This window comes from Xanthomonas sp. CFBP 8445, from assembly GCF_025666235.1.
Lineage (GTDB): Bacteria > Pseudomonadota > Gammaproteobacteria > Xanthomonadales > Xanthomonadaceae > Xanthomonas_A > Xanthomonas_A indica.
The window spans coordinates 4,576,306-4,806,991 of record NZ_CP102594.1 but is presented as its reverse complement, the minus strand read 5'-3'; the positions used below and the strand labels follow the sequence as shown (position 1 = coordinate 4,806,991).

The 230,686-nt window shown below is 69.9% G+C and carries 170 protein-coding genes, 1 tRNA gene, 1 pseudogene and 3 riboswitches (1 of these 175 cut by a window edge); of the genes and pseudogenes, 113 read left to right on the top strand and 59 right to left on the bottom strand.

The annotated features are described in order from the left end of the window. The 3 genes from NUG21_RS20690 to NUG21_RS20680 all read left to right on the top strand — a co-directional run. Positions 1-725, top strand: partial view of a LacI family DNA-binding transcriptional regulator gene (locus NUG21_RS20690; RefSeq protein WP_263391901.1) — the 3' portion only. Its footprint begins 337 nt before the window's first position; the window shows 725 of its 1,062 coding nt (coding positions 338-1,062); its start codon lies beyond the left edge, outside the window; its stop codon occupies positions 723-725. An 89-nt stretch (positions 726-814) separates the two neighbouring features. Further along, positions 815-3,874 carry a TonB-dependent receptor gene (locus NUG21_RS20685; RefSeq protein WP_242082738.1) on the top strand — a complete coding sequence of 1,020 codons (3,060 nt, stop codon included), beginning with the start codon at positions 815-817 and terminating at the stop codon, positions 3,872-3,874. Positions 3,875-3,992: 118 nt separating this feature from the next. Next, positions 3,993-5,510 (top strand): tryptophan halogenase family protein, encoded by a 1,518-nt coding sequence (locus NUG21_RS20680; protein WP_263391900.1) that lies wholly within the window; start codon positions 3,993-3,995, stop codon positions 5,508-5,510. Between the two features lie 178 nt (positions 5,511-5,688). Here the strand turns inward: NUG21_RS20680 and pyrF are convergent, their stop codons facing one another. Beyond that, positions 5,689-6,423, bottom strand: a complete 735-nt coding sequence (gene pyrF / locus NUG21_RS20675; protein ID WP_263391899.1) for an orotidine-5'-phosphate decarboxylase — start codon at positions 6,421-6,423, stop codon at positions 5,689-5,691. Then, positions 6,420-7,337, bottom strand: a complete 918-nt coding sequence (locus NUG21_RS20670; RefSeq protein WP_242082749.1) for a 5'-nucleotidase, lipoprotein e(P4) family — start codon at positions 7,335-7,337, stop codon at positions 6,420-6,422. The genes pyrF and NUG21_RS20670 overlap by 4 nt, the downstream gene beginning before the upstream one ends. Positions 7,338-7,833: 496 nt before the next feature. On the opposite strand from NUG21_RS20670, the gene NUG21_RS20665 reads away from it, so the two are divergent. The 5 genes from NUG21_RS20665 (at position 7,834) to NUG21_RS20645 (ending at position 27,278) form a co-directional block, all read left to right on the top strand. Next, positions 7,834-9,579: a ShlB/FhaC/HecB family hemolysin secretion/activation protein gene (locus tag NUG21_RS20665; RefSeq protein WP_263391898.1), complete on the top strand. Its 1,746-nt coding sequence runs from the start codon at positions 7,834-7,836 to the stop codon at positions 9,577-9,579. Between the two features lie 79 nt (positions 9,580-9,658). Next, entirely contained in the window at positions 9,659-25,195 is a 15,537-nt protein-coding gene (locus tag NUG21_RS20660; RefSeq protein ID WP_263391897.1) for a hemagglutinin repeat-containing protein, read from the top strand. Between the two features lie 457 nt (positions 25,196-25,652). After that, positions 25,653-25,859 carry a hypothetical protein gene (locus NUG21_RS20655; RefSeq protein ID WP_263391896.1) on the top strand — a complete coding sequence of 69 codons (207 nt, stop codon included), beginning with the start codon at positions 25,653-25,655 and terminating at the stop codon, positions 25,857-25,859. A 280-nt stretch (positions 25,860-26,139) separates the two neighbouring features. Continuing rightward, complete coding sequence (locus tag NUG21_RS20650) at positions 26,140-26,418, top strand: hemagglutinin repeat-containing protein (protein WP_263391895.1); 279 nt, start codon at positions 26,140-26,142, stop codon at positions 26,416-26,418. Positions 26,419-26,627: 209 nt separating this feature from the next. Beyond that, positions 26,628-27,278 (top strand): YceH family protein, encoded by a 651-nt coding sequence (locus NUG21_RS20645; RefSeq protein WP_019796817.1) that lies wholly within the window; start codon positions 26,628-26,630, stop codon positions 27,276-27,278. Positions 27,279-27,500: 222 nt separating this feature from the next. Here NUG21_RS20645 and NUG21_RS20640 read toward each other — a convergent pair whose 3' ends face one another. After that, positions 27,501-28,043, bottom strand: coding sequence for a DinB family protein (locus tag NUG21_RS20640; RefSeq protein ID WP_019797989.1), 543 nt, complete (start codon positions 28,041-28,043; stop codon positions 27,501-27,503). Positions 28,044-28,045: 2 nt separating this feature from the next. Then, entirely contained in the window at positions 28,046-28,582 is a 537-nt protein-coding gene (locus NUG21_RS20635; RefSeq protein ID WP_263391894.1) for a GNAT family N-acetyltransferase, read from the bottom strand. 204 nt (positions 28,583-28,786) lie between these two features. Here NUG21_RS20635 and NUG21_RS20630 point away from each other — a divergent pair, with 204 nt between their 5' ends. The 9 genes from NUG21_RS20630 to NUG21_RS20590 all read left to right on the top strand — a co-directional run bounded on the left by NUG21_RS20630 (position 28,787) and on the right by NUG21_RS20590 (position 45,483). Then, the gene (locus NUG21_RS20630; protein WP_242082763.1) at positions 28,787-30,568 is read left to right on the top strand and encodes an autotransporter assembly complex protein TamA; all 1,782 of its coding nucleotides are present in this window, start codon (positions 28,787-28,789) and stop codon (positions 30,566-30,568) included. Beyond that, positions 30,565-34,404: a translocation/assembly module TamB domain-containing protein gene (locus tag NUG21_RS20625; RefSeq protein ID WP_263391893.1), complete on the top strand. Its 3,840-nt coding sequence runs from the start codon at positions 30,565-30,567 to the stop codon at positions 34,402-34,404. The genes NUG21_RS20630 and NUG21_RS20625 overlap by 4 nt, the downstream gene beginning before the upstream one ends. Positions 34,405-34,812: 408 nt before the next feature. Further along, positions 34,813-39,003, top strand: coding sequence for an RHS repeat domain-containing protein (locus tag NUG21_RS20620; protein WP_263391892.1), 4,191 nt, complete (start codon positions 34,813-34,815; stop codon positions 39,001-39,003). Positions 39,004-39,068: 65 nt separating this feature from the next. Then, entirely contained in the window at positions 39,069-39,386 is a 318-nt protein-coding gene (locus NUG21_RS20615) for a hypothetical protein (protein WP_263391891.1), read from the top strand. Between the two features lie 462 nt (positions 39,387-39,848). Then, complete coding sequence (locus tag NUG21_RS20610; protein ID WP_263391890.1) at positions 39,849-40,838, top strand: RHS repeat domain-containing protein; 990 nt, start codon at positions 39,849-39,851, stop codon at positions 40,836-40,838. 6 nt (positions 40,839-40,844) lie between these two features. Then, positions 40,845-41,177 carry a hypothetical protein gene (locus tag NUG21_RS20605; protein ID WP_263391889.1) on the top strand — a complete coding sequence of 111 codons (333 nt, stop codon included), beginning with the start codon at positions 40,845-40,847 and terminating at the stop codon, positions 41,175-41,177. Positions 41,178-41,536: 359 nt separating this feature from the next. Next, positions 41,537-43,684, top strand: coding sequence for a S46 family peptidase (locus NUG21_RS20600; protein WP_263391888.1), 2,148 nt, complete (start codon positions 41,537-41,539; stop codon positions 43,682-43,684). Between the two features lie 316 nt (positions 43,685-44,000). Then, positions 44,001-44,615, top strand: a complete 615-nt coding sequence (locus NUG21_RS20595) for a DNA-3-methyladenine glycosylase (RefSeq protein WP_263391887.1) — start codon at positions 44,001-44,003, stop codon at positions 44,613-44,615. 634 nt (positions 44,616-45,249) lie between these two features. Beyond that, positions 45,250-45,483 carry a DUF378 domain-containing protein gene (locus NUG21_RS20590; RefSeq protein WP_048492074.1) on the top strand — a complete coding sequence of 78 codons (234 nt, stop codon included), beginning with the start codon at positions 45,250-45,252 and terminating at the stop codon, positions 45,481-45,483. A 155-nt stretch (positions 45,484-45,638) separates the two neighbouring features. Here the strand turns inward: NUG21_RS20590 and NUG21_RS20585 are convergent, their stop codons facing one another. Both NUG21_RS20585 and NUG21_RS20580 read right to left on the bottom strand, forming a co-directional pair. After that, on the bottom strand, positions 45,639-46,133 hold the full coding sequence (locus tag NUG21_RS20585; RefSeq protein ID WP_263393135.1) for a gluconokinase: 495 nt from the start codon (positions 46,131-46,133) through the stop codon (positions 45,639-45,641). 283 nt (positions 46,134-46,416) lie between these two features. After that, positions 46,417-48,843 (bottom strand): AAA family ATPase, encoded by a 2,427-nt coding sequence (locus NUG21_RS20580; protein WP_263391886.1) that lies wholly within the window; start codon positions 48,841-48,843, stop codon positions 46,417-46,419. A gap of 859 nt (positions 48,844-49,702) precedes the next feature. On the opposite strand from NUG21_RS20580, the gene NUG21_RS20575 reads away from it, so the two are divergent. From NUG21_RS20575 to NUG21_RS20555, 5 genes are all read left to right on the top strand, one after another. Then, positions 49,703-53,134, top strand: coding sequence for a hybrid sensor histidine kinase/response regulator (locus NUG21_RS20575; protein WP_263391885.1), 3,432 nt, complete (start codon positions 49,703-49,705; stop codon positions 53,132-53,134). A gap of 122 nt (positions 53,135-53,256) precedes the next feature. After that, on the top strand, positions 53,257-55,113 hold the full coding sequence (locus NUG21_RS20570; protein WP_263391884.1) for a tetratricopeptide repeat-containing sulfotransferase family protein: 1,857 nt from the start codon (positions 53,257-53,259) through the stop codon (positions 55,111-55,113). Positions 55,114-55,437: 324 nt separating this feature from the next. Then, a complete protein-coding gene (locus NUG21_RS20565; RefSeq protein ID WP_263391883.1) occupies positions 55,438-58,149 on the top strand; it encodes a TonB-dependent receptor in 2,712 nt (903 codons plus the stop codon). Between the two features lie 134 nt (positions 58,150-58,283). After that, the gene (locus tag NUG21_RS20560) at positions 58,284-58,763 is read left to right on the top strand and encodes a hypothetical protein (protein WP_019796313.1); all 480 of its coding nucleotides are present in this window, start codon (positions 58,284-58,286) and stop codon (positions 58,761-58,763) included. A gap of 103 nt (positions 58,764-58,866) precedes the next feature. Beyond that, positions 58,867-58,998 (top strand): hypothetical protein, encoded by a 132-nt coding sequence (locus NUG21_RS20555; RefSeq protein ID WP_263391882.1) that lies wholly within the window; start codon positions 58,867-58,869, stop codon positions 58,996-58,998. A 93-nt stretch (positions 58,999-59,091) separates the two neighbouring features. Here the strand turns inward: NUG21_RS20555 and NUG21_RS20550 are convergent, their stop codons facing one another. Next, a complete protein-coding gene (locus NUG21_RS20550; RefSeq protein WP_242082790.1) occupies positions 59,092-59,667 on the bottom strand; it encodes a manganese efflux pump MntP in 576 nt (191 codons plus the stop codon). A 255-nt stretch (positions 59,668-59,922) separates the two neighbouring features. Next, positions 59,923-60,093 (bottom strand): hypothetical protein, encoded by a 171-nt coding sequence (locus NUG21_RS20545; RefSeq protein ID WP_019797656.1) that lies wholly within the window; start codon positions 60,091-60,093, stop codon positions 59,923-59,925. A 44-nt stretch (positions 60,094-60,137) separates the two neighbouring features. After that, a riboswitch (cobalamin riboswitch) is annotated at positions 60,138-60,338 on the top strand. Positions 60,339-60,475: 137 nt separating this feature from the next. Between NUG21_RS20545 and NUG21_RS20540 the strand changes: the two genes are divergently transcribed. The 6 genes from NUG21_RS20540 to NUG21_RS20515 are packed head-to-tail and all read left to right on the top strand — an operon-like array spanning position 60,476 to position 66,704. Further along, complete coding sequence (locus NUG21_RS20540) at positions 60,476-61,990, top strand: CoA-acylating methylmalonate-semialdehyde dehydrogenase (protein WP_263393134.1); 1,515 nt, start codon at positions 60,476-60,478, stop codon at positions 61,988-61,990. Positions 61,991-62,001: 11 nt separating this feature from the next. Beyond that, the gene (locus NUG21_RS20535) at positions 62,002-63,180 is read left to right on the top strand and encodes an acyl-CoA dehydrogenase family protein (RefSeq protein WP_263393133.1); all 1,179 of its coding nucleotides are present in this window, start codon (positions 62,002-62,004) and stop codon (positions 63,178-63,180) included. Continuing rightward, complete coding sequence (locus NUG21_RS20530) at positions 63,177-63,986, top strand: enoyl-CoA hydratase (protein ID WP_242082792.1); 810 nt, start codon at positions 63,177-63,179, stop codon at positions 63,984-63,986. The genes NUG21_RS20535 and NUG21_RS20530 overlap by 4 nt, the downstream gene beginning before the upstream one ends. Further along, on the top strand, positions 63,971-65,158 hold the full coding sequence (locus NUG21_RS20525) for an enoyl-CoA hydratase/isomerase family protein (protein ID WP_263391881.1): 1,188 nt from the start codon (positions 63,971-63,973) through the stop codon (positions 65,156-65,158). Before NUG21_RS20530 ends, NUG21_RS20525 begins: the two co-directional genes overlap by 16 nt. Then, positions 65,155-66,045: a 3-hydroxyisobutyrate dehydrogenase gene (gene mmsB / locus NUG21_RS20520; protein WP_263391880.1), complete on the top strand. Its 891-nt coding sequence runs from the start codon at positions 65,155-65,157 to the stop codon at positions 66,043-66,045. Before NUG21_RS20525 ends, mmsB begins: the two co-directional genes overlap by 4 nt. Then, complete coding sequence (locus NUG21_RS20515; RefSeq protein ID WP_019797712.1) at positions 66,042-66,704, top strand: epoxyqueuosine reductase QueH; 663 nt, start codon at positions 66,042-66,044, stop codon at positions 66,702-66,704. Before mmsB ends, NUG21_RS20515 begins: the two co-directional genes overlap by 4 nt. 39 nt (positions 66,705-66,743) lie before the next feature. Here NUG21_RS20515 and NUG21_RS20510 read toward each other — a convergent pair whose 3' ends face one another. Next, entirely contained in the window at positions 66,744-67,409 is a 666-nt protein-coding gene (locus NUG21_RS20510; RefSeq protein WP_019797713.1) for a response regulator transcription factor, read from the bottom strand. Positions 67,410-67,548: 139 nt separating this feature from the next. Continuing rightward, a complete protein-coding gene (gene acs, locus NUG21_RS20505; RefSeq protein ID WP_263391879.1) occupies positions 67,549-69,492 on the bottom strand; it encodes an acetate--CoA ligase in 1,944 nt (647 codons plus the stop codon). A 215-nt stretch (positions 69,493-69,707) separates the two neighbouring features. On the opposite strand from acs, the gene NUG21_RS20500 reads away from it, so the two are divergent. From NUG21_RS20500 to NUG21_RS20455, 10 genes are all read left to right on the top strand, one after another. Next, positions 69,708-71,120: a DcaP family trimeric outer membrane transporter gene (locus tag NUG21_RS20500; RefSeq protein ID WP_263391878.1), complete on the top strand. Its 1,413-nt coding sequence runs from the start codon at positions 69,708-69,710 to the stop codon at positions 71,118-71,120. 33 nt (positions 71,121-71,153) lie between these two features. After that, positions 71,154-71,471 (top strand): DUF485 domain-containing protein, encoded by a 318-nt coding sequence (locus tag NUG21_RS20495; RefSeq protein ID WP_019797327.1) that lies wholly within the window; start codon positions 71,154-71,156, stop codon positions 71,469-71,471. Continuing rightward, the gene (locus NUG21_RS20490; protein WP_263391877.1) at positions 71,468-73,198 is read left to right on the top strand and encodes a cation acetate symporter; all 1,731 of its coding nucleotides are present in this window, start codon (positions 71,468-71,470) and stop codon (positions 73,196-73,198) included. Before NUG21_RS20495 ends, NUG21_RS20490 begins: the two co-directional genes overlap by 4 nt. Before the next feature lie 122 nt (positions 73,199-73,320). After that, complete coding sequence (gene yjjG / locus NUG21_RS20485) at positions 73,321-74,109, top strand: pyrimidine 5'-nucleotidase (RefSeq protein ID WP_263391876.1); 789 nt, start codon at positions 73,321-73,323, stop codon at positions 74,107-74,109. 182 nt (positions 74,110-74,291) lie between these two features. Continuing rightward, positions 74,292-75,728, top strand: coding sequence for a coniferyl aldehyde dehydrogenase (locus NUG21_RS20480; protein WP_263391875.1), 1,437 nt, complete (start codon positions 74,292-74,294; stop codon positions 75,726-75,728). Between the two features lie 582 nt (positions 75,729-76,310). Then, on the top strand, positions 76,311-77,324 hold the full coding sequence (locus tag NUG21_RS20475; RefSeq protein WP_263393132.1) for a glycerophosphodiester phosphodiesterase family protein: 1,014 nt from the start codon (positions 76,311-76,313) through the stop codon (positions 77,322-77,324). 94 nt (positions 77,325-77,418) lie between these two features. Next, on the top strand, positions 77,419-78,303 hold the full coding sequence (locus NUG21_RS20470; protein ID WP_263391874.1) for a peptidylprolyl isomerase: 885 nt from the start codon (positions 77,419-77,421) through the stop codon (positions 78,301-78,303). Between the two features lie 149 nt (positions 78,304-78,452). Next, on the top strand, positions 78,453-79,148 hold the full coding sequence (locus tag NUG21_RS20465; protein ID WP_263391873.1) for a hypothetical protein: 696 nt from the start codon (positions 78,453-78,455) through the stop codon (positions 79,146-79,148). A 79-nt stretch (positions 79,149-79,227) separates the two neighbouring features. Beyond that, a complete protein-coding gene (xth, locus tag NUG21_RS20460) occupies positions 79,228-80,004 on the top strand; it encodes an exodeoxyribonuclease III (RefSeq protein ID WP_263391872.1) in 777 nt (258 codons plus the stop codon). Beyond that, the gene (locus NUG21_RS20455; RefSeq protein ID WP_263391871.1) at positions 80,001-80,432 is read left to right on the top strand and encodes a GFA family protein; all 432 of its coding nucleotides are present in this window, start codon (positions 80,001-80,003) and stop codon (positions 80,430-80,432) included. The genes xth and NUG21_RS20455 overlap by 4 nt, the downstream gene beginning before the upstream one ends. Positions 80,433-80,497: 65 nt before the next feature. Here the strand turns inward: NUG21_RS20455 and NUG21_RS20450 are convergent, their stop codons facing one another. Then, positions 80,498-80,749: a GlsB/YeaQ/YmgE family stress response membrane protein gene (locus NUG21_RS20450; RefSeq protein WP_017908994.1), complete on the bottom strand. Its 252-nt coding sequence runs from the start codon at positions 80,747-80,749 to the stop codon at positions 80,498-80,500. A gap of 141 nt (positions 80,750-80,890) precedes the next feature. On the opposite strand from NUG21_RS20450, the gene NUG21_RS20445 reads away from it, so the two are divergent. The 10 genes from NUG21_RS20445 to NUG21_RS20400 all read left to right on the top strand — a co-directional run bounded on the left by NUG21_RS20445 (position 80,891) and on the right by NUG21_RS20400 (position 89,791). Beyond that, entirely contained in the window at positions 80,891-81,505 is a 615-nt protein-coding gene (locus NUG21_RS20445; RefSeq protein WP_263391870.1) for a 4'-phosphopantetheinyl transferase family protein, read from the top strand. A 46-nt stretch (positions 81,506-81,551) separates the two neighbouring features. After that, positions 81,552-82,193 carry a 16S rRNA (guanine(527)-N(7))-methyltransferase RsmG gene (rsmG, locus tag NUG21_RS20440; RefSeq protein WP_010342748.1) on the top strand — a complete coding sequence of 214 codons (642 nt, stop codon included), beginning with the start codon at positions 81,552-81,554 and terminating at the stop codon, positions 82,191-82,193. An 89-nt stretch (positions 82,194-82,282) separates the two neighbouring features. Beyond that, complete coding sequence (locus NUG21_RS20435; RefSeq protein WP_160946927.1) at positions 82,283-83,080, top strand: ParA family protein; 798 nt, start codon at positions 82,283-82,285, stop codon at positions 83,078-83,080. Beyond that, positions 83,080-84,000: a ParB/RepB/Spo0J family partition protein gene (locus NUG21_RS20430; RefSeq protein ID WP_160946928.1), complete on the top strand. Its 921-nt coding sequence runs from the start codon at positions 83,080-83,082 to the stop codon at positions 83,998-84,000. The genes NUG21_RS20435 and NUG21_RS20430 overlap by 1 nt, the downstream gene beginning before the upstream one ends. 36 nt (positions 84,001-84,036) lie before the next feature. Beyond that, a complete protein-coding gene (locus NUG21_RS20425; RefSeq protein ID WP_019798938.1) occupies positions 84,037-84,345 on the top strand; it encodes a helix-hairpin-helix domain-containing protein in 309 nt (102 codons plus the stop codon). Between the two features lie 203 nt (positions 84,346-84,548). Then, a complete protein-coding gene (locus NUG21_RS20420) occupies positions 84,549-85,514 on the top strand; it encodes an NAD-dependent epimerase/dehydratase family protein (RefSeq protein WP_019798939.1) in 966 nt (321 codons plus the stop codon). Between the two features lie 84 nt (positions 85,515-85,598). Next, positions 85,599-86,321, top strand: coding sequence for a glycosyltransferase family 2 protein (locus tag NUG21_RS20415; RefSeq protein WP_010342743.1), 723 nt, complete (start codon positions 85,599-85,601; stop codon positions 86,319-86,321). Position 86,322: 1 nt separating this feature from the next. After that, positions 86,323-86,664, top strand: coding sequence for a lipid-A-disaccharide synthase N-terminal domain-containing protein (locus NUG21_RS20410; protein ID WP_019798940.1), 342 nt, complete (start codon positions 86,323-86,325; stop codon positions 86,662-86,664). A gap of 412 nt (positions 86,665-87,076) precedes the next feature. After that, positions 87,077-87,601: an REP-associated tyrosine transposase gene (locus tag NUG21_RS20405; protein WP_019798250.1), complete on the top strand. Its 525-nt coding sequence runs from the start codon at positions 87,077-87,079 to the stop codon at positions 87,599-87,601. 375 nt (positions 87,602-87,976) lie between these two features. After that, entirely contained in the window at positions 87,977-89,791 is a 1,815-nt protein-coding gene (locus NUG21_RS20400) for a DUF885 domain-containing protein (RefSeq protein ID WP_263391869.1), read from the top strand. Between the two features lie 57 nt (positions 89,792-89,848). Here NUG21_RS20400 and NUG21_RS20395 read toward each other — a convergent pair whose 3' ends face one another. The 5 genes from NUG21_RS20395 to NUG21_RS20375 form a co-directional block, all read right to left on the bottom strand. Further along, positions 89,849-93,058 (bottom strand): efflux RND transporter permease subunit, encoded by a 3,210-nt coding sequence (locus NUG21_RS20395; RefSeq protein ID WP_263391868.1) that lies wholly within the window; start codon positions 93,056-93,058, stop codon positions 89,849-89,851. A 10-nt stretch (positions 93,059-93,068) separates the two neighbouring features. After that, on the bottom strand, positions 93,069-94,271 hold the full coding sequence (locus tag NUG21_RS20390; protein ID WP_263391867.1) for an efflux RND transporter periplasmic adaptor subunit: 1,203 nt from the start codon (positions 94,269-94,271) through the stop codon (positions 93,069-93,071). Further along, positions 94,268-95,521, bottom strand: a complete 1,254-nt coding sequence (locus NUG21_RS20385) for a TolC family protein (RefSeq protein ID WP_263391866.1) — start codon at positions 95,519-95,521, stop codon at positions 94,268-94,270. Before NUG21_RS20385 ends, NUG21_RS20390 begins: the two co-directional genes overlap by 4 nt. 56 nt (positions 95,522-95,577) lie before the next feature. Further along, positions 95,578-95,916, bottom strand: coding sequence for a hypothetical protein (locus NUG21_RS20380; RefSeq protein WP_263391865.1), 339 nt, complete (start codon positions 95,914-95,916; stop codon positions 95,578-95,580). Positions 95,917-95,983: 67 nt separating this feature from the next. After that, entirely contained in the window at positions 95,984-96,373 is a 390-nt protein-coding gene (locus tag NUG21_RS20375) for a RidA family protein (RefSeq protein WP_263391864.1), read from the bottom strand. 132 nt (positions 96,374-96,505) lie between these two features. Between NUG21_RS20375 and NUG21_RS20370 the strand changes: the two genes are divergently transcribed. The 5 genes from NUG21_RS20370 (at position 96,506) to NUG21_RS20350 (ending at position 101,228) form a co-directional block, all read left to right on the top strand. Further along, positions 96,506-97,414, top strand: coding sequence for a LysR family transcriptional regulator (locus NUG21_RS20370; protein ID WP_263391863.1), 909 nt, complete (start codon positions 96,506-96,508; stop codon positions 97,412-97,414). Positions 97,415-97,699: 285 nt separating this feature from the next. Further along, positions 97,700-97,936 (top strand): 50S ribosomal protein L28, encoded by a 237-nt coding sequence (gene rpmB / locus NUG21_RS20365; protein ID WP_010342733.1) that lies wholly within the window; start codon positions 97,700-97,702, stop codon positions 97,934-97,936. Between the two features lie 10 nt (positions 97,937-97,946). Next, a complete protein-coding gene (gene rpmG, locus NUG21_RS20360; protein WP_169411268.1) occupies positions 97,947-98,114 on the top strand; it encodes a 50S ribosomal protein L33 in 168 nt (55 codons plus the stop codon). 159 nt (positions 98,115-98,273) lie between these two features. Further along, the gene (gene cls / locus NUG21_RS20355) at positions 98,274-99,692 is read left to right on the top strand and encodes a cardiolipin synthase (RefSeq protein ID WP_160946936.1); all 1,419 of its coding nucleotides are present in this window, start codon (positions 98,274-98,276) and stop codon (positions 99,690-99,692) included. A 111-nt stretch (positions 99,693-99,803) separates the two neighbouring features. Next, positions 99,804-101,228 (top strand): FAD/NAD(P)-binding protein, encoded by a 1,425-nt coding sequence (locus NUG21_RS20350; protein WP_263391862.1) that lies wholly within the window; start codon positions 99,804-99,806, stop codon positions 101,226-101,228. Between the two features lie 144 nt (positions 101,229-101,372). On the opposite strand, the gene NUG21_RS20345 is transcribed toward NUG21_RS20350, so the two are convergent. Further along, positions 101,373-102,938, bottom strand: a complete 1,566-nt coding sequence (locus NUG21_RS20345; RefSeq protein WP_263391861.1) for an MFS transporter — start codon at positions 102,936-102,938, stop codon at positions 101,373-101,375. A gap of 115 nt (positions 102,939-103,053) precedes the next feature. Here NUG21_RS20345 and NUG21_RS20340 point away from each other — a divergent pair, with 115 nt between their 5' ends. Continuing rightward, a complete protein-coding gene (locus NUG21_RS20340; protein ID WP_263391860.1) occupies positions 103,054-103,935 on the top strand; it encodes a LysR family transcriptional regulator in 882 nt (293 codons plus the stop codon). A gap of 70 nt (positions 103,936-104,005) precedes the next feature. After that, entirely contained in the window at positions 104,006-106,207 is a 2,202-nt protein-coding gene (gene uvrD / locus NUG21_RS20335; protein WP_263391859.1) for a DNA helicase II, read from the top strand. A gap of 79 nt (positions 106,208-106,286) precedes the next feature. Here uvrD and NUG21_RS20330 read toward each other — a convergent pair whose 3' ends face one another. The 7 genes from NUG21_RS20330 to NUG21_RS20300 all read right to left on the bottom strand — a co-directional run bounded on the left by NUG21_RS20330 (position 106,287) and on the right by NUG21_RS20300 (position 113,187). Further along, on the bottom strand, positions 106,287-106,466 hold the full coding sequence (locus NUG21_RS20330) for a hypothetical protein (RefSeq protein WP_263391858.1): 180 nt from the start codon (positions 106,464-106,466) through the stop codon (positions 106,287-106,289). Positions 106,467-106,636: 170 nt separating this feature from the next. Next, a complete protein-coding gene (locus NUG21_RS20325) occupies positions 106,637-107,623 on the bottom strand; it encodes a lysylphosphatidylglycerol synthase domain-containing protein (protein WP_263391857.1) in 987 nt (328 codons plus the stop codon). Further along, the gene (clsB, locus tag NUG21_RS20320) at positions 107,620-108,825 is read right to left on the bottom strand and encodes a cardiolipin synthase ClsB (protein WP_160946943.1); all 1,206 of its coding nucleotides are present in this window, start codon (positions 108,823-108,825) and stop codon (positions 107,620-107,622) included. Before clsB ends, NUG21_RS20325 begins: the two co-directional genes overlap by 4 nt. Next, positions 108,822-109,562 (bottom strand): endonuclease/exonuclease/phosphatase family protein, encoded by a 741-nt coding sequence (locus tag NUG21_RS20315; RefSeq protein WP_160946944.1) that lies wholly within the window; start codon positions 109,560-109,562, stop codon positions 108,822-108,824. Before NUG21_RS20315 ends, clsB begins: the two co-directional genes overlap by 4 nt. 119 nt (positions 109,563-109,681) lie before the next feature. Next, complete coding sequence (locus tag NUG21_RS20310) at positions 109,682-111,619, bottom strand: M61 family metallopeptidase (protein ID WP_263391856.1); 1,938 nt, start codon at positions 111,617-111,619, stop codon at positions 109,682-109,684. Between the two features lie 280 nt (positions 111,620-111,899). Continuing rightward, complete coding sequence (locus NUG21_RS20305) at positions 111,900-112,196, bottom strand: hypothetical protein (protein WP_184502703.1); 297 nt, start codon at positions 112,194-112,196, stop codon at positions 111,900-111,902. A 115-nt stretch (positions 112,197-112,311) separates the two neighbouring features. Beyond that, the gene (locus NUG21_RS20300; protein ID WP_019797931.1) at positions 112,312-113,187 is read right to left on the bottom strand and encodes an MBL fold metallo-hydrolase; all 876 of its coding nucleotides are present in this window, start codon (positions 113,185-113,187) and stop codon (positions 112,312-112,314) included. A 215-nt stretch (positions 113,188-113,402) separates the two neighbouring features. Here NUG21_RS20300 and NUG21_RS20295 point away from each other — a divergent pair, with 215 nt between their 5' ends. Both NUG21_RS20295 and NUG21_RS20290 read left to right on the top strand, forming a co-directional pair. Further along, on the top strand, positions 113,403-113,963 hold the full coding sequence (locus NUG21_RS20295; RefSeq protein WP_160946947.1) for a sugar O-acetyltransferase: 561 nt from the start codon (positions 113,403-113,405) through the stop codon (positions 113,961-113,963). Between the two features lie 85 nt (positions 113,964-114,048). After that, positions 114,049-114,495 carry a universal stress protein gene (locus NUG21_RS20290; protein ID WP_242082880.1) on the top strand — a complete coding sequence of 149 codons (447 nt, stop codon included), beginning with the start codon at positions 114,049-114,051 and terminating at the stop codon, positions 114,493-114,495. A gap of 288 nt (positions 114,496-114,783) precedes the next feature. Here the strand turns inward: NUG21_RS20290 and NUG21_RS20285 are convergent, their stop codons facing one another. Further along, entirely contained in the window at positions 114,784-115,077 is a 294-nt protein-coding gene (locus tag NUG21_RS20285) for a DUF2782 domain-containing protein (RefSeq protein WP_160946949.1), read from the bottom strand. A gap of 553 nt (positions 115,078-115,630) precedes the next feature. Between NUG21_RS20285 and polA the strand changes: the two genes are divergently transcribed. Continuing rightward, positions 115,631-118,402, top strand: coding sequence for a DNA polymerase I (gene polA, locus NUG21_RS20280; RefSeq protein WP_263391855.1), 2,772 nt, complete (start codon positions 115,631-115,633; stop codon positions 118,400-118,402). A 520-nt stretch (positions 118,403-118,922) separates the two neighbouring features. Here polA and NUG21_RS20990 read toward each other — a convergent pair. From NUG21_RS20990 to NUG21_RS20260, 4 genes and pseudogenes are all read right to left on the bottom strand, one after another. Further along, positions 118,923-119,188, bottom strand: a pseudogene (locus tag NUG21_RS20990) (DUF2164 domain-containing protein). Next, positions 119,185-120,084: an oxygen-dependent coproporphyrinogen oxidase gene (gene hemF / locus NUG21_RS20270; RefSeq protein WP_263391854.1), complete on the bottom strand. Its 900-nt coding sequence runs from the start codon at positions 120,082-120,084 to the stop codon at positions 119,185-119,187. Before hemF ends, NUG21_RS20990 begins: the two are co-directional and overlap by 4 nt. A 65-nt stretch (positions 120,085-120,149) precedes the next feature. Next, positions 120,150-120,710: a hypothetical protein gene (locus NUG21_RS20265; RefSeq protein ID WP_263391853.1), complete on the bottom strand. Its 561-nt coding sequence runs from the start codon at positions 120,708-120,710 to the stop codon at positions 120,150-120,152. Between the two features lie 427 nt (positions 120,711-121,137). Next, positions 121,138-123,522, bottom strand: a complete 2,385-nt coding sequence (locus NUG21_RS20260) for a S9 family peptidase (protein ID WP_263391852.1) — start codon at positions 123,520-123,522, stop codon at positions 121,138-121,140. A gap of 508 nt (positions 123,523-124,030) precedes the next feature. Between NUG21_RS20260 and NUG21_RS20255 the strand changes: the two genes are divergently transcribed. The 3 genes from NUG21_RS20255 (at position 124,031) to NUG21_RS20245 (ending at position 127,921) form a co-directional block, all read left to right on the top strand. Continuing rightward, entirely contained in the window at positions 124,031-125,434 is a 1,404-nt protein-coding gene (locus NUG21_RS20255; protein ID WP_160946955.1) for a cytochrome ubiquinol oxidase subunit I, read from the top strand. Next, a complete protein-coding gene (cydB, locus tag NUG21_RS20250; protein WP_160946956.1) occupies positions 125,434-126,450 on the top strand; it encodes a cytochrome d ubiquinol oxidase subunit II in 1,017 nt (338 codons plus the stop codon). Before NUG21_RS20255 ends, cydB begins: the two co-directional genes overlap by 1 nt. 106 nt (positions 126,451-126,556) lie before the next feature. After that, complete coding sequence (locus NUG21_RS20245) at positions 126,557-127,921, top strand: AMP-binding protein (protein ID WP_263391851.1); 1,365 nt, start codon at positions 126,557-126,559, stop codon at positions 127,919-127,921. 235 nt (positions 127,922-128,156) lie between these two features. On the opposite strand, the gene NUG21_RS20240 is transcribed toward NUG21_RS20245, so the two are convergent. After that, positions 128,157-129,173: a chorismate transformation FkbO/Hyg5 family protein gene (locus NUG21_RS20240; RefSeq protein WP_242082893.1), complete on the bottom strand. Its 1,017-nt coding sequence runs from the start codon at positions 129,171-129,173 to the stop codon at positions 128,157-128,159. Then, entirely contained in the window at positions 129,170-130,528 is a 1,359-nt protein-coding gene (locus NUG21_RS20235) for an NAD(P)/FAD-dependent oxidoreductase (RefSeq protein ID WP_263391850.1), read from the bottom strand. The genes NUG21_RS20240 and NUG21_RS20235 overlap by 4 nt, the downstream gene beginning before the upstream one ends. 131 nt (positions 130,529-130,659) lie before the next feature. On the opposite strand from NUG21_RS20235, the gene xanC reads away from it, so the two are divergent. From xanC to fabG, 9 genes are all read left to right on the top strand, one after another. After that, a complete protein-coding gene (gene xanC / locus NUG21_RS20230; protein ID WP_003470209.1) occupies positions 130,660-130,929 on the top strand; it encodes a xanthomonadin biosynthesis acyl carrier protein XanC in 270 nt (89 codons plus the stop codon). Beyond that, positions 130,904-131,635, top strand: a complete 732-nt coding sequence (locus NUG21_RS20225) for a COG4648 family protein (RefSeq protein ID WP_160946959.1) — start codon at positions 130,904-130,906, stop codon at positions 131,633-131,635. The genes xanC and NUG21_RS20225 overlap by 26 nt, the downstream gene beginning before the upstream one ends. Positions 131,636-131,689: 54 nt before the next feature. Continuing rightward, complete coding sequence (locus NUG21_RS20220; RefSeq protein ID WP_184502810.1) at positions 131,690-132,439, top strand: lysophospholipid acyltransferase family protein; 750 nt, start codon at positions 131,690-131,692, stop codon at positions 132,437-132,439. Positions 132,440-132,448: 9 nt separating this feature from the next. Beyond that, entirely contained in the window at positions 132,449-132,736 is a 288-nt protein-coding gene (locus tag NUG21_RS20215; RefSeq protein ID WP_160946960.1) for an ApeI family dehydratase, read from the top strand. Next, a complete protein-coding gene (locus NUG21_RS20210; protein ID WP_160946961.1) occupies positions 132,733-133,707 on the top strand; it encodes a lysophospholipid acyltransferase family protein in 975 nt (324 codons plus the stop codon). Before NUG21_RS20215 ends, NUG21_RS20210 begins: the two co-directional genes overlap by 4 nt. Further along, positions 133,631-134,278, top strand: a complete 648-nt coding sequence (locus NUG21_RS20205) for a LolA-related protein (protein ID WP_304951774.1) — start codon at positions 133,631-133,633, stop codon at positions 134,276-134,278. Before NUG21_RS20210 ends, NUG21_RS20205 begins: the two co-directional genes overlap by 77 nt. A 100-nt stretch (positions 134,279-134,378) precedes the next feature. Further along, a complete protein-coding gene (locus NUG21_RS20200) occupies positions 134,379-136,736 on the top strand; it encodes an MMPL family transporter (RefSeq protein ID WP_263391849.1) in 2,358 nt (785 codons plus the stop codon). A gap of 4 nt (positions 136,737-136,740) precedes the next feature. Beyond that, positions 136,741-137,172 carry a hotdog family protein gene (locus NUG21_RS20195; protein ID WP_263393130.1) on the top strand — a complete coding sequence of 144 codons (432 nt, stop codon included), beginning with the start codon at positions 136,741-136,743 and terminating at the stop codon, positions 137,170-137,172. 475 nt (positions 137,173-137,647) lie between these two features. Continuing rightward, positions 137,648-138,385, top strand: a complete 738-nt coding sequence (gene fabG / locus NUG21_RS20190) for a 3-oxoacyl-ACP reductase FabG (protein ID WP_263391848.1) — start codon at positions 137,648-137,650, stop codon at positions 138,383-138,385. A gap of 61 nt (positions 138,386-138,446) precedes the next feature. Here fabG and NUG21_RS20185 read toward each other — a convergent pair whose 3' ends face one another. From NUG21_RS20185 to NUG21_RS20165, 5 genes are all read right to left on the bottom strand, one after another. Then, on the bottom strand, positions 138,447-140,123 hold the full coding sequence (locus NUG21_RS20185) for a tannase/feruloyl esterase family alpha/beta hydrolase (protein WP_263391847.1): 1,677 nt from the start codon (positions 140,121-140,123) through the stop codon (positions 138,447-138,449). A 209-nt stretch (positions 140,124-140,332) separates the two neighbouring features. Further along, entirely contained in the window at positions 140,333-141,958 is a 1,626-nt protein-coding gene (locus NUG21_RS20180; RefSeq protein ID WP_263391846.1) for an NAD(P)/FAD-dependent oxidoreductase, read from the bottom strand. Beyond that, a complete protein-coding gene (locus tag NUG21_RS20175) occupies positions 141,955-142,776 on the bottom strand; it encodes a glycosyltransferase family 2 protein (protein WP_263391845.1) in 822 nt (273 codons plus the stop codon). Before NUG21_RS20175 ends, NUG21_RS20180 begins: the two co-directional genes overlap by 4 nt. After that, complete coding sequence (locus NUG21_RS20170) at positions 142,773-143,549, bottom strand: beta-ketoacyl synthase chain length factor (RefSeq protein ID WP_263393129.1); 777 nt, start codon at positions 143,547-143,549, stop codon at positions 142,773-142,775. Before NUG21_RS20170 ends, NUG21_RS20175 begins: the two co-directional genes overlap by 4 nt. Before the next feature lie 8 nt (positions 143,550-143,557). Continuing rightward, entirely contained in the window at positions 143,558-144,757 is a 1,200-nt protein-coding gene (locus NUG21_RS20165) for a beta-ketoacyl-[acyl-carrier-protein] synthase family protein (RefSeq protein WP_263391844.1), read from the bottom strand. Between the two features lie 218 nt (positions 144,758-144,975). Between NUG21_RS20165 and NUG21_RS20160 the strand changes: the two genes are divergently transcribed. Together NUG21_RS20160 and NUG21_RS20155 are read left to right on the top strand one after the other, a co-directional pair. Next, positions 144,976-145,236, top strand: coding sequence for a YcgL domain-containing protein (locus NUG21_RS20160; protein ID WP_017909431.1), 261 nt, complete (start codon positions 144,976-144,978; stop codon positions 145,234-145,236). Then, a complete protein-coding gene (locus NUG21_RS20155; protein WP_263391843.1) occupies positions 145,229-148,546 on the top strand; it encodes an ankyrin repeat domain-containing protein in 3,318 nt (1,105 codons plus the stop codon). The genes NUG21_RS20160 and NUG21_RS20155 overlap by 8 nt, the downstream gene beginning before the upstream one ends. 293 nt (positions 148,547-148,839) lie before the next feature. Here the strand turns inward: NUG21_RS20155 and NUG21_RS20150 are convergent, their stop codons facing one another. After that, entirely contained in the window at positions 148,840-150,726 is a 1,887-nt protein-coding gene (locus NUG21_RS20150) for a S8 family peptidase (protein WP_263391842.1), read from the bottom strand. A 64-nt stretch (positions 150,727-150,790) separates the two neighbouring features. Further along, positions 150,791-153,127: a YadA-like family protein gene (locus NUG21_RS20145; protein WP_263391841.1), complete on the bottom strand. Its 2,337-nt coding sequence runs from the start codon at positions 153,125-153,127 to the stop codon at positions 150,791-150,793. A 212-nt stretch (positions 153,128-153,339) separates the two neighbouring features. On the opposite strand from NUG21_RS20145, the gene NUG21_RS20140 reads away from it, so the two are divergent. After that, positions 153,340-154,716, top strand: coding sequence for a sensor histidine kinase (locus tag NUG21_RS20140; protein ID WP_263391840.1), 1,377 nt, complete (start codon positions 153,340-153,342; stop codon positions 154,714-154,716). A gap of 52 nt (positions 154,717-154,768) precedes the next feature. Here the strand turns inward: NUG21_RS20140 and NUG21_RS20135 are convergent, their stop codons facing one another. Beyond that, entirely contained in the window at positions 154,769-155,479 is a 711-nt protein-coding gene (locus NUG21_RS20135) for a response regulator transcription factor (protein WP_160946972.1), read from the bottom strand. 121 nt (positions 155,480-155,600) lie between these two features. On the opposite strand from NUG21_RS20135, the gene NUG21_RS20130 reads away from it, so the two are divergent. Beyond that, a complete protein-coding gene (locus NUG21_RS20130) occupies positions 155,601-157,388 on the top strand; it encodes a glycoside hydrolase family 15 protein (RefSeq protein ID WP_263391839.1) in 1,788 nt (595 codons plus the stop codon). Next, positions 157,385-159,166, top strand: a complete 1,782-nt coding sequence (zwf, locus tag NUG21_RS20125) for a glucose-6-phosphate dehydrogenase (RefSeq protein ID WP_263391838.1) — start codon at positions 157,385-157,387, stop codon at positions 159,164-159,166. The genes NUG21_RS20130 and zwf overlap by 4 nt, the downstream gene beginning before the upstream one ends. Positions 159,167-159,717: 551 nt before the next feature. Here zwf and NUG21_RS20120 read toward each other — a convergent pair. Continuing rightward, positions 159,718-161,556 (bottom strand): monovalent cation:proton antiporter-2 (CPA2) family protein, encoded by a 1,839-nt coding sequence (locus NUG21_RS20120; protein WP_242082920.1) that lies wholly within the window; start codon positions 161,554-161,556, stop codon positions 159,718-159,720. Positions 161,557-162,174: 618 nt separating this feature from the next. Here NUG21_RS20120 and NUG21_RS20115 point away from each other — a divergent pair. Both NUG21_RS20115 and NUG21_RS20110 read left to right on the top strand, forming a co-directional pair. Next, positions 162,175-164,871, top strand: coding sequence for a bifunctional acetate--CoA ligase family protein/GNAT family N-acetyltransferase (locus NUG21_RS20115; RefSeq protein ID WP_263391837.1), 2,697 nt, complete (start codon positions 162,175-162,177; stop codon positions 164,869-164,871). Positions 164,872-164,885: 14 nt separating this feature from the next. Further along, entirely contained in the window at positions 164,886-165,296 is a 411-nt protein-coding gene (locus NUG21_RS20110) for a hypothetical protein (protein WP_019796134.1), read from the top strand. A 311-nt stretch (positions 165,297-165,607) separates the two neighbouring features. Here NUG21_RS20110 and NUG21_RS20105 read toward each other — a convergent pair whose 3' ends face one another. Next, the gene (locus NUG21_RS20105) at positions 165,608-166,954 is read right to left on the bottom strand and encodes a hypothetical protein (RefSeq protein ID WP_263391836.1); all 1,347 of its coding nucleotides are present in this window, start codon (positions 166,952-166,954) and stop codon (positions 165,608-165,610) included. A 1,193-nt stretch (positions 166,955-168,147) separates the two neighbouring features. Between NUG21_RS20105 and NUG21_RS20100 the strand changes: the two genes are divergently transcribed. Together NUG21_RS20100 and NUG21_RS20095 are read left to right on the top strand one after the other, a co-directional pair. Further along, entirely contained in the window at positions 168,148-168,345 is a 198-nt protein-coding gene (locus tag NUG21_RS20100; RefSeq protein ID WP_263393128.1) for an excalibur calcium-binding domain-containing protein, read from the top strand. A gap of 3 nt (positions 168,346-168,348) precedes the next feature. After that, positions 168,349-168,729, top strand: a complete 381-nt coding sequence (locus tag NUG21_RS20095) for a hypothetical protein (RefSeq protein ID WP_019797888.1) — start codon at positions 168,349-168,351, stop codon at positions 168,727-168,729. Positions 168,730-168,736: 7 nt separating this feature from the next. Here the strand turns inward: NUG21_RS20095 and NUG21_RS20090 are convergent, their stop codons facing one another. The 4 genes from NUG21_RS20090 to NUG21_RS20075 form a co-directional block, all read right to left on the bottom strand. Then, positions 168,737-169,477: a DUF6065 family protein gene (locus NUG21_RS20090; protein ID WP_263391835.1), complete on the bottom strand. Its 741-nt coding sequence runs from the start codon at positions 169,475-169,477 to the stop codon at positions 168,737-168,739. A 78-nt stretch (positions 169,478-169,555) separates the two neighbouring features. After that, a complete protein-coding gene (locus NUG21_RS20085) occupies positions 169,556-171,565 on the bottom strand; it encodes an acetyl/propionyl/methylcrotonyl-CoA carboxylase subunit alpha (RefSeq protein WP_263391834.1) in 2,010 nt (669 codons plus the stop codon). Between the two features lie 961 nt (positions 171,566-172,526). Continuing rightward, the gene (locus NUG21_RS20080) at positions 172,527-174,137 is read right to left on the bottom strand and encodes a carboxyl transferase domain-containing protein (RefSeq protein ID WP_263391833.1); all 1,611 of its coding nucleotides are present in this window, start codon (positions 174,135-174,137) and stop codon (positions 172,527-172,529) included. 109 nt (positions 174,138-174,246) lie between these two features. Continuing rightward, complete coding sequence (locus NUG21_RS20075) at positions 174,247-175,410, bottom strand: isovaleryl-CoA dehydrogenase (RefSeq protein ID WP_263391832.1); 1,164 nt, start codon at positions 175,408-175,410, stop codon at positions 174,247-174,249. A 132-nt stretch (positions 175,411-175,542) separates the two neighbouring features. Here NUG21_RS20075 and NUG21_RS20070 point away from each other — a divergent pair, with 132 nt between their 5' ends. The 3 genes from NUG21_RS20070 to NUG21_RS20060 all read left to right on the top strand — a co-directional run bounded on the left by NUG21_RS20070 (position 175,543) and on the right by NUG21_RS20060 (position 177,590). Next, entirely contained in the window at positions 175,543-176,151 is a 609-nt protein-coding gene (locus NUG21_RS20070) for a TetR/AcrR family transcriptional regulator (RefSeq protein ID WP_160946984.1), read from the top strand. A gap of 154 nt (positions 176,152-176,305) precedes the next feature. Continuing rightward, positions 176,306-176,824, top strand: coding sequence for a c-type cytochrome (locus NUG21_RS20065; RefSeq protein ID WP_160946985.1), 519 nt, complete (start codon positions 176,306-176,308; stop codon positions 176,822-176,824). 94 nt (positions 176,825-176,918) lie between these two features. Next, entirely contained in the window at positions 176,919-177,590 is a 672-nt protein-coding gene (locus NUG21_RS20060; RefSeq protein ID WP_263391831.1) for a single stranded DNA-binding domain-containing protein, read from the top strand. 390 nt (positions 177,591-177,980) lie between these two features. Here the strand turns inward: NUG21_RS20060 and NUG21_RS20055 are convergent, their stop codons facing one another. Further along, positions 177,981-178,364: a MerC domain-containing protein gene (locus tag NUG21_RS20055; RefSeq protein WP_242084905.1), complete on the bottom strand. Its 384-nt coding sequence runs from the start codon at positions 178,362-178,364 to the stop codon at positions 177,981-177,983. Positions 178,365-178,439: 75 nt separating this feature from the next. Between NUG21_RS20055 and NUG21_RS20050 the strand changes: the two genes are divergently transcribed. Continuing rightward, positions 178,440-179,765, top strand: coding sequence for a GTP-binding protein (locus NUG21_RS20050; RefSeq protein ID WP_263391830.1), 1,326 nt, complete (start codon positions 178,440-178,442; stop codon positions 179,763-179,765). A 200-nt stretch (positions 179,766-179,965) separates the two neighbouring features. On the opposite strand, the gene NUG21_RS20045 is transcribed toward NUG21_RS20050, so the two are convergent. Continuing rightward, complete coding sequence (locus NUG21_RS20045; protein WP_263391829.1) at positions 179,966-180,829, bottom strand: EamA family transporter; 864 nt, start codon at positions 180,827-180,829, stop codon at positions 179,966-179,968. An 86-nt stretch (positions 180,830-180,915) separates the two neighbouring features. Between NUG21_RS20045 and NUG21_RS20040 the strand changes: the two genes are divergently transcribed. Together NUG21_RS20040 and zapE are read left to right on the top strand one after the other, a co-directional pair. Then, on the top strand, positions 180,916-181,581 hold the full coding sequence (locus NUG21_RS20040; RefSeq protein WP_160946989.1) for an alpha/beta hydrolase: 666 nt from the start codon (positions 180,916-180,918) through the stop codon (positions 181,579-181,581). Then, complete coding sequence (gene zapE / locus NUG21_RS20035) at positions 181,578-182,675, top strand: cell division protein ZapE (protein WP_160946990.1); 1,098 nt, start codon at positions 181,578-181,580, stop codon at positions 182,673-182,675. Before NUG21_RS20040 ends, zapE begins: the two co-directional genes overlap by 4 nt. 22 nt (positions 182,676-182,697) lie before the next feature. Here the strand turns inward: zapE and NUG21_RS20030 are convergent, their stop codons facing one another. Next, positions 182,698-183,096 (bottom strand): hypothetical protein, encoded by a 399-nt coding sequence (locus tag NUG21_RS20030; RefSeq protein WP_263391828.1) that lies wholly within the window; start codon positions 183,094-183,096, stop codon positions 182,698-182,700. Between the two features lie 143 nt (positions 183,097-183,239). On the opposite strand from NUG21_RS20030, the gene NUG21_RS20025 reads away from it, so the two are divergent. The 7 genes from NUG21_RS20025 to NUG21_RS19995 all read left to right on the top strand — a co-directional run bounded on the left by NUG21_RS20025 (position 183,240) and on the right by NUG21_RS19995 (position 190,403). Next, positions 183,240-183,698 carry a MarR family winged helix-turn-helix transcriptional regulator gene (locus tag NUG21_RS20025; protein WP_263391827.1) on the top strand — a complete coding sequence of 153 codons (459 nt, stop codon included), beginning with the start codon at positions 183,240-183,242 and terminating at the stop codon, positions 183,696-183,698. A 74-nt stretch (positions 183,699-183,772) separates the two neighbouring features. Further along, on the top strand, positions 183,773-184,204 hold the full coding sequence (locus NUG21_RS20020) for an organic hydroperoxide resistance protein (protein WP_019800967.1): 432 nt from the start codon (positions 183,773-183,775) through the stop codon (positions 184,202-184,204). 162 nt (positions 184,205-184,366) lie between these two features. Beyond that, on the top strand, positions 184,367-185,137 hold the full coding sequence (locus NUG21_RS20015) for an SIR2 family NAD-dependent protein deacylase (protein ID WP_263391826.1): 771 nt from the start codon (positions 184,367-184,369) through the stop codon (positions 185,135-185,137). 209 nt (positions 185,138-185,346) lie between these two features. After that, positions 185,347-185,568: riboswitch (cobalamin riboswitch) on the top strand. A 179-nt stretch (positions 185,569-185,747) separates the two neighbouring features. Beyond that, entirely contained in the window at positions 185,748-188,159 is a 2,412-nt protein-coding gene (locus tag NUG21_RS20010) for a ribonucleoside-diphosphate reductase subunit alpha (protein WP_160946994.1), read from the top strand. A 108-nt stretch (positions 188,160-188,267) separates the two neighbouring features. Continuing rightward, positions 188,268-189,308: a ribonucleotide-diphosphate reductase subunit beta gene (locus NUG21_RS20005; protein ID WP_010340146.1), complete on the top strand. Its 1,041-nt coding sequence runs from the start codon at positions 188,268-188,270 to the stop codon at positions 189,306-189,308. 120 nt (positions 189,309-189,428) lie between these two features. Beyond that, positions 189,429-189,986, top strand: coding sequence for a flavodoxin (locus NUG21_RS20000; protein ID WP_263391825.1), 558 nt, complete (start codon positions 189,429-189,431; stop codon positions 189,984-189,986). Positions 189,987-190,070: 84 nt separating this feature from the next. Then, positions 190,071-190,403, top strand: coding sequence for a thioredoxin family protein (locus NUG21_RS19995; protein WP_019798422.1), 333 nt, complete (start codon positions 190,071-190,073; stop codon positions 190,401-190,403). A gap of 210 nt (positions 190,404-190,613) precedes the next feature. Here NUG21_RS19995 and NUG21_RS19990 read toward each other — a convergent pair whose 3' ends face one another. Beyond that, entirely contained in the window at positions 190,614-191,519 is a 906-nt protein-coding gene (locus NUG21_RS19990) for a LysR family transcriptional regulator (RefSeq protein ID WP_160946996.1), read from the bottom strand. Between the two features lie 99 nt (positions 191,520-191,618). Here NUG21_RS19990 and NUG21_RS19985 point away from each other — a divergent pair, with 99 nt between their 5' ends. Continuing rightward, the gene (locus tag NUG21_RS19985; RefSeq protein WP_263391824.1) at positions 191,619-192,872 is read left to right on the top strand and encodes an MFS transporter; all 1,254 of its coding nucleotides are present in this window, start codon (positions 191,619-191,621) and stop codon (positions 192,870-192,872) included. Between the two features lie 33 nt (positions 192,873-192,905). Then, positions 192,906-193,286: a VOC family protein gene (locus tag NUG21_RS19980; RefSeq protein ID WP_019798927.1), complete on the top strand. Its 381-nt coding sequence runs from the start codon at positions 192,906-192,908 to the stop codon at positions 193,284-193,286. A gap of 37 nt (positions 193,287-193,323) precedes the next feature. On the opposite strand, the gene NUG21_RS19975 is transcribed toward NUG21_RS19980, so the two are convergent. Both NUG21_RS19975 and NUG21_RS19970 read right to left on the bottom strand, forming a co-directional pair. Further along, a complete protein-coding gene (locus tag NUG21_RS19975) occupies positions 193,324-195,279 on the bottom strand; it encodes a S8 family serine peptidase (protein WP_263391823.1) in 1,956 nt (651 codons plus the stop codon). A 66-nt stretch (positions 195,280-195,345) separates the two neighbouring features. Further along, positions 195,346-197,703, bottom strand: coding sequence for a YadA family autotransporter adhesin (locus NUG21_RS19970; protein WP_263391822.1), 2,358 nt, complete (start codon positions 197,701-197,703; stop codon positions 195,346-195,348). Between the two features lie 214 nt (positions 197,704-197,917). Between NUG21_RS19970 and NUG21_RS19965 the strand changes: the two genes are divergently transcribed. Next, entirely contained in the window at positions 197,918-199,240 is a 1,323-nt protein-coding gene (locus NUG21_RS19965; RefSeq protein ID WP_263391821.1) for a sensor histidine kinase, read from the top strand. Here the strand turns inward: NUG21_RS19965 and NUG21_RS19960 are convergent. Beyond that, positions 199,221-199,964 carry a response regulator transcription factor gene (locus NUG21_RS19960; protein ID WP_242084945.1) on the bottom strand — a complete coding sequence of 248 codons (744 nt, stop codon included), beginning with the start codon at positions 199,962-199,964 and terminating at the stop codon, positions 199,221-199,223. The genes NUG21_RS19965 and NUG21_RS19960 overlap by 20 nt on opposite strands. A 240-nt stretch (positions 199,965-200,204) precedes the next feature. Here NUG21_RS19960 and NUG21_RS19955 point away from each other — a divergent pair, with 240 nt between their 5' ends. From NUG21_RS19955 to purU, 5 genes are all read left to right on the top strand, one after another. Continuing rightward, positions 200,205-201,086: an NAD-dependent protein deacetylase gene (locus tag NUG21_RS19955; protein WP_263391820.1), complete on the top strand. Its 882-nt coding sequence runs from the start codon at positions 200,205-200,207 to the stop codon at positions 201,084-201,086. Positions 201,087-201,173: 87 nt separating this feature from the next. Then, positions 201,174-202,271 carry an NADH:flavin oxidoreductase/NADH oxidase gene (locus NUG21_RS19950; RefSeq protein WP_263391819.1) on the top strand — a complete coding sequence of 366 codons (1,098 nt, stop codon included), beginning with the start codon at positions 201,174-201,176 and terminating at the stop codon, positions 202,269-202,271. A gap of 87 nt (positions 202,272-202,358) precedes the next feature. Next, entirely contained in the window at positions 202,359-203,204 is an 846-nt protein-coding gene (locus tag NUG21_RS19945) for an NAD(P)-dependent oxidoreductase (protein WP_237473146.1), read from the top strand. A gap of 123 nt (positions 203,205-203,327) precedes the next feature. After that, on the top strand, positions 203,328-203,768 hold the full coding sequence (locus tag NUG21_RS19940; RefSeq protein WP_019796585.1) for an XVIPCD domain-containing protein: 441 nt from the start codon (positions 203,328-203,330) through the stop codon (positions 203,766-203,768). A gap of 371 nt (positions 203,769-204,139) precedes the next feature. Further along, on the top strand, positions 204,140-204,991 hold the full coding sequence (gene purU / locus NUG21_RS19935; protein WP_160946068.1) for a formyltetrahydrofolate deformylase: 852 nt from the start codon (positions 204,140-204,142) through the stop codon (positions 204,989-204,991). A gap of 102 nt (positions 204,992-205,093) precedes the next feature. Here purU and NUG21_RS19930 read toward each other — a convergent pair whose 3' ends face one another. Further along, complete coding sequence (locus NUG21_RS19930) at positions 205,094-205,777, bottom strand: response regulator (protein WP_019798235.1); 684 nt, start codon at positions 205,775-205,777, stop codon at positions 205,094-205,096. Continuing rightward, complete coding sequence (gene baeS / locus NUG21_RS19925) at positions 205,774-207,153, bottom strand: sensor histidine kinase efflux regulator BaeS (RefSeq protein WP_242084948.1); 1,380 nt, start codon at positions 207,151-207,153, stop codon at positions 205,774-205,776. The genes NUG21_RS19930 and baeS overlap by 4 nt, the downstream gene beginning before the upstream one ends. 158 nt (positions 207,154-207,311) lie before the next feature. On the opposite strand from baeS, the gene NUG21_RS19920 reads away from it, so the two are divergent. The 3 genes from NUG21_RS19920 to NUG21_RS19910 are packed head-to-tail and all read left to right on the top strand — an operon-like array spanning position 207,312 to position 213,151. Continuing rightward, positions 207,312-208,535, top strand: coding sequence for an efflux RND transporter periplasmic adaptor subunit (locus tag NUG21_RS19920; protein WP_263391818.1), 1,224 nt, complete (start codon positions 207,312-207,314; stop codon positions 208,533-208,535). 9 nt (positions 208,536-208,544) lie between these two features. Beyond that, positions 208,545-211,691: an efflux RND transporter permease subunit gene (locus NUG21_RS19915; protein ID WP_263391817.1), complete on the top strand. Its 3,147-nt coding sequence runs from the start codon at positions 208,545-208,547 to the stop codon at positions 211,689-211,691. Further along, positions 211,688-213,151 carry an efflux transporter outer membrane subunit gene (locus tag NUG21_RS19910; protein WP_263391816.1) on the top strand — a complete coding sequence of 488 codons (1,464 nt, stop codon included), beginning with the start codon at positions 211,688-211,690 and terminating at the stop codon, positions 213,149-213,151. The genes NUG21_RS19915 and NUG21_RS19910 overlap by 4 nt, the downstream gene beginning before the upstream one ends. 183 nt (positions 213,152-213,334) lie before the next feature. On the opposite strand, the gene NUG21_RS19905 is transcribed toward NUG21_RS19910, so the two are convergent. Next, positions 213,335-215,335, bottom strand: a complete 2,001-nt coding sequence (locus tag NUG21_RS19905) for a choice-of-anchor X domain-containing protein (RefSeq protein WP_263391815.1) — start codon at positions 215,333-215,335, stop codon at positions 213,335-213,337. A gap of 238 nt (positions 215,336-215,573) precedes the next feature. Next, positions 215,574-217,865 carry a 5-methyltetrahydropteroyltriglutamate--homocysteine S-methyltransferase gene (metE, locus tag NUG21_RS19900; protein WP_263391814.1) on the bottom strand — a complete coding sequence of 764 codons (2,292 nt, stop codon included), beginning with the start codon at positions 217,863-217,865 and terminating at the stop codon, positions 215,574-215,576. A gap of 210 nt (positions 217,866-218,075) precedes the next feature. Then, a riboswitch (cobalamin riboswitch) is annotated at positions 218,076-218,329 on the bottom strand. Positions 218,330-218,474: 145 nt separating this feature from the next. Here metE and dusA point away from each other — a divergent pair. The 6 genes from dusA (at position 218,475) to NUG21_RS19870 (ending at position 225,531) form a co-directional block, all read left to right on the top strand. After that, complete coding sequence (gene dusA, locus NUG21_RS19895; protein WP_263391813.1) at positions 218,475-219,494, top strand: tRNA dihydrouridine(20/20a) synthase DusA; 1,020 nt, start codon at positions 218,475-218,477, stop codon at positions 219,492-219,494. A 424-nt stretch (positions 219,495-219,918) separates the two neighbouring features. After that, positions 219,919-220,302, top strand: a complete 384-nt coding sequence (locus tag NUG21_RS19890; RefSeq protein WP_184502809.1) for a hypothetical protein — start codon at positions 219,919-219,921, stop codon at positions 220,300-220,302. A gap of 73 nt (positions 220,303-220,375) precedes the next feature. Then, on the top strand, positions 220,376-221,059 hold the full coding sequence (locus tag NUG21_RS19885) for a response regulator transcription factor (RefSeq protein ID WP_003469280.1): 684 nt from the start codon (positions 220,376-220,378) through the stop codon (positions 221,057-221,059). An 82-nt stretch (positions 221,060-221,141) separates the two neighbouring features. Continuing rightward, entirely contained in the window at positions 221,142-222,512 is a 1,371-nt protein-coding gene (locus NUG21_RS19880; protein WP_263393127.1) for an ATP-binding protein, read from the top strand. Positions 222,513-222,724: 212 nt separating this feature from the next. Then, a complete protein-coding gene (locus tag NUG21_RS19875) occupies positions 222,725-224,311 on the top strand; it encodes a DUF1800 domain-containing protein (RefSeq protein ID WP_263391812.1) in 1,587 nt (528 codons plus the stop codon). Between the two features lie 29 nt (positions 224,312-224,340). Beyond that, positions 224,341-225,531: a DUF1501 domain-containing protein gene (locus tag NUG21_RS19870; RefSeq protein WP_019796588.1), complete on the top strand. Its 1,191-nt coding sequence runs from the start codon at positions 224,341-224,343 to the stop codon at positions 225,529-225,531. Between the two features lie 338 nt (positions 225,532-225,869). Here the strand turns inward: NUG21_RS19870 and NUG21_RS19865 are convergent, their stop codons facing one another. Both NUG21_RS19865 and NUG21_RS19860 read right to left on the bottom strand, forming a co-directional pair. Continuing rightward, on the bottom strand, positions 225,870-226,658 hold the full coding sequence (locus NUG21_RS19865) for a M90 family metallopeptidase (protein WP_263391811.1): 789 nt from the start codon (positions 226,656-226,658) through the stop codon (positions 225,870-225,872). Continuing rightward, entirely contained in the window at positions 226,625-226,906 is a 282-nt protein-coding gene (locus NUG21_RS19860; RefSeq protein ID WP_263391810.1) for a hypothetical protein, read from the bottom strand. The genes NUG21_RS19865 and NUG21_RS19860 overlap by 34 nt, the downstream gene beginning before the upstream one ends. Positions 226,907-227,048: 142 nt before the next feature. Between NUG21_RS19860 and birA the strand changes: the two genes are divergently transcribed. The 4 genes from birA to NUG21_RS19840 all read left to right on the top strand — a co-directional run bounded on the left by birA (position 227,049) and on the right by NUG21_RS19840 (position 229,880). Then, positions 227,049-228,026 carry a bifunctional biotin--[acetyl-CoA-carboxylase] ligase/biotin operon repressor BirA gene (gene birA / locus NUG21_RS19855; protein WP_263391809.1) on the top strand — a complete coding sequence of 326 codons (978 nt, stop codon included), beginning with the start codon at positions 227,049-227,051 and terminating at the stop codon, positions 228,024-228,026. Next, a complete protein-coding gene (locus NUG21_RS19850; protein ID WP_263391808.1) occupies positions 228,023-228,760 on the top strand; it encodes a type III pantothenate kinase in 738 nt (245 codons plus the stop codon). Before birA ends, NUG21_RS19850 begins: the two co-directional genes overlap by 4 nt. A gap of 97 nt (positions 228,761-228,857) precedes the next feature. Continuing rightward, a complete protein-coding gene (locus NUG21_RS19845) occupies positions 228,858-229,700 on the top strand; it encodes an SPOR domain-containing protein (RefSeq protein WP_263391807.1) in 843 nt (280 codons plus the stop codon). Positions 229,701-229,804: 104 nt separating this feature from the next. Continuing rightward, a tRNA-Thr gene (locus NUG21_RS19840) sits at positions 229,805-229,880 on the top strand. Between the two features lie 263 nt (positions 229,881-230,143). Here the strand turns inward: NUG21_RS19840 and NUG21_RS19835 are convergent. Further along, a complete protein-coding gene (locus tag NUG21_RS19835) occupies positions 230,144-230,479 on the bottom strand; it encodes a hypothetical protein (protein WP_263391806.1) in 336 nt (111 codons plus the stop codon). Positions 230,480-230,686 lie beyond the last annotated feature (207 nt).

Here is a 230,686-nt window from a genome sequence, read left to right as displayed (position 1 = left end):
AACCGGAGCAGCAGCGGCTGGCGGTGCGGCGCATGCCCGGCCGCGTCGACGGCCTGCTGATCATGTCGCCGTCCCTGGCCAGCGATGCCGAGGATCCGGCCGACATGCTGCCCGGCACGCTGCCGGCAGTGCTGATGAACTGCGCCGAGCGCTTCGGCGATGCGCAGGTGCTCAACGTCGACAACTACGGCGGCGCGCGCGCGATGACCCGCCACCTGTTGGACGTGGGCCATCGCCGCATCGCCTTCATCGCCGGGCCGGACGACAACTTCGACGCGCGCGAGCGCCTGCGCGGCTACCGCGACGAACTGCGCGAGCGCTCCCCGCAGGTGGCGCCGCTGGTGCTGCCCGGCGCCTTCGACGAGGCCTCCGGCTACCGCGCCGGCGAAGCCCTGCTGCAGGGCCAGCGGCCGGACGTGGTGTTCGCCGCCAACGACATGATGGCGCTGGGCTGCCTGTTCGCCTTCACCCATGCCGGGCTGCGCGTGCCCGAGGACATCGCCCTGGCCGGCTTCGACGACGTGCCGATGGCACGTTACGTGCATCCGGCCCTGACGACCATGCGCGTGGACATCGCCGGCTTCGGCGCCCGCGCCATGCAGTTGCTGCTCGCCGCGCTGGAGCCGCACGCCGCTTCGGCGGCGGCGGCAGCGTCGGCCGGCGCGATCGCCCCGCAACTCATCGTTCGTGCTTCCAGTGCCCAGCGAGGGACCGCCATGGACTGACACCGACGCATGCAGCACCGATGTCGTTTTTGCACCACCTAGAAGAACACAACAACGATCCCGTTTACCGCCCTGGGAGGGCTTTTGTCATGAAGAAATCGCGTTCCGCCTCCAACCTGCCCGCACGCAGCCTGCTGTGCTGCGCGCTGGCCACCTGCCTGTTCGCCACGATGCCGGCGATGGCGCAGTCCAGCAGCGCCACCCTGCGCGGCCAAGTCGCCGCCGCCCAGGCCGGCACCGAGGTCACCGTCACCAACATCGCCACCGGCTCGGTGCGCCGCGCGCCTGTCGCCGCCAACGGCAACTACACCGTGGTCGGCCTGCCGCCGGGCACCTACAAGGTCGAGGTCAACGGCGTGACCCAGACGGTGACGCTGCAAGTGGCCTCTTCGTCCACCGTCGATTTCACCGGCACCGCGCCGGCGGCAGGTGGCGACGCGACCACCCTGGATACCGTCACCGTCAGCGCGCCGCTGCTGAAGGACGTCAAGACCTCGGAAGTGGGCAACGTGGTGTCACTGCACCAGATCCAGCAGCTGCCGCAGGCCACCCGCAACTTCCTGGAATTCGCCGACACCGTGCCGGGCATGGTGTTCCAGGTCGATGGCAACGGAAACACCAAGCTGCGCGGCGGTGCGTCCAATGCCAGCGCCGGCAACCTGTACATCGACGGCGTCGGCCAGAAGAGCTACGTCAAGGGCGGCGGCATCGCCGGCCAGAGCGATACCCAGGGCAATCCGTTCCCGCAGCTGGCGATCGGCGAGTACAAGGTCATCACCTCCAACTACAAGGCGGAGTACGGCCAGATCAGCGGCGCGGCGATCACCGCGGCCACCAAGTCCGGCACCAACGAGTTCCACGGCGAGGCCTTCTACCGCTACACCGATCAGGATCTGCGCGACAAGCGTCCGGACGAGGAAAAGAACGGCAAGATCGATTCGCAGACCAAGGAGTACGGCTTCGCCCTGGGCGGCCCGATCATCCAGGATCGCATGCACTTCTTCGTTGCCTACGAAGGCAAGGAGAACGTGGTGCCCAAGAGTGTGCAGGCCGACGCCAACGCGCAGCCTTACATTGGCCTGCTGCCGTCGAACATCTCCAGCCAGTACGGCGCAGCCAACATGCCGTTCAGCGAGGATCTGTACTTCGGCAAGATCGATTTCGAGCCGACCGATCGCGACCGCATCGAACTGAGCGGCCAGTACCGCGACGAAACCCAGACCGGCAATGTCGGCGGCACCAGTGCGCCGGACCACGGCACCGACAAGATCAACAAGGACAAGCGCGCCAATATCCGTTGGCAGCACAGTGCCGACAACTGGTTCAACGAGTTGATCGTCGGTACCGAGGACTCGGAAAACAATCCGAATCCGAAGAGCATCGGCAACGGCATCGTCTACAAGTATCTGGCTCCGCGCCTCGGCTCCACCACTGACGTAGATGAGTACACCTTCCTGGAAACCGGCTCCGCTGGTGGCCTGAACGTGCAGCGCAAGAGTCAGAAGGGCTGGTTCCTGCAGAACGACCTGACCTTCACCAGCTTCCAGTGGCACGGCGAGCACACCATCAAGATGGGCGTCAGCTACAAGGACATCAAGCTGACCTCGCAGGATGCGGCCGCGCTCAACCCGCAGTTCAGCTATGCGGTCAACAACAATGGCGTGGCAGCCACCCCGTACCGTGTGGACTACGTCGCGCCGTACAACACGCCGGGCCAGAAGGCCACGGTGGAGTCGCCGTCCAAGCAGTACGGCATCTACATCCAGGACGACTGGGCGGCGACCGACAAGCTGATGATCAACGTCGGCGTGCGCTGGGACTACGAGGACAGCCCGGCCTACACCGACTTCGTCACCTCGCAGGCTTTCGTCGACGCGCTGTACTCCAACGATCCGGCCAACCCGGGTCAGCCTTGGGCCAACCGCTTGCTGCCCAGCGGCATCAATGTCGCCGACTACATCAGCACCGGCCGTAACCGCAAGAACTTCAAGGATGGCTGGGCGCCGCGCCTGGGCTTCTCCTACGATTTCTTCGGCGACGAGCGCTCGGTCCTGCACGGTGGCGCCGGCCGCTCCTACGACCGCAACCTGTTCGAACAGCTGGCGCTGGAGACCAGCAAGGCGGCGCTGTCGCCGGTTGCGGTGTATTTCCAGAATCCGGCCACCGGCCAGTGCTACCGCGCCGATCGCGTCTGCACCGCGTGGGATCCGCGCTACCTCAATGGCGTGGATCAGTTGAACACCATTCCCGGCGTCAGCGGCAGCGCCGAGCTGTTCATGTTCAACAACCATCTGAAGACGCCGTACAGCGACCAATATAGCCTCGGTATCACCAACCAGATCGGTGACTGGCAGACCGATGTCACCTTCCAGCGTGTGCTCAGCTACGACGGTTTTGCCATGTCGCTGATCAACCGTTACCCGAATGGCGCGTACTTCCAGGACGGCAATGCGCCGTGGGGTCAGCCGGTGCCGGGCTACCAGAACACGATCCTGGGCATGAACGGCCTGGAGCAGCGCAGCAGCCAGGTGCTGCTGTCGGCCGACAAGCCGTACACCAAGGAATCGGGCTGGGGCCTGACCCTGTCCTACACCCACACCAGCGCGCGTCAGAACCGCAACATCGACGAGCCGTACTCGTTCGACAAGGCGACCATCCACGACTACCCGTTCGTGAAGTCCGATGCGGTGTCGGCGCATCGCTTCGTCGCCTCCGGCTCGATCGACGGTCCGTGGGGCATGACCTTCGGCGCCAAGGTGGTACTGGCCACGCCCGAGCCGGTCAATACCATTGCCTGCTACGGCAAGACCGATCCCGATGGGGCGACGTGTCAGCAGATCGGCTTCGTTCCTCCTGGCAGCGGCAAGTTCCTGGTCGGCGGCAAGATCTGGGGCTACCGCACGGTCGACTTCCAGGCGACCAAGGACTTCACCGTGTACAACGACTTCAAGTTGACGGCGCGCGTGAACCTGCTCAACGCCTTCAACTTCAAGAACTACTCCAGCTACATCTACGGCGGTCCCGACGGCACCGGCAATTACTTCGGTACCGGCGGACGCCTGGATACGAGCTATGTCGGCTTGAACACCACCGGCGACATCAACTACGTGCCGCGCACCGTGACCTTCGAGATCGGCGCAAAGTTCTGATCCACGGCATGACCCACGCGCGTGCCCGACCGGCGCGCGTGGGGTTTCAACGGACGGGGCCGCGTGGCCCCGTCCGCGTTTGCGGTCGCCCCTTTCCTCGGTACAGGACCACGCACGCATGATCGCCGCCCCTCTCCGCAACCTGGTCATCGTCGGCGGCGGCACCGCCGGCTGGATGGCCGCTGCCGCGCTGGCGCGTGTGCTGGGCCCCGACTACCGCATCACCTTGATCGAGTCCGAGCAGATCGGCATCGTCGGCGTCGGCGAGGCCACCGTGCCGCACATCAAGGCCTTCAACAATCTGCTCGGCATCAACGAGGCCGAGTTCGTGCGCCACACCCAGGGCAGCTTCAAGCTCGGCATCGAGTTCGCCGACTGGCAACGCCCCGGCACGTCCTACGTGCACGGCTTCGGCACCGAGATCGGGCATCCGCTCGGGCTGCTGCCGTTCCAGCAGTACTGGTTCAAGCAGGCGCTGGCCGGCAAGGCCAGGCCGCTGGGCGCCTATACGCTCAACACCGTCGCCGCCAAGCGCGACCGGTTCATGACCTCGGCCACCGATGTGCCGCCGAATTCGCCGCTGGCCAACATCGCCTACGCCTACCATTTCGATGCGGCGCTGTATGCCGGCTTCCTGCGCCGCTACGCCGAGCAGCGCCGGGTGACCCGGCGCGAGGGCATCGTCGAGGAGGTGCAATTGCATCCGGAATCGGGCGACGTGCTTTCGGTGCGGTTGGCGTCGGGCGACACGATCGCCGGCGACCTGTTCATCGATTGCTCCGGCTTCCGCGGCCTGCTGATCGAGCAGGCGTTGCACACCGGCTACCACGATTTCAGCCACTGGCTGCCGTGCGACCGCGCGCTGGCGGTGCCTTGCGCCAAGGTCGGCCCGCCGACGCCGTACACCCGCGCCACCGCGCGCGCGGCCGGCTGGCAGTGGCGCATTCCGCTGCAGCACCGCACCGGCAACGGCTACGTGTACTGCAGCGCGCACATCAGCGACGACGAGGCCGCGGCCACGCTGCTGGCCAACCTCGACGGCCCGGCCCTGGCCGATCCGCGCCCGCTGCGCTTCGTCACCGGCCGCCGCAAGCAGGTGTGGAACCGCAACGTGGTCGCGCTGGGCCTGGCCAGCGGCTTCATGGAACCGCTGGAATCGACCAGCATCCACCTGATCCAGTCCGGCATTTCCAAGCTGCTGGAATTGTTCCCGCGCGAGGGCATCAGCCCGGTGCTGGTGCGGCGCTACAACCACCGTATCGCGTTCGAGTTCGACCGCATCCGCGACTTCCTGCTGCTGCACTACCACGCCACCGAGCGCGACGACAGCACGTTCTGGCGGCACTGCCGCAGCATGCCGATCACCCCGGAACTGCAGGAGACCCTGGACTTGTTCCGCGACAGCGGCCGCTTCTACCGTAACGGCGACGAGATGTTCGCCGAGATCAGCTGGGTGCAGGTGATGGTCGGGCAGGGCATCCTGCCGCGCACCTACCACCCGCTGGTGGACCAGGTGCCGCAGGCCGATCTGGAGCGCTTCATGGCCAGCGTCGAGCAGACCATCGGCCATTGCGCCGACGCGATGCCGCCGCACCAGGCCTTCATCGACCGCTACTGCGCGGCCCGGCCCGCCTGAGCGCGACGCGGGCACAAAAAAAGAGGCCACGCGCACCAGGCGCGGGCCTCTTCAAATCCGACCGAAGCCGGAAAACGGTATGGCACATCTCCGGCAGAGCCGGACGCTGGGCATGCTACCGGCACGCCGAAGCTAAAGCAATACTTTAGAATTTATCGCCTAAGTTATTGATTTAAAATCAACGCGCAGCGCCGCCAGCCAGCGTCTCCGCGATCTCCCGTTGGATCGCCTCTGCCGCCGCGCGCGGGGCGGCGGCCTGGCGGATCGGCCGGCCGACCACGATCGCATCGGCGCCGTCGGCGAAGGCCTGGGCCACGCCCACCGTGCGCTGCTGGTCATCGCCAACCGGACCGCCCGGGCGGATGCCCGGGCAGACGATGGAGAAGCCGGCGCCGGTGGCGCGGCGGATCGGTGCGGCTTCCTGGCCGGAGGCGATCACCCCGTCGATGCCGGCTGCCTGCGCGGCCAGCGCGCGTTCCACCACCACGTCTTCGGGCGCGCGGTCGATGCCCATCGAGGCCAGGTCGGCGCGGCCCATCGAGGTCAGTACGGTCACCGCCAGCAGGCGCATGTCGCTGCCGTTGGCCTCGGCCGCGGCCTGCATCATCGGCGGGTGCCAGCCGTGGATGGTGCAGTAGTCCACCGGCCACTGCGACAGCCGCCGGATCACCCCGCCCACGGTGGCCGGGATGTCGAAGAACTTCAGGTCCACGAACACCCGCTTGCCGCGCCCGGCCAGCGTGTCCAGCACGTCGAAGTACTCGCCGGAGGCCAGCAGTTCCATGCCGATCTTGTAGAACGCCACCGCGTCGCCGAGCCGCTCGATCCACGCCAGCGCCTCGCTGCGCCCGGGCACGTCGAGGGCGAAGATCAGGCGCTCGCGCGGCGTCAGTGGCAGCGGCGCGCGGCTCACTGCGCCAGCTCCAGCGCCTGCACCTTGGCCTGGTGGCGCGCGGCCCGCGACTGGGTGAAGTCGTTGTTGAACAGCGCCGGTTCCCAGGAGCCGTAGCTGGGGTTGGGCAGCATCCACCAGCGCTCGCCGAACCAGTCGTGGTACTGCTGCAGCAATTGCGCGCGGCCTTCCGGGGTGTTGGCCACCACCTGCGCAAAGTCGCCGAGTTGGTCGCCGAACTGCATCAACACACGGTATTGCTGGCCGACCAGCTTGCGCCGGCAGTTCTTCTCCGAGCCGTTCTGCTCGCAATCCTTGACCACCGTGCCCAGGCCCAGCAACACGCTGTTGTCGGCCACCGGCAGGCCGGCGCTGCGCAGGTTGGCCAGGGTCGCGTCGGTCAGGTGCACGGCGCGGTTGGTCACGTACAGCACGGTGATGCCCTTGGCGGTGGCGGCCTTGGTGAAATCGACCACGCCGGGGATCGGCTTGGCTTTCTTCTCGGCCACCCACTGGTCCCAGGTGACCTCGTCGTATTCCTTGCCGTTGCGGATCAGCCGCGCCTGGTAGGGCGAGTTGTCCAGCACCGTTTCGTCCACGTCCATCACCACCGCCGGCTTCAACCCGGTGGCGGCGTTGCCGCGCTCCTCCGGCACCAGCGCGTCCCAGTTCGGTTCCTTCAGTGCCGCGTCCAGCCGGTCGGCGGCGGCGCGGTAGGTCTGCTCGGCCAGGGCCTGGTACTCGGCCGAGCGCTGCATCCACAGCACCGCGTTGAGATTGTCGTCGGCAGCGCCCGGGGCAGCAGCGGACGCGGTCGACGCGGCATTGGCGGTGGCGGCCGGCTTGGCGGCGGGGTCGGCGACCTGTGCTTGCGGCTTGCAGGCGGACAGGGCGAGCACGGCGCAGGCCAGTGCGGTGCGGGCGATCGGCGTCATCGGGCGTGGGAACCTGGGCAAATGAACCGCGGATTTTAGCCGGTTGCGATGACAGGCGTGCCGGGGCGTCTGGCACTGCTGCGCAGGGCGTGGCCGCCACGAGGCGATCGCCTCGGCCGCCTGGGTGCAGGGCGAGCCGACACTGCGAAGGACCGCCGCCGTTGCTGCGTCGACGCCGGGTCCGCTGTCGGTGTGGACGCAACGTCTGCACCCGGAGTGTCGCGCCGAGGGCAGTTGTTGTTTCAGGACGAGACCCTGCGGCTTGGCACGGCGATGCGACGGCGCCACGCATGGTGCTGCAGCGGCCATGGGATGCGTGACGAGTGTCACCAAAAAAAGCGGCATAACGCACGTAAATGCTTGTTTTGAAGGGAATTTCCCGACACCGCGTGGGGAGTTTCCGGATCGCGCCGCGCTGTGGTTTGCACCACACTTATCAGTACGGAAAACCGCGAGACGCGGCGCCTCGCGCGCTGCGGCGCGATCGCGTCTGCGCATGCAGGCAAACGCCGGAAGCGTCACAGGGGACGTTGCAGTGGACAGCTGGAGAAAAGGAACTTCTCGCGTCGTGTTGGCCGCGTGCCTGCTTGCCGGCGTGCGCCTGGCACAGGCGCAGGAACCGCCGAGCACGCTCGACCGCCAGGAGCAGCTGCGCCAGGCCGAGCAAGTGCAGCGGCAGCAGGAGCAGGACCGGCAGGCGCCGTTCGTGGGCCCGCGCGAGGCCGAGGCGCCGGCCGACATGCGCAGCACCAGCTTGCCGACCGAAGCACTGTGCTTCCCGATCAAGCGCATCCGCCTCAGCGGCGCCGGCCCCGATGCGGCGCGTTTTTCCTGGCTGTGGCAATCGCTGCGCCGCTACGAGGGCCGCTGCATCGGCACGGCCGGCATCGACCTGATCCGCCGCCGTGCGCTGGACCAACTGGTCGCGCGCGGCTTCGTCACCACCCGCCTCGGCGTGCCGGCGCAGGACCTGTCCCGCGGCGAGCTGCGCTTCGAGCTGCTGCCCGGGCGCCTGCGCCAGGTGCGCGTGCAGTCGGCGGACGGCCGCGTGTTCTGGCGCGGTGCGCTGCCGCTGCGGCCGGGCGATGTGCTGGACCTGCGCGCGATCGAACAGGGCGTGGAGCAGTTCAAGCGGGTGCCGTCGCAGGACGCCAAGATCGATATCGCCCCGGGCGAGCAGCCGGGCGAATCGGACCTGCTGATCACCGTGCAGCGCAGCAAGCGCTGGCGCGCGGTGCTCAACGCCGACGACTCCGGCGTGCAGGCGACCGGCCGCTACCAGGGCGGCGTCGACTTCGCCCTGGATGCGCCGCTGGGCATCAACGACCTGCTCTCGATCGGCTACAACCACGACCTGGTCGATGACGGCGCCGCCCGCGGCACGCGCGGCAACAGCCTGTCCTACAGCGTGCCGTGGGGCTGGTGGACGTTCTCCCTGTCGCTGTCGTCGTACCGCTACCACCAGCAGGTGGACGGCTTCCGCCAGAGCTTCCAGTCCAGCGGCAGCTCCGACAGCGCGCAACTGGATCTGCAGCGGGTGATCCACCGCACCGGCACCAGCAAGACCACGCTGGGCATGGTGGTGGCCAAGCGCGCGGCGCGCAGTTACCTGGACGGCGTGGAGATCGGCATCCAGCGCCGCCACACCACCAGCGCCGAGCTCTACCTCAGCCATCGCCACTACCTGGGCAAGCTGCAGCTGGACACGCGCCTGGGCCATCGCCGCGGTACCCCGTGGTTCGACGGGCAGTGGACCGGCTACGACCCGGCAGTGGGCTTCCCCGGCTACCGCTACGGCGTCACCACGCTCGACGTCAGCGCCGGCCTGCCGTTCGCGCTGGGCCCCGTGGCGATGAGCTGGGACAGCAGCCTGCATGCGCAGACCTCGCCGCAACTGCTGCTGGGCTCGGAATTCATCACCCTGGGCGGACGCTACAGCGTGCGCGGCTTCGACGGCGAACGCACCCTCGGCGCCGAGCGCGGCGCGTACTGGCGCAACACCCTCAACCTGCCGGTGCAGCGCCTGGGCATCACCCCGTACCTGGGCGTGGATGCCGGCCGCATCGCCGGACCGAGCGCTGCCGGCCAAGCCGGGCGCAGCCTGGTCGGCGGTTTCGTCGGCGTGCGCGGTGCGCGCGGTGGGCTCAGTTGGGATGGCTTTGCCGGCTGGGACCTGCACGCACCGCGCGACTTCCACAGCGCGCAGCCGGCCTACGGCGTGCGCCTGATCTACCAGTTCTGACACGGCCTGCCGCCGGCCGGCGGCAGGCAACGCGATGGGTTTTGCCGCGGTGAGCGGCACGAGAGACACGACGATGCACATGGACCGTACCGACCGCCGCCACCGCCTGCTCGAGCCACTCAAGCGCGGCCTCGCCGCCTTGCTGTGCTGCACCGTCACCTGGACCTCGCTGCCGCTGTACGCGCAGGTCGCGCCGGTCGCCAATCCGGACGGACGCCAGCCCGGCCAGCAGGCCGCGGCCAACGGCGTGCCAGTGGTCGACATCGTCGCCCCCAACGCGCGCGGCGTTTCGCACAACCGCTACTCGCGCTTCGATGTCGGCAGCAACGGCCTGATCCTCAACAACAGCGCGCAGATCTCCAAGACCGAGCTTGGCGGCTACATCGCCGGCAACGACAACCTGAAGAACAGCGGCGCGGCCACGCTGATCCTCAACGAAGTCACCTCCACCACCAGCCGCCTGCAGGGCTATACCGAAATCGCCGGGGCCAAGGCGCAGCTGGTGATCGCCAACCCCAACGGCATCGTCTGCGACGGCTGCGGCTTCCTCAACACCTCGCGCGTCACCTTGGCTACCGGCACCCCGCTGCTCGGCGCCGATGGCGCCTTGAACGGCTTCTCCATCACCGGCGGCGCGCTGAGCGTCGGCAGCAACGGCCTGGACGCGTACAACGTCGACCGCCTGGACCTGCTGTCGCGGCAGTTGAGCGTGGGCGGGTCGGTGTGGGCCAAGGACCTGCTGGCCAGCGCCGGTGCGCAGCGCATCGGTTACGACGGCATGCTGCTGGAGGTGCTGCCGGGCAGCGATGGCGCAGCGCCGGCGATCGGCATCGACGTGGCGTACCTGGGCGGCATGTACGCCGACCGCATCCGCCTGATCGCCACCGAGGCCGGCGTGGGCGTGGTCAGCCGCGGCACCCTGTCCGCGCAGAGCGGCAGCCTGCAGATCGACAGCGCCGGCCAGCTCAGCCTGGCCGGCACCGCGGTGGCCCGCGACGACGTCGACCTGCGCGCGACCGGCGCGCTGAGCCAGCAGGGCGTGCTTGGTTCGCAGCAGGCCGGCGTGCGCCTGCGCGCCGCGCATCTGACGCTGAGCGGCGACACCATCGCCCGCGGCCTGCTCGACGCCGCCGCCAGCGGCGCGCTGGCGCACAGCGGGCGCAGCAGCGCCGGCGCCATCACCCTGTTCGGCTCGGAACTGGACGCCGGCGGCAGCCTCTACAGCGGCGGCGATCTGGCGCTGAGCGCCAGCGGCGAATTGCGCAGCAGCGGCAGCGCCTACGCCGGTGGCGCAGCGCAGCTGCAGGCCGGAGCGGCCTGGCTGCAGCAAGGCGGCACCGTGCAGAGCGCCGGCAGCCTTGCAGTGCAGGCGGCGCGGATCGATGCCGCCGGCGTGCTCGACGCCGGCGCCGGCCTCAGCCTGCGCAGCGACGCCGACATGCGCCTGTCCGGCCTTGCGCAATCCTGGCAGGACGCGAGCGTGCAGGCCGGCGGACGCGTGGACACGCTCGGCCAGCTCAGCGCCGGCGGGCGCCTGGACCTGGGCGCGGCGGCGATCGGCAATGCGGCCAGTGCGGTGGTCTCGGCCGGCGGCGACGTCGCGCTGGCGACGCCGGGCGCGCTCGACAACGCCGGCACGTTGTACGCCGGCCGCGACCTGCGCATCGACGCGGCCAGCGTCGGCAACACCGGCGGCAGCTACGCCGGGCGCAACGCCACGCTCGCCACCACCGCGGCGCTGAACAACAGCGGCAGCCTGGTCGCCGGTGCCGCGTTGAGCGTGGACGCGGCGCAACTGCGTAGCAGCGGCGAACTCGGCAGCCAGGGCGGCGACGTCGCCCTACGCAGCCGCGGCGACCTGGCCCTGGCCGGACAGGTCGCGGCCAAAGGCGCGCTGACCGCGCAGGCCGGCGGCGCCTTGCTGCAATCGGGCACCCTGGGCGCGGGCAGCGCGCAACTGCAGGCGGCCGGCGACGCCACGCTGGACGGTGTGGTCCGCACCGATGGCAATCTGCAGTTGAGCGCCGATGGCCAGTTGCGCAGCAGCGCCACCCTGGTCGCCGGCGGCAACACCACGCTGCACGCGCAGGGCGCGTTGCTGCAGAGCGGGCAGGTGCAGACCGGCGGCGCATTGGCGCTGGATGGCGCCAGCATCGCCCAGGCCGGCGTGCTGGATGCCGGCACGACCCTGGCGCTGCGCAGCGCCGGCGACCTGTCGCTGGCCGGCACCGTGCAGTCGCGTGGCGACCTCGCGCTGACCGGCGCCGGGGCGCTGCAGAACCAGGCCCAGGTCGTGGCCGGCGGCGCGCTCAGCGCCAACGCCAGCGCCCTGAGCAACGCCGCCGGCGCCAGCCTGTCGGCCTTGGGCGACGCCAGCCTGACCAGCGCCAGTGCGCTGTCCAACGATGGCCAGCTGTACGCCGGTGGCGCGCTCGGCCTGAGCGCCGGCAGCCTCGTGCAGACCGGTTCGGCCAATGCCGGCACGACGCTGACGCTGACCGTCGATGGCGCCGTTGCCAACCAGGGCAACCTGGTCGGCGGCAGCGATGTGCAGGTCGATGCCGGCAGTCTCGCCAGCAGCGGCCAACTCGGTAGCCAGCACGGCCAGGTCGCGCTGAACAGCCGCGGCGATCTGCAACTCGATGGCGTCGTCGTGGCCGCCGGCGCCTTGAACGCGCAGGCGCTCGGCGATCTGCAGCAGCGCGGCAGCCTGCGTGCGGCCGGCGTGCAGCTCGCTGCCGCGGGCGACCTAGGCGTGGCCGGCACCGTGCAGAGCACCGACACCCTGCAACTGCAGGCGCAGCGCGCGCTGCGCGTGGACGGCCAGGCCAGCGCGAGCGGCGCGGTCAGCGTCAGTGGCGCCAGCGTCGCACTGGGCAGCGGTGCCATCCTGCAGAGCGCGACCGCCCTGCAGATGGACACGGCGGCCCTGGACAGCCAGGGCACGCTGGACGCGGGCACCGATCTACGCCTGCACAGCACGGGCGACATGCACCTGGGCGGCCTCGCCCAGGCCGGGCGCGATGTCGCGGTGCTGGCCGACGGCACCCTCGACAACCAAGCCAAGGTGTTCGCCGGGCGTGCGCTGCAACTCACCGCCGCCAGCGCCAACAACCAGGCGCAAGGCCAGTGGCTCGCGCAGACGACACTCGATGCCAGCGTGCAGGGCAACTTCGACAACGCCGGTCTGGTACAGGCTGGTCAGGCGGCGACCTTGACCGTGGGCAACCTGCAACAGAGTGGCCGCACCTATGCCGGCGATACGTTGACCGTGCAGGCAACGACCGCGTTGGGCAATACCGGCGATCTGATCGGCAAGCACGATGTGGCGATCAGCGCCGGCAGCGTCGCCAGCAGCGGCCAGTTGGGCAGCCAGGACGGCCAACTGAGCGTGACTAGTGCAGGCGATCTGCAACTCACCGGCACCCAGGTCGCGGGCACCGCGCTGCATCTGCAGGCGGCGGGCGATCTGTTGCACGCCGGCACCAGCAAGGCGCAATCGGCGCAACTGGAAGCCGGGCGCGACCTGAGCCTGGCCGGCACGCTGCAAAGCGCCGGCACCCTGCAGGCGCAGGCGCAACGTGCGCTGCAACTCGATGGACAGGCGCTGGCCGGCGGCAGCGTGCAGCTGCGTGGTGCCAGCGTTGGCACTGGCAGCGCCGCGGTGCTGCAGAGCACGGCGGACATCGCCGTGGACGGCGGCAGCATCGACAGCCAGGGTGCGCTCGACGCCGCCACCGATCTGACCCTGCGCAGCCAGGACACACTGCGCCTGGCCGGCATCGTCCAGGGCGGCAACGACGTGCGGCTGACCGCCGCGGGTGCGTTCGACAACAGCGCCCGCGTGGTGGCCGGGCGCGACCTGCAGTCGCAGGCGGGCAGCGCGGTCAACCGTGCCGCCGGCACGCTGGCCGCTGGTCGCGCGCTGGATCTGCACATCGATGGATTGCTCGACAACGCCGGCCTGCTGCGTGGCGAGCAGGCGCTGACCCTGCAGGCCGGCAGCCTGCAGCACAGCGGCACGCTCTCCACCGGCCAGGCGCTGACGCTGCGCAGCAGCGGCGCGGTCGACAACCGCGGCAACGTGATCGCTGGCGGCGATCTGCTGGTGGACGTGGGCAGCCTCAGCAGCAGCGGTCAGCTCGGCAGCCAGAACGGCCAGGTCACGCTCACCAGCCAGGGCGACCTGCAGTTGGGCGGCAGCGTCATCGCCGCGCAGGCACTGAACGCCACCGCGCTGGGCGACCTGCGTCTGGATGGCGTGGCCAAGGCGCGCGTGATCGCCTTGAGTGGGCGCGATGTCGGCGTCGCCGGTGGATTGCAGAGCGCGACCGGCGCGACGCTGCAGGCGCAACGCGCGCTGAGCGTCGATGGCCAGGCGCTGACCAGCGGCGATCTGCAATTGCAAGGCGCCAGCGTCGCCACCGGCAACGCCGCGGTGCTGCAGAGCACGGCCGGCGCGATCACCCTGCAGGGCGGCAGCATCGACAGCCGCGGCACGCTCGACGCTGGCACCGATCTGGGCCTGCGCAGCGACGGCAACCTGGCCGTGGCCGGCGTGGCCCAGGCCGGGCGCGACGTCGTCCTCACCGCGGGAGCGCAGCTGACCAATGCCGGACAGGTCCTGGCCGGGCGCGATCTCACCGTCACCGCCGCCGGCATCGCCAACGCCACCGGCGCCAGCCTCGCCGCGCGCGGCGCGCTGGGCCTGACCACCGCCGGCACGCTCGCCAATGCCGGCACCCTTCAGTCGGGCCAGGCGATGACCCTCCAGGTCGGCGACCTGCAGCACAGCGGCCAGGCCTATGCCGGCGACGCGCTGAGCCTGCACGCCAGCGGCGCCATCGACAGCCAGGGCGACCTGATCGCCAAGCGCGACCTGCAACTCGACGCCGCGCGCATCGCCAGCACCGGCCAGCTCGGCAGCCAGAGCGGCCAGGTGACGCTGACCAGCCAGGGCGACCTGACGCTGGGCGGCACCGTCGCCGCGGCAACCCAGCTCAGCGCGCAGGCACAGGGCGATCTGGTGCAGGCCGGCACGCTCAGCGCGCAGGCACTGGACCTGCGCGCCGGCCGCGACCTGACCGTGGGCGGCCAGCTCGCCACCACGCAGGGACTGCAGGCGCAGGCGCAGCGCGACCTGCAAGTGAACGGCAGCCTCAGCGCCGGCCAGGACGCCGCCCTGCAGGCCGGCGGCACCCTGCGCAGTGGCAACCAGAGCGTGCTGCACAGCGCCGGCGCGCTGCAGTTGAACGGCGCGGCCATCGACAGCCAGGGCACCGTCGACGCCGGCACCACGCTGGCGATGACCAGCACGGGCGATCTCGCACTCGGTGGCCTGGTGCAGTCCGCTTCGACGCTCGACCTGCGCGCCACCGGTGCCCTTAACAATGCCGCCCAAGTGGTCGCCGGCACCGACCTGAGCATTACCGCCGCCAGCGCCACCAACAGCGCCAGCGGCATGCTCGCCGCCCTGGGCAATGGCACCTTCACCGTGAGCGGCCTGCTCAGCAACGCCGGCGCGCTGCGTGCGCGCCAGCGCCTGCAACTGGACGTCGGTTCGCTGCAGCAGACCGGGCGCAGCTACGGCGTGCAGCGCCTGGCGCTGATCGCCAACGGTACGGTCGATAACAGCGGCGACCTGATCGCCGGCAGCGCCCTGCGCGTGCAGGCGGCCAGCGTCGCCAGTAGCGGCCAGCTCGGCAGCGAGACCGGCGACGTGGCCCTGGTCAGCCAGGGCGATCTGAATCTGGGCGGCACCCTGGCCTCGGCCGGCGCCTTCAGCGCACAAGCTGGCGGCGCGCTGACCCAGAGCGGCGCCCTCAGCGCCGCGACCACGCTGCAACTGCAATCGTACGGCGACCTGACCGTGGCCGGCACGCTCAACGCCAACCAGGTGGTGCTCGGCAGCGACGCCAGCGTGCTCCAGCACGGCACCGTCAGCGGTGCGGACATCGCGCTGCAGGGCCAGCGCATCGACAACGCCGGGCAGACCCTGTCCAGCGGCAACCTGCGCCTGAGCGGCGGCACGGTTGCCATCGGCGGCGTGGCCGCGGCCGGCGTGCGCAGCGATGGCAGCCTGGGCAACAGCGGGACGCTGACCCTGCATGCCGACGGCACGCTCAGCGCCAGCGGCCGCCTGATCGCCGCCGGCAACCTCGCCGCCGATGCCGCACAACTCGCGCTGGCCGGCAGCACCGTCCGTGTCGGCGGCGACGTCGCCCTGACCGCGAGCGGCGACGTGGATCACCGCGGCGCCGACCTGCTGGCCGGCGGCCTGCTCACCGTGCGCGCCGGTGGCGCACTGGACAACAGCGCGCTCAACGGTGTCGGCGGCACGCTGCAGGCGGCGGGCCTGGACCTGAGCGCGGCGACGCTGCGCAATGGCAATGGCGCCCTCGTGCAGAGCGGCAGCGGCACCACCCGCATCGCCGTCACCGGTGCGTTCGACAACGGCAGCGGCCGCCTGGTCAGCAACGGCAACGACCTGCAACTGGGCGCGGCGTCGATCAACAATGCGCAAGGGCGCATCGAACACGCCGGTAGCGGCACCCTCACGGTGAGCAGCGCCGGCGCGCTGGGCAATGCCGGCGGTCGCATCCTCACCCAAGGCCAGCTGCAACTTAGCGCCGGCAGCACGCTCGACAACCAGGGCGGCGCCATTGCCGCGGCCGGCGATGCCAGCGTCACCGCGGCCGGACTGGGCAACGTCGGCGGCAACGTGTCCGCGCGCGGCCTGAACCTGCAACTGGGCAACGGCGCGCTCGACAACCGTAGCGGCGTGGTGCAGGCCGCCGGCGGCAGCCTCATGCTGCACGCCGACAGCCTCGACAACCGCGGCGGTACGTTGCAGGCGGTGAGCGTCAACGGTGTCGGCGGCGACCTGCGTGCCGATCTGGCGCATGCGCTGACCAACGATCGTGGCCTGCTCGGCGCCAGCACCGACCTGACCCTCGGCGCAGAGAACGTCAGCAACAGCGCCGGCACCCTGCAGGCCGGGCGCGATCTGGCGTTGACCGCGCGCGGCCAGCTCGACAACCACCAGAGCGGCCGCATCGGCGCCGCCCGCGATCTCAGCGTCGCGGTCACCGGTGCGCTGCTCAACAGCGGCGGCCAGCTCGACAGCGGCAACGCCATGACCCTGTCCGGCGGCCGCATCGACAACAGCCAGGGCAGCATCGTCAACAACGGCGGCGGCCTGACCCGGCTCACTACCGGCGGCGACCTGCGCAACGTCGGCGGCAGCCTGGGCGGGCGCGGCAGCGTCGTGCTCGACGCCGCCAGCATCGCCAACGGCAGCGGGCAACTGGTGGCCGGCGGCGACCTGATCGCCAACACCAATGCGCTCGACAACCAGGGCGGCAGCGTCTACGCCGGCGGCAGCATGCTGCTGCAGCGGAGCGGCGCGACGCTCGACAACCGCAGCGGCAAGATCAAGGCCGAACAGGCGGTGCGCCTGACCCTGCAGAGCCTGAGCAACAGCGGCGGCCAGATCGGCGCCGGCAGCAGCACCGGCGGCGTGGGCGACGTGGTCATCGACACCGTCGGCTTCGACGGCGGCGGCAGCATCCTCGGCCAGAACCTGCTCGACCTGACCATCCGCAGCGATTACACCCACCGCGCCGGTGCCGACATCACCAGCAACGGCGACTTCCGCCTGGCGGTGGGCGGCAACTTCGTCAACGCCTCGACGCTGCAGGCCGGGCGCAGTCTCGGCATCAACGCCAGCAACATCAGCAATCTCGCCGGCGCCAGCATGCGCTCTGGCAACGTGCAGTTGAACACCGGCGGCAGCGTCACCAATGCCGGCGACCTTTCCGCCAGCGGCAACCTGCAGGTCACTGCCGGGTCGGTGTCCAACACCGGCAGCCTGGTCGGCGGCAACGTGCTGGTGGACACCGGCACCCTGGTCAACGGTGCCGACCTGGGCAGCGCCACCGACAACGCCGCCTACGGCAGTGCGCTGATCGGCGCCACCAGCGGCATGACCTTGCTGGTGCGCGACCAGTTGGTCAACCGCGATGCGAAGATCTTCAGCCTCGGCAACATCGCCATCGGCGCCGCGCGCGACGGCAACGGCACCCTCACCGCGCGCACCGGCACGCTGGACAACGTCTCCGGCAGCATCGAGGCCGATGGCAGCATCCTGATCGCGGCCAATCAGATCAACAATCGGCGGCGGGTGCTCAATACCCAGACCGGCCCGCTGTCGGATGCGGACAAGGCGGCGGCCAATGCAGCGATGCCGAGCGAGTTGATCGAAGGCAGGGGGATCACGTATCCCAACCAGCCCTACTACATTCGCGTGCCTTATCAAGGGCCTAGCCCTGGCGTCTACCGGGAGTACTCGGTCGAGCAGCGCGAGCGCCTGATCGCAGCCAGCGCGGAAGGGCGCATCGCCGCGGGCGGCAACATCGCGCTGTCCGGCAGCGTGACCAACAACGCCTCCACCATCGCTGCGGCCGGTGCACTGCAGGTCAATCAGCGCGGGGTCGGCGGCATGGCCGACGGCATGATCACCGGCGGCGAGTCCGTGGCGAACCAGGCGTTGGCGCTGAAGCAGCAAGTGGTACAGCGTGATGTCGAGCATAAGGTCATCGCGTACATCGACGACTGTGCGATGACGCAGGTCTCCGGACCCAACGCACGCAAGAGCCCGATCTGCGGCTACAACCGCGAAAACAACGTGCTGTCGACCACCACGGTCGACTCCAGCTACATCGCCCTGGCCGCCAACATGACCGGCGGCCAGGGTGTGGCGATCAACGGCGCCACCATCAGCAACGGCGCGGTCGGTAGCGATGGCCGCAGCATCAGCGGCGCCGCCTTCAATGCCACCCAGGGTGGCGTCCTGAACCGCCGCGGCGCGCAGAGCGCTGGCGGTGCCGGCGGGATCGCCGTGCAGGCGCAAACCGCGGCGGCCGCCGGCAAGGCCACGGTCGGCAACCGTATCGTCGCTGCCAGCCTGGGTGCCATCCGCATCGACGACGGCCAGGCCACCCTGGTCGGCGGCAGCAACACCAATGCGTCGCAGGTCCAGGCCGGCGGCGTGCAGGCCCAATTCGGCGGGGCCGGCAGCGGCAGCCGCAGCCAGGTCCAGGCCGGCACCGCGCAGGCGGTGCTGACCGCCGGCACCGTGCCCGGCCAATACCAGCAGATCGATCCGGGCACCGGCCAGGTGCCGCAGGTGGTCGGCGGCGTCGGCGCGCCGCTTGGCAACATCGTGTTGCCGATGGGCGGACTGTATCGCCTGGTCGGCAGCAGCGGCGCCAGCGTCAACACGCTGGGCCGCGCCGCCAACGGCCTGGGCGGGGTCAAGGCCAACACCAGCGCCCCCGGCCGCCGCTACCTGATCGAGACCGATCCGCGCTTCGTCGACTACAACAACTTCATCAGCAGCGACTATCTGCTCGACAAGCTCGGCGTCGATCCGCAGTGGACCCAGACCCGCCTGGGCGATGGCTTCTACGAACAGCGTCTGGTCCTGGACCAGATCACCCAGCTCACCGGCCGCCGCTACCTGGGCAACTATGCCGACGGCGTGGCGCAGTACCGTGCGCTGCTGGACGGCGGCGTTGTCGAGGCCGACGCCTTGCACTTGAGCGTGGGCGTGGCGCTGACCGCCGACCAGGTCGCCGCGCTGACCCACGACATCGTGTGGATGGTGGAACAGGAGGTTCAGGGCCAGAAGGTGCTGGTGCCGGTGGTGTACCTGTCGTCGAAGACCGCGCTGACCCTGCGCAGCGACGGCGCATTGCTGGCCAGCGACAACGGCGACGTCTCGCTCAACGCCACGGCCGGCCTCAGCAACACCGGCACCATCAGCGGCGCCAACGTCAACGCCACCGCGGGCAACCTGCTCAACCAGGGCCGCATCGTGTCTAGCGGCACCGTGGCGCTGCAGGCCAAGCAGGACCTGCTCAACCTCGGCGGCCAGATCGCTGGCCGCGACGTGCTGCTCAGTGCCGGCCGTGACCTCACCAGCACCACCCGCGACGCCATCGCCGGTGGCGACCTTCGTTCGGGCATCACTGCCGGCAACAACCTGCTGCTGCAGGCCGGCCGCGACCTCAGCCTCACCGGCACGACCGTGCAGGCCGGCAACAGCGCTGCGCTGCAGGCGGGCAACAACCTCACGCTGCAGCCGACCGCATTGCGCGATGAGTCCGGTCTGATGCGCGGTGGCGATGGCACCAGCCTGACCGTCGGCAACAACCTGTCCCTGCAAGCCGGCAACGACCTGCAATTGCACGGCGTGGCGATCGCCGCCGGCGGCAACGCCGCGTTGCAGGCTGGGCACGACCTGTCGCTGACCCCGGTCACCGATGCCAACGGCAAGGCCACGGTGCGCACCAGCCTCGAGACCGGCGGCAGCCTGCAACTGGCGGCCGGCAACGACCTCACCATCCGCCAGGCGCAGGTCAAGGCCGGCGGCGACCTGATCGCCGCGGCCGGGCACGACCTCGACGTGACCTCGGTGCTGGGCGACAGCCGCACCGTCACCGACCAGACCCGCCAGGGCAAGACCAAGGTCGTCACGACCACCACGACCCAGGACATCGACCAGCAGGCACTCACCGCCGGCGGCAACCTGGTGCTCAGCGCCGGCCACGACGTCAACCTGACCGCCGCCAAGCTCGACGCCGGCAAGGGCCTGGCGGTGGTCGCAGGCAACGACCTCAACAGCACCACGCTCACCACGGTCGACAGCAGTACCACCCTGGAGACGCGCAAGCGCTTCAAGCAGACCACCAGCACCCGCGACGAGACCGTCTACGGCAGCGAGTTCACCGCCGGCGGCGACATCGCCCTGCAGTCCGGCCACGATGTGAACCTGACCGCGGCCAAGGCGTTCACGGACAAGGGGGCACTGGCCGTGTCCGCCGGCAACGACGTCAACCTGCTCGCCGAGCAGGAGCAGCACGACGCCGTGCAGGACATGCAGAAGAAGAAAAAGGGCTTCCTGTCCAGCAAGACCACGACGACGCATGACGAGTGGCACGACAGCCTGGCCGTCGGCACCTCGCTGGACGCAGGCAGCGTGCAGATCAAGGCAGGCAACGACATCGCCGTGGTCGGCTCGACCGTGCTGGCTCAGCAGGACGCGCGCCTGGTGGCCGGCAACGATGTGGCCATCGTCTCGGCGCAGGACCAGAGCAGCGAAGCGCACAGCAGCGCTCAGAAGAAGTCGGGCTTCAGCGCCAGTTTCTCCGGCGGCGTGGCCAGCCTCGGCTACGGCAAGTCGCGCAGCAGCAGCGACAGCAGCACCGAGAGCACCACCCAGGTGGCCTCCGCGGTCGGTGCCAAGAACGGCAATCTGCTGATCAGTGCGGGCGATCAACTGACCATCGGTGCCTCCGACGCCGCCGCTGGCAAGGATCTGACCCTGGCGGCCAAGGACATCGCGCTGCTCGCGGCACAGGACACGGTGGACAACCAGTCCAACCAGTCGAGCAAGTCCAGCGGCTTCTCCATCGGCGTGACCTACGACCCGGCCGCGGCGTATCGCAGCGCACGCGATTCGGCGACCAGCAACATGCCCGACAGCGGCTCGACCATGGGCAAGCTCAGCCGTCGCGCGGAGGGCGACATGGCCGGCACCGCGGCCGCGCTCACGCCGGTGGTGATCCAGGCCGGATCGCACCGCTCCAATGCCGGTCAGAACGACAGCACCAGCACTGCGCGGGTGAGCCAAGTCAGCGCCGGCGGCAACCTGACCCTGCTCGCCAGCGACGGCTCGATCACCAGCCAGGGCACGCAACTGTCGGCCGAGGGCAATGCGCTGTTGCTGGCGAGCCAGAACATCGACCTGGGCGTGGCGCATACCACCGAGTCCAGCGGCAACGACAGCCGCGGCAAGGGCTGGAGCTTCAACAATGCGGCGGGCCTGCCGTTCGGCAACTACAACCAGAAGGGCAACGGCAACGGCCAGACCGACACCATCACCGGCACGCAACTGTCGGTGGGCGGCAACGCCAGCCTGAGCACGACCAAGGGCGATATCACCCTGACCGCCAGCAATATCGCGGCACAGGGCGATGTGACCATGCACGCCGCCGGCGACCTGACCATCCAGAGCGGGCAGGACACCGCTGGCAACGCCAACGTCTCGGACAACAAGGCGATCGGCACGGTGGTCATCTCCGACACCGAGCGCTTCTCCGGTTATCACACCGAGAAGCACCGCGACGACAACGCCACGGTGACGCAGGTGGCCAGCAGCGTCGGCAGCCTGGGCGGCAACGTCAACCTGAGCGCGGGCGGCACCTATACGCAGAGCGCCAGCAACGTGGTCGCGGCCAAGGACGTGGACGTGACTGCCGCGTCGATCCAGCTGCTCACCGCCAACGACAGCCATGCCACGTCCTCGCAGGACGACACGCTGAAGATCGGTGCGTTTGCGCGGGTGAAGTCGCCACTGATCGACCTGATCAACAACGTCGATGCGGCGCGCAACTCCGACGGCAGGCTGTCGGCGATGCAGGGCATGGCGGCAGCGGCCAACGGCTATCAAGCGGCCAGCGCCATCAGCAGCATGGCCGGCGGCGCCGGCAGCGGCGCGCTGGTCAGCGTGGAAGCGGGCGTGGGCTACGCCACCAGCACGGAGAAGTACAAGGCCGGCAGCCAGACCGCGCAGGGCTCGACCATCAGCGGCGGCGGCAACGTCAGCCTGACCAGCACCAGCGGCGACCTGCACGTGGCGCAGGGCAACCTGAAGGCCGGCGACACCCTGAGCCTGGACGCGGCACGCGACCTGGTACTGGAAGCAGGCAAGTCCTCGGGCTCGGAACAGAGCAAGGGCAGCAACGCCGGATTGGAAGTGGGCGTGGGCGCCTCGGTCGGCGCGCAGACCGGCGTCTATGCCTACGCGCAGGCCAGTGTCGGCAGTCATTCCTCCAACGCCGACAGCGCCACGTGGAAGAACACGGAGCTGGCCGCGCAGAACATCGCCCTCACCTCGAAGGGCGACACCACGCTGCGCGGTGCGGTGGCCAAGGCCGACCGCATCGACGTGCAGACCGGCGGCGACCTGACCATCGAGTCGCTGCAGGACACCTCGAACATCCAGTCCAAGGAGAGCGGCTACGGCGGCCGCATCCAGGTGTCCTTCGGCACCGCCTGGGACGCCAGCGGCTACGCCAGCACGGCCAAGGCCAACGGCAACTCCTCTGGGGTGACCGAACAGTCGGGCCTGTTCGCCGGCAAGGGCGGCTACCACGTCGATGCGGGCAACGTGAACCTGGTCGGCGGCGCCATCGCCAGCACCAATGCGGACAACAGCGAACTGACCGCCACCTCGCTGACCTTCAGCGACCTGCAGAACCGGATGGGCTACTCGGCCAGTTCGGGCAGCCTCGCTGGCGGGTTCGGTAGTAGCGGTACTGGTCAATCGTCTACCGGGGCCGATGGCAGCACGGTGGGCGAGCAGGCACGAGACATCGGCAACACGATTGCCAACGGCAACTACGGCTCAGTCAACAGCGGCGGGCTGGGCGGCGGGCTGCCGATGTCCCAGAGCGGCAACGACAGCACGACCACGCGCGCCACGCTGACCGAAGGCAACATCACGATCGGCGGCAAGCGCACCACGGCGGCTGAGACGGGCATCAACACCGATGCCAGCAAGGCGAACGAAGCGCTGGCGACCTTGCCGGACGTGCGCAAGGTGCTGGCCGAGCAGCAGGCGATGGGCGCGGCGGCCGGGACGGTGCTGGAGACCAGTCGGCAGGTGGCAGGTGATATCGCCGCCAATGCGGCGAAGAAGACCGCCGAGGCGCGCGATGCCTACCTGGAAGGCCTCAATGGCGATCAGCAAGAGGCATTCGCAAAGCTGGACCCGACGGCTCAGCAGAACGTGCTGCTTAGTCAGAGCACGGCTTACAGCGACGCTTACGCCAAAGAAAAGCAATGGGGCACGGGTGGCGAATACAACCGTGCCTTGCAGGCAGTTACCACTGCACTGGTCGGTGGCGTATCCGGTCAGAGCGGCACGCAGGTGGCGAGCAATGCGCTGGCGCCGTACGCGGCGCAACTGATCGGGCAGACCTTCGACGCCAACCATGGCAGCGATCCGAACAAGTCGCTGCAGTTGCTGTCGCATGCGCTGCTGGGTGCGGTGTTGGCCGAGGCGAATGGAAGCTCCGCCGCAGGCGGTGCACTTACTGGAGCGGGTGGCGAAGCTGCAGCGCAATACCTGACCAAGACGCTCTATGGCGCCGACACCAAGCCGAGCGATCTATCCGAGCAGGACAAGCAGACAATCCTAGCGTTGTCGCAAGCGGTCGGTGCGCTTGTCGGCGGGATGACGGGCGGCAGCGTGAGCGATGCGGCGGTGGGAAGCACAGTTGCGCGGAATGCAGTGGAAAACAACTGGTTGAAGGAGAACGAGAACGAACTAAAAAAGGTTGCGCAGGCGGAATGCGCCGCCGCGAACAAGCGGTCTTGTGAGATCGTCGATGCCATCAACGAGCTAGATAAAGCACGCGATGCCGACTACGCGATCAACGTGGATTTGGCCAACGCATTGATGGATGAGGAAGGAGGAAAACACACGCTGCAGCGGTTCGACCAACTGATGGCGGACTACTGGGCGGCAAACGGTGTAGATCCAGAGGATGCCATTTTCGCTAGCACGGTGTCCCGTACATTCCCCACGAACGGGCAGAAGCTCTACAACGCACTCGATAAAATCCCGGGTGGCGTGCCTGGCATGGGCATATTTGGGATGATGCTTCCAGGGATTCTGGATCAAACCGGAACCACCGTCGCCGCATGGCAAGATCTTTATAAGCCTGGTCAGGCAACTAACTACTTTACTGGTGCATCGGTATCGGGCACGTCTGCATTCGATGAGCGATTCCTCGGTGCTGCTACTGTTGCCGAGATCCTTCTGACATCGGGCGCAAGCACTGTTGCGCGGACGGGACTCAAAGGGGTTGCTGAAACAGCAGGTGGCACAGGAGAGAAATGGGTTATTCGCTCGGTTGATGGTACTGCTACGGCGAATGTGGTGGCAGATGTTTCGAAAGGCAATGCCATTGATGCAGCTGTTTTGAATGGCTTTCCTGAACTCCCTCCGGGCTACGGTACCTTGAAGTCAGCTGGAGCGGGTGCCAATGAAACGGGTCAGCTGCCGAATGGATTTAGACGTATAGTTAACCCTGACGGCGAAACGGTTATACAGGGTCCGGCTGGTGAAATTTATGCGTCCGAGGAGACCCTTGAAGCTCTAAGGAGTTCTGCTGCACTTGGTAACGCACAGTCGGCTGATGAGGCGGTAAAGCTTACTTTTGACAAGGCAACTCGGACCTGGACAACCCCAGCAGGACTCGAATATGGACAGGGATCCGTACATGGAAATAGAATTAAACATGTTTTAGATCATGCGGTACCCAACCCGAATAAAACTACTCATAGCGTTTTCAATGTAGATCGAAAACAAGTCTTGGGATTAATTGATCAGGCTTGGTTAACAAAAGGAAGTCCTGTCCCTGGAGATCCCGGTGCTTATATCGTCCCGATGGGACGCGTTGTTGGAACCTCTGGCGAACAAAACATCAAAATAATTGTACGCCCGGGAACAAATAAGGTAATAACTGCCTATCCTGTCAAGTAGGGTTAGAGATGCTCTGTCCAAGATGTGAACAAGGCGATATTTGCACAGCCAAAATTAAATCCACCGGGAGATTGCTGTACATCTGCCAAGAATGTGAAGCTACATGGTTCTCGTCTGAGGCTGTAGGACTCGAGCCATTCGTGGATTTCGGAACATACATGGAAGCCCTAGGGCTTCCACCATTGTGGAGTTCCCTGGATGTAGTATCTGATTGTTGAAAGAGACGAGTTTGTTGATATTGGAACTACTACTAAAAAGTAGTTCCAAGATTTTATTGAAATATAGTCGCCGACCCCGCGATTGAGCGTCGCCAAGCGGTTGACAGGACGATTTATTATTTTGAGCACTCAACAAAAACTATTGTAATACGCGGTCGTAGAGGCGAAGCTACGGGGTATTTAGGCCTGATGTAGGTGGTGTTGGTTGGAAAATATTTAAAAACTCAGGCGCCTAATAAATGAAAGATAGCATCGATAATTCTGTTGAAGTTAATGCTGTGGTCACCGAAAGAGAGCTTAGGTATTTTATATCTTGCGGGATTGCTTTAATTCAAAAAGTACCAGAGGATTCACTTCCAACTTACTGTGGGCTTAGTAAAAATGAAATTGTAGATGTATCTATGAGGCGTCGGGAATTTGCGGACAGGAGGGGTGTGGAAGCTTAAATTTTTATTTAATTTTAAATTATGAGGGTGCTGTTCAAGGCAAAAAGCGATTCGGCCAGCGACGGCGTCTTACTCAGCAACAGATATATATAAGATCAATCGCGAGTGACGCTTTAGATAGGATCTATACTTGGCGCTATCAAAATCGAAGATGACAGATGGATGAGCGTTTAGCGAGAGCCGATGCAATGAGGCGATTGCTCGCGGGGTTAATGCCGCCTTTTAGATCGGCCACGACCTGTCGCTGACTCTGGTCACCAATGCCAACGGTAAGGCCACGGTGCGCACCAGCATCGCCACTGGCGGTAGCTTGCAATTGGCCACCGGCGACGACCTGACCATCCGCCAGGCGCAGGTGCAGGCGGGCGGCAACCTGATCGCCGCAGCCGGGCATGACCTCGACGTGACCTCGGTGCTCGGCGACAGCCGCACCGTCACCGACAGCACCGCGAGGGCAAGACCAGGGTCACGACTACGACCACCACCCAGGACATTGACCAGCAGGCGCTCACCGCCGGCGGCAACCTGGTGCTCAGCGCCGGTCACGACGTCAACCTGACCGCGCCAAGCTCGACGCCGGCAACGGCCTTGCCGTGGTCGCCGGCAACGATCTCAACAGCACCACGCTGACCATGGTCGACAGCAGCACCACCCTGGAGACGCGCAAGCGCTTTAAGAACACGGCACCAGGATCGGTACGGCAGCAGCCCGCAAAGCCGAAACTCTCGAGCGGTATGCTTCGCCCCTGACCAGCAAGAAGCCAATACCATGACCGACACCCCCACGATCCCCACTCTCTCCACCACCGAAGCCCGCGCCCTTGGCTGCCTGATCGAGAAGGAGGCGACCACGCCGGATGCGTATCCGCTCACGGTCAATGCGACGGTGGTGGCGGCCAATCAGAAGACCTCGCGTGAGCCGGTCATGGCGTTGAGTCCGGGCGATGTCCAGCATGCGCTGCGGCAACTGGAGGGGCGTGGCCTGGTGCGGCAGCAGTTCTCCTCGCGCGCCGAGCGCTACGAGCATCGGTTGGCGTCGGCGTTGGATCTGACCCAGCAGCAGGTGGCCCTGCTCGGCCTGCTGTTGTTGCGTGGTCCGCAGACCGTCAATGAGTTGCTGACGCGGGCCGAGCGCATGGCGCGCTTCGCCGATGCGGAAGATGTCCGCCATCAGTTGGAACGGCTGGCGCAGCGCCAGTTGGCATTGCAGTTGCCGCGTGCCAGCGGGCAGCGCGAGGACCGCTACATGCATCTGCTCACCGGTCCGGTGGATGCAGAGGCGTTGGCGGCCACGTTCAAGGCACGGCCGGCGGCGTCGGGCCACGACGAGTTGGAAGGCCGGGTGCAGGCGCTGGAGGCCGAGGTGGCGGAGTTGCGCGAGATCGTGGCGCAGTTGCAGGCGCAGCGCGGCTCCGAGTGACGCGGCGGTTGTGCTCTGGAGGGAGCCTCCCGCAAACACGGAGGCTCACGTGTAGGAGCGGCTTCAGCCGCGATGCGCTCTACAGGGGATGCCTGTCGCGGCTGAAGCCGCTCCTACAGTTGCGACGACAGATGCCGCTACGCCACGGCAAAAGCGCATTGCTAAAACCACTTGGAAACACGCCAAGTCGCTCATCGAGCGCAGCGCCCCGCGATCGAAAGATCACCCCATCTCCATCTGTGGAATCACCGCCAGCATATCGGTCACGCCGATATCCACACCCGTCTGGCTGAGCAAGGTGGTGACCTGGCCGCGGTGGTGGGTCTGGTGGTTGAAGAAGTGCAGCAGCAGGTCGCCGAAGCGCCGGCAGTGCGATTCGCCACGGGTATTGCGATAGCGCAGCGCCACATCGAGATCGTCGGGCTGCAGTTCCGTCATCCAGGCGGCGATCGTCGCATCCAGCGCCTCGCGCTGCGTCTGCAGGTCCGCCAGGCAGTCGGCCTGCGGCACGTCCAGGGCGGCCGGGACCGGCTTGGCGGCGATGGTCTGCAGCGCCGGGTGCCGGGCCGGATGCTGGGCGAAGCGCTGTAGCCAGATCGTATCCGCCACCACCAGGTGGTTGAGCGTGCCCAACAGCGATCCGAAGAAGGCGCCGCGCGGTTCGGCGATGGCGGTGTCCGGCAGGGTCGCGGCCGCGGCGTAAAGACGCTGGTTCATCCACTGGCTGTAGTCGGCAAACAGCCGCAGTGTGTGCAAGGTGTCCATGCTCAGGCGCGGTCCTGGGGCGCGTGCAGTTCGCACAGATAGAGTTCGACCTCGGCCGCCTCCGGGCTCAGGCGCACACGCCCCTGGGCGACGAAGCCCAGCGCGGCGAGCAGCCGCAACGAGCGCGCATTGCCCGGCGCCACGATCGCGTAGACGCGTGGCAGCGCCAACACGCTGCGCGCGTAGTCCAACACCGCGCGCGCCGCCTCGCTGGCGTAGCCCCGGCCCGCGTAGGGCTGCAGCAGGGCATAGCCCAGGTCGGGCGCGGGCAGGGTCGGCCGCAGCACCAGCCCGGCCACGCCAAGCCAGGCGCCGTCGTCGCGGCGTTCCACCGCATACAGGCCGAAGCCGTGCTCGGCGTAGCTGCGCACCGAGCCGTCGGCGAGATAGCGGCTGGCCTGGGCTTCGTCGCGCACGCCGCGGTCGCCGATGTGCGCCAGGAAGCCGGGGTCGTTGAGCAGGGCCAGCATCGGCGTCGCATCGCGCTCGGGGTCCAGCCGGCGCAGCACCAGGCGTGGGGTCTCGATCACGGTGAACATGCGGCGCTCCTGCGGGTCGGGCGGCCAGCGTGGCGCCGCCGCCGCGGCTTGGCAAGCAATGCGAGTGGCCCGTGTTTCGCTTGGCAGACGCGCGCCACAGCCCCCAAAACATCCCTGCGCAGTGGCCGCGCACCCCACATCCCGGTCACACATAACAAACGTCTAGTTAACAGCTTCACATGGGGTGCCGGTATTCTGACGCCCATGCGACCCATCCCCCGTCTCGCCACCTTCCTGTCCCTGCTCTCGCTGGCCGGCCTCGCCGAGGCCCGCGGCGTCATCGAGAAAGTGCAAATCGAGGGGCTGAACAAGGACGAAGACGAGGCCATGATCGAGAACATCCAGGTCTCGCTGTCGCTGTACGACGCCATCGGCAAGGACCAGGGCGAGTCGCGCCTGGAGTATCTGCTGAGCCAGGCCGAGCGGCAGACCCGGCAGGCGCTGGAGCCGTTCGGCTATTTCACTCCCACCATCACCGTCGACGCGCCGCGCCAGGACGACAAGCTGACCGTGGTGGTGCACGTGGACAAGGGCGAGCCGATCCGGGTGCGCAATTTCCATGTGGGCATCACCGGCCCGGCCGAGGACGACCGCTACCTGGGCGAGGACCTGAAGAACTTCCGCCCGCGCCAGGGCGACATCTTCGTCAGCAGCGTCTACGAGACCAGCAAGGTCACCATCACCCGGCGGCTGGCCGAGCGCGGCTACTTCGATGCCGACTTCACCCAGCGCAAGGTCGAGGTGACCCGCGCCGACCACGCCGCCGACATCGACCTGAGCTGGGACAGCGGCCGCCGCTACAACATGGGCCCGATCCGCTTCCACCAGGACTACTTCAACCAGAAGCTGTTCGATCCGCTGGTGTACTGGAAGGAAGGCAGCTACTACCACGAAGGCAAGCTCGATCGTCTGCGCGAGTCGCTGGTCAAGCTCGACTACTTCAGCGTGATCGACATCCAGCCCAAGCCGGAAGAGGCCGACGCCAACGGCGAGGTGCCGGTGGACGTCAACCTCACCCGCGCCAAGCGCAGCATCTACACCGCCGGCCTCAGCTACGGCAGCGAGAGCGGCGCCGGTGTGCGCCTGGGCGTGGACCGCCGCTACGTCAATGCGCGCGGGCACAAGCTCAGCACGCAGCTGGATTACGCGCAGAAGCGCAAGAGCTTCATCACCAGCTACCGGATCCCGGCGTTCCGCTGGCTCGATGGCTGGTACACCACCTCGCTGCGCGTCTACGACGAGCAGACCGACTACATCGACCTGCGCAACGTCAAGCTCACCGGCAGCCGCAGCGGCCAGATCAACGAGCACTGGACCGCCATCGCCTCGATCAACGCGCTGCGCGAGCGCTGGCGCTACGCCACCGACGAGGTGTTCGACGGCGCGCTGTACCAGACCTCGACGCTGTTCTATCCGCAGATCGAAGCCGACTACGTCGGCGTGGACGACAAGGTGTTCCCGCGCAAGGGCTTCAGCGGCAACATCAGCCTGCGCGGCGGTGCCGAGGGCGCGGGCTCGGATGCCAGCTTCGTACAGGCGCACATGCGGGTGAACTGGTTCCACGGCCTGGGCGACAACGACCGCCTGATCCTGCGCGGCGAAGCCGGCAGCACCTGGACCGACGCGCTGGTGGCGATGCCGCCGAGCCTGCGTTTCTTCGCCGGCGGCGACAACAGCATCCGCGGCTATGCGTTCCGCGAGGTCGGCCCGCGCACGCCGCGGCCGGACCGTTTCGCGCTCGGCGCCAAGCACGTGCTCACCGGCAGCGCCGAGTACGAGCACTACTTCAAGGGCGGCCCGTGGGGCGGCGCAGTGTTCGTCGACAGCGGCAGCGCCTTCGACGATACGCCGGATTGGCACACCGGCGTCGGCTTCGGCCTGCGCTGGCGCTCGCCGGTCGGCCCGGTGCGGGTGGACATCGCGCATGGCTTGAACGATCCCGACTCGCAGTTCCAGCTCTATCTCAACATCGGAGCCAACCTGTGAGCGCGCCGCTGGAGCCGACGTCGCCCGCCACGCCGCCGCCGCGGCGCCCGCGCTTCTACCGGCGCAAGCGCTTCTGGTGGGGCTCGGCGCTGACCGTGGCCGGCCTGGTGCTGCTGGCGGCGATCGCGCTGTACTGGCTGCTGCAGACCGTGGCCGGGCGCGACGTGCTGCTGGCGCAGGTGGTGGCGCGGCTGCCGGCCGGCTCCACGCTGACCTGGGAGCGCGCCGAAGGGCCGCTGGCCGGCCCGTTGACCCTGCACAACCTGGATTTCCGCTACAACGAGATCCACTTCACCGCCGAGCGCGCCTACCTCGATCCGGACATCCGCCCGCTGCTCGGGCGCAAGCTGCAACTGGACGCGCTGGAACTGACCAACGCCACGCTCAACCTGGCCAAGAGCGACGAACCGTTCGAACTGCCGCGCTGGCCGCAGTCGCTGCCGCAGATCGAAGTGCCGCTGGCCCTGCAGGCCGACCGCATCGCCATCGACGGCCTGCGCATCACCCAGGCGCAGCAGCCGATGATCGACATCCGCACACTGCGCGGCGGCGTGGAAGTGGCCAACGGCGAGTTCCGCGCCACCCAGGTGGTGGTGAACAGCGACCGCGGCGATTTCCGCGTCAATGGCGATTACCTGCCGGGCCAGGACTACAAGGCCGACCTCACCGCCAGCGCGGTGCTGCCGGCCGCGCGTGGGCGCACCCCGGCGCGCCTGGGCCTGGTCGCGCGCGGCGACCTGGACAAGATGGAAGTGGCCATCGCCGGCAACGCGCCGGCGCCGCTGCGCGCCACCCTGGTGTTCACCGGCCGCACCGATCCGGTGTGGGAGTTCGCCGCCAGCAGCAAGGCGCTGGATCCGTCGCTGCTGGTGCCGCCGGCCGACGACGCCCCGGCGTCCGTGCCGCTGGCCTTCGACCTGCGTGCCAAGGGCAAGGGCGGCAATGCCGACCTGCAGGGCGAGCTATCGCGCGACGGGCAAAAGCTCGTGCTCGATCCCTCGCACCTGAGCCTGGACAACCAGGTGCTCACCGTCGCGCCGCTGCAGCTGCGCGCGTTCGACGGGCAATTGCGCCTGCGCGGCACCGCCGATCTGCGCGACCCGGACAATGCGCAGTTGCGCTTCGCGGTCAACGCCAGCGGCATGACCTTCACCACTGCGCCGGATCCATCCACCCCGGACGCGCCAGCGGTGCCGATCAAGCTGGTCGAGGCCAACCTGGGCGTGGCCGGCACGATGAAACAGTGGGCCACCTACGGCGAGGCCACCGTCGCCCGCGGCAAGGACAGCGCCAACCTGCAGCTGGACGTGCGCGGCGACGATCGCCAGGCGCTGCTGAAGCAGGTGCGCGCGACCATGCCCAGCGGCACGCTCGATCTGGGCGGCAACGTTGCCTGGGTGCCGGAATTGAACTGGGACGTGCAAGGCACGCTGGCCGGCTTCGACCCCGGCTACTTCGCGCCGGGCTGGGACGGCAAGCTGTCCGGCACCTTCGCCTCGCAGGGCAAGCAGTTGCCGGCGCGGCCGGACGGCAGCGCCGCCGGCTACCAGGCCACGCTCGACATCCCGCGCTTGAACGGACGCCTGCGCAGCCGCGCCCTCGACGCCAACGCCAAGCTCGCCCTGCAGGGCAGCCAGGGCGAGGGCAAGCTGCAACTGAGCCTGGGCGACAGCCGCCTGCAGGCGCAGGGCAAGGTCGGCGACCAGCTCGACATCGATGCGCAACTGCAGCCGCTGCAACTGGCCGACCTGCTGCCCGGCGGCGCCGGCAGCCTGCGCGGCAGCGTGCAGATCAAGGGCCGCCGCGATGCGCCGAACCTCACCGCCGACCTCACCGGCAACGGCCTGAAGTGGGACAGCTACGGCGCCGACAGCCTCAGCCTGCGCGGGCGCCTGCCCTGGCGCGGCAACGGCGGTGAACTCGCCCTGCGCGGCAGTGCGATCAATGCCGGCGTGCTGCTGCAGACGCTGAGCGTGGATGCGCGCGGTGCGGTCGAGAATCTGCAACTCGATGCCAAGACCGAGAACGACATGGGCGCGCTGGCCCTGGCCGGGCAAGTGCGCCGCGACGGCGCGCGTTGGCAGGGCGCCTTGAACACGCTGCGCATCGCCCCGGCCAAGGGCGAGCCGTGGCAACTGCGGCAGGCGGCCAATTTCAGCGTGGCCGGCAGCGCCTTCAGCCTGTCCGAGAGCTGCCTGGCGCCGGGCAGCGGCGGCGCGTTGTGCGTGTCCGCCGACTGGCCGAAGCAGGGCCTGACCCTGCGCGGCGATGCCTTGCCGCTGGCCCTGGTGCAGCCATGGTTGCCGCCCAACAGCGGCCGCAAGATGTACCTGCGCGGCGACCTGTCCATCGACGGCAGCTTCAAGCCGGCCGGCAATGCTTGGCAGGGCTCGCTGCGCCTGGCCTCGCGCGAAGGCGGCCTGCGCCTGGGCGACAACGCGCGTGGCGAACTGCTGCGCTACGACCAGTTCAGTTTCGTCACCGATTTCAGCGCGCAGCACATCCACTCCAAGCTCGGCATCGGCTTCCAGGGCGACGGCTTCGTCGATGCCACCGTCGACACCGGCTGGGATGCGTACGCGCCGCTGACCGGCGAGATCTACATGAACATGGCGCGGCTGTACTGGCTGGAGCTGTTCTCGCCCGACCTGGTCCGGCCCAAGGGCCTGGTCGAAGGCCACGTCAGTCTGCGCGGCACCCGTTCGCAACCGGCGATGGGCGGCGACGCCACGCTCAGCAACTTCACCGGCGAACTGCCGGCGCTGGGCCTGACCCTGAGTGAAGGCAAGGGCCGCTTCGACGCGCAGCCGGATGGCTCGGCGCGCATCGTCGCCTCGGTGAAGTCCGGCGAGGGTACGCTCAATGTCGATGGCGGCCTGTCCTGGTACGGCGACCGCACGCCGCTGCAGTTGAACATCCGCGGCACCAACGTGCTGGTGTCCAACACCGCGGAACTGCGCGCGGTGGCCAATCCCGACCTGCAGTTCGGCATCGCCAACAACACCATGATGCTGAGCGGCCAGGTCACCGTGCCCTCGGCCGACATCGACCTGGAGCGGCTGGACCGCGGCACCTCGCTGTCCGAGGACGTGGTGGTGCTGGACCCGGCCGATCCCGAGGCCACGCCGACTTCGCCGCTGGAAATGGACCTGCGCGTGACCCTGGGCGACCAGGTCAAGATGGCCGGCTTCGGCCTCAAGGGCGCCCTGACCGGCGCCATGCAGGTGCGCTCGCGGCCGGGCCGCGAGATGACCGCCACCGGCGGGCTGGACGTCAGCGGCAAGTACAAGGCGTACGGGCAGGACCTGACCATCACCCGCGGCCAGCTCACCTGGAGCAACAACATCGTCTCCGACCCGCGCATCAACATCCGCGCGCAGCGCCAGGTCGCCGACGTCACCGCCGGCATCGACGTCACCGGCCGCGCCACCGCCCCGCATGCGGACGTGTGGTCGGACCCGTCGATGTCGCAATCCGAGGCGATGTCCTACCTGGTGCTGGGCCGCAGCCTCAGCAACACCAGCAGCGCCGAAGCCGACCAGGTCACCGCCGCGGCCAGCGCCCTGTCGGCCGGCAGCGGCCTGCTCGCCTCGCAACTCGGCGCCAAGCTCGGCTTCGACGACGCCGGCGTCAGCCAGTCGCGCACGCTCGGCGGCTCGGTGGTCGGCTTCGGCAAATACCTCTCGCCGAAACTCTACGTCAGCTACGGCGTGTCGCTGATCGGCAGCGGCTCGGTGCTGACGCTGAAATATCTGCTCGGCCGCGGCTTCGACGCCGAAGTGGAATCGAGCACGGTGGAGAACCGCGGGTCGGTGAATTGGCGGAAGGAGAAGTAGTGCGCCGTTTGAGCACGGCGCATGCTGCAACCGCAAAATCTCCTTGACAGCATCGGGTGCGGTCTATCACAGTTTCGCCGGGGACCCAGGCTGCGGCAGACGTGCAGCATTTCGGCAGCGCCATGCGCCGCCATGACCGCGTGCGGTGATCCCCAGGGCACGATATTGAAACCAGGGGGAAACATGGATTGTCGCGTCGGCACCGGCTTGCCTGTCACACAGCTGCGCAATCCGTCGCGATTGCCGCCCTAGCGGTCTCGCCCCATGCCGGCGCCCCGTTTTCGGGCGCCTGCGGTCCGCTCCACTTCCTGATTCCGACCGTGTCCCTGTCGCGCACGCCAGATGCGCTGCAGCCTTCGCACCGGTTGCCGACTGCTTTCTTGAGACTTCTCTATGGATAGGTTCCAGATGTTCTTCCGGCTGCGCGCAAGCCTGGCGCTGTTGGCCCTCGGATATGCGGCGACCGCCGGTGCGGACGAATTGCGGTACGACCAGAAGTACGTCGAGCGCATCAAGCAATCGCAGGAAATCGGACGCTTGAGCGTCGATTCCTTCGGCGAGCAGGTCAGCCTGAAGAACGGCAGCGTGGTGTTCAACTGGACGGACATCGACATCCCTGGCAACAGCAAGCTGCCGGTCCGTCTGCAGCGCACGCATGTTGTGGAAGACGACGGTGCGGGGCGCAGTGGAAAGCTCGACGGTTTTGGCGTCGGCGGTTCGTTCGATGTGCCGTACCTGATGGGCGTGTTCAGCACGAACGGCTGGCAGGTGTACGGCAATAGCCCGAATAGCCGCTGCAGTCAGCCCGCAGAACCACCGAGCTACACTATCCCTGCGCGGGATTATTGGTCAGGCAACAATCTGCACATTCCGGGCTCGGGCGATCGCCAGATGCTCATGGATCCTTCGACGCAGTTGCCGGCACCGAACAACGGCGCAAGCTATCCCTGGATCACCAAGGATTTCTGGCGCTTCTCCTGCCTGGCGAGCACCAAGAACGGCTATCCGGGCGAAGGATTCGTCGCTTTGTCGCCGGAAGGCGACAAGTACTACTTCGACTGGGTGGTGAGCAAGAAGCACCCAACCATCTCCAAGCGCATGGGTAATTATTCCGCGAGTGCGTCTATGGAGCGCCTGGCAGTGTTTTTCCTGGCGACACGGGTCGAGGACCGCTTCGGTAATTGGGTCACCTACACCTACAACGGCGACCAGTTGTCACGCATCGACGCCAGCGATGGCCGCTACATTCGGGTGACCGGAACTTCCGGTGCCAACATCACGTCGGTCGAGTCCAGCATCGGCAACTGGACTTACTCCTACGGTGACAAGTCGTTGACGGTGACGCAGCCGGATAATGCCCAGTCGCGCTACGTGCAGAGCGGCGACATGATCATTACGCCGACCCCGGAGCGGCCGCTCTACCAGAATCCTCCGCGCTGCCCGGCTCCAGAACCGTCGTTCGGAGACTTCACGTACGCGGTGACCTTGCCGAGTAATGCCACGGCAACGTACACCTTTTCGGTGCAAAGGCATTACCGCCACAATATTCCTAAGCAATGCAATAGCTTCATGGACTCGGCGGGCCCGAGTACGAGTTATCAATACCTGACAATTCCCAATTTCGCGGATAACTTCACCCTGGTCAGCAAGTCGATCAGCGGTCCTGGGCTGCCGTCGATGCGGTGGTCGTACACCTACGATATTGGCGCAGGCGCACTCGCCTTTGCGGAAATGTGCCAGCGCCCCAACCTGCCGCCGACCGCGTGCAGAAAATCGGTACAGACCGAGGTGCGCGGTCCGGAAAACGACTTCAAGCGGTACACGTTCGGTGCCTGGTACAACTTGAACGAAGGGCTGGACCTGGGCGTGGAGACCGGTTCGTACACCAGCAGTTCGTCCGGGGATACCGTGAATATCCTCAGCACGAGCGTGAACGACTACATCACCAGCGATGAAGTCGCCAATCAGCCGTTTCCGAATTTCGTCGGTTCTGGGCATGGATCGAACGAAGACGACGTCTCCATTGCGGGACTCAGGCCGCTCAAGCGAACCACCATCACCCAGGATGGCGGCACCTTCCAGATGGCGGTGAACAGCTTCGACGTGTTCGCACGCCCCACCAGCGTGACCCGCTCCAGCGCGTTCAATACCCGCACCGAGGCCACGGCTTACTACGACAACCTCAACCTGTGGGTCATCGGCCAGGTCGCGTCCGTGACCAAGACGGCGCCAGGTGATACACAGGAGATGTCCGCGAACACGTACGACGCCGCGACCGCGCTGCCGACGCGTTTCTCGCGGTTCGGCAAGACCATCCAGACGGTTGCCTACAATGGCGACGGAACGGTGGCGAAGGTCATCGACGGAAATGGCAATGCCACCAGCCTCAGCGGCTGGAAGCGCGGCATGCCGCAGGGTATCACCTACGCGGACGGTACCAGCGACACGGCCGTCATCGACGACCGCGGCTTGATCAGCTCGGCAACCGATGAAAACGGCTATGCGACCAGCTACGGCTACGATGCCATGGGGCGGCTGACGAACATCGCCTACCCCAGCAGTGACACCGTTGCCTGGGCATCGACCGGCTTGGCCTTCGAGCAGGTGAACGCCACCGAATTCGGTCTGCCTGCAGGGCATTGGCGGCATACGGTGTCGACTGGCAACGCCAGGAAGGTCACCTACCTCGATGGACTGTGGCGGCCGGTGCTGACCCAGGAGTACGACGCCGCGAACGTGGGCGCCACCCAGCGGTTCAGCCGGTTCAGCTATGACCATCAGGGGCACACCTTGTTCGCCTCCTACCCCGGCACGGCCGATCAACTGTCGACGGGCACCTGGACACAGTACGACGCGCTCGGCCGGACCACGTCGGTGTCCCAGGACTCCGAACACGACCTGCTGACGACGAAGACCGAGTACCTGACCGGCAACCAGATGCGCGTGACCAATCCGCGGGGCAACCAGACGCTGTCCGGCTATCAGGTCTTCGACCGCCCGGGCTACGACGCGCCGGTCTGGTTCCAGCATCCGGAGGGCGCCACCACCGAGATCAATCGCGACATCTTCGGCAAGCCGCTGTCCATCCGCCGCCGTGACGCCAACGGCACCGTGTCGGTCACTCGCAGCTACGTCTACGACACCTACCAGCAACTGTGCAAGACGGTGGAACCGGAAACCGGTGCCACGGCCAATGGCTATGACGCTGCTGGCAACCTGGTATGGAGTGCAGCCGGCCTGTCGCTCTCCAGCACCACGTCGTGCGATGCGGATTCAGCCTTCGCTTCCGGCCGCCGGGTCGACCGCAGCTATGACGTGCGCAATCGGATCAAGGCGTTGAGTTTCCCGGACGGCAATGGCAACCAGGCCTGGAGCTACTGGCCGGATGGGGCGGTCAAGCAGATCACCACCACCAACAACGGCGTCGCCACCTACAACAGCTACGCCTACAACAAGCGCCGCCTGCTGATCGCCGAGAGCCAGGGCCAGGCCGATGGCGAGACCTGGGCGCTGGGTTACGCCTACGATGCCAACGGCAACCTCGCTGCGCACCGCTATCCGTCGGGACAGACGGTGGACTATGCACCCAATGCCCTGGGCCAACCGACCCAGGCCGGCAGCTATGCCACCGGCGTGAGCTACTACCCGAACGGCGCGATCAAGCAGTTCACCTACGGCAACGGCATCGTCCACACGCTGACGCAAAACAAGCGCCAGTTGCCGGACACCAGCCAGGATGCTTACGGTGGCACGGCGTTCCTCAGCGATGGGTATGACTACGATGCCAATGGCAACGTGGCGGCCATCAGCGACGGCGCCACCGGGCGCGGTGGTCGTGGCGACCGAACCATGACCTATGACGGCCTGGACCGCTTGATCAGGGCCGAGTCACCCATGTTCAGCGTCGCGACCTATAGCTACGACGTCCTCGACAACCTGACCCATGTCGTCGCGCCGGGCCGCGACCATTACTACTGCTACGACGCCAACTGGCAGCTCACCAACGTCAAGACCGGCAGTTGCGGCGGCAGCACGGTGATCGGTATGAGCTACGACCCGCAGGGTAACCTCAGCAACAAGAATGGCCAGGCCTTCGTGTTCGATTACGGCAACCGCCTGCGCCAGGCGACCGGCAAGGAGACCTACCGCTACGACGGCAATGGCCGCCGCACATTGGCACTGCAGAGCGCCGGCAACATCGGCTCGCTGTACGACCAGTCCGGGGCATTGCGGTTCCAGAAGAACCAGCGCCAGTCCAAGTCCACCGACTACATCCTGCTGGGCGGCAGCCTGGTTGCCGAAGCCGACTGGCCGTTGGGACAGGCGCTATCGGTCAAGGACTACGTCAACTGGAACCCGGTCTCCGGCGCAACCCGCTACTTGGTGGAAGAGAGCGTGGATGGCGTTACCTGGACCTCGGTGTACGACGGCAGCCAGGGCAACTGGACCTCGTTGGCCAGGCCGGCAGGGACCTATTCGTATCGCGTGACCGCGTGCACGGCGGATGGCAACTGCACTGCGGCTTCGAACGTGACGCATGACCAGCGGCCTGCGGTGGATATCGTGCCGTTGCTGTATCAACTGCTTTTGAACGGTTGAAGGTAGGGGTGCCGGAAGAACGGTATCCGCAACATAATCTTTAAATTTCCTAGGAGTGGAATTTTATGCGTTGGATCTTGATGTTGGGATGTGTGCTGTTCTGGATGTCTTACAGCGAATCAGCGAGTGCTTTGCAGATCATCACCGGCAAGGTCACGCAGATTGAGGCGACCTACATGCCTACCCAGATCCCTTTTCTCTTGAGCGAGGGAAATACCACGTGCCCTGCTGGAAAGCCGGTTTATTGGGCAAAGGAACAGGAAAACAACAAGGCGATCTATGCGATGTTGATGTCGGCATTCGTCAGTGGGAAACGCGTGACCTTGATCATGGACGACAACGATACGTCATGTACCGGAAAGTTCATCTATATGGTTGAATAATCCGCCTGGAATGCAAGCAAGTCAGCCAACTCTGAAGCCAGCTCCTTGACGAAAGAGAAAAAACCACGCCATGAGAACTACAACGGGCGCGCTATTGCTGTTTGTCCTCCTGAGTGGGTCAGCACCAGCAAATGATTCTATGCAGAACGTCGAGGTCGTGCAGCTAGGGACATATCAGGCGAACACGAGCCACTTTGTATGGCTTTCAGCGACACCTGCAGAATTCCCAGCGACAGCGGGAGTGTTGCATTTCCAAGACGATCAGCCCCAGGTGGCAAAGCATTGCTCGCTACTCTCATGGCCGCGCTGGTCAGTAAGCGCAAGATCGATGTACAGACCAAGGCCTGCGACATCGTTGAGGTCTACTTGAAGTAAGTATGCTTTGACGGAGTCTGCACCGTAGACTTCGTTGAGTATGTTGCACCGTAATATTGCTAGGGAAGCGTTGTCGATCCGACTCACATGAAAAAAGTCGACTCTACATCGCGCATCGATGGTTCCAACTCGCAAGGACGAGTGATGTCAAATTTCCAGGGGATTCGTGCGGCAATGCGCCTGATGGCTGCAGCCGGCCTTTCATTGCTTGCCGCGTTTGGTGCTTTGGCTCAGACAGTTCGCTATATCCATACGGATGGGTTGGGGTCTCCTGTGCTGGCGACGGATAAAGATCGCAACGTCCTCGAGCGTAGCGAGTACGAGCCTTATGGAAGCCTACTGAGTCGCGCAGTTATAGATGGGCCTGGTTATACAGGGCATGTTGTGGATGCTGCGACTGAACTGACTTACATGCAACAGCGTTATTACAACAGTGATATTGCAAGATTTATTTCTGTAGATCCTGTTGTAGTCGGGAATGACGGAGAAAACTTCAATAGATACTGGTATGCGGCTGCTAATCCATATAAAAATATAGATCCTGATGGCCGCTTTACCATCGCTGTAGGACGTGGAGGAAGCGCTGCGGCGATTGTCGGGATTTCTGGCGGCGTGCAGCATACATTCAGTTTTCCATCCTTAAATCCTCGGACGTGGCGCTACGGTATGATTGGACAATTTGGGGTGCAAGCTGGAACAGACGTTGGGGCTGGATACAGTTATCAGATTAGTATTTCCGAGGTTAACTCCGCTGAAGAAATGGCTGGGAACGCAATCGAAGGCTCGGCGGGAGGCTCAGTCAATGTACGAGGAGGATCGATAGGGTATGAAAGAACGCTATGTACTAGATGTAAGCCAACGCATACTATTTCTGTCGGGGGCAAGCTCGCTTTTCTTCCGTTCGAATTCCATACCACGGCTTCGAAAGCAAAAGGTTCAACGCTTTTTGGGCCTCCAGTTGGTTCACCCAACGTTACTGTAGGTCAAGCCACGTTAATAAGCTCGCAGTCCCCGCCAGTACCAACTGTTACGGTTGGTGAACCTCAGGCGCTACCACCTGCGGATAAAAAAAGGTGATTTTTTATGATCAGTCCAGTTAGCGCTTTCTTTTGGGGGGCGTCCCCTGGGATCTGTTTGATTCTGGTGAACATGTTGATCCACGCGAGTAGGGTTAGAGTGGTGCGAAAAATGGCCATAGCAGAAGGCCAGGATTGGGATTTTAAAAATGAGCCTTTAACGCAGTTTAAGATTCTTATAAAGAATGAAATTTTATTTGTTGATGGAGAAAGTGGCGAATTGCGTGATGCAAAAATCCGGCTGCTTGAATATGATAAAAAATACTTTGTTGTCCATTATTTTGGCGCTTTTTTAATAATGGCTGGCGGGTTTTTAGGTGCATTTTTCACTTTGCTTTAATGGGAAATAAACACCAAGGAATGTACGGCTGTTAGCGTGTGGATAGAAAATTTCCTCATAAGAAACAATGTGTAGTGAATCAATAATAGATGGAGTTTTTTGGAAAATCCTAAGGTGTCGACTCGGTTGCCGCTCCAGCATGGACAAGCGGGTAACGGGGTCAGGTTCACTTATTCAATAGCAGGCATCTGTGCATAGGGTCGTAGGAAGCGAGCTGACCCTGCGCTCATTTTTGTCGGGAGCATTCTGGACCTTTCTTGGTAAAGACCGCATCCATCAATGAATGGATCGGCGTCTTGGTTGCTGCTACCGCATCGGCCGGCTAAGGTCTTGGGTACGTTCTCTGCCAAGATTTCCGCATGCCCTTATCGAACTCGCTTGCCGCCTCTCTCACCCTAAGCCTCGCCCTCACCACCACCGCCCATGCCGACGAAGGCATGTGGATGCCATCGCAGATGCCGGAGCTGGCCAATCCGCTGCACGAGGCAGGGTTCCAGGGCGATCCGCAGGCACTGGCCGAGGTGACGCAGCCGCCGTTGAGTGCGGTGGTCAAGGTTGGGGGCGGGACCGGGGCGTTCGTGTCCGGGGACGGGTTGCTGTTGACCAACCACCACGTCGCCTACGGGGTGATCCAGTACAACACCTCGGCGAAGGAGAACCTGATCGAGAACGGGTTCATCGCGCGGGATCGTGGCGACGAGCGTGCGGCCAATCCGGATTTCCGGGTGTTGGTGACGGTGGGCTTCGACGAGGTCACCGATCAGGTGCTGGGGCCGGCCAAGGGCAAGACCGGGCGCGCTTACTACGATGCGGTGGATGCGGCGAGCAAGCGCATCGTCGCCGACTGCGAGCGCGAGGCTGGGGTGCGCTGCAGCGTCGCTAACATGTATTACGGCACTGACTTCTATCGGATCCGCCAGTTGGAGCTGCGTGACGTGCGCCTGGTGTATGCGCCGCCGCGGGCGATCGGCAACTACGGCGACGAGATCGACAACTTCATGTGGCCGCGGCACAGCGGCGATTTCACCTTGCTGCGCGCGTACGTGGGCAAGGACGGCAAGCCGGCGGACTACAGCGCCGATAACGTGCCCTACCAGCCGCCGGCGCATCTGCAGATCGCCGCCGATGGGCCGAAGGCCGGCGATTTCGCGATGCTGGCCGGTTACCCCGGCATCACCTATCGGCATCGCACGGCGGCGGAGTTCGCCGAGCAGGTGGAGGCGACGCTGCCGCAGCGGGTGGCGGTGCTGGACCAGTTGATCGGGGTGATCGAGGCGGCGGGCAAGGCCGATGCGGAGGCGCGCACGCGCTATGCGTCGCAGCTGCAGTCGCTGAAAAACAATCGCAAGCGGGCCGCTGGCGAACTGGAAGGCTTGCAGCGCAGCGATGCGGTGCGGCTGCGCGCAGAGGACGAGCACGGCATGCTCGCAGCCACCCGCGGCAGCGATGCGCGCGATATCGCTGCGTTGCAGAAGGTGCTCGGCCAGGCGTCGGCGTTGCGCGAGCGCGATCTGCTATTGGGCTTGATCGCCACGCAGACCCAGGCGCTGCGTTCCGCATTGACCCTGGAGCGGCTGCGGCTGGAGGCCGGCAAGCCCGACGATCGCCGCGAGAGCGGCTATCAGCAGCGCGACCTGGCGTTGATCGAGGGCATGCTCAAGCAGGTGCAGCGGCGCTACTCGCCGACCGTGGAGAAGGCGCTGCTGACGACGCTGTTGACCCGCTACCAGCAACTGCCGGATGCGCAACGCGTGCCGGAGTTCGATGCGGCGTTCGGGCGGACCCCGGCGCAATTGCAGACGGCGCTGGACAAGGCCTATGCCGGCACGGCGCTGGGCACCGAGGCCGAGCGCCTGTCGCGCTTCGCCGCTGCGCGCGAAGGCACGGCGCCTGCGGCCGATCCGTTGCTGGCGCTGGCCGCCGCGCTGGTGCCGGCGCAGCTGCGGCTGGACGACGCGCGCAAGGCGCGCGAGGGCGAGCAGTTGCGGCTGCGCCCGGCCTACATGCGTGCGCTGTTCGCCTGGCGCAAGCAGCAGGGCCGTGCGGTGTATCCGGATGCCAACAGCACGCTGCGGATCAGCTATGGCCGTGTGGAGCCGCTGGCGCCGCGCGATGCGGTCAGCTTCGCGCCGCTGACCACGGTGGCCGGCATCGTCGAGAAGAACACCGGCAAGGAACCGTTCGATGCGCCCAAGCCGTTGCTGGCGGCGATCGCCAAGGGCGATTTCGGCAGCACGGTCGATCCGCAGTCGAAGACGCAGCCGGTGAACTTCCTGACCAACCTGGACACCACCGGCGGCAACTCCGGCTCGCCTGTGCTCAATGCACGCGGCGAGTTGATCGGGCTGAACTTCGACAGCAACTGGGAGGCGGTCAGTGCCAGCTGGTGGTACGACCCGCGCTACAAGCGCGCGATCCATGTGGACATGCGCTACCTGCGCTGGCTGATGGCCAAGGTGTATCCGGCGCCGCAACTGCTGAAGGAGTTGAACGTTCCGCAGGAGTGATTGGCCGGGTTGGGATGCCTATGTCGCTTGGCGTTGCCTCTAGCGAAATGGGCATGCACTGTGCCCTGTGCGCTCGTGTGGCGGCGGCATCGTCCGCCGCTGCTTCGGAAGCGTGAGCCCTCAGCGCTCACCTCGATGCATTGCGCCGTCGGAGATCAGAAAGACGATCCCGATACCGGACACCGTCATGCGTCGGGACTGAAGTCCCTCCCACAATGAGCATCATGCGCTGCGGTCTGGAGACCGACGTCATGGGTGTGAGCCGCGCCGGCCGCGGCTCACTCCGCCACTGCAATGCAACGCTTAGACTGATCCGATGGAACTGCTAGCCGCTACGCCACTGCCACGTGCGTTCTACGCGCGCGATGCGCGCGTGGTGGCGCCGGAACTGTTGAACAAGCTGCTTATAGCCGCCGATGGACGCTGCGGGCGCATCGTCGAGGTGGAGGCCTACTGCGGTGCGGAGGATCCGGCGGCGCATTCGTTCCGGGGCATGACCCCGCGCACGCGGGTGATGTTCGGCCCGCCCGGGCATCTGTATGTGTACTTCATCTACGGCATGCATTGGGCGCTCAATGCGGTGTGCGGCGGTGCGCCGGGGCATGCGGTGCTGATCCGCGCCCTGGCACCGGTGGCCGGGGTCGAGGCGATGCAGTTGGCCCGCGGTGCGGCGCGCGTGGCCGATCTTACGCGTGGGCCGGGGCGGCTGGCCAAGGCGCTGGGCGTGTCGGGCGCGGACAACGGGCTGGACCTGACCACGCGGCAGTCGCGCCTGTGGCTGGGGCAGGACGGGACGCCGCCGCCTGCCGCGCCGGTCGTCACCACGCGGATCGGCATCAGCAAGGCGATGGACGCACCGTGGCGCTGGCATGTGCCAGACGAGCCGAACGTGTCGCGCTTCGTGGCGGGGCGGGTGAGGCGGCGAGGGTAGTGGGCGTGTGTGGGCATCGTCGCTCTGCAAGTTGCACGAAATCAGCCTTGCCGGTCGCCGTAAGCTGATCGCATTGCATTCCCTCGTGATGGAAGACGCTTCGGCTCGAATGCGGGAGCGTGGCTGAGGCATCTTCTTCTCGTTCGTCGCGGCTGAAGCCGCTCCTACGAAGAGCAGTGGATGCTCATGGGTTGTGACAGAGCACCTAGGCCTAGAAGCGAATCCGGTCTGCGCCGCGTCACTGTGCTGGGAATCGTCGCAAGACGCATCCTGTGAGGAGGCGCTGGGCATAGCGAAGTGGCTTCCGACGCGCAGCGTCGCGGCCAGCTGGCATGCCATTGTGGGAGGGACTTCAGTCCCGACGCGCGGTCTCATTGGTGCGAAGACGATCACGCCCCGGCCAGGACCGTCCGGAATTGGCGAAGAGCAGTGCCCACAGCAGCACGCATCATCCCTATTCACTCAAATTGGAAAGAGTCCACGCGGTCACCGCCACAGCACAGTGCATGCAGCATTCGCCGACCACGCATAAGCAGCGCATTGCATGCATTCATGCCGCACACACACCGCACTCGCATCACGGGAATGCAGCGTGACCCAGGCTGCAATTTCTCCCCCACGTCGAGATGCCGCCATGAAAGTGCTCAATATCGTCACCCTGGTTCTGTTGATTGTTGGCGGGCTCAACTGGGGGTTGGTCGGCCTGTTCCAGTTCGACCTGGTCGCGGCGCTGTTCGGCGGCCAGGACGCGCCGCTGTCGCGCGTGGTCTATGCGCTGGTCGGGCTGTCGGCGCTGTGGCAACTGGTGCCGTTGTTCACCAATCGCCATGAGCCGGTGCGGCATGCCGAGCATGCGCCGCATCGCTGAGTTGCGAGCGGCCGGTGCGCGCGATCCCGATGCCGCGGTGTCGGGATCGCCATCGCTGGGCGTAGTCGCGTGGTGGCGTTGTCTGGTGCGCCCGATGCTGCGGCATCACCGCGCCAGGCACCGCCTATTCTGCTGAGACGGTGCCGGCACGCCGCCTAGGCGATCGTCACGGTGGCATCCAACTGCGCGATGGCATCGGCCACGACCTTGTCGAACGGTGCGTCCACGTCCACCGAGATCACGTCGGGCTCGTCCAGTGGCAGTTCCAGCGTGTCGAGCTGGCTCTGCAGCAGTGCCGGCGGCATGAAGTGACCATGCCGCGCAGCCAGGCGTTCGGCGATCACATGCGCCGCCGCATGCAGGAACACGAAACGCATCGGCACTCCAGTGTCCCGTAACTGCTGCCGGTGCGCCTTGCGCAGCCCCGAGAAGGCCAGCACGACGCTCTGCCCTGCATCGACCGATGCGCGCAGGCGCTGCGCCAGGGCGGCGACCCAGGGCGCGCGCTGTGCATCGCTGAGCGGAATGCCATGCGCCATCTGCGCCTTGGCGGCGGCGCTGTGGAAATCGTCCGCATCCAGGAAGGTCAGCCGGTAGTGCGCCGCCAGTGCCTGAGCGACACTGGTCTTGCCGCTGCCGGAGACGCCCATCACGACGATGGCTTCGGCGTGCGGCGGTAGGAACGGGGCGGGTTCGGTCACGTGATGCGGCGGTCCTGTGGGGTCCCGCACATGATGCCAGCGTGGGCGTTGTGTGGACGTGCAGTGCAGCTGTAACCGGGTCGTGCACCAGTCCTGGCATCTGCGGTTGGTGGGCGCGCCGGGGGAACCGGGTACTGTCTGGGCCATGGCGTCGGGCTGAAGCCCCTCCCACAGGGACTCCAGCCGGCACTCCTGGTTCCGCACCCCGCGCGTGCATCTTCCCGCGAGGTGTCTACGTCGTCGCGTTCGCCGTCTCGACCAGGTCGTCCCACTGCAGCCGCGTGCCGGAGGCGTCGTCACTGTCCTGCAGGGCGCGGCGGACGGCGCGGCGCATGGCCCGGCTGATCCAGGTCTGCAGGTCGCGACCGGACTGGCCTTCGCTGCGATCGGCAACCCAGGTCGCCGCGGCGTCGGCATCGAGGTCCAGCGGTTTGCCGCGCAGCAGGCGCGCGACGATGGCGACACGGGCATCGCGGTCGGGCAGGGCGATGACGATCTGCCGGTCCAGCCGCGACAGCAGCGCCGGGTCGATCGCCGCGGCATGGTTGCTGGCGGCCAGCAGAAACACCTGGCCGGCGTGGCTGGCGACGCCGTCCAGTTCCTGCAGCAGCTGGCCGACGATCTCGCGGGTGTAGGCGTCGTCGCCGTCGGCACCGCGCGCCGGCGCGACGATGTCGAGCTCGTCGACGAACACGATGCACGGCGCCTGCGCCCGTGCGCGCTCGAATGCGGCCTGCACGCGCTGGCCGGACTGTCCGAGATAGCCGGCCTTGAGGTCGGCGCTACTCAGGGCGATGAAGGCCAAGCCCGACTGGCTGGCCAGGATCCGCGCGACCTGGGTTTTGCCGGTGCCCGGCGGGCCGACCATCAGGATGCCGCGTGGCACCGGCACGCCCAGCGTGGCCAGGGTCTCGGCATTGCGCAGTTCCTTGCCCAGGCCGACGAACTCCTCGACCGTGGCCGCCGGCAGCACGATGTCGTCCCAGCCGAGCGTGGCGACGGCGGTGGAGCCTTTGCCGCGCAGCGCGCGCAGTTGGGTCAGCAGGGTGGCATTGTCCAGCGTGCCGTCCACGCACTCGGCGGCCACCCGCGCGACCAGCGTGTGTAGGTCGCGGCCGGACAGGCCGCTGCTGTCGGCGATCACCTGCGTGTCCGGCTCCAGCGCGAAACCGGCACGTCGCAGTTCGGCGCCGAGGATGCGGGCGCGCGCCGCGGCGTCGGGCAGGCCGATGGCAATGCTGGCGGTGAAGCGCGACAGGATCGCGTCGTCCAGCAGCGCCGGGCGGTTGGTCGCGCCGATCACCAGCACCTGCCCGTGGGCGGCATGGAAGCCGTCCCATTCGGCGAGAAAGGTCTGCACCAGTTCGGCGCTGAAGCTGTCGCTGTCGGCGCTGCCGCGGCGTGCGAACACGCTTTCGCATTCGTCGATGAACAGGATTGCCGGTGCGTGCTCGCGACAGCGCTGCCAGATCGCCTGCACCTTGGGGCCGGTATGGCCGACGTGCGCGGCCTTCAGGTCGGCCACGCCCAGCGCCTCGACGTGGCAGCCGGCATGGCGTGCCAGCTTGCGCGCGATCAGGGTCTTGCCGGTGCCCGGCGGCCCGTGCAGGAGCATGCCTTTCGGCGCCGGCTGGCGTCCGGACACGAACAGGTCCATCAGTTTCAGGATCTGGTCGAGCGTGGCGTCGGGCAGGGCGATGTCGGCCCAGTGCCGCTGCACCGCGTCCAGGCTCTGCAGCCGCTGCTGCAGCGCACGTTGCTGGCCGCGCGCGGCATCCCAGGCCTGCACATGCTCGTGCAGCGCGGCGATCGGGGCCGCGTCCTCCATCGCGTCCTGCGCGAGCGCCAGCGCCAACGCGTGCAGCGCCTGCGGCGCGGCCTCGGTCACGGCGGGATCGAGGACGATGCAGGCCGCCGCGTGATCGCCGCCGGGCAGCACGATCAGGGCGAGCAGACGCGATTCCGCGGCGCCGTCGTGCAAGGCGAGCAGGCGCGCACCGGCCAGAGCGCCGTGCGTGGCCGGCACCGTCCAACGGCCGTGCAGGGCGCGCTGCGGCCATGGCGCGCGGGTCACCGCATACGTCGGCCCCGCATCGCGCTGCCCGGTATCGGCCACCTGCGCCAGCGCCAACGGCGTGCGTGCGAACGCCTGCAGCGCGCGCCGCTCGGCATGGCTGTGGTGCCAGGCCAGCAACTGCGCGCCGGCGGCGGCCAGCAGGCCGTACGCCAGCAGCGAGGGCAGCAGGCTCTGCAGCAGCAGGCCGCCATCGCCGTGCAAGCCGGCCTGCCGCCACCAGTCCAGGAAGCCGCGCGTCTCGCCCAGCCAGTGTGCGCTCGTCCACGGCAGGACCAACACCAGCATGCCGATCAAGGCCACACGCCAGCGCCAGTCCGGCAGCAATGGCCGCAGCAGCAGCGCCGGCCCCCAGGCGCGGCGGCGTTCGCGCCGCACCGCCGCCCGCGCCGCGGTCCTGGCATGCGCCATGAAGCGGCGCCGGATCGCGGTCACCGCCTGCTCCACCGCCGGCAGATGCCGCTCCACCTCCGCCTCGGCCTGCGCCTGGCGCGTCTGCGCCTGCTGCAATTGCGTGTGCAGGCGCTGCGTCTGCTGTTGCAGCGACGGCGGGGGCGTCGGCACGGCGGCCGGGATGCCGGACATCAGCGGGGGCGGGCGCAGGTGGTCACCGCGCGCATCTTAGCCCGGGCGCCGGGCGGGCTGCCGTGGCTGGCTGCAGGTGGATATTGCCCGTGCTGGACGTGGCAGGCCGGCGCGTGAAGCGGCTGCTGCCATGGGAGAAGGAGATCTCGGACAAGAATAGGGCGCGAGGCCCGAGGTGGGTCTCGAGACCATCGGGCCTCGTTCGTCGCGGCTGAAGCCGCTCCTACGCATTGCTGTAGCTCCATGATGGCTTCGCCTGTGCCTGCGCCTGCGCCTGCGCCTGTGCTGTGCTGTTGCTTTGGTTGTTGCCTTTGCCTTATCGGGGTTCCCTTCCGAAGCGGCGGCCAGCGCGGGGAAAAACCCGAAGGGCGGCGTACATGGATGTACGCCGTCCGCGGCAGGGGCAGGATGCCCCTTCCGCGGATCCCCGTGATGGACGCGGACCCGGAGCGCGCAGCGCGGAGGGCGCGTAGGCAGGGCGCGCTTTCTTTTGGTTACTTTTCTTTGCGCGAGCAAAGAAAAGTAACTCGCCGTGAGGCGAAAGCTTTGCTTCTGCCAAAGAAAAGTAACCAAAAGAAGCGCTCTACCACAGCCGAAGGCTGGTCAAGCACACCCCGCCGTGGCTGTCGCGCCGAGGGACCCCATAAATCAACAGCAAAGCAATAGCAGAAGCAAAGCCTGCGGTATGCCTGCCAAGGGAAGCGCGGTTACGTGTATGGGCAGCCGCCGCCTCACCTGCCTCGCGGCGCCCAGCCCGGTGCACGCGCAGCCCAAGCGAGACGCAGCGATCCCCGAACTCCCGACCATGCCGAAACGCCGCGCACGCTCTAGACTGCACCCATCGTCGGGGGACTCGCCTTTGGTTTCCAGTTGGATCCTGCTGCTGGTGTCGGTCGGCTATGCGGCGCTGCTGTTCGCGGTGGCGTGGTGGGGCGATCGCCGTCCGCTGTACCCGGAGCGGCCGTGGCTGCGGCCGGCGGTGTACAGCCTGGCGCTTGCCGTGTACTGCTCGTCGTGGACCTTCTACGGCGCGGTCGGCAGCGCGGTGCGCAACGGCGCCGGCTATCTGCCGATCTACCTGGGGCCGTTGCTGATGCTGCTGTTCGGCTGGCGCATCGTCGAGCGCCTGGCGCTGATCGCGCGCAGCGAGAACACCGTGTCCATCGCCGACTTCATCTCCTCGCGCTACGGCCGCTCGCGGCGCCTGGCCGCGCTGGTGGCGGTGATCGCCCTGGTCGGCGTGGTGCCATACCTGGCGCTGCAGTACAAGGCGGTGGCGATGAGCCTGCAGGTGCTCAGCGGCCAGTCCAGCGCCGGCGCGCCGTTCTATGCAGATCCGGCGCTGTACGTGGCCTTGGGGATGGCGCTGTTCGCCACCTTGTTCGGCACCCGCCAGGTCGATGCCACCGAGCACCATCACGGCATGATGCTGGCGATCGCGCTGGAGTCGGTGGTCAAGCTGCTGGCGATGGTGGCGGTGGGCGTGTTCGCCTATGTCTGGCTGTCCGCGCGCGATGGCGGCCAAGTGCTGGCGTCGACGCGCACGCTGTTCCAGAACACGCCGCCGGTGGGCTTCATCTCGCAGACCCTGCTCAGCTTCCTGGCGCTGGTGTGCCTGCCGCGGCAGTTCCACGTGGCGGTGGTGGAGTGCAGCGACATTGGCGACATCCGCAAGGCGCGCTGGCTGTTCGGCCTGTACCTGGTGCTGATCTCGGCGATGGTGGTGCCGATCGCCGCGGCCGGCATCGCGCTGTTCGGTGGCGGCGACGTGGCCGACGACAGCATCGTGCTGGCGCTGCCGCTGGCCGAAAGCCGCACCGCACTGGCGCTGGTCGCCTACGTCGGCGGCTTCTCCGCGGCCACCGGCATGGTCATCGTCTCCAGCATCGCGCTGGCGACGATGATCAGCAACGACCTGGTGATGCCGGTGCTGCTGCGCCGCCGCGGGCACCAGGCCGCCGGCGCCGACGTGGCCTCGAAGGTGCTGTGGATCCGCCGCCTGGCGATCCTGCTGCTGGCGCTGATCGCCTATGGCTACTACCGCAGCAGCAGCAACGACACCACGCTGGCCTCGTACGGGCTGATGGCCTTCGCCGCGGTGGCGCAGTTCGCGCCCGGGGTGATCGGCGGGCTGTACTGGCGCGGCGCCAGCCGCAAGGGCGTGGAGACCGGCATGGTGCTGGGCTTCGCCACCTGGATCTACACGCTGCTGCTGCCGGCGCTGACCCAGGCCGGCTGGCTGGCGCAGGCCTGGCTGCTGGACGGGCCGTTCGGCATTTCCTGGCTGCGCCCGCAGCAGCTGTTCGGGATGAGCGGCTGGGACCCGCTGGCGCACGGCACGTTCTGGTCGCTGCTGGTCAATGTCGGCACGATGATGCTGGTGTCGGCGCGCTGGCGCCCGGGCTTGGACGAGCGCCTGCGCGCGGCGCCGTTCCTGGAGCCGTACTCGCAGCGCCCGGCGGTGGCCGGCGACTGGCTCGGGCAGGTGCGCGTGGTCGACCTGCAGGCGCTGGCCGAACGCATGGTCGGCGAGCGCCACGCCCGTCGCGCCTTCGCCGAACAGGCGCAGCTGCTTGGCCGCGAGCCGCAGCCCACGGCCGTGGCCGACCGCGTCTGGGTGCAGTTCACCGAGCGCCTGCTCGCCGCCTCGATCGGCGCGGCCTCCGCGCGCCTGGTGCTGACCAGCCTGCTGCGCGGCTCGGGCATGGACCTGGGCGAAGTGGTGGCGGTGCTCGACGAGGCCGGGCAGGAGCTGCGCTTCAACCGCGAGATCCTGTCCACCACGCTGGAGAACATCAGCGCCGGGGTCAGCGTGGTCGATCCGGCGATGCGCCTGACCGCGTGGAACCGCCGCTACCAGCAGATGTTCGGCTATCCCGACGGCATGCTCTACGTCGGCCGCCCGGTCGCCGACCTGATCCGCTACAACGCCGAGCGCGGCGAACTGGGCGGAGGCCAGGTGGAGGACCAGATCGCCCGCCGCATCGCGCACATGCGCGCCGGCACCCCGCACGTGTTCGAACGCACCCGCAGCGACGGCAAGGTGATCGAGATGCGCGGCCAGCCGCTGCCCGGCGGGGGCTACGTCACCAGCTACAACGACATCACCGACTACAAGCGCGCCGAGCAGGCGCTGCTGGAGGCCAACGAGACCCTGGAGCAGCGCGTGGCCGAGCGCTCGCGCGAGGCCGAGCTGGCGCAGCAGTCCAAGACCCGCTTCCTGGCCGCGATCAGCCACGACGTGCTGCAGCCGCTCAACGCCGCGCGGCTGTTCGCCTCGGCCTTGCGCGATGCGCACCAGAACGAGGAGCAGCGGCATTTGGCCGAGCGGGTGGACGCGTCGCTGCGTGCGGCCGAGGAGCTGCTCGACGGCCTGCTCGACGTGTCGCGGCTGGATGCGGGCGGCCTGCGCCCGACCATCGAGGACGTCGATGCCGGCCTGCTGTTGCGCGAACTGGCCGCGCAGTACAGCCCGATCGCCGCCGGCCGCGGCCTGCGCCTGCACGTGTATGCGCGGCCGCTGTGGGTGCGCAGCGACCGCCGGCTGCTGCGGCGGGTGCTGCAGAACTTCCTCGCCAACGCGCTGCGCTACACCCGCCAGGGCCGCATCGTGCTGGGCATGCGCCGCCGCGGCGCGGCGCTGGAACTGCAGGTCTGGGATACCGGCCCGGGCATCCCGCCGCACCACATGCAGCAGATCTTCGACGAGTTCCAGCGCTACCAGCAGCCGTTCGACTGGGGCGAGCAGGGGCTGGGCCTGGGCCTGTCGATCTGCCAGCGCATCTCGCGCCTGCTCGGCCACGACCTGGATGCGCGCAGCCGCGTCGGCCACGGCAGCATGTTCTCCATCACCGTGCCGCGGGCGGCGCCGCCGCCGCAGGCGCAGCAACGCCCGGCGCGCGCGGCGTCCGCGGCCGACTCGCTGGCCGGGCTGCGCGTGCTGTGCGTGGACAACGACCAGGAAATCCTCGACGGCATGCGCGCGCTGCTCGGCCGCTGGCAGGTGGAGGTGATCTGTGCCAGCACCGTGGACGAGGCGCTGGCGCAGGCCGCGCGCGCGCCGCACGTGATGCTGGTCGATTACCACCTGCACGACCGGCTCGACGGCCTGGAGACCCTGGATGCGTTGCGCGAGGCGATGCCCGGGCCGGTGGCCGGCGCGTTGCTCACCGCCGACGGCCGCGACGAACTGAAGCTGCAGGCCCGCGAGCGCGGCTACCGGCTGCTGACCAAACCGGTCAAGCCGGCCTCGCTGCGCGCCTTCCTCACCGCCTACCACGATCCGATCTAGGAGCCGTCGCGCGCCTTTGTAACGACAATGTATGCGCTGTGTGGCGGCCGCCGGCGCGGCCGGCGTGGCGCACGGCGCGGGCGGGCGGCTAAGGTGGTGGATCACTCACGACCCGCCCGCGCATGACCTCCCCGGACACCACCACGATGCCGTCGCTCCCGGACCTGCTGGCGGCGCTGGAGGCCGGCCAGGCGCAGACGCTCGAACACGGTGCCCGCGCCTATCTGCGGCAGCACCCGGACGATGTGCTGGCCAGCAGCCTGCTGGCGATGAGCCTGCAGATGCAGGGCCAGCCGGCGCCGGCCGCCGCCGTGTACCGCGGGCTGGCCGAGCGCGAACCGCACGAGGTCGCGCACTGGAACAACCTCGGCACGGCGTTGCGCGAAGCCGGCGAACCCGGCCCGGCAGGCGAGGCCTATCTGCGCGCCCGCGCGCTGGCGCCGGACGATCCGTTGCCGCACCACAACCTGGGCCTGCTGGCGATGGACGCCGGCGACTACGCCGCGGCCCGCGAACACCTGCTCGATGCGCATGCGCTGGCGCCGCAGGCGCCGCCGCTGTGCGTGCACGCGGCTATGGCCTGCCACGAATGCGGCGACTTCCAGCGCGTGCAGGCGCTGATCGCCGACTGGCGGCAGTGGCCGCCGCTGGACCCGGACACGACCGTGGAACTGGCCTGGCTGTTGTCGCAGGGCGGCGAGACCGACGCGGCCTGCGCGCTATTGCGCGCCTGCGCCGAGGGGCCGATGGCGCAGCCGGCCCGGGCCTGGTCGCGGTTGGTGCTGGTGCTCGAACGCGCCAACCGTTTGCCGCAGGCGCGTGAGGCCGCCGCGCAGCTGCCGCCGCCGGAGCGGATCGACGACCCCGACGTGCGTCAGGACGCCAGCAATGCGCTGGCGGTGCTGGCCATGCGCGATGGCCACTGGCCGCAGGCGCATGCGCTGCTGCGGGGGCTGCTGGCCACCGGCAGCGCGGTGGACCGGCGCAAGCAGAGCAACCTGTTCTTCGCCCTGGCGCGGGTCTGCGATCGCCTGGGCCTGTATGACCAAGCGCTGGACGCCTGCGCGCAGGGCCATGCCGGCCAGGTCAAGGGCCTGGCCGCACTGGTGCCGGAACTGGCGGCGGCGGATGCGCCGCCGTTGCCGGTCGCACGGCATCGCTGGGATCCGGCGCGCCATGCCGCGGCGCGGCCGGTGACGGCGCCGGCCATGCTGGATTCGCCGATCTTCGTGGTCGGCTTCCCGCGCTCGGGCACCACCTTGCTGGAGCAGATGCTCGACGCCCACCCGCAACTGGTGGCGATGGACGAGCGGCCGTTCCTGCAGGGGCTGGCCGATCGCCTGGAGGCGCGCGGCGTGGCCTGGCCGGACGGACTGGGCGAGCTCGACGATGCCGCCTGCGACGCGCTGCGCGCCGAGTACTGGCAGGCGGTGCGCGGGGTGGTGCAACTGCAGCCGGGCCAGCGCCTGGTCGACAAGAATCCGCTGAACCTGCTGCGTCTGCCGCTGATCCGGCGCCTGTTCCCGGAGGCGCCAGTGATCCTGGCGCTGCGCCATCCCTGCGACGTGTTGCTGAGCTGCTACATGCAGGCGTTCCGCTCGCCGGCCTTCGCCCTTCTGTGCGCCAGCCTGCCACGGCTGGCCCGCGGCTATGCCGACGCGATGGAGTTCTGGCTGTATCACGCCGCCCTGCTGCAGCCGCGCACGCTGGAGTTGCGCTACGAGGATCTGGTCGCCGACCCGCAGGCGCAGGTGGCGCGCCTGGGGCAGTTCCTGCACCTGCCGCAACCGGAGCAACTGCTGGAGTTCCAGCGGCATGCGCAAGGCAAGGGCTTCATCAGCACGCCGAGCTATGCGCAGGTGGTGGAAGGCATCAACCGCAAGGCCATGGACCGCTGGCACGCCTACCGGGATGCCTTCGCACCGGTGCTGCCGGTGCTGCAACCGTTCCTGGATCGCTGGGACTACGCCGGCGCTTGAGTCGCGTGCGCTTGTCTGAACCGTTCCCGTCTGCCGGTTGAACGGCGAAAACGCAGGGAGCGTTGCACCCGGGTGTAGCGGCGTTTTTGTCAGCCGCTGGCGCACGCCGGCACACCGAAACAACACCCTTCTTATAAAAAACTAACAAGTGCCTGACGGCCCCGTAATGGACCGCTGGCCCGAGGCATCCATTCGCCCGCCGCACCTTCGGTGCGTTCGGGACGTTCGCGCGCGGCGCACAGTGCCGGCGCTTGTCGCACATCACACGAGGTCTTCCCGATGTCCGTAGCAAAGAACAGACTCGCTCACGCCGTTTGCCTGGCCATGGCGACGCTTCCCGTCACGCTCTACGCGCAGAGCGCTGCACCGGCGGCGCCCGCGTCCGGCGATGCGCCGGTGACCCTGGACAAGCTGACCGTCACCGGTTCGCTGGTGCGCCGCGTGGATGTGGAGACCGCCAGCCCGGTCGCCGTGGTCGATCGCCAGCAGATCCAGCAGAGCGGCAAGCAGACCCTGGGCGATCTGCTGCAGGCGCTGCCCGGCATCGCCGGCGCCGCGACCAACCCGCAGGTCAACAACGGCGGCGGCGACGGCGCCTCGACCATTTCGCTGCGCGGTCTCGGCGACGAGCGCACGCTGATCCTGATCGACGGCCACCGCATCCAGAACAACGACGTCAACTCGATCCCGGCCAACATGATCGACCACGTCGAAGTGTTGAAGGTCGGCGCCTCGGCGATGTACGGCTCCGACGCCATCGGCGGCGTGGTCAACTTCATCCTGCGCAAGAACTTCGAAGGCGGCGAAGTCTCCGCCAACTACGGCCAGACCAGCCGCGGCGACGGCGCGCGCCAGGGCGGCAGCTTCACCTTCGGCAAGACCTGGGACCGCGGCAACGTCGTGGTCGGCCTGGACTACAACAAGCAGAAGGACGTCTCCACCGCCAACCGCGCGTTCTCCAAGTACGCGATGTACCTGTCCAGCGGCAGTGTTTACAAGGGCGGTTCCGCGCGTACGCCGAGCGGCTACTACAAGCTGCCGGCGGCGACGCTGGCGGCCAACGGCTGCAAGCCCGATGGCGCGCTGACCGGCAATGGCAGCGGCGGCTACAAGTGCTACAGCTCTTCCACCGATTCCTACAACTACGAGGCGCAGAACCTGCTGCTGACCCCGCAGCAGCGGGTCGGCGGCTTCGTGCTCGGCAGCTTCAACATCACCGACTCGATGCAGGCGTATGTCAACGCCTATCACAACCACACCATGTCGAACTTTGCGATCGCGCCGCTGCCGCTCGACGCGCAGAACGACGGCATCACCATCGCCGCCAACAACCCGTACAACCCGTTCGGCGTGGAGTTCGGCCCCAACGGCTACGAGTATCAGACCCGCTTCACCTCGCTCGGCCAGCGCGAGGGCTTCTACGACACCGCCACCGATCAGGACGTGATCGGCCTGAAGGGCGGCATCGGCGATAGCAGCTGGGTATGGGATGCCAACTTCAACTACGGCCACTACCGCCAGCGCAACTGGAGCCACGGCTACGTCGATTACGCGGCGCTGCAGAACGCGATCAATGCGGGGCAGGTCAACATCCTGGACCAGACCAGCCCGACCACGGTCGCCTGGCTGCAGAGTAACGAGTCGATTCCGCGCCAGGAGACGACCACCATCATGCGGCAATGGGAAGCCAGCGCCAACGGCAGCCTGTGGGACATGCCGGCCGGTGCCGCGCAGCTGGCAGTCGGTGCGCTGTACCGTAAGGAGAGCCTGAGCTCCAGCGTGTCCGCCAACGCGCTGATCAACAGCGACAATACCTGCGCGGTCTCCTCCGAAGCCTGTGCCTCACCCCTGAGCGGCAGCTTCAACGTCAAGGAAGCCTATGCGCAGTTGTTCCTGCCGGTGCTGGAGCAATCCTCGCCGATCGGCGCGCTCAACCTGACCCTGAGTGATCGCTACTCCGACTACAGCAGCGTGCGCTCGGGCAACAACAGCGCTTCGTTCCAGGTGGAGTGGCGGCCGATCCACGACCTGATGGTGCGCGGCACCGCAGCGCAGGTATTCCGCGCGCCGACCATTACCGATATCTACCAGGGCCCGACCGCCGACGCGCCGAACTTCATCGATCCGTGCGTCGGCTACAGCGGCAGTGGCCATGCCAACGCCTGCGCCGGCGTGCCGGCGGGCTTCAGCGGCACGGGCCTGTCGCAGACCAATGCGATCAAGTCCGGCGCCACCTATGTCGGCTACCAGCTCAAGCCGGAGAAGGGCACCTCGTTCGACTACGGCCTGGTTTACAGCCCCGAGTACGTGCCGGGCCTGTCGGTCAACCTCGACTGGTGGAAGGTCAAGCTCGACGACCTGATCCAGCCGATCTCCGCGCAGACCGTGGCCGACCTCTGCTACAACGACAACAACAGCCCGTACTGCAGCTACATCCACCGCTATCCCGCCAGCAGCGTCAGCGCCGGCAACATCGACCACATCCAGACGCCGGTGGTCAATATCGGCAAGCTCAACACCCAGGGCATCGACCTGGGCGCGAGCTACGCGCTGCCCACCACCGACTACGGCAAGTTCACCGTGGCCGTGGACAGCACCTACCTGCACCGCTACGACATCGACACCGGGGACACGGTGGTGCACATGGCCGGCCGCTACAACTCGTCCTACGGCAACTACGCACACTGGCGCGCGCATGCCCTGGTCGGCTGGAAGCTGGGCAACTGGGACGCGAGCTGGACCACGCGCTGGATCGGCAAGATGCAGGTCGGCAGCGGCGACCTGAGCCAGAACATGTCCGCCGACGCCCAGTTCAAGGGCGTGGTGCTGGACTACGGCAGCTACATGTACCACAACCTGCAGGTGGGCTACGACATGGCCGGCGCCAACCTGCGCCTGGATCTGGGCGTGGACAACCTGACCAACAAGCAGCCGCCGATGATGTACCAGAACAACGTGTTGAACGCGAACACCGACGTGAGCACCTACGACACGCTCGGCCGCTACTACTGGATGCGGGCCACGTACAAGTTCTAACCGGTTGTTGCAGAGGCAATGGCGTCGGCGCTCCTTGATGGGGCGCCGATGCCAAATGTGGTGTATTTGTCAGCTTGGTACCTGTGAGGATTTCCCCGAAAATTTCTTCAATTTCAACGGCAAGGATTTAGCTCATGAAATTTGCATATGGTCTGCTGGGTGCAGTGCTGTCGGCCTCGTCCTTCGGGGCAAGTGCCACCGTCGTCACCGACAGGGTCGATGAGATATTCATTCAATGCGCCGACTGCGCAGTGGCGAAAAATACGGACGCCGTGCTGGGCTACGTGAAGATCGCGCTGAGCGCCTACGCATCCGCAGCAAGCAGTAACGGTTGGGGGCCGGTCAAGGTAGGCAATCAAGTCCAGGTCGAGAAGTACACGCAGACACCTGGCGGCTACCTCCTTGTCGATCACTACTACACGATCAAAAATCTTCCAGTCACTTCCTTCAATGACTTGATCGATGGAGGTGTCGAGCGGGATTCGGATGTCAGAGCCGTTCCTGCACGCGCGCAAGCGGAAGCTTCAATGAAAGGCGATGTTGCCAGCTTTGTCGAAAGCTTCTCCGACTCTGGCGGAGTAACAACGATTTATGGATTCTTCCCGCAGAATTGACCCGTATCGCGTCGCGCCACCCAACTGCCTGGGTGGCGCGGGGCAATGCCATCTCTGAAGACGCGGCTTGGCCTCACCAATTGGGTATGGCCACAGTTGACGCGTGGTATCGAGCCGGGCGTCTGCTGATCTTCCGCGCCCACGCTCGATGTTCCTGCACGCCGGCCTGCCACCGCGCAACGGCGACAAGTACATCCTGTCCACCTACCTGGAATTCACCGCCAAGCCGGCCTGACCCAAGGCGCCGTCACGGCATGATCGGCACGCATCGTCGCCGCACATCCCCAATCCCGAATCCCAATCCCGGTCGAAGCGCGCGCCACGACGATCAACCTGCACCATGCAGATGCTCGAACAGGATGGTGCTGCCGATCGCGATCAGCAGCGCGCCGCCGACGATCTCGGCGCGCTTGCCGGCGAGCGTGCCGAGCGCGCGGCCGAGCATGATGCCCAGGGTGACCATGGTCAGCGTGCATAGGCCGATGATCGCCGCGACCTCGACGATGTTCACGTCGAGGAAGGCCAGGCCGACGCCGACCGCCATCGCGTCGATGCTGGTGGCAAAGCCGGTGGCGGCCAGGTTCCAGAAGCCGTGGCGCTTGGGCGCGGCGTCCTCGGGCGCGTCGGTCTCCGGCTTGAGGCCGGCGACGATCATGTGCACGCCCAGCGCGCCGAGCAGGCCGAAGGCGATCCAGTGGTCGAAGGCGACCACATACTTGGCCGCGGCCTGGCCCAGCGCCCAGCCCAGCGCCGGGGTCAGCGCCTCGATGCAGCCGAAGATCAGGCCGGCGCGCAGCGCATCGGCCCAGCGCGGCCGCTGCATCGCCGCGCCCTTGCCGACCGCCGCGGCGAAGGCGTCGGTCGACATGGCGATGCCGAGCAGCAGAATCGAAAGAAACGACATGGGGAACCGTACCGGGACAGGCGACAACGACGAGCGCGCGCGCCCGGCCATCGCCTTGCGCACTCGCCGCTGGTCTCGCCAACCGAACTGGCTGCCCGTACCACGGCGCATCGGCCGAGTCTGTTGATACGGGCGCCGTCCGCACCGGGCGGACAGCAGGCTACTCCCCAAGGGGACGCGCAGTCTAACAGTCGCCAACTGCAGCGAACATCCCTGGAACGCACGCGAACCTGCAGCTTCTCTTCTTAGCATCGGCTATAGCGGCACGTGCTGGCGGGCATCCGTGCGGAACGCTGCGGCGGCGATCGTGCGGCGGCGATCGATGTTGTCGCTGCGGTCCTGTGCACGCTTGTCGTGCACGTCCGTCGCTGTGGCGAACGTCGCTTCTGCGCTGTCGGCATTCGCGCGCTGCGTGCCGGCGCCCACACCGCGCGCTGCGCTGCAGCGTGTTGCCGTCGCCGCGGCGCGACTACACTGGCCACGCTTCAGGTGCCTGGTCGTCGCAAGATGCGCCGGGTGAAACGGGAAGCCGGTCCGATGCCGGCGCTGCCCCCGCAACGGTAGGCGAGAACACCCGACAACAGACCACTGCGCAAGCGGGAAGGTGTCGGGGTAATGCGATCGCGCATTGCTCGCAAGCCCGGAGACCGGCCTGACGCGGACGTCCTGCGACGTTCTTTCTCGGGTGTTGCGGTGGGCAACCTGACGAGCCGAACGACGTCGGGGCCCTGCGCCGCGCGTTCGCTTGTCCTGTCCATCGCCGCCCGCCCGGTGGTGATGCGATGAGGAGACAGGACCCGTGAACCAGATGACCCGGACCCGCGCCGAGGTGGCGACCGTCAAGCTCTTGATCGACGGCGCGTTCGTCGAATCCAGCAGCAGCCAATGGCGCGAGGTGGTCGATCCGGCGACCCAGGACGTGCTCGCACGCGTGCCGTTCGCCACCGCCGCGGAAGTCGACGCCGCCGTGGCCGCTGCGCAACGCGCGTTCGCCAGCTGGCGCAAGACGCCGATCGGCGTCCGCGCGCGGATCTTCCTCACCTACCAGCAGCTGATCCGGGCGCACATGGGCGAGCTGGCGGCGATCCTCACCCGCGAGCAGGGCAAGACCCTGGCCGATGCGGAAGGCGATGTCTTCCGCGGCCTGGAAGTGGTGGAACAGGCCGCGGCGATCGGCAACCTGCAACTGGGCGAACTGGCCAACAACGTCGCCAACGGCGTGGATACCTACACGCTGCTGCAGCCGCTGGGCGTGTGCGCCGGCATCACCCCGTTCAACTTCCCGGCGATGATTCCGCTGTGGATGTTCCCGATGGCCATCGCCACCGGCAACACCTTCGTGCTCAAGCCGTCCGAGCAGGATCCGCTGGTGACCATGCGGCTGGTCGAACTGGCGCTGCAGGCGGGCGTGCCCAAGGGCGTGCTGAACGTCGTGCATGGCGGCGCCGAGGTGGTCGACGCGCTGTGCGATCACGCCGACATCAAGGCACTGTCGTTCGTCGGTTCGACCAAGGTCGGCACCCACGTGTACCAGCGCGCGGCGCTGGCCGGCAAACGCGTGCAATGCATGATGGGCGCCAAGAACCACGCGGTGGTGTTGCCGGATGCGCCGCGCGCGCAGACCCTCGACGCGCTGGTGGGCGCGGCCTTCGGCGCCGCCGGCCAGCGCTGCATGGCCGCCTCGACGGTGGTGCTGGTCGGCGCGGCGCAGCAGTGGATTCCTGACCTGGTGGCCAGGGCGCAGACGCTGAAGGTCAACGCCGGCAGCGAGCCCGGCACCGACCTGGGACCGGTGATCTCGCGCAGCGCGCGCGAGCGCATCGAAGCGCTGATCGCCACCGGCATCGCCGAGGGCGCGACGCTGGAACTGGACGGGCGCAACCCGACGGTGCCCGGTTTCGCGCACGGCAACTTCGTCGGCCCGACGATCTTCTCCGGGGTCGTGCCGGGCATGCGCATCTACGACGAAGAGATCTTCGGCCCGGTGCTGGTGATCCTGGAGGCGGCGACGCTGGAGGAGGCGATCGCCCTGGTCAACGCCAATCCGAACGGCAACGGCACGGCGCTGTTCACCCAATCCGGCGCCGCCGCACGCAAATTCCAGGAGGAGATCGACGTCGGCCAGGTCGGCATCAACGTGCCGATTCCGGTGCCGGTGCCGCTGTTCTCGTTCACCGGGTCGCGCGCCTCCAAGCTCGGCGACCTCGGTCCCTACGGCAAGCAGGCGGTGCAGTTCTACACGCAGACCAAGACCGTCACCGCGCGCTGGTTCGACGACGCCGGCGCCGGCCAGGGCGTCAACACCACGATCCGCCTGTCATGACCGCCGCGGCGATGCAGTGGCCGCTGGAGCCGCCGGCCGATGCCGGCCTGGACGAGGCCCAGCGCGCCTATCGCGAGGCCGCGCGCGGCTTCGCCCAGGCCGAACTGGCGCCGCACGCGGCGCGCTGGGACGCGGAGGGGATCTTCCCGCGCGAGGCGATCGGCCAGGCCGGCGAACTCGGTTTCTGCGGCCTGTACGTGGACGAGGACGCCGGCGGCAGCGGACTGTCGCGCCTGGATGCGGCGATCGTGTTCGAGGAGCTGGCCGCGGTCGATCCGTCCACCGCCGCCTTCATCAGCATCCACAACATGGCCACCTGGATGCTGACCCGTTTCGCCACGCCGGCGGTGCGCAAGGACTGGGGCGCGGCGCTGGCCAGCGGCCGCAAGCTCGCCTCGTACTGCCTGACCGAACCGGGCGCCGGTTCCGACGCGGCCGCGCTGAAGACCCGCGCGGTGCGCGACGGCGACGGCTACCGCATCGACGGCAGCAAGGCCTTCATTTCCGGCGCCGGCGCGACCGACATGCTGGTGGTGATGGCGCGTACCGGCGAGGACGGCGCGCGCGGCATCAGCGCCTTCGCGGTGCCGGCCGATGCGGCGGGAATCGCCTACGGCCGCAACGAGGACAAGCTGGGCTGGCACAGCCAGCCGACCCGCGCGGTGAGCTTCGATGGCGTGCGCGTGCCGCTGGCGCATCGCCTGGGCGAGGAGGGCGAGGGCTTCCGCATCGCGATGCGCGGCCTCGACGGCGGCCGCCTCAACATCGCCGCGTGCTCGCTGGGCGCGGGGCAGGGCGCGCTGGATGCGGCACGGCGCTATCTGGGCGAGCGCCGCCAGTTCGGCAAGAAGCTCGCCGAGTTCCAGGCCCTGCAGTTCACCCTGGCCGACATGGCCACGCAACTGGTCGCCGCGCGGCAGATGGTGCACACCGCCGCGCGCAAGCTCGATGCCGGCGCGCGCGATGCGACGGTGTGGTGCGCGATGGCCAAGCGCTTCGCCACCGATGCGGGCTTTTCGATCTGCAACGACGCGCTGCAGCTGCACGGCGGCTACGGCTACATCCGCGAGTATCCGGTCGAACGCCTGCTGCGCGACAGCCGCGTGCACCAGATCCTGGAGGGCACCAACGAAATCATGCGCGTGATCGTCGCGCGCCACCTGCTGAACACCGAAGAGGAACTGCGATGAGCGTTGCCGACACCTCCTACCGCAACCGGGACTGGACCGGGCTGGGCCTGCAGATCGACGGCCACACCGCCGTGGTCACCCTGTCCAATCCGCCGGCCAACACCTGGACCGTGCACAGCCTGCGCGCGCTGGGCGAACTGGTCGGCGCGCTGGACGCGGATCGCGAGATCTATGCGCTGGTGCTCGTCGGCGCCGGCGAGAAGTTCTTCAGCGCCGGTGCCGACCTCAATCAGTTCGCGGACGGCGACAAGGCGCTGGCGCGCGAGGCGGCGCGGCGCTTCGGCGAGGCCTTCGAGGCGCTGAGCGGATTCCGCGGCGTCAGCATCGCCGCGATCAACGGCTATGCGATGGGCGGCGGGCTCGAAGCGGCCTTGGCCTGCGATCTGCGCATCGCCGAGGCGCAGGCGCAGATGGCCCTGCCCGAGGCGACGGTGGGCCTGCTGCCCTGCGCCGGCGGCACCCAGAACCTGCCGCGGCTGGTCGGCGAGGGCTGGGCCAAGCGCATGATCCTGCTCGGCGAACGCGTCGATGCCGAGACCGCGCTGCGGATCGGCCTGGTCGAGGAGGTGGTGCCGACCGGGCAGGCGCAGGCGCGCGCGCTGGAATGGGCGGCCAAGGCGGCGCGGCAGAGTCCGATCAGCGTGGCCGCGGCCAAGCGCCTGGTGCAGGCCACCCGCACGCAGTCGCATGCGAGCGCATTGGTCAGCGAACGCGAGGCGTTCGTGGACCTGTTCGACAGCGCCGACCAGGCCGAGGGCGTCAACGCCTTCCTCGGCAAGCGTGCGCCGGTATGGAGCAACGCGTGAGCGCCTCCGCTGCCGAGGATGCCGCGGTGCTGTTCGAGACGCGCGCCGGGGGCGACGGCCGCCGCATCGGGATCGCCACGCTCAATGCGCCGCGCACCCTCAACGGGCTGTCGCTGGAGATGGCACGTCTGCTGGATGCGCAACTGACGCGGTGGGCGCAGGACCCGACAGTGGCGCTGGTGGTGCTGCAGGGCGCGGGCGAGAAGGCGTTCTGCGCCGGCGGCGACCTGCATGGGCTGTATCGCGGGATGCGCGAGCGCGCCACCGAAGGCGCCGCCCTGCACGTGGACCCGCGCGGAGATGCGCATGCCGAGGCCTTCTTCGAAACCGAGTACCGTCTCGACTACCGCATCCACACTTTCCCCAAGCCGGTGCTGTGCTGGGGCCACGGCATCGTGATGGGCGGCGGGATCGGGCTGATGGCGGGCGCCAGCCACCGCGTGGTCGGCGAACGGTCCCGGCTCGCCTTCCCCGAGATTACGGTCGGCCTGTTTCCCGACGTCGGCGGCAGTTGGCTGCTGTCGCGGGTGCCGGCGCAGGCGGGCCTGTTCCTGGCCCTGACCGGCGCGCCGCTGGGCGCCGGCGATGCGATCTACGCCGGCCTGGCCGATGTGCACGTGCCGGAGGCCGCGCGCGCGGAGGTGCTGGCCGCCCTGCAGGAGACGCCTTGGCCGGCCGCCGCGCAGGACACGGCGCGCGCGCTGGACGCGCTGCTGGCCCGCTTCGCCACGCCGGCGCCGGCCGGTCCGTTGCAGCGGCACGCCGCGGCGATCGCCGATGCCTGCGCGCATCCCACGCTGGACGCGGTGGTGGCGGCGATCGCCGGCCTCGATGCCGCCGATCCGTGGATCGCGACCGCGCAGGCCACGCTCGCCGCCGGCGCGCCTGGCTCGGCACGGCTGGCCTTCGCGCTGCAGCAGCGCGCCGCATCGCTGTCGCTGGCCGAGGTGTTCCGGCTGGAGTACACCGTCGCCTTGCACTGCGCCGCGCATGGCGATTTCGCCGAAGGCATCCGCGCGCTGCTGATCGACAAGGACCGCGCTCCGCGCTGGCAGCCGGCCACGCTCGACGCCGCGTCCGCGGCGTGGGCGCACGACTTCTTCCACGCGCCGTGGCCGGCGCAGGCCCACCCCCTGGCCGATCTCGGCCGTCACACGGAGACCAGCGCATGAGCCGGATCGCCTTCATCGGCCTGGGCAACATGGGCGGCCCGATGGCCGTCAACCTGGTCAGGGCCGGGCACGTGGTGCGCGTGTTCGACCTCAACCCCGCCGCCCTCGCGGCCGCCGCCGCCGCCGGCGCGCACGCGGCCGACAGCGCGGTGGCCGCGGTCGCCGAGGCCGAGGTGGTGATCTCGATGCTGCCGGCCAGCCGCCACGTCGAAGCCCTGTTCCTCGGTGCGAAGGGACTGCTCGCGCACATTCCCGCGGGCGCCCTGCTCATCGACAGCAGCACGATTGCGCCCGCCTCGGCGCGCACGCTGGCCGCCGCGGCAGTGGCGCGCGGCCTGCAGCCGCTGGATGCGCCGGTGTCCGGCGGTACCGCCGGCGCCGCCGCGGGCACCTTGACCTTCATCGTCGGCGGCGCGGCCGCCACCCTGGAGCGCGCGCGGCCGGTTCTGGAGGCGATGGGCCGCAACATCTTCCACATGGGCGAGGCCGGTGCCGGGCAGGTTGCCAAGCTCTGCAACAACATGGCGCTGGGGGTGATCATGGCCGCGACCGCCGAAGCGCTGGCGCTGGGCGCGGCGCATGGGCTGGACCCGGCGGCGCTGTCGCGGATGATGGCGGTCAGCACCGGCCGCAGCTGGGCCACCGAGGTCTGCAACCCATGGCCGGGCGTGCTGGAGCAGGCGCCGGCCTCGCGCGGCTACAGCGGCGGCTTCGGCAGCGACCTGATGCTCAAGGACCTGGGCCTGGCGGCGGAAGCGGCGATGGCCACCGGCGCGGCGATCCCGCTCGGCGAACTGGCGCGCAACCTGTACGCGCTGAACCGCCGCCAGGGCCGCGGCGGCCTGGATTTCTCCAGCGTCGTCCAGCTGCTCGCGGAGGCGCCATGAGCACTGTCCGCGAGCGCCTGACACTGCCCGGCGGCAGTGGACGCCTGCTGCTGCACTCGTGCTGCGCGCCGTGCTCGGGCGAGCTGATGGAATCGTTCGTCGAGTCCGGCATCGACTACACGGTGTTCTTCTACAACCCCAACATCCACCCGGCCCGGGAATACGAGCTGCGCAAGCAGGAGAACATCCGCTTCGCCGAGCAACATGGCGTGCCCTTCGTCGATGCCGACTACGACACCGACAACTGGTTCGCGCGCGCCCGGGGCATGGAGAACGCCCCCGAGCGCGGCATCCGCTGCACCATGTGCTTCGACATGCGCTTCGAGCGCACTGCGCTGTATGCGCACGAGCACGGCTATGCGGTGATGACCAGTTCGCTGGGCATCTCGCGCTGGAAGGACATGCGCCAGATCACCGACAGCGGCATCCGCGCGGCCGCCCCGTACCCGGACCTGACCTACTGGGACTACAACTGGCGCAAGCACGGCGGCGCCGCGCGCATGGTCGAGATCAGCAAGCGCGAGCGCTTCTACCAGCAGGAGTACTGCGGTTGCGTGTATTCGCTGCGCGACACCAATCGCCACCGCCGCGCGCAGGGCCGCGAGCGGATCAAGCTCGGCGTGCTGTTCTACGGCGACGAGGGCGGGACATCGGACTGAGCGTGGCGTGCAGGCCGGGGCGTGCGCGCTTCCGGCGGCTCAATCCTCTTCCGGCGGCAGCACGATGGCGTCGCTGTCGATGGCCAGCTTGCCGGCCAGCAGCACCGCCTGGGTGCGGTTGGTGACGCCGAGCTTGCGCAGGATCGCGGTGACGTGCGCCTTGATCGTGGCCTCGGACACGCCCAGGTCGTAGGCGATCTGCTTGTTGAGGCTGCCGGCGCCGAGCATCTGCAGCACCCGGAACTGCTGCGGGGTCAGTTCGCGCAGGCGCTGGCCGACCTCGCGCTCGGCGCGGTCGGTGGGCGGCACGTTGTGCGCTTCCGGCGGCGCCCAGTGCTCGCCGTCCAGCACCGTGCCCAGGGCCAGGCCGATGGTGTCCGAATCGGCCGACTTGGGAATGAAGCCGAACGCGCCGTGGTCCAGCGCGCGCCGCATCACCGTCGGCTCCTCGCGCGCGGACACCACCACCACCGGCAACTGCGGATGCAGCGCGCGCATGTGCACCAACGCGCTGAAGCCCTGCGCGCCGGGCATGTTGAGATCCATCAGCAGCAGATCGGCATCGGCATGGCGCTCGGCCAGCGCGTACAGCGCCTCGACACTGTCGGCCTCGTACAACTGCACCCCGGGCATCACCCGCTGCACCGCCCCGCGCAGCGCCTCGCGGAACAGGGGATGGTCGTCGGCGATCAGCAGGGTGGGCATGGGGCGGAGATTCGGGATTGGGGATTGGGGATTCGTAGAGCAACAGCAACAGCGGAGCGTGACGTCGCCAGGAGATCGGACACAGACCGGGGACCGCTTTGACGAATCCCCAATCCCGACTCCCGAATCCCGGCGCGCGTCAGCGCGCCAGCCGTTCGTTCACCAACGAATCCACCACCGACGGATCGGCCAGGGTCGAGGTGTCGCCGAGTTGGTCGGGGGCGTTCTCGGCGATCTTGCGCAGGATGCGGCGCATGATCTTGCCCGAGCGGGTCTTGGGCAGGCCGGGCGCCCACTGCAGGTGGTCGGGGGCGGCGATCGGGCCGATCTCCTTGCGGACCCAGGCCACCAGTTCCTTGTGCAGGGCCTCGCTCGGCTGCTCTTCGGCGACCAGGGTCACGTAGGCGTAGATGCCCTGGCCCTTGATGTCGTGCGGGAAGCCGACCACCGCCGCTTCGGCGACCTTGGGGTGGGCCACCAGCGCGCTCTCCACCTCGGCGGTGCCGATGCGGTGGCCGGAGACGTTGATGACGTCGTCGACGCGGCCGGTGATCCAGTAGTAGCCGTCGGCGTCGCGGCGGCAGCCGTCGCCGGTGAAGTAGCTGCCAGGGTAGGTGCGGAAGTAGGTATCGATGAAACGCTGGTGGTCGCCGTAGACGGTGCGCATCTGCCCCGGCCAGGAATCGCGCAGCACCAGGTTGCCCTCGGTGGCGCCTTCCAGAACCTCGCCGTCGGCGCTGACCAGCGCCGGCTGCACGCCGAAGAACGGCAGCGTGGCCGAGCCGGGCTTGAGGTCGATGGCGCCAGCCAGCGGGGTGATCAGGATGCCGCCGGTCTCGGTCTGCCACCAGGTGTCCACGATCGGGCAGCGGCCGTCGCCGACCACGTCGTAGTACCAGCGCCAGGCTTCGGGATTGATCGGCTCGCCGACGCTGCCGAGCAGGCGCAGACTCGTGCGCGCGGTCTTCTTCACCGGCGCCTCGCCCTCGCGCATCAGCGCGCGGATCGCGGTCGGGGCGGTGTAGAAGATCGTCACCTGGTGCTTGTCGATGACCTCCCAGAAGCGCGACACGCTCGGGTAGTTCGGCACGCCTTCGAACATCAGCGCGGTGGCGCCGTTGGCCAGCGGTCCGTAGACGATGTAGCTGTGGCCGGTGACCCAGCCGACGTCGGCGGTGCACCAGTAGATGTCGTCCTCGCGCAGGTCGAACACGGTCTCGTGGGTGTAGGCCGCATACAGCAGGTAGCCGGCGGTGGTGTGCAGCACGCCCTTGGGCTTGCCGGTGGAGCCGGAGGTGTAGAGGATGAACAGCGGGTCCTCGGCGTTCATGCGCTCTGGTTCGCATTCGGCCGGCTGGCTGTCGACCACGTCGTGGAACCAGCGGTCGCGCGGGGCCTGCATGTCCACCGCGCCGCCGGTGTGGCGCACCACCAGCACGGTTTCCACGCTGGTGGTGCCGGGCAGCTTCAGCGCCGCATCCACGTTGGCCTTGAGCGGGATCTTCTTGCCCCCGCGCAGGCCTTCGTCGGCGGTGATGATCAGCTTGCTGCCGCAGTCGATCACCCGGTCGGCGATCGAGTTGGGCGCAAAGCCGCCGAACACCACCGAGTGGATCGCGCCGATGCGCGCGCAGGCCAGCATCGCCACCGCCGCGTCGGGGATCATCGGCAGGTAGATGGTGACGCGGTCGCCCTTCTGCACGCCCAGCGCGCGCAGCGCGTTGCCGAGCCGGCACACGCGCTCGTACAGCTCGCGATAGGTGACGCGGTAGGACGGGGCGTCCGGGCTGTCCGGCTCGAACAGCAGCGCGGTCTTGTCGCCGCGGGTGGCCAGTTGCCGGTCCAGGCAGTTGACGCTGGCGTTGAGTTCGCCGTCGTCGAACCAGCGGATGTGGAAGTCGTCCAGGGCGAAGCTGACGTCCTTGATCCGGGTCGGCTTCTTGAACCAGTCCAGGCGCTCGGCCACCTTGCCCCAGAACGCCTCCGGCTGTTCCACCGATGCCTTGTACTGGGCCTGGTACTGGGTCTTGTCGACCCGCGCACGGGCGGCGAATTGCGGATCGACGGGATAGAGATCGGCCATGGTTCCCTCTGCAATGAACGGGGCGCCGCATGCGGCGGCGCGTCAACGCGCAGTGTGCCGCATCCGGCGTTAAGCGCACACGCGTCGGGCCTTAGACGATGGTCGTAACTCAGCCGACGTTCGACTAATGGCCAATAGGCGCGGCCGGCGCGCTCGCGCACGCTGGGCTACGGCCGTGCGCATGCGTGCGGCCATCCATTATTCGGGAGGGAGTAATGAGCAACCGCATCGCATCCTTGGCGCGCCGCCCGTTGGCGGCCGCGCTCTTGGTGGCCCTGGTCGCGCCCGGCGCGGCCTTCGCCCAAGGCAAACCCTCGGCGCGCGAACAGGCGCTGGAGACCCGCGTGGCCGAGCTGGAGCGGCAGGTGCAGCAACTGCTGTCCGCGCAGCAACAGCAGCAGGGGCAGATCACGCAGACCCAGACCGAGGTCGCCGCGGTCCGCTCGAGCCAGGCCGCGCCGCCGCCGGCCCCACCGGCCCCGCCGGCCGGCAAGGCGCCGATCCAGGTCACCACCATCACCCCGGGCGCGGCGCCCGGCACCACGTTCAAGGTCGGCGGCTTCATCAAGGCCGACTTCCTGGCCACCCGCACCGGCGACGGCCAGCTCGCCGACGATGCCACCGGCCGCGCGCTGTACCTGCCCGGGCAGACCCCGGTGGGCGGCGCCAAGTCCGGCACCGACTACAACGCCCACGCCAAGTTCTCGCGGATCAACTTCGGCGTGGACAGCGTCACCGAGGGCGGCAACAAGGCCGGGGCGCTGGTGGAACTGGATTTCTTCGGCAATTCATTGGGTACCCAGACCGCCACCAATACCTACGGCGCCACCCTGCGCCACGCCTACATGTACTGGAACCACTGGCTGGCCGGCCAGACCTGGTCCAACTTCATGGACCCGGCGGCGCTGCCGGAAGCGGCCGATTTCATCGGCCCCACCGACGGCGTGGTGTTCGTGCGCCAGGCGCAGCTGCGCTACACCAACGGCGGTTTCAGCATCGCCCTGGAGAACCCGGAAACCACCCTGTACACGCGCAGCGCGGCCGGCGTGGTCAGCACCGCCAGTTCCGACCGCGGCGCGCTGCCGGACCTGACCGTGCGCTACGGCTGGAAGGGCGACTGGGGCAGCTTCGGCGTCGCCGGCGTGGTCGGCCAGCAGAAGGTCGACAACCGCGCCACCGGCGCCGACGCCAGCAAGGCCTCCGGCGGCCTGACCCTGGGCGGCAAGTGGGTGGCCAGCGACAGCGACAGCCTGTTCTACCAGCTCACCCGCGGCGAAGGCATCGGCCGCTACATCGGCCTGGGCATCGCCCAGAACGCGGTGTACGACGCGGCCGACCGCGACCTGGACACGGTCGGGGTGGTCGCCGGCTACGTCGGCTGGCGCCACGCGTTCTCGCCCAAGCTGCGCACCAACCTGATCTACGCGCGCAGCGACTACGACAACGACACCGCGCGCACCGGCCTGGGCGTGACCAAAAGCGTGCAGAGCATCCGCGGCAACGTCTTCTACTCGCCGTTGCCCAAGGTCGATATCGGCGCCGAGCTGATGTACGGCAAGCGCGAGATCGAAAGCGGCGCCAAGGGCGACATCACCCGCCTGCAGTTCACCACCAAGTACAGCTTCTGATCCGCGCTGCGGTCACTACCCCGGAGGCACCACATGACCCTCTCCAACGACGCGCTGATCGCCAAGATCGACGCCAATCCGAAGTACCACGCGCTCAAGCGCCAGCGCAACGCGCTGGGCTGGACGCTGACCATCCTGATGCTGCTGGCCTACTACGGCTTCATCGGCCTGATCGCCTTCGACAAGGCGTTCCTGGCCCAGCCGATGGGCAGCGGCGTCACCACCATCGGCATTCCGATCGCGATCGGGGTGATGGTCTTCACCATCGCCATCACCGCCATCTACGTGCGCCGCGCCAACACCGTGTACGACCAGCTGACCGCCGAGATCCTCGAGGACGCCCGCCAATGAGCAAGCACCTGCGCTTCCTTCTGCTGTTGCTGGCCGCGCTGCTGCCAGCCGGCGCGGCCCTGGCCGCCGGCGGCGATGTCGGCCAGACCGACAAGCAGCCGACCAACTGGGTGGCGATCGCGATGTTCGCCTTCTTCGTCGCCGGCACCCTGTGGATCACCAAATGGGCGGCGAAGAAGACCCGCTCGGCGTCGGACTTCTATACCGCCGGCGGCGGCATCACCGGCTTCCAGAACGGCCTGGCGATCGCCGGCGACTACATGTCGGCGGCCTCGTTCCTGGGCATCACCGCAGCGGTGATGACCAATGGCTACGACGGCCTGATCTACGCGATCGGCTTTCTGGTCGGCTGGCCGATCCTGACCTTCCTGATGGCCGAGCGCCTGCGCAACCTCGGCAAGTACACCTTCGCCGACGTGGCCGGCTACCGCTTCGCACCGACCGCGATCCGGACTTTCGCCGCCTCCGGCACGCTGGTGGTGGTGCTGTTCTACCTGATCGCGCAGATGGTCGGCGCCGGCGCCCTGATCAAGCTGCTATTCGGCCTGGACTACTGGGTGGCGGTGAGCCTGGTCGGCGTGCTGATGATGGTCTACGTGCTGTTCGGCGGCATGACCGCCACCACCTGGGTGCAGATCATCAAGGCGGTGCTGCTGCTGACCGGCGTGACCTTCATGGCCGTGGCGATCATGTGGCACTTCAACTTCAGCTTCGAGGCGCTGTTCGCCGAGGGCGTGCGGGTGAAGACCGCGGTGGCGGCCAACGGCGGCGCCTCGCCGGAAGAGGCGGCCAGCGCCGGCCTGTCGATCATGGGCCCGGGCGGCTTCGTCAAGGATCCGATCTCGGCGATCTCCTTCGGCATGGCGCTGATGTTCGGCACCGCCGGCCTGCCGCACATCCTGATGCGCTTCTTCACCGTCCCCGACGCCAAGCAGGCGCGCAAGTCGGTGCTGTGGGCCACCACCTGGATCGGCTACTTCTACATCCTGATCTTCATCATCGGCTTCGGCGCCATCGCCCTGGTGCTGACCAACCCGCAGTTCGCCGACGTCGCCACCGGCACCATCCACGGCGGCAAGGGCGCGGCCAACATGGCGGCGGTGCTGGTCGGCAACGCGGTGGGCGGCAACGTGTTCATGGGCTTCATCTCGGCGGTGGCCTTCGCCACCATCCTGGCGGTGGTCGCCGGCCTGACCCTGTCCGGCGCCTCGGCGGTGTCCCACGACCTGTACGCCACGGTGATCAAGAAGGGCAATCCGGCCCCCGGCTCGGAGCTGAAGGTATCGCGCGTCACCACCATCGCCCTGGGCGTGATCGCGGTGCTGCTGGGCATCGTGTTCGAGAAGCAGAACGTGGCCTTCATGGTGTCGCTGGCCTTCGCCATCGCCGCCTCGGCCAACTTCCCGGTGCTGATCCTGTCCTTGCTGTGGAAGAACTGCACCACCCGCGGCGCGGTGATCGGCGGCTTCCTGGGCCTGATCTCCTCGCTGGTGCTGACCGTGCTGTCGCCGTCGGTGTGGGTGGACACGCTGGGCAACCCGACCGGCTCGGCGCCGTTCCCGTACACCTCGCCGGCGCTGTTCTCGGTGACCATCGGCTTCGTCGGCATCTGGCTGTTCTCGGTGCTGGACCGCAGCGCGCAGGCCGGCAAGGAACGCGCCGCGTTCAAGGCGCAGCAGATCCGCGCCGAGACCGGGCTGGGCGCCTCGCGCGGGTCGGCGCACTGAGCCCACGCACCTGGCAGGACGCGGCAACCGCCGCAGGCGACGCCGGCCCTTGGGCCGGCGTCGTCGTCTGGGCGGTGATGCGGCGCTACCATGGCCGCCCGTCGCTTTGGCCGCCCCACCGCATGCGCTACCGCTGGATCCTGTTCGACGCCGACGACACCCTGTTCCACTTCGACGCCTTCGCCGGCCTGCAGCGCATGTTCGCCGGCTACGGCGTGCAGTTCGGCGAAGCGGAGTACGCCGCCTACACCGCCTGCAACCGGCCGCTGTGGGTGCAGTACCAGAACGGCGCGATCACCGCGCTGCAATTGCAGCAGCGCCGCTTCGCCGACTGGGCGCAGCGCCTGCAGACCGCGCCGGAGACCTTGAATGCGGCGTTCCTGGCGGCGATGGCCGAACTGTGCGCGCCGCTGGACGGGGCGGTGGACTTGCTCGACGCCCTGCGCGGACACGCCCGCCTGGGGCTGGTCACCAACGGCTTCGGCGCGCTGCAGACCGCGCGCCTGCAGCGCACCGGCCTGCACGACCGCTTCGAGGTGATCGCGATTTCCGAGGTGGTGGGCGTGGCCAAGCCGCACCCGGGGATCTTCGCGTACGCGCTGGGGCAGCTGGGCGATCCGCCGCCGGCGCAGGTGCTGATGGTCGGCGACAACCCGCAGGCGGACATCGCCGGCGGCCTGGCCGCGGGCCTGCACACCTGCTGGTTCAATGCGCATGGCGCCGCCGCGCCGGACGGCATCGTGCCGCATCACGAAGTCGCCTCGCTGGCGCAGCTACAGGCGTGGTTGCTGGAAGAACCTACAAACCGGGCGGATGCGCGCGAGCGCCTTGCGTGTATCGGGTCGGGGCTGAAGTCCCCCCCACAACGAGAACCGCACCAGCATCGCGGGCCGAAGCAAAGCACACGGTAGGAGCGGCTTCAGCCGCGAATGGCTCCACCGGGAACGGCTGTCGCGGCTGAAGCCGCTCCTACGGAGATGCGGGCGTTCGGTTGACGCGCGGCAAAAGCTGCTGCCTGGAGGCTTCCTTCCGTCCTGACGCCCGGTCGCCGGGCTCCCGGCAGGCAACGCAACCGCCGTCGTATAGTGCGCCCATGCCGACCTCCGTTGCCGATGCCGCTTCCGCCGACACGCCGCTGGCGGCCTTGCCTGTCACCCTGCAGCGCCTGCGCGCGGCCTGGCAATCGGCCAAGCCGGCGCGCACGCAGCGCCGCGAGGATCTGCTGCGGTTGCGCGCGGCGCTGAAGCGGCGGCTGCCGGAGATGGCCGATGCCATCGCCGCCGATTTCGGCCACCGCTCGCGCCACGAATCGCTGCTGGCCGATGGCATGACCGTGCTTGGCGAGATCGATCACCTGCTGCGCCACCTTACGCGTTGGATGCGCCCGCAGCGGGTCGGCGCCGGCTGGCGGCTGTGGCCGGCGCGGGCGGAAGTGCGGCCGGTGCCGGTCGGCGTGGTCGGGGTGATCGCGCCCTGGAACTACCCGGTCAACCTGGCGCTGATCCCGCTGGCCACCGCCATCGCCGCCGGCAACCACGTCTATCTCAAACCCTCCGAACACACCCCACGCAGCGCGCAATTCCTGCAGTCGCTGCTGGCCGAAGTGTTCCCGCCGCAGCGGGTGGCGGTGGCGCTGGGCGGGGCCGAGGTGGCGTCCGCGTTCGCCGCGCTGCCGCTGGACCACCTGGTGTTCACCGGCTCCACCGCGGTGGGGCGCAAGGTGATGGCCGCCGCCGCGCCCAACCTGACCCCGCTGACCCTGGAACTGGGCGGCAAGTCGCCGGCCATCGTCTGCGCCGACTACCCGCTGGAACAGGCCGCCGCGCGCCTGGCCACCGGCAAGTGGTTCAACGCCGGGCAGACCTGCATCGCCCCGGACTACGTGCTGGTCGACGCTGGCCGCGAGGCGGCGCTGGTGCAGGCGCTGCGTGCGCAGGTGCTGGCGCGCTACGGCGATTTCGCCAGTGCCGAGGACTACACCCGCATCGTCAACGACGGCCAGTACCGGCGCCTGCGCGGCTATCTGGACGATGCCCGTGCGCGCGGCCTGGAGGTCATCGAACTGGCCACGGTGGAGCGCGAACGCGCCGAGCGCGAGCGGCTGATCGTGCCGACCGTGGTGTTGCAGCCGGGCGACGACGCAGTGCTGATGCAGGAGGAGATCTTCGGCCCGATCCTGCCGGTGCGCAGCTACCGCTCGCTGGATGCGGCCATCGCCGAGATCAACAGCCGCGACCGGCCGCTGGCGCTGTATCCCTTCAGCCACGACCGCGCGCGCATCGAGAGCATCCTGCATGCCACCGTCGCCGGCGGCGTCACCGTCAACGACAGCCTGCTGCACTTCGCCGCCAACGCGCTGCCGTTCGGCGGCATCGGCCCCAGCGGCATGGGTGCCTACCACGGCCGCGCCGGCTTCGACGCCTTCAGCAAGGCCCTGCCGATCCTGTGGCAGGCACGCCGCGCCGGCAGCGACCTGCTGAAGCCGCCGTACGCGCGGATCGCGCGCATGCTTTCGTTCCTGGTGCGGTGAGCGGGGCGTCGCGGGGGGGCCAGATGCGGGTGCATGGCGTCGCGATAGGGCACCTGCGTGTAGGAGCGGCTTCAGCCGCGACGAGGCGTTACCGGTAAGCGTCGCGGCTGAAGCCGCTCCTACAAGAGATGTGTGCACTAGAAGCCTGCTTCAGCCGCGACCGGCGAAGCCCAGTCCCGATCCCGCCGGTGCACGCGTCGGTCGGCGCTCACAGATGTGGTCCGACAGCCCCGCCACCGGGGCGCACCGCAAACCCAGACGGTACCAAAGCGCGGCGCAGTCCACAGTCCATCACCGGGTCGCGCTCCGGAAATAAATAATTCACAGTAAGTTATTAGGTTCTCGCCCGACGCCGCCGCCGATCACGGTGGCTCAGGCTCCTGCGCGAGATGTCCGTGCGGAGCGCACCACACGAGCTGCCGCCATGCGTCGACCTGACCGGCGCTCGTCCCCCCGTGTCTCCCCCTTTCCTTCAGAACCGGACGCAGCCCAATGAAGATCGCATTCGTTCCCTCACCCCTGGCACGCGCCTGCCGCGCGCTCGCCGCCCTGGCGGTGCTGGCCGTCGTGCCGCAGCTGGCCATGGCCAACTGCAACGACACCGTCGGCACCAAGATGAGCAACATCCTGTTCGCCGACAGCAGCGGCGACACCATGGTGCTGGCCCACCGCGGCCTGTGGGGCAAGTACGGCAACTTCCCCGACATGCCGGAAAACTCGCGTGGCGCGCTGCAGCTGGCCAACGACCAGTGCATGGACGGCGTGGAACTGGACATCAAGATGACCAGCGACGGCGTGCCGGTGGTGCTGCACGACTGGAATCTGGGCCGGACCACCAACGTCTGGACCAGCCGTGCCGGCGAGACCAAGTACGACCCGATGAGCAACCAGGGCTACAACCCGTCGATCACGGTGACGCCGTGGTCGGTGGTGAGCGGCCTGTTCCTGCTGACGCCCGACCGCCGCACCACCACCGGCTACCACGTGCCGCGCGTGGACGAGCTGTTCTCCTACTTCAAGCAGCACGGGCTGAAGACCCCGATCGTGTTCGACATCAAGACCGCCGATGCGGTCCGTGCGGTGTCGCGTGCGGCCGATGCGGCGTTCTCGGCGGCCTCGCCCAGCTTCGTCGCGGCCAAGGTCAACGCCACCCTGTACCCGAGCCGCTCGGCGTTCCGTGCCGACGGCAGCAGCATGGTCGGCATCCCGGTGTTCACCACCAACATGCTGACCAAGATCAACGTCAACAATGCCGTCTCGGCCTGGCTGGACACCAAGCAGGCGATGGAGATCAACGTCAAGCAGGTCGGCGGCCTGTTGCAGGACGAGGCCGACCGCGTGCGCGAGCGCGGCGTGCGCGTGGGCGTGTTCCAGGCGATTCCGGACAGCCCGCGCGCCGGGGAGTTCTACCAGAACAGCGGCGCCTGCTGCTATCGGCTGTCGGACCTGTACTTCTCCTATTCCGGCGGCCGCGACACCGCCGACAACCGTGGCGATCTCAACTTCATCGTCAACCAGGAGGCGTTCAGCCTGATCACCACCGACGATCCGAAGGCGGCGATCGCCTACCTCAAGGCGCGCGACAAGCACGACTGAGTCCTGGTACGTCCTGGCGGCCGGCCCTGCGGTCGGCCGCCTTCTGCGGCCGCGGCGCTCCGGCACCGCGCGCCGCCCCTTCCCGGAGAAGCGCATGTCCCTTCCTTTCGCCAAGTCCGCCTTCGTCAAGTCCGCCGCACTGGCCGCCTGCGCGCTGAGCGCCGTCGCCGCGCTGGCCGCACCCGTCGCCGAACGCGGTGCCACCGATCCGGTGGTCCTGCGCGTGGGCGCACAGCAGTTCACCGCCAGCGAGTACCGCGCGCTGGTCGGCAGTGACGTCCGCAGCGTCGCCAAGATCGACGACCCGTCCATCGTGCGCCGCTTCGCCGATCGCGCCATCCTGCTGGAGCAGGCCAGGCAGCAGCATCTGCAGGACGATCCCGTGGTGGCCGCGCGCCTGCGCCAGGCCGCCGACGCGATCCTGGCCGAGGCGGCGAAGGCGCGGCTCGGGACCGATGTGCAGATCGACGAGGCGAGGCTGCGCCAGCACTTCGCCGCGCATCCGGACGACTACACCGAATACCATCTGCGCCACCTGTTCGTCGCGCTGCGCCCGCAGGGCGGACCGCGTGCCGGGCAAACGCTGAGCGAGGCGCAGGCGCTGCAGCGCGCCGAGGCGCTCAAGCGTCAGCTCGACGGCGGCGCCGACTTCGCCACGCTGGCGAAGCGCGAATCCGACGACGCCGCCAGCGCCGGCGAGGGCGGACAGCTGTCGCCCACCTTCGGCCGCTACCTGGCCGATGCCTTCGTCGCGCCGATCCGCCAGCTTGCGGTAGATCACGTGTCTGCGCCGGTACGCGGCCCCGATGGCTATCACCTGATCCGCCTGGATGCGAAGACCGATGCGACGTTCGAGACGGCGCGCGGGCAGATCGCCCTGCAATTGCGCGAGCAGGCCGCCGACGACGCCATGCAGCGGCTGCGCGCGGCGCAGCCGATCGCCTTCGACCGCGCGGCCTACGCGGCCGCGGCGCAGTGAGCATGGCGGGGTCGCGGCGCCGCCTGCTCTGGCTCGGCGGCGCGGCCGTGGCGGCGATGGCGCTCGTGGCCACGCGAACGCCATCGGCGGCAGTGCCCGCCGCGCCCGCGCGCGCGGCGGCGCAGGCGCCCTCGCCAAGACGGCCAGCGTTGAGCACGCCGACGCCCTCCGCGTCCGCCGGCACCGCGCCCGACGCGACAGCGGCGCCCGCGACCAGCGAGGCGCAACGCCTGTACGCCACCGCGATGCTGGCGCTGGATTGCCGGCAACGCGCACTGGCATCGTCCAGTCCGGTCGTGCTGCCGGGCGCGGACAAGGACGACCCTGCGACCGTCGCCGCGCGCCGCGTCGCCGAACAACGCCGGCGCGCGGCCTGCCGCGACGGCGCCCAGCTCGACGCCGCACAGATCGAGGCGATGCTGCACAGCGCGGCCGCGCGCGGCGATGCCGATGCGCAGCGCTACCTCCTGACCCGGCGCGTGGCGCAGGTGGTGGCACGGGCTGGCGCCACCGACGCGGACGGGCAACGCACGCCGCTGTCGGCCGCCGACGAGCGCGACGCCGAGGATGTGGTGACGCAACTGGAAGACCGCGCGCTGCATGGCGACCGCGCGTCCATCGACGCGCTGGCGCAGCTGCTGCGCGCGCCCTGGCTGGCCGTGGCCGACCCGCCGTATGCCGCGGCCTGGCAACTGGCCGCGCGGCAGGTGCCGGAGCGGCCGTTCCCGCCGCCGGAACAGGCGCTCGGCGCCGAGGAACTGCTCGACGGCTTGAACGAGGCGCAGCGCCAGCAGGCGCTGAGCCTGGCGCCGGCGTTGTTCGCGCAGTGCTGCGCGCGGCGCTGAATGGCCCGGTGCCCCGGGGTTTGGCCGCTGCGGCGGCTGCAGTCAGAATAGCGGCCGGCTTCCCCGTCCCGGATTTCCCTTGAAGATCGCCAGCTGGAACGTCAACTCGCTCAACGTGCGCCTGCCGCACCTGCAACAGTGGCTGGCCGCGTTCGCGCCGGACGTGGTCGGGATCCAGGAGACCAAGCTGGAAGACCACAAGTTTCCCGACACCGCGCTGGCCGAGGCCGGCTACCGCAGCGTGTTCGCCGGGCAGAAGACCTACAACGGCGTGGCGATCCTGTCGCGCCTGCCGATCGGCGACGTGCAGATCGGCGTGCCGGGCCTGGAGGACGAACAGAAGCGCGCCATCGCCGCCACCGTCGGCGACCTGCGCATCGTCAATCTGTACGTGGTCAACGGCCAGGACGTGGGCAGCGACAAGTACGCCTACAAGCTGCGCTGGCTGGAGGCGGTGCACGCCTGGCTGGCCGACGAGCTGCAGCGGCATCCGCGGCTGGTGGTGCTGGGCGACTTCAACATCGCCCCGGACGCGCGCGACGTACACGATCCGCTGGTGTGGAGCGACAACCACATCCTCACCTCCACTGCCGAGCGCGGCGCCCTGCACAAGCTGCTCGCCCTCGGCCTGCACGACGGTTTCCGCCTGCACCATGCCGATGGCGGCATCTTCAGCTGGTGGGATTATCGCCAGGCCGGCTTCCGCCGCGACCTGGGCCTGCGCATCGACCTGACCCTGGTGTCCGAGGCGCTGAAGACGCGCACCCGCGGGGCCGGCATCGACCGCGAGCCACGGACCTGGGACCGCCCCAGCGACCATGCGCCGGCCTGGGTCGAACTGGAGCCGGCGGCATGAGCGAGCGCCACCTGCGCCGCTGCGTCGACAAGGTCGGCGATACCGCGATCGCGCCGCTGCACCGGCTGAGCTGCCACTGCGGTGCGGTGCAGATCGACCTCGAGCTGCCGCACGGCATCGTCGACCCGCGCCGCTGCAACTGCTCGCTGTGCCGGCGCCGCGGCGCCATCGTCGCCTCGGTGCCGCTGGTCGCCCTGCATGTCCGCCAGGGCGAGCAGGCGCTGCGCCTGTACCAGTTCCATACCCACACCGCACAGCACTACTTCTGCGGTACCTGCGGCATCTACACGCATCATCGGCGCCGCTCCGATCCCAGCCTGTACGGCTACAACGTCGGTTGCCTGGAAGGCGTGGACCCGTATGCGCTGGCCATCGCGGTGCCGGTCGAGGACGGTGTGCGGCACCCGGCCGATCGCGCTGCGCCGTGAGCCGGGCCACAAACGCAAAAACGCCCGGCGAACCGGGCGTTTGCGCAAGCGGCAGAGGCGACGCGTCAGCGCGCGCGGCCGCGGGTGAACAGGTTGACGATCGCCAGCAGGATGATCGCGCCGATCAGCGAATACAGGAATGTCCACAGGGTGATCGCCTGGTTGATACCGCCGCCGAACAGCCAGCCGGCGATCAGCGCGCCGACGATGCCGACCACGATGTTCAGGATGATGCCCTGCTGTGCGTCACGGCGCATGATGATGCTGGCCAGCCAGCCCACGATGCCGCCGACGATCAACCAGATGATGATGCCCATGCGTCAGACTCCTCGGTTCGGCCCACACCCGGAGCGGTGGGGTGGGCGCCATTTAAGGAGCGCTGCCGTGAAGCGACCGTATAGCGCCGGGCGCACCGCGCAGCCGCCATTGCGCTTTGTGGGCGCGGCGTGAGCGTGCCGGTGCCGCCCACTCCCGCCGTTGCCGCGGAGTCGCCGGAGTGGCGCTTCGGTCCAGTAGCGGTGTGGCTGCGCCCGCATCCGCCGCGTACCTCCGGCGAGGCGCAGGCGCGGCATCTGCTGGCCGGGGAACTGGCGATGCCGGCGGCGCAGTTGCCGTTGCGCCGCGACGCCCGCGGCCGGCCCGGGCTGCACGCACCGCTGGCGCACGTGGACACCGGCTGGAGCCACAGCGGCGACTATCTGCTGGTGGCGGTCGCCGCGCATGCGCGGCTGGGCGTGGACATCGAGCGCCAGCGGCCGCGGCCGCGCCTGCTGGAACTGGCGCAGCGCTTCTTCCATCCGGACGAGGTCGCGCTGTTGGCCGCGCTGGCGGCGCCGGCGCGCGAGGCGATGTTCTTCCGCCTGTGGTGCGCCAAGGAGGCGCTGCTCAAGGCGCATGGCCACGGCATCGCCTTCGGCCTGCACCGGCTGCGCTTCGCCGAGGACGCCGGCGGCGCGCTGCGCCTGGTCTGGTGCGACCCGGGGCTGGGCGCGGCCGCGGCCTGGCACCTGCACGAATGGGAGGCCGCGCCAGGCTATCGGGCGGCCCTGGCCTGGTGCGCGGCGTCGGCCTAGCGCGGCGCGCGCTTCGGGCAGCGGCGGCACCTGCGATAATCCGCCGATGACCGATGCCTCCCTTCCCGATTCCGTCCGCGTCGCGCTCGAGCAGGGCCTGCACGCGCAAGGCCTGGACGCCGCCGCACTGGCGCCGCCGCTGCTGGCCTACCTGGCGCTGCTGACGCGCTGGAACCGCACCTACAACCTGACCGCGATCCGCGACCCGCACGAGATGGTGACCCGCCACCTGCTGGATTCGCTGGCGATGCAGCCGTTCGCCAGCGAGGGCGCACTGGCCGACCTGGGCACCGGCCCGGGGCTGCCCGGCATCCCGCTGGCGATCGCGCGGCCCCAGCTGCGGGTGACCCTGGTCGAGAGCAACGGCAAGAAGGCGCGGTTTCTGCGCGAGGCGGTGCGCCAGCTGCGCCTGGACAACGCGCGGGTGGCCGAGTCGCGCGCCGAGGCGCTGGACGAGGCCGGCGCCTACGACCTGCTGACCGCGCGCGCGCTGGATACCCTGGCCGGCATCGTCGCCGTCGGCGGCCACCTGCTGCGCCCCGGCGGGCGCCTGCTGGCCATGAAGGGCGTGCGCCCGGACGAGGAGATCGCCGCGCTGCCGCCGGGCTGGGTGGCGCCGACGGTGCACCCGCTGCAGGTCCCCGGCCTGGGCGCCGACCGCCACCTGGTGGTGGTCGAGCGCGGTTGAGCGGCGCCCGCGGCCGGCCCCGATTTCCGCCACGGGGGGCTGTGACCGCATAATGCCCGGTCCCACCCCATCGCCGACGAGGCTCCCGCATGGCCCGCATCATCGCCATCGCCAACCAGAAGGGCGGCGTCGGCAAGACCACCACGGCGGTCAATCTGGCCGCGTCGCTGGCGCGGCAGTCGCAGCGCGTGCTGCTGGTGGACCTGGACTCGCAGGGCAATGCGACCATGGGCAGCGGCATCGACAAGCGCGAGCTGGCCGCCTCCACCTGCGACGTGCTGCTCGGCGAGAGCGCCGCCGAACAGATCCGGGTGACCGCGCCGGAGGGCTTCGACCTGCTGCCGGGCAACATCGATCTCACCGCCGCCGAGATCCAGCTGATGGACCAGCCAGCGCGCGAGCAGCGGCTGAAGACCGCGCTGGCGCCGCTGCGCGAGGCCTACGACTTCATCCTGATCGACTGCCCGCCGGCGCTGTCGCTGCTGACCCTGAACGCGCTGACCGCCGCCGACTCGGTGATCGTGCCGATGCAGTGCGAGTACTACGCGCTGGAAGGGCTGACCGCGCTGCTGGAGACCATCGAGGCGCTGCGCGCCGAACTGAACCCGGCGCTGGAGATCGAAGGCGTGCTGCGCACCATGTTCGACGTGCGCAACAACCTGGCCAACGCGGTGTCGGCGGAGCTGACCAACCACTTCGGCGACAAGGTGTTCCGCACCATCGTGCCGCGCAACGTGCGCCTGGCCGAGGCGCCCAGCCATGGCCAGAGCATCGTCGGCTACGACCGCACCTCGCGTGGTGGCGTCGCCTACCTGGGACTGGCCGGCGAGATCGTGCGCCGCCGCAACGAACGCAATCGGCCGATGCCGGCCATGGAGACGTACTGATGAGTGCCAAGCCCCCCGCCCTCGGAGCGAAGAAGCGCGGCCTCGGCCGTGGCCTGGAAGCGCTGCTGGGGCCGAAGGGCGCGGCGGCGCCGGTGCCCACCGCCGAACTGCAGCCGGGCGAGAGCCTGCGCCGCCTGCCGGTCGGCCAGCTGCAGCCGGGCAAGTACCAGCCGCGCCAGGAGATGGACGAGGCCAAGCTGCAGGAGCTGGCCGAGTCGATCAAGGCGCAGGGCGTGATCCAGCCGATCGTCGCCCGCGAGCTGGCCCCGGGCAGTTTCGAGATCGTCGCCGGCGAACGCCGCTGGCGCGCCTCGCAGCTGGCCGGCCTCAGCGAGGTGCCGGTGGTGGTGCGCGAGTTGGACGACCGCACCGTCATCGCCATGGCGCTGATCGAGAACATCCAGCGCGAGGACCTCAATCCGCTGGAAGAGGCGCAGGCGCTGCAGCGGCTGATCGACGAATTCTCGCTGACCCATGCCGAGGCCGCCGAAGCGGTGGGCCGCTCGCGCGCCTCGGTGTCCAACCTGCTGCGCCTGCTGGAGCTGCCGCCGGCGATCCGTGCGCTGCTGGAAGCGCGGCGCCTGGAGATGGGCCACGCGCGCGCGCTGCTGACGCTGTCGCCGGAACTGGCCAGCCGGCTGGCCTCCGACGCCGCCGACCAGGGCTGGTCGGTGCGCGAGGTCGAGCACCGCGCGCAGCAGTTCGCCGCCGGCAAGGTGCCGAGCAACCGCAAGGCCAAGCCGGCGCGCACCGCGCCGCAGGCCGACATCGCCTCGCTGGAGACCGAGCTGTCCGAGTCGCTGGGCACCAAGGTGTCCATCGCCCACGGCCGCGGCGGCAAGGGCAAGCTGGTGATCCACTACACCGACCTGGACACGCTGGACGGCGTGCTCGAGAAACTGCGCCCGCGGCAGGCCTGAGCGCCGCCGCCCGCGTCCGCCAGGACCGCTTCCGCCATGCATCCCAGCAAGGTCGACCGCCACCATCTGCTGCGCCTGACCGACCTGCCCAACGTCGGGCCGGCCTGCGAGAAGGATCTGCGTCTGATCGGCATCCGCGTGCCCGCGCACCTGCACGGCCGCGATCCCTACGACATGTACGCGCAGCTGTGCCTGCGCACCGGCGTGGTGCACGACCACTGCGTGATCGACGTGTTCCTGTCGATCGTGCGCTTCATGCAGGGCGAGACGCCGCGCCCGTGGTGGGAATTCAGCAAGGAGCGCAAGGCGGCGCTGGCCAAGGACGCGCCGCTGACCCTGCGCTGAGGCCGCGCGCCGCGGCGCGCGCCAGCAACCGGAGCATTGCATGAGCAACGAGGACACGCAGATCAGCCCGGACGGCAGCCCGATCCTGCAGTACCGCCAAGCAGGCGCCGTCGATCCGGGCGGGGTCAACGCCGGCCTGCCCTGATCGTTGCCGTGTCGCGACGCCCGCCGTTTCTTCGCCTTTCGCTCTCCAGGATTCCGCCATGCCCACTCTCGTCACCGGCGCCGCCGGCTTCATCGGTGCCCACACCGTCCGTGCGCTGCGCGCCGCCGGGCAACTGGTGGTGGGCCTGGACAACTACAACGACTACTACGACCCGCAACTCAAGCGCGACCGCGTCGCCGCGCTGTGCCCGAACGCGGACATCCGCACCCTGGACCTGACCGACCGCGACGGCCTGGCCGCGCTGTTCGACGAGGTGCAGCCGACGCGCGTGGTGCACCTGGCCGCGCAGGCCGGGGTGCGCTATTCGCTGCAGAACCCCTACGCCTACGTCGACAGCAACCTGGTCGGCTTCGTCAACATGCTGGAGCTGTGCCGGCACCGCGGCGTGCAGCATCTGGTCTATGCGTCCAGCAGTTCGGTGTACGGCGATTCGGCGACACCGCCGTTCTCCGAGGACCAGCGCATCGACCAGCCGCGCTCGCTGTACGCGGCGACCAAGGCCGCCAACGAACTCATGGCCCATACCTATGCGCAGCTGTACGGCCTGCGCGCGACCGGGCTGCGCTTCTTCACCGTGTATGGTCCGTGGGGCCGCCCGGACATGGCGCCGCTGCTGTTCAGCCGCGCGGTGCTGGCCGGGCGCCCGATCGAGGTGTTCAACCACGGGCGCATGCGCCGCGACTTCACCTTCGTCGCCGACATCGTCGCCGGCGTGCTCGGCGCCCTCGATCACCCCTCCGGCGAGGCGGTGCCGCACCGCGTGTTCAACCTCGGCAACCATACCCCGGTGGAGCTGGAGCGTTTCATCGCGGTGATCGAGGCCGCCGCCGGGCGCAGCGCCGAAAAGGTGTACCGGCCGATGCAGCCGGGCGACATGATCGAGACGATGGCCGATACTGCGCGGGCCCACGCCGCGTTCGGCTTCGATCCGAGCACCCCGATCGAGCTCGGCCTGCCGCAGGTGGTGGACTGGTGCCGTGAGTACTTCGGCGCCGCCGCCTGACGCTTCATCCGCGGATCATCGGTCCGCGGCACAATGCCTGCCGTTTTTTCCCCACGCGCCCCCGCGCCCAGCCTTGCCGAATCCATGAGCCAGCTTTCCCTTTCCGTCGTCGTCCCGGTGTTCAACGAGCGCGACAACGTGCCGCCGCTGGTCGCCGAGATCGTCGCCGCGCTGCGCGGCACGATCGATTTCGAGATCGTCTACGTCGACGACCATTCGCGCGACGACACCCTGGCCGTGCTCGAAGGGCTGAAGGCGTCCACGCCGGAACTGCGCGTGCTGCACCACGTCAGCCAGAGCGGGCAGAGCACGGCGGTGCGCAACGGCGTCAAGGCCGCGCGCGGGCTGTGGATCGCCACCCTCGACGGCGACGGCCAGAACGACCCGGCCGACATTCCCAAGCTGCTGGCCGCGCGCCAGGCAGCCGAGCCGCTGGTCAAGCTGTTCGCCGGCTGGCGGGTGTCGCGGCAGGATTCGGGCAGCAAGCGCTGGGCGTCGAAGTGGGCCAACGCGATCCGCGCGCGCATGCTGCGCGACGACACCCCGGACACCGGCTGCGGCATCAAGCTGTTCGAGCGCGAGGCGTTCCTGGACCTGCCGTACTTCGACCACATGCACCGCTACCTGCCGGCGCTGATGCAGCGCGCCGGCTGGCAGACCCTGAGCGTGCCGGTCAATCACCGCCACCGCACCTCCGGGGTGTCCAAGTACAACAACCTCAACCGCGCCCTGGTCGGCATCCGCGATTTGCGCGGCGTGGCCTGGCTGATCGCGCGCAGCCGCCGCACCGCGGTGCAGGAGCGCTGAGATGGAGGCGCATTTCCTCAACGAACCGATCCAGGCGCTGTACTGGACCGGGCTGCACGTCACCGGCTGGAAGCTGATCGGCTACGTCGGCGCGCTGATGTTCGGCGGCCGCTGGCTGGTGCAGTTCGTCGCCTCCAAGCGCGCCGGCAAGCCGGTGATCCCGCGCCTGTTCTGGTACATGAGCGTGGTCGGCAGCCTGATGACGCTGAGCTACTTCATGTTCTCGGCCAAGCAGGACTCGGTGGGCGTGCTGCAGAACCTGTTCCCCGCCTTCACCGCCTTCTACAGCCTGTACCTGGACATCAAGCACCGCGGCTGGCGCCGCGACCGCGCCTCGCATTGAGCGCGCGGCGCGCTTGCGCGTGATCGCAGGCGGTGCGCAACACGTTCCGATCGCGACCCTGCAACTTTGGGAGGAACTTCAGCCCCGACGCATGAGCCCCCGCACTTCAGTGGTCCTGCTGTCATCGCCTCCGATGGCACCAGGTCTGTACATGTGGGAGGTCTTTCAGTTCCAACGCATGAACTTTGCACGCTTCAGCGGTCCTACCGTCAGCGCTTCCGCTGACATCAGGCCTGCACATGTGGGAGGGACTTCAGTCCCGACGCGCGATCTTCCACGTCTCGGTAGCCCCGCCCGCCGCTGCATCCAGCAGCGAGTACCGGATTTCTGACGCCACTCCCGCAGGCTTCCCCACACCTGCGTCGGTCAATCCCCGATGGTGCCGCGGAATCCGCCCTGCAACCCTGAAGTCATGGACACCCGACTTCCCATAGGCTACCGCGCACTGCGTGTAGGGCGTTGGAGCGAGACCGGACGCATCTACCTGGTCACCACCGTGACCTGGCAGCGCCAGCCCCTGTTCGAGGATTGGCGATGCGCCTGGGCGGCCGCGTCCTGCCTGGGCCGGCCCGACACCTGGGCGGGCGCGCAGCTTCTGTGCTGGGTGCTGATGCCCGATCATTGGCATGAGTTGGTCATGCTTGATTGCGGCGCTGCGCTGTCGACCGTCATGCGGGAGGCGAAGGGCCGCGCCGCGAGGGCGGCCAATCACGCGCGCGGCCGTGGCGGCGCCGTGTGGATGGAGGGGTTTCATGATCGCGCACTACGCGATGCGCGGCAGTTGCTGCCGGCCGCGCGCTACATCGTCGCCAACCCATTGCGCGCCGGTCTGGTGCGTCGGGTTGGCGACTACCCGTACTGGGATGCGGTTTGGCTGTGTTCGCCTGCTATCGCGCCGTGCGAGGCATCCAGCTCTGGTGCATATGCGGCGGCATGATGCCGTGCACACAGCTGTTGAGGATTGCGGTGGCGTGGTGGATGTTCGCACCAGCAGGCATGCGAGCGGTGCAATGGCTGCAGGCTGCTGCTAGGTGCTGTCGCAGGCGGAGCGACCGCGCGTCGGGACTGAAGTCCCTCCCACATGGGAGGCCATCCTGCGTAGCCGTAGCCGTAGCCGTAGCCGTAGCCGTAGCCAACCAGAGCCAACCAGAGCCAACCAGAGCCAGAGCTGCAGTCCTCACGGTTGTAGTGCGGCACAATCGCCGCGCTGCGCGTTTGCGTCCCCGGCCTTGTCCACACAGGACTTCCGGCCCACCCGCCAGGCAGGGCAGGGGTGCGATGATCGACGATCCGTTCCCGCCGTGTGCCGCCCATGCCGATGCTCGCCAAGACCCCGCTGGCCATTTCCCTGCTGCTCGCTCTCGCCGTGGCCGCACCCACGTTGGCCGCGCCGCCGTCGTCGGCATCGTCCAGTGCAACACCGACCACGGCCGCTGCCAGCGCCGCCGATGCGCGCTTCCAGGCCATCTACGAGAAGGAGTGGGCCTGGCGCCAGGCGCAGCTCGGCCAGGCCGACGAGGACAGCGACAGCAGCGGCGACAACCGCCGTCTGCCGGACGTCGGCGCGGCGGCCCAGGCAGCGCGCCTGAAGGTGTGGGAGGACGTGTTGCGGCAGCTGGACACGCTCGATGCGGCCCAGCTCTCGCCCGAGAACCAGGTGAACCTGGCGGTGTACCGGCCGCAGGTGGAGAACCTGGCCGCCTCGGTGCGGCTGCGCGCCTACGAGATGCCGTTCAACTCCGACAGCGCGTTCTGGTCGGACCTGGCGTTCATGGCGCGGCGCAACCTGCGCACTGCGGACGAGTACCGCGCCTACATCGCGCGGCTGGAGGACGTGCCGCGCTACTTCGCGCAGCAGACCGACAACATGCGCGCCGGCCTCAAGCGCGGCTTCAGCGTGCCGCGTGCGGTGCTCGATGGCCGCGACGGCGCCATCGCCAACGTGGCCGAGTTGAAGGATCCGACCGCGGCGGTGCTGTACACGCCGTTCAAGCAGATGCCGGCGCAGATCCCCGCCGCCGAGCAGGCGCAACTGCGCGCGCAGGCGCAGGCGGCGCTGCGCGACAAGGTGATCCCGGCCTATGCGCAGTTGCTGACGTTCTATCGCCAGGAGTACATGCCGCAGGCGCGCACCACGCTGGCCGCCGAAGCCCTGCCGGACGGCAAGGCGTTCTACCGGCAGCAGATCCGCGAGTACACCACGCTGGACATGGACCCCGAGCAGATCCACCAGCTCGGCCTGCGCGAGGTGGCGCGCATCCAGAAGGAGATGGATGCGATCATCCAGCAGGTCGGCTTCCAGGCGCCGGCCGGGCAGAAGACCTTCCCGGCGTTCCTGCAGTTCCTGCGCACCGATCCCCAGTTCTACGTGAAGACCCCGCAGGAGCTGCTCGATCGCGCCGCGTGGATCGCCAAGCGCGTGGATGGCGAGGTCGGCAAGTTCATCGGCACGCTGCCGCGCGGGCGCTTCACCATCGTGCCGGTGCCGGCGGACATCGCGCCGTTCTGGACCGCCGGGCGCGGCGGCGTCGGCACCTACTGGCTCAACACCTACGACCTGCCGTCGCGGCCGCTGTACAACCTGCCGGCGCTGACCCTGCACGAATCCTCGCCGGGCCACTCGCTGCAGGGCGCACTGGCCGAGGAGCAGGGCGCGCAGCCGGCGTTCCGCCGCGAGAACTACATCTCGGCCTACGGCGAGGGCTGGGCGCTGTACACCGAGAAGCTGGGCAAGGAGATGGGCATCTACGCCACGCCCTACGAGGACTTCGGCCGGCTCAGCTACGAGATGTGGCGCGCCTGCCGCCTGGTGATCGACACCGGCGTGCACCACAAGGGCTGGACCCGCGCGGAGGCGCAGGCCTACCTGCGCGAGCGCACCGCGCTCAGCGAGCACGAGGTCACCACCGAGGTCGACCGCTACATCTCCTGGCCGGGCCAGGCGCTGAGCTACAAGCTCGGCGAGCTGACCATCCTCGACCTGCGCGCCGAGGCCGAGCGCGAACTCGGCCCGGAGTTCGACATCAAGTCCTTCCACGACGCGGTGCTGCAGCAGGGCTCGGTGCCGCTGCCGGTGCTGCAGCAGCAGATCCGCGCCTACATCGCCGCGCGCAAGAAGAAGGCCTGATCGCCGCCGCGCAGGCCCGCGCCGCTTCCCGCGGGAAGGGCGCCGGCCTGCGCCGGATCAGCCGGCCACGCGTGGCGCGGCGATGCGTGCGGCGAACGTCGGCAGCACCAGCAAGGTGAGCGCGGTGGCGGTCAGCAGCCCGCCGATCACCACCGTCGCCAGCGGTTTCTGCACCTCCGCCCCGGCGCCGCTGGCGATGGCCATCGGCAGGAAGCCGACGATCGCCACCAGCGCGGTGGTCAGCACCGCGCGCAGGCGGCTGGCCGCGCCGTCGATCGCTGCCTGCCACGGCGCCGCGCCGGCCTGGCGGCGCTCGCCGATGGCCTGCATCAAGACCAGCCCGTTCAAGGTCGCCACGCCGGACACGGCGATCAAGCCGACCGCCGCCGAGACCGAGAACGGCATGCCGCGCAGCAGCAGGGCGAGGAGGCCGCCGACCAGCGCCAGCGGCACGCAGCCGAACACCAGCAACGCTTCGCGGACGTTGCGCAAGGCCATGAACAGCAGGCTGCCGATCAGCAGGAACACCACCGGCACCACCATCGCCAGGCGCCGTTCGGCGCGCTGCAGGTTCTCGAACTGCCCGCCCCAGCGCAGGTAGGCGCCCGGCGGCAGGGCCACCTCGGCCACCGCCGCCTGCGCCGCGGCGACGAAGCCGCCCAGGTCGCGGCCGCGCACATTGGCCTGCACCACCACGCGGCGGCTGCCGTTGTCGCGGCTGATCTGGTTCGGCCCCTCGCTGACGTCGATCCGCGCCACCGAGGACAACGGCACCACCTGCCCGGCGGGCGTGGCGACCGGCAAGGCGGCGAGCTGGTCCGGATCGTTGCGCGCGGCATCGTCCAGCCGCACCACCACGTCGAAGCGGCGGTCGCCCTCGAAGATGCGCCCGGCCGTGGCGCCGCCGATGCCGGTGCTCACCGCCTCGCTGACGTCGGCCGCGGTCAGCCCGAGCTGCGCGGCCGCCACGTGGTCGATGCGCACGTTGAGCGTCGGCAGGCCGGCGACCTGTTCCACCCGCACGTCGGCGGCGCCGGGCACCGCACGCAGCTTCAGCGCTACCTGGTCGGCGGCGGCGCGCAGACGCTGCATGTCCTCGCCGAACACCATCACCGCCAGGTCGGTGCGCACGCCGGAGATCAACTCGTTGAAGCGCAGTTCGATCGGCTGGCTGAACTCCACGCCGTTGCCCAGTTGCTGCCCGGCCAGCGCCTCCAGGCGCTCCACCAGCGCCTCCTTGTGCAGCGCCGGATCGGGCCACTGCGCGCGCGGCTTCAGCACGATCACGCTGTCGGAGATGTTGGTCGGCATCGGGTCGATCGCCGCCTCGGCGGTGCCGGTGCGCGAGAACACCGCCGCCACCTCCGGCTGCCGGGCGATGGCCGTCTCCAGCGCCAGTTGCATCGCCAGCGACTGCTCCAGCGAGGTCGACGGCACGCGCAGCGCCTGCATCGCCACGTTGCCTTCGTCCAGCGTCGGCATGAACTCGCGGCCCAGCAGCGCGAACGCGCCCACGCCCAGCACGCCCATCAGCGCCACGCCCGTGGCGACCGTGCGCGGCCGCGCGACCGCGCCGCCGATCAGCGGTTGCAGGCGCCGCCGCAGCCGGCGGAGCAGCCAGGTCTCGTGCTCGCCGGCATGGTCCTGGGGCGTGTCGGCACGCGCCGTCGGCTCGCGCACCAGCAGCGCGGCCAGCGCCGGCACGAAAGTGAAGGAGAACAGGAAGGCGCCGACCAGGGCCAGCATGAAGGTCGCCGCCATCGGCTGGAAGGTCTTGCCCTCCACGCCTTCCAGGGTGAGGATCGGCGCGAACACCAGCAGGATGATCAACTGCCCGAACGCCGCCGGCCGCGCCATCTTGCGTGCCGCCTCGGCGGCCACGCCCAGCCGCTCGGCCGCGGTGAGCGCGCGGCCCAGTGCGGCACGGCGCTGCCCCAACAGCAGCAACGTCGACTCGACCACGATCACCGCGCCGTCGACCAGGATGCCGAAGTCCAGCGCGCCCAGGCTCATCAGGTTGCCGCTGATGCCGAAGCGGTGCATGCCGATCACCGCGAACAGGAACGACAGCGGGATCACCAGGGCGGCGATCGCCGCCGCGCGCAGGTTGCCCAGCAGCAGGAACAGCACCACCACCACCAGCAGCGCGCCTTCGGTGAGGTTCCTGGCCACCGTGCGGATGGTGGCGTTGACCAGCACGCTGCGGTCCAGCACCGGCATGGCGACGATGTCCGGCGGCAGCGTGGCATTGACCTGCTGCAACCGTGCGGCCGCGGCCTGCGCCACGGTGCGGCTGTTGCCGCCGGCGAGCATCAGCGCCGTGCCCAGCACCGCCTCGTGGCCGTTGCGGCTGGCCGCGCCCAGGCGCGGCGCACGGCCGGAGGCGACCTCGGCCACGTCGGCCACGCGCACCACCACGCCGTTGCGCGTGGCCACCGGCGCCTGCGCGAGATCGTCGGCGCCCAGCGCCAGCCCGTCGGCACGCACCACCAGGCCTTCGCCGGCACGCTGCACGAAGCCGGCACCGGCCTGCACGTTGGCGCGCTGCAGCGCCGTCACCAGATCGGCCAGGCCCAGGCCGTGCGCGGCCAGCCGCGCGGTGTCCGGATGCACGGCGTATTCCTTGACGTAGCCGCCGATCGTGTCGACCCCGGCCAGGCCCGGGCTGGAGCGCATCTGCGGCGCGATGATCCAGTCCTGCACCGTGCGCAGGTAGGTGGCGCGTTCCTGCGGCGTGCGCAGCAGCTCGCCCTCCGGCGTGCGGTAGATCCCACCGGCCTGCCAGCCCGTCGTGCCCGGCCGCGCCAGCCGGGCCGGGTCGAACGCGGTGAAGTCCACCGTCCACATCAGTACCTCGCCCAGGCCGGTGGTCACCGGCGACAGCCGCGGCGTCACGCCGTCGGGCAACTCCTCGGCCGCCTCGCGCATGCGCTCGGCCACCTGCTGGCGGGCGAAGTACAGGTCGGTGGCATCGCTGAAGATCGCGGTGACCTGCGAGAAGCCGTTGCGCGACAGCGAGCGCGTGGTGACCAGGCCGGGAATGCCGGCCAGCGCCGTCTCCAGCGGATAGGTCACCTGGCGTTCGATCTGCTCGGGCGTCAGCGCCGGCGCCACCGTGTTGAGCTGCACTTGGCGGTTGGTGATGTCCGGCACCGCGTCGATCGGCAGCCGCCCCAGCTGGTACAGGCCCCAGCCGGCGATCAGCGCGGCCACGAACAGCACCAGCCAGCGCAGGCGCACCGCCGTGTCGATGATGAGGTTGAACATGGTCGCCTCCTCAGTGGCCGTGCTCGGCGTCGCCCTTGGCCAGTTCGGCCTTGAGCAGGAAGGCGTTGCGGCCGGCGATGCGTTCGCTGCCGCGCAACCCGTCGAGGATCTCGATGCGATCGCCCGCCCGGCGCCCGGTCAGCACCGGCTGCGCGCGGAAGCCCTCGGCAACGGCGACGAACACCGCGCTGCGTCCTTCCACCGTCTGCACCGCGTCGGCCGGCACGCTCAGCGTGGTGTCCTGGCCCTCGGTGACGACCACGGCCGACACCGGCGACCCCGCCGGCGGCACCGGCGCGGCGACCGGCATCGCGCGGATCACCGCGGTGCCGCCCGGCGCGCGCAGGTCGGCGGTCGCCGCGGTGACCGTAGCGGCAAAGTTGCCGCCCGGCGCGCTCACCTCCAGCGTCGTCCCCGGCGCGATCTGCGCGGCCAGTGCCGGCGGCGCGGCAAACACCAGTTCGTTCATCGCCGGATCGGTGACCTCGGCCACCACGCTGCCGGCCGCGACCACGCTGCCCGGGGTGACCTGCACAGCACCGACCCGCCCATCCAGCGGGCTGACGATGCGCACACGGCCGCTGGCGTCGGGCGCGCCGTTGGCGGCGGCCTGCGCCTGCGCCGCCGCGGCCTGCGCGCGTGCCGCCACGGCCCGCGCGTGCGAGCTTTCCAGCTCCTGGCGGGCGACCACGCCCTGCGCGACCAGCGCCTGGTCGCGCGCATGCGCCAGCCGCGCGGCCTCGGCCTCGGCGCCGGCGGCTAGCGCATTGGCGCGGAACACCGCGGCTTCGCCGCTGACCACGATCGCCAGCGGCTGCCCGCGGCGCACCATGCTGCCGGGCGCGACCAGCACGCGCTCGACGCGGCCGGTGATGCTCGCCGCCACCGCGGCGCGCGCGCCCACCGCCGGTTCGACCCGGCCGGCCAGGCGGGTCGAGGCGCCGCCGCCGCGGCCGACCGCGACCACCTCGATGCCGGACGCGGCGCGTTGCTGCGGGGTCAGCCGCACCGTGCCGCCGGGTTCTGCCTCGGCGTCCGCAGCGGACGTCGTCGCGGGTTCGCGCGCATCCTGCTGGCGCTCGGCGCCATGGCCGTGCGCCTCGTCGGCCGCCGGGGCGGCCTGCTTGTCGCCGGCGCAGGCGGCCAGCAGGAGTGCCGGCAAGAACGCCAGCAGCAGGCTGCCGGCACGGAAGAGTGGGCGGGACAGGTTCATTGGGCCTCCATGAACGGCGCGCGCCCTTCCAGGCGGGCCAGCTCGATTTCCGCCGTGACCCGCGCCAGGCGGGCGTCCACGGCGATGCCGCGGGCGGCGATGAGCGCAGCACGGGTGCTGCGCAGTTCCAGTTGTGCGATGCGTCCGGCGTCGAAGCCGATGCGGGCGAGACGATAGGCCTCCTCCGTGGCGGCCACGCCGTCGTCGGCCGCGCGTGTGCGGGTGCCGGCGGCCTTCAGCATGGCGAGCGCGGCCAGGCGGTCGGCGGCGCTGGCGCGGCGTTGCTGGTCCAGCCGCGCCTCGGCCGCGCGCTGTTCGGCGCTGGCGGCACGGATGCCGGCGCGGTTGCGGTCGAACAGCGGCACGCTGAGGCTGACGCCGAGCGTGTAGGCGTGCGCGCGGTCTTCGCGGAAGCGCGTCTGCGCGGCGGTCAGGCTCAGGTCGGGCAGGGCGCGCTTGCGCTCCACCTCGACCAGACGCGCGGCGGCCTCGGCCTCGGCGCTGGCGATGCGCACCGGCAGCGCCGCCGCCTCACGCGCGCGCGGCAACGGCGGCGCGCGGTCGAGCAGGCCGGCGTCGATGGACTGCACCGGCGTCTCCAGCAGGGCGATGGCGGCCAGGCGCGCCAGTGCCGCGTCGCGGAACGCCCGCGCCTCGTCCACGGCGGCGCTGGCATCGGCCACCTCGCTGCGCGCCTGCACCTCGCGCAGCTGCGGCTCGCGGCCCTGCGCGACCATCGCGGCCATGGCCGCCGCATCGTCGCGGGTCAGCGCCAGCGCCTGTTCGGCCAGGGCGGCGCGGCGCAGCGCGGCCTCGGCCTGCGCGTAGGCCAGCGCCAGCTCGCCGGCGGCATCGCTGCGGTGCTGCGTGCCGCGCACGGCGGCCGCATCGGCGTCGGCGCGGGCCGCGCGGATGCGTGCGCCGCGCTGGCCCCACAATTCCAGCGGTTGCGACAGGGTGAGCGAGATCTCGGCCCGGCCGGTGCCGGCATAGGTGCCGCTGCCCCAGGCGTTTTCGCTGGACCAGGACAGCGACGGGTTGGGCAGCGCCCGGGCCTGCTCGGCGCGCGCGTCGGCGGCCTCGGCCAGGGCCGCGCCGACGCGGGCGCCAGGCAATTGGTCCAGCCGTTCGAGCAAGGTGTCGTAGGAAGGAGCGGTCTGCGCCATCGCCAGCGTGGCCGGGGCCAGGCCCAGCAGCACGGCGACGACCCGCCCGGCCGCGCGCGGCGGCCGACGTGTCGGAGTCGACATGAAGAAATTCCAGAGGTGAGGGAAACGGAAACCCGCGATCGCGGGACACGCTCAACTCACGCTCTGGGCGGGCGCTTCAATCCGTCCTGGACGACGCCCGCAGGGGAAGCGTCGGCGGCCTGCATCCAGCGCGCCGGTCGCGGCGCGCCGAACACGGCGAGGGCGCTCGCCGGCAGGCTCAGATTCGAGTGGTGGCAATGGTTGTGGCTGCAGCTGCCGGCGTGCTTGCCGTCGCTGTCCTCGCCATCGGCATGCGCCGCGGCGGGCGTGTGCACGGCATCAGCGGATTCCGGCTCCAGCGCGCAGGCCAGCGCGTCGGCCACCGGCACGACCACGAACGCTGCCAGCAGCAGCATCAGCAGGGAGGTACGCAGTGGTCGGAACAGGCGGCGCATGAGGCCGGCAGACTAACAAGCGCTTCCGCGCGGACACAATATCAACGCGCCGCGCGCTGCCGCATGCTCAGGGCAGCTTCGCGATCACCTTGATCTCGAACTGGAAGCCGTACAGCCAGGTCACGCCGATGCCGGTCAGGGTCGGGTGCGGGGCCTCGCCCCAGTACTCGGGCACGATCGCCCAGGCGGTGGCGAAGTTCCGTTCCGGATCGACCAGGAACACGGTCGCGTCGATCACGTCGTCGAACGTGCAGCCGGCGGCGGCCAGCACCGCGTTGAGGTTGTCGAAGGCGCGACGCACCTGGGTGGCGAACTCCGGCTCGGGCGAGCCGTCCTCGCGGCTGCCGACCTGGCCGGAAACGAACAGCAGGCCGTTGCAGCGGATCGCCGGCGAGTAGCGGTTGCGCGCGTACAGCGCCTGGCCGCCGGCGGGAAAAACGACGTCGCGATGGGACATGGGTGTGCTCCAGAAGAAGGCGGCGCGCAGTGCGCGTGCCGGAGTGGCCATCGTGGCCGGCACCGTTGTCTGGATAAAGCGCGATGATCCGCATAGATTGATTGCGAATTCCAAACAATCGCGGGGCGGCCGATGGACCGATTCGAGGCGATGCGGGCGTTCGCGCGCGTGGTGGAGACCGGCAGCTTCACCCGCGCCGCGCACACCCTGCAGCTCAGCCGCACCAGCGTGACCCAACTGGTGCAGCAACTGGAGGCGCACCTGCGGCTGCGCCTGCTCCACCGCACCACCCGCCGGGTCAGCGTCACCGCCGACGGCGCCGCCTACTACCCGCGCATCGCCCGCCTGCTGGCCGAGCTGGAAGAGGTCGAGGCTGGCCTGGGCAGCGCCGCCGCGGCCCCGCGCGGACGCTTGCGCATCGATGTGCCAGGTCCGTATGCGCGGTTGCGGCTGGTGCCGGCGTTGCCCGACTTCCATGCCCGCTACCCGCAGATCCAGCTCGACGTGGGTGTGAGCGACCGCGAGGTCGACGTGATCGCCGACCAGGTCGACTGCGTGATCCGCGGTGGCGCGCCGGCCGATCCGGCGCTGGTGGCGCGGCCGCTGGCCAGTCTGCCGCTGGGCTTCCATGCCAGCCCGGCGTACCTGCATCGGCACGGGGTGCCGGACCACCCGCGCGCGCTGGACGGGCCGGCGCATCACACGGTGGGCTTCCTCAGCCCGCGCAGCGGCCGCGCGCGCAGTTTCCAGGCGCGGCGCGGCGCGGAGCAATGCGTGGTGCAGGGGCGCTACCAGGTCGGCTTCGACGACGGCAACGCCTATCTGGCCGCCGGCCTGGCCGGGTTGGGCGTGGTCGTGCTGCCGTCCTACATGGCGGCAGCGCATGTGGCCGAGGGTACGCTGCGGCCGCTGCTGCAGGACTGGCAGTTGCCGCCGATGCCGATGCACCTGATGTTCGCGCCCAACCGGCACATGAGCCAGCGGCTGCGCGCGTTCATCGACTGGGCGGTGGAGGTGTTGGGCCCCGCGGAGCCGGTCTAGTCGCCGCTGGTGCCGATCATCGCCGACGGCGTGCGGGGCCGTGTGTGCCGCCCCGGCCGTTCAAGGTGCGCGCCGCCTGTGGACAACTTGCACAAGCCCTTGATCGCCTGCATAATGCGCGGCTCGCTGTGCCCGACGAGGTCGGGGCCGGCGGCCGGATGCGCGATCTCCGGCCGGCCTCTCCCAGCGTAACCGTTTGATTTCCCACGTCGCGTGGTGGCCGCAGGGCTGCCGGGGCCGCCGTCTCCCAGGCTATGGGCGACCAAACTACTATCGAGGTGCGCAATGTCCCGCGTATGCCAAGTGTCCGGCAAGCGTGTGCAGACGGGTAACAACGTCTCCCACGCCAACAACAAGACCCGCCGTCGTTTCCTGCCCAACCTGCACGAGCGCCGCTTCTGGGTCGCCAGCGAGAACCGCTGGGTCAAGCTGAAGGTTTCCGCGCACGCGCTGCGCACCATCGACAAGAACGGCATCGACACCGTTCTGGCTGAGCTGCGTGCGCGCGGCGAAAAGGTCTGAGGAGTAGAGCATCATGGCAGGCAAGCGCGATAAGGTCCGTATGATTTCCTCGGCCGGTACCGGCCACTTCTACACCACGGACAAGAACAAGAAGAACACCCCGGGGAAGATGGAATTCCTCAAGTACGATCCGGTCGTGCGCAAGCACGTCCTGTACAAGGAAGGCAAGATCAAGTGATCGGCTGATCCTCGGATCGCTGCTCACGCTGGACACGGAACCCGCCGCAAGGCGGGTTTCGTGCGTCTGGGGAACGGAAAACCCCGCCGCCGATGCGGCCATGGTTGCGTTTGCCGGCGCAGTCCGCAGAATCGGGCGACCTGGGTTGCGAGGATCGCGATGCTGCCGGTCTGGTTGGAAGGCACGTGGCTGCTGGCGCTGGACTGGCTGATCCGGCTGGTGGCGCTGTTGTGGATCCCTACCCGCACCACGCCCGGCGCGGCACGCAGCTGGCTGTTGCTGGTGGGCTTCGTGCCGTTGTTGGGATTGCCGCTGTATCTGTTGCTCGGCCATCCCTGGCTGTCGCGCGAGCGCATCCGCCGCCAGGCGCTGGCCTCGCAGGTGATCCGCGAGCAGCAGGTGCCGCTGACCGCGCTGCGCTGGGCGCCGCCGGCCGACACCGTGGTCGCCGAAGTGGTGCCGCTGGTCGAGCGCCAGGGCGATTTCATGCCGACCCATGGCAACAGCGTCGAGCTGCTCGATCGCTATGCGCCCTCGCTGCAGGCGCTGATCGACGACATCGACGCGGCGGTCGAGCGCGTGCACCTGCTGTACTACCTGATGTTCGACGACGCGGTCGGCGATGCGGTGAGTGCCGCCCTGCTGCGCGCCGCCGCGCGCGGCGTGCGCTGCCGGCTGCTGCTGGATGCGCGCGGCGGCCGCCGCGGCCTGCGCCGTTACCGCAAGCGCCTGCACGCGGCCGGGGTCGAGGTGCAGGCCTTGTTGCCGGGCGGGCTGCGCTGGCGCCGCAGCGGGCGCATGGACCTGCGCAACCACCGCAAGATCGCGGTGATCGACAACCGCGTCGGCTACATCGGCTCGCAGAACCTGGCCGAGCCGCAGTTCGTCCCCGGCCATCCCAACCGCGAACTGGTGGCGCGGGTGCAGGGGCCGGTGGTGGCGCATCTGGAAGCGGTGTTCGCCAGCGACTGGTTCATCGAGACCGGGCAGCGCCTGAGCGTGGTCGCACCCGCCTCCATCCACGGTGGCGGCGTCGCCGCGCAGCTGCTGCCCAGCGGGCCGGCGTACCCGTTCGAGAACGCGCGCGACACGGTCAACGCGCTCGTCCATCTGGCGCGGCGGCGCATCGTCATGGTCACGCCGTACTTCGTGCCGGACGAGGCCACGCTCAGCGCGCTGCGCATCGCCGCGCTGTCCGGGGTGGACGTGCAACTGATCCTGTCCGAGAGCAACAACCAGCGGCTCACCGCCTGGGCGCAGGAGGCCTACTACGACGAACTGCTGCGCAGCGGAGTCAAGATCGCGCTGTACCGGCCGTGCTTCCTGCACGCCAAGCACCTGAGCGTGGACGAAGGCATCGCCCTGGTCGGCTCGATCAACCTGGACATCCGCTCGTTCGCGTTGAACGCCGAGGTCGGCATGCTGTGCTACAGCGCCGCGGTGGTGCAGCGGCTGCGCGCGGTGGAGGCCGATTACCTGGCCGATGCGCGGGTGCTGACGCTGCAGGACTGGCGCAAGCGGCCGGCCTGGCGGCGCAGCCGCGAAGGCATCGCCCGCCTCGCCGATGCCCTGATGTGACGCACGCCGATGACAGGCGCATGACGCGCTCATGCGCGATCGGTGCCGGCACATGCGCGACGGTTCTCAGCCGCGGGCCGGGTCGGTGGAGGCTTCCCTTACAATCGCGGCATGAGTGAGCTTGTCCCCAGCGACCCGGTCGACGACGACTGCGACATCGCCATCGTCGGCGGCGGCGCGGCCGGCGTGCTGGTCGCCTTGCAGCTGCTGCGCCAGGCCGACACCGCGCTGCGCGTGCAACTGATCGAATCGCAGCCGGCGCTGGCGCAGGGCGTGGCCTATGCGACGCCGTGCGCCGAGCACCTGTTGAACGTGACCGCCGGCCGCATGAGCGCCTTCGCCGAGGCGCCCGACGATTTCCTCGACTGGCTGCAGCAGCAGGCGCTGTATCCGCAGCTGTCGCGCGCGGCGCTGGCCGAAGCCTACGTGCAGCGCCGCCATTACGCCGCCTACCTGCGCGCGCGGCTGCAGCAGGCGCAGGCCGCCGGGCCGGCGCGCCTGCAATGGCGGCAGGCGCGCGTGCTGGCGCTGCACCCGCAGCCGACCGGCGCGCACCTGCTGCAGTTGCACGACGGTGGCCACCTGCACGCCGGTGCCACCGTGCTGGCGCTGGGCAACAGCCTGCGTCCGCTGCCGGCGCGCGGTGCCCCCAGTCTCGACGCGCCGTCGCGGATCGAGGCCTGGGACTACGCGCAGTTGCAGGCGATTCCGCGCGAGGCGACGGTGTGCATCGTCGGCTCCGGCCTGAGCATGGCCGACAGCGTGCTGACCCTGCTGGCCAACGCGCACCGTGGCCCGGTGCACGTGGTCTCGCGACACGCGTTGCTGCCGTTGCCGCACGCCGCACATGGCGCGCCGGCCGACTTCGATGCGCATGCGCTGCTGGCGATGCCGCTGCGCCAGCGCGTGCGCGCGCTGCGCCGCCACGCCGCCGCGGCGCAGGCGCAGGGCCAGCCCTGGCAGAGCGTGATGGACCGGGTGCGGCCGCTGAGCCAGGCACTGTGGCAATCGCTGTCGGTCGCCGAGCAGCGCCGGTTCCTGCGCCACGTGGTGCGCTACTGGGACGTGCACCGGCATCGCATCGCCGCGCCGGTGTTCGCGCAACTGCAGGCGATGCGCCAGGTCGGCCAGTTGCGCCTGCACCGCGCGCGGCTGGACACGGTGTTCCCGGTCGGCGCCTGCGTGCAGGTCAACGGCATGGGCGCCGACGGCGCGCCGCTGCAGCTCGACGCGCACTGCGTGATCAACGCCACCGGCGTCGAACTGCGCGCGCAGACCATGCGCAATCCGCTGCTGCACCAGTTGCTGGGCTGCGGCCATGCGCAGCCGGGGCCGCACGGCATCGGCGTGGGCAGCGCCGCCGACGGTGCGCTGCTCGACGCCGACGGCCGCGCCACGCCGCGCATCCGCGTGCTCGGCAGCCTGCGCATCGGCAGCCTGTGGGAAAGCCTGGCGATCCCCGAATTGCGGGTGCAGGCGCAGCAGACCGCGCAGGCGCTGCTGGCGCTGGACGTGTCGACAGCGGCCGTGCATTGAGCGTCGCGGCGCATGCCGGCCGCGGTTGCGCGCGGCGCAGTTGCGACCTCCTTTGTAGGAGCGGCTTCAGCCGCGACCCGGGATTTCGGTAACGCCCGTCGCGGCTGAAGCCGCTCCTACAGGGACAGGGCCTTTGCGTCGTTTCTAGTCGCGGCCGGCATTGCCGGTCCTACAGGCGGGTCTCCTATCGCGATCGCAGGCCCCATCCACCGCGTTCTGCGGCGTGCGCCCGAGCAGCAGGCAGATCGCGATCGCCGCCAGCGCGGTGATCGCCGCCAGCACCCGGATGAGCGTGCCGAAGGCCGCCGCATAGGCCAGGCGCAGTTGCGCGGCGGACAGCGCGCCCTCCTGCATGGAGGCCGGCAGGTCGCCGGCGACCAGGCGCTGCGCGGTGTCCGCCAGGGCCGCGTGCGGCAGCAGCGGCGCAACCGCGGCCAGCCGCACCTGCAGCAGCGCCGTGAGCAAGGCCGCCACGCTGGCCAGGGCGATGCCTTCGCCGGCCACGCGCAAGGTGCCGAACAGGCCGGCGGCCATGCCGGCGCGTTCGCTCGGCACCACGCTGACCGACAGCGCATCCATCAGGCCCCAGGGCAGGGCGGTGCCGGCGCCGATCACCAGCAGCGCCGGCAGCGCCTGCGCCGGCGGCTGAGCGCCAAGCCAGCACAGGCCGGCCGCGGCCGCCGCCAACCCGGCCGCGGACAGCCAGGCCGGGGCGATGCGCTGGGCCAGCACGGCGGCCAGGCTCGGCACCAGCAGCATCGGTGCCGACAGCGCCAGCAGCGTCAGGCCGGCGCTGGCGGCGGGCGCGCCATCCACGCCGATCATGCGCAGCGGCAGCAGCACCAACAGCACCACGTAGCTGTAGCAGGTGGCGACCGGCAGCAGCTGCACGCCGACGAAGCGCCGGTAGCGGAACAGGCTCAGGTCCAGCAGCGGATGGCGGCGGCGTCGTTCGATCTCCACGAAGGCGAACAGCAGCAGCACGGCGGCGCCGAGCAGGGCCAGTGTCGCGGCGTTGCTCCAGCCGCTGTGCGGCCCCTGGATCAGGCCGGCGGTGAACAGCGCCAACGCCGCGCTGAAGCTCACGGCACCGGCACGGTCGGGCGGACCGGCGGCCGGAGCGCGCGAGGCGGGCAGCCAGCGCGCGGCCAGTGCCCATGCCAGCGCCGCAACCGCGGCCACGCCGAAGAAGATCGCGCGCCAGCCCAGCCGTTCGCTCAACGCGCCGGCGGCCAGCGGGCCGAACGCCAGGCCGGTGCCGAAGGTGGTGCCGAGCAGGCTGAACGCACGCGTGCGCGCGGCGCCGGTGTACAGCGGCGCCAGCGCCGCGGTGCCGGCGGCCAGCGCGGCGGCGGCGCCGACACCCTGCAGCGCCCGCCACAGGTCGATCGCCGCGACCGAACCGGCCACCGCCACGCCCAGGGTCGCCAGGGCGAACAGCGCCAGGCCGCCAAGGAACACCCGGCGCCGTCCATGCCGATCGGCGAGCGCACCGGCGGCCAGCAGCAGGCTGCCGAAGCTGAGCATGAAGGCATTGGTGATCCAGGCCAGGGCCAGCGCGCTGCCGCCCAGGGCCGCGCCGATCGCCGGGGTGGCGACGGCGCCGCCGGAGAAGTTCAGCGGCAGCGCCAGGGCGGCCAGGCACACCGCGGCCAGGGTGGCACCCCGGCGCGGCAGGGGCGTGGAGGGGGAGGTCGAAGCGGCGGTCATCGGAGCGACTCGTGTGGCGGATGTCGGAAGGCCACTAGAGATACCGAGGCGGTAATCCGCGAAAAAGACCCTGCTCTTCCACGCTTTGCGGAACAGAACGCTCTAATATCGCCGCATGGACCGCCTCACCGGCATCGTCGCCTTCGTCCGTGCCGCCGAGCAGCGCAGTTTCGTCGGCGCCGGCCGCGTGCTCGGCCTCTCGGCCTCGGCGGTGGGCAAGAGCGTCGCGGCGCTGGAACGCGAGCTCGGCGTGCGCCTGCTGCAGCGGACCACCCGGCGCATCGCGCTGACCGCCGAGGGCGCGCTGTTCCTGGAGCATTGCCAGCGCGTGCTGGCCGACCTGCGCGAGGCCGAGGAGGCGCTGGCGCAGACCCGGCAGGCGCCGCGCGGGCGCCTGCGGGTCGGCCTGCCGACCATCGGCTACCGCTTCCTGGTGCCGCTGCTGCCCGAATTCCGCCAGCGCTATCCGGACGTGGAGCTGGACCTGGACTTCGACGACCGCGTGGTCGATCTGCTCGAACACGGCCTGGACGCGGTGATCCGCAGCGGCGTGCAGGCCGACTCGCGGCTGCTGGCGCGGCGGCTGGGGCCGTTCCGCTTCTGCCTGTGCGCGGCGCCGGACTACCTGCGCCGCCGCGGCGTGCCGCAGACCCCGGCGGAACTGGCCGCGCACGATGGCGTGCTGTTCCGCGTTCCCGATACCGGCAAGCCGCAGGACTGGCCGCTGGCCGAATCGGCGCCGCTGCCACCGGCGGTGCTCACCTGCAACAACATGGAGGCGGTGCGCGCGGCGGCGATCGCCGGCATGGGCATCGCCTGCATGCCGGCGTTTCTGGCCCGCGATGCGTTGGCCGACGGCCGCCTGCAGTCGGTGTTGGATGCGCACATGGCCGATGGCGGCGCGTTCTTCGTGGTGTGGCCGTCGCGCCGGCAGCTCTCGCCGAAGCTGCGCGTGTTCGTGGATTTCCTCGCCGAACGGCTGTTCCGCACCGATTGACGCCAGGTCGTGTGCCGGGCGGCGCGCGCTGTCGCAGCCGCTGCGCCGCTGCACCGGCTAAAATGCGCGGGTGGATGTCTCTCATTTGCTCGACGATCTGAACCCCGCCCAGCGCGAGGCCGTTTCCGCCGCCCCCGGCCACTACCTGGTCCTGGCCGGCGCCGGCTCCGGCAAGACGCGCGTGCTCACCCATCGCATCGCCTGGCTGCACCAGGTGCATGGCGTGCCGGTGCACGGCATCCTGGCGGTCACCTTCACCAACAAGGCCGCGGGCGAGATGCGCCACCGCGCCGACCTGCAGTTGCGCAACGGCAGCCGCGGCATGTGGATCGGTACCTTCCATGGTCTGGCGCACCGCCTGCTGCGCCTGCACTGGCAGGACGCGAAGCTGCCCGAGAGCTTCCAGGTGCTCGACGCCGACGACCAGTTGCGCCTGGTCAAGCGCGTGGTGCAGCAGCTGGAGCTGGACGAGGGCAAGTTCCCGCCCAAGCAGATCGTGTGGTGGATCAACCAGCAGAAGGACGAGGGCCGCCGCGCGCAGCACATCCAGCCGGAGCCGCGCGACGAGTGGGTCACCACGTTGCGCAACGCCTACGCGCTGTACCAGGAGCGCTGCGACCGCGCCGGCCTGGTCGACTTCGCCGAACTGCTGCTGCGCGCGCACGAACTGCTACGCGACACCCCGGCGTTGCTGGCGCATTACCGCGCCCGCTTCGGCGAGATCCTGGTCGACGAATTCCAGGACACCAACGCCATCCAGTACGCCTTCGTGCGCGTGCTCGCCGGCGACAGCGGCCACGTGTTCGTGGTCGGCGACGACGACCAGGCGATCTACGGCTGGCGCGGCGCCAAGGTCGAGAACGTGCAGCGCTTCCTCACCGATTTCCCCAGCGCGCAGACCATCCGCCTGGAGCAGAACTACCGCTCCAGCGCCAACATCCTCAACGCCGCCAACGCGGTGATCGCGCACAACCCCGACCGCATCGGCAAGCAGCTGTGGACCGATTCGGGCGATGGCGAGCCGATCGACCTATACGCGGCCTACAACGAGGTGGACGAGGCGCGCTACGTGGTCGAGCGCGTGCGCCAATGGGTGCGCGACGGCGGCAGCTACAGCGAGGCGGCGGTGCTCTACCGCAGCAACGCGCAGTCGCGTGCGTTCGAAGAGGCGCTGATCGCCGAGCAGGTGCCGTACCGCGTCTACGGCGGCATGCGCTTCTTCGAGCGCGCCGAAATCAAGGACACCCTGGCCTACCTGCGCCTGGTCGCCAACCGGGCAGACGATGCGGCCTTCGAGCGCGCGGTCAACACGCCGCCGCGCGGCATCGGCGACCGCACCCTGGACGAGGTGCGCCGCCTGGCGCGCGCGCAGTCGCTGTCGCTGTGGGCGGCGGCGCAACAGGCCGCGCAGCAGGGCGGCGAACTGGCCGCGCGCGCGCGCAATGCGCTGGGCCAGTTCCTCGGCCTGATCGAGCAACTGGCCGCGGACGTGGCCGGGCTGCCGTTGCCCGAACAGATCGACCAGGTGCTGGCGCGTTCCACCCTGCGCGATCACTGGAGCAAGGAGAGCCGCGGCGGGCTGGATTCGGAGTCGCGCACCGACAACCTCGACGAACTGGTCTCGGTGGCCTCGCGCTTCGTCCGCGCCGACGGCGACGAGGATGCCGACGAGGGCCGCCAGGCGATGACCGAACTGGTCGCGTTCCTGGCCTATGCCTCGCTGGAGGCCGGCGAAGGCCAGGCCCAGGCCGGCGAGGACGGCGTGCAGTTGATGACCCTGCACTCGGCCAAGGGCCTGGAATTCCCGCTGGTGTTCCTGGCGGGCATGGAAGACGGCTTGTTCCCCAGTGCGCGTTCGCTGGAGGAGAGCGGGCGCCTGGAGGAAGAGCGGCGCCTGGCCTATGTCGGCATCACCCGCGCCCGCCATAAGCTCGTGCTGAGCTATGCCGAGTCGCGGCGCATCCACGGCCAGGACAACTACAACGTGCCCTCGCGCTTCCTGCGCGAGATCCCGCGCGAGCTGCTGCACGAAGTGCGGCCGAAGGTCCAGGTCTCGCGCAGCGCCTCGCTGGGCGCACCGCGCAGCCTGGGCCACAGCGTGATCGAGGCGCCGACGATCAAGCTCGGCGCCAACGTGCAGCACCCCAAGTTCGGCGGCGGCGTGGTCATCGACTACGAAGGCAACGGCGCCCACGCCCGCGTGCAGGTGCAGTTCGACGAAGCCGGCGCCAAGTGGCTGGTGATGGCGTACGCCAATCTGACGGTGTTGTAGGCCGACGCGATGGCGGTACGCCGGGGCGTGCGCGGTACGCAGCTCGGCCGCCGACCGCTCCGGCTCGCGGACTGCATCATCACGACGTCGCGGCAGCCACCACGCACTGTGGCGCAGTCTCGAACTGCGCGATGCGGTCGCAAAGGTGCAGATGATCGTAATCGGCACCCATGCGCTCCATCTCCTCGGCACAATCCAGCAAGCACTGCGCGATCGCCTTCGGCTCGCCGGGGTCGGCGCACAGCGTGACCTCGGCCATGGCGACAGGCCGTACCGCCTCGATCGCCAGGTCCGAAAGCGGGTCTCCATGGCGTTTCATGCCGATCCTTCCATGCGCGGTCGCGTTGGTCGCCGCGAACGTACCAAACGCTGCATGTGACGATGCTTGGCTGAGCCCAAGCGTCGCGGCCTCACCGCGGTGGGCCGCTGCTAACGCGATTGGCCGCCACTGTGTCGGTCGGTGCCCGCTGCGTGCGGTGGCGCCTGAGCGCCGCGCCGTCTCCGCGCCTCCAGCACCGCATAGCCGGCACAGGCCAGCAGCAGCGGGCCGAGGTAGTAGAAGGCGCGATAGGCCAGCAGCGCGGCCAGCAAGGCCGACTGCGGCGCCTGCGATCCCAACAGCGGCAGCACCACCGCTTCCAGCACGCCGATGCCGGCCGGCACGTGGGCGATGGCGGTGGCCACGGCCGCCGCCAGCAGTGCGCCGAGCACCGAGAGGTAGGCCACGCCGGCCGGCATCAGCACGTACAGCAGGGCCCCCATCAGCGCCCAGTTGCCGGCACCCAGGCCGAGTTGCAGCAGGGCCAGCGGCAACGGCGGCAGGTGCAGGACGTGGCCGCGCACCTGCAGCGTGCGGCCATGCGCGCGCTGGCAGCCGATCAGGTACGCCAGCACGGCGGCCAGCATCGCGGCGCCGATCCAGGGCAGTGCCGCGCCGCTCAGCGGCCACTGCGCCGGCGTGCGCAGGCGGCCGCTGACCAGCAACGCGCCGGTCAACAGCAGGTAGCCCATCCAGTTGGTGGCGATGGCGAAGCCGACCACGCGGCTGATCGTCGCCAGCCCCAATCCGGCGCGCCCATACAGGCGGTAGCGGATGCCGGTGCCGCCGATCAGCGCGCCGACATTCAGGCTGAAGGCGTAGGCGATGGTCGCGATCGCCATCACCCGCGGCGTCGGAAGCGCATGCGCCGCGTAGCGGCGCGCGGCCAGGTCGTAGCCGGCATACAGCACATAGCTGGCCAGGCTCAGCCCGGCTGCGGCGGCCAGGGTGCCGGCGCCGTAGCCGGCCAGGGTCGTGCCGACCTGCGCCCAATCCACGTTGTGCGCCGCGCGGACCAGCAGCACCGCCACCAGCACCAGGAAGGCCAGATAGGCGACGCGGCGCAGCACGCGCCAGCGTTTGCGCGGTCGGCTCATGGCGCGTGCCGCTTGCGCCGCAGCACCGCGGTGCGCGGCGTGCGCGCCGGCAGCCGGCTGGCCCACTGCGGCACGTTGCGCAGCACATGGAACAGCAGCGGCCGCAGCAGCGGTTGCCAGAAGCGTCCGCGTGGCACCTGCGCCGGTACGACTTCGCGGCAGTGCCGTTGCATCAGCCGTTGCAGGCGCCCGTGCAGGTCACGCGCGAAGGCGGCATTGCGGATCACCAGGTTGGCTTCCAGGTTCAGCGCCAGGCTCAGCGGATCCAGATTGCTCGATCCCACCGTGCTCCAGTGGCCGTCGATCACCGCGACCTTGCCGTGGAACGGGCGCTCGCAGTATTCGAAGATCTGCACGCCGGCATCGACCAGATGCCGGTACAGCGCGCGTGCGGCGAACAGCGCCAGCGGCGTGTCCGGCTGGCCCTGGAAGATCAGCTTCACCGCCACCCCGCGGCGGGCAGCGGCGCACAGGTCGCGCAGGAAGCCGTAGCCGGGGAAGAAGTAGGCGTTGGCGAGCACGATCTCGTGCCGCGCGCCGCGGAACGCCTGCCGGTAGGCGCGTTCGATGCTGCGCGAACGGCCGGCATTGTCGCGCGGCAGGAAGCACACTTCGGCCTCGCCGGCGGGTGGCACATCGACTTTCTCCTGCGGCACCCACCCCGCGCCGGTGCCGTGGGTGTCCAGGGTGCGGCGCACGAACGCGACCATGTCCGCCACCACCGGGCCGTGCACCTCCACCGCGTAGTCCTGCTTGGCCTCCGGGCCGAAATCGGCCAGATGATCGGCCGACCAGTTGATGCCGCCGATCATGCCGATCCGCCCGTCCACCACCAGCAGCTTGCGGTGCATGCGCCGGAACACGTTCAGGCGCACGCCGAGCAGGGTCGGCTGCTGGTCGAACAGGCGCAGCTCGGCGCCGGCCTCGGTGAGTTCGCGCACGAAGCCGGGCGAGAGATCCGGCGAGCCGAACGCGTCCACCAGCAGGCGCACGCGCACGCCGCGGCGGGCGGCGGCGACCAGGTGGTCCTTCAGCGCCAGGCCCACCTTGTCCTCGAACCAGATGAAGGTCTCCAGCAGCACCTCGTGCCGGGCCGCATCGATCGCGGCGAAGGCGCGCGGGAAATACGCATCGCCGTTCTCCAGCAACTGCAGGCGGTGCCCCTGGCGCCAGCGCGTGTCGCGGTTCGCCGCACGGTTCACAGCACGATCCTGGCATGCAGCGGCGCGTGGTCGGACAGGTGCGACCAGGGGCGGCCGGTCAGCACCCGTGCGGCCTCGATGCGCACGTTGCGCAGATAGATCCGGTCCAGCGGCAGCAGCGGCCAGCGCGCCGGGAAGCTGCGCGCCACGCGCCCGTGCAGGTGCGCGAAGGCCTCGGTCAGGCCATGCCGCTGCAGCAGCGGATGCCCGCGCTGGCGCCAGTCGTTGAAGTCACCGGCGACGATCAGCGGCGCCTGTGCCGGCAGTTCGGCGACCAGCGCGCCGAGCAGGCCGATCTGCCGGCGCCGGTGCGCCTCGCGCAGGCCCAGGTGCACGCAGATCGCGTGCACCGCCATGGCATGCCCGGGGATCTCCAGCACCGCATGCAGCAGTCCGCGGTGTTCGTGGCCGGCGATGGAGACGTCGCGGTTGACGAAGGAGGCGATCGGGAAGCGCGACAGCAGCGCGTTGCCGTGATGCCCATGCGGATACACCGCATTGCGGCCGTAGGCGAACTGCGGCCACAGCGCGTCGGCGAGGAATTCGTATTGGCTCTGCGCCGGCCAGTCGGCATGGCGGCCGGCATGCACCTGGTGTTCGCCCAGCACTTCCTGCAGGAACACCAGGTCCGCGGGCAGGGCGCGGATCGCCGCGCGCAGTTCCGGCAGCATGAAGCGCCGCTTCAGCACGCTGAAGCCCATGTGCGCATTGATGGTCAGCAACTCGATCGCAGGCATGCCGGGGCAGGACGAAAACTACGCCGGCCATTGTCGCCGGCGTGCGCGTGCGGCGTGTGACGGCGTCGCCTCGCGCACGTGCCGCCGCTGCGTTGCCGGCAGCGGCGGCAGGCGTCCGCTCAGCGCCGCGCGGCGATGATCTTGCTCAGGTAGTCCGGCGTGCCCTCGACCCGCACCAGGTGCGGATACTGCAAGCCGTCGTGGTAGTTCACCGGCACGTCGCGCACGCCGCCCTGGTACTTGAGCGTCAGCACGATCGGCGCGCTGCCGCCCTTGGCGTCGGCGATGGCCTGCTTGAGCGTGTCGCGCGAGTAGTCCTGGCCGTTGACCGCGAGCACGGTGGCGCCGCTGCTGACCCCGGCCTTGAACGCCGGCCCGTCCCACAGCACGTCGTTGATGCTGGCGTCGTCGTTCATCACCAGGCCGATCGACCAGGCGAAGTTGTAGCGGTGCCGCGCCGACTGGTGGCGGCCGTCGTACTGCTTCTCGAATGCGCTCGGCTGGTCGGTGTACACCAGCTTCCAGCCGCTGGCCTGCAGGCCTTCCAGCAGCGGCGGATCCACCTGGTACACGCGCCGGTTGATGTAGTCGGCCCAGTCGTAGTGGACCACGCCGTCGAGCGCGGCGATGACGTCGTCGAAGGTGTAGGTCTTGACCGCGAAGCTGCCGTCGTCGATACCGAAAAACGCCTTGGCCACGTCGTCCAGCGACTTGCGCCCGCCGCTCATCGCGCGCAGCTTGGCGTCCACCGCCAGCCACACCATCTGCCCGCCGCTGTAGTAGTCCTCGCTCATCTGCCAGCTGCGGTAGGGCAGCGGCGCGCGATGCGCGGCGGTGGGGTCGTTGGTGGTGTCCTCCAGCGAGCGCCAGCGGAAGCCGGCGCGGTTGCGGTCGTAGTTGGCCGCGGTCATCGCCAGCGCGTCGCGGAACTGCTGCGGCGTCCACATCCCGGCGCGCGCGGTCAGCACATACCCCCAGTACTGGGTCTGGCCCTCGTAGACCCACAGCAGCGAGTCGCCCATCGGCACGTTGAAGGTGGGCGTCCACAGGTCGGCCGGGCGCCGGAACTTGCCGTTCCACGAGTGCGTGTACTCGTGCGCGAGCAGGTCGCGGTCCGGGGCGTTCTCGTCCCAGGCGCTGAAGTAGTCGGCAGCCAGCCCGTTCTCGCTGGACTGGTGGTGCTCCAGGCCGTTGCCGCCGAGCACGTCCGACAACGAGAACAGGAAGTCGTAGTGCGCGTAGTGGTGCGAGCCGAACAGCTTGATCGCCTGCACCGGCAGGTTGCGGTGCGCCTGCAGCTGCTCGGCGCTGATGTCCAGGAACCGCGGCGCGTCGGCGACCACGTCCAGGTGCACCGGCGCGCCGCCGGCCGGGGTCAGGTCCACGCGCTTGAAGTAGCGCCCGGCGTAGATCGGCGAGTCGACCAGGGTGGTGAAGTCCACCGGCTTGAAGGTGGTGGTGGCGCCGTTGCGGCTGGCGGTCTCCAGCGCGGTGCCGAACTCCCAGCCGGCCGGCAGGGTCACGCTGGGCACCACGGTGATGCCGCGGGTGTCGTGGCCGGCCGGGTACAGCGCCACCTTGTTCCACTCCAGCTGCAGCATCTTGTCGGTCATCTCGAAGCCGTCGTCGCGCGGCGACAGGTACTGGAAGCTGGCGTCGATCGCGCGCACGCCTTGCGGCACGTCGACGTGGAAGCTGTACACGTCGAAGGTGTCGCGGCGCCACGGCAGCGGCTTGCCGTTGGCGGTGAGGGTGAGGCCTGCCAGCATCGCCACCGGCCCGCTCGGCGAATGGTCGCCGGGGATCCACTGCGGGTACTGCAGGGTCAGCCGCCCGGCGCTGACCGGAATGGTCTCGCGCACCCGGTAGATGCCCTGGCGCACGTCGCCGGCGTCCACCTGCAGGGTCAGCGTGCCGGGATAGGGCGTGTCCTGCGGCGCCGGCACGTCGGGCGTGCGCACCACCTGCGCCTGCGCGGCACCGGCGAGCGCCAGGCCGATGCTGAGGACCAGCGCCCGGCGGGCGCGACGGGAGACGGGGAAAGCGGTGGCGGACATGCGCGGCTCCGAAGGGCAGGGTACGGAAGCGCGGAACGTTAGCACCTGCCGCCGCCGCCGGTGCAGCGGGTCGGCCCGGCCGGGAACACGCCGGGCGACGCCGTTCATGCGGGTGCAGTGCGCCTGCGGCTGTCGGAAGGCGGTGCGCCGATGCGGCGCCCATCCAGTGCGTCCCGGCAGTTGGTTGCCCGCGTCGGTCTGCCGCGGGGCAATTCGCTCACAAGCGAGGCGTCGCCGGCCGCCTTGCCCGTCCGACGCTGCGGCCAGCGCGCGCGCCGCTTCAGTCCTTCAGTGCCCCGTCGCCCGGATCGCTGGCGGCGTAGGTCGAGGTCGGCAGTTCCGCGGCGTGCGGATGCCGCAGCGCCTCGCGCAGCGGTGCGGGCAGGTGCTCGACCGCCAGGATCACCTTGCCGAAGTGCACGTCGCGCACCGCGCTCGACGGCACCACGAAATCGCCGCCGTTCTCGATATTGATGACAAAGGCCGCGCCGCCGTCGCGCACTTCGCGCACCGCACCCACACCGACCTCGCCGTCGGCGACGAACACCATCTGGCCTGCTTCCACACGCTGGGACATCGCGCACCGCCTTGTCTGGGAGAAAAATCCGCGCGGCCGGGCGTGCGCCGACGCGGTCGGGACGATGATCGGACGCGCATTCGTCGCGGGGCGTGAATGCGGCGTGGCGGGCTGGTCAGGGCTCACCGATCAAGGCCTCCGCCGGCAACCCGGCGGGCCGGCCGCTCAGCCGCTCGAACTCGCCCACATCGTGTGAGCAGAACACCTGGACGTCACCGCCCTGCTGCCGGCACAGCGTGCGCAGGCGATGCTGGTTGTCCAGGCGCGCACGCCGGTCCTTTTCCAGCATCCACTGGTACAGGCGTAATCCCGGTGGGCAATGTGGACGCGTCGGGTCCATCTCGCCAGCGTGGAAATATGCGTCCCCGGCCAGCAGGTGCCAGCGTCCGCTGGCCTGCACGGCCACGCCGGTATGGCCGAAGGTATGCCCGGGCAACGGCACCAGCAGGATGTCCGGCGGCAGGCCACGCAGCGCACGGATGCAGTCGAAGCCCTTCCACGTCTCGCCATCGGCCGCGGCGTAGGTGCGCCAGCGCGTGCGGTCCCTCCACTGCTGTGGGCGGAAGCGCTGGCGGTCCATCCAGCTCGCTTGGCGCAACGCGTGATCCCGCTCGCTGGCCAGCAGATGCACCTGCGCCTGTGGGAAGTCGTCGAGGCCGCCGGCATGATCGAAATCCAGGTGGGTCAGGACGATATGGCCCACGTCGCGCGGATCCAAGCCCAGTCGCTGGATCTGCCGGATCGCGGTCATTTCTGCACGGAACGCCGGCCGTACCAGGGTCAGGAAAAAGCGGCTGAGACGGCTGTGCGGATCGGCGACGTCCCGCAAGCCGAATCCGGTGTCAACCAGGACCAGGGTGTCGTCGGTTTCGATCAGCATGCAGTGGCAGGTCAACTGGCCGCGTTGCAGCAGGCCGGTGCTGCTGCGTCCGTCCATCCAGTGGCCGCCGAGCGGGCAGGTGGAGATGCAATTCAGATGATGCAGGCGCATCGCCGTTCCTTGCGTGGCGCTCCAGCATCGGCGGCATCGGGTTGGAGGCATGTGACCGCTCCGTCAACCCGCCGTGGTCCATTGGAACCGCAGGTCAGGCGCTTCCTGGCGCCGCGGGTGATGCCGGCCTGCGCGGCTCCTTCGTGCAGCGAACGCGTTGGCCGCCGCGCACGGCAGTGCCATCATGCGGGTGGAACGATGCCTGGGAGGGCAGGATGCGAAGCGAGAAAGAGAAGATGCTGGCCGGCGAGGCCTATCGTCCCAACGATGCGCAACTGCAGGCCGAGCAGGACGCGGCCAGTGCCTGGATGCGGCGCTACAACGCGGCACTGGCCGAGCCGCCGGCGCGGCGGCACGCACTGCTGGAAGAGGGGCTGGGCTCGGTCGGACGTGGGGCGGTGGTGCGGCCGCCGTTCCATTGCGACTACGGCTACAACATCCACCTCGGCGAGGACGTGTTCCTCAACTTCAACTGCGTGATCCTGGACGTGGCGCCGGTGCACATCGGCGCCGGCACCCAGATCGGCCCGGCGGTGCAGCTCTATGCGGCCGATCATCCGCGCGAGGCCGCGCAGCGTGCCGAAGGGCTGGAACTGGGGCGGCCGCTGACCATCGGGCGCAACGTCTGGATCGGCGGCGGCGCGATCGTGCTGCCGGGCGTGACCATCGGCGACGATGCGGTGATCGGCGCCGGCAGCGTGGTCACCCGCGACGTGCCGGCCGGCGCGCGCGTGGCCGGCAATCCGGCACGCCTGCTGAAGCCGCACAGCGCCTGAATTTGATCCGGGTCAAGGCGGGCGCCGCGCAACGGGTGTGCAATGCTGTCCTAGCCGCCGCGCGCGGCGTCACCGGAGGCACCCCATGTACCAGCGCATCCTGATCGCCATCGATGGTTCCGAGTTGTCCGCCAAGGGTCTGCAGCAGGGCCTGGCGCTGGCCGCCGCGCTCGGCGCGGAGGTGGATATCGTCACCGTGTCCGAGCCGTGGGCGATGGGCATGTACGACGCGATGGGCTGGAGCGTGGGCTACGAGGCCAGCCCCGAATACCGCCAGGACCGCGAAGCCGGCGCGCAGACGATCCTGGCGCCGGCGCTGGCCGCCGCCGCGGCCACCGGGGTGACCGCGCACGGCCGCCACGTGCTCGACCGCTACGCCGCCGAGGGCATCATCGACATGGCCGTGGCCTGCAACAGCGACCTGATCGTGATGACTTCGCACGGCCGCCGCGGCATGAGCCGGGTCCTGCTCGGCAGCCAGACCGCCGAAGTCCTCACCAACAGCCAGATCCCGGTGCTGGTGATCCGCTGAGCGGCTGACGGCCCCGCGCTGGCATCGGCGCGGAGGCTGGAACGATCGACGCCTGCGGTCGGCGGGTGCCGGCGCGGCGTCGCCGCACGCGGCATGGCTCTCGCGAATGACGCTGCGCGGCCCGGGGTAGGTCGCCGGATGCAATGAGCAGGCGGCGACGTAAGACCGCCGCATCGACCGCTACCGCGGCCACTGCGTGTCACGGTGCCGTATGCGGCGGTCGGCCGGCGTTCGGCGGATGCGTACACACACCGCTGCGCCGCCGTTTGGCAGCGCACAGTGTGCGCGTCACCAGCTGTAGAGCTTCCAGTACACCGGCGAGACGTTGTCCTTGCTGCCGTCCACTTCCATGTGGCCGTCGCCGTTGCGGTCGTACAGGTAGTAGGCCGGTCCGCGCGCCGGCGTCACCTTGACCATGCGCAGTTGGCCGCCCACTCGGTATTCGTCGACGGTGTCGCCGTTCTCCATCTTGCGCTGGGTCGTTTCCGCGCCGCGCACGTCCACGGGCGCGCCGTCCGGGCCAAGGCCGGTGGAGGCGCAGCCCGCCAGCAGCAGCAACGGGACCAGGATCAGGGCTTTCATGACGGTGTTCTCCACGGGCAGGACATGACGCAGAGTATGCGCCGAGTGTGTGCGTACGGCATGCCAATGGCGGGCCAGACCCTCACCCCAACCCCTCTCCCGGTGGGAGAGGGGCTCGCAGTTTCCTTCTCCCCTCGGGAGAAGGTGCCCCGTAGGGGCGGATGAGGGTACGGGCGCAGCCTCGTGGATCAGGTCGGCGCGTCGCTTCGCGCCGTACCCTCACCCCAACCCCTCCCCCGGTGGGAGAGGGGCTCGCAGTTTCCTTCTCCCCTCGGGAGAAGGTGCCCCGCAGGGGCGGATGAGGGTGCGGGCGCAGCCTCGTGATCCAAGTCAGCGCGTCGCTTCGCGCCGGACCCTCGCCCCAACCCCTCTCCCGCTGGGAGAGGGGCTCGCGCGCTTCCTTCTCCCACCGGGAGAAGGTGCCCCGCAGGGGCGGATGAGGGTACGGGCGCAGCCTCGTGATCCAAGTCAGCACGTCGCTTCGCGCAGACCGTCACCCCCAACCGCTCTCCCGCTGGGAGAGGGGCTCACCGCCGCAGCGTAGAATTGGCCGATGAGCCGATTAGTCCTGATCGACGGGTCCAGTTACCTGTATCGCGCGTTCCACGCGCTTCCGCCGCTGACCAATGCCGCCGGTGAGCCCACCGGCGCGCTGTTCGGCGTGGTCAACATGTTGCGCGCCACCCTCAAGGAGCGCCCCGAGTACGTGGCCTTCGTGGTCGACGCGCCGGGCAAGACCTTCCGCGACGAGCTGTACCCGCTGTACAAGGCCAACCGCCCGCCGATGCCCGACGAACTGCGCGCGCAGATCGAGCCGATGTGCCAGATCGTGCATGCCCTGGGCATCACCATCCTGCGCCAGGACGGGGTCGAGGCCGACGACGTGATCGGCACGCTGGCCCTGCAGGGCGCCGGCGACGGCCTGGACGTCACCATCTCCACCGGCGACAAGGATTTCGCCCAGCTGGTGCGCCCCGGCGTGCAGCTGGTCAACACCATGAGCGGCAGCCGCATGGATTCGGATGCGGCGGTGATGGAGAAGTTCGGGGTCTGGCCGCACCAGATCGTCGATCTGCTGGCGCTGATGGGCGACGCCATCGACAACGTGCCCGGGGTGGAGAAGTGCGGGCCCAAGACCGCGGCCAAGTGGCTGGCCGAGTACGGCTCGCTGGACGGGGTGATCGCCCACGCCGACACCATCAAGGGCAAGATCGGCGACAACCTGCGCGCGGCGCTGGAGCGCCTGCCGCTGAACCGCGAACTGGTCACCATCAAGACCGACGTGGCGCTGGCCGGCGGGCCCCGCACCCTGGGCCTGCGCGAACAGGAACCGGAGCAGCTGCGCGGCCTGTACCAGCGCTACGGCTTCACCCAGGCGCTGCGCGACCTGGACGGCGGCGTGGCCGCGCCGGAGGCCGCCAGCGAGGCCACGCCCAGCCTACGCGGTACTGCTGCCGGCTATGCCCGCGGCGCCGCGCCGGCCGATGCCGCCGTGCTGGATCCGGCACTGGCCGCCCAAGGCGACTACACCGCGGTGAGCACACCCGAGCAGTTCGAGGAACTGCTCGCGCGCCTGCGCGCCGCCGACGGCTTCGCCTTCGACACCGAGACCGACGCGCTGGACGCGATGCGCGCCAACCTGGTCGGGCTCAGCTTCGCCACCGAGCCGGGCCGCGCCGACTACCTGCCGCTGGGCCACGACTACCCCGGCGCGCCGGTGCAGCTGGATCGCGCGCTGGCGCTGGCGCTGCTCAAGCCGCTGCTGGAGGATCCGGCCAAGGCCAAGGTCGGCCAACACGGCAAGTACGACCTGCACGTGCTGCGCCGCCACGGCGTGGAGGTGCAGGGCTACGCCGACGACACCATGCTGGAGAGCTTCGTGCTCAACTCCACCGCCAGCCGCCACGACATGGATTCGCTGGCCCGGCGTTACCTGGGCTACGACACGGTGAAGTACGAGGACGTGGCCGGCAAGGGCGCCAAGCAGATCGCCTTCTCGCAGGTGGCCATCGACGATGCCACCCGCTACGCCGCCGAGGACGCCGACATCACCCTGCGCCTGCACCGCACGCTGTCGGCGCAGCTGGACGCCGAGCCGGCGCTGGCGCGGGTCTACCGCGAGATCGAGATGCCGCTGGTGCCGGTGCTGGCGCGGGTCGAGGCCAACGGCGTGTGCGTGGACATCGCGGAGCTGCGCAGGCAGAGCCAGGACCTGAGCCAGCGCATGCTGGCGGCGCAGCAGAAGGCCACCGAGCTGGCGGGGCGCAGCTTCAACATGGACTCGCCCAAGCAACTGCAGGCGGTGCTGTTCGACGAACTGAAGCTGCCGGCAGTGCTGAAGACCCCCAAGGGCCAGCCCAGCACCAACGAAGAGGCGCTCGAGGCGATCGCCGACCAGCACGAACTGCCGCGGGTGATCCTGGAGTACCGCGGCCTGGCCAAGCTGCGCGGCACCTACACCGACAAGCTGCCGGAGATGGTCAATCCCGACACCGGCCGCGTGCACACCAGCTACCACCAGGCCGGTGCCGCCACCGGGCGGCTGTCGTCCTCCGATCCCAACCTGCAGAACATCCCGATCCGCACCGACGACGGCCGCCGCATCCGCCGCGCCTTCGTCGCCCCGCCGGGGCGCAAGCTGATCGCCTGCGACTATTCGCAGATCGAGCTGCGGATCATGGCCCACCTGTCCGAGGACCCGGGCCTGCTGCGCGCCTTCGGCAGCGGCGTGGACGTGCACCGCGCCACCGCTGCCGAGGTGTTCGGGCGCAAGCTGGAAGAGGTCACCGGCAACGAGCGCCGCGCCGCCAAGGCGATCAACTTCGGCCTGATGTACGGCATGAGCGCGTTCGGCCTGGCCCGCAACCTGGGCATCGGCCGCGGCGAGGCGCAGGACTACGTGGCGCTGTACTTCAGCCGTTACCCCGGCGTGCGCGACTTCATGGAGCGCATGCGCGAGCAGGCGCGCACCCAGGGCTACGTGGAGACCCTGTTCGGCCGCCGCCTGTACCTGAACGACATCAACGCCCGCCAGCAGGGCCTGCGCGCCGGCGCCGAGCGCGCGGCGATCAACGCGCCGATGCAGGGCACCGCCGCCGACATCATCAAGCGCGCCATGGTGGGCGTGGACGCCTGGCTGCAGGCGCATCGCGACCGCGCGTTGATGATCCTGCAGGTGCACGACGAACTGGTGTTCGAGGCCGATGCCGATTTCGTCGACACCCTGCTGCCGGAAGTGACCCGGCGCATGGCCGCGGCGGCGGAGCTGAAGGTGCCGCTGGTGGTGGACAGCGGGGTGGGCGACAACTGGGACGAGGCGCATTGATCGCCCGGGTCCCGGGGATGCATCCGGGACGCGGCCTGCGCTGCGGTGTCTTGCGTAGACATCGCACGCGCGTGAACCACGGATATCGAAATCGGATTTTCCCGGGGATTATCCCGCCAGTGATTTTCGCTTTCCCATTCGCGTTGGTTTTTTGACCCGATCAAGCGCTACGTGCCGCGGAATTCCAACTGGCGTCACACCTGCGGCCGCGCGGCGCAGCCGCGTTTGAACGGAATTTTGACGCAGTGTATTCGCGGCGATTTTGGGAATGAATCCGTCCTTAATCTGACAAATTTTTAACTTAAATCTTCACGAACGAGCAAGGTGGGAAATGTTCTTATATCCCTCGACAGGCGCAATACCTGTCGCGGATCTCCTCCCATCCCCTGGAGCAGATCCAGGAACGGCGACTCCTCCCCAAGTCCCCGTTCCCTGGCCCCGCCGACCTCCCCCTGGTCCGCGGGGCTTTTTTATGCCTGCAGGTTTGCCGGCGCCGCGTTCCTGCCGTCCGCTGCCGCGCTCAGCGGCGCGTGTCGGTGGGCTGCTGCAGTTGGTACAGCGCGTCGTCCAGGCTGTCCAGCTGCGTGGCCAGCAGCGCGCGGGCATCGTGCAGGCCGCGGTTGTAGTAATGCGCGCCGATGCGCTCGGCGACGAAGTCGAGCAGGAATTCGGCCTGAACGCGCCGACCTGCTGCTGCAGCTCGGTGCGCAGGTAGGCCTGCACCTGTTCGGCGATGGCGCGCTTGTCCTCGCGGCTCAGCACCGCGGTGCGCGCGGGTGCGCTCATGCCAGCCATTCGCGCGGCACCAGGTACTCGGCCAGGCGCGCCTCGGCGCTGCCCGGTTCGGGCTGGAAGCCGTATTCCCAGCGCACCCGCGGCGGCAGGCTCATCAGGATGCTCTCGCTGCGGCCGCCGCTCTGCAGGCCGAACAGGGTGCCGCGGTCGTAGACCAGGTTGAATTCGACGTAGCGGCCGCGCCGGTACAACTGGAACTCGCGCTCGCGCTCGCCCCAGGGCAGGCTGCGGCGGCGTTCGACGATCGGCAGGTAGGCGTCGAGGAAGCCGTCGCCGACCGCGCGCTGGTAGGCGAAGTCGCGCTCGAAATCGGCATGCAGGTCGTCGAAGAACAGGCCGCCGACGCCGCGGGTCTCGTTGCGGTGCTTGAGGAAGAAGTACTCGTCGCACCAGCGCTTGTGCGCCGGATAGCGGTCTTCGCCGAACGGCGCGCACAGGTCGTGCGCGGTCTGGTGCCAGTGGCGGGCGTCCTCGTCGAACGGGTAGTACGGGGTCAGGTCGAAGCCGCCGCCGAACCACCAGGCCACGGTGGCGCCATCGCGCTGCGCCTCGAAGTAGCGCACGTTGGCATGGGTGGTGGGGATGTACGGGCTGAGCGGATGGAACACCAGCGACACCCCGACCGCGCGCCAGGAGGCGCCGGCCAGTTCCGGGCGGTTGGCGCTGGCCGAGGGCGGCAGGCGGGTGCCGGCGACGTCGGAGAAGCCGATCCCGGCCTGCTCGAACAGGGCGCCGTCGCGCAGGATGCGGGTGCGGCCACCGCCGCCCTCCGCGCGCTGCCACAGGTCTTCGGCGAAACGGGCCTGGCCGTCGGCGGCCTCGACCGCCGCGCAGATGCGGTCTTGCAGGCCAGTGAGATAGTCGCGGACACGGTCGAAGGTTTGCATGCCGCCATTCTAGAAGCTCGTCGTGTCAGGCGTCTGCGGCGGGATGCGCAGACCGAACGCGTGCGTCAGCGGCGGAACTCGGCGCGGATCGCGGGGCGGCACAGCTGGTAGACCAGCCAGCCATGCAGGCCGGCGAAGACCAGGGCGGTCAGCGCGCCGCTGAGCATGAAGGTGATCCGGCCCAGGGCCAGGTCGTGCTGCATCTGCTGCGGGTCGAAGGCGTGCTGCGGCGCCCAGGCCTGCAGCATGTCGAGCAGTTGCCACAGCAGCGGCAGCACCGCGAAGTTGCCCGCGGCGGTGACCACCAGGAACACGATGAAGGCCAGCCGCGCCCACTCGCGCCGCTGCAGCAGCGCCCACGCCGCCGCGCACAGGCCCGCGGACAGCAGCGCGGTCAGCCAGGACAGCGCCAGCGCATGGGTCACGCACCATTGCAGCAGCGACGGCAACGCCAGGCCAGCCTGGCGCAGCACGCCGTCGATCGCCCCCTCCGGCAGCGCCATCAGCAGCAGGGCCTGGCCAATGCCGTACAGCAGCGACAGCACCCCCAGCAGCAGCGTGAGCTTGGCCATTGCATCGATGGTCTGGTTGCGGGCGGCAGTCAGGGGCAAGGGCGGGGGCGGCATCGGCGGTCCTTCGGTCGGGGCGACACCGGCATGTGCGTCGGCGGCAGTCCGGCAAGGATAGGGACGGTGGACCCGGGCGCAAGCCGGGTGGGCGCGAGGGGGCGGCCCAGCGGAGGTGCCGAGAGCGCGCGGTCTCGCGGCCAGGGCACGGCCGATGCGGTGTCGCCAGGAGCCCGGGCTACGGCAAGGTCGTGCCGATGCCGTCCGGGTCCGGGCGCCCTGGCCGCCAATGCCGCCGGGGCGCAAGCACCTGTCCTGCTAGCCGTGGGCGCCTGCGTAGGAGCGGCTTCAGCCGCGACGGGGCGTTCCCGGGAATGCGTGTCGCGGCTGAAGCCGCTCCTACGGGACGGCGCGATGCGTGACGGGCGCAGGTGGTCGGCGGGATCCTAGGGGCGCCGACGCGGCGGCGCCCCGGCGAGCGGCCGGCTCAGCGCAGCTCGCGCTCGAACAGCTTGAGGATGCGCTTGTACTCGTCCAGCCAGGAATCGGCGCGGGTGAAGCCGTGCTTCTCCAGCGGGTACGGCGCGATCTCCCAGTTGTCCTTGTGCAGCTCGATCAGCTTCTGGGTCATGTCCACCGAGTCCTTGAAGAACACGTTGTCGTCGACCATGCCGTGGGCGATCAGCAGATGGTCGCGCAGCCCGCTGGCGTACTCGATCGGCGAGGAGGTGCGGTAGGCCTCCGGGTCCAGGTCCGGGGTGTTGAGGATGTTGGAGGTGTACTCGTGGTTGTACTGGCTCCAGTCGGCCACCGGGCGCAGCGCGGCGCCGGCCTTGAACGTGCCGGGGCTGCGGAACAGCGCCATGTAGGTCATGAAGCCGCCGTAGGACCCGCCGTAGATGCCGGCGCGGCTGCGGTCGCCCTGCTTGCTGTCGACCAGCCAGTCCAGGCCGTCCAGGTAGTCCTCCAGCTCCGGATGGCCCATGTCGCGATAGATCGCAGTGCGCCAGTCGCGGCCGTAGCCGGCGCTGGCGCGGTAGTCCAGGTCCAGCACGATGTAGCCCTTCTGCACCAGCAGGTTGTGGAACATCTGCTCGCGGAAGTACGGGCTGTAGCGCGCCGAGACGTTCTGCAGGTAGCCGGCGCCGTGCACGAACATCACCACCGGGTAGCGCTTGCCCGGCTCCGACTGCGCAGGGCCGTAGTACTTGCCCCAGACGGTGCCGGCGCCGTGCTTGGACGGCACCTGCACGAACTGCGGCTGCACCCACGGGCGCGCCTTGAACGCGGCGCTGCGGGTGTCGGTGAGCACGCGCGCGTTGCCACCGGCGGCCGGCAGCACCGCCAGCTGCGGCGGCAGGTAGGGGCCGGAGTAGTGCACCAGCAGCTGCTGGCCGTCCGGAGACAGCGCGAAGTCTTCCACGCCGTCCAGCGCGGTCAGTTCGGCGACGCTGTCGTTGCGCAGGTCGAGCTTGCACACCTCGTAGTCGCCCGGCCACTTGCGGTTGCACAGGAACAGGAAGCCCTGGCCGTCGGCGCTGACCACCGGCGCGGACACTTCCCACTTGCCGGAGGTGCGCTGGCGCGGCTTCTCGTTGCCGCGCTGGGTATACAGGTGCGCGTAGCCGGACTGCTCGGACAGCAGCCACAGCGTCTGGTTGTCCGGCATCCAGCCGAAGTCGTTGAAGCTCCAGTTGATCCAGGCCGGATCGGTGAGGCGGTGGCGCGGCTGCAGTACCGCCTTGTCCAGGTCGACGCTGGCGATCCAGCGGTCCTTGTTGTCCACCGCGCGCAGCAGCACGGCGACGTTGCGGCCGTCCTCGCTCCAGTGCATGGAGGCGCCGCTGCCGTCGCCGTCGGTCTCCACGCGCACCGCGCGCGGGCCCTGCAGCGGCTCCTGCTTGGCGGCCTTGCGCAGCGCCGCCAGCGGATCGGTGCCGATCCCGGGCAGCACCGACAGGTCGAGCTTGCGCGCGCTGCCGGCCACCGCATCGACCAGCCACAGGGCCTGCGCCACCGGCGAATTGCGCCCGACCAGGGGGCGCGCTTCCTGGAACTCGGCGTAGCCGGACTCGGTCACGTAGCGCGGCATCTTGCTGTCGCGGCCTTCCTCGGCGCCCTTGGTGTGGGTGACCACCAGCAGGTGGCGGCCGTCCGGCGACAGCGCGCTGTCGTCGACCACCACGTCGTCGCCCAGGTACACCGGCGCCGGCGCCCGGCTGCTGTCGGCGCGGCGCCAGGCCTGCTCCTGCTGGCGCAGCAGCTCGCGCTGCGCGCGGTCGCGGGCCAGGGTTTCCAGGGTGCGCAACTGCTGCTCGCGCAGCACGTCGGGCTTGGGCGCGGCATCGGGATCGCGCTCGGCCTTGAGCACCGCGGCCTGCTGCACGCCGCCGCCGGGGCTCCAGCGGTACCAGTCGTTGCCGACCCGCCACAGCGCGCCGCCATCGGTGGTGAACTGCGGCCGTGCGGCAGCCTGGTTGCTGCGGGTCAGCTGGGTCAGCGCGCCGCTGCGCAGGTCGCGCAGGAACACGTCGCCGTTGCGCACGAACAGCATGCGCTGGCGGCCTGCGTCGTAGACCGGGTTGGCCGCATCCAGGGTGCTGCGCTGGGCGTCCTCGACCCGCTGCGCGGCGCTGCCGTCGATGCCCTGGCGGTAGGTGTCGCGCACCGGGCTGCCGGTGCGCTTGAGCTGGTACTGCACCTGCCGCCCGTCCCAGGCCCACCAGGCATCCTCGACCGGCGGCCCGATCCAGTCCGGATCGGCCATGGCCTGCTCGATGGTCAGCGGGGCGGCGGCATCCTGGGCCGCGGCCAGCGGCGGCAGGCAGGACAGGGACAGCAACACAACAGCGCTCAGGGCGAGACGACGCATCTGGGATTCCGGACGAACGGCAAACCGCAAGCGTAGCAGCCGCCAGGGCGGCGGCGATTGCGCCATCGGTCATGGGCGGGCCGGGTCAAGGCGATCGGAGCAAGCGGCCCTCGAGTGCCGCGGCCCAGTCGTGGCGGCGCCCATTCAGGGACACGGCACCTGCTTCGGTCATCGATCGTGCCGCGCACGATGCAGGCGTGTGCCCGGGGGTGGGGGCTTGCGCACTGGCGTCAGTGCGTTGAAAAACGCCCATTCGTGATGCCGCACATCGCTCAATGCGCGCAAGCGCAACGCAAGCTGCTTGCACATGGTTCGGCTACGTGCGCGTCCACACAGGATCGGCGTGGTCGGCATCTGCGCCCGTCCGCATGAGCGTACGTGCAGGAGGCACACGCACTCTCGCAACGGATGCTGCTGCGACACGACGCCGCTGCGACAAACCGTCACATCCCATTTCGCCGCGCCGCACCAACAATAGGCATCGTTTCCGCTGCCTCAGGCGCTACCCATGGACGCCCTGCTGCTGTCACGCATCCAGTTCGGATTCGTCATCAGTTTTCACGTGCTGTTTCCGGCTTTCACCATCGGCCTGTCGAGCTGGCTGGCGTTCCTGGAGTGGCGCTGGCTGCGCACCCGCGACACGGTGTGGCGCGATCTGTACTTCTTCTGGCTGAAGATCTTCGCCGTGTCCTTCGGCATGGGCGTGGTCAGCGGCATCGTGATGAGCTTCCAGTTCGGCACCAACTGGGCGGTGCTCAGCGAACGTGCCGGCAACATCTTCGGTCCGCTGCTCAGCTACGAGGTGCTGACCGCGTTCTTCCTGGAAGCCTCGTTCCTCGGGGTGATGCTGTTCGGCTGGCACAAGGTGCCGGAGAAGCTGCACTTCCTGTCCACCTGCCTGGTTGCCATCGGCACGCTGATCTCCACCTTCTGGATCCTCTCGGCCAACAGTTGGCTGCAGACGCCGGCCGGCTACGCCGTGGTCGAAGGCGTGTTCCAGCCGGCCAACTGGCGCGAGGTGATCTTCAATCCGTCGTTCCCGTACCGCCTCACGCACATGGTGCTGGCCGCGTTCATCACGACGTGCTTCGTGATCGGCGGGGTCAGCGGCTGGTATCTGCGCCGCGGCGAGCATCTGGACGCGGCCGGACGCATGCTCAAGCTGGCGGTGGCGTTCGCCGCGATCGCGCTGCCGTTGCAGATCGCCGCCGGCGATGCGCATGGCCTGAATACGCTCGAGCACCAGCCGATCAAGGTGGCTGCGATGGAGGGGCACTGGCACGGCGAGGCGCCGGGGCAGGGCGTGCCGCTGGTGGTGTTCGCGGTGCCCAACGAGGCCGCCGAGCGCAACGACTACGAGGTGACCATTCCGCGCCTGGGCAGCGTGATCCTCACCCATACCCTGGATGGCGAGATCACCCCGCTGACCGCGGTGCCGCGGGACGAGCGGCCGCCGGTGAAGCCGGTGTTCTATGCGTTCCGGGTGATGGTCGGGCTCGGCATGGCGATGCTGCTGCTGGCGCTCGTGTCGCTGTTCTTCTGGTGGCGCGGCACCCTGCTGCGCCGGCGCGCCCTGCACGTGGCGTGGAACGCGATGCTGCCGGCCGGGTTCGTGGCGCTGGTCGCCGGCTGGTTCGTCACCGAGATCGGGCGCCAGCCGTACGTGATCTATGGCCTGCTGCACACCCGCGATGCGGTCAGCCCGACGGTCAGCCCGGCGATGGTGTGGATCTCGCTGAGCGTGTACGTGCTCGCCTACGCGCTGGTGTTCGGTTTCGGCAGTTGGTACATCCTGCGCATGCTGCGCCATGGCCCGCTGCCGCACGAGCCGGCGCCGCGCATGCAGGAGGGCGACAAGACCCCGGCGCGGCCGCTGTCGGCGGCCGACGACGACATCGAGGAGACCCGCTGATGGACATGGCGACCGTATTGCCGGTGATCTGGTTCGGGGTGATCGGCTTTGGCGTGCTGATGTACGTGCTGCTGGACGGCTTCGTGCTCGGCCTGGGCATCCTGGCGCCGTTCGCCGAGGACGAGGATCAGCTCGACCTGATGATGAACACCGCCGCGCCGATCTGGGACGGCAACGAGACCTGGCTGGTGCTCGGCGGCGCCGGCCTGCTGGCGGCGTTCCCGAAGGCGTACGCGGTGGTGCTGTCGGCGCTGTACCTGCCGGTGCTGCTGATGCTGATCGCGCTGGTGTTCCGCGGCGTGGCCTTCGAGTTCCGCTTCAAGGCACGCAGTTCCAAGTACCTGTGGGGCTGGGCGTTCGCGCTGGGCTCGCTGTGCGCGGCGTTCTGGCAGGGCGTGATCCTGGGCGCGCTGGTGGAAGGCATGCCGCTGCAGGACGGCAAGTACCTGGGCGGGGTGCTGGGCTGGTTCAGCCCGTTCTCGATGCTCACCGGCGCGGCGGTGGTGTTCGGCTACGCGCTGCTCGGCGGCAGCTGGCTGATCCTCAAGACCGAGGGCCCGATGCAGCGCATCGCCCGCACCCTGACCCGGCCGCTGGTGCTGGTGGTGGTGGTGTTCATGGGCCTGGTCAGCGCCTGGCTGCCGTTCCTGGACTCGCGGATCATGGCGCGCTGGTTCCACGACGGGAATTTCTGGTGGCTGTCGCCGGTGCCGCTGCTGGTGCTGCTCAACGCGGTGGCGCTGTGGCGCGCGGCGATGGCGCAGGGCCGCGATGCGCGCCCGTTCGTGCTGACCCTGTGCTTCTTCGTGCTCGGCTTCTTCGGCCTGGTACTGGGCATCTGGCCGAACATCGTGCCGCCGGGGCTGACCATCTGGGAAGCGGCCTCGCCGCCGTCCTCGCAGGGTTTCGTGCTGGTCGGGCTGTCGGTGCTGCTGCCGGTGATCCTGGGCTATACGGCGTGGTCGTACCGGGTGTTCCGCGGCAAGATCACCGCCGACACCGGCTACCACCACTGACGGCGGGCCGTCGCGGCGGCCGGCGGCTTGCCAGCGGCGGCGGCGGCGGCCAAGCTACCGGCTTCCCGCACCGTGCGGGTCATCGCCCGCCGAGTCGCCGCCCCGCATGTCCGCCGTTTCCTCCGAGATTCCCGCCGCGCCCCTGTTGCACCCGCTCGCCGTCGGCGACGCGCGGCGTCCGCTGGCCTTCGCCAACGGCGAGCAGATCGACCTGGCCACCTTCCTCGGCCACGTGCGCGGCCTGGCCGCGGCGTTGCCGGCCGGCCGGCATGCGCTGAACCTGTGCGAGGACCGCTACCGCTTCATGGTCGCGTTCTGCGCGGTGGCGCTGCGCGGGCAGACCTCGCTGCTGCCGTCCTCGCGCGCGCCGGCGGTGGTGGCCGAGGTGCAGCGCACCCATGCCGACTGCTACTGCCTGGGCGACCTGGCGCTGGCCGAGCCGCCGCCGCGCTACTGGCAGTTGCCGGACGTGCTGCCGTCGCTGGACGGACCGATGCCGCAGCTGGCCGACGACGCCCTGGTGGCGATCGGCTTCACCTCCGGCAGCACCGGCGCGCCCAAGCCCAATCCCAAGACCTGGGGCAGCTTCCTCACCAGCACCCGCCAGGACCTGCTGGCGCTGGTCGGGCTGTGGCCGGAGACGGCTGTGCCGCAGGTGGTGGCGACGGTGCCGCCGCAGCACATGTACGGCATGGAGCTGTCGATCCTGCTGCCGCTGGTGACGCCGCTGGCGGTGCACGCCGGGCGCCCGTTCTTCCCCGAGGACGTGGCCCGCGCGCTGGCGCAACTGCCGGCGCCGCGGCTGCTGGTGACCACGCCGGTGCATCTGCGCGCGCTGGTCGAATCCGGCGTCGCCCTGCCGCCGCTGGCCGGCATCGTCTCGGCCACTGCGCCGCTGGCGCAGGAACTGGCCGCCGCCGCCGAGGCGCGCTTCGGCGGCGAGGTGCGCGAGATGTTCGGCTCCACCGAGACCTGCGTGTTCGCCAGCCGCCGCACCGCCTGCGAAGTGCCGTGGACGCCGCTGCCGGGCGTGCGCGTGGCGCCGCAGCCGGACGGCACCCTGGTGCACGCGCCGCATCTGCCGCAGCCGGTGCTGCTGGCCGACCTGATGGAAGTGGACGCCGACGGCCGTTTCCAGGTGCGCGGCCGCCAGGCCGACCTGCTGGAAATCGCCGGCAAGCGCGCCTCGCTGGCCGACCTCACCCGGCGCCTGCTGGCCGTGCCGGGCGTGGTCGACGGTGCGATGCTGCAACTGGATCCGGAACCGGGCCAGGCGGTGGGCCGCATCGCCGCGGTGGTGGTGGCGCCGACCCTGGACGAGGCCGCGATCCTGGCCGCGCTGCGGCGCGAACTGGATCCGGTGTTCCTGCCGCGCCGGCTGCGCCTGCTCGACGCCCTGCCGCGCAACGAGACCGGCAAGCTGCCGCGCGATCGCATGCTGGCCTTGCTGGCGGCGGGTCGGGACGACTGAGGGCAGCACGCGCCGTTGCGTCATGGGCGGCGCGTGAGCGATGGCGTTCTAGCTCGCCGCGGCTTGCTGGCGACGGAAGAGCAGGTCTGATAAGGCCTTGTTGCCGCGGCTCAGCGGGATGCGCCGTGCCCTTGTAGGAGCGGCTTCAGCCGCGACGGGCTTTCCTGGTAGAGCCCGTCGCGGCTGAAGCCGCTCCTACGACACCATGGGACGTAGCGCGCGCCGCAGCGCTGCCTCAGCCATGCACGCCGTCGATCTCCACCGCCAGTTCGTCGCGGCAGATCACCGCGTGCAGCAGCAGGCGCGGCACGCGCTCGCCGAAGCGGGCATTCAGGGCATCGGCGACCAGTGGCAGGTCGCCGGGCTCGCGCACGTAGACCTTCAGGCGGGTGCCGTCGCCGAACTGCGGCGGCAGGTCCGGGGCGTGTTCGCGGGCGGCCGCCAGCAGGGCGTCGAAGTTGGCGAAGGTCTCTTCCAGCTGCGCCAGCAACTGGCCCTGGTGCATGGAGGCGTGGCCGACCACGCTGGCGGTGCCGGACAGCAGCAGCGGCATGTCGCTGCCGGCCGGCGGCAGCATGGCGCGGGCGAAGCTGGGCGGCTGCGGACCGTACTGGCGCGGGTAGCGGTAGGCGCTGACCTGGCGCGGGTTCTCCAGCGGGGTGCCGGCCTGTGCGGCGGCCAGCCAGTAGATCTGCATCACCCGCGCGTCGTCGCAGCGGCCGACCGCGGTCGCCGCCGGCAACTGGGTGGCGTCGAAATCGCCTAGCCCGCGCGCGCGGCCGACGCAGAAGCGCCGGTAGCGTTCGCGGTCGCCGCTGCCCAGGGTGATCGCGTCGAGGTAGTTCCAGATGCGCAGCAGGCGCGGCGTGGCGCTGCCGGCGACGAAGGCGCTGATCTGCGCGTAGGCGAGCGCGGCGGCTTCCTCGATGTCCAGGTCGACCTGGCGTTCGTCGATCTCGATGACGCCGAACTGCAGGCGGCCGTCGCTGGCCCAGGCGATGGCGCCGTCGCGGCCGCTGTGCACCGGGGCGTCGGTGCGCCACACCTCGAGCATGCGCGGGCCGTGCGGCTGCAGCGGCACGCGCAGGTAGCGTGGGTCCTCGTGGTAGGGCGCGGTCTCGCCGAAGCCGAACACCGCCAGCACGTGGTCCTCGCCCAGCAACTGGCCGGGATCGGTCTCGGCGACGTAGTCCACCTGCAACTGCGGATGGCCCTGCGTGTGGTGCGGAAACTGCAGGTGCGGGCGGCTCATGGTGTATCTCCGTGCAAGGTGTCGCCGTGGAACTGTTCGCGGGCCTGGCGGCGGCGGTGGCGCCAGGCGCGCCACGCCCGCGGCAGCATCGCCACCGCGGACAGCGCATAGATGGCGCGGAACACGCGCAGGCGGCGCAGCACCGCACGGTTGTCGAAGACGTCGCCGGCGAGCATCGCCACCACCGCCTGTTCCACCTGCAGCACGTTGCGCGGCTGCGCGAACAGCTCGCGCATGGTCGGCGAGGTGAAGCGGTAGATGAACCACTTGAACTCGTCCAGGCCGCCGCGCAGGTGCCGCTCCAGGCGCCGCTGCAGCCGCGCCTCGCGGGCCGGCTCGCGCAGCGCCGCGTCGACCACAGCCGCGCCGCGCTCGGCGCTGTGCATGGCCAGGTACACGCCGGAGGAGAACATCGGGTCGACGAAGGCGTAGGCGTCGCCGAGCATCAGCCAGCGCGGGCCGCTCATGCGCGTGCATTCGTAGGCGTAGTTGCCGGTGGCATGCACCGGCGCCACGCGCTGCGCGCCGGCCATGCGCTCGACCACGTCGGGGTTCAGCGCCAGGGTGCGCAGCAGGAACGTCTCGCTGTCGCAGCCCTGGCGGGTCTTCATGTAGTGCGGGTCGCACACCGCGCCCACGCTCATCACGTCCTCGGGCAGCGGGATCAGCCACATCCAGCCGTGCGCGTGACGGTAGATGCTGATGTTGCCGGCGTCCTCGCCCGGGCGCCGCGCCACGCCGCGGAAATGGCTGAACAGCGCCGCCGACTGGTGCCGCGGGTTGGCGCGCTTGAGCTTGAGCTTGTTGCCGAGGAAGGTGTCGCGGCCGCTGGCGTCGATCAGGTAGCGCGGTCGGTAGTGGCGTACGCCATCGGCGCTGCGCGCCTGCACCGCCGGCGCGTCGCCGTCCAGCTGCACCGCCTCGACGCGGACGCCCTCGTGCACGTCGGCGCCGACCGCGCGCGCCTGCGCGAACAGCACCCGGTCGAAGTCGGCACGCGGCACCTGCAGCGCGAAATCGGACTGCGCGCCCAGCGCATGCGCGAAGCGGAAGGTGTTGTAGCCGCCGGCGTCGTTGGGAAAGTCGGCGCCGAGCTTGAGCACGCCGATCGCCCGCACCTGGTCGAGCACGCCCAGCCGCTGCAGGATCGGCATGTTCATCGGCAGCAGCGATTCGCCGATGTGGAAGCGCGGGTGGTGGTCCTTTTCCAGCACGGTCACCCGCCAGCCGCGTTGCGCCAGGACGATCGCCGCCGCGCAGCCGGCCGGCCCCCCGCCGATCACCAGCACGTCGGGCGTTTCCGCCTCGATGGCGCTTGCGGTGGGAGGAGGGGAAGCAACAGCGGGGGACGTCATCCTGAGGGAACCTGCGGGCGCAACGGCGGGGCGAAACGGCATGATAGCGTGCCGTTCGCGGGCCGATGGTTGCGCCGCAGCGCCCGATGCACCATCTTGTCGCACCCGTCCTTTCGCCTGGAAGCCCCTGGATGTCTTCGCAAACCGCCGCCGAACGTGAACTGGCCGAGCTGCTGGTCGAGAGCCTGAACCTGGAAGACGTCCAGCCCGGCGACATCGATCCGGAGGCGCCGCTGTTCAATACCGGCCTGGGGCTGGACTCGATCGACGCCCTGGAACTGGCGCTGGCGATCAGCAAGCGCTACGGCTTCCAGCTGCGCTCGGACAACGACGAGAACCGCCGCATCTTCGCCTCGCTGCGCGCGCTGTCGGCGCATGTCGAAGCCAACAAGACCAGCTGAGCCGGCCGACGCCGCGCCCTGGGCGCTGGCCCTGGGCGTGCTGCTGGCGCTGGCCTATTCGCCGCTGGCGCACTGGGCCAATGCCGCGCACCGTCCGGACCTGGCGGTGCTGGCCGGCGCGGCGCTGGTGCTGATGGTGCTGGTGGAGCCGATGGCGCGCTGGCGGCCCTGGGCCTGGGCGCTGGCCATCGCCGCGACGGTGGCGCTGGTGCCGCTGTGGCGCTCGCCGCACGCCCTGCTGCTGCTGGCCGCCCCACCGGTGCTGTTCACCGCCTGGGTGGCCTGGTTCTTCGGGCGCAGCCTGCAGCGTGGGCGCACGCCGCTGATCACCCGCATCGTCGAGGCCCTGTACCGCCAGGCCGGCATGCCGATCACCCCGGAGCAGTTGCGCTACACCCGCCGCCTGACCCTGGCCTGGACCCTGCTGCTGGTCGGGCTGACCCTGCTCAACCTGGTGCTGGCGTTGTGCGCCCAGCCCAGCGGGGTGCTGGCGCAGCTGGGCCTGGCCGCGCCGCTGCCGATCAGCGACGCGCGCGCCTCGCTGTTCGCCAACCTGCTGGGTTACGGTGTCATCGGCGGCTTCTTCGTCGGCGAGTATCTGCTGCGCGGGCGCTGGTTTCCGCAGCGTCCCTACCGTAATCTGCCCGACTTCCTGCACCAGCTGGCGCGGCTGGGGCCGGTTTTTTGGCGCGATCTGTTGCGCTGACGCGCGCAGTGCAGGGGACGCAAGGTCGTGCAGATCATCAAGGAAAACACCAAGTTGCCGCAGGCAGGGATGCCCTCGCGCATGGCCTGGGCCGTGTGGAACACCCTGCAGCTGCTGTTCACCCTGGCGTTCACCGCGCTAGGCATCGTCGTTGCGCTGGTCCTGCTATGGCTGACCGGGCCACGCCTGCCGCTGCGCATGGGGGCGCGGTTCTGGGCGCCGGTGCTGCTGTTCGGCGCCGGGGCGCGGCTGCAGGTGGAGGGCCAGGAGCGGGTGGACTGGTCGCGCAACCACCTGTTCGTCAGCAACCACCAGTCGATCATCGACATCTGCGCGCTGTTCATGGCGCTGCCGGTGCCGCTGCGCTTCCTGCTCAAGGACGAGATGCTGAAGGTGCCGTTCGTGAACTGGTATGCGCGCGCGACCGGCATGCTGTTCCTGGACCGCGACAGCCGCCGCGCCGGGGCGATGATGCGGCGCGAGGCGGCGGCGCTGCTGCGCCGTGGCGAGGACCTGTGCCTGTTCCCGGAAGGCACCCGCAGCCGCAGCGGCGCGCTGGCCGAGTTCAAGGCCGGGCTGCTGCAGGCGGCGATCGACGCAGGGGTGGACGTGGTGCCGGTGGCGCTGGACGGGGCGGGCAAGGTGTTGCCGCCGACCAGCCTGTTCCGGGTCCGGCCCGGCGTCATCCGGGTGCGGATCGGCACGCCGATCCGGGTGAACGGCGAGGACGGCCCGCTGAATCGCCAGGAAGTCACCCAGCGCGCACACCAGGCCGTCCGTGCCATGCTCGAACCCAGGATATGAGTCGCCCGTATGCACTTCGTCGTCCCGCATGATCATCCCAGCCTGCCCGGTCACTTCCCCGGCCGCCCGGTCGTGCCCGGCGTTGTGGTGCTGGACCACGTGTTGCAGGCCGTCGAGGCGGCGCACGGCGCGCGCGCGCCGCTGCGCCTGCCGCAGGTGAAGTTCGTGCAGCCGCTGTTTCCCGGGCAGCCGGCGTGGGTGGAACTGGACGGTGCCGCACCGCGCTGGCGCTTCCGCGTGCTGCGCGGCGAGGACCTGCTGGTCAGCGGCGAACTGAACGCCGAGGCGGCGCCGTGAGCGCCGGCTGGAAGCACCGCCCGGAAGGCGGCGGCCGTTTCGCCCTGTGGCTGATCCGCAGCATCGCCCGCTATGGCGGCCGCGCCGTCGGGCGCCTGCTGCTGTATCCGATCACCCTGTATTTCCTGCTGGTGCGCGGCCCGGAGCGGCGCGATTCGCGGCACTACCTCAGCCGCGTGTTCGACCGCCCGGCCACGCTGCTGGAGGTGGCCCGGCACATCCACACCTTCGCCTCGACCATCCTCGACCGGGTGTTCATGCTGTGCGGGCAGATGCACCGGTTCCGGGTGCAGATCCGCGGCCTGGACCAGTTGCATGCGCAGATGGACCGCGGCCGCGGCGTGCTGATCTTCGGCTCGCACCTGGGCAGCTTCGACGCGCTGCGGGTGCTGGCCACCGAACGTCCGGACGTGCAGGTCAAGGTGGTGCTGGACAAGGCGCACAACCCGGCGATGACCGAACTGCTGGGCGCGCTGAATCCGCAGCTGGCCGCCAACATCATCGATGCCGGCATGGACAGCACCTCGATCGTCATGGCGATCAAGCAGGCCACCGACGAGGGCGCGCTGGTCGCGCTGCTGGTGGACCGGCCGCGCCCGGAGGATCCGGCGCTGCCGGCCGCGTTCATCGGCCAGGGCGCGCTGTTCCCGACCTCGCCGTGGCTGATCGCCGCCGCGCTCAAGGTGCCGGTGGTGCTGGCGTTCGGCCTGTACCGCGGCGGCAACCGCTACGAGCTGGTGTTCGAGACCTTCAGCGAAGGTCTGGACCTGCCGCGCCGGCAGCGCGCGCCGGTGCTGGCGGCGCTCATCCGCGATTACGCCGCCAGGCTGGAGCATTACACCCGCTCCGCGCCCTACAACTGGTTCAACTTCTACGACTTCTGGAACAACCGCCATGCCGATGCGCCGCACCTTGCCGTGGATGCTGATACTGCTGTGCAGCGCCGCACCGCTGTGCGCCGCATCGCCTGAGGCGCCGGACGCCGACTGGATCCTGCAGAAGCTGGCGCGGCCGGCGCCGGTCAGCACCGCCTTCGTCGAGCTGCGCGGCTCGGCGCTGCTGAAGACGCCGCTGCGGGTGCAGGGCGAGTACCGCCGCCCGGACGCGCAGACCCTGGTGCGCGAGGTCACCGCGCCGTACCACGAGACCACCACCCTGCGCGGCGGCGAGGCCACGCTGGAGCGCGACGGCAAGCCGCCGCGGCGCTTCTCGCTGGCGCGCGTGCCGGAACTGGCCGGCCTGCAGAGCGGCTTCGGCGCGCTGCTGTCCGGCGACCGCGCGCTGCTGCAGCAGCAGTTCAGCGTCAGCAGCAGCGGCACCCGCGAGCGCTGGCAACTGCAGTTGCAACCCAAGGATCCGGCCATGGCCGCGCACGTGCGCAGCCTGCGCCTGTACGGCCGCGGCGCCGAGCTGCGTTGCATCGAGACCACCCCGACCAAGGGCGACGTCCAGCGCACCCTGCTGGCCGGCGCCGCGCAGGCTGCCGGCACCCTTGCCGACGGGGCCGCGCTGACCGCGCTGTGCCACGGCGACGCGGCGTGATCCCCGCACGCGTTGAGCAGGACCGGCAGCGCACTGCCGGCCTGACGGCTGCGCGTGCGCTCGCCGATTGCGCGGCGCAGGCAGACGCGGGGACATCGCGATGACACGTGCCCTCAGCTCGAAGATGCGCATCTCGCTGGCCCTGTTGTGGCTGGCGCTGCTGACCGTGGCCGGGATCTGGCTGGGCAATGCGCTGCAGGTGTCGGGCGATCTGCGCAAGTTCATGCCGGAAGCGCGCACCCCCGCGCAAAAACTGCTGCTCGACGAACTCGGCGAAGGCCCCGGCTCGCGGCTGCTGCTGATGTCGCTGTCCGGGGCCGATGCGGCCACGCTGGCGCGCCAGTCGCAGGCGCTGCATGCGGAACTTGCCGCCCAGCACGACGTATTCGAGCTGGTCGCCAACGGCGCCGATGCCGGCCTGGACGCGATCCCGCAGCGCCTGCTGCCGTACCGCTACCTGCTCAGCGACAGCTTCGACGCCAGGCCGCTGGATGTGCCGACCCTGCGCGATGCGCTGCAGGCGCGGCTGCAGGACCTGGGCTCGCCGGCGGCGGCGATGGTGGAGCCGCTGCTGCCGCGCGATCCGACCCTGGAAGTGCTGCACCTGGCCGAGCGCCTGCAGCCGGCCGGCGGCCCGCAGCAGCGCGACGGGGTCTGGTTCGACCGCGCCGGCAAGGATGCGCTGCTGGTGGCGCAGACCCGCGCCGCCGGCTTCGACCCCACCGGCCAGCAGCGCGCGGTGGACGCGATCCACGCCGCCTTCGCCAAGGTCAGCGCCGGCACCAGCAGCAAGCTGACCCTGACCGGCCCGGGCGCGTTCTCGGTGGAGATCGGCGGGCGCACCCAGAACGAGGCGCAGTGGATCGGCACCCTGGATACGGTGGGGCTGATCGTGCTGCTGCTGGTGGCCTACCGCAGTTGGAAGATCCCGGTGCTGGGCGTGCTGCCGCTGGCCAGCGCCGGCCTGGCCGGGCTGGGCGCGGTGGCGCTGCTGTTCGACGGCGTGCACGGCATCACCGTGGCGTTCGGCTTCACCCTGATCGGCGTGGTCCAGGATTACCCGATCCACTTGTTCAGTCATCAGCGCCCGGGCCTGGATCCGCGCGAGAACGCCCGCCACCTGTGGCCGACCCTGGCCACCGGCGTGGTCTCCACCTGCATCGCCTACGTCACCTTCCTGTTCTCCGGGGTGGACGGCCTGCGCCAGTTGGCGGTGTTCACCATCGCCGGGCTGCTGGTGGCGGCGCTGACCACGCGGTTGCTGTTGCCGGCGCTGATCGATCCCTCGCCGCGCGACCATGCCGATTCGCCGCTGCTGGAGCGGCTGTGGCGCGGCATCGCGCGGCTGCCGCGGCCGCGCTGGTCGCTGCTGCCGCTGGCGCTGCTGGCGGCCGCGGTCATCGTGTTCGCGCCGGGCCCGTTCTGGCAGAACGACCTGTCCAAGCTGACCCCGGTGCCGGCCGACGGCCTGGCCCGCGACGCGCACCTGCGCCAGGAACTGGGCGCGCCCGACGTGCGCTACGTGCTGGCCCTGCCGGCCGCCTCGGCCGAGGCCGCACTGGCCGCGTCCGAACGCCTGCGCCCGCGCCTGGACGTGCTGGTGGCGCAGGGCGAACTGGCCGGCTACGACATGGCCGCGCGCTACCTGCCCAGCGCCGCCACCCAGCGCCGGCGCCAGGCCGCCTTGCCCGATCCGGCGCAGGCGCAGGCGATGACCGCCGCGGCGGTCGCCGCCACGCCGTTCCGCGCCGACGCCTTCGCGCCGTTCCTGGCCGACCTGCAGGTCGCGCGCAGCGCGCCGCTGCTGACCGCGCGCGACCTGCACGGCACGCCGCTGGCCACCCCCGTCGGCGGCCTGCTGCTGGAACGCCCGGACCGCGCCACCGCGCTGGTGTCGCTGACCGGGCTGCGCGATCCGGCGCAGCTGGCGCGCGCGGTGCAGGGCAGCGGTGCGCAGCTGCTGGACCTGAAGGACGCGTCCGAGTCGCTGGTGGCCGCCTATCGCGGCCGCGTGCTCGCCGCGCTGGGCGTGGCCGCGGTGCTGCTGGCGCTGACCGTGGCGATCGCCCTGCGCACGCCGCGGCGGATCGTGCGCGTGCTGCTGCCGATGGCGCTGACCACGCTGCTGATCCTGGCGATCCTGCGTGGCTGCGGGGTCGAACTGAACCTGTTCCACCTGATCGCGCTGATCCTGGCCGCCGGCCTGGGCCTGGACTACGCGCTGTTCTTCGACCACGCCGGCGACGACCGCGCCGACCAGTTGCGCACCCTGCATGCGCTGATCGTGTGCAGCCTGATGACCCTGCTGGTGTTCGCGTTGCTGGCCGCCTCGAGCATCCCGGTGCTGCGCGCGATCGGCAGCACCGTGGCGCTGGGGGTGCTGTTCAATTTCGTGCTGGCGCTGCTGATTTCGCGCGAGACCGCCAGCGATGCCCAGGAGAGCCGCCATGCACACTGAACGCTTGCACGGACGCGAGGCCATCGCCGCGCTGGTGCCGCACCAGGGCCTGATGTGCCTGTGGGAGGAGGTGGTGGCCTGGGACGCGCAGCGCGTGGTGGTGCGCAGCCTGGCGCATCGCCAGGCCGAGCATCCGCTGCGCAGCGGTGGCCGACTGCGCGCGCTGCACCTGTGCGAGTACGGCGCGCAGGCGATGGCGGTGCACGGCGGCCTGCTCGGCCGCGCCAGCGACACCCCGGTGCGTCCGGGCATGCTGGTGGCGCTGCGCGGGGTGCAGTTGCACGTCAGCGAACTGCAGGACCTGGCCGGGCCGATCGAAGGCGAGGCCGAGGTGCTGCTGCAGGCCGAGGACAGCCAGCAGTACGCCTTCCGCATCACCCATGCCGGGCAACTGCTGGCCGAGGGCCGCGCCACGGTGGTGCTGCGCGCGGCATGACAGCGTCGGCGGCCACTGCCCTGCAGCCGCAACGAACGCAGCCCGCCTTGGAAGGCGTCGGGACTGAAGTCCCTCCCACAATGCACCCGGACAACGCAATGCAACTTCCTGTATCCGCATCGTGCATGGCGGGGCAACTGCTGGGCGAGCGTCGCGCCACGGTGGCGATGCGCGCGGCCTAGCGGCTCGACTGGCCTGTGCAGGAGCTGCTTCAGGGCATCTCGAATCACCTGCGTTCGTCGCACTCGAGGCCGGATCCAGGTTGTCCCGTAGGAGCGGCTTCAGCCGCGACGAGGCGTTCCCGGTAAAGCCCGTCGCGGCTGAAGCCGCTCCTACGACCTTTGCTGTCGTAATAAGAGGTGCCTTTCCGTCGCACACGTTTTCCCGGGAAGTCGTCGGGGCTGAGGCCTTGCCTACGAGGGCGCGGATGAACCGTTAGGATGACGGCCCATCCCATTGCGACCGAGGAGTTTCGATGTCTGCATCCCCCGCACCGCGCCGTGCCCTGGTCACCGGCGGCAGCGGCGATCTCGGTGGCGCGATCTGCCGCGCCCTGGCCGCGCAGGGCCTGCACGTGATCGTGCACGCCAACGCCAACGTCGCGCGGGCGGCGGCAGTGGTAGAGGCGATCGTCGCCGCCGGCGGCAGCGCCGAGGCGGTGGCGTTCGACGTGGCCGACCCCGAGGCCAGCGCGCAGGCGCTGGCGACGTTGCTGGAGGCCGGCCCGATCCAGGTGCTGGTCAACAACGCCGGCATCCACGACGACGCGCCGATGGCGGGCATGAGCGCGGCGCAGTGGCACAAGGTCATCGACGTCTCGCTGCACGGCTTCTTCCACGTCACCCAGCCGCTGCTGCTGCCGATGGCGCGCACGCGCTGGGGGCGCATCGTCAGCGTGTCCTCGGTGGCGGCGGTGCTGGGTAACCGCGGGCAGACCAACTACGCCGCGGCCAAGGCCGCGCTGCATGGCGCCAGCATCTCGCTGGCACGGGAAATGGCCAGCCGCGGGATCAGCGTCAACGTGGTGGCGCCCGGGGTGATCCAGGGCGCGATGGCCGAGAGCGCATTCCCGCCGGAGGCGATCAAACAGATGGTCCCCGCCGGGCGCCCGGGCAAGCCGGAGGAAGTGGCCGCGCTGGTCGCCTTCCTGTGCTCGGACGCGGCCGCCTACATCAACGGCCAGGTCATCGGCATCAACGGCGGCATGGGCTGACCGCACAGACGAGGACGCGAGCGTCGCGCCGCCACGCCGGCGGCGCAACCGCGGCCCGCGCTCAGCGGCAGACGAAGCTGGACGCCGCCTCCACGTCGCCGCCGACGTAGCGCGCCACCTGCGGATACGGGCACAGCGGCCGGCTGCGCTGGCTGCTCCAACTGGCCGGCACCTCGGCATTAGGGGCGGCGCTGCCGCTGCCGCGTGCGTTGGCGACGATCGCGGCCGGCGCCTGGCCCTGTTCGACCCAGGCCACCAGTGGGGTCAGCGCATCGAACTGGTCGGTGGCCGGTCCGCCGGCGCAATGGGCCATGGCCGGCACCGCGAACAGGCGCGCGTAGCTGGCGGCGTCGGCATCGGCCGTGCGCAGGCGGTCGTACCAGGCCGCGGTGTCGGCGAAGGAGAAGATGCCGTCGCCGGTGCCGTGGTAGATCAGCAGCTTGCCGCCGCGCGCCTTCAGCGTGGACAGCTGGGTCTCGTTCGGCGGGGTCATGTACGACCAGGCGGATTCGCGGAAGGCACCGGCCGTGGCGAAGATCTTCGGCGCGTCGCGGTCCATGTCGAACTGCAGCGCATAGCGCTTCAGGTCCTGCAGCACCGCCGGATCCTCCGGCGGGGTGACGAAGCCGAAGGCCACCGATCCGGGCACCAGGGTCAGCGAGGCGTCCTGCCGCCAGCCGGCCCAGTCGCCGCTGGCGATGCCCGGGTCGTAGGGGAAGGGCGCGTACAGCGGCGTGCCGGCGCTGTTGCGTACGCCGGCGTGGATGGCGCCGAGCGCGCGCTTCTGCGCCGGGGTCAGGCATTGCCCGGTACGCCCGGCGCTGCCGCAGGTGGCGACGTCGCGGTTCAGGTCGAAGCGGCGCTGGCAGGCGAGCACGTCCTGCACCATGCCGTCGCGCACGCCGTCCAGCGCATCGCAGGTGGCGACGATGCGCTCGGCCACCAGGCTGCGCTCGGCCGCGGTCAGGCCGCTGCGCGTGTCGTTGCCGCCGGCCAGCGCCGCCAGTTGCTGGGCCGCGGCCAGGTCGGCGATCGCCGCCTTGGGCAGGTGGAACCCCGGATCGCCGACCAGGATGCCGTCGTAGTCCTGCGCGTCGCGCGCGGCGGCGACCATGCCGTGGCGGCCACCGTTGGAGCAGCCGCCGAAGTAGCTGTAGTCCGGCGCCTTGCCGTAGGCGATCTGCACCACGCGCTTGGCCATCGGGGTCAGCGCCTGCACCGCTTGGTAGCCGTAGTCCAGCCGCGCCTGCGGATCGCGGCCGAACAGCGGGTTCTGTGCGTTGCTGTGCCCGGCATCGGAACTGATGACCGCAAAGCCCATGCGCAGCGGGTTGTCGCGCTGGCCGCCGCCGCCGATGTCGCCGAGCGCGGGCACGACATTGCCGTCCATGCCGCCGTTGGCCTGGTAGAAGAAGCGCCCGTTCCATGCCGCCGGCAGGCGCATCTCGAAGTCGATCGCATAGGACTGGCCGTCGGTGCCGACGCGTTCGTGCATCAGGCCGGTGACCTGGCAGTGCGCGCCGATCGGCTGGCCGGCGACCTGCAGGGTGCCGGCGGCCACGCTGCGCACCGCGGTGAAGCGGGTGCCGGGATAGGCGAGCCGGCTCGCCAGCGCGTCGCACGACTGTTGCAGCGGTGCCGGGGTGGCCGGCGCGCGCGGGGCCGCCTGCGCGTGGGCGGTGGACGTGGCGGCAAGAGCGGCCAGGGGCAGGGCCAATGCGAGCAGCGTGGAGCGCATGCAGTTCTCCTGGGGGACGCGCCGGGCGCGGCGGGCCTGTGTCGCGCCGGTGGCGCCAGGGCGTCAACCGTCGCGCGTGCGAAAACACGAATGCGTGGGCGATATTCGCCCCGTGTGACGTGTGCCGCGCAATGGAGGCGCCCGCTGGGCATGCGGCAGCGGCGGGCGGAGCGCGTGTTGTTGCAGGGCGGCATGGCCCTGCGCGTGGATCAGGCGGCGTCCGCGTACCAGGCGGGCGACAGCACCGGCAGCGGCGTCGCCGCCTCGCGGCAGGCGTCCAGCAGGCCGTGGTCGGCCAGCGTGGGATGCTGCTGGCGGGCACGCGCCAGGATTTCCCCGGCCAGTTCCGCCATGCGCGCGACGTTGCAGTGCAGGCGGGCGACGAACGCGGCGTCGTCCAGCCGGTCGTTCAGCGCGCGATTGAGTTCGTGGAACCAGCCGATCAGGTACTGGTCCAGCAGGCGCCCGTCGGCCACCGCCGCGGCCTGCGCGCGGTTGGCCGCGCCCCAGTCGCGCAGCAGCGCCTGCATGCCCAGGTTGAGCGCGCTGGCCTGCTGCAGCGCCGGGCGCAGCCGGCCCAGTACCGCCAGGTCGGCGATGCGGTCGGTGCAGTACAGCGGCGCCAGCAGCGACCAGTAGTAGGTGTAGTCCCAGATCACCTTGACCGGCATCACCTGGGCGTCGCCGAACAGCGGGTACTGGTCCTGGTAGAGGGTCAGGGTGTTCTCGTAGAACGAGAAGTACAGCTGCTGGTACAGCTCGGCATACGGCGCGATGTCGCGCCCGGCGCGCTCGCGCCCGATCAGTTCGCAGATGTAGGTGTTGCTGATGGCGATGAAGTCGCTGCCCGGCGAGTAGAACGGGTCCAGGAACACGCCGGCCTCGCCGGTCAGCGCCCAGCGCTGCGCCGAGAACACCTGCTTGCAGCCGTAGGAGAAGTCGCGCAGGAACAGGAAGTCCTGCACCGTGTGCTCGCTGCGCTCCAGCGTGCTGGCCACCTGCGGCTGGTGGGCGCGCAGCCAGTCCATCGCCTTGGCGTGGGTGTTCATGGTCTCCAGCGGATGCAGGGCGGCATCGCAGACGATGCCCAGCGAATGCGCGCCGGAGGACAGCGGGATCAGCCAGAACCAGTAGCCGGGGCCGCACATGTGGTTGGTTGAGCGCCAGCGGTCCGGCGGCGTGCAGCGCTGCAGCCAGGCGCTGTCCTGCGACCAGCCGTTGGGATCGACCAGCCCGTCCACCCGCCACCATACCGCATTGGCCTGGTGCGCGTTGTCCTGGGCCAGGCCGAGCTTGCGCTTGAGCAGGCCGGCGCGGCCGCTGGCGTCGATCACCCAGCGCGCCTGCAGGTGGGCGTCGACGCCGTCGCGGCTGTAGCGCACGCAGTGCTCGCCGTCGTCCTCGGCCAGGTCGACGCCGCGCACCGTGCTGCCGTCGAGGAATTCCACGCCCATCTCGCGCGCGCGCTGCCCGAGGAAGTTCTCGAAGCGGCCGCGGTCGATCTGCCACGACGGGGTGGGCAGCAACTGGCTCACCCCCAGCTCGGTGCACTGGTCGATGTCCGCGCGCCCGTCGGAGAAGAAGAAGCGGAAGCCGAACTTGCGGATCTGCTCGGCATCCAGGTGCTCGCGCAGGCCCAGCACCTCGGCGAAGTAGTGCGCGCCGATCTCCACCGAGGATTCGCCGACCTTGAAGGCGGCCTCGCGCACCGGGTGCGCGCGCCGTTCCAGCACGCGGATGCGCAGTTGCGGGTCGCGCTGGCGCAACTGCAGCGCCAGGGTCAGTCCGGCCAGCCCGCCGCCCAGAATCGCCACATCCGCCTGCGCTGCATTCATGTCGTCTTTTCCTTGGCGACGGCCAGGGGGGCCGTGTCGAGGGTGCCGTCGGCGTCGTCGATCAGCACCGGGTTGGCGCGGGTGCGTCGGTACTCGCGTACCACGTGCCCATAGGTCCATACCTGCACGATCACGTGCGAGGTGATCTTCCACAGATCGCGCACCAGCCGGAAGTGGCTCTTGCGGAACGTGCCGGGGGTCTGGTTGGCGTAGCGGGTCTCGATCGGCACCGCCACCACCCGCGCGCCGGCCTGCCGCGCCGCGGAGATCAGCAGTTGCGCCTCGAACACGAAGCCTTCGCCGGGCACGTCGGGCAGGGTGTAGACCGAATGCGGATACAGGCGCTGGCCGCTCTGGCTGTCGACCAGGCGGAAGCCGCAGCCCCAGGCGATGCCCCAGTCGCCGAAATCGTTGCCGATGCGGCGGATCGGCGGCTGGCTGGCGCGCTTGCGCAGGCGCGCGCCGACGATCACGCAGCCGGGATGGCGATTGGCCGCGGCCAGCAGCCGCGGGAAATCGGCGGCGCTGTGCTGGCCGTCGCCGTCCATGGTCATCACCGCGCGCGCGCCCTGGCGCTGCGCCTCGGCGAAACCGCTGCGCAGCGCCGCCCCCTTGCCGCGGCGCTGCGGGTGGCGCAGCAGGGTCACCGGCAGGTCGGCGATGCAGTCGCTGGTGCCGTCGTCGGAGCCGTCGTCGACCACGATCACCCGCGGGCAGTGCGCCAGCGCGTCGCTGACCACCTCGCGGATGCGCAGTCGTTCGTTGAGGGCCGGAATCAGGATCGCGGCGTCGGCGGCGGTCAGCGGCGTGCGGCTCATGCGCGCAGGTCCACCTGCAGGCAGCGGCCGCCGCCTGCATCGAGCACGCAGCCGTTGCCGCCCAGCGCCAGCGTATCGAACAGCGGCAGCATCGGCGCCATCGCGTTGCCTGCGGCGTGGCGTGCCAGCGGGCCGTCGCCGACCGGTGCGGTGCCGTCGCGCAGTTTCACCTGTAGCTGCGGCTTGCCGTCGCGCGCGCCGGCGCTCAGCACCAGCGCGCCGCCGAGCAGGCCCTCGCTGCGTGCGATGCGGCCCAGCGCGCCCACCGAGCGGCTGTCGTAGCCGACCAGCAGCACCGCGTCTTCGCCCGCGGCCAGTTGCGACAGCGCTTCCAGCAGGCCCTGCGCGAAGCTGCCCGAGTGCGCACTGATCGCGGTCGCCGCGGCGGTGGCGCCGGCGCCGATGGTCCAGTAGCCGGCGGCGGCGTTGTGCACCGAGTTGTGGAACTTGGTCGGCGAGACCGACAGCGGTTCGCTGGCCAGGGTGGTGCACATGTAGTCGGTGATCGCCAGGTCGCCGTGGGTGGAGGTGAACACCGACGGCAGCGTGGCCGGGTCGCGGCCGGCGTCCTGGCAGGCGGCCAGCGCCGCGTCCAGCGACACCGCCACGGTGTCCGGCGCGCGGCGGCGTTCGTTGGGCGCCAGCAACTGCGGCGACGGCCGTGCCGGCGTCTCCTGCAGCGCGCCTTCGCCGCGGGCGAACGCCTGCGCCAGCGTCCACGACGGCAGCCCGGGCGCCCAGAAACCGATGCCTTCGATCGTCGCGCTCAGCATCGGCATGTTCATGCGCGGCCGAACAGCAGCGAGCAGTTGTTGCCGCCGAAGCCGAAGGAGTTGTTCATGGCGTAGCGGACCTGTGCATGGGCGGTGGCGAAGCGGATCTGCGGGCCGCAGGCGGGATCGGGCAGTTCGCTGTTGAGGGTGCCGGGCAGCAGGCCGTCGCGCAGCGCCAGCAGGGCGAACACCGACTCGACGATGCCGGCGGCGCCGAGCGTGTGCCCGGTCCAGGCCTTGGTCGAACTGGCGTGCAGGGTCGGCGGGAACAGCGCCGCCACCGCGGCGGCCTCGACGCTGTCGTTGGCCGGGGTCGCGGTGCCGTGCAGGTTCAGATACCCGACCTCGGCCGGATCCACCCCGGCGCGTTGCAGCGCACCGCGCATCGCCAGGCCGGCGCCCAGCCCCTGCGGATGCGGCGCGGACATGTGGTGGGCATCGCTGGATTCGCCGTAGCCGCACAGCAGCGCCTGCGCCGGCGGCGCGTCGGCGGCATCGGCGCGTTCCAGCAGCGCGTAGCCGCCGGCCTCGCCCAGCGACAGCCCGACCCGGCGCACGTCGAACGGCCGGCACGGCTCCGGCGACACCACCTGCAGCGAGTTGAAGCCGAACAGCACGCTGCCGCACAGCGTGTCCACCCCGCCGACTAGCGCCGCATCGACCACGCCGGCGGCGATCAGCCGCGCCGCCTGGGCGAACACCTTGGCGCTGGACGAGCAGGCGGTGGCGACGGTGATGCACGGGCCGCGCAGGCCGGTGGCGGCGCGCACGAAGTCGCCGAGCGAATGCGGGGTGTGCACGATCGGCCGATCCAAGTCGGCGGGCAGCCGCGGACCGTCCGCATCGTGATCGAGCCGGGTGTAGGCCTCCTCGCTGGCGCCGATGCTGGAGGTGGAAGTGCCCATCACCACCGCCACCCGGTCGGCGCCATGCCGCTGCGCCGCGGCGGCGACCGCGTCGGCCATGCCGTCCTGCTGCAGCGCCAGCCAGGCCAGGCGATTGTTGCGGCATTCCCATGCGGCCAGGGCCTCCGGCAGCGCGGCGGTTTCCAGGGCATCCACCCGGCCGATCCAGCATTCCAGCGGTTGCGGACCGAAATCGTTGCGACGCAGGCCGCTGCGGCCCTCGCGCAGCGCCGCGGCCTGGGCCTGCAGTCCGCTGCCGAGCGCATTGGTCGCGGTGTAGGCACGGATGGCCACGGGAGCCATGCGGGGCGACGAGGACGCTTCGGTCACGCGGTATTCCATACAAGGACAGTTACCGCAGTATATCGACGCATTCGGTCATGCCGTGAAACGCCAACGACGCGAACGTGAATGGCGCGCTTGCCCTGGATCCGTTCAGCGCGCGGCCGGCGTGCGCTTTCGCCGCTGGCGCATTTCCTCCACAATCGCTTGCCTTTCCACGCCAGGCGCACGCCACGGGCATGCAAGCCTACGTCTACAAAAGCCAACGCAAGCCGGACACCTATCTGTATCTCGCCGCCCGCGACGACTTCGGCCGGTTGCCGCCGGCGCTGCTGGCGTCGCTGCAGCCGCTGGCGTTCGTGCTCGAGGTGGCGTTGACCGCCGAACGCACGCTGGCCCGCGCCGATCCGGCCGCGGTGCGCGCCAACCTCGCCGGCTGCGGCTTCCATCTGCAATTGCCGCCGTCCCTGCCCGGCACCACCGATCGACACGATGACTGACTCCTTTCTCCGCGCGCGCGCGCCGATGCTCGCCGCCGCGCTGGGTGCGGTGCTGGCGCTGGCCGCCGGATTCGGCCCGCTGGCCGCCGCACTAGGCGCCTGGCTGGCGCAGCCGGCGTTCGCGCTGGCGCTGTCCTGGCACCGCGGCAGCCGGCCGCGTCCGCGTGCCGCGCGCGAGCTGATCGGCGCGGTGGCGCCGCTGCTGGCGCTGTGGGCCGGCGGCATGGCGCTGGTCGCGGTGCTGGTGGCCTGGCCGCTGGCGGCCCTGCACGACAGCGGCAGCCTGGCCGCCGCGCTGGCGCTGAGCGTGGCCGCCAGTGCCGCACTGCTCGGCCTGTGGCGGACCTGGCCGCTGTGGCACGCCAGCGACTGCGAGGACGGCGCGCTGGGCGCGCGCTGGCACGCGCTGGCGCAGCAAGACGTGCAGGCCTGGCGCGGTCTGGCGGTGGCCGCGCTGGTGCTGGTGCTGGCCGGGCTCGGCGTGGTGCTGGCCTGGCCGGGACTGCTCGCCGACGCCGCACGCTGGCCGCTGGCGCTGGCCTATGCGCTGCTGTCGCCGCTGCTGCATGCCGGCCTGCAACGGGTGGCACCGCCGCAGACGCTGACCCCGCCGGTGTCCTCCGCCGACCTGTTCGCCGAATTGAGCGCCAACACCGCGCCGCGCGCCGACGAGCCGGCGCCCGCGCAGGACGAACTGCATGCGGCGCTGTACGACGCCGCCCGCGGCGGCCGCGTCGACCGCGCGCTGCAGTTGCTGCAGGCCGGCGCCGATCCGCATGCGCTGCCCGCCGCCGAGTGGCGCGACCAGCGCAGCCTGCCGGTGCTGGCCGCGGTGCTGCCGGACCTGCGCCTGCTGCGCGAACTGATCGTGCGCGGGGTCGACGTCAATCGCCCGCACCTGGGCATGACCCCGCTGCTGGCCGCCACCCGCGACAGCTGGCATGGCCGCCCGGAAGCGGTGATGACCCTGCTCGCCAACGGCGCCGACCCGCGCGCCAGCGACGGCGACGGCAACACCCCGTTGCATCACGCCGCGCGCAGTTCCGATCCGGGCGTGGCCGCGCTGCTGCGCGACGCCGCCGCCGAACTGGACGCGGCCAACCGCGACGGCCTGACCCCGCTGGCGGTGGCCTGCCAGGTCGGCAACTGGCGCATGGCCAAGTTCCTGCTCGAGCGCGGCGCCAAGCCGGAGCCGGCCGACGCCAGCCCGGTGCTGCTGGCCGCCGCCGGCACCGAGGAAGACGATCCGGCCGGCGTGCAGTTGCTGCTCAAGCACAAGGCGCGGGTCGACGCGCGCGATCGCCAGCGCCGCAGCGCGCTGCACGAGGCGGCGCAGGCCGGCCACGTGGAGATCGTGCAGGCCCTGCTCGGCGCCGGCGCCAACCTGGAAGCGCGCGATGCGCTGGGCCGCACGCCGTGGCTGGAAGCCGCCCGCCACGGTCGCGTGGCGGTGCTGGAACGGCTGCTGCCGCACAAGCCGGACCTGGTCGCGGTCGATGGCGACGGCCGCAACGCGATCCTGCTGGCCTGCACCGCCGACCACGTCGCCCCCGGCCTGATCCGGCGCCTGCTGGAGCTGGGCGTGGCGCCGGCGCAACCGGACCAGAGCGGCCGCCGCGCGGTCGACCTGGCCGCCGAGGCCGGGCGCTGGGCGATCGTGTCCGCGTTGGACCCGGACTATCCGCTGCCGGCCGCGGTCAGCGACGGCCAGGGCGAAACCGGCCCCGCCGGCCTGCCCGACCGGCCGCCGCTGGAACTGCTGCGCGAAGGCCTGCAACTGGGCCAGCCGCGCGACGGCCTGGCCGCGCTGGCGCGGCTGTGCGCGGCCGAGGAACTGGGCGCGCTGCTGCACGATGCGCCGCTGGCGCTGAACGCGCAGGCGGTGGACTGGCTGCTGGCGCACGGCGCCGAGCCGGAGGTGCTCGATGCCTGCGGCGACACCCCGATGTTCGCGCTGCTCTCGCGCGGCGTGGAGGCGGTGCCCAGCCTGCAGGCGATGCTGCGCCACGGCGTGTCGCCGGCCGGCCGCGGCGGCCTGACCCGTCTGCTCGCCGCCTGCGCCCAGCACGATCACGCCTCGCGCGCGCTGGAACAGTTCGCCCTGGAACTGCTCGAGCGCGGCGCCGATCCATTCGCGCCATCGCCGGCCGGCGATCCGCCGCTGTCGCTGGCGGTGCGGCTGGGCTGGCTGCGCCTGCAACTGCAACTGCTCGAACGCGGCGCCGACCGCGAGGCCCGCGACAGCCACGGCATGACCGCGCTGCACCTGGCCGCCGCGCTGGGCCGCGAGGCCTCGCTGAAACTGCTGATCCAGCAGGGCGCCTCGCCGGACGCGCGCGCCGCCGACGGCCAGACCCCGCTCGGCGTGGCCCTGGCCAGCGGCCGCCGCGACCTGGCCGACTGGCTGGACTGGCGCACCTGGCCGCTGCCGCGGCGCCCGCTGCGCGAGGCCGACGTGCCGGCCGCGGCGATGGTCGGCGATGCCGAGGCGATCCGCCGCCTGATCGACCTGGGCCTGCCGGTGGATGCGGTGGACGCGCAGGGTTGCACCGCGCTGCTGCGCGCCGCCGGCGGTGGCCATGCCGCGGCGGTGAAGCTGCTGCTCTCGCGCGGCGCCGATCTGCAGCACGCCGCGGCCAGCGGCGCCACGCCGCTGTCGGCGGCGGTGAGCATGCGCCAGACCGAGATCGTCGCGGCCTTGCTGCAGGCCGGCGCGCAGATCGAACACCGCCTGCCCGGCGGGGTCACCGTGCTGATGCTGGCCTGCGCGCTGGGCCTGCCCGACATCGCCGCGCGGCTGCTGGCCGCCGGCGCCGACGTGCATGCCGGCGACGCCCAGCAACTGGCGCCGCTGCATTGCGCGGCGCTGTACGGCTTCACCGCGCGCGACAAGACCCGCCTGCTGGCCCTGCTGGACACCTTGCTGCTGGCGGGCGCCGAGGCCGACCGCGGCTCCGCCGGCGGGGTCACGCCGCTGCTGCTGTTGCTGGGCGCGCGCGCCGAACCGGGCACGGCCTGCGAGGAGCCGGTGGTGCTGGCCGGCGTCGAGCGTCTGCTCGACGAGGACGTCAGCCTGGAGGTGCAGGATCCGCGTGGCTTCGGTCCGCTGCACCTGGCCGCGCTGCACGGCCTGCCGCTGCTGGTGCAGCGCCTGCTGCGCGCCGGCGCCGATCCGGAACTGCGCGATACCTTGAACCGCACCCCGCGCGAGATCGCGGTGATGCGCGGCTTCGTCGACGTCGCCGGGCAGTTCCAGCCGGCGCTGCCGGGGGTGTCGTCGATGGCGCGGTTCCTGCGCGAAAGCCGCTAGCGCTTTTCCTTCTCCCAGCGAGAGAAGGTGGCCCTGAGGGCCGGATGAGGGGAGGGCGCCGCCACGCCTCGCCCATTGCACTGCGTCTCGTGCCGCACCCTCACCCCAATCCCTCTCCCGGTGGAGGGGGGCTTGCGGCAGCGCGGTGCGCCGCAGCGCCCCAAAAAAATGCCCGCCGGAGGGCGGGCGAATGCGTCATGGTGGGTACGTCGCTGCTGTCGGAACCGCTGCGGGAGGGCCTCCTCCCGCGCACGTTGCGCGGCGGCGAACGGCGCCGCCGCGCGGTCGGGCGTTTACTGCCGCGCCACCACGGTCAGGCCGCTGTAGCTGCCGCTCAGGCGCACGTAGTAGGTCGTGGCGCTGGACGGGGTGAGGCGCACCGTCTGGGTGGTGCCGGCGCGGGTGGAGCGCGCGTCGTAGCTGCTGCTGGTCGGCGTCTTGCCCGCCGCCACGTACATCGCCACGTTGCCGGTGCCGCCGAAGGTCATGAAGCTCACCGCCGTGCCGGCCGCGGCCTGGAAGCTGTACAGCCTGTCGCCGCCCTGGCTGCCGATACCCCGCATCTCGACCTTGTTGACCAGGGTCTTGGTCGGCGGCACGCAGCTGCTGTCCGAGGGATCGCACGGCGGGGTGGTGGCCATCTGCAGCAGCATGTCGATGTCGAGGATGCCGGCGCCGATCGGCGTGGTGGTGGGGATCGCCACCGGGAACGGCCGCGCGCTGGCGCGCAGCAGATCGCGCATGCCGGTCCAGCTGAGCGGGGTCTTGGCCACGCTCTGCACCATCGCCACCGCCGCGGCCACGTGCGGGGACGCCATCGAGGTGCCGGCCATGCCGCCGATCTGCCAGTCGCTGGTTGGGCCCTGCGTGCCGCCGTTGAGCACCTGGAAGATGTAGCCGTTCGGATTGCCGTCGACGTCGCCGCCGCCGCCCGGCGCGGCGATGTCCACGCGGGTGCCGTAGTTGGAGTAGCTGGCGCGGCCGCCGTTGACCCGCGAGGCGCCGACGCTGATCACGCCGTTGCAGGACGACATGGTGTAGGTGGCGGCATCGGCATTGGAGTTGCCGGCGGCGACCACGATGATCGTGCCCTTGGCGTTGATCTGGTCGATCGCGTCCTGGTAGATCTGCGGGCAGGTGTCCGGGCCGCCGCTGCCCAGGCTCATGTTGATGACCTCGGCCGGGTTCGGATTGGTCGGCAGGCCGGCCACCGGCAGGCCCGCGGCCCACAGCATGCCGTCGGCGATGTCGCTGCCGAAGCCGCCGCAGGAGCCGAGCACGCGCACCGGCACGATCTTGGCGTCGTAGGCCAGGCCGGCGGTGGCCAGGTTGTTGTTGGTGACCTGGGCGATGGTGCCGGAGACATGGCTGCCGTGCCACGAGCTCGGCTCCGCCGCGTTGCCGGACCCGCCCAGCGCATTGCAGTAATCGGCCTCGACCCAGTCGCCCAGGTCGTAGCCGCCGGCCGCGCGGCCGTCGGTGTCGCGGCGCGAGACGCGGTGGTCGGTGATCATGTCGTAGCCGGGCAGCACGTTGGCGGCCAGGTCCGGGTTGTCCTTGACCACGCCGGTGTCGACCACCGCCACCACCACGCCCTTGCCGGTGGAGCGGGTCCAGGCGGCTTCGGCGTTGACCCCGCCGACCGGGTCGTGGAAGTTCCACTGCAGCTTGGCGTAGGCCGGATCGTTGGGCGTGGTGGAGGCGGCGGCCGCCATCGCCGCCGGCAGGCGCACGCTGGCCTCGTCCAGGCGCCGGTACAGGCGGTCGACCTGCACCGACACCACCGACGGGTCGGCCTTGAGTTCGTTGATGAAGGCGGTGCGTTCGCTGTCGCTGAGGTGACGCGAGGTCTGCACCACGTGCCAGCCCGGCACCGCCATGTCGCGCAGCACCTTGGCGCTGACCGCGCTGCGCAGCGTCAGGCCGTTGCTGGCGATCTGCGCGCGCTGCATGCCGCTGCGCGCCACCGCGCTGCTCAGGGTGGTGGCGAGCAGGCTGCGCGCCTGGGTGCCGCCGTCGCGGGTCTTGACGATGAAGCGCTGGCCCAGGTCGTTGGGGCTGGCCGATTGCGGCATCGGGCCGTGCACGCCACCCAGGCCGATGGTGGGAGTCGCCGCCTGCGCGGCGCCGGCGAACAGGATGGCGGCGAGGGCAGCGGCGAGCGTATTGGAAGACATCATCTGCAGATCCTGGAAAGAGAAGTGAGAAGAAAGAAAACGGCGCCGCACGCGGCGCCGCGTTGGGTCACAGGTCAATGCCCACGCCGATGCCGGCGGAGGACTCGCCGCTGCTGAAGGCGCCGCCCAGGCTGAACGAGGCGCGCTCGCCGAGCTTGCGGGCGTAGCCGATCGACAGCGCCTGCTGCCCGCCCTGGAAGCCGGCGCCGACCGACACGCGCCCGCGCGGGCTCTGCGTGCCCGCGGCGTTGACCGCCATGTTGAGCATCGCCGCGCTCATCGCGCCGAGCCGGTCCATGCGCCGGTCCATGCCGTCGAGGCGGTGTTCGGTGTCGGTGCGCAACTGGTTGAAGCTGTCGTCCAGCGCGGTGATTCGGGTGTTGGTGTAGGCGTTGGCGCTGCTCAGGGTGGCGCTGTTGCCGGCGCGCATCTGCGCCACGTTGACCGCGTCGGTGTCGGCGCTGCCGGCGGCGACGTTGGCGACCTGGCGCTCGTTGCCGGCGCTGCCCACCGACACCGTGTTGGCGCGGTTGGCGACCGCGCCCTGGCCCAGCGCCACCGAGTTCGCGGCGCTGGCCGAAGCACCCTGGCCCAGCGCGGTGGCCGAGGCCGCCGACGCGTTGGCGCTTTCGCCCAGCGCCACCGCATTGGTCGCCACCGCGGCGACGCGGGCGTTGGCGCCGACCGCGGTACTGCCATCGGCGTTGACCGTGGCGTTGCCGCCGATGGCGGTGTCGTTGGGACCGTAGGCCAGTGCCTGCGCGCCCATCGCCAGGCCGTTGTTGCCGTTGGCGGTGGCCCCGGAGCCCACGGCCACGGCATTGGTGCCGGCACCGGTGCTGGGCGCGGTGGCCGCGCCGCCACCGTCGCCGACGCTGATGCCGCCGGAGCCGCCGAGGGTGTTCAGGCGGTTGCCGAAACCGGTCAGCGCGGTGTCCAGCGCACCCATCGCCGAGCCCAGGTCGGTGTAGTGGTTGCCCTGCACCAGGTAGTTGCCGCCGATCAGGGTGCCGTTGGCGTCGACCACGCTGCCGGCGCCGAACGCGGCGGCGACGTTGCGCAGTTGCGCCAGGTTGACCGCATCGGTGTCCAGGGTGCCGGCGGCCAGGTTGGTGAGCTGGCGCTCGGCGCCCACCGCGCCGATGGACACGGTGTTGTCGCGCTCGTTGACCGAGCCGGCGCCCAGCGCCACGCTGTGGTTGGTGATGGTCGTTTGGCCGTTGACGAACTTCGAGTTGCCGACCCGGGCGCCGGGGCCGATCGCGATCGACTGGTCGCCGAACACGTCCGCGCCGGTGCCCACGGCGATGCTGTCGTAGAACAGCACCGGGGTCTCGCGGAAGAATTCGCCGTTCCACACCATTCCCCCGCCCAGGGCCAGGCTGCGGGTGCCGCCAGCCCAGGAGCCGTTGCCGAGCGCGGTGGAGCCGACGCCGAGGGCGAGCGCGGCCGGGCCGACCGCCGTGCCGTCGTCGCTCTGTGCGAACGCGCTGGGACCGATCGCAACGCTGTGCGCGCCCCAGGCGCGCGCGCCGTTGCCGAAGGCGGTGGCCCACTCGGCGGTGGCCTGGCTCTGTGCGCCGACGGCGACGGCCGCGTACTGGTTGGCCACGGCGGTGGAACCCACGGCCACGGTCCGCTGCGAACTGGCCTCGGCCAGTGCGCCGACCGCGGTCGCGTTGTAGGCGGTGGCCATCGCACCACCGCCCAGCGCGGTCGACAGCGGACCGGTGGCCTGGGTGGCCTGCAACTGCATGCCTTCGCTGCTCAAGCCGTCTTCGCCCACGTCGACGATGCCGCCGACGGCGACGCTGGAACGGTCGCTGGCGATCGCGCCGGCACCGGCGGCTACGTTGAACTTGCCGCTGGCCTGCGCGCCGGCGCCCAGCGCGGTCGCGGCCATGCCGGTGGCGGAGGTCTGCTGCAGGATCGTCACACCGCCGGGCAGGTACGCGTAATCCACGTCGAGCATGCCGCCGATGGCGGTGGTGGAGATCTCGGTGGCCAGGCTGTTGTGGCCCACCGCCAGGGCGTGGTTGGCATAGCTGACCGCACCGCCGCCGATCGCGATGGTGCCGGTGCCGACCGCCGAGGCGGCTTCGCCGGCGGCCAGCGCTTCGTCGCCGTCGGCCTCGGCGCCGGCGTTGCTGTCGGCGCTGCCGGTGGCCTTGAAGTAGACGCTGGGATCGTAGGTGGTCGCGGCCGGGGTCGCGCTGGCGTCGCTGGGCGTGGCGTCGGTGCCGGTGGACTGGGCCGTGCCGGCCGCCGTTGTCGTGGTGGTGGTGGGCGTCTGCGCCATCGCCGTCGAGGTCAGGCACAGCGCGCAGGCCAGGGCCAGGGTGCTGGTCGCACGGGGCATCGGATGACGGGCGGCGGCGCCGCGCAGGGAAGTGCAATCGTTCATGGCGATCTCGGGCTGGGAAACGGCAGGGCAGAAGGTGACGTCGGCGGCGCGCGTGCGCCTCCGCATCGGTCAGGAGTGGTCTGGGAGCCGCGCCGTCGTCCCCGGGCGCGTTCCGTCATGCGAACTTAGGCCCGCCGTCACCGGCTTGTCACCTGCAAGTTCTCGCATGATCATCATCGGATTCTCACTGAACGGGAATGGAGCACGGCGGCATGGCGAAGGCGTTCTGGAACTGGCTGGGCCGCGCGCCGCTGATGGACGAGGTGGACCGGCGCAATGCGCGGGTGATCCAGTTGCTGCTGCTGTTCCTGGCGGTAACCATTCCGGTCACGCTGGTGATCGCGCTGGTGCTGGCATGGCCGCAGCTGCGCGGGCAGCCCGTGCAACCCGGCCTGGTCATCTCGTTGACCATGAGCCTGCTGATCGGGGTGTGCGCGGCGATCGGCTTCGTGCGCGTGCGCCATGGCGCCTTGCGCGGCGGCGTGCGGCTGCTGCTCGGGGCGATGCTCGGTTCGCTGCTGGTCAATGCCGCCATCCATGGCTTCCAGCGGCAGCTGCCGGACCAACTGGCGCAGATGCTGGTGCTGATCCTGGCCGGCCTGGTGCTCGGGCGCCGCGCGCTGTGGGTGACGTTCGCGGCGCTGCTGCTGATGCTCGGCGTCGGCGTCGGCCATGACGCGCTGCTGGAACTCGCCGATACGCCCGCCCAGGCGTTCTTCAACGTGCTGCCGGTGCTGTTCAGTTACCTGCTGGTGGCGCTGCTGCTGGACCGCACCACCGAGGCGTTGCGCGAGAGCCTGCGCGAATCCAATGCGCGCGGCCAGCGCCTGCAGCAGGAGATGCAGGAGCGCGAACGCGCGCAGACCCAGCTGATCCACGCGCAGAAACGCGAGATCACCGAGCGCATGGCCAGCGGCCTGGCCCACGACTTCAACAACATCCTGGCGGTGATGTCCGGCTTCGCCGCCGCGCGCCACGACGACGATCTGGCCAGCGACGCGCAGCGCATCGCGCACCTGGAGGACAGCCTGGCGGCAGTGGAGGAATCGGCCGAGCGCGGCATGACCATCGTGCGCCGGCTGCTGCGCTTCAGCCGCCGCGATGCCGAGCATGTCGAACGTTTCGACGCCGCGGCCGCGGTGGAGGCGCTGCAGCCGATGCTGCGGCAGTTGCTGGAAGCGCGGATCGTGCTGCGCTGCGCGCTACCGGCGGCACCGGCGCCGATCCGCTTCGAGCGCAGCCAGTTCGACCTGATGCTGCTCAACCTGGCGTCCAACAGCCGCGACGCGATCGCCGACCGCGGCCATTTCGACATCGCCGTGTCCAGCGCGGACGAGGGCACCGTCATCGAGGTCGCCGACGACGGCCACGGCATGGCGGCGGAGGTGGCCGCACAGGTGTTCGAGCCGTTCTACAGCACCAAGCCGGCCGACAGCGGCACCGGCCTGGGCCTGGCGGTGGTGCGCGACCTGGTGGTGCGCGCCGGCGGCCGCATCCAGGTGCACAGCACGGTGGGCGTGGGCACGCGCTTCCGCATCGTGCTGCCGCATGCCGATGCGGTGCCGGTGTCGGCGCAGGCACTGGCGTAGAGAACGCGGGCCTCGACCGCCCGCGCCACACGGCGCGCCGGCGAGCGGCGGGTCAGCCGGCGGGATCGAAGATGTAGCCCTTGCCGTGCACGGCGGCCAGCGGCAACGGTTCGCCGCAGCGGCGCTGCACCTTGCTGCGCAGGCGGTGCACCATCGAATCCAGGCGATGTGCGTCGAAGTCGTAGACGCGGTCGGTGAGCGCGGCGATCAACGCCTCGCGCGCCACCAGCAGGCCCGGTTGCTCGAACAGGCGCAGGCACAGGCGGCGTTCGCTGCCGGTCAGCGCGGCGGCGGCGCCGGACGGCGACAGCAGGCACCAGCCGTCTTCGCTGACCTGCCAGCGTCCGCGCGGCGGCGCCGCGGGCAGGCGCCCGCTGACGCGCCGCGCCAGGCTGTGCAGGGTCGCGGCGAGCAGGTCGATTTCCACCGGCTTGGACAGATAGGCGTCGGCGCCGCCGGTCAGGCCGCGGATGCGGTCCTCGGTCTGGCCGAGGCTGGTCAGCATGACGATGCCGAGGTCCGGATACTGCTGGCGCAGCGCGCCGGCCAGGGTGAAGCCGTCGGTGTCGGGCAGGCCGACATCCAGCACCACGATCTCGGCGCCTTCGCGCTGCACCCGTTGCTGCAGTTCCGCGCCGGTGCCGCAGCCGTCGGCGGCGAAGCCGAAGCGGCGCAGACCCGGCACCAGGATGCGGTCGCGCAGTATCGGATCGTCCTCCAGGACCAGGGTGCGCAGGGCGGCGGCAGCGGGATCGGAAGTCATGCGCAGGCGCAGTGTAGCCGCAGCCGCGGGCTTGCGCGCGCCTGAACGGAGCTCCGCGGCGATTACGCAACGCAAACACCGGCGCTGGCAGACTCGCGGCTCCTCCGCCCCGGCGCCCACGATGGCCTCGCGAATCGAAGACTACGCCATGCTCGGCAACTGCCGCAGCGCGGCTCTGGTGGACCGTTGCGGCTCGATCGACTGGCTGTGTCTGCCGCGCTTCGATTCCGACGCGTTATTCGCCGCCCTGCTCGGCGAACCCGACCACGGCCGCTGGGCGATCGCGCCGCAGGGCGCCTTCACCAGCACCCGCGCCTACCGCGACGGCAGCCTGGTGCTGGAGACGCGGTTCGAGACCGACACCGGCGCGGTGGCGCTGCTGGACTTCATGGTCGCCAGCCACGACGAAGTGCTGCACAACCACGTGGTGCGGATCGTGCGCGGGTTGCACGGGCGGGTGCCGCTGCGCATGCAGCTGCAGTTGCGCTTCAACTACGGGCGCACCATTCCCTGGGTGTCGCAGATCGACGGCGGCCTGCACGCGGTGGCCGGGCCGGACCAGATCGCGTTGCGCAGCCCGCAGGCCATGCACGGCCACGGCTTCGCCACCGAGGCCGAGTTCGTGCTGGAGGCCGGCGAGAGCACCTGGTTCGTGCTCAGCCACGGCGCCTCGCACCTGGAACTGCCGCCTTTGCTGGAGCCGGAACAGGCGCTGGCGCAGACCGAGGCGTTCTGGCACGGCTGGTCGCACCGTTGCCTGGATGCCGGCCCGTGGACCGAGGCGGTGCGGCGCTCGCTGGTGGTGCTGAAGGGGCTGAGCTACCTGCCCACCGGCGCGATCGTCGCCGCGCCGACCACCTCGCTGCCCGAGCGCCTGGGCGGCGAGCGCAATTGGGATTATCGGTTCTGCTGGTTGCGCGATGCGGTGTTCACCCTCACCGCGTTGCGTGCGGCCGGCTACTTCGACGAGGCCGCCGCCTTCCATGGCTGGCTGCAGCGCACCGTGGCCGGGTCGCCGGACCAGTTGCAGGCGCTGTACGGCATCGGCGGCGAGCGGCGCATGTCCGAATGGGAGGTGGAATGGCTGCCCGGCTACGAAGGCGCCTCGCCGGTGCGCGTGGGCAATGCCGCGGTCGGCCAGTTCCAGCTCGACGTCTATGGCGAGGTGATCGCCGCGTTCCACCGTGGTCACCACGAGGGCATGGCCTCGGCGGTGCATGGCCGCTCGCTGGCGCGGCAGTTGCTGGAGGTGCTGGAAGAGCGCTGGCGCGAGCCGGACGAAGGCATCTGGGAGATCCGCGACAAGCGCCAGCACTTCGTGCATTCCAAGGTGATGGCGTGGCTGGCGTTCGACTGCGGCGCGCGCGATGGCGTCACCGACGCCGATGCCACGCAACGCGCTCACTGGCGCGCGCTGGCCGACGAGATCCACGCGCAGGTGCTGGCGCAGGGCGTGCACCGCGACGGCTACTTCGTGCAGAGCTACGGCAGCGAGCGGCTGGACGCGGCGACATTGCTGATCCCGCTGGTCGGCTTCCTGCCGCCGGACGATCCGCGCGTGGCCGCCACCGCCGACGCCATCGCCGAACGCCTCAGCATCGACGGGCTGGTCGAGCGCTACCGCGCCGACGGCAGCGGCGACGGCCTGCCGGCCGGCGAGGGCACCTTCGTCGCCTGCAGCTTCTGGCTGGTGGAGAACTATGCGTTGCTCGGCCGCCGCGAGCAGGCGCAGGCGCTGTTCGAACGCCTGCTCGGCCTGTGCAACGACGTCGGCCTGCTGGCCGAGGAATACGACCCGCGCAGCGGCCGCATGCTCGGCAATTTCCCGCAGGGCTATTCGCACGTGGCGCTGGTCCACGCGGCGCTGCGCCTGCATGGCTTGATCGGCGAACAGGATACCCATCCATGAGCGATGCCTCCCAGACCACCCCTCCCTGCCTGATCGTGGTGTTCGGCGCCCGCGGCGACCTGACCCGCCGCCTGGTGCTGCCGGCGCTGTACAACCTGCGCCACAGCGGCGCGCTGCCCGAGGAATTCGCGGTGATCGGCGTGGACCACGGCGCGGTCAGCGAAGTGGCGTGGCGGCGCATGCTCGGCGATGCGATGCGCGGGCTGATGGCCGACCGCGACGCCGAGTTCAAGGCCGACGGCCTGGACGAAGAGGTATGGGGCTGGCTGCGCTCGCGCCTGCACTACCTGCGCGGCGACTTCAACGACGCCGGCACCTATCGCAGCCTGGGCGGGCTGCTGGACAAGATCGGCGCGCAGTACCGCACCGGCGGCAACGTGCTGTTCTACCTGGCCACCGCGGCGCGCTTCTTCGCGCCGGTGATCGAGCAACTGGGCGCGGCCGGGCTGGTCAAGCAGAGTACCAACGGCGGCTGGCGCCGGGTGATCGTGGAGAAGCCGTTCGGCCACGACCTGCAGAGCGCGCGCGAGCTCAACGCCATCGTCGGCCGCGTGCTCGACGAGGACCAGGTGTTCCGCATCGACCATTTCCTCGGCAAGGAAACGGTGCAGAACATCCTCGCCTTCCGCTTCGCCAACGGCCTGTTCGAGCCGGTGTGGAACCGCGACCGCATCGACCACGTGCAGATCACCGCGGCCGAGACCATCGGCGTGGAAGGCCGCGGCGGCTTCTACGATCCCACCGGCTGCCTGCGCGACATGGTGCCCAACCACCTGTTCCAGTTGCTGGCGATGATCGCGATGGAACCGCCGGCGGCGTTCACCCCGGCGGCGATGCTGCGCCGGCGCGCCGAGGTGATCGAGGCGGTACGGCCGCTGAGTCCCGCCGACGTGGTCCGCGGCCAGTACGCGGCCGGGGCGATCGGCCGCAACGCGGTGCCCGGCTACCGCGAGGAAGACACGGTGCCGCCGGATTCCAACACCGAGACCTACGTGGCGATGAAGCTGCAGGTCGATACCTGGCGCTGGGCCGGCGTGCCGTTCTACCTGCGCACCGGCAAGCGCCTGCGCGAGCGCACCACCGAGATCGCGATCCGCTTCAAGCCGGCGCCGCTGGCGCCGCTGCGCAGCGCCGAGATCGGGGGATACGGCCCGGACTGGCTGGTGCTGCACATCCAGCCCGACGAGGGCATCTCGCTGCAGTTCGACGTCAAGCGCCCGGGCGCACGGGTCAGCCTGGCGCCGGTGCGCATGGACTTCCGCTACCGCGACTGGTTTCCCAAGGAATACACGGTGGGCTACGAACGCCTGCTGCAGGACTGCATGCACGGCGAGGCCGGCCTGTTCCAGGACGCGACCATGGTCGAGGCGGCCTGGACCATCGTGCAGCCCATCCTCGATGCCTGGCAGACCTCGGCCGACGAAACCCCGCAGTACCCGGCCGGCAGCGCCGGCCCGGCGGCGGCCGACGCGCTGCTGGCGCTCAACGGCGGCCACACCTGGCGCACCCTGACCGCCGGGCGTCGCCCGCCGCCGCGGCGCCCGCCGGAGGCCGGCGCCACGACCGAGACCCGGCCGGTGACGCCGGCGCCGAAGCGCAGCGGGGCCAAGGCGGCCGATGCGTCCGCTTCGCCCAAGGCACGCAAGTCGACCAGGGCCAAACCCGCCGCGGCGCCAGCGAAGACGCAGGCGGCGAAGAAGGTCGCCAAGCGCACCGCGAAAAAGGCCGTCAAGCGTGCGCCCAGCAGCGCCGCGAAGCGTCCCGCACGAAAGCGCTGAAGCAAGCGCTGAAGCGGTGCCCCGGGCGCTGGCGTGAGCGCCAGTGCTCGGGGAGATGCTTCCATGTCAGGAGGAGCGGCGCAGCGATGGCGGCTGGCTCCTGCAGTCGGGGCTGAAGCCCCTCCCACAATGCAAGGATTGGCGGCGTGCGGAACTAGCGCGTGCACCCAGCATTAGCCTTCGCGTCGGCATGGCAGTGCGCTGCGTCACCGCGGCGGAAGCCGTCGAACCCCCCCTCGTAGGAGCGGCTTCAGCCGCGACAGGCATTATCGGGAATGCTCGTCGCGGCTGAAGCCGCTCCTGCAATCGCCGCGATACATCATGCCCAGCCGCGGCAATAACGCGTTATGGGAGGTGCCCTTCACGCGAACCACGCTGTAATGAGTGCGCTGCTTGGCGATTGGTCAGTACCCAATCGCGATCCGTCGAGCGCGACGATGACATGCCCACCATGACCGCCGCCGTCTGCAGCGACGAGCGCACATCACGCAGCGCACGCCTGCGACACCGCTGGCCGCGTGGCTCCGGCCGCAGCATCCAAGCCACCCGCATCAACTGCGCTGCTGTTCCGCGCCTGTCGCGCCCGTCGTCTCCGCCGGCCCGGCCGTTGGATCGTTGACGTCGGCCTCGAACAGCTGGGTCAGATCGGCACGCGCCGCACGCGCGGTCTGCACCACCGCCGCGTCGTCGTCGTAGACCAGGTGCTGGGCGCGCAACAGTTGCGTGTCGTGCTCGCGGAAGCGGGCGATGCGGTCGCGTGCGGTGGCCGCATCCAGGCCCAGGCCGAGCAGTACCTGCTCACTCAGTTCCAGGCTGGAGGCGAACACCTCGCGGAACGGTTCGGCGCCCAGGTCCATCAGCCGCCAGGCGTGCTGGCGGTTGCGCGCGCGCGCCAGCACCCTGGCGTTGGGGTAGAGCCGGCGGATCAGCCGCGTGGTCTTGATGTTGGTCTCCGGGTCGTCCATCGCCACCACGAAGAGGCGGATGCCGTCGCTGCCGGCCGCGCGCAGCAGGTCCGGGCGACTGGGGTCGCCGTAGTAGAGCTGGTTGCCGAAGCGGCGCAGGTCCTCCACCGTGTCCGGATTGTGCTCCAGCGCCACGAACGGGATGCGCTGCGCGGTCAGCAGGCGCGCCACGATCTGGCCGAAGCGGCCCATGCCGGCGATCAGCACCTGCGCGCGCTGCGTCTCCACCGTGTCGTACTGCGCTGCCGGCGTTTGTGGCTGCTTGCCCTTGCCGGCCTCGCTGCCGCCGAGCAGGCGCTGCATGCCGATCAGCAGCAGCGGCGTCAGCGCCATCGACACGCCGACCACCGCGACCAGGCGGTCGTGGGTGGCATCGTCGAGCAGGCGCACGCGCTGCGCCTCGGTGAACACCACGAAGGCGAACTCGCCGCCCAGCCACAACAGGCTGCCCAGCAGCAGCGCGCTGCGCCAGGGCAGGCGCAGCACGCGGCCGATGCCGGCCAGCAGCGCGAACTTGACCAGCAGCAGCGTGGCCACCGCACCGGCGATCAGCCACGGCTCGGCGACGATGCGGTCCAGGTCGATGCCCATGCCCACGGCGATGAAGAACACGCCCAGCAGCAGGCCCTGGAACGGCTCGATCTGCGCCTCCAGCTCGTGGCGGAACTCCGAATCGGCCAGCAGCACGCCGGCCAGGAACGCGCCCAGGCTGGGGCTCAGGCCGGCCTTCTGCAGGAACCAGGCAGTGCCCAGCACCACCAGCAGCGCGCTGGCGGTGAACACCTCGGGCATGCGCGTGCGCGCCACCGTGCGGAACAGGTGGCGCAGCACGAAGCGCCCGCACACCACCACCAGCGCCAGCGCGCCCAGCGCCTGGCCCACTTCCGCCCAGGTCAGGGTGTCGTTCTTGGCGCCGCCGAGCAGCGGCACCGCGGCCAGCAGCGGGATCGCGATCAGGTCCTGGAACAGCAGGATGGCGAAGCCGAGCCGGCCGTAGTCGCTGTTGAGTGCCTTGCGCTCGGCCAGCAGCTGCAGGCCCACCGCGGTGGACGACAGCGCCAGCGCCAGGCCGATCACCAGCGCGCTCTTCCAGTTCAGGCCCATGCACAGCGCCAGCGCACCCAGCGGCAGCGCGGTCAGCGCCACCTGCGCCGAGCCCGCGCCGAACACCGCATGCCGCATCACCTTCAAGCGCGCCGGCGACAGCTCCAGGCCGATCAGGAACAGCAGCATCACCACGCCGATCTCGGCGGCGTTGAGGATGCGCTCGGTGTCCTGCACGAAGCCCAGTCCGTCCGGTCCCAGCACCACGCCCGCGGCGAGGTAGGCCAGCACCGCGCCCAGGCCCAGCCGCTTGAACACCGGCACCGCGATCACCGCGGCCAGCAGCAGCACCAGCGCCAGTTCCAGGCCGCCGCTATGCACGAGTCGTCTCCATCGGCGCATTATGCGGCCGCCAAGGCGACCGTCTGCTGACCCGGGCTGTGTGCGGGTGTCGGCTGGGCGCCGCGCATCCTAGAGGTCGGGGGCGGATATAGGCAGCGGTGCTGCGGGCCTTCGCGTGGAGGGGGGCGCCTTGACCGGAGCGCCGGGTTGCCCTGTCGCCTGGCCTGCTGGCGTGGTCGCGTCGCGCCCGAAGGGCGCCCTCGAGCAAGCACAAGCGCACACGCGTAGGAGCGGCTTCAGCCGCGACCGTGCCTTACCGGTAGAGCCTCGTCGCGGCTGAAGCCGCTCCTACGAGAGCGCTATGCGCGGCGAACACCGCTGATGCGAGGGGCCCTGAAGTCTCTCCCACAGGAATGACGTGCCGCGGTCGGGGCCGTTCTGGAGCCAGCGACACACGCGAGCCGTGAGCACCGGGCAGCCGACCGACGCCCCTGTGGGAGGGGCTTCAGCCGCGACGCGCGGATGTCGGCATCGCAACAGCGACCCCTGCCGCCGCGGACGCTGCATCGGCTGCACCACCGCATCGATGACCTGGATCATCCCCGCGCCGCGGCCAGCCGTGTACCGTTAGCACATTCGCTCGCCTCTGCCGCCGCCATGAGCACCTATCACCTGCAGTCCGTGTTCCGCCCCGCCTCGGTCGCCATCGTCGGCGGCAGCCCGCGCGAGCGCTCGGCCGGGCGCGCGGTGGTGCGCAGCCTGCGCGCGGCCGGGTTTCCCGGGCAGATCGGCTGGGTCAGCCCGCGCTACCGCGAGATCGATGGTGTGCCCACGGTGCGCCGCCTCACCGATCTGCCCTGGGTGCCGGACCTGGTGGTGATCACCGCGCCGGCGCGGATGGTGCCGCGCATCGTGTCGATCGCCGCGCGGCGCGGCGTGGCCGCGGCGATCATCCTCACCGCCGGGCTCGGCAGCGGGCCGGGCTCGGCCGCGGCGCGGGTGGAGAGCGCCGCGCGCGCCAAGGGCCTGCGCATCCTCGGTCCGCACTGCCTGGGCGTGATCGCCCCGCATGCGCGGCTCAACGCCAGCATCGCCGCGCACTGCCCGCAGCCGGGCGACCTGGCGCTGATCTCCGAATCCAGCGCCATCGCCGCGGCGCTGGTGGAGTGGGGCGTGGCGCGCGCGGTCGGATTCTCCGCGGTGGTCTCGCTGGGCGATGCGCTGGACGTGGACTTCGCCGACCTGCTCGACTACTTCGCCACCGACTACCGCACCCGCGCCATCCTGCTCTACGTCGAAGATATTCGCGATGCGCGCAAGTTCATGTCCGCCGCGCGCGCCGCCGCCCGTGCCAAACCCGTGGTGGTGGTGAAGTCGGGCCGGCAGCTGCGCATCGATCCCAACGCCGACACCCACGTGCAGGCGCTGGCCAGTTCCGATGCGGTGTACGGCGCCGCGTTCGCCCGTGCCGGCCTGCTGCGGGTACGCGCGCTGGACGAACTGTTCGCCGCGGCCGAGACGCTGGGCCGGCTCAGCACCTTCCCCGGCCGGCGCCTGGCCATCCTCAGCAACGGCGGCGGCGTCGGCCGCCTGGCGGTGGATACCCTGGCCGATCTCGGCGGCACCCTGGCCGCACTGTCGGCGCCCATCCAGCAGCGGCTGGACGCGGCGCTGCCGCAGGAGTGGTCGCACCGCAATCCGGTGGACATCGTGGTGGACGCCGACGGCGAGCGCTATGCCGCCGCCGCCGGTGCGCTGCTGGACGATCCGGAGAACGACGCGGTGCTGGTGGTCAACGTGCCGACCGCGTTCACCTCCTCCGCCGACGCGGCGCAGGCGCTGACCCGCATCCTCGGCCAGCGCCCGCGCCACCACCGCGACAAGCCGGTGTTCGCGGTGTGGCTAGGCAACGACGAAAGCGCCACCGCCACGCTCAACGCCGCGCGCATCCCCACCTACGCCACCGAGGCCGACGCGGTGCGCGGCTTCATGCACCTGGTGCGCTACCGCGAGGCGCAGGCGGCGCTGATGGAAACGCCGCCGAGTCTGCCCGACGATTTCGCCTTCGACGCCGCCGCCGCGCGCGGCATCGTCGATGCCGCGCTGGCCGCCGGGCAGACCTGGCTGGATCCGCTGGCGACCACGCGGCTGCTGGCCGCCTACGGCATTCCCACCGCGGCGGTGGCGCATGCCGCCGATGCCGAGGCCGCGGCGCAGGTGGCCGCGCCGATGCTGGCGCAGGGCTCGGCGGTGGCGGTGAAGATCCATTCGGCCGACATCCCGCACAAGTCCGACGTGGACGGCGTGCGCCTCAACCTGGTCAGCGTGGAGGCGGTGCGCGACGCGGCCGAGGGCATCCTCGCCCGCGCGCGCGCCGCACGTCCGGATGCGCGTATCGACGGCGTGCTGGTGCAGCCCTCGCTGCTGCGGCCGAAGGCGCGCGAGCTGATCGCCGGCATCGCCGACGATCCGACCTTCGGCCCGGTGATCGTGTTCGGCCGCGGCGGCACCGCGGTGGAGGTGATCGACGACAAGGCGCTGGCGCTGCCGCCGCTGGACCTGCGCCTGGCCCACGAACTGATCGGCCGCACCCGCGTCAGCCGCATCCTCAAGGCTTACCGCGACGTGCCGGCCGCCGACGAACGCGCGGTGGCGATGGTGCTGGTCAAGCTGGCGCAACTGGCGGCCGACCTGCCGGAGATCCGCGAACTAGACATCAATCCGTTGCTGGCCGACCGCGATGGGGTGATCGCGGTCGACGCGCGGGTGGCGGTGGCGCCGTCGCGGCGCCTGCACAAGGGCCGCGGCCATCCGCGTTTCGCGATCTTCCCGTATCCCAAGGAGTGGGAGCGGCGCATCGTGCTCAACGACGGCAGCACCGCGCTGGTGCGCCCGGTGCGGCCGGAGGACGATGCGCTGTTCCGCAGCTTCTTCGCCCGCGTCACCGACGAGGACCTGCGCCTGCGCTTCTTCCAGGCGGTCAAGCATTTCAGCCACGAGTTCATCGCGCGCCTGACCCAGCTCGACTACGCACGCTCGATCGCGCTGGTGGCGATCGAGCCGCGCAGCGGCGACATGCTCGGTGCGGTGCGCCTGCATGCCGATGCCGATTACGATCGCGGCGAATACGGCATCCTGATCCGCTCCGACCTCAAGGGCCACGGCATCGGCTGGCAGCTGATGCGGATCATGATCGAGTACGCCGGCTGGCTCGGCCTCAAGGTGGTCGAAGGCCAGGTGCTGCGCGAGAACCGCACCATGCTGGCAATGTGCCAGCAGCTCGGCTTCAAGGCCACGCCGGATCCGGACGACGCCACGCTGATGGACGTGGTGTTGCCGGTGGCGCAACACTGACGGGTGCCGCCGCGATGTCGACGTTCTCGCCCAGCGTCCTGCAGCCGCGCCACGCGATCCTGTCCGGCTTGCCGGATGCTGCCGCGCTGGAAATCCTGCTGCGCCCGTTCCTGCGTGACGGCGAGATCGTGGATACGGCGATCCGCCTGGACGGCATCGCGCTGCCGTCGCTCCGGCTCGGCGATCTGGCCGGCCAGCGCTTCGACTTCCCGCGCAACCCGCACGCCGGCTACATCGACGGCTCGCTCTACCTGGACGGCGCGCACCACCCCGTCGACGTCGACATGCTGACCTTCAACCTCGCGCGCGACGGGCAACTGACGCTCGTGGCCAAGGGCGTGTATGCGTTCGATGTCGAGGGCCTTGGCGACCTGGGCAAGGTGCCCTTCATCCTGGCGGCGCGGGTGAGCTCGTGCGCGTTGTAAGTGGCCTAGACCGCGCAGGCCGCAGCGCTCATCGGCACCGCTCCCCATGGGTTCAGCGACGATCATGAAGTACATCGCGCGCTACTACGACGGCGACACGCTGCTGCGCGCGCGTCGATTGCTACGCGAGAAGGGGATCGCCACGCACGTCCTGCAGGAGGAGTCGCGAAGGTTGGGCAGCAGGTCGGCTGAGCGAGCGCAGGCGCCGGCACGCCTGACGCCACGCATCCCTGCGTCGTTCGCCGCGCTCTGCGCAGGCCGCGCCTGCCGGCGCCGTCGAGCGGCGCGCGACAGGCAAGGCGCGGTGACGGTTACTCCAGTTCCTGGTTGCTCACCCCGCGCTCGACCGGGTACACGGTCGGCGGCGGCGTGGTGGAGCGCATCAGCTTCAGCGAGGTCTTGCTCTGCTCGCACAGGTTGCCGCCGCTGACGAACACGCCGTCCTGGGTGCACTTCCAGTCGTAGAAGTTGGCGATGCCGCCGGCCAGCTGCAGGCTGTAGTCGGTGCTCTTGGCGGCCGCGTCGAAGGGCTGCCCGGCCGGGACGTTCTGGAACCAGCGCATCCATTCCTTGGAGCCGACCGGCGGCACCTTGTCCGGCGCCTGGAAGGTCGGATTCATCGGCGAGAGCTGCGGCGATTCGGCGGTCATGTGGCAGCTCATGCAGGAGCTGATCGGGTTGTCCACCGGTCCGTTGAGGCGGCCGTTCCAGCCGAGGTGGGTCGGCGGCAGTTCTTTCACGTTGGCGTTGATCGCCGACTGCAGGATGTTCGGGTTGATCCGGGTCTGGGTCGGCTGTTTGTTGGTGTAGGTGTCGCCGGTGTTCTGCGGATCGTTGCCGAACATGACGCCCACCGGCACCAGGTTCTGCCAGCCGGGCTTGCCGCTGACCGCGCCGTTGTACTGGAAGGTGCCGAAGATCCAGCCGGTGCCGGGCACGCGGCTGTCGCGCACGGCGAAGTCCATCTGGATCAGCGCCACCTGCTTGAACGCGCGGTCGGCGGACTTGAAGCTGTTGGTGACCCAGGCGTTCCACAGCACCGGGTTCTGCAGGAACGGCACCTGGCTCAGGTCCACGTCGGCGAACAGCGCCTTGCACACCACGGTGCCGTCGCGGAAGGTGTTGGGCTTGGTGGTGAAGCTCGGATCCGGGTTCTGCGGATCCTTCCACACTTGGCCGAAGGTGTAGGCGCCCACATCGTTATAGATGCCGACCGCGAAGGTCTGCCCGGAGGTGAGCTGGGTCGGGGCCAGTTGCTTGACCTGGATCTGCGCTTCCTTGGTCAGCCCATGCACGCCTTCGCGCCCGAGCGGGCCATAGTGCTGCCAGGGCGCGTGGTACCAGCGCCGCACCTTGTTGTTCTGCACGTACCAGTCGCTTTCGACGTTGCCTTCCAGGCAGTAGGCCTTCACCGCGTCGGCATAGCCGCGCCACGCCTCGAAGTTGTTGGTCAGCGGCTTGGGCAGTTTCTGGAAGAAGGCCGGCAACGGGCCGCTGGGCGGCTGCTGCGGATAGTCCTGGCTGAGCTGGAACAGCGGCCCCTTGTAGGTGGACGGCGGCGCGTAGCCGAAATCGGGAAACCGGCCGGCCGAGGCGGCGGCGCTGGCGAGGGTCAGCGCGACGGCGATGGCGAGGGTGCGCGTGTGGGACGGATGCATGATGGACCTCCGGTCGTGTGCGTCGATGCGTGCGGGCGATGCCGCGTCCTGTGTCCGGACATCCCCTGGCCCCGGACCGGCCGCACGCCCGCGCTGCCGCGCGACCGCGATGAAGGGACTCCCGCCGCGCCAGGGCCACGCCGCAGGCACGGGCGTCCGCATCCGCCTGCGCGCGCAGACGAAGCGGGAGACGCGTTGGGAGGTGCAGCGTCCACCGCCGCCGCGCGGACGCGATGCGGTGGAAGCGGCGATGCGGTGGAAACGGCCTAGCGGGCCGAAGACATGTCCATGTCGCTCTCCTGACCCCGTGTGGAAGGCAACTGCGTTGAACGACCCCGTTGCGTCGAGCGTGGGGGAAACGCGCGGGCCCGGCAGGCAGCATCGGGGGACGAATGCTGCAGGGGCGGCGCCATGCGGCGGCCGCGATGCCGGGTTGCGCGCCGATCGCCAGCGCCGCGCGGTGTGCGGGCGTCGGCGTTGCTCGACGCTTCGGACTCTAGCGAGCGCCGCGCAGCCGGTGGTAGACAGTTGCGCGCGCCGGCGCTGCAGCGGCGAGCGGACGAGGCGGTGTGCCGACGCAGCCCGCCTCCATGCAGCGGTTGCGGCCTGCCGGCGCGGACAGCGCGGCCGTGGCATGCTGCACGGGGGTGCGCTTGGCGGAAGCAGGCAGGTGCGATAGGGGCAGTGGACGCACCGGGCACGGCGGTGTCCATCGCGGCGATGCACTTCTTGCGGTGAGCCATGCGCACGTACGGGACCTTGATCCAGTGGGACGAAGCGCGCGGCTGCGGGCGGCGACGCGTGGTCCATCGCGAGACCGACGTGGAAGTGCAACGCGCGGCGTTCCCTGCCGATGGGGTGTCGCCGCGCGTGGGCGAGCTGATCTCCTTCGATCTGGAACATGACGCGCAGGGACGGCCGCGGGCCCTGCGGGTGATGCGGCCTGGCCGCGCACCGGGCATCCGGTACGCGCGGTCGCCCCATCACGCGCGCGTCGCGGCCGCTGGCGCGGCGTGCTGGATGCTGTTGGCGGTGTTCGCGCTCGCGCCGCCTATGCGGCGCCGCGCTTCGTGGCGGCACCGCGCGCCACCCCGACGGCGCCACCATCGCGCACTTCGCCAACGGCCACTGCACCGGTCACGCCCGCGACGGTGCCCACGTTCCAGCGCGACGGCCGCACGCATTGCGCGCAGATGACCTCCTGCGCCGAAGCGGTGTACGTCCTGCAGCACTGCCCGGGCGTGGAGATGGACGGCAACCACGACGGCGTGCCGTGCGAACGGCAGTGGTGCCGGCGCGCGCGCCGAGGACCGGTAGCCGCGTGCGCTGCGCAGGGTCTTGACCGGACCGTGACCCGCCCTCGGCTACGGTCAGCGATTGCCTGCAGGTGACGCATGACCGAGCCACGCCTTCCCCCCGCCAAGACCCGCGCGCTGTCGCTGGGCCTGTTCGCCTTCGTCGCGGTGTTCGCCGCCATCGTCTGGTCGCTGCTGCGGCCATACGGTTCGGTGTACTTCTTCCCGGTGCATTTCCTGGTCGGGCTGGGGCTGCCGTTCCTGTTCTACGCACTGGGCGCCAACCGCGCCGCGTTCCTGGCCGGGCTGGCGCTCACCGCCATCGTCCTGGTGCTGTTCAACCTGTGGGGCGACCAGGTCGGCGGTATCGGCCCGCGCGTGTTCGACTGGGCGCATGCCGTTGCCGGGCTACTGGGCATGCTGCTGGCCTACGGCGTGTTCCGCCTGTCCACCAGGGTGCGCCAGCGCCACGCGCGCTGAGTCACGCTCACTCCGCGTCCTCGCTGCGGGTGAACGGCGCCAGCCGCAGCTTCACCCGGTGCTCCACGCCGGCCGGGCACTGCCCCGGCGCCGGCCCGCGGAAATAGCTGCGCTGCCAGCCTGCGCGGGTGGCGTCGGAGTCGGGCTGTTCCAGGTCGTGCAGGAATTGCCCGCGGCTGTGCATCCACGCCTGGTGTTCGCGCTCCAGTTCCGGCGTCTGCGACAGCGGCTGCCAGCGCGGCTCGGTCTCGGCCAGCACCCGCCGCTGCACCGGGAAGAAGTGGCAGAACGGCTCGCCTGCCTCGAACCGCACCCGGCCGGGCCGGGTGAACTGCCAGTTCATGGTGAAGGTGTACGGGCTCCAGTCGGTCTCGATCAGCCCGGTGAGCCCGGCGATGCCGTCCTTGGGCCGGTTCACCGGCGCGGTGACGTACAGGTCCACGCCGGCCTCGGTGCGGAACAGGCACGGCACGTGGAAGGTAAGCACGCCGTAGCCGAAGTGGCTGACCGCCGGCGCGTGCGTGCCCGGCGCCGGCTGCACGCGCAGGTCGTCGAGCGCGTTGCCGCCGTTCCACTCGGCCTCGAACGCGGTCTGGCACAGCAGTTCCCAGCCGTGCGCATTGGCGATGTCCAGCGGCAGGCAGCGGTAGGCGTAGCGCTCGGCGGTGCGGTCCATCCACGGCCGCTCGCGCGGTGCCGGGCGCACGTCGAGGGTGTGGCCGTCGAGAACGTGGGCAGTGAGCTTCATGGCGCAGGCAGGACGATGGACCAGCGCCGAGTGTGACGCCTCGCCCCGGTCTTGGCGACCACGGCGCGGCGCTTGCGCTCACACCGCTTCGAAATCCAGCAGCGCCACGCCGTCGCCGACCAGCTCGCCCTCGCGCACGCGAAAGCCCTGCACGGTGCCGTCGGCCGGCGCCTGCAGGGTGTGCTCCATCTTCATCGCCTCCAGCACCAGCAGCGGCGTGCCGCGGGTCACCTGGGTGCCGGGCGCGACCAGCAGGGCGACGATGCGTCCCGGCATCGGCGCGGTCAGGCCGCCGCTTTCCAGCGCCGGCTGGTCGGCATCGGCGACCGGGTCGTGGCGTTCGAACAGGTAGCCGTGGCCGTCGACGAACAGGTGCAGCTGCGTGCCGGCGAACACCGCATCGGCCTGCACTCGCTGCGTGCCGAGAAACGCGGACAGGCGCCCGTCGCGCAACTGGCCGCTCGCCTCCAGCGCGTCCTGCGCCTGCGCGGGGTGGATCCGCCAGCCGCCGGCGTGCGCGGCCAGGTGCAGCGTGCGTTGCGTGTCGCCCTGCTGCAAGGTCAGCGCACGCGGCGCCGGCGCACCCAGCCGCCAGCCGTCGCGCAGATCCCACGGCGAGTGCGGATCGTCGGCGTGCGCGGCCGGCGCGTGCTCGTGCAGTTGCCAGGCCAGCGCCGCCAGGCTCCACAGCGCGTCGCTGGGCGGCGCGGGGGTGTCGAACAGCGCGGTGTGCTCGCGCTCGATCAGCGCGGTGTCCAGGTCCGCCTGCGCGAACGCGGCGGTGCCGACCAGGCGTTGCAGGAACGCGGCATTGGTCGATACGCCGACCACCTGGCACGCAGCCAGCGCCGCCTGCATGCGCCGCAACGCACGCTCGCGGGTCACATCCCACACGATCAGCTTGGCGATCATCGGATCGTAATGCGGGCCGATCACATCACCCTGCTCGACGCCGGCATCGACCCGGGTATGCGCATCGGCGGCGGGCAGGCGCAGGTGCTGCAGCGTGCCGATCGAGGGCAGGAAGCCGCGCGCCGGATCTTCGGCGTACAGCCGCGCTTCCAGCGCATGGCCGCGGATCGCCAGCTCGTGCTGGCGCTGCGGCAGCGGCTGCCCGGCCGCCACGCGCAACTGCCACTCCACCAGATCGGTGCCGGTGATGCACTCGGTGACCGGATGCTCCACCTGCAGGCGGGTATTCATTTCCATGAAGTAGAACGCGCCATCGGGCGCGACGATGAACTCCACGGTGCCGGCGCCGACATAGCCGACCGCGCGCGCGGCCTCCACCGCGGCCTGGCCCATCGCCGCACGCCGCGTCTCGTCCATGCCAGGGGCGGGTGCTTCCTCCAGCACCTTCTGGTGGCGGCGCTGCACCGAGCAGTCGCGCTCGAACAGGTAGACCAATTCGCCATGCGTGTCGCCGAACACCTGGATCTCGATGTGCCGCGGTCGCAGCACGTACTTCTCCACCAGCACGTGCGCGTTGCCGAACGCGGCCTGCGCCTCGCGCTGGCAGGCGGCGAGCGCGGCGTCGAAGTCGGCGTCGTCATCGACCCGGCGCATGCCCTTGCCGCCGCCACCGGCACTGGCCTTGATCAGCACCGGGTAGCCGATGGCCGCGGCCTGCGCGCGCAAAAATTCCGGATCCTGGCGCTCGCCGTGGTAGCCGGGCGTCAGCGGCACCCCGGCCGCCTGCATCAGCGCCTTGGCCGCGCTCTTGTCGCCCATGGCACGGATCGCCGCCGGCGGCGGCCCGATGAACACCACCCCGCGCGCGGCGCAGGCCTCGGCGAACTCGGCGTTCTCGGACAGGAAGCCGTAACCGGGATGGATGGCCTGCGCGCCGCTGTGTTGCGCGGCGTCGAGGATGCGCTCAGCGCGCAGGTAGCTCTCGCGTGCCGGCGCGGCGCCGATGTACACGGCCTCGTCGGCCAGGCGCACGTGGCGGGCGCCGCGATCGGCATCGGAGTACACGGCCACGGTGGCGATGCCGAGCGTGCGGCAGGTGGCGATCACCCGGCAGGCGATCTCGCCGCGATTGGCGATCAGGATCTTGTCGAAGGTCGGCAGGTCGGGGGTGGCCATGGTCGGATGCCTGGAGATTAGGTCAGGGGTGCTGCGGTTGCTGAGCGAAGATGGGCGAGACGCACGCTGCTGCATGCGAGGCTTCCACCGTTGCCGTTGCCGGTGCCGTTGCCGTTGCCTTCGCTGTTGCTGTGCTCTGGCTTTTGCTCAGGCTTTTGCTTTACCGGGTTCCCTTCCGTAGCGGCGGCCGTCGCGGGGAAAAACCCGAAGGGCGGCGTACATGGATGTACGCCGTCCGCGGCAGGGGCAGGATGCCCCTTCCGCGGATCCCCGCGATGGACGCGGACCCGGAGCGCGCAGCGCGGAGGGCGCGAAGGCAGGGCGCGCTTTCTTTTGGTTACCTTTTCTTTGCGCGAGCAAAGAAAAGTAACTCGCCCGCAAGGGCGAAAGCTTTTGCTGTTGCTCCAAGTTTGAGTGTCAGACGAGCAGAACTGTAGGAGCGGCTTCAGCCGCGACCCACATGATCGGTAGTGCATGTCGCGGCTGAAGCCGCTCCTACGATCCAGCGGTCGTTGCCCTTGCAGCAAGAGCAAGAGCAAAGCTTTCGCCTGGCGGCGAGTTACTTTTCTTTGCTTGTGCAAAGAAAAGTAACCAAAAGAAAGCACACCCCGCAGCGCGCCCTCCGCGCTACGCGCTCCGGGTCCGCAGCCACGACGGGCATTTTTCGACGGCACATCCATGTGCCGGCGAAAAACGACGCGCATCCTGCGCGTCGCCCTTCGGGTATTCGCCCGCCGTGGCTGCCGCGCCGAGGGGGCCCGGTAAGTCAAAGGCAGAGCAAGAGCAAATGCAGGAGCAAAAGCAGGAGCAAAAGCGAAGGCCATTGCAGCGAGCGCGTCCGCGGAGCCGGTCGTGGACTCCACCGCCGGGCACACTAGCCCCGGCATCGCCAGCGACCACCTGCGTGACCACCGCCGATCCCCGCGCGAACGCGCCTTCCACCGCGAGCGCATGCGCCGGCTCACATCCGGAACACCCCGAACCGGCTCGGCTCCGCCGGTGCGTTCAACGCCGCCGACAACCCCAGCCCCAACACCCGCCGCGTCTGTGCCGGATCGATCACCCCGTCGTCCCACAGCCGCGCGCTGGCGTAGTACGGATGGCCCTGGCGCTCGAACTGGTCGCGGATCGGCGCCTTGAACGCCGCCTCCTCCGCGTCCGACCACTGCCCGCCCTTGGCCGCGATGCCGTCGCGACGCACTGTCGCCAGCACGCTCGCGGCCTGCTCGCCGCCCATCACCCCGATGCGCGCGTTCGGCCACATCCACAGGAAGTTCGGCGAGTACGCGCGGCCGCACATGCCGTAGTTGCCGGCGCCGAACGAGCCGCCGATCACCACCGTGAACTTGGGCACCTTGGCACAGGCCACCGCCATCACCAGCTTGGCGCCGTCCTTGGCGATGCCGCCGTGTTCGTACTTGCGGCCGACCATGAAGCCGGTGATGTTCTGCAGGAACACCAGCGGGATGCCGCGCTGCGCGCACAGCTCGATGAAGTGCGCGCCCTTCAGCGCCGATTCGGAGAACAGGATGCCGTTGTTGGCGACGATGCCGACCGGATAGCCGTGCACGTGCGCGAAGCCGGTGACCAGCGTGGTGCCGTAGCGCGCCTTGAATTCGTCCAAGCGCGAGCCGTCCACCACCCGCGCGATGACCTCGCGCACATCGAAGGGTTTGCGCGGGTCGGCCGGGATCACCCCGTACAGTTCCTCGGCCGGATACAGCGGCGGTTCCGGCGTGCGCAGGGCCAGCGGCGGGGCAGGCTTGCGCCAGTTGAGCTGGGCGACGATCGCGCGCACCCGCGCCAGCGCCTGCAGGTCGTTGTCGGCGAAGTGATCGGCCACGCCGGAGATGCGCGTGTGCACGTCGGCGCCGCCCAGGTCCTCGGCGCTGACGTCCTCGCCGGTGGCGGCCTTCACCAGCGGCGGGCCGCCGAGGAAGATCGTGCCCTGCTCGCGCACGATCACCGTCTCGTCGCTCATCGCCGGCACGTAGGCGCCGCCGGCGGTGCACGAGCCCATCACGCAGGCGATCTGGGCGATGCCCTGCGCCGACAGGTTGGCCTGGTTGTAGAAGATCCGGCCGAAGTGGTCGCGGTCGGGAAACACCTCGTCCTGCAGCGGCAGGAACGCGCCGCCGGAATCGACCAGGTAGATGCACGGCAGGCGGTTCTGCTGGGCGATCTCCTGCGCGCGCAGGTGCTTCTTCACCGTGATCGGGTAGTAGGTACCGCCCTTGACCGTGGCGTCGTTGGCGACGATCACGCACTCCACGCCGGAGACGCGGCCGATGCCGGCGACCACGCCGGCGCACGGCACCTCATCGTCGTACAGACCCAGCGCGGCCAGTGGCGCGATCTCCAGGAACGCGCTGCCCGGGTCGAGCAGGGCGTCGATGCGCTCGCGCACCAGCAGCTTGTCGCGCGCCTGGTGCTTGGCGCGAGCGGCCTCGCTGCCGCCCAGGGCGATGCGTGCCTGGGTGGCGTGCAGGTCGTCGACCACCGCGCGCAGCGCGGCGGCATTGGTGGCGAAGGCATCGCTGCCGGGTTGCAAATGGGTCTGGATCGCGCTCATGGCAGAACCGTAGGAGAAGGAAAGGACAGGCAGCTGATGTGGGAGGGGCTTCAGCCCCGACGCGATGGCGTCGGAACGACCTGTGGGCCGATACCTCTTTCGCCGCGCATCACTTGGTCCGCTCGAACAACTCGCGGCCGATCAGCATGCGGCGGATCTCCGAGGTTCCCGCACCGATCTCGTAGAGCTTGGCGTCGCGCCACAGGCGCCCGGTCGGATAGTCGTTGATGTAGCCGTTGCCGCCCAGCACCTGGATCGCCTGGCCGGTCAGCCAGGTCGCCTTCTCGGCGGCGTAGAGGATCGCGCCGGCGGCGTCCTGGCGCGTGGTGCGGCCGGCGTCGCAGGCGCGCGCCACCGCGTACACGTAGGCGCGGCAGGCGTTGAGGCCCACGTACATGTCGGCCAGCTTGCCCTGCATCAGCTGGAAGCTGCCGATCGGTTCGCCGAACTGGCGGCGCTCGTGCACGTAGGGCAGCACCACGTCCAGCGCCGCGGCCATCAGCCCCAGCGGGCCGCCGGAGAGCACCACGCGTTCGTAATCCAGGCCCGACATCAGCACGCGCACGCCGCCGCCGACCTCGCCCAGCACGTTCTCCGCCGGCACCTCGCAATCCTGGAACACCAGTTCGCAGGTGTTGGAGCCGCGCATGCCGAGCTTGTCCAGCTTCTGCGCGGTGCTGAAGCCGGGCATGCCCTTCTCGACCACGAACGCGGTGATGCCGCGCGCGCCGCCGCTGGGGTCGGTCTTGGCGTAGACCACCAGCACGTCGGCGTCGGGGCCGTTGGTGATCCACATCTTGTTGCCGTTGAGCACGTAGCGGTCGCCACGCGCCTCGGCGCGCAGCTTCATCGACACCACGTCCGAACCGGCGCCGGGTTCGCTCATCGCCAGCGCGCCGACGTGCTCGCCGCTGCACAGCTTGGGCAGGTAGCGCGTCTTCTGCGCCGGGCTGGCGTTCTTGCGCAGCTGGTTCACGCACAGGTTCGAATGCGCGCCGTAGGACAGGCCGATCGCGCCGCAGGCGCGCGAGATCTCCTCCATCGCCACCACGTGCGCCAGGTAACCCATCGCGCTGCCGCCGTACTCCTCCTCCACGGTGAGGCCGAGCAGGCCCTGTTCGCCGAGCTTGCGCCACAGCGGCGCGGGGAAGGCGTTGTCGCGGTCGGCCTGCTCGGCCAGCGGCGCGATCTCGCGCGCGGCGAAGGCGGCGACGCTGTCGCGCAACAGGTCGACCTCCTCGCCCAACTCGAAATTCAACGACGGCATCAGCATGGCGGCAGCTCCGGGGATGGCGGGTGGCCGGCGGCGCCTAGAATCGGACCCGCGCCGGGCAAGAGCGCCCAGCGTAGCCGGGAACGACAAAGAAGTGAACAGAAATTCATTAATTGAACTTAGAATCACGCCATGGCCTACAAACGCTCCGCCCTGATGGAAGAACGCCTCGCCGGCAACCGCCAGCGGATCCTGCTGGCGGCGCGTCGGCTGGTCGCCGCCGACGGCTTCCGTGGTGCCCCGGTGACCGCGGTGGCGGCCGAGGCCGGGGTCTCCACCGGGCTGATCTACCGGCATTTCCCGTCCAAGGCCGAACTGTTCGTGGAGGTGCTGACCGCGGCGGTGGAGCACGAGCTGACCATCCTGCGCGCCATCGCCGCCGCGCCGGCGCCGGCTGCGCAGCGCCTGCGCGATGCCATCGCCTCGTTCGTGCGCCGCGCCCTGGCCGGCCCCGGTCTGGCCTACGCCTTCATCGCCGAGCCGGTGGAACCGGAGGTGGATGCCGAGCGCATCCGCTGCCGGCGCCTGCTTGGCGACGTGTTCAAGGGCATCCTGGCCGACGGCGTGGCCGCCGGCGAGTTCCCCGCGCAGGACCTGGAGGCGGCGGCGGCATGCCTGGTCGGCGCCTACACCGAGGCCCTGGTCGGCCCGACCGCGCCCAGCCGCGACGGCCCGCGCGACAGCGAGCGGCTGGTCGAGGCGGTGTGCGGGTTCTGCCTGCGCGCGGTGGGCAGCGCCTGAGTGAGATCGACCGCGTCGCCTGCGCCGAACTGCTGCGATGCAGCACGCATCGCCTGCGATTCCGTGCCATCGCGGCGTGCCGCGCGGCGCAAACGCTGGCTATACTCGGCCGCGTAGCGGTGGTCCGGATTACCACGTGCCAAAGGGGTGTGATGTGCGGAATTACGACCTCGAATTTCTCAAGCGCTTCTCGATGGTGATCGGCCTGCTGGTGCTGATCACCCTCGGCCTGATCGTGTTCGCGCACTACCTGCAGCGGGCCATCCCCCCGGAGGTGTCGCCGATTGCGCAAAAGCGCACCGAGGAGCGCATCGCCCCGGTCGGCGCGGTCTACGCCGGCAGCACCGGCGCCGCGGCGCAGGCCGCCGCCCAGGCGGCGGCACTGGCCAAGGCCTCGGCGCAGGCGGCCTACGGCGGCACCACCGACGGCAAGACCATCTTCAACAACCTGTGCACCGCCTGCCACACCACGGGCGTAGGCAAGGCGCCGACGCTGGACCACGCGCACTGGGACAAGCGCATCGCGCAGGGCAAGGACACGCTCTACAAGCACGCCATCGAAGGCTATACCGGCCCCGACGGCGGCATCATGCCGCCCAAGGGCGGCAATCCCGGGCTGACCGAGGAGCAGATCCACGCCACCGTGGACTGGATGCTGGCCAACCTGAAGTAACCTTGCGCCTCCCGCACGCCATTGCGCCGCCTTCGGGCGGCGCAGTCGTTTCCGCGCCCGTCGCGTGCCGGCGCCAAACAAGGAGAGTGATCGCATGCGCATGCCGCCGCCATCGTTGTTGTCGTTGCTGCTGCTGGTCGCAGCCCCCGCCGCGCAGGCGCTGACGCCGCCGACGCTGCTGCCGATCGGGCAGTTGCGCCCGGGTCCGCAGGCGCAGGGCGTGGTATTCGAGGGCGTGGTCACCGCGCGGGTGGAGGCCGGCGGCAGCGGCTACCTGGTGCAGGACGCCGGCGACGACGATCCGCTCACCGCCGACGCGCTGCTGGTACGCGGCGATGCCGAGCGCAGCCTCGCACCCGGCGATCGCGTGCGGGTGTGGGGCGAACTGGCGCCGCAGGCCGCGGCATCGGCCAAGGCCGGTACGGCCCTCTTCGGGCGCAGCGTGCTGGAGCAGGGCCACACCGTGCTGGCGCGGGCGCAGCCCTTGCCGCTGCAGGTGCTCGACGCGGCACCGGCCGACTGGTCGGCGCTGGCCGGCATGCGCGTGCGCATCGCCGCGCCGCTGACCGTGGTCGACAACGATGCGCTGGGCAAGACCGGCGAGTTGGGTGTGGCCTTCGGCGGGCGCCTGTGGCAGCCCAGCGAAGTAGCCGCGCCCGGCAGCGCCGAGCAGGCGGGGGTCGTCGCCGACAATGCGCGGCGCGGGCTGCGGCTGGGCACGCTTGGTGCGCCGGCTCCGACATCCGGTTCTTTTTGTCCGACATGAAAGCTTGAAGCAACAGCAGAGGCTTTCGCCCTAACGGGCGAGTTACTTTTCTTTGCTCGCGCAAAGAAAAGGTAACCAAAAGAAAGCGCGCCCTGCCTTGCGCCCTCCGCGCTACGCGCTCCGGGTCCGCGGATGCACCGGGGATTCGCGGAAGGGGCATCCTGCCCCTGCCGCGAACGGCGCACATCCCTGTGCGCCGCCCTTCGGGTGTTTCCCCGGTCCATCCGCCGCTGCGGAAGGGAACCCGATAAGTCAAAAGCCAGAGCAACGGCAACAGCAGAGACAACAGCCAAAGCAACAGCGAAAGCAACAGCGAAAGCCAAATGCGCACTGCGCCGCGCGCCAGATCACCGCCTTGAGCGACAGCGCGCTACGCAGCGCATCCCACGCTCAATGCCTGCAACGCCGCCGATGCCGCCGCCAGTTCCACAGGTGCGCACTGGCCAGGGCCAGGCTCCCGCTCACCGTCATCGCGGTCTCGCTGGCCTCGTCGGGAATGCCGAAGGCGCCGGCCAGCAGACCGAGCAGCCCCAGCGCCGCCAGCGTCCACAGCGGCCAGGGCAGCGCATCGCGCTGGTGCCCGCGCCACAGCGCCAACCCCGCCAACGGCGCGGCGATCGCCACGAACACCACGTGCACCCACTCGGCCTCGGCCCAGACGCCGAACAGCGGCAACGCCGCGGCCAGCAACGGCAAGGCCAGACAGTGCAGCAGGCACAGCCCGGACAACAGCATCGCCGAGGCATCGAAGAAGGATTGCGGCAGGGATTTCATGGGCGGTCACTCCAACGCATCAAGTGTTATATAGTAACATTTCTCGCTCGCCACGCCTTCGCGCCGATGCCCGCCATGTCCAACGCCGCCGTTTCCGATCGCCGCCTCCCCGTCACCGTCCTGTCCGGCTTCCTTGGCGCCGGCAAGACCACCCTGCTCAACCGCGTGCTGCACAACCGCGATGGCCGCCGGGTGGCGGTGATCGTCAATGACATGAGCGAGGTCAACATCGACGCGGCGCTGATCCGCGACGGTGGCGCAGCGCTCAGCCGCACCGAAGAGACCCTGGTCGAGTTCAGCAACGGCTGCATCTGCTGCACCCTGCGCGACGACCTGCGCCAGGAGGTGCAGCGCCTGGCCGACAGCGGGCGCTACGACTACCTGCTGATCGAATCCACCGGCATCTCCGAGCCGATGCCGGTGGCGGCCACCTTCGCCGTCCGCGATGCCGACGGCCGCGGCCTGGCCGATGTCGCGCGCCTGGACACCATGCTCACCGTGGTCGACGGGGTCAGCTTCCTGCGCGACTTCGGCTCGGCCGAGCGCCTGGCCGACCGCGGTCTGCAGGCCGCGGCCGACGACGAGCGCGGGTTGGTCAACCTGCTGGTGGAGCAGATCGAGTTCGCCGACGTGATCGTGATCAGCAAGGCGGACCTGGCCGATGCGGCCACCCTCGACCGCACCCGCGCGGTGCTGCGCGCGCTCAACCGCGATGCGCGCATCGTCGAAGCCAGCCGCGGCGACCTGCCGCTGGAGCTGGTGCTGGACACCGGTCGTTTCGACTTCGTGCGCGCGCAGTTGGCGCCGGGCTGGATGCAGGCGTTGCGCGGCGAGCACGCACCGGAGACGGAACAGTTCGGCATCGAAAGCTTCGTCTATCGCGCGCGCCGGCCGTTCCACCCGCTGCGCTTCGCGCGGTTGGCGCAGCGCGGCCTGCGCGACGTGATCCGCAGCAAGGGCTTCTTCTGGCTGGCCAGCCGCATGGACTGGGTCGGCGAACTGTCCATCGTCGGCGCGGCCACCCAGACCCAGGCCGCCGGATTCTGGTACGCGGCACGCGAGCGCGTGGACTGCGGCCTGCTGGACACGCCGCTGGTGCTGCCGCCGTCGCCGCTGCCGTACACCGAACTGGGTTGGCAGCGGCAGCAGACCGCATGCTGGAATGCGCCGCCGCCGCAGGCCGAGGAGGTCGGCGATGCCCGCGAGTACGCGGCGCTGCGCGCCATGTGGCATCCGCTGTGGGGCGACCGCCGCCAGGAACTGGCGGTGATCGGCGTCGGCCTGGACACGGCGCGCGTGCGTGCCGAACTCGATGCCTGCCTGCTCGACGATGCCGAGCTGCGGCAGGGGCCGGTGGCCTGGCAGGGGCTGCAGGATCCGTTCCCGGTGTGGAGGCGCTGATGGGGCCGGGATTCGGGATTCGGGATTGGGGAATCGTAAGAGCGGGGCGCGGGCGCTGAGGGTGTTGCCTGCGTCAAACGATCAAAAAGACAGGGGCGGTCCCGGTGTAGCCTCGTTTGCGGCGCTCCGTTTCCGTGTGGATGCGCCGAGGCGATTGGGATTCGTCACTCGCGAGTTGGATGCGCAGTGGGCGCTGAGAACTAGCCGCGCGCACCCAGCGCGATCAGCACGATCGCCGGCACCGCCAGCAGCAGGCCGAGGCGGTTCCAGCGGTTGGTGCGTTCGCCGAAGACGGCCACGCCGAGCAGGGTGCCCAGGCCGATCACGCCCAGATTCATCGCCGCGAACACGCTGGCCGGGCTGTCCGGCAGGGCCTGGTGCGCGCGCACGTAGAACAGGATGTTGCCGAAGTTGAGCGCGCCCAGCAGCAGACCGGCGCCGAGGTTGCGCCAGGCCAGCGGCGCGGTGCCGCGCAGGTGGCGCCACAGTTGCACGCCCAGCAGCAGCACGAAGGCCAGCGCGAAGGCCACCAGCAGCGAGGCGGCGAACGGCGTGCCGGCCTGGGCGATGCGCTTGAGCAGCACGTCGATCGCGGCGAAGCCGACCCACACCAGCAGCAGCCACGGCGCGGTGCGTGCGGCGCCGTGCGGTGCCGGCTCAGGCCGCCGCACGATACCGGCGATCGCCAGCAGGCCCAGCGCCAGGCCGGCCAGCTTGGCGGCGTTGCCGCGTTCGCCGAACCAGAGGAAGGCCGCTGCCAGCGACAGCAGCAGCGACAGCCGTTGCGCGGCGTCGGTGCGCACGATGCCCGCGCTGGCCACCGCGCGGCCCAGCACCAGGAAGATGCCCGGCAGCAGCACGCCCAGGGCCAGCAGCGCCGCCCATGGCGTATGCGCGTCTTTCAGCGCGGCCAGTGGCGGGTGCAGCAGGGCCGCGCACAGCGCCAGCGCCGCCAGGTAGTTCCAGGTCACCGCCTGGGCCAGGTCGATGCGCCGCTGCGGCGCCAGCTTCAGCAGCGCCGAGACCAGCACGCTGCACACCACACTCAACAGGACGAAGACCACACGCAGGATCCGGATCGGGAGGAAAAAGAACGCTGCGTGCACCGCTTCGGCATGTGGCCGCGACCCAGCCCCGGTATTATGACCGCATGACCTCTCCCGCTTTCCCCACCGCCTCCGGCGCGCTGACGCTGCAAGGCCCCGCCGGCCCGATCGAGGCCGCGGTCGATCTGCCCGACGCCGACGTCGCCGCGCTGCCGGTCACCGCCATCGTCTGCCATCCGCTGTCCACCGAGGGCGGCAGCATGCACAACAAGGTGGTGACCATGGTCGCGCGCGCGTTGCGCGAACTGGGCGTGCACGTGGTGCGCTTCAATTTCCGCAGCGTCGGCGCCTCCGCCGGCAGCTTCGACCACGGCGATGGCGAGCAGCAGGATCTGGCCGCGGTGGCCGCCTGGGTGCGCGCGCAACGTCCGCATGACGCGCTGTGGCTGGCCGGTTTCAGCTTCGGTGCCTACGTCTCGCTGCGCGCCAGCGCCGCGCTGCAGCCGCAGGTGCTGATCTCGATCGCGCCACCGGCCGGGCGCTGGGATTTTTCCGACATGGCGCCGCCGCCGCAGTGGCTGGTGATCCAGGGCGACGCCGACGAGATCGTCGATCCGCAGGCCGTGTACGACTGGCTCGAAACCCTGGAGACGCAACCGCAACTTGTGCGCATGCCCGACACCAGCCACTTCTTCCATCGCAAGCTGATCGACCTGCGCGGCGCGCTGCAGCACGCGGTCAAGGCCTGGCTGCCGGCGGCGCAGGCGTGAGCGCCGCGACATTGCCGTCGCAGCGCTACGCCGAGGGCGTGGCGCGCGGCGACTGGCGCGACGATCCGGCCCAGCATGCGGCGCTGGCCGAACTGGACCGCATCCACGTCGCGATCGTCGATGGCGACCAGGAGGGCTGGCTGGACCGCCTGTCGGCGTTCTGGAAGAAGCCCGAGCCGGTGCGCGGGCTGTACTTCTGGGGCGGGGTCGGCCGCGGCAAGACCTTTCTGGTCGATCTGTTCTACGACGGCCTGCCGATCACGCGGAAGTACCGCACGCATTTCCATCGCTTCATGCGCGGCGTGCACGAGCGCCTGCGCGAGCATGCCGGGCAGAGCGATCCGCTGGCGAAGATCGCGCAGGAGTGGCGCAGCCGGCTGCGCGTGCTGGTGCTGGACGAGTTCTTCGTCACCGACATCGGCGATGCGATGCTGCTGTCGCGCCTGCTCGAGCGCCTGTTCGCCGAGGGCGTGACCCTGGTCACCACCTCCAATACCGCGCCGCAGAACCTGTACCTCAACGGCCTGCAGCGCGATAGCTTCCTGCCGGCGATCGCGCTGCTGCAGTCCTACTGCGTGGAGCTGTACGCCGAGGGCACCGAGGACTACCGCATGCGCGCGCTGACCCGTTCGCCGGTGTACCGCGCGCCGCTGGCCGAGGACAGCGATGCCTGGCTGGGCGAGCGCTGGAGCGCGCTCACTGGCAATGCCGAGGCGCGCCGCGGCAACATCGAACTGGAAGGGCGCAAGATCCCGGTGCGTGCGCGCGGCAAGAGCATCGTCTGGTTCGATTTCGTCGCCTTGTGCGAAGGCCCGCGCGGTCCCAGCGACTACATCGAGATCGCGCACGAGTTCACCACCGTGCTGCTCGGCGGCATCCCGCACTTCGACCGCATGAACGAGGACGCGGCGCGGCGCTTCGTCAACCTGATCGACGAGCTGTACGACCGCCACGTCAACCTGGTCTGCACCGCGCAGGATCCGCCACCGCTGCTGTACACCGGCGAGCGCCTGGCCGGGGCCTTCGAGCGCACCGCCTCGCGCCTGATCGAGATGCAGAGCGCCGAGTACCTGTCGGCGGCGCATCGGGTCTGAGCGCGAGATCCCCGGCGCGCGCTCAGCGCACTGCGCCGGGCGCGCACAGCCCGGCGACGAAGCGCGGCATCAGGCCCGCGCCTGCAATCTCTTCCAGATAGGCGGCCGCCAGGCAACTGGCGCCGCCTTCGCGCTGCGCGCAGCGGGCCGGGCCGGACGCACCGTCCTGCGGCAACTGCCGGTCCATGGCCTGGCGCTGCGCTGCGGCCAATCCGTCGCGAAAGCGCTCCTCGGCATCGAGCAGATCGGCGGGGGTCAAGCGGTCGGTCGGCACGTCGGGGCACTGGCGGCGGGTTTCGCGGGCCAGTGCGTCGGCGCCGGCACCGACCAGCACCGGACCGTGCGGCAGGGTGTTGGGCATAGCCTTGGGCACGATGGGGGCAGCGCCGAGCGCGGCCAGCAGCAGGAACGATGCGCGCATGCGGAAGCTCCTCGGGCTGCGCGGCAGCGTAGCGCTGCGCCGGCGGCGGTGGGCGGCAGGACGCGGCGCCCGCTTCAGCAAGGAGTTAATGCGGAGGAAAATATCGCTTGCGATTGAATCGCGCACTATGTAATATCTCGCCCATGGACCGTACCTCTCCCTCCGACGCCACCGCGCTGCTGAAGCTGGACAGCCAGCTGTGCTTCGCGCTGTATTCGGCCAACCTGGCGATGCACAAGCTCTACCGCGGGCTGCTGGGTGAGCTCGGCCTGACCTATCCGCAGTACTTGGTGATGCTGGTGCTGTGGGAGCAGGACGGCTGCAGCGTCTCGGACATCGGCGAGCGCCTGTTCCTGGATTCGGCCACGCTGACTCCGCTGCTCAAGCGCCTGGAGGCGGTCGGCCTGCTGACCCGCAGTCGCGCCGCCGCCGACGAGCGCCGCGTGCTGATCGCGCTGACTGCCGATGGCCAGGCCCTGCGCGCCCGTGCGCAGGCGGTGCCGGAAGGCGTGCTGTGCGCGGTCGCCTGCGACCTGCAGCAACTGACCCGGCTCAAGCAGGATCTGGAAGAAGTCCGCGGCAAGCTGCAGGCCGCGGCCTGAGCCGTTCCGCCCCCGATCACCCAATCCCCTCTACACCCATGGCGCCGCGGCGCCGCCCTGCTAGGAGAACCACCATGGCTTCACCGACCACCATCGTCTACACCGCCACTGCCACCGCCACCGGGGGCCGCGACGGCCGCGCCGCCACCCCGGACAAGGCGCTGGACGTCAAGCTGTCGACCCCGCGCGAGTTGGGCGGCGCCGGCGGCGACGGCACCAACCCGGAGCAGTTGTTCGCGGCCGGCTACTCGGCCTGCTTCATCGGCGCGCTGAAGTTCGTCGCCGGGCAGGAGAAGGTGAAGCTGCCGGCCGAGCCGAGCATCGAAGGCCATGTCGGCATCGGCCAGATCCCGGGCGGCTTCGGCATCGCCGTGGAACTGCGCATCGCCGTGCCGGGCCTGGAGCGCGCCACGCTGGAATCGCTGGTGGAGAAGGCGCACCAGGTGTGCCCGTACTCCAACGCCACCCGCGGCAACATCGACGTCAAGCTGGTCGTGCTCGACTGAGCCAGCGGATGTGCGGGCCGGCGCATGCGCCGGTCCATGGCGGTAAGCGACGGGCGGCCACTGGCCGCCCGTTCGCGTTGCGGGCGCCGCGTGTGTTGCCGCGCACATTGAGGACGCTCTGCGTCAATGCAATAGTGTGCGCTTCATCAAATCGGGCGCGCCATGCTCAGTTCCGCCTACAACGCCGAGACGGTCGCCGCCTTCCTGCAGGGCGCGCGCCGTGTGCTGGTGCTGACCGGCGCCGGCATGTCCGCCGAGAGCGGAGTGCCGACCTTCCGCGGCCAGGACGACAGCCTGTGGTCGCGCTTCGATCCCGAGCAACTGGCCACCGAGGACGCCTGGCGCGCCGACCCGGCCCTGGTCTGGGGTTGGTACCGCTGGCGCATGGCGATCGTGGCGCTGGCGCAGCCGCATGCCGGGCACCTCGCGCTGGCGCGCCTGGCCGAGGTCCGCCACACCACGCTGGTGACCCAGAACGTGGACGATCTGCACCAGCGTGCCGGCAGCGAGGTCGCCGCGCACGTGCACGGCCGCCTGTCGGCGCTGCGCTGCAGCGACTGCGGCCAGCCCTGGCGCGGGCTGCTGCCGCCGATCGACGTGCAGACGCCCAGCCAACGGTTGCCGCCGCCGGTGTGCGCGGCCTGCGGCGGCACGGTGCGCCCAGGCGTGGTGTGGTTCGGCGAGGCGCTGCCGCCGGCGGAGTGGGCGCGCGCGCAGACCGCGGCCGACAGCGCCGACCTGGTGCTGGTGATCGGCAGTTCCGGCCTGGTCTATCCGGCCGCCGGCCTGCCGCTGCAGGCCAAGGAGCGCGGCGCCTGCGTGGTCGAGATCAATCCCGAACCCAGCGCGCTGTCGGCACGCGCCGACCTGCACTGGCGCGACAGCGCCGCGATGGCGCTGCCGTTGCTGCTGCAGCAGTGCAGGGTGACCTGAGCCCGCTGCACGCTGCAAGGCGCGCCTCGGCGACCGACGGTCCGTTTCGATGGCATATCGGGCCTTTCGGACGGTCGGACTCACGGTGCCGTCACGGCCGCGAATGGCCTCCGTGGCAGGACCGGAACCGGCTGCCATCGGCAAACCGTTGCCAGGCTTAGGTTTTCGTAATTTGACCCATATTTAGCGTTGACGCCGTCGGCCGACCACACTATCTTGGGGTGGTCGGTTCCTGCGGCCCCAAGCCGCGGGATCAAAAGGGAAGCCGGTGCGGCGTGCCAACGCCAAGTCCGGCGCTGCCCCGCAGCGGTAATTGGGAACGAACCCGTCATCCGCACTGAGGCGCCCGCCTTGGGAAGCGACGGGCTAGGAACCGGCCACGCGGCCGTCGCCCATCAGCCCGAAGACCTGCCGACAGCCGCGCGAAGCACACCGCGCGGCGCCGACCGTGCGATCTCCGGGGGGAGAGGGTCGGTGCAGCGTGGACCGCCCGCAGGCCTGCTGCCTGCGCTGTTTGCAGTCTTCGCGACACCGCCTGCCACCTGCCGATCCGGTCGGACCGCTGCCTGCGAGGGTCGGGCGGCCGCGTGCACCACGCTTGGAGACCTTCATGAGCCAGACCCACAGCCTGCCGGCCACCGCGTCAGTCGACGCCGCCGTCGACCCCACGACCGCTGCCGCCACTGCCCAGCCGGAACCGGCCAGCAGCGAGCCGAGCAACGACCAGCGCGCCGTGACCTGGATCGTCAAGGACGGCGGCAACCGCCGCATGGCCTTCGACCGCTCGCGCCTGCAGCGCACCCTGGACCGGATCCACGCCGAGTTCCCGCAGCTGGACGTGAGCGACTACGAGCGCAAGGCCTTCGCCTTCATCGAGAAGAAGGAAAGCCTGTCGGCCGACGACATGGTCGACTACCTGATCCGCGAGGCCGAGTCGCGCGTGGACATCGCCACGCCGGAGTGGGAGTACTTCGCCGCGCGCCTGTACCTGGACCGCCTGTACAAGCGCGCCAGCAAGAACCGTTTCTACGATGCCGGCGAGAAGTACGGCTCCTACGTCGGCCTGCAGGAAAGCCTGGCCGACCGCGGCGTGTACTCGATCGACATCCTCAAGAACTACTCCAAGGACGAACTGGCCGAAGCCGGCCGCATGATCGATCCGGAGCGCGACAAGCTGTTCGCCTACAACGGCCTGTACCTGCTGGCCACGCGCTACCTGGCCACCGACAACTCGCGCAAGGTCTACGAACTGCCGCAGGAGCGCTGGCTGACCATCGCCCTGTACCTGATGCAGGACGAGAAGCCGCGCGAGCGCCGCATGCAGCTGGTCGGCGAGGCCTACTGGGCCCTGTCCAACCTGTACATGACCGTCGCCACCCCGACCCTGGCCAACGCCGGCAAGATCGGCGGTCAGCTGTCGAGCTGCTTCATCGACACCGTCGACGACAGCCTGCAGGGCATCTACGACTCCAACACCGACGTGGCGCGCGTGTCCAAGCACGGCGGCGGCGTCGGCGCCTACCTGGGCTACGTGCGTTCCTCCGGTTCGGCGATCCGCGGAGTGAAGAACTCCAGCGGCGGCGTGGTGCCGTGGATCAAGCAGCTCAACAACACCGCCGTGTCGGTGGACCAGCTCGGCCAGCGCAAGGGCGCCATCGCCGTGTACCTGGACATCTGGCACCGCGACATCGAGGCGTTCCTGGACCTGCGCCTGAACAACGGCGACCAGCGCCTGCGCGCGCACGACGTGTTCACCGCGGTGTGCGTGCCGGACATCTTCATGGAAGCGGTGGAACGCCGCGGCGAGTGGTACCTGTTCGACCCGCACGAGGTGAAGGAGGTCAAGGGCTGGTACCTGCAGGACTTCTTCGACGAGAAGCGCGGCGAAGGCAGCTTCCGCGCCCGCTACGAGGAGGTGGTGGCCGACGAGCGCATCGGCCGCAAGGTGGTCAAGGCCATCGACATGTTCAAGCGCATCATGGTCAGCCAGCTGGAGACCGGCAACCCGTTCATGTTCTATCGCGACGAAGTCAATCGCATGAACCCGAACAAGCACCAGGGCATGGTCTATTCCAGCAACCTGTGCACCGAGATCCTGCAGAACATGAGCCCGACGCGGGTCATCCAGGAGATGATCAGCGGCGACCAGATCGTCACCACCAAGCAGGCCGGCGACTTCGTCGTGTGCAACCTGTCCTCGGTGAACCTGGGCCGTGCGGTGACCGCGCAGCCGGACCTGCTGTCGCCGGACATCCTGGAGCGGCTGATCCGCGTCCAGGTGCGCATGCTCGACAACGTCATTGACCTCAACGAGCTGCCGGTGCCGCAGGCCACCATCACCAACCAGAAGTACCGCGCGATCGGTCTGGGCACCTTCGGCTGGCACCACCTGCTGGCGCAGAAGGGCATCGACTGGAATTCGCCGGACGCCGAGGCGTACAGCGATTCGCTGTACGAGCGCATCAACTACCTGACCATCCAGGCGAGCCTGGCGCTGGCCAAGGAGAAGGGCGCGTACAAGGTGTTCAAGGGCAGCGACTGGCAGAACGGCGAGTACTTCACCAAGCGCGGCTACGACAGCGCCGAGTGGCAGGAACTGGCCGCGCAGGTGAGCGTGCACGGCGTGCGCAACGCGTGGATGGTGGCGGTGGCGCCGAACATGAGCACCGCGCAGATCGCTGGCTCCACCGCGTCGATCGACCCGATCTACAGCGCGTTCTACTACGAAGAGAAGAAGGACTTCCGCCGTCCGGTGGTGGCGCCGGGGCTGACCGTGGACACCTACCCGTACTACGAAAAGGGCGCCTACAAGGTTGACCAGTTCGCCAGCGTGCGCCAGAACGCGCGCCGCCAGCGTCACGTCGACCAGTCGATCAGCTTCAACTTCTACGTGCCCAGCGGCATCCGCGCCAGCACCCTGCTGGACCTGCACATGACCGCGTGGAAGGAAGGCCTGAAGACCACGTACTACGTGCGTTCCAACGACATCGACATCAGCGAGTGCGAGTGGTGCTCGAGCTGATCGCGGGCACCTGAGCCCAGCGCCGTGCGGCAGGCCGCTCCTGCCGCGCGCGCCCCGTATTCCCGCGCCGCCCGCCGGCGCCGTTCACCCGACTACCGAAGCACATCCATGGCCATCGCGCTCGACCGCATCAAGATCCTCGAACCGCTGCACCCCAACCGCTCCACCGGCATCATCAACGGCACCACCAGCGGCATCCTCAACTGGAACGACATCCCGTACCCGTCCTTCTACCGGGCGTACAAGGAGCTGTCGACCAACTTCTGGATCCCCGACGAAGTGGACATGAAGGGCGATGCCAAGCAGTACGGGGAGCTGTCGGCGCGCGAGAAGAACGCCTACGACTCGATCATCGGCCTGCTGGCCACGCTGGATTCGCCGCAGACCCGCTTCATCTACAACGTCGCCGAATACATCACCGACCCGGCCGCGCACGCCAACGCCGCGATCATCGGCCAGCAGGAAGTGATCCACAACGAGAGCTACTCGTACGTGCTGGCCTCGATCGCCGGCCTGGCCGACCAGAACCGCGTGTTCGAGATCGCCCGCACGCATCCGACCATCATCGCGCGCAACCAGCCGATCATGCAGGCCTACGACGACTTCATGCGCGAGAAGACCGCAGAGACCCTGCTGCGCTCGCTGATCCAGTCCTCGATCCTGGAAGGCATCAACTTCTATTCCGGCTTCGCGTATTTCTACAACCTGGTGCGGCAGAACCGCATGACCGGCACCGGCAAGATCATCAGCTTCATCAACCGCGACGAACTGGCCCACACCAAGTTCATCAGCGAGCTGATCCGCGCCATCATCGGCGAGAACGCCGAGCTGCAGACCAACGAGCTGACCGACTACGTGCACCAGGCCTTCGAACACGCGATCCGCCTGGAGACCGAGTGGTCCTCGGAAGTGCTCGACGGCATCGAGGGCATCGACGTGGACGAAATGATCCAGTACGTGAAGTACCGCGCCAACAAGATGTCCGGCATGCTCGGCATCGAGAAGCTGTACAGCGGCGCCAGCGACAACGTGATGCCGTGGATCAAGGCCTACGCCGACAACTTCACCGAGACCAAGACCGACTTCTTCGAGATGCGCAACGCCAGCTACAAGAAGACCAACTCGGACAACGGCTTCGACGATCTCTGAAGGGCCGGGATTCGGGATGATCAGCCGTTCGGCTGCTGAAAAGCCGGGCATTCGGGATTGGTGAAGCACCGCCATCCTGCTCTGACGAATCCCGAATCCCCACTCCCGAATCCCCGCCCCATGCGTATCCTGCTCGCCTACGCTTCGCTCAGCGGCAACACCCGCGACGTCGCCCGCCGCGTGCATGCGCAGTGCGAGGCGGCGGGGCACCAGGTAACGTGGATCCATACCGACCTGCAGACCCTGCACGGCGCGCTCGGCGATGCCGCGCGCGCGGCAGACTTCGATCTGCACCTGCTCGGCAGTTGGAGCGACAACGCCGGGCGCACCCCGGCGGAGATGAAGCGCTACATCGCCGAGCTGGTCGAGGCCGCCGGCAAGACGATCGAGGTCGCGGCGTTCGGCACCGGCGAGACGCAGTGGGGCTTGGAGTATTACTGCGGTGCGGTCAAGCGCATCGCGCGTTTCTTCGACAGCGTCTATCCGTTGCTGGAGATCGAGCAGATGCCGCATGGCGACCGCGACAACGCGGCCATCGACGCCTGGTGCGCGCAGGTGTTGGCGCTGCGCGCTGCACGGTCGTCGGCAGGCGCCGTGCCGAGCGCCGCTGCCGAGCCCCCGTCCGCCGGTGCGGGCGGGTTCGCTGCGATGGGGTTGCCGCTGCACGGCAGCGGCTGACGCCGTCGCCATCCGTTTTCTTGGTAGCACCGGCATCGTCATCGCACGCCGTGTTTCCTCCGACATCAGACAAGGTTCCGTTCCATGCTCACCACCATCACCGTCTCCAGCGCCGAACAGTTCGCCGATGCGCTTGCCGCGCACCCGCGCGTGCTGGCCGATTTCAACAAGGACAACTGCCCTGGCTGCCGCATGCTCGACAAGTCGCTGGAGCGTTTCGCCGAGAGCGACACGGCGCAGGGCGTGACCCTGCTCAAGGTGAAGATGGAAGACGTGGGCGAGGACTTCTTCCGCGCTCAGGGCCTGCGCCAGACGCCGACGCTGATGCTGTTCCGCCAAGGCGAGGAAGTGGCGCGCGTGCCCGGCTTCGTGCCGCCGGCCAAGATCGACGAAGCGGTCCGCACGCATCTGGGTTGAGCGCTCGCGTTCCTCGTATCTCGTATCTCGTAGGAGCGGCTTCAGCCGCGACGGGCTTTCCCGATAGAGCCTGTCGCGGCTGAAGCCGCTCCTACGGTTCTTCGTCTCGTCCGACAGGCAAATCTCAAGCGAAAGCCTTTGCTCTCGTCTACCGGGAAAAGCTCGCGGCTAAAGCCGCTCCTACATTGCAGCTAGGGAAGTGCAGCACCCCTACCCACGCCCGCCCGCCGCATGCCCCTGCGCCAGCTGCCACAGGTGGCGCACGATCGGCATCGCCTGCGCGGTGGCCGGCAGCGCGGCCAGCGCCAGGCGCGCCATCGGTACGCGGCCTTCGATGTCCAGGTAGCGCACGCCGGGCAACTGCACCTGCGCGGTGGAGGCCGGGACCACCGACACGCCCAGTTCCGCGGCGACCAGGTTGACGATGGAGGACATCTGCGGCGCTTCCTGTTCGATCTTCAGTTCGAAGCCGGCCTGGCGGCAGGCATCGAGGATCTCGTCGTACAGGCTGGTGCCGAAGCTGCGCGGGAACAGGATGAAGGGTTCGCCGGCCAAGGCCGACAGCGGCGCGCGGCGGCGCTTGGCCAGGCGGTGCGCGGCCGGCACCGCGATCTTCATCGGCTCGTCGGGCAACTTGAGCAACTGCAATTCCGAGGGCGTGGCCACGCTGTAGCGGATGAAGGCCGCATCCAGCCGTCCCTGCAGCAGCGCGGCGAGCAGGCCGGCGGTGTTGGTCTCCTCCAGCGCCAGCGTCACTGCCGGCCAACCGCGGCGGAAGCCGCGCACCAGGGTCGGCACGATCGGGTTGAACGCGGCCGAGGCGGTGAAGCCGAGCCGCAGCACGCCGCTCTCGCCGCGCGCGGCGCGGCGTGCGGCGTCGCCGGCGCGTTCCAGGTCGGCGAGCACGCGTCGCGCTTCGGTGCGGAAGGCGCGGCCGGCATCGGTGAGCTCGGCACCGCGCGGTGTGCGCACGAACAGCGGCGTGCCCAGTTCCTCTTCCAGCGCGCGGATCTGCTGGCTCAGCGGCGGTTGCTGGATGCCCAACTGCGCGGCGGCGCGGGTGAAGTGTCCGGCCTCGGCCACGGCCAGGAAGTAGCGCAGGTGGCGCAGTTCCATGTCATATCCAGAACATATGGAGAGTCGGTCGATCATATATTGGACGCCGGGTGATGGCAGGCGAATACTGGCCCTCCGTTTCCCGCTGCGGCCCATCCCGTGAACGCCTCCAGCCAATGCCCGCCGGTGCACGCCGTGGACGATGCGCCGCTGTTGCGTATCCGCCTGGCGCTGTTCCTGGCCGGCTTCGCCACCTTCTCGCTGCTGTACAGCGTGCAGCCGCTGCTGCCCGTGTTCGCGCGCGAATTCGGAGTCAGCGCCGCCGCCAGCTCGCTGCCGCTGTCGCTGGCCACCGGCGGCCTGGCGATCGCGATCTTCTGCGCCGGCGCCGTGTCGGAAACGCTGGGCCGGCGCGGGCTGATGTTTGTGTCGATCGCGCTGGCGGCGCTGCTCAATTTGCTGGCGGCCTGCCTGCCGCACTGGGGCGCGCTGGTGGCGGTACGTGCGCTGTCGGGCATCGCCCTGGGCGGTGTGCCCGCGGTGGCGATGGTGTACTTGGCCGAGGAACTGCCGGCGAGCCGGCTCGGCGCGGCGACCGGGCTGTACGTGGCCGGCAATGCGTTCGGCGGCATGATCGGCCGCATCGGCATGAGCCTGCTCACCGACCACTTCGACTGGCGCATCGCGCTGGCCACGCTGAGCGTGGTCGATCTGCTGGTCGCGGTGGGCTTCGTATGGCTGCTGCCGCCGTCGCGGCACTTCGTGCGCCGCCAGGGAGTGAACCTGCGCTTCCACCTGCGTGCCTGGGGCGGGCATCTGCGCGATCGCCATCTGCCATGGCTGTTCGCGATCCCGTTCCTGGCGATGGGCGTGTTCGTCAGCGTCTACAACTACGCCGGCTTCCGCCTGGGCGGCCCGGAGTTCGGGCTGAGCCAGAGCCAGCTCGGCATGATCTTCAGCGCCTACGTGTTCGGCATCGTGTCTTCCTCGGTCGCCGGCGCCGCGTCGGACCGCTTCGGCCGCGGTCCGGTGGTGCTGGCCGGCATCGCCACCGCGGCGCTGGGCGTGGCGCTGACCCTGGCGCATGCGCTGGTGCCGGTCATCGCCGGCATCGTGCTGCTGACCATCGGCTTCTTCGTGGCGCACTCGGCGGCCAGCGCCTGGGTCGGGCGCCTGGGCGGCCAGCACAAGAGCCATGCCGCCTCCCTGTACCTGCTGGCCTACTACGCCGGTGCCAGCCTGATCGGCTCGCTCAGCGGCGCGGCCTGGCAGCACGGTGGCTGGAACGCGCTGGTGGCCTGCTGCCTGGTGCTGCTGGGCATCGGCCTGGTCGCCGCGCAGGTGCTGCGCCGCGGCGCCGACGACAGCCGTCCCTATGGCCGCTTCGGGCCGCATCCGCCACGCGGCGAGTGAGCCGCGCCGCCATCAGCCAACGAGGGTTCCGCGATGCAGATCGACCATCTCGACCATCTGGTTCTCACCGTCGCCGACATCGAGGCGACCTGCGCGTTCTATGCGCAGGTGCTGGGCATGCGCGTGGTGACCTTCGGCGAAGGCCGCAAGGCGCTGGCCTTCGGCGCGCAGAAGATCAACCTGCACCGGCATGGGCATGAGTTCGAGCCCAAGGCGCGCGTGCCCACGCCGGGGTCGGCGGATCTGTGCCTGCTCACCGCCACGCCGCTGACGCAGGTGGCGGAGGAACTGCAGGCGGCCGCGGTGCCGATCGAGAGCGGTCCGGTGCAGCGCACCGGCGCCCGTGGGCCGATCCTGTCGGTGTACATCCGCGATCCCGACGGCAACCTGATCGAGATCGCTAATCCCTTGTAACGGCGGGCGCCGCCGCGGCAGCGCCCGCGTCGCGCGCTCACTCCGAGTAGCTCACCGATAGCGTCACGTTGGCGTAGCCGCCGTTGCCGCCGACCAGGCGGAAGAAGTAGCTGCCCGTGGCCGGCAACGCCATCTGCACGTTCTGCGTAGTGCCGTTGCGCAGCGAACTGTAGTCGGCATTGCTGCCGTCGGCGCCGGGGGCGCGCACCGCGCGTGCGTACAGCTTGAGCTGGCCGCTGCCGCCGAGCGTACGCAGTTGCAGGTTGCGCGCATTCACCGGCACGTCCAGGCGATACAGCGGCCCCTGGCCGGCCGCGGCCGACAGTTTGCTGACAGTGCCGCGGCCCACGCTGATCGCCGTGGCCTCGTCGCCGCCGCCGCTGGCGCCGGCGGCACGGGCGACGGCCTTGGCGGCGTTGAGGATGCCGGCGCCGATGTACCGCGTCTGCTTGTTCGGGAAAGGAATGGACGTCTGGGTCAGGATGTCGCGCAACTGCGCCTGCGAGGGCACCGGGCGGTTGGCGTTGAGCGCGGCGCTGATCGCCAGCGCGACCACGCCGGCCACGTGCGGCGAGGCCATCGCGGTGCCCGCGTAGCCGGCGTAGGCCGGCTGGTCCGGGCCCTTTTCGCCGGTGTTGAGCGTGGACCAGACCAGGCCGGTGCGCACCGAGCGCGATCCGCTGGCGGCGTCGTTGGCGTAGACGCCGCCGCCCGGGGCGGACAGGGTGATGGTGTTGCCGTAGTTGGAGTAGTAGGCGCGGCCGCCGGTGATGCCGTTGGCCGCCACGTTGATCACGCCCGGGCAACTGGCCGGCGAGTAGCCCGCGGCATCGGCGTTGTCGTTGCCGGCCGCCACCACCACCACGCTGCCGCGTGCAATCGCGCTGGAGATGGCCGTGGAGGTCACCGAATCCTGCGCGCAGGAGCCGCCGCCGCCCAGGCTCATGTTGATGACTTCGGCCGGATTCGGATTGTCCGGTACGCCGTCGACGTGGCCGCCGGATGCCCAGACGATGGCGTCGGCGATGTCGGCGGTGGTGCCGCCGCAGTGGCCGAGCGCGCGGATCGGCAGGATCTTCGCATCCGGCGCCACGCCGGCCATGCCGATGCCGTTGTTGGTGCGCGCGGCGATGGTGCCGGCGACGTGGGTGCCGTGCCAGGAACTGCCTTTCTGCTCCTCCGGCTGCACGCAGCCGCCGTTCGCGACGAGGTACTTGTCGTCGGTGGTCCAGTCGCCGGTGTCCCAGCCGCCGGCCACGCGACCGTTGCTGGCGCGGCCGGATAGCAGCGCGTCGCTGATGAAGTCGTAGCCGGCGCTGGCCAGCGAGGTGTCCAGGTCCGGATGCGCGGTGATGCCGGTATCGATCACCGCCACCACCACGCCCTGGCCGGTGCCGTACTGCCAGGCCGGCACCAGATCGATGCCGCCGCGGTTGGGATAGCCGGTGGTCTCCGGCGCCAGCGTTTCCAGGTGGCCGTCGGGCGTGCGCAGGTGCCACTGCACGGAATAGCCGGGATCATTCGGTGCGGTCGCCGCGGAGGCGGTGGCCTGCGCGGTGCTGCGCACCGGCTTGAGCAGCAGGTTGGGCTCCACGTGCGCGATCGCGGGATCGGCCTTCAGGCTGGCGATCAGCGTCTGCAACTGCGACGGCGTCAGCGCGCGGCTGGGCCGCACCAGGTCGGCGCCGATGGCGAGCCGGCGCACCCGGTTCAAGGCGGGGGCGGCCTGTCGGTAGGTGCTGGTCCAGGTGCTGGCGGTGCTGCGCGCGGCCATGATCTGGTTCAACGTGGCGTTGGCGGCGCGCGCGTCGCGAACGGCGCTGCTGCCGTCGCGGTAGGTCACGATCAGGCCGTCGTAGACGGTGGATTGCCCCGGTGCGGCCTGGGCCAGGACCGAGAAGCGCGGGGCGGTCTGCGCGTGTACGGTGCCGGCGAGGGCCAGGCCCAGCGACAGGGCGAGCAGGTTGCGGTAAAGCGGGGTGGCATGGGTCATGGGGATGTCTCTGCGAAGATCGACGAAGGCGTGGAAATCACGGAAGGAACGGCAGCGGCGGCCGCGTCACCAACTGAAGCCGGCGCCGGCGGACACGCTCTTCTCGCTGCCGGAGAAGGCGCCGCCGAGCGAGATGCTGGCGCGGTTGCCGATCGCGCGCTGGTAGCCGACCGCCAGCGCGCTTTCGCCGCCCTGCGAACCGACACCGACGCCGACCCGGTTGGCCCCGGCCAGGCCGGAGGTGTTGGTCGCCATGCCGGCGTAGGCGGCACTGACCGCGCCCATCCGGTCGATGCGCCGGTCCAGGTGCTGGAAGCGCTGGTCGGTGTCGGTGCGCAGCCGGGTCAGGTTGTCGTCCCAGCCGGCCATGCGGTTGTCGGTGTAGGCCTTGGCACTACTCAGCGTGGCGCTGTCGCCGGCCTGCATCTGCGCCACGTTGACCGCGTCGGTGGCGGCGCTGCCGGCGGCGACATTGCTGATCTGGCGTTCGTTGCCGGCGCTGCCCACCGAGACGGTGTTGGCGCGGGTGGCGGACGAACCGCGGCCGATCGCCACCGCGTTGTTCGCCGAGACCGAGGCGCCCTGGCCGACGGCGGTACCGGAGGCGGCGGTGACCGTGGCGCTTTCGCCCACCGCCACGGCGTTGGTGGCGCTGGCGCTGATGCTGGCGTTGGCGCCGACCGCGGTACTGCCGTCGGCGTTGACCTGCGCGTTGCCGCCCAGCGCCGTGTCGTTGGGGCCGTAGGCCAGCGCATTGGAACCGATCGCCGTGCCGTTCTGGCTGTTGGCGGTGGCCTGGGCGCCGACCGCCACCGCATTGGTGCCGGCACCGACAGTGGGACCGCCGGTGCCGCCGCTGCCCACCGCCACGCCGCCGCCGCTTTGCACCAGGCTGCCGACTCGAGCATCCAGCGCCGAGAACGCGCCATCCAGCGCCGATAGCGCCGAGCCGACCGTGCCGTAGCTGCGGCCCTGGATCAGGTAGCTGCCGCCGTTGAAGCTGCCATCGCCGCCGACCGCGCTGCCGGCGCCGAGCGCGCTGGCGATGCTGCGCAGCTGCAGCACGTTGACCGCGTCGGTGTCGGCGGTGCCGGCGGCGACGTAGGTGAGCTGGCGCAGCGCGCCATCGTTGCCGAAGGCGACCGCGTTGTCGCGGTCGGCCATCGAGCCGGCGCCGATCGCCACGCTGTTGGCGCCAGTGGCGGCGCTGTTGTAGCCCAGCGCAACGGTCCCCGCGCCCATCGCCGTGGCGCCGCTGCCCAGCGCGGTGGCGCCTTCGCCGTTGGCGCTGGCGATGCTGCCGAAGGCGCTGGCGTCGATGCCGTCGGCATAGGCTTGCCCGCCCACCGCCATGGCGTTCTCGCTGGTGGCCAGCGCCTGCGCGCCCAGCGCCACGCTGTGGACCGCATCGGCATGGCTGTCGAAGCCCAGCGCCACGCCGTAATCCCACAGTGCCCAGCTGCCGGCGCCCACGTTCACCGCGCCCAGGCCGTTGGCTTGGGCGGGAACGCCGCTGTTGCTGGCGCCGATGCTCACGCTCTGCTGGCCGGCGGCCGCGGCGCCTTCGCCGAGGGCCACGCTGCCGTCGCCGCTGGCGGTGGCGGCGTAGCCCATCGCGGTGCCGAAGTAGCCGGAGGCGGTGCTGTAGCCGCCGGTCGCGGTGGCGCCGACATTGGATGCCAAGGCGGCGTAGCCGAAGGCGCCGGCCTGTTCGCCCTCGGCACGCGACGAGCCGCCGACGGCGGTCGCGTACTGCCCGCTGGCCGCCGAGGTGGACCCGACCGCGGTGGCGCTGTCGCCACTGGCGCTGGCGTTCCAGCCCAGTGCGCTGGCGTTGCCGGCGGTGGCGGCGGCGGCCGTGCCGATCGCCAGCGCACCGAAGCCGGTGCTCTGCGCGCCGGCGGAATCGCCGTTGGCGCTGCCGAAGAAACTGCCGCCGATCGCGATGGCCGAGGTGCCGCTGGCCACCGCACCGTCGCCCATCGCGATGGCAGCGCTGTCGGAGGCGACGGTGTGGTGGCCGATGGCGATGGCGAAGGCGCCGGAGGCATCGGCGCGCGCGCCCATCGCCACCGCGCGCAGGCCGGCGGCGCTGGCGTAGTCGCTGCCGTCGTTCAGTCCTTCGGCCAGGAAATAGCGGGTGGTGTTCTGGCTGCCCGGCTGCACGTCCTGGGCGGTGGCGTCCTGGGGCGTGGCGTTGGCAGCGTCGGCGCTGTCGGTCTCGGCGTCGGTGGCCGCGGCGGCGGTATCGCGTTGCGGCGCCGGGGTGGCCGTGGTCGGCGCCGTGGCGGCGAAGGCGCTCGCGGGCAGGCTCAGCGCGAGCAGCAACGCGGCGGTCAACAACCCGTCAGACGCCTGCGGCAGGATGGACGAGGACGACAGCGGGCGCGCGGCGGCGCGCAAGGCATTCGGCAGAAGAGGCATGGTCGGTTCCGGGCTGGGGCCGGGAGCGTCGTCCCGGCGGTGAGTCAGGCCCGATTAAGGCCGCAAGCCCTTCGCCCCTTCAATGCACGCAGGTTCACGGTTTCCTCACGGTAGACTCACCGTCATGGGAGCCTGGGTGAGATGGGGTGCGCACTCTCCGCCGGTCGCGCGCGCCGTGCGGCTGTGGCGGTGCCTCTCGCTATGGCTGCGCCGGGTGCCGATCGCCGACGCGCTGGACCGGCGCAACGCGCCGGCGCTGCAGGTGCTGTTCGTGTTCCTGGGCAGCGAGATTCCGCTCAACAAGCTGTATCACCTGCTGACGGCACCGCGCATCCAGATGAGCCCGGTGCAACTGGCGGTGGACCTCGGCACCGACGCCGCGATCGCGGCCGCGGCCTGGGCCGCAGTCTGGATGATCCGCCGCGGCCTGCTGAAACAGGCCACGGCCATGTTCATCGCGGTGGTGCTGTGTTCGGCGGTCGCCGCCAACCTGGCGTTCGGCTACCAGCTGCAGGCCTTCGATCCGTACCCGATGATGATGCTGACCCTGGCCGCGCTGGTGATCGGGCGCCGCGCGCTGTGGCTGGTGTACCTGTGCATTCCGCTGATCTTCTGGCTGGGCATGGAAAGCCCCTGGGGTCAGGATCCGCGCGGCACCCGCAGCCCGTTCCAGAACCTGCCGTCGCTGGCGCTGAGCTACCTGATGATCACCCTGGTGCTGGACCGCACCGTCGCCGCGCTGCGCGAGAGCCTGTGGCGTGCGCGTCGCAGCGCCGCGCGCCTGCGCGTGGAGATGCGCGAACGCGCCCAGGCGCAGCAGCGGCTGCTGCATCTGCAGAAGATCGAGCTGGTGGAACAACTGGCCAGCGGCGTGTCGCACGACTTCAACAACATCCTCAGTGCGATCCTCGGCTACACCGAGCAACGCCATTGCGTGCACGAACTGGACTATCACCCGCCGCGCGATGCGCTGGTGCTGGCCGAGGCGCTAGAAGGCGTGGCGCTGGCCGCGCACCGCGGCGTGGCGGTCAGCCGCAAGCTGCTCAGCTTCAGTCGCCGCGAGGCCAGCGTGCCTACGCGCTTCGATGCCGGCGAAGCGCTGCGCAGCCTGCAGCCGATGCTGCGGCAACTGTTCGGCGCCGCGGTGCAGGTGCGGCTGGACCTGGCCACCGAGCCGGCGCCGGTGTTCCTGGACCGCAGCCGCTTCGATCTGGCGCTGCTCAACTTCGCCGCCAACGCGCGCGATGCAATGCCCGGCGGCGGCTGTTTTTCGCTGCAACTGCGTCGCGATGGCGAGGCCGTCGCCATCGCCATCGCCGATACCGGCGTGGGCATGAGCGAGGCCGTGCAACGGCAGATCTTCGAACCGTTCTTCACCACCAAGCCGGCCGGGCAGGGCACCGGGCTGGGCCTGGCGGTGGCGTTCGAGATGACGCAACAGGCGCAGGGCAGCCTGCAGGTGCGCAGCGCGCCCGGAGCCGGCACCTGCTTCACGCTGCGCCTGCCGCTGGCCGGGCTCAGCGCTCCTGCGGCATGAGCAGATAGCCTTCGCCGCGCACCGCGCGCAAGGGCAGCGCGCTGCCGGTGCGCTCCTGCACCTTCTGCCGCAAGCGATGCAGCAATGCGTCCAGCCGATGCGGATCGATCTCCAGCCCGGCGTTGCCGCCGAGCATGCCGATCAACGCATCGCGGCTGACCAGGCGTCCGCGCGCCTGCCACAGGCTCTGCAGCACCTTGCGTTCGGAGGCGGTCAACGGCACTGCCTGCCCGTCCGGCGCGAACAGGCACCAGCCATCGTCCTGCAACTGCCATTCCTCGCTGGCCGGCGCGCTCGGCCGCAGCATGCGCCGGGCCACGCTGAACAAGGTCGCGGCGAGGATCTCGATCTGCACCGGCTTGATCAGGTACGCATCCGCGCCCTGCACCAGCCCGCGCACCAGATCCGGCTGCTCGCCGCGGCCGCTGAGGATGACGATGCCCATGCCGGGGTGGCGTTCCTGCAGCTGCTGGGTCAGGGTGAAGCCGTCGCTGTCGGGCAGGCCGATGTCGAGCACGATCAGGTCGAAACGGTGCGCCTCCAGCGCCGCCCACAGCGCCTGCGCGGTGCGCAGCGGCGTGGCCTCGAAGCCGTGCCGCACCAAGCCCGGCAGCAGCACGCGGTCGCGCAGCACATCGTCGTCCTCCAGCAACGCCACCCGCAGCGGGGTGTTGGCGGCAGCAGCAACGAACGGGGGCGGGATGGGATCGGGAACGCGGCTCACGAGGCGGAATCGGCGAAGGGACGGCATTCCTCACGGAGCAGCGTGCGGCGTCGAGGACGCCGTGACCGCTGAGCATCCTGCCGCGTCCTGGACAGTAGCCAGTTTCCAACGGGCTTTCAATGCGCGCTGCAACGCTTCAGCGGCCGCGGCGGCCCGGACTTGCGTTGCCGCCGCGCGCACCCAAGATAGGAAGGCGTCGCGCCATCGGCGCGCGCCTCCACCACGTCCGGGACCGCCACGATGTCGCAGTTGCTGCAGGATCACGCCGCGTCCGCGCAGGCCGCGTCTTCCGCGCTGGAGGCGTTCGTCGACCGCCATCGGCGCCTGTTCGTGCTCACCGGTGCCGGCTGCAGCACCGACTCGGGCATACCCGACTACCGCGACGCCGCCGGCGACTGGAAGCGCGCGCAGCCGGTGACCTACCAGGCCTTCATGGGCGAGCTGGCGACGCGGCAGCGCTACTGGGCGCGCAGCCTGCTCGGCTGGCCGCGCTTCGGTCACGCCCGGCCCAATCCCACCCATGCCGCGCTGGCGCAGCTGGAAGCGCGCGGCCAGGTCGACGTGCTGCTGACCCAGAACGTGGACGGCCTGCACCAGGCAGCCGGCAGCCGCGCCACCATCGACCTGCACGGGCGCCTGGACGTGGTGCGCTGCATGGGCTGCGAGCGGCGCATGCCGCGCGAGGCGTTCCAGCAGCACCTGCTGCAGCACAACCCGCAGTGGGCGACGCTGCAGGCCGCACCGGCGCCCGACGGCGACGCCGACCTGGAGGGCGAGGATTTCGCCAGCTTCGTGGTGCCGGTCTGCGTGCACTGCGGCGGCGTGCTGAAGCCGGACGTGGTGTTCTTCGGCGAGAACGTGCCGCGCGAGCGCGTGGCCAGCGCGTTCGCGCATCTGCAACGCGCCGACGCGGTGCTGGTGGTCGGTTCGTCGCTGATGGTCTATTCCGGCTTCCGCTTCGTGCAGGCGGCTGCCAAGGCCGGCCTGCCGATCGCCGCGGTCAACCTGGGCCGCACCCGCGGCGACGACCTGCTGAGCCTGAAGGTGGAGCAGCCCTGCGCGCAGGCGCTGGCGTTCCTGCTGCCGGCAGCCGCGCGCGTTCCGAATCCCGGCACGAACTGATCCATCGGCAGTGGTTGATCGCGCTGCGCGGCAGGAGTGCAATGACTGCCTCCCGCGCCGCGCGCGGCGTTTCCACGGATCCGCATCGTGAGTCAGTTGTTCTCGCCCCTCGCACTGGGGCCGCTGTCGTTGTCCAACCGCATCGTGATCGCGCCGATGTGCCAGTACTCGGCCGAGGACGGCCGTGCCAGCGATTGGCACACCCAGCACCTGGGCCAACTGGCGCAGTCCGGCGCCGGTTTGCTGATCCTGGAAGCGACCGCGGTGGAGCCGCGCGGGCGCATCAGCTACGCCGACCTGGGCCTGTGGGATGACGCCACCGAGGCGGCGCTGGACGCGGTGTTGCGCGCGGTGCGGCGCTGGTCGCCGATGCCGCTGGGCATCCAGCTCGCGCATGCCGGGCGCAAGGCGTCCACGCACAAGCCCTGGGACGGCGGCGGCGCGATCGCGCCGGACCAGCCGAACGGCTGGCAGACCGTGGCGCCGTCGGCGCAGCCCTTCGCCGCCGACGGCGTGCCGCCACAGGCGTTGGACCTGGCCGGCATCGACGCCATCGTCGAGGCGTTCGTGGCGTCGGCACGGCGCGCCGAGCGCCTTGGCGTCGCGCTGATCGAACTGCATGCCGCGCACGGCTACCTGCTGCACCAGTTCCTGTCGCCGCTGAGCAACCAGCGCACCGATGCCTACGGTGGCAGCCTGGAGAACCGCATGCGCCTGCTGCTGCGCGTGCATGCGGCGGTGCGCGCCGCGGTGGCGCCGAGCATCGCGGTGGGCGTGCGCATCTCCGCCACCGACTGGGTCGACGGCGGTTGGGACCTGGCGCAGAGCGAGGTGCTGGCGCAGGCGCTGCAGGCCCAGGGCTGCGATTACCTGCACGTGTCCAGCGGCGGGCTGGACCGGCGCCAGCGCATCCCGGTGGCGCCCGGCTACCAGGTGCCGTTCGCCGAGGCCTTGCACCGCGCGGTGCGGATGCCGGTGATCGCGGTCGGCCTGATCACCGAGCCGCAGCAGGCCGAGGCCATCCTCGCCGAGGACCGCGCCGATGCCATCGCGCTGGCCCGCGGCATCCTCTACGATCCACGCTGGCCGTGGCACGCGGCCGCCGCGCTGGGCGCGCGGTTGCGCCCGTCGCCGCAATACCTGCGTTGCGAGCCGCATGGGGCGCGCGGCGTGTTCGACGCCTGACCGACGCGCCGCACGGTTGGCGGCCTCCACTTCGATTTCTTCAGGGAGCATGCAATGACGACGATTGGATTTCTCGGCCTGGGCACGATGGGCCAGCCGATCGCGCTCAACCTGCTGCGCGCCGGCCACGCACTGACCGTGTGGAACCGCAGCGCCGCGGCGGCGCAGCCCCTGCTCGAGGCCGGCGCACAGCAGGCCGCGCAACCGGCCGATGCGGTGCGCGGGCCGGTGTTGTTCTCGATGCTGGCCGACGACACCGCGGTGCGCGAGACCCTGCTCGAGCGCGGCGCACTGGACGCGCTCACCGCCGGCAGCGTGCACGTCAACATGGCCACGATTTCGGTGGCGTTGGCGCGTGAGCTGCACGCGCTGCATGCCGAGCGCGGCGTCGCCTACCTGGCGATGCCGGTGCTGGGGCGGGTCGAGGTGGCCGCGGCCGGCCAGCTCAACCTGCTTGCCGCCGGCGACGCCGCGGCCCTGGCGCGGGTGCAGCCCTTGCTCGATGTCATCGGGCGCAAGACCTGGTATTTCGGCGCCGCACCGGAACAGGCCAACGCGGTCAAGCTCGCCGCCAACCTGTGCCTGGCCAGCGCCATCGGCACCATGGCCGAGGCGTCGGCGCTGGTGCGCGGGCACGGCGTGGACGCGGCCGATTTCCTCGACATGCTCACCAACACCGTGTTCGCCGCACCGGCCTATCAGACCTACGGTGGCATGATCGCCGAGCAGCGCTACAGCCCGGCCGGCTTCAAGGCCACGCTGGGCTTGAAGGACGTGCGCCTGGCGCTGAACGCCGGCGAGACCCGGCACGTGCCGATGCCGCTGGCGGCGGTGCTGCGCGACGCCTTCATCGAGGCGATCGCACACGGCGACGGCGAGCTGGACTGGGCGGCATTGGCCAAGGTCGCCGCGCGCCGCGCCGGCCAGGGCTGAGCCGGACGCGTGGATCTTCAGCGGGCCTTGGCGGCGCGTGCCGCACACTGCGTGCCCGCTTGAGCCTGGCGTGCGCTTGCCGCTAAGGTGCGGCGATTTGCTGGCGCATCACAGGAGGATGCCATGAGTCCGAATTCATCCGATCCCGGCGACAGAGCGCCGATCGAGCCGCCGCGCGCGGTGGTGCGCGAGGCCGTGCCCGGCCCCGATCATCCGGACCATCCCGACCATCTCCTGTACGCGCAGATCCGCGAGGGCGTGCATGCGCTGGACGCCGCCTGCGGCCGCGCGCCGGACGCGATCAGCGAGCGCATGGTGGCGCGGCTGCTGCCGCTGGCCAAGGAATACGGCTTCGACCAGGTCGACCACGTGGTGCTCAGCCGCGAGATCGGCGACGTGGAGGATGGCGAGAACGTGTTCCTGGTACGCGGCGACCTGGACGACCCGGCGCACCTGCGAGCGCACATCACCACCCACGAAGCGGTCGGCATGTCGGTGGAGGACTCGCTGGCGCGCCTGGAAAAGGTCAATCGCCGCCTGGCCCTGCGCCTGCGCCCGGAGTGAACGCAGGCGAGTGAGCAGCGTCCTGGGCTGAGCAATGTCCTCGGCGCGGCGTCAGCCGCGACCAGGTTTCAGGATAAGGATGGCTGAGCCCCTCTCCCCCCCCGTGAGAGGGGTTGGGGTGAGGGTCCGGCGCGCAGGGCACCCGGTGTGTTTCGACTGCGCGAGGCTGCGCCCGCACCCTCATCCGCCCCTTCGGGGCACCTTCTCCCGATGGGAGAAGGAAGTGCCGTTCTGTGCGGGCTTCTTCGGTCGTCGCTGCATGACAATTGATCTACCGCTATTGCGTGGTCGGCTGTCCCGACTCCCCAATCCCCAATCCCCAATCCCCAATCCCCAATCCCCAATCCCCGCCTTTCCCCTATCATCGGCGGATGCGCCCCGACTACATCCTGACCCTGTCCTGCCCGGACCGTACCGGCATCGTCTTCCGCGTCAGCGGCCTGCTGTTCGAGCACGGCTGCAATATCCTCGATGCACAGCAGTTCGGCGACGAGGAAAGCGGCCGCTTCTTCCTGCGTGTGCATTTCGATGTGCCCGCCGACGGCATCGTCGCCGCGGTGAAGGTGCAACTGGAGCCGCTCGCCGCCGACTACGCGATGGACTGGCAACTGCACGACGCGCGCCGCCGTGCACGCCTGCTGGTGCTGGTCAGCAAGCAGGGCCACTGCCTCAACGACCTGCTGTTCCGCGCGCACAGCCGGCAACTGCGGGTGGACATCGCCGCGGTGGCCTCCAACCATCCCGATTTCGCCGCGCTGGCCGGCTCCTACGGCGTGCCGTTCCACCACCTGCCGGTGAGCGCGGCCAATCGCGCCGAACAGGAAGCGCAGCTGCTGGCGCTGGTCGAGCGCGAACGCATCGACCTGGTGGTGCTGGCACGCTACATGCAGATCCTGTCGCCGACGCTGTGCGCGGCACTGGCCGGGCGCGCGATCAACATCCACCACAGCTTCCTGCCCAGCTTCAAGGGCGCGCAGCCGTACCACCAGGCGCACGCCCGCGGGGTCAAGATCATCGGCGCCACCGCGCACTACGTCACCGGCGACCTGGACGAAGGCCCGATCATCGAGCAGGACGTGGCCCGCGTGGACCACGCCATGACCCCGCGCGAGCTGGTGCGCCTGGGCAGCGACACCGAGTCGCAGGTGCTGGCTCGCGCCGTGCGCCGCCACGTCGAGCATCGCATCCTGCTCAACGGGCATCGGACGGTCGTGTTTCGGTGAGGCGGGGAGTGGGGATTCGGGATTGGGGATTCGCCAAAGCGGCTTGGCTGATCACCGATGTGCCGATGGCCCTGCCGGCTTTAGCCAATCCCCAATTCCCAATCACGGCTCAAATCGATAACCCGCCCCGTACACCGACCGCACCCAGTCCGCGACGCCGGCGTCGGTGAGCTTGCGGCGCAGGTTCTTGACGTGGCTGTCGACGGTGCGGTCGGTGACGATGCGGTGGTCGAGGTAGAGCCGGTCCATCAGTTGCTCGCGCGAGTACACGCGCCCCGGTGTGGCGGCGAGGGTGCGCAGCAGGCGGAACTCGACCTGGGTCAGGTCCAGGTCGCGGCCGTGCACGCTGGCGCGGCAGGCGTCCTCGTCGATCTGCAGGCCCGGCGCCGGCGCGCCGTTGGGATCGTGGCGATGGCGGCGCAACACCGCTTGCACCCGCGCCACCACCTCGCGCGGGCTGAACGGCTTGCAGATGTAGTCGTCCGCGCCGATCTCCAGGCCGAGCAGGCGGTCGATCTCCTCCACCCGCGCGGTGACCATGATCACCGGCACCGCGCTTTCCCTGCGCAGGTCGCGGCAGATCTCCAGCCCGTCGCGGTTGGGCAGCATCAGGTCCAGCAGCACCAGGTCCGGCTTTTGCGCGCGGAACGCGCCCAGCGCCTGCGCGCCGTCGGCGATCCAGTCGTGCGAATAGCCGGCCGCATGCAGGTACTCGCGCAGCACCGCAGCCAGGCGCGGTTCGTCCTCGACGATCAGCACGTGCCCGATCGGATCCAGCCCGTTCATGCCGTCAGCGCCGGCAAGCGCAACACCACGCGCAATCCGCCGAGCGCGGCGGCGTTGGCGTCGATCGTGCCGCCATGGGCCTCGGCGATGTTGCGGCAGATCGCCAGGCCCAGCCCACTGCCGCCGCTGGCGCGGTTGCGCGAGGCCTCGGCGCGGTAGAAGCGTTCGAACAGACGCGCGCGCTTGTCCGCCTCCACGCCCGGCGCACTGTCCTCCACCACCAGTTCCAGCACCGCGTCGCGGCGCGCGCAGCGCACCTGCACGACGCCGCCGGCGTCGGTATAGCGCAGCGTGTTCTCCAGCAGGTTGCCGAGCAGTTGCTGCAGGCGGCGCTCGTCGCCGTCGACCTGCAGCGACCCGGCCTGGATCTGCACCTGCAGTTGCAGGTGCGCGGCGGCGAAGCGCGCGCGCACGCCGTCCAGCACGGCGGGCAGGATCACCGCCAGGTCGACCGGCGCGCGCCGGTAGGCGAGCGCGCCGACGTCGGTCAGCGACACGTCGTACAGATCCTCGATCAGCTTGCCGAGTTGGCCGATCTGCTGGTGCAGTGAACCCAGCGAGTCGCGCGTCATCGGCCGGATGCCGTCCTGCAGCGCTTCCAGTTCCGCACGCAGCACCGCCAGCGGCGTGCGCAGCTCGTGGGAGATGTCGGCCATGAAGTCGCGGCGTGCGCGTTCGTTGTGCTCCAGCGCCTGCGCCAGCAGGTTGAAGTCGCGCGCCAGCTGGCCCAGTTCGTCGCGCGCGCCGGCGTCGATGCGGGTGGCGTAATCGCCGGCGGCCAGGCGGTGAGTGGCGCCGGCGAGGCCGCGCATGCGCTGCAGCAGGGCGCGCGACAGCAGCCATCCGAGCAGCGCGGCGACCACCAGCGAGGCGCTGCCGATCATCCACCATGCGTGCTGCTGCGCCGCGTAGAAACGCGCGTCTGCCCCCGCCAGCGCCTTCTGGAACGGCAGCATCGCCATCCAGCCGACGGTACGGCCGCCGACCACCACCGGACGCAGGATGTCGTCGCGTCCGACGTCGGGATTGCCGATTACCGGCGTGTAGTCCTGGTCGAGCAGCGCGAAGCGAAACACCGCGCCGGTCTGGTCGGAAACCGGCGGTGCCATGCGCGGCGTGCCGATGCCATGCTCCGGGCGCATCAACACGAACCAGACATCCGGATTGTCGCGCACGAAATCCCAGTTGCCATGCCGCGCGTACTCGGCCCTGACCCGCGGCAGGGTCTCCAGCATGCGCTCCACCCCTTGTTGGTTGAGGTAGTCCAGGAACTGGCGTTTGACGAAGGCCTGTACGGCCAGGCCGTTGATCAGCAGCACCGCCACGCACGCGGCGAGGATGGCGAGGAACAGCTTGGCGGTGAGGCCCAGTTTCATCGGAGGCAATGCGCGGCGCGGGAACGGCAGATGCTGCGTATTAGCCGCGTCGCAGCAAGGGAAAGCAAGCGAATCCGCGCCATCGCCAGCGATCTCCAAATTTGCTGCACATTTGCGCCCTAGCGTGGCCACCTTCGGATCTCCCGTGAGTGCGCCGCATGCTGCTCGTCGTCCGCCGTTTCTCTCTTTCGTCCTCGCGCTGGCTGCTGCTCGCCGCCATCGCCACGGCCGTGGCCGCGTGTTCCTCCAAGCAGCCGCCGCAGATGCCGCAGACGCAGGTCGGCGTGCAGACGGTGAAGGCGCAGCGGCTGGCGGTGGAACAGACCCTGTCGGGCCGCACCGTGGCCTACATGAGCTCGGAGGTGCGCCCGCAGGTCGGCGGCATCCTGCGCAAGCGGCTGTTCGCCGAGGGCCAGGACGTCCGCGCCGGACAGGTGTTGTACGAGATCGATCCGGCCAGCTACCAGGCCGCGTACGACACCGCCAAGGGCGATCTGGCGCAGGCCGAGGCAGCGGTGTTGTCGGCCAGGCCCAAGGCGCAGCGCTACCAGACCCTGGTCGGACTGGATGCGGTCAGCAAGCAGGACGGCGACGATGCAGTGGCCACGCTGCGCTCGAACGAGGCGGCCGTGGTCGCGGCCAAGGCGGCGTTGCAGACCGCGCGCATCAATCTCGACTACACGCGCATCACCGCGCCGATTTCCGGCCGCATCGGCACCTCCAGCTACACGCCGGGCGCGCTGGTCAGCGCCGGCCAGAGCGAGGTGCTGGCCACCATCAACCAGCTCGACCCGATGTACGTGGACGTGACCCAGTCCAGCGCGCAACTGCTGCAGTTGCGCCGCCAGCTCGATGCCGGCCAGCTCAAGGCGGTGAACGGCAAGGCGGAGGTGAAGTTGCAGCTGGAGGACGGCAGCACCTACGCACGCAGCGGCACGCTGGAGGTGGTGGATGCCGCGGTCGATACCGCCACCGGCACGGTCAAGCTGCGCGCGGTGTTCCCCAATCCCGATCATCTGCTGCTGCCGGGCATGTATGTCAAGGCGGTGCTGCCGATGGCGGTGGACGAGCAGGCCATCCTCGTGCCGCAGCAGGCGATCAGCCGCAACAGCAAGGGCGAGGCGGTGGCGATGGTGGTCGGCCGCGACAACAAGGTCGCCCAGCGCGTGCTGACCACCGGCGATGCGATCGGCGACAAATGGGTGGTGCGCGACGGCTTGAAGGCCGGCGACAAGGTCATCGTGCAGGGCTCGCAGAAGGTGTCGGTCGGCGCCGAGGTCAAGGCGGTGGAAGTGACCGCGACCGCGGCGACCGGCAACGCCACCACCACCGCACCGGCGGCCTCCCAGGGCAACGCTGCGGCGGCAACGAAGGCCGACTGAGGAACCGCCATGGCCCGTTTCTTCATCGACCGTCCCATCTTTGCCTGGGTCATCGCGATCGTCATCACCCTGGCCGGCGCACTCTCGATCCTGTCGCTGCCGTTGGAGCAGTATCCCGACATCGCTCCGCCGTCGATCAACATCAGCGCCACCTACACCGGCGCCTCGGCGGAGACCGTGCAGAACTCGGTGACGCAGATCCTCGAGCAGCAGATGACCGGCCTGGACCACCTGCTGTACATGTCCTCCAGCAGCAGTTCTGCCGGCACTGCCTCGATCACCCTGACCTTCGATTCCGGCACCGATCCGGACACCGCCCAGGTGCAGGTGCAGAACAAGGTCTCGCAAGGCGAGGCGATGCTGCCCGAGGCGGTGCAGAGCAATGGCGTGACCGTCACCAAGTCCATGGGCAGCAGCATGTTCATGGTGCTGGCCTTCACCTCCGAAGACGGCAGCATGGACAGCACCGACATCGGCGACTACATGGTGTCCACGCTGCAGGATCCGATCAGCCGGCTCAACGGCATCGGCGGGGTCAACGTGTTCGGCTCCGAGTATTCGATGCGGATCTGGCTGGATCCGGAAAAGCTGCGCACCTACGGGCTGATGCCCTCGGACGTGAGCAACGCGATCTCGGCGCAGAACGCCGACGTCTCCTCCGGCGCGCTGGGCGCGTTGCCGGCGGTGCAGGGCCAGCAGCTCAACGCCACGGTCACCTCGCGCAGCAAGCTCAGGACCCCGGCGCAGTTCGAGGCGATCGTGCTGAAGTCGCAGACCGGCGGCGCCACGGTGTACCTGCGCGATGTGGCGCGGGTCGAGCTGGGCTCCAAGTCCTACGCGTCCAGTTCCAAGTACAACGGCAAGTCCGCCTCCGGCATGGGCCTGGAATTGGCGACCGGCGCCAACGCGCTGGACGCGGCCAAGGCGGTGGAAGCCAAGCTCGAGCAGCTCAAGCCGTACTTCCCCGCCGGGCTCAAGTACGAGATCGCCTACGACACCACGCCGTTCGTGCGCATCTCCATCGAGGAAGTGGTCAAGACCCTGCTCGAGGCGATCGTGCTGGTGGTGCTGGTGATGTACCTGTTCCTGCAGAACTGGCGGGCCACGCTGGTGCCGGTGATCGCGGTGCCGGTGGTGCTGCTGGGCACCTTCGGCGTGCTGGCGTTGCTCGGCTATTCGATCAATACGCTGACCATGTTCGCGATGGTGCTGGCGATCGGCCTGCTGGTCGACGACGCCATCGTGGTGGTGGAGAACGTCGAGCGCCTGATGAGCGAGGAAGGCATGTCGCCGCGGCAGGCGACCTACACCTCGATGGGGCAGATCTCCGGCGCGCTGGTCGGCATCGCCCTGGTGCTGACCGCGGTGTTCCTGCCGATGGCGTTCTTCGGCGGCGCCACTGGCGAGATCTATCGCCAGTTCTCGGTGACCATCGCCGCGGCGATGCTGCTGTCGCTGCTGGTGGCGCTGACCCTGAGTCCGGCGCTGTGCGCCAGCCTGCTCAAGCCGATCGAGCAGGGCGGGCACGTGTCGCGCAAGGGCCCGCTCGGGCGCTTCTTCGGCTGGTTCAATGCGCGCTTCGACCGCGGCGCCGACGGCTACGGCCGCGGCGTGGGCAAGCTGATCGGCCACCGCAAGCTCGGCGGCTTGGTCTATCTGGTGTTGCTCGCGGTGATGGCGCTGCTGTTTTGGCGCCTGCCCAGTTCGTTCCTGCCCGACGAGGACCAGGGCATGCTGATGGTGATGTTCACCACGCCGGCCGGCGCGACCCAGCAGCGCACGCAGCAGTCGATCGACCAGGCCGCCGCGTACATCCTCAAACAGCCGGAGGTGGCCGGCATGATGACCATCACCGGTTTCAGCCTGGCCGGCAGCAGCCAGAATTCGGGAATGGGCTTCATCAAGCTCAAGGATTGGGCCGAGCGCGACGCTTCGGCGCAGGAGATCGCCAACCGCATCACCGGCGCGATGATGGGCACGCTACCGGATGCGCAGGTGTTCGCGCTGTCGCCGCCGGCGATCAACGGCCTGGGCACCACGTCCGGCTTTACCCTGGAATTGCAGGACGTGGCCGGCAAGGGACACGACGCGCTGGTCACCGCGCGGCAGCAACTGCTGCAGCTGGCCAACGCCGACAAGGAGCTGAGCGCGGTGCGCTTCAACGGGTTGGAGGACGCGCCGACCTACCGCGTGCAGATCGACGACGCCAAGGCCGGCGCGCTGGGCCTGAGCGCTTCGGACATCAACGCCACGCTGGCGACGGTGATGGGCGGCAGCTACGTCAACGACTTCCTCAACAACAACCGGGTCAAGCGCGTCTATGTGCAGGGCGAGCCGGCCGCCCGCATGCTGCCGGCCGATATTGGCCGCTGGTACGTGCGCAACAGCAGTTCGGAGATGGTGCCGTTCTCGGCCTTCTCCAGCAGCCAGTGGGCGTATGCGCCACAGGTGCTGAGCCGCTTCAACGGCGTGGAGTCGATGGAGATCACCGGCAGCGCCGCCAGCGGCATCAGTTCCGGCGAGGCGATGAACGGCATCGCTGCGCTGGTGGGCAAGGTCGGCAAGGACGTGGGCTACGCCTGGTCGGGCATGTCCTACCAGGAGCAGGCCGCCGGTGCGCAGACCTGGATGCTGTACGCGGTGTCGCTGGCGTTCGTGTTCCTGTGCCTGGCCGCGTTGTACGAGAGCTGGTCGATCCCGATCTCGGTGATGCTGGCGGTGCCGGTGGGCATCGTCGGCGCGCTGCTGGCGACCTGGCTGCGCGGGCTGTCCAACGACATCTACTTCCAGGTCGGCCTGCTGGCGACGATGGGCCTGGCGGCCAAGAACGGCATCCTGATCGTGGAGTTCGCCAAGGAACTGGAAGAGAAGGGCCAGCCGCTGGTCGAGGCCACCCTGCATGCCGCGCGCATGCGCCTGCGGCCGATCCTGATGACCTCGCTGGCGTTCCTGCTCGGCGTGCTGCCGATGGTAGTCAGCAGCGGCGCCGGTTCCGGCGGCCGCCATTCGCTGGGCACCGGCGTGCTCGGCGGCACGCTGGTCTCGACCGCGCTCGGCATCTTCTTCGTGCCGCTGTTCTACGTGATCGTGCGCAGTCTGTTCCCCGGCAAGCGCGCCGAACCGGCACCGGCACAGCTGCAGGAGGCGAACCCATGACCCCGGTGTCCCTGACCCGCTCGGCGCTGGCGCTGGCTTGCGCCGGCCTGCTCGCCGGCTGCGCCAGCCTGGCGCCGAGCTACGCGCGCCCGGACGCGCCGGTGCCGGCGACCTTCGCCAACGGCGAAGGCAGCAGCCGTGGCAGTGGCGACGCCATCGCCAACGTCGCCTCGCTGGACTGGCGCCAGGTGTTCCTGGACCCGCGCCTGCAGCACGTGATCGCGCAGGCGCTGGAGCACAACCGCGACTTGCGCGTGGCCGTGCTCAACATCGACAAGGCGCGCGCGCAGTACCGCATCCAGCGCGCCGACCTGTTCCCGTCGGTGAGCGTGAGCGGCAGCCAGAGCGCCTCGCGCAGCAGCGCCGCCACCAGCCTCAGCGGACGTTCCGAGGTGGCGCGCACGTATGCGGCCGACGTCGGCATCAGCAGTTGGGAGCTGGACCTGTTCGGGCGCATCCGCAGCCTCAAGGACGAAGCCCTGGAAACCTACCTGGCGACCGCACAGACCCAGCGCAGCACGCGCCTGAGCCTGGTTGCCGAGGTCGCGGCCGACTGGCTGACCGTGGCCGCCGACCAGCAGCGTCTGGCGCTGGCGCAGCAGACCCTGGACAGCCAGCGGCGGACCATGGCGCTCACCGAGGCGCGACACCGGGAAGGCATCGCCTCCGGGCTGGACCTGGCGCAGGTGCAGACCAGCGTGGAAAGCGCGCGCGCCGACGTGGCCAGCTACACCACGCAGCTGGCCACCGCGCGCAACGCCCTGGATCTGGTGGTGGGCGCGCCGGTGCCGGCCGATGCCCTGCCGCAGGCCGGTGCGCTGGAGGGCGGCATCGCGTTGGCGCCGCTACCGGCGCCGCTGGAATCGCGGGTGCTGTTGCAGCGCCCGGACGTACTGTACGCCGAGCACACGCTGAAATCGGCCAACGCCGACATCGGCGCGGCACGCGCGGCGTTCTTCCCGACCATCTCGCTGACCGCCTCCACCGGACGCAGCAGCAGCGCGCTGTCCAGCCTGTTCGATGCGGGTAACCGCACCTGGTCGTTCGTGCCCAGCATCAGCGTGCCGATCTTCCGTGCCGGCGCGCTCAAGGCCCAACTGGACGTGGCCCGCATCACCCGCGACGTCAACATCGCCAGCTACGAGAAGGCCATCCAGAGCGCCTTCAGCGAGGTGGCCGATGCGCTGGCCACGCGTGCGCAGCTGGACGAACGCATGGACGCGCAGCGCGCCCTGGTCGCGGTCACCCAGCGCAGTTACGACCTGGCCGAAGCCCGCTATCGCAATGGCGTGGACAGCTATCTGGATGCGCTGGATTCGCAGCGTTCGCTGTACGCGGCGCAGCAGGACATGATCACGTTGCGGCTGACCGAAGCCGGCAACCGCGTCACCCTGTACAAGGTGCTCGGCGGCGGTGCGGATGCGCAAAGCGGCGAGTCTGTGGCGGACGCGGCGCGTTAGCGCATTCAACGCACGACCGTAGCAGCGGCCTCAGCCGCGACAGGCATGACAGACACCACCTGTCGCGGCTGAAGCCGCTCCTACAAAAACCGCATCCCGGTCGAAAGATCAGCGCCGCACCAGCTGACATGCCCGGGCGGCGCTGTTACCAATCCCCAATCCCGACAAACCAATCCCGGCCCCTCAACGCGCCGCGTTGGCGTTCATCGTCGCGTTGCGGCTGGCGTCCAGGTACTGCGCCGGATCGCGCATGCCGGTGGTGTGGCACTCGCCGGTGGTGTGGCCGCGGTTGATGCCGCCGGGCAACTGGCCGTTGACCTGCTCCACGGTGCCATCCTCCGGGTCGCTCAGCACCAGGTCCGAGGCCGCATTGCAGTAGTCGTTGGTGTACCAGTTGGTCTTGGCGAAGGAGGTGGTGTAGTAGTTCACCAGCGCCCGCGCCGAGTTGGGGATGCCGGCCAGCCAGGCCTTGGCGCCGTCGTAGGTGAGGTCGTTGTTGGTGCCGCAGCCCACGCCGAACCACGAGCCCACCGTGGCCAGGATTCCGGCCAGGTTGGTGCCCTGGTAGGGCGTGCCCACCGACTGCATCACGCGCCCGCCGCTGGCGTTGTCCAGGCCGCTCCAGTAGTACACGTACAGATGCAGCGCGGCCATGCCGCCCTGGCTGTGCGCCACCGTGCCGAACGAATTCCACTGGCTACCGAACTGCGCCAGGCGCTGCGCGAACTGGTCGTTGCTGCGGTTCTGGTTGACGTCCAGGAACGCGGACGCATTGGTGAACTGCGCCACCGGCCACACACCGCCCGAGCAGTAGCCGTGCACCAGCACCAGGCGCTTACCGGTGGCCTGCGCCTGCATGTCGGCGGTGGCGGCTGCGCTCAGCTGCGCCGGGCGCTCGCCCATGCGCATGCTCTCATCGATCGCGCCGGTGCTGCGCGCCACGCTGCTGCGGCGCAGTGCCGGCAGGCTCAGCGGCAGCGTCGCGCGCGTGGCCAGCGGCACGAAGTTGTCCGGATCCTCCACGCGCAGGTTGCGCAGGGTGAACGGCGCGCGGGCGCCGGCGCGGACGATCCAGCGTTCGTCCACGCTCAGCGGCAGGCGCCCGTCCTGCGGCGCGAGCATGCCGCCGAGCCAGGCCACCGGCACCGCGCTGCCGTCGCGGCCGGTGCCCCACAGTTCGCCGAGCACGCGGTAATGCGCCGGCGCCTGGCCGCCGCCGATGCGCACCGGGATCGGCAGGGCCAGGCGGGTGCCGGGCTGGGCGCTGGCGGCGACGGCATCGGCATTGATGCGCAAGGTGGTGTCCAGCACCGGCAGCACGTGCTCGCTGGTGCGCACGAAGGCCTGGCCGCCGGCGTCGTGGCCGTGCACCACCACCTGCGCGATGTAGGTCCCGGTGGCGGTCGCCGGGAAGTCGCCGGCATACACGCCGTCGCCCGCGGCGCCGTCGCCGTGGCGGCCGTCGTCGGCCATCGGCCACTGGCGGATGGAGCCGTCCGGCGCGATCACCCGCAGCTGCGCGGTGTCGATGCGGCCGCTGCCGGCGCTGCGTGCCAGGCTCACGTTGCCCTGCACATCGATGCCGCCGAGCATTGCGGTCAGGCCGATGCGCTGGCCGCGCTGCAGTTGCGCGCGGTCGCTGGGATAGGACGCCAGTTGCGTGCGCGGATCGCCTTCCATCAGGACGTAGCCACGTTGCGGCGTGCGGCTGCCGTCTGCCTGCAGGGTCAGGGTCCAGTCGCCGTTAGCGGCGCTGTCCACGCGGTACTCGCGGGCCGGCAGTGCGGCGCCGCCGGCGCCCAGCTGGGTGGCCTTGGCGCTGGGCGCGAGCATCGGCGTCGCGGCGGCGGTGCCCGCGCGTGCGTTGGCCGTGGCCGGCGCGCTCAGGCGCGGCTGCCAGTCGTGTTCGCCGGACAGCACCACGAAGCGCAGCTTGCCGTTCTCCACCGGCAGCGTGGTCTGCCAGTGTGCCGGGCCACCGCTGCGCGCGGCGGAGAACTCCACCGGCAGCAGCGCGCTCTTGGACAGGATCGCCGCTTCCGCCGGGGCGGGCGCACGCATCTGCGCGAACTCCTCCGGCGGTCCGGCCAGTTGTTTGGGAATCAGTTCGGCCGCGTGCAGCGTGGCGGCGGGGACGACGAGACACAGGACGCAGACGGCGGACAGGTTCGACAGCTTCGGCATGACGCGCTCTCCGTGGCGGTGCTGAGAGCCCACGCGCATACCGAAGACCGCGGCGCGGTGCGCCGCCGGCAGCACGTCGGCGAGGACGCAGCGCCCCCTCGCCACGCGTTCGCCTCCGGTTATAGCCAGCGCACATTGCCGGACAAAGACGCAATGCAGCAATGCACGCCGAACTGGGATGCCGGACATGCCGGGCGTATGGCGATGCCCGGCGCACGTGGCGCCGGGCATCGCCGGATCACGCCGCCTGCGCGTGCTGATTGCGCAACTGCTGCGCCGCCGCCACCATCGCCTGCAACGCATTGCGGGTTTCCGCCCAGCCACGGGTCTTCAGGCCGCAATCCGGATTGACCCACAGTTGTTGCGGATCCAGCACCGCACGCGCCTTCTCCAGCAACTCCACCATCTCCTGCGTGCTCGGCACGCGCGGCGAGTGGATGTCGTACACGCCCGGCCCGATCGCGTTCGGGTAGCGGAAGCGCACGAAGGCATCGAGCAGCTCCATGCGCGAGCGCGAGGTCTCGATCGAGATCACGTCCGCATCCATCGCCGCCACCGCCTCGATGATGTCGTTGAACTCCGAGTAGCACATGTGGGTGTGGATCTGCGTGGCATCGCGCACGCCGGCCGCGGCGATGCGGAAGCACTGCACCGCCCAGTCCAGGTACGCCTGCCAGTCGGCGCGGCGCAACGGCAGGCCTTCGCGGATCGCCGGCTCGTCGATCTGGATCACGCCGATGCCGGCCGCCTCCAGGTCGCGCACCTCGTCGCGCAGCGCCAGCGCGATCTGCCGGCAGGTCTGCGCGCGTTCCTGGTCGTCGCGCACGAACGACCACTGCAGCACCGTCACCGGTCCGGTCAGCATGCCCTTCATCGGCCGCTCGGTCAGCGACTGCGCGTACTGGGTCCAGCGCAGCGTCATCGGCGCCGGGCGCTGCACGTCGCCGTAGATGATCGGCGGCTTGACGCAGCGCGAGCCGTAGCTCTGCACCCAGCCGTGCCGGGTGAAGGCGAAACCGTCGAGCTGCTCGCCGAAGTACTCGACCATGTCGTTGCGCTCGAACTCGCCGTGCACCAGCACGTCCAGGCCCAGCTGCTCCTGCGCACGCACGCAGCGCTCGGTTTCGGCGGCCAGGAACGCGTCGTAGGCGGCATCGTCGAGCTTGCCGGCCTTGTGCTGCGCACGCGCCTGCCGCACCTGCTCGGTCTGCGGGAACGAGCCGATGGTGGTGGTCGGATACAGCGGCAGCCGCAGCGCCGCCTGCTGCGCCTGGCGGCGCTGCGCATACGGCGACTGCCGGCGGCCGGCGTCGTCGGTCAGTGCCTCCACCCGCCGCGCCACCTCGGCGCGGTGCACGCGGGCGGAGGCGCGCCGGCTGGCCAGCGCATCGCGCGCCGCATCCAGCCCCGCCTGCGCCTGCGGCTGGTCGTCCAGCGCATCGGCCAGGGTACGCAGTTCCTGCAGCTTCTGCCTGGCGAAGGCCAGCCAGCCGACCAGTTCGCGGTCCAGCTTGGTCTCCTGCTGCAGATCCACCGGTACGTGCAGCAACGAGCAGGACGGCGCCAGCCACAGCCGCTCGCGGCCGACATGGCCGGCGGCGTAGCGGGCCAGGGTCAGCGCGTTGTCCAGCGGCGTGCGCCACACGTTGCGGCCGTTGACCAGGCCCGCCGAGAGGACGCGCCCGGCCGGCAGGGCCTGCAGCACCGCGTCCAGTTGCGCCACGCCGCGCACCAGGTCCACGTGCACGCCATCCACCGGCAGCGCCATCGCCAGTTCCAGGTTGTCGCCCAGCTCGCCGAAGTAGCTGGTCAGCAGCAGCTTCGGCCGCGGCGCCTGCGCCAGGACGTCGTAAGCGCGGCGATAGGCGGCGCGTGCGGCCTCGTCCAGATCCAGCACCAGCGCCGGTTCGTCGAGCTGCACCCACCCAGCGCCGGCCGCATGCAGGCGTTGCAGCAGTTCGGCGTACACCGGCAGCAGGCTGTCCAGCAGCGCCCAGCGGTCGCTGCCGTCCACGGTCTTGGACAGCGCCAGGAAGGTCACCGGCCCGATCAGCACCGGCCGGGTCTGGATGCCCTGCGCCTTGGCTTCCAGGAACTCCACCACCGGCTTGTCGCCGCGCAGGCGGAAGTGCTGGCGCCGCGCCAGCTCCGGCACCAGGTAGTGGTAGTTGGTGTCGAACCACTTGGTCATTTCCAGCGCGTGCAGGTCCAGGCCGTGTTCCTGCGTGCCGCGCGCCATCGCGAAATAGCCGGCCAGCGGATCGGCATCGGCCAGCGCGCGGTAGCGTTGCGGGATGGCATCGAACAGGAACGCGGTGTCGAGCATCGCGTCGTACAGGCTGAAGTCGTTGCTGGGCGGCACGTCCACCCCGGCGTCGCGCTGCAGTCGCCAGTGGCGTTGGCGCAGCTCGCGTGCGGTGTCCTGCAGTTGCGCGCCGTCGATGTCGCGGCGCCAGTAGCGTTCCAGCGCCTGCTTGAGCTCGCGCCGCGCACCGATGCGCGGGAAGCCCAGGTTGGTCACGATCGTCATGTTGCGTTTCCTCATTGCGTTCAAGGGCATTGAGGAACGAAGGAACCGCGCGCCGCGCGTCCCGTTCGCACGGACCGCCCGCCACGCCAGCGACCTTCGCCCCCGCGGGCGAACCGGTACCGCGCGGGCAGGCGGACGGCGCGGCGCGGCGCAAGGCCGGGTCGCGGTCCGGCCGCCTCCCCGCGGAGGCGCCAGGTCGAATCGGAGGACGCACGGTCCTCCGGCCGGGGCCGGTATTCGGGCTGATGGACACGCGCACCGTGCCGGCTGCGCACCTACTGTCCGTCGCTTCCCAGGCCGGCATGCGCCGGCCCAGTGCCATTGACGGAGGTCGTTTCCATTCACCGCTGCGGGGCAGCTCCGGAATGGGCAGGCGCTTGCGGCGCCGGCCGTCACCGGATTCCCGTTTAAATTCATCCCTTCATCCGAATGAAGCGATGAATACCTTCGGCGAGCGCACGATAGGCCGGATGCGGCGGCGGGTCAAGCGCCAGGGCGTTGTTGTCGGCAGATCCCGGCAGCGTTCATGGCGACGGTGTAAGCTATTGATCCCTAAGCCAATGACCTGGCGCTGCGGCCGACGGCCGGCGGCGCCCGTCCGCCGTTCCGATGACGCTTCCGCTCCCCATCTCCGACCATCCCGCGCGCTATGCGGCCTCGCTGCGCCTGTCCGTTGCCCCGATGATGGACTGGACCGACCGCCATTGCCGGGTATTCCACCGGCTGCTGGCGCCGTCGGCGCGGCTCTACACCGAGATGGTGCACGCCAATGCGGTGGTGCTGGGCGATCGCGCGCGGTTGCTGGATTTCGATGCGTCCGAGCATCCGCTTGCCTTGCAGCTCGGCGGCAGCGAGCCGGCGCTGCTGGCGCAGGCGGCGCGGATCGGCCAGGACTGGGGCTACGACGAGATCAACCTCAATTGCGGCTGTCCGTCCGACCGGGTGCAGGCCGGGCGCTTCGGTGCCTGCCTGATGCGCGAGCCGGCGCTGGTCGCCGAGTGCGTGGCGGCGATGGTCGCGGCGGTGGACATCCCGGTGACGGTGAAGTGCCGGCTGGGCGTGGACCACGACGACGACTATGCGGTGTTCCTGGCCTTCGTCGACCAGGTCGCCGCGGCCGGCTGCGGGCTGTTCGTGGTGCATGCGCGCAACGCCTGGCTGCAGGGCCTGTCGCCCAAGGAGAACCGCGAAGTGCCGCCGCTGCGCTACGACTGGGCGCACCGGCTCAAGCGCGAGCGGCCGCAGTTGCAGGTGGTGCTCAACGGCGGCCTGGCCGAGGTGGAGACGGCGCAGGCGCAATTGCAGGCGGTGGACGGGGTGATGCTGGGCCGCGCCGCCTACCACGACCCCTACGTCCTGCACCGCCTGGACGCGGCCCTGACCGGCGCGGCGCTGCGCCCGCGCGCGGAACTGCTGCGCGCGCTGCGCCCCTACGTCGAGGCGCGCTTGGCCGAGGGTCTGGCGCTCAAGCACATCACCCGGCACCTGCTCGGCCTGTTCCACGGCCAGCCCGGCGGCCGTGCCTTTCGCCAGGTGCTCAGCGAAGGGGCGCACCGGCCGGGTGCGGACTGGATGCTGCTGGAGCGGGCGTTGGCGGTCACCGAAGGGGCGGCGCGCGCGGCGGCCTGACCTGTCCAGCGGGCGCTCAGCCGGAACCCCGGGACGCGTTTGCCCTGCTCGGCGGCCGATCGCAGTCGTCTCCTCATGGATGCGCCGGGAGCGGCGCAGGCCTCATCAGCGATGGACTTGTCTCCCGCTCCCTGCATCTCGTTCAGGGATTCCGTTCAGGATATTGCGGCTAGTCTCTACCCGCCGGGAGACGCCCCGAAGCACCAACCCAATGGCCTCTCCAGCCCCCTGGCGCGGCCCTTGCATTGCCCATCTGCAGGTTCATTTGACTGAATGTTGCCCGTGGCGCCCGGAAAAGTTCAGACCGGATTCACCCCGAAAAATCAAGAATTTGCCTCGATTTCTCGAGGTCGTCTTCATTCCCGAGAGGTGTCGCGCTTCACAAGTTTTGAACGTTTCCGATCAGTCCGTTAGGATGCCCGTCGTGACTTCTTCCGCTTCCCGCCACTACCGCTTTGCCGCTGTCTTCGCGCTCGCGCTGGCGTCGGTCGCGGCCGGGCATGGCCGTGCGCAGCAGCCGCCCATGCCGGGCGTGATGGCGCCGCCGGAGCGCGATGCGGGCCGCAACCGCGATTATCCCGGCAGCTCGCTGTCCGACGCGGTGCGCCGCGTGCAGCGTTCCACCGGTGGGCAGATTCTTGGTGCCGAACGCGTGCCGTTCGACGGGCGCGACATCAACCGCGTCAAGTACATGGATGGCCGCGGACGGGTACGCTATATGGACGATCCGCAGCCTGGCCGTACGGCGCCGCCGCGGGCGCCGCGCTCGGGCGAGCCTCCCGAGCCACCACGCGACGATCACCCGTGAGTCCGGATAGTTCGGTTCAGGTTCCACACACCGCCCCGGCCACCGGCCACCTGTAAGTTACTAGGGAGAGTTCATGCGTATCCTTCTGGTCGAAGACGAAGCTCCGCTGCGAGAGACCCTGGCCGCTCGCCTGAAGCGCGAAGGCTTTGCGGTGGATGCGGCGCAGGACGGCGAGGAAGGCCTGTACATGGGCCGCGAAGTGCCCTTCGACGTGGGCATCATCGATCTCGGCCTGCCGAAGATGTCGGGCATGGAGCTGATCAAGGCACTGCGCGACGAAGGCAAGAAGTTTCCGGTGCTGATCCTGACCGCGCGTTCCAGCTGGCAGGACAAGGTCGAAGGCCTCAAGCAGGGCGCCGACGACTACCTGGTCAAGCCGTTCCACGTCGAAGAGCTGCTGGCGCGCGTCAACGCGCTGCTGCGCCGCGCCGCCGGCTGGAGCAAGCCGACCCTGGAATGCGGTCCGGTCGCGCTGGACCTGGCGGCGCAGACCGTCAGCGTCAGCGGCAGCAACGTGGACCTGACCAGCTACGAGTACAAGGTGCTCGAGTACCTGATGATGCACGCCGGCGAACTGGTCTCCAAGGCCGACCTGACCGAGCACATCTACCAGCAGGATTTCGACCGCGACTCCAACGTGCTCGAAGTCTTCATCGGCCGCCTGCGCAAGAAGCTGGACCCGGACGGCGAGTTGAAGCCGATCGAGACCGTGCGCGGCCGCGGCTACCGGTTCGCGATTCCGCGCACCGAAGGCTGATCGCAGGCGCCGGCGAGCACACCGAGGAAGCGACCGCGTGGCGGCACGACCCAGGTGGTACAAGCGCTGGCGCCCGCGTTCGTTGCAGGCGCGCCAGCTGCTCGCCGCCAGCCTCAGTCTGCTGGCGTTCCTGGCTGCCGCAGGTTACGCACTGGACCAGGCCTTCGCCGACACCGCGCTGAGCAACCTGCGCGAGCGCCTGAAGAGCTACGCCACCGCCTACGCCAACAATATCGACGTCGCCCGCGACGGTTCGCTGTACATCAACAACGACAAGCCGCCGCCGGACCCGCATTTCGACCGGCCCGGCAGCGGCCTGTACGCGCAGATCGTGTTGCCCAGCGAAGGCTGGATCTCGATGTCCAGCGAAGGCCCGCTGCCGCCGCGCGGCGGCATGCTCGAACCGCGCCAGGAAACCTTCGACGGGCCCTGGCCGATGACCCAGATCGACGGCAGCGAAGGCGAGGTCTACCGCTACGGCATCGGCCTGGCCTACGTGCGCCGCGACAAGGAAACCCCGGTCACCATCTACATCATGGAGGACACCCGCGCGCTGGGCGCGCAGCTGCGCGTGTTCCGCGGCCGGGTGTGGTTCAACCTCGGCGGCGCCGGCCTGATCCTGCTGGTGCTGCAGGCCTTCATCCTGCAGTGGAGCCTGCGCCCGCTGCGGCGGGTGATCAACGAACTGACCAAGGTGCAGCGCGGCGAAGCGGTGCGCATGGGCGATCGCCATCCGCGCGAGCTGGAACCGCTCACCGACAGCATCAACGCCTTCATCGAGAGCGAGCGCGAGAACCTGGACCGCCAGCGCAACACCCTGGCCGACCTGGCGCACAGCCTGAAGACGCCGTTGGCGGTGCTGCGCACCCAGCTCGACAGCGGCGCGCAAGGGCCGGAGCTGCGCGAAGAGCTGGACGTGCAGCTGCGGCGCATGAACAACCTGGTGTCCTACCAGTTGGCCCGCGCCGCTTCCAGCGGCCACAAGCTGTTCGCCGCGCCGCTGCCGATCGAGCCCAACGCCGAAGAGATCGTGCGCGGCCTGGAGAAGGTCTACGCGGCCAAGGGCGTGCTGTGCGAGTTCGACATCGAGCCGAGCGCGCGCTTCCATGGCGAACCCGGCGACCTGCAGGAACTGCTCGGCAACCTGCTGGAGAACGCGTTCAAGTGGGCGCGCCGGCGCGTGCTGCTGAGCGTGCGCCCGGAACCGGCCGCCGGCAGCCGCCGCGCCGGCCTGATCATCGCGGTGGAGGACGACGGCCCCGGCATCGCGCCGGAGGAAGTGGCGCACATCCTGCAGCGCGGCGTGCGCGGCGACGAGCGCGTGCACGGCCACGGCATCGGCCTGGCGATCGTGCAGGACCTGGTCAAGGGCTACCGCGGCGAACTGCAGGTCAGCCGCTCCGAGGAACTGGGCGGGGCGCGCTTCCTGGTCACCTTGCCGCCGGGGTTGTAGGCGCAGCGACGCCTCGGCGCCGGTCGGGGATCGGCATCCCGCTGCGCCCTGCCAACCGCGCCGGGCTCACCTGGGCCAGCACCGCTGCACCGCAGCAGCAGGTGAATCCCGTGCAAATGCCTGCGGCCTTTCCGACAGTGGCTTAACGCGACCGGCGTCCAGCTGGCGATACTGCGCCGGTCTTCACGCCGCTTTTCGTCCAGGAGCCCCGCATGTCCGCATCCCGGCATCGTCCTGCAGCAACGCGTCTGCGCGTGCGCGGCCGGCGTGTGTTGCGCAACACCCAGCGGCTGCTGTTGTCGCTGCTGCTGGTGCTGTTCACCGTTGGCGCCATCGCCGCCACCGACAAGGTGATCAAGCGCGACGACGCGCGCTGGCTGCAGTCGATGACCATCGGTCTGGACAGCGCCAGCGTGGCGCAGTTCGAGCGCGACGGACGCAAGCGCTTCCTGCGCGAGCAACTGCAGGCCGACGCCGCCGGCGATGCCGCCTTGCCGGCGCCGGTGCGCGCGCAACTGGATGGCTACGCGGCGTTGCATACGCCAGTGCAGGAACTGCTCAAGCAGCAGGCTGCCGCACAGCAGGCGATCAAGGCCATGCCGGACGGCGACGCCAAGGTGGCGGCGAAGAAGGCCGCGCAGCAGCGCGCCGACCTGTTGTTGAACCAGGCACGCCAGGCGCAGTTGCTGCGCGCCATCTACGCGCCGGACCAGCTGCGCGAGCAGATGGTGTGGTTCTGGCTCAACCATTTCAGCGTGTTCGCCGACAAGGGTCGCCTGCGCTGGACCGTGGCCGACTACGCCGACAACGCGATCCGCCCGCACGCGCTGGGCAAGTTCTCCGACCTGGTGATGGCGACGCTGCAGAGCCCGGCGATGCTGGAGTACCTGGACAACGCGCAGAACGCCAAGGGCAAGGTCAACGAGAACTACGCGCGCGAGCTGATGGAGCTGCACACCCTCGGCGTCGATGCCGGCTACACGCAGAAGGACGTGCAGCAACTGGCGCTGATCCTCACCGGCGTCGGCATCGCGCCGGTCGACCGCGACGGGCCGCCAAAGCTGCCGCCGGCGCTGCAAGGGCAGTATCTGCGCCGCGGCGCGTTCGAGTTCAACCCCGCCCGGCACCAGCCCGGCGACAAGACCCTGCTCGGTCAGCGGATCGCCGGCGGCGGTTTCGACGAGGTCGAGCGCGCGGTGCAGCTGATCGTGCGCCAGCCGGCGTGCGCGCACTTTATCTCGCGGCAGCTGGCCGACTACTTCGTCGCCGACGACCCGCCGCCGGCGCTGGTGGAGAAGATGGCGCGCACCTTCCAGCGCAGCGATGGCGACATCGCTGCGGTGCTGCAGGTGATGTTCACCGCGCCGGAGATGGCCGCCGGCGCGCCGCACAAATTCAAGGATCCGTACCGGTTCCTGGTCTCGGCGCTGCGCCTGGCCTACGACGGGCAGACCATCGTCAATCCGCAACCGCTGCTGGGCTGGTTGAACCAGATGGGCGAGCCGAGCTTCGGACGCATCACCCCCGACGGCTGGTCGCTGCAATCCAGCGCCTGGAACAGTTCCGGGCAGATGGCGCAGCGCTTCGAGATCGCCCGCGCGATCGGCAACGGCAATACCCAGCTGTTCACCGTCGACGGCCAGCAGCGCGGCGGTTTTCCGCAACTGAGCACCCCGCTGTACTACCACGCGATCGAGCCGCAACTGAGCGACGCCACGCGCCAGGCGCTGGCGCAGGCGCGCTCGCAGCAGGAGTGGAACGGCTACCTGCTGGCATCCCCCGACTTCAACTACCGCTGACTGCGGCCTTCGCCGCACGGAGATCCGTCATGCACCGTCGCCGCTTCCTGCTCGCGTCCGCCGCCGCCGCGGCGAGCCTGCCGTTCGCCGGGCGCCTGTTCGCCGCGCCTGCGCCGTCGCCGCGCCTGTTGGTGGTGTTCCTGCGCGGCGGCTACGACTGCAACAACCTGCTGGTGCCCTACGCCAGCGATTTCTACTACGCCTCGCGGCCGAGCTTGGCGATCGCCAAGCCGGATCCGGCCAATCCCAACAGCGCCATTGCGCTGGATACGCAGTGGGGCCTGAACCCGCGGCTGCGCGACACGCTGCTGCCGTTGTGGAACGACAAGCAACTGGCGTTCGTGCCGTTCGCCGGCACCGACGACCTGTCGCGCAGCCACTTCGAGACCCAGGACAGCATCGAGGCCGGGCAGCCGGCCGGGCAACGCAGCGACTATCGTACCGGCTTCCTGGCGCGGCTGTCGCAAGTCGCCACCGGCACACCGTCGATCGCCTTCACCGATTCGCTGCCGCTGAGTTTCCAGGGCGGCGGCGACATTCCCAATCTCTCGCTCAAGCGCAATCCGACCCCGGCCTTCGACCAACGCCAGGCCGATATCCTCGCCGGCATGTACCACGGCACGCAGTTGGCCAGCGCCGCGCACGACGGCCTGGCGCTGCGCCAGCAGGTCTCGCAGGCCCTGCGCGACGAAATGCAGCAGGCCAACCGCGGCGCCGCCAGCGCGCGCACCTTCGCCGACGAAACCCGCCGCATCGCCACGCTGATGCGTGAGCGCTACCGGCTCGGCTTCGTCGATGTCGGCGGCTGGGACACGCACGTCAACCAGGGCAGCACCGATGGCGCGCTGGCCAACAACCTGGCCAACCTGTCCGAGGGCCTGTCGGCCTATGCCGAGGCGCTGGGGCCGGAGTGGCGCAATACCGTGGTGGTGGTGCTGTCCGAGTTCGGCCGCACCTTCCGCGAGAACGGCGACAAGGGCACCGACCACGGCCACGGCACCACGTACTGGGTGCTGGGCGGCGGGGTCAACGGCGGTCGCATCGCCGGCGAGCAGGTGGCGGTGAGCAAGGACAAGTTGTTCCAGGACCGCGACTACCCGGTACTGACCAACTACCGCGACATGTTCGCCGGCCTGCTCGGCCGCATGTGGGGCCTGTCGCCGACGCAGCTGCAGAAGGTATTCCCGCAGGCGCATGCGCGGGATTTGAAGTTGGTGTGATGCGTTCTTCGCGGCGAAGGTCACCTCATGGTCATTCGGGACACGTCCCGTAGGAGCGGCTTCAGCCGCGACAGGATGTCCCCGGTGAAGCGCGTCGCGACTGAAGCCGCTCCGACGGTGCGCCTTGCGTCCGGGGCAAGCGTGACGGATGCGGCCTCTGTGCCCTGAAAGTCGCTCTCACAGCTGCAGCCTGCAGCCTGCATGGTAGGTGCACTGTGGGAGGGACTTCAGCCCCGACGCTGTCCGCCCTCGGCTCCCGTACCGCGTGCTGCATCGCAATCATCGCGGCGAAGACCGTTCCTTGTCACTGACGCAATGCCTGGAGACGCGATCGCGGCTTAGCCGGTAGCAAACGGCGACGGCCCATAGAACCGCACCAGATGCGCGGCCACCTCGGGCATCTCGCGCTGCAGGCGCTCCGGCGCGGAGAAGTGGTATTCGCTGACCACGGCGAAGAACTCTTCCGGCGCTTCGGCGGCGTAGGCATCGATCTCGCTGGCGCGGCCGCGGTCCACGCGTGCGCAGAAGGCGTCGTAGCTGCGCTGGAAATCGTCGGCCCATTGCCGCTGCCAGGCGCGCGGCAGCAGCGGCGTGCCGTCCAGGACGCCGTCGAGCACGTCGAGCTTGTGCGCCATCTCGTGCACGGCCACGCAGTAGCCTGCACGCGGATCGTCCAGGTCGGCCTGCACGTCGGCCCAGGACAGGACCAACGGGCCGCTGTCCCAGGATTCGCCGATCAACTCGTCTTCCCACTCGTGCAGGACGCCGGCCGCGTCGACATGGCTGCGCTGCACGCGGAACGCGTCCGGGTAGACCAGCAACTGCGACCAGCCGCTCATGCCGCCGACGCCGTACTCCAGCAGCGGTAGGCAGCACAGGGCGGCAAGCAAACCGCACTGCCGGGCATCCAGCTGCAGGCCGCCCAGCGGCGAGATGGTCTTGCGGTGCAGGAATGCGCTGGCCAGCGCGCGCAGCCGCTGTTCGCGCGGCGCATCCAGGGCGGCGACCCAGGCGCAGTCGCGGCGCACGGCGTGCCAGGTCGCGTCATCGATGGCGGCGGGCGTGGGCCACAGCCCGCGCAGCCAGCGTGGAATCAGCGGAACATCCCCGGCAGGAAGCTGTGCCACTTCGGCATGCGCATGCGCGGCACTAGGTCGCTGTCGCTGCCGCCGCCCGTGGTGGTCGAGGTCGGCTTGCCGGTGGAGGCGGGCGCATGCGTCGTCGGCGGACGCGTCGGCGTGCTGTCGGCATCGGCCGCCTCGCCGTAGGTGCAGTCGGTGTGCGGCTTCTCCGCCAGCACGTTGGACGCGTGGGCGGCAGCCAGTGGCAGCAGCAACAGGAGCAGGCAGGACAGGGAACGGCGCATCGTCGGCATCCAGGGCGAGCGGCGGTGAATCCCGATTCTAACGCGGTTTTCACCCGCTGCAGGACCCGGCCCTGGGCGCCCGGAGGGCGTTGCCGCATACTTTTCGGTTTACGAGGTCGCGCCGTTGCGCGCCCGGGGGCGAAACGAGGCGATGGAACCGGCGTTGGACGAGCGCGAACTGTTGGCCAGGCTCAGCCAGGGCCCCGTGTCCGGCGATGCCCTGGCGCGCGCCTGCGGCTTGACCCGGGCGGCGGTATGGAAGCGCATTCAGGCGCTGCGCGCGGCCGGGGTGGAGATCGAGGGCCGGGCCGGCGAGGGCTATGGCCTGGCGCGGCCGCTGGAACTGCTCGACGCCGTGGCGATCCGGGCCGGGCTGAGCGGGCAGGCCCGCACCGAGCTGGCCGGGCTGGAGGTCGCCTGGAGCCTGGTCTCCAGCAACACCACCCTGCTGCAGCGGCCGGCGCCGGCGCAGGGCAGCGAGGTCCTGCTGGCCGAGCGCCAGACCGGCGGGCGCGGCCGTCGCGGCCGGGTCTGGGCCTCGCCGCTGGCGGCGCACCTCTACCTGTCGGTGGCGCGCAGCTTCCAGGGCGGGCTGGGCCGGCTGGGCGGCCTGAGCCTGGCGGCCGGCGTGGCGGTGGCCGAAGCCCTGCGTGCGGCCGGCTTCGCGACGGTCGGGCTGAAGTGGCCAAACGATTTGCTGGCCGACGGGCGCAAGCTGGGCGGCCTGCTGGTGGAAGGCGGCGGCGAGTTCGCCGGGCCGGCGCGGGCGGTGATCGGCCTGGGCCTGAACGTGGCGATGCCATTGGCCAGCGCCGCGGACATCGACCAACCGTGGACCGACCTGACCCGCCTGGCCGGTGGCGCAGTGTCGCGCAACGCGATCGCCGCGGCGGTGCTGTCGCACCTGTTGCCGGCGCTGGCGCTGTTCGACGCCGAAGGGCTGGCGCCGTTCCTGCCGCGCTACGCCGCGCTGGATCTGCTGGCCGGACGTGCGGTGCGCATCGACGATGGCGGCCAGGTGCGCGAAGGCACGGCGTTGGGGCTGGCCGAGGACGGCGCGCTGCGGGTGGCGTTCGCCGACGGCGAGCAGCCGGTGCATGCGGGCGACGTCAGCGTGAGGGCGGCATGAGCGACTGGCTGTTCGACCTGGGCAACTCGCGCTTCAAATTCGCGGCGCTGGAACATGGGCAGGTGGGCGCGGTGCAGGCCTGGCCGCATGGCGCCGAGGCCATGGACGCGGCGGCGGTGGCGGCGCTGCCGCAGGGCGGTACCGCCTACGTCGCCAGCGTCGCCGCGCCGGCCCTGACCGCCACCGTGCTGGAGGCGCTGCGCAGCCGCTTCGCGCAGGTGCAGGTGGTGCGCACCGAGGCCGTCTGCGCCGGGGTGCGGATTGCCTATGCGCGACCGCAGGCGTTCGGCGTCGATCGCTTCCTGGCCCTGCTCGCCGCACACGGCGCTGGCGACGTGCTGGTAGTGGGGGTGGGAACGGCGCTGACCGTGGACCTGCTGGACCGCGACGGCCTGCACCACGGCGGCCGCATCGCGCCGTCGCCGACCGTGATGCGCCAGGCCCTGCAGCAGAAGGCGGCGCAGCTGCCGGCCGAGGGCGGCGATTACCACGAGTTCGCCACCGACACCGCCGATGCGCTGGCCTCCGGCTGCGACGGCGCGGCAGTGGCGCTGATCGAACGCAGCCTGCAGCAGGGCGAGGCCCTGCTGGGGCGACGGCCGCGGCTGCTGCTGCATGGCGGTGGCGTGCCGCCGCTGTTGCACGCGCTGCCGCCCGCCGAGCAGCGCCCCGCGCTGGTCCTGGACGGATTGGCGCTGTGGGCGCAGGCACACGCCGCGAAAGGCGCCGCCTGAGCGGGCCGGCGCTGGCGGCTACGGCGAAGGCGCCGTGGCCGGGCGACCTTCGGCCACTGTCTCTCCCAAGCCGTACCGCACGCTCTAGAATCCGGCCATGCTCGTTCGTGCCCTGCTCGTCGTCCTGACCATCCTCAACCTCGGCGTCGCCGTGTGGTGGGCGATGCAGCCGCCGACCCCGCCATCGGCGCCGATGCCGGCCGTGCCCGCCGGGGTGGCGACCCTGCAACTGGTCAGCGAGACGCCGGCGCCGGTCGCTGCGCCTCCTGCGCCCACGGCCGCGCCAGCCCAGGCGCAGGACGATCCCGCGGTCGCCACCGGTGCGGCCGAACCGGCTCCGGCACAAACCGACGCAGCGGCGGCTCCCACGACCGCCGCGCCGGCAACCGCGCCGACACCACCCGCTGCCGCCCCTGCGCCCGCGCCCACCGAGGCTCAGGCCCGGGCCGAGCCTGCGGCCACGCCGGCCGCCGACGCGGCGGTGTGCCTGAGCGTGGGGCCGTACGCGGACCGCGAGGCGGCGCAGTCGGCCATCGCCGCGCTGGCCCCGGGCGCGCCGCGTGCGCGCCTGCGCGAGGCCGCCGACAGCGATGCCACCAGCTTCCGCGTGATCCTGCCGACCATCGGCGGCGAGGACGGCCTCAAGCAGGCCACCGAGCGCATCGTCGCCGCCGGCATCCGCGACTACTACCCGTTGCGCCAGGGCGATGCCGGCAATGCCATCGCCCTGGGCCAGTACCGCAGCCGCGAGGGCGCCGAGCGCCGCCGCCAGGAACTGGCCCGTGCCGGCTTCAACGCCGACCTGATCCCCAACGGCGGCAGCGGCCAGTCGCGCTGGTGGCTGGACCTGCGCGCCGACTCCGCGGCGCAGGCCGCGGCCCTGCGCCGCCAGCTCGGCGCCGCGCGCCAGCGCACCGTGGACTGCGCCGCGCTGCGCTAGAATGCCCCGCGCCTGCGGGTGTGCAGTGCCGCGCCGGAGGGCGTGTCGAGGCACGCGCCAGCAGGTAGACTGCCCCGGGCCCGCCCACGGGCGCCGTCCATCGTGCCGCTTTAGCTCAGTCGGTAGAGCAACTGTCTTGTAAACAGTAGGTCATCCGTTCGATTCGGATAAGCGGCACCATCTTCCGATCCGTCGGCATCCGCAGATGTCCATGGTGCGCCATCGACCCGCTGAAACAGCGGGTTTTTGCTTTCTGTCGCGTGTGCTCACGACCTCCTTGCAAGCGGCGCGATCCGCTTGGCGGATAGGTCGCGTGTGCTCACGACCTCCTTGCAAGCCGCGCGATCCGCTGGGCGGATAGCAAGCACGCAGCAGCAAACGTGCGAAGCGATCGCCGGTCAACCGACGCGCGCTTGGATCACTGTGCGCCGTTGGGAGCGGCGCTACCGGCTTTGCGGTATCAGCAATGCCTGCGCGCGCGCGGAAAGCGGGCATCCCTGCTTCTGCAAGAAGGCGATGGCCTCTCTGGTGCGCCGGAGCAGCCCGCTGTTCGCGATGAAGGTCGTCTTCGCTCCCTGGAACTCCAGCACGACGTTCTCGGTTCCCCACGCCTTCCGGTAGTCCACCCTGGCGATCTCACGGTACGGGCGGGTGCGCGTGCGCAGCACGCGATATTCCACGTGGTCTGCGTGCAGGATCAGCGTGGGGTTCAGGCTGTTGTGCGCCCACGCGAACCAGGGAAGGAATGTGAGCCCGGCGAATGCGGCCTCCAGGGTCACGATCAGGGGCCTATCCAAGTCCAAGCGATCCAGAAACGGCGGAGAAGCTTAGCCAGCCAGTGTCGTCGATGTCCAACTGCACATCCTTGGCATACGCAATGCAGGCCTCCTGCGAGCTTGCTTCGCCGCGAGATTCTGCCCGTGCTCTTTGGCGAGTAATGCGCGGCGCAGGTGCGCGATACGGCGGCCACCGCCTGGGGACTCGCG

Bases quoted from the DNA above. Each gene is read 5' to 3' on its own strand.
- NUG21_RS20615 (WP_263391891.1), top strand. From the start codon at position 39,069: ATGCGTTGGATCTTGATGTTGGGATGTGTGCTGTTCTGGATGTCTTAC.
- NUG21_RS19975 (WP_263391823.1), bottom strand. From the start codon at position 195,279: ATGACCCATGCCACCCCGCTTTACCGCAACCTGCTCGCCCTGTCGCTG.
- NUG21_RS20145 (WP_263391841.1), bottom strand. From the start codon at position 153,127: ATGAACGATTGCACTTCCCTGCGCGGCGCCGCCGCCCGTCATCCGATG.
- cls (WP_160946936.1), top strand. From the start codon at position 98,274: ATGCTGCCGGTCTGGTTGGAAGGCACGTGGCTGCTGGCGCTGGACTGG.
- NUG21_RS20100 (WP_263393128.1), top strand. From the start codon at position 168,148: ATGACCTCCTGCGCCGAAGCGGTGTACGTCCTGCAGCACTGCCCGGGC.
- NUG21_RS20130 (WP_263391839.1), top strand. From the start codon at position 155,601: ATGGCCTCGCGAATCGAAGACTACGCCATGCTCGGCAACTGCCGCAGC.
- NUG21_RS20175 (WP_263391845.1), bottom strand. From the start codon at position 142,776: ATGAGCCGCACGCCGCTGACCGCCGCCGACGCCGCGATCCTGATTCCG.
- NUG21_RS20400 (WP_263391869.1), top strand. From the start codon at position 87,977: ATGCCGATGCTCGCCAAGACCCCGCTGGCCATTTCCCTGCTGCTCGCT.
- NUG21_RS20680 (WP_263391900.1), top strand. From the start codon at position 3,993: ATGATCGCCGCCCCTCTCCGCAACCTGGTCATCGTCGGCGGCGGCACC.
- birA (WP_263391809.1), top strand. From the start codon at position 227,049: ATGGAACCGGCGTTGGACGAGCGCGAACTGTTGGCCAGGCTCAGCCAG.
- NUG21_RS20010 (WP_160946994.1), top strand. From the start codon at position 185,748: ATGAGCCAGACCCACAGCCTGCCGGCCACCGCGTCAGTCGACGCCGCC.
- cydB (WP_160946956.1), top strand. From the start codon at position 125,434: ATGGACATGGCGACCGTATTGCCGGTGATCTGGTTCGGGGTGATCGGC.
- NUG21_RS20605 (WP_263391889.1), top strand. From the start codon at position 40,845: ATGATCAGTCCAGTTAGCGCTTTCTTTTGGGGGGCGTCCCCTGGGATC.
- NUG21_RS20550 (WP_242082790.1), bottom strand. From the start codon at position 59,667: ATGTCGTTTCTTTCGATTCTGCTGCTCGGCATCGCCATGTCGACCGAC.
- NUG21_RS20255 (WP_160946955.1), top strand. From the start codon at position 124,031: ATGGACGCCCTGCTGCTGTCACGCATCCAGTTCGGATTCGTCATCAGT.
- NUG21_RS20135 (WP_160946972.1), bottom strand. From the start codon at position 155,479: ATGACTTCCGATCCCGCTGCCGCCGCCCTGCGCACCCTGGTCCTGGAG.
- NUG21_RS20325 (WP_263391857.1), bottom strand. From the start codon at position 107,623: ATGAGCCGACCGCGCAAACGCTGGCGCGTGCTGCGCCGCGTCGCCTAT.
- NUG21_RS19980 (WP_019798927.1), top strand. From the start codon at position 192,906: ATGCAGATCGACCATCTCGACCATCTGGTTCTCACCGTCGCCGACATC.
- dusA (WP_263391813.1), top strand. From the start codon at position 218,475: ATGACGCTTCCGCTCCCCATCTCCGACCATCCCGCGCGCTATGCGGCC.
- NUG21_RS20110 (WP_019796134.1), top strand. From the start codon at position 164,886: ATGTCGACGTTCTCGCCCAGCGTCCTGCAGCCGCGCCACGCGATCCTG.
- xanC (WP_003470209.1), top strand. From the start codon at position 130,660: ATGTCTTCGCAAACCGCCGCCGAACGTGAACTGGCCGAGCTGCTGGTC.
- NUG21_RS20260 (WP_263391852.1), bottom strand. From the start codon at position 123,522: ATGCGTCGTCTCGCCCTGAGCGCTGTTGTGTTGCTGTCCCTGTCCTGC.
- hemF (WP_263391854.1), bottom strand. From the start codon at position 120,084: ATGCAAACCTTCGACCGTGTCCGCGACTATCTCACTGGCCTGCAAGAC.
- NUG21_RS20225 (WP_160946959.1), top strand. From the start codon at position 130,904: ATGTCGAAGCCAACAAGACCAGCTGAGCCGGCCGACGCCGCGCCCTGG.
- NUG21_RS20105 (WP_263391836.1), bottom strand. From the start codon at position 166,954: ATGCATCCGTCCCACACGCGCACCCTCGCCATCGCCGTCGCGCTGACC.
- NUG21_RS19885 (WP_003469280.1), top strand. From the start codon at position 220,376: ATGCGTATCCTTCTGGTCGAAGACGAAGCTCCGCTGCGAGAGACCCTG.
- NUG21_RS20475 (WP_263393132.1), top strand. From the start codon at position 76,311: ATGGCCAACTGCAACGACACCGTCGGCACCAAGATGAGCAACATCCTG.
- NUG21_RS20070 (WP_160946984.1), top strand. From the start codon at position 175,543: ATGGCCTACAAACGCTCCGCCCTGATGGAAGAACGCCTCGCCGGCAAC.
- NUG21_RS20025 (WP_263391827.1), top strand. From the start codon at position 183,240: ATGGACCGTACCTCTCCCTCCGACGCCACCGCGCTGCTGAAGCTGGAC.
- NUG21_RS20350 (WP_263391862.1), top strand. From the start codon at position 99,804: ATGAGTGAGCTTGTCCCCAGCGACCCGGTCGACGACGACTGCGACATC.
- NUG21_RS20185 (WP_263391847.1), bottom strand. From the start codon at position 140,123: ATGCGCTCCACGCTGCTCGCATTGGCCCTGCCCCTGGCCGCTCTTGCC.
- NUG21_RS20205 (WP_304951774.1), top strand. From the start codon at position 133,631: ATGCCGATGCGCCGCACCTTGCCGTGGATGCTGATACTGCTGTGCAGC.
- NUG21_RS19910 (WP_263391816.1), top strand. From the start codon at position 211,688: ATGACCCCGGTGTCCCTGACCCGCTCGGCGCTGGCGCTGGCTTGCGCC.
- NUG21_RS20015 (WP_263391826.1), top strand. From the start codon at position 184,367: ATGCTCAGTTCCGCCTACAACGCCGAGACGGTCGCCGCCTTCCTGCAG.
- NUG21_RS20530 (WP_242082792.1), top strand. From the start codon at position 63,177: ATGAGCGTTGCCGACACCTCCTACCGCAACCGGGACTGGACCGGGCTG.
- NUG21_RS20510 (WP_019797713.1), bottom strand. From the start codon at position 67,409: ATGCCCACCCTGCTGATCGCCGACGACCATCCCCTGTTCCGCGAGGCG.
- NUG21_RS20430 (WP_160946928.1), top strand. From the start codon at position 83,080: ATGAGTGCCAAGCCCCCCGCCCTCGGAGCGAAGAAGCGCGGCCTCGGC.
- NUG21_RS20600 (WP_263391888.1), top strand. From the start codon at position 41,537: ATGCCCTTATCGAACTCGCTTGCCGCCTCTCTCACCCTAAGCCTCGCC.
- NUG21_RS20590 (WP_048492074.1), top strand. From the start codon at position 45,250: ATGAAAGTGCTCAATATCGTCACCCTGGTTCTGTTGATTGTTGGCGGG.
- NUG21_RS20570 (WP_263391884.1), top strand. From the start codon at position 53,257: ATGACCTCCCCGGACACCACCACGATGCCGTCGCTCCCGGACCTGCTG.
- NUG21_RS20630 (WP_242082763.1), top strand. From the start codon at position 28,787: ATGCGACCCATCCCCCGTCTCGCCACCTTCCTGTCCCTGCTCTCGCTG.
- NUG21_RS20500 (WP_263391878.1), top strand. From the start codon at position 69,708: ATGAGCAACCGCATCGCATCCTTGGCGCGCCGCCCGTTGGCGGCCGCG.
- NUG21_RS20370 (WP_263391863.1), top strand. From the start codon at position 96,506: ATGGACCGATTCGAGGCGATGCGGGCGTTCGCGCGCGTGGTGGAGACC.
- NUG21_RS20640 (WP_019797989.1), bottom strand. From the start codon at position 28,043: ATGGACACCTTGCACACACTGCGGCTGTTTGCCGACTACAGCCAGTGG.
- NUG21_RS20240 (WP_242082893.1), bottom strand. From the start codon at position 129,173: ATGAGCCGCCCGCACCTGCAGTTTCCGCACCACACGCAGGGCCATCCG.
- rsmG (WP_010342748.1), top strand. From the start codon at position 81,552: ATGACCGATGCCTCCCTTCCCGATTCCGTCCGCGTCGCGCTCGAGCAG.
- NUG21_RS19940 (WP_019796585.1), top strand. From the start codon at position 203,328: ATGAGTCCGAATTCATCCGATCCCGGCGACAGAGCGCCGATCGAGCCG.
- NUG21_RS20565 (WP_263391883.1), top strand. From the start codon at position 55,438: ATGGCGACGCTTCCCGTCACGCTCTACGCGCAGAGCGCTGCACCGGCG.
- NUG21_RS20595 (WP_263391887.1), top strand. From the start codon at position 44,001: ATGGAACTGCTAGCCGCTACGCCACTGCCACGTGCGTTCTACGCGCGC.
- NUG21_RS20315 (WP_160946944.1), bottom strand. From the start codon at position 109,562: ATGCCTGCGATCGAGTTGCTGACCATCAATGCGCACATGGGCTTCAGC.
- NUG21_RS20665 (WP_263391898.1), top strand. From the start codon at position 7,834: ATGCAGGCAAACGCCGGAAGCGTCACAGGGGACGTTGCAGTGGACAGC.
- NUG21_RS20245 (WP_263391851.1), top strand. From the start codon at position 126,557: ATGTCCGCCGTTTCCTCCGAGATTCCCGCCGCGCCCCTGTTGCACCCG.
- NUG21_RS20295 (WP_160946947.1), top strand. From the start codon at position 113,403: ATGCGAAGCGAGAAAGAGAAGATGCTGGCCGGCGAGGCCTATCGTCCC.
- NUG21_RS19995 (WP_019798422.1), top strand. From the start codon at position 190,071: ATGCTCACCACCATCACCGTCTCCAGCGCCGAACAGTTCGCCGATGCG.
- NUG21_RS20540 (WP_263393134.1), top strand. From the start codon at position 60,476: ATGACCCGGACCCGCGCCGAGGTGGCGACCGTCAAGCTCTTGATCGAC.
- NUG21_RS20170 (WP_263393129.1), bottom strand. From the start codon at position 143,549: ATGCTGAGCGCGACGATCGAAGGCATCGGTTTCTGGGCGCCCGGGCTG.
- rpmB (WP_010342733.1), top strand. From the start codon at position 97,700: ATGTCCCGCGTATGCCAAGTGTCCGGCAAGCGTGTGCAGACGGGTAAC.
- NUG21_RS20200 (WP_263391849.1), top strand. From the start codon at position 134,379: ATGACACGTGCCCTCAGCTCGAAGATGCGCATCTCGCTGGCCCTGTTG.
- NUG21_RS20660 (WP_263391897.1), top strand. From the start codon at position 9,659: ATGGACCGTACCGACCGCCGCCACCGCCTGCTCGAGCCACTCAAGCGC.
- NUG21_RS20620 (WP_263391892.1), top strand. From the start codon at position 34,813: ATGTTCTTCCGGCTGCGCGCAAGCCTGGCGCTGTTGGCCCTCGGATAT.
- NUG21_RS19850 (WP_263391808.1), top strand. From the start codon at position 228,023: ATGAGCGACTGGCTGTTCGACCTGGGCAACTCGCGCTTCAAATTCGCG.
- NUG21_RS20140 (WP_263391840.1), top strand. From the start codon at position 153,340: ATGGCGAAGGCGTTCTGGAACTGGCTGGGCCGCGCGCCGCTGATGGAC.
- NUG21_RS20405 (WP_019798250.1), top strand. From the start codon at position 87,077: ATGGACACCCGACTTCCCATAGGCTACCGCGCACTGCGTGTAGGGCGT.
- NUG21_RS19930 (WP_019798235.1), bottom strand. From the start codon at position 205,777: ATGAACGGGCTGGATCCGATCGGGCACGTGCTGATCGTCGAGGACGAA.
- NUG21_RS20020 (WP_019800967.1), top strand. From the start codon at position 183,773: ATGGCTTCACCGACCACCATCGTCTACACCGCCACTGCCACCGCCACC.
- NUG21_RS20495 (WP_019797327.1), top strand. From the start codon at position 71,154: ATGACCCTCTCCAACGACGCGCTGATCGCCAAGATCGACGCCAATCCG.
- NUG21_RS20310 (WP_263391856.1), bottom strand. From the start codon at position 111,619: ATGTCCGCCACCGCTTTCCCCGTCTCCCGTCGCGCCCGCCGGGCGCTG.
- NUG21_RS20160 (WP_017909431.1), top strand. From the start codon at position 144,976: ATGCAAGCCTACGTCTACAAAAGCCAACGCAAGCCGGACACCTATCTG.
- NUG21_RS20425 (WP_019798938.1), top strand. From the start codon at position 84,037: ATGCATCCCAGCAAGGTCGACCGCCACCATCTGCTGCGCCTGACCGAC.
- NUG21_RS20395 (WP_263391868.1), bottom strand. From the start codon at position 93,058: ATGTTCAACCTCATCATCGACACGGCGGTGCGCCTGCGCTGGCTGGTG.
- NUG21_RS20380 (WP_263391865.1), bottom strand. From the start codon at position 95,916: ATGCGCCGCCTGTTCCGACCACTGCGTACCTCCCTGCTGATGCTGCTG.
- NUG21_RS19870 (WP_019796588.1), top strand. From the start codon at position 224,341: ATGCACCGTCGCCGCTTCCTGCTCGCGTCCGCCGCCGCCGCGGCGAGC.
- NUG21_RS20515 (WP_019797712.1), top strand. From the start codon at position 66,042: ATGAGCACTGTCCGCGAGCGCCTGACACTGCCCGGCGGCAGTGGACGC.
- NUG21_RS20265 (WP_263391853.1), bottom strand. From the start codon at position 120,710: ATGCCGCCCCCGCCCTTGCCCCTGACTGCCGCCCGCAACCAGACCATC.
- NUG21_RS20340 (WP_263391860.1), top strand. From the start codon at position 103,054: ATGGACCGCCTCACCGGCATCGTCGCCTTCGTCCGTGCCGCCGAGCAG.
- NUG21_RS20085 (WP_263391834.1), bottom strand. From the start codon at position 171,565: ATGGCCACCCCCGACCTGCCGACCTTCGACAAGATCCTGATCGCCAAT.
- NUG21_RS20480 (WP_263391875.1), top strand. From the start codon at position 74,292: ATGCCGACCTCCGTTGCCGATGCCGCTTCCGCCGACACGCCGCTGGCG.
- yjjG (WP_263391876.1), top strand. From the start codon at position 73,321: ATGCGCTACCGCTGGATCCTGTTCGACGCCGACGACACCCTGTTCCAC.
- NUG21_RS20390 (WP_263391867.1), bottom strand. From the start codon at position 94,271: ATGAACCTGTCCCGCCCACTCTTCCGTGCCGGCAGCCTGCTGCTGGCG.
- NUG21_RS20150 (WP_263391842.1), bottom strand. From the start codon at position 150,726: ATGATGTCTTCCAATACGCTCGCCGCTGCCCTCGCCGCCATCCTGTTC.
- NUG21_RS20455 (WP_263391871.1), top strand. From the start codon at position 80,001: ATGAGCGAGCGCCACCTGCGCCGCTGCGTCGACAAGGTCGGCGATACC.
- mmsB (WP_263391880.1), top strand. From the start codon at position 65,155: ATGAGCCGGATCGCCTTCATCGGCCTGGGCAACATGGGCGGCCCGATG.
- NUG21_RS20155 (WP_263391843.1), top strand. From the start codon at position 145,229: ATGACTGACTCCTTTCTCCGCGCGCGCGCGCCGATGCTCGCCGCCGCG.
- NUG21_RS20560 (WP_019796313.1), top strand. From the start codon at position 58,284: ATGAAATTTGCATATGGTCTGCTGGGTGCAGTGCTGTCGGCCTCGTCC.
- NUG21_RS20090 (WP_263391835.1), bottom strand. From the start codon at position 169,477: ATGAAGCTCACTGCCCACGTTCTCGACGGCCACACCCTCGACGTGCGC.
- NUG21_RS20095 (WP_019797888.1), top strand. From the start codon at position 168,349: ATGACCGAGCCACGCCTTCCCCCCGCCAAGACCCGCGCGCTGTCGCTG.
- NUG21_RS20670 (WP_242082749.1), bottom strand. From the start codon at position 7,337: ATGACGCCGATCGCCCGCACCGCACTGGCCTGCGCCGTGCTCGCCCTG.
- NUG21_RS19915 (WP_263391817.1), top strand. From the start codon at position 208,545: ATGGCCCGTTTCTTCATCGACCGTCCCATCTTTGCCTGGGTCATCGCG.
- NUG21_RS20235 (WP_263391850.1), bottom strand. From the start codon at position 130,528: ATGACGTCCCCCGCTGTTGCTTCCCCTCCTCCCACCGCAAGCGCCATC.
- NUG21_RS20215 (WP_160946960.1), top strand. From the start codon at position 132,449: ATGCACTTCGTCGTCCCGCATGATCATCCCAGCCTGCCCGGTCACTTC.
- NUG21_RS19860 (WP_263391810.1), bottom strand. From the start codon at position 226,906: ATGCCGACGATGCGCCGTTCCCTGTCCTGCCTGCTCCTGTTGCTGCTG.
- metE (WP_263391814.1), bottom strand. From the start codon at position 217,865: ATGACGATCGTGACCAACCTGGGCTTCCCGCGCATCGGTGCGCGGCGC.
- purU (WP_160946068.1), top strand. From the start codon at position 204,140: ATGCGCCCCGACTACATCCTGACCCTGTCCTGCCCGGACCGTACCGGC.
- NUG21_RS19945 (WP_237473146.1), top strand. From the start codon at position 202,359: ATGGGCCAGCCGATCGCGCTCAACCTGCTGCGCGCCGGCCACGCACTG.
- NUG21_RS20300 (WP_019797931.1), bottom strand. From the start codon at position 113,187: ATGCGCCTGCATCATCTGAATTGCATCTCCACCTGCCCGCTCGGCGGC.
- NUG21_RS20165 (WP_263391844.1), bottom strand. From the start codon at position 144,757: ATGGCTCCCGTGGCCATCCGTGCCTACACCGCGACCAATGCGCTCGGC.
- NUG21_RS20580 (WP_263391886.1), bottom strand. From the start codon at position 48,843: ATGTCCGGCATCCCGGCCGCCGTGCCGACGCCCCCGCCGTCGCTGCAA.
- NUG21_RS20005 (WP_010340146.1), top strand. From the start codon at position 188,268: ATGGCCATCGCGCTCGACCGCATCAAGATCCTCGAACCGCTGCACCCC.
- fabG (WP_263391848.1), top strand. From the start codon at position 137,648: ATGTCTGCATCCCCCGCACCGCGCCGTGCCCTGGTCACCGGCGGCAGC.
- NUG21_RS19990 (WP_160946996.1), bottom strand. From the start codon at position 191,519: ATGGAACTGCGCCACCTGCGCTACTTCCTGGCCGTGGCCGAGGCCGGA.
- NUG21_RS20345 (WP_263391861.1), bottom strand. From the start codon at position 102,938: ATGACCGCCGCTTCGACCTCCCCCTCCACGCCCCTGCCGCGCCGGGGT.
- NUG21_RS20470 (WP_263391874.1), top strand. From the start codon at position 77,419: ATGTCCCTTCCTTTCGCCAAGTCCGCCTTCGTCAAGTCCGCCGCACTG.
- NUG21_RS20415 (WP_010342743.1), top strand. From the start codon at position 85,599: ATGAGCCAGCTTTCCCTTTCCGTCGTCGTCCCGGTGTTCAACGAGCGC.
- zwf (WP_263391838.1), top strand. From the start codon at position 157,385: ATGAGCGATGCCTCCCAGACCACCCCTCCCTGCCTGATCGTGGTGTTC.
- NUG21_RS20385 (WP_263391866.1), bottom strand. From the start codon at position 95,521: ATGTCGACTCCGACACGTCGGCCGCCGCGCGCGGCCGGGCGGGTCGTC.
- NUG21_RS20375 (WP_263391864.1), bottom strand. From the start codon at position 96,373: ATGTCCCATCGCGACGTCGTTTTTCCCGCCGGCGGCCAGGCGCTGTAC.
- NUG21_RS20075 (WP_263391832.1), bottom strand. From the start codon at position 175,410: ATGCTGATGCCGTCGTTGAATTTCGAGTTGGGCGAGGAGGTCGACCTG.
- NUG21_RS19920 (WP_263391818.1), top strand. From the start codon at position 207,312: ATGCTGCTCGTCGTCCGCCGTTTCTCTCTTTCGTCCTCGCGCTGGCTG.
- NUG21_RS20115 (WP_263391837.1), top strand. From the start codon at position 162,175: ATGAGCACCTATCACCTGCAGTCCGTGTTCCGCCCCGCCTCGGTCGCC.
- NUG21_RS20030 (WP_263391828.1), bottom strand. From the start codon at position 183,096: ATGCGCGCATCGTTCCTGCTGCTGGCCGCGCTCGGCGCTGCCCCCATC.
- NUG21_RS20635 (WP_263391894.1), bottom strand. From the start codon at position 28,582: ATGTTCACCGTGATCGAGACCCCACGCCTGGTGCTGCGCCGGCTGGAC.
- NUG21_RS19970 (WP_263391822.1), bottom strand. From the start codon at position 197,703: ATGCCTCTTCTGCCGAATGCCTTGCGCGCCGCCGCGCGCCCGCTGTCG.
- NUG21_RS20040 (WP_160946989.1), top strand. From the start codon at position 180,916: ATGACCTCTCCCGCTTTCCCCACCGCCTCCGGCGCGCTGACGCTGCAA.
- NUG21_RS20525 (WP_263391881.1), top strand. From the start codon at position 63,971: ATGGAGCAACGCGTGAGCGCCTCCGCTGCCGAGGATGCCGCGGTGCTG.
- NUG21_RS20655 (WP_263391896.1), top strand. From the start codon at position 25,653: ATGAAAGATAGCATCGATAATTCTGTTGAAGTTAATGCTGTGGTCACC.
- NUG21_RS20060 (WP_263391831.1), top strand. From the start codon at position 176,919: ATGCGCATGCCGCCGCCATCGTTGTTGTCGTTGCTGCTGCTGGTCGCA.
- NUG21_RS20055 (WP_242084905.1), bottom strand. From the start codon at position 178,364: ATGAAATCCCTGCCGCAATCCTTCTTCGATGCCTCGGCGATGCTGTTG.
- NUG21_RS20535 (WP_263393133.1), top strand. From the start codon at position 62,002: ATGCAGTGGCCGCTGGAGCCGCCGGCCGATGCCGGCCTGGACGAGGCC.
- acs (WP_263391879.1), bottom strand. From the start codon at position 69,492: ATGGCCGATCTCTATCCCGTCGATCCGCAATTCGCCGCCCGTGCGCGG.
- NUG21_RS19875 (WP_263391812.1), top strand. From the start codon at position 222,725: ATGTCCGCATCCCGGCATCGTCCTGCAGCAACGCGTCTGCGCGTGCGC.
- NUG21_RS20080 (WP_263391833.1), bottom strand. From the start codon at position 174,137: ATGAGCGCGATCCAGACCCATTTGCAACCCGGCAGCGATGCCTTCGCC.
- NUG21_RS20180 (WP_263391846.1), bottom strand. From the start codon at position 141,958: ATGAATGCAGCGCAGGCGGATGTGGCGATTCTGGGCGGCGGGCTGGCC.
- NUG21_RS20685 (WP_242082738.1), top strand. From the start codon at position 815: ATGAAGAAATCGCGTTCCGCCTCCAACCTGCCCGCACGCAGCCTGCTG.
- NUG21_RS20050 (WP_263391830.1), top strand. From the start codon at position 178,440: ATGTCCAACGCCGCCGTTTCCGATCGCCGCCTCCCCGTCACCGTCCTG.
- NUG21_RS20645 (WP_019796817.1), top strand. From the start codon at position 26,628: ATGACCGACACCCCCACGATCCCCACTCTCTCCACCACCGAAGCCCGC.
- NUG21_RS20420 (WP_019798939.1), top strand. From the start codon at position 84,549: ATGCCCACTCTCGTCACCGGCGCCGCCGGCTTCATCGGTGCCCACACC.
- polA (WP_263391855.1), top strand. From the start codon at position 115,631: ATGAGCCGATTAGTCCTGATCGACGGGTCCAGTTACCTGTATCGCGCG.
- baeS (WP_242084948.1), bottom strand. From the start codon at position 207,153: ATGAAACTGGGCCTCACCGCCAAGCTGTTCCTCGCCATCCTCGCCGCG.
- NUG21_RS19955 (WP_263391820.1), top strand. From the start codon at position 200,205: ATGTCGCAGTTGCTGCAGGATCACGCCGCGTCCGCGCAGGCCGCGTCT.
- NUG21_RS20610 (WP_263391890.1), top strand. From the start codon at position 39,849: ATGAAAAAAGTCGACTCTACATCGCGCATCGATGGTTCCAACTCGCAA.
- NUG21_RS20330 (WP_263391858.1), bottom strand. From the start codon at position 106,466: ATGGCCGAGGTCACGCTGTGCGCCGACCCCGGCGAGCCGAAGGCGATC.
- NUG21_RS19845 (WP_263391807.1), top strand. From the start codon at position 228,858: ATGCTCGTTCGTGCCCTGCTCGTCGTCCTGACCATCCTCAACCTCGGC.
- NUG21_RS20450 (WP_017908994.1), bottom strand. From the start codon at position 80,749: ATGGGCATCATCATCTGGTTGATCGTCGGCGGCATCGTGGGCTGGCTG.
- NUG21_RS20285 (WP_160946949.1), bottom strand. From the start codon at position 115,077: ATGAAAGCCCTGATCCTGGTCCCGTTGCTGCTGCTGGCGGGCTGCGCC.
- NUG21_RS20000 (WP_263391825.1), top strand. From the start codon at position 189,429: ATGCGTATCCTGCTCGCCTACGCTTCGCTCAGCGGCAACACCCGCGAC.
- NUG21_RS20585 (WP_263393135.1), bottom strand. From the start codon at position 46,133: ATGGGCGTCTCCGGCAGCGGCAAGACCAGTGTCGCTCAGGCACTGGCG.
- NUG21_RS20490 (WP_263391877.1), top strand. From the start codon at position 71,468: ATGAGCAAGCACCTGCGCTTCCTTCTGCTGTTGCTGGCCGCGCTGCTG.
- NUG21_RS20305 (WP_184502703.1), bottom strand. From the start codon at position 112,196: ATGTCCCAGCGTGTGGAAGCAGGCCAGATGGTGTTCGTCGCCGACGGC.
- NUG21_RS19905 (WP_263391815.1), bottom strand. From the start codon at position 215,335: ATGCCGAAGCTGTCGAACCTGTCCGCCGTCTGCGTCCTGTGTCTCGTC.
- NUG21_RS20290 (WP_242082880.1), top strand. From the start codon at position 114,049: ATGTACCAGCGCATCCTGATCGCCATCGATGGTTCCGAGTTGTCCGCC.
- NUG21_RS20435 (WP_160946927.1), top strand. From the start codon at position 82,283: ATGGCCCGCATCATCGCCATCGCCAACCAGAAGGGCGGCGTCGGCAAG.
- NUG21_RS20410 (WP_019798940.1), top strand. From the start codon at position 86,323: ATGGAGGCGCATTTCCTCAACGAACCGATCCAGGCGCTGTACTGGACC.